The organism is Rosistilla ulvae, assembly GCF_007741475.1.
Classification (GTDB): Bacteria; Planctomycetota; Planctomycetia; order Pirellulales; family Pirellulaceae; genus Rosistilla; species Rosistilla ulvae.
In genome coordinates this window covers 4,844,931-5,075,616 of the sequence record NZ_CP036261.1, presented here as the reverse complement: position 1 = coordinate 5,075,616, position 230,686 = coordinate 4,844,931, and the positions used below count along the sequence as shown (strand labels likewise).

General features: G+C 57.7%; 154 protein-coding genes, 1 tRNA gene and 1 pseudogene (2 of these 156 only partly in view). 86 read left to right on the top strand and 70 right to left on the bottom strand.

The window, feature by feature from the left end:
* On the bottom strand, positions 1-254 hold the beginning of the coding sequence (locus EC9_RS17870) for an AP2 domain-containing protein (RefSeq protein WP_218934234.1). The gene continues 511 nt to the left of window position 1, outside the view; only the first 254 of its 765 coding nucleotides appear in the window; the start codon lies at positions 252-254; its stop codon lies off the left edge, out of view.
* A gap of 961 nt (positions 255-1,215) precedes the next feature.
* On the opposite strand from EC9_RS17870, the gene EC9_RS17865 reads away from it, so the two are divergent.
* Together EC9_RS17865 and EC9_RS17860 are read left to right on the top strand one after the other, a co-directional pair.
* Positions 1,216-2,637 carry a hypothetical protein gene (locus EC9_RS17865; protein WP_145347320.1) on the top strand — a complete coding sequence of 474 codons (1,422 nt, stop codon included), beginning with the start codon at positions 1,216-1,218 and terminating at the stop codon, positions 2,635-2,637.
* A gap of 169 nt (positions 2,638-2,806) precedes the next feature.
* Positions 2,807-6,334 (top strand): DUF7133 domain-containing protein, encoded by a 3,528-nt coding sequence (locus EC9_RS17860; protein ID WP_218934233.1) that lies wholly within the window; start codon positions 2,807-2,809, stop codon positions 6,332-6,334.
* Positions 6,335-6,481: 147 nt separating this feature from the next.
* On the opposite strand, the gene EC9_RS17855 is transcribed toward EC9_RS17860, so the two are convergent.
* The gene (locus tag EC9_RS17855) at positions 6,482-6,835 is read right to left on the bottom strand and encodes a ComEA family DNA-binding protein (RefSeq protein WP_197451241.1); all 354 of its coding nucleotides are present in this window, start codon (positions 6,833-6,835) and stop codon (positions 6,482-6,484) included.
* 29 nt (positions 6,836-6,864) lie between these two features.
* On the opposite strand from EC9_RS17855, the gene nadC reads away from it, so the two are divergent.
* On the top strand, positions 6,865-7,824 hold the full coding sequence (nadC, locus tag EC9_RS17850) for a carboxylating nicotinate-nucleotide diphosphorylase (protein WP_231745740.1): 960 nt from the start codon (positions 6,865-6,867) through the stop codon (positions 7,822-7,824).
* Here nadC and EC9_RS17845 read toward each other — a convergent pair.
* The 5 genes from EC9_RS17845 to EC9_RS17825 form a co-directional block, all read right to left on the bottom strand.
* Positions 7,809-11,453, bottom strand: coding sequence for a YhaN family protein (locus EC9_RS17845; protein WP_145347316.1), 3,645 nt, complete (start codon positions 11,451-11,453; stop codon positions 7,809-7,811). The two genes, nadC and EC9_RS17845, sit on opposite strands and share 16 nt — an antisense overlap.
* Positions 11,450-12,730: a metallophosphoesterase gene (locus EC9_RS17840; RefSeq protein WP_145347314.1), complete on the bottom strand. Its 1,281-nt coding sequence runs from the start codon at positions 12,728-12,730 to the stop codon at positions 11,450-11,452. The genes EC9_RS17845 and EC9_RS17840 overlap by 4 nt, the downstream gene beginning before the upstream one ends.
* A 341-nt stretch (positions 12,731-13,071) precedes the next feature.
* A complete protein-coding gene (locus EC9_RS17835) occupies positions 13,072-13,542 on the bottom strand; it encodes an ExbD/TolR family protein (RefSeq protein WP_145347312.1) in 471 nt (156 codons plus the stop codon).
* A complete protein-coding gene (locus tag EC9_RS17830) occupies positions 13,542-13,961 on the bottom strand; it encodes an ExbD/TolR family protein (RefSeq protein WP_145347310.1) in 420 nt (139 codons plus the stop codon). The genes EC9_RS17835 and EC9_RS17830 overlap by 1 nt, the downstream gene beginning before the upstream one ends.
* 6 nt (positions 13,962-13,967) lie before the next feature.
* Positions 13,968-14,702 (bottom strand): MotA/TolQ/ExbB proton channel family protein, encoded by a 735-nt coding sequence (locus EC9_RS17825; RefSeq protein WP_145347308.1) that lies wholly within the window; start codon positions 14,700-14,702, stop codon positions 13,968-13,970.
* A gap of 407 nt (positions 14,703-15,109) precedes the next feature.
* Here EC9_RS17825 and EC9_RS17820 point away from each other — a divergent pair, with 407 nt between their 5' ends.
* Positions 15,110-15,784: a HEAT repeat domain-containing protein gene (locus tag EC9_RS17820; protein ID WP_145288482.1), complete on the top strand. Its 675-nt coding sequence runs from the start codon at positions 15,110-15,112 to the stop codon at positions 15,782-15,784.
* Positions 15,785-16,036: 252 nt separating this feature from the next.
* Here the strand turns inward: EC9_RS17820 and EC9_RS17815 are convergent, their stop codons facing one another.
* On the bottom strand, positions 16,037-17,497 hold the full coding sequence (locus EC9_RS17815) for a hypothetical protein (RefSeq protein ID WP_145347306.1): 1,461 nt from the start codon (positions 17,495-17,497) through the stop codon (positions 16,037-16,039).
* A gap of 7 nt (positions 17,498-17,504) precedes the next feature.
* Positions 17,505-19,019 carry an IMP dehydrogenase gene (guaB, locus tag EC9_RS17810; RefSeq protein WP_449314239.1) on the bottom strand — a complete coding sequence of 505 codons (1,515 nt, stop codon included), beginning with the start codon at positions 19,017-19,019 and terminating at the stop codon, positions 17,505-17,507.
* A gap of 357 nt (positions 19,020-19,376) precedes the next feature.
* Here guaB and EC9_RS17805 point away from each other — a divergent pair, with 357 nt between their 5' ends.
* On the top strand, positions 19,377-19,667 hold the full coding sequence (locus tag EC9_RS17805) for a hypothetical protein (protein WP_145347304.1): 291 nt from the start codon (positions 19,377-19,379) through the stop codon (positions 19,665-19,667).
* A 142-nt stretch (positions 19,668-19,809) separates the two neighbouring features.
* Here the strand turns inward: EC9_RS17805 and EC9_RS17800 are convergent, their stop codons facing one another.
* From EC9_RS17800 to EC9_RS17780, 5 genes are all read right to left on the bottom strand, one after another.
* The gene (locus EC9_RS17800) at positions 19,810-21,900 is read right to left on the bottom strand and encodes a TolC family protein (RefSeq protein ID WP_218934232.1); all 2,091 of its coding nucleotides are present in this window, start codon (positions 21,898-21,900) and stop codon (positions 19,810-19,812) included.
* Positions 21,901-22,237: 337 nt separating this feature from the next.
* Positions 22,238-24,472 carry an efflux RND transporter periplasmic adaptor subunit gene (locus EC9_RS17795; protein ID WP_145347300.1) on the bottom strand — a complete coding sequence of 745 codons (2,235 nt, stop codon included), beginning with the start codon at positions 24,470-24,472 and terminating at the stop codon, positions 22,238-22,240.
* A gap of 97 nt (positions 24,473-24,569) precedes the next feature.
* Entirely contained in the window at positions 24,570-26,558 is a 1,989-nt protein-coding gene (locus tag EC9_RS17790) for an efflux RND transporter periplasmic adaptor subunit (RefSeq protein ID WP_145347298.1), read from the bottom strand.
* A gap of 68 nt (positions 26,559-26,626) precedes the next feature.
* Positions 26,627-27,475 (bottom strand): efflux RND transporter periplasmic adaptor subunit, encoded by an 849-nt coding sequence (locus tag EC9_RS17785; protein ID WP_218934231.1) that lies wholly within the window; start codon positions 27,473-27,475, stop codon positions 26,627-26,629.
* A complete protein-coding gene (locus tag EC9_RS17780) occupies positions 27,475-29,406 on the bottom strand; it encodes a preprotein translocase subunit SecA (RefSeq protein ID WP_145347294.1) in 1,932 nt (643 codons plus the stop codon). Before EC9_RS17780 ends, EC9_RS17785 begins: the two co-directional genes overlap by 1 nt.
* A gap of 326 nt (positions 29,407-29,732) precedes the next feature.
* On the opposite strand from EC9_RS17780, the gene EC9_RS17775 reads away from it, so the two are divergent.
* Positions 29,733-54,242: a BspA family leucine-rich repeat surface protein gene (locus tag EC9_RS17775; RefSeq protein ID WP_145347292.1), complete on the top strand. Its 24,510-nt coding sequence runs from the start codon at positions 29,733-29,735 to the stop codon at positions 54,240-54,242.
* Positions 54,243-54,266: 24 nt separating this feature from the next.
* On the opposite strand, the gene EC9_RS17770 is transcribed toward EC9_RS17775, so the two are convergent.
* A complete protein-coding gene (locus tag EC9_RS17770) occupies positions 54,267-55,109 on the bottom strand; it encodes a UDP-2,3-diacylglucosamine diphosphatase (protein WP_218934230.1) in 843 nt (280 codons plus the stop codon).
* 304 nt (positions 55,110-55,413) lie between these two features.
* Between EC9_RS17770 and EC9_RS17765 the strand changes: the two genes are divergently transcribed.
* Both EC9_RS17765 and EC9_RS17760 read left to right on the top strand, forming a co-directional pair.
* Entirely contained in the window at positions 55,414-55,674 is a 261-nt protein-coding gene (locus tag EC9_RS17765; protein ID WP_145347288.1) for a DUF485 domain-containing protein, read from the top strand.
* Positions 55,671-57,608 (top strand): sodium/solute symporter, encoded by a 1,938-nt coding sequence (locus tag EC9_RS17760; RefSeq protein WP_145347286.1) that lies wholly within the window; start codon positions 55,671-55,673, stop codon positions 57,606-57,608. Before EC9_RS17765 ends, EC9_RS17760 begins: the two co-directional genes overlap by 4 nt.
* 172 nt (positions 57,609-57,780) lie before the next feature.
* On the opposite strand, the gene EC9_RS17755 is transcribed toward EC9_RS17760, so the two are convergent.
* From EC9_RS17755 to EC9_RS17745, 3 genes are all read right to left on the bottom strand, one after another.
* A complete protein-coding gene (locus EC9_RS17755; RefSeq protein ID WP_145347284.1) occupies positions 57,781-58,485 on the bottom strand; it encodes an ion transporter in 705 nt (234 codons plus the stop codon).
* A 101-nt stretch (positions 58,486-58,586) separates the two neighbouring features.
* Entirely contained in the window at positions 58,587-60,011 is a 1,425-nt protein-coding gene (locus EC9_RS17750) for an amidohydrolase family protein (RefSeq protein ID WP_246105755.1), read from the bottom strand.
* Complete coding sequence (locus EC9_RS17745) at positions 60,008-63,295, bottom strand: amidohydrolase family protein (RefSeq protein WP_145347282.1); 3,288 nt, start codon at positions 63,293-63,295, stop codon at positions 60,008-60,010. Before EC9_RS17745 ends, EC9_RS17750 begins: the two co-directional genes overlap by 4 nt.
* A 570-nt stretch (positions 63,296-63,865) precedes the next feature.
* On the opposite strand from EC9_RS17745, the gene EC9_RS17740 reads away from it, so the two are divergent.
* Positions 63,866-64,885, top strand: a complete 1,020-nt coding sequence (locus EC9_RS17740; protein ID WP_218934229.1) for a beta-galactosidase — start codon at positions 63,866-63,868, stop codon at positions 64,883-64,885.
* 1,164 nt (positions 64,886-66,049) lie between these two features.
* Here EC9_RS17740 and EC9_RS27365 read toward each other — a convergent pair.
* From EC9_RS27365 to EC9_RS27360, 11 genes and pseudogenes are all read right to left on the bottom strand, one after another.
* The gene (locus EC9_RS27365) at positions 66,050-66,310 is read right to left on the bottom strand and encodes a type II toxin-antitoxin system RelE/ParE family toxin (protein WP_145347276.1); all 261 of its coding nucleotides are present in this window, start codon (positions 66,308-66,310) and stop codon (positions 66,050-66,052) included.
* Between the two features lie 22 nt (positions 66,311-66,332).
* Positions 66,333-66,497 carry a hypothetical protein gene (locus tag EC9_RS17720; RefSeq protein WP_246105754.1) on the bottom strand — a complete coding sequence of 55 codons (165 nt, stop codon included), beginning with the start codon at positions 66,495-66,497 and terminating at the stop codon, positions 66,333-66,335.
* A 198-nt stretch (positions 66,498-66,695) separates the two neighbouring features.
* Positions 66,696-67,244 carry an ankyrin repeat domain-containing protein gene (locus tag EC9_RS17715; RefSeq protein ID WP_145347272.1) on the bottom strand — a complete coding sequence of 183 codons (549 nt, stop codon included), beginning with the start codon at positions 67,242-67,244 and terminating at the stop codon, positions 66,696-66,698.
* Between the two features lie 97 nt (positions 67,245-67,341).
* Positions 67,342-67,653, bottom strand: coding sequence for a hypothetical protein (locus EC9_RS17710; RefSeq protein WP_145347271.1), 312 nt, complete (start codon positions 67,651-67,653; stop codon positions 67,342-67,344).
* A gap of 19 nt (positions 67,654-67,672) precedes the next feature.
* A protein-coding gene (locus EC9_RS17705; protein WP_145124286.1) for an IS630 family transposase occupies positions 67,673-68,805 on the bottom strand; the annotation gives its coding sequence in 2 pieces (ribosomal slippage) (positions 67,673-68,370 and positions 68,370-68,805; 1,134 coding nt in all).
* Between the two features lie 285 nt (positions 68,806-69,090).
* Positions 69,091-69,732, bottom strand: coding sequence for an SMI1/KNR4 family protein (locus EC9_RS17700; RefSeq protein ID WP_145347269.1), 642 nt, complete (start codon positions 69,730-69,732; stop codon positions 69,091-69,093).
* Between the two features lie 145 nt (positions 69,733-69,877).
* Positions 69,878-70,285, bottom strand: a complete 408-nt coding sequence (locus tag EC9_RS17695; protein WP_145347267.1) for a hypothetical protein — start codon at positions 70,283-70,285, stop codon at positions 69,878-69,880.
* A gap of 3 nt (positions 70,286-70,288) precedes the next feature.
* Positions 70,289-70,906 (bottom strand): TIR domain-containing protein, encoded by a 618-nt coding sequence (locus EC9_RS17690; RefSeq protein WP_218934227.1) that lies wholly within the window; start codon positions 70,904-70,906, stop codon positions 70,289-70,291.
* A 190-nt stretch (positions 70,907-71,096) separates the two neighbouring features.
* Positions 71,097-72,107: an alpha/beta hydrolase family esterase gene (locus tag EC9_RS17685; RefSeq protein ID WP_218934226.1), complete on the bottom strand. Its 1,011-nt coding sequence runs from the start codon at positions 72,105-72,107 to the stop codon at positions 71,097-71,099.
* A gap of 241 nt (positions 72,108-72,348) precedes the next feature.
* The gene (locus EC9_RS17680; protein WP_145347263.1) at positions 72,349-72,561 is read right to left on the bottom strand and encodes a type II toxin-antitoxin system HicB family antitoxin; all 213 of its coding nucleotides are present in this window, start codon (positions 72,559-72,561) and stop codon (positions 72,349-72,351) included.
* Between the two features lie 4 nt (positions 72,562-72,565).
* Positions 72,566-72,664, bottom strand: a pseudogene (locus EC9_RS27360) (type II toxin-antitoxin system HicA family toxin); the annotation flags it as partial.
* Positions 72,665-73,106: 442 nt separating this feature from the next.
* Here EC9_RS27360 and EC9_RS17670 point away from each other — a divergent pair.
* The 7 genes from EC9_RS17670 to EC9_RS17640 all read left to right on the top strand — a co-directional run bounded on the left by EC9_RS17670 (position 73,107) and on the right by EC9_RS17640 (position 80,276).
* A complete protein-coding gene (locus EC9_RS17670) occupies positions 73,107-74,309 on the top strand; it encodes a c-type cytochrome (protein WP_218934225.1) in 1,203 nt (400 codons plus the stop codon).
* On the top strand, positions 74,306-75,337 hold the full coding sequence (locus EC9_RS17665) for a COX15/CtaA family protein (RefSeq protein WP_246105753.1): 1,032 nt from the start codon (positions 74,306-74,308) through the stop codon (positions 75,335-75,337). The genes EC9_RS17670 and EC9_RS17665 overlap by 4 nt, the downstream gene beginning before the upstream one ends.
* A gap of 28 nt (positions 75,338-75,365) precedes the next feature.
* Entirely contained in the window at positions 75,366-76,379 is a 1,014-nt protein-coding gene (gene cyoE / locus EC9_RS17660; protein WP_145347259.1) for a heme o synthase, read from the top strand.
* Between the two features lie 126 nt (positions 76,380-76,505).
* A complete protein-coding gene (locus EC9_RS17655) occupies positions 76,506-77,453 on the top strand; it encodes an ABC transporter ATP-binding protein (protein WP_145347257.1) in 948 nt (315 codons plus the stop codon).
* A gap of 17 nt (positions 77,454-77,470) precedes the next feature.
* A complete protein-coding gene (locus EC9_RS17650) occupies positions 77,471-78,373 on the top strand; it encodes an ABC transporter permease (protein ID WP_145347256.1) in 903 nt (300 codons plus the stop codon).
* Positions 78,374-78,493: 120 nt separating this feature from the next.
* Positions 78,494-79,291, top strand: coding sequence for a phosphoribosylformylglycinamidine synthase I (gene purQ, locus EC9_RS17645; protein WP_145347254.1), 798 nt, complete (start codon positions 78,494-78,496; stop codon positions 79,289-79,291).
* On the top strand, positions 79,284-80,276 hold the full coding sequence (locus tag EC9_RS17640; RefSeq protein WP_218934224.1) for a putative bifunctional lysylphosphatidylglycerol flippase/synthetase: 993 nt from the start codon (positions 79,284-79,286) through the stop codon (positions 80,274-80,276). The genes purQ and EC9_RS17640 overlap by 8 nt, the downstream gene beginning before the upstream one ends.
* Here the strand turns inward: EC9_RS17640 and EC9_RS17635 are convergent.
* Both EC9_RS17635 and argJ read right to left on the bottom strand, forming a co-directional pair.
* A complete protein-coding gene (locus EC9_RS17635; protein WP_145347250.1) occupies positions 80,262-81,611 on the bottom strand; it encodes a hemolysin family protein in 1,350 nt (449 codons plus the stop codon). The two genes, EC9_RS17640 and EC9_RS17635, sit on opposite strands and share 15 nt — an antisense overlap.
* A gap of 168 nt (positions 81,612-81,779) precedes the next feature.
* Entirely contained in the window at positions 81,780-82,967 is a 1,188-nt protein-coding gene (gene argJ, locus EC9_RS17630) for a bifunctional glutamate N-acetyltransferase/amino-acid acetyltransferase ArgJ (RefSeq protein ID WP_145347248.1), read from the bottom strand.
* A 212-nt stretch (positions 82,968-83,179) separates the two neighbouring features.
* Here argJ and EC9_RS17625 point away from each other — a divergent pair, with 212 nt between their 5' ends.
* The 3 genes from EC9_RS17625 (at position 83,180) to EC9_RS17615 (ending at position 86,328) form a co-directional block, all read left to right on the top strand.
* Positions 83,180-84,103, top strand: coding sequence for an ABC transporter ATP-binding protein (locus EC9_RS17625; RefSeq protein ID WP_145347246.1), 924 nt, complete (start codon positions 83,180-83,182; stop codon positions 84,101-84,103).
* Positions 84,100-85,071, top strand: a complete 972-nt coding sequence (locus EC9_RS17620) for an ABC transporter permease subunit (protein WP_145347244.1) — start codon at positions 84,100-84,102, stop codon at positions 85,069-85,071. Before EC9_RS17625 ends, EC9_RS17620 begins: the two co-directional genes overlap by 4 nt.
* Positions 85,072-85,215: 144 nt before the next feature.
* The gene (locus tag EC9_RS17615; protein WP_145347242.1) at positions 85,216-86,328 is read left to right on the top strand and encodes a hypothetical protein; all 1,113 of its coding nucleotides are present in this window, start codon (positions 85,216-85,218) and stop codon (positions 86,326-86,328) included.
* Between the two features lie 468 nt (positions 86,329-86,796).
* Here the strand turns inward: EC9_RS17615 and EC9_RS17610 are convergent, their stop codons facing one another.
* Positions 86,797-88,041, bottom strand: coding sequence for a PP2C family protein-serine/threonine phosphatase (locus tag EC9_RS17610; RefSeq protein ID WP_246105752.1), 1,245 nt, complete (start codon positions 88,039-88,041; stop codon positions 86,797-86,799).
* 201 nt (positions 88,042-88,242) lie between these two features.
* On the opposite strand from EC9_RS17610, the gene EC9_RS17605 reads away from it, so the two are divergent.
* The gene (locus tag EC9_RS17605; protein ID WP_246105751.1) at positions 88,243-88,767 is read left to right on the top strand and encodes a PEGA domain-containing protein; all 525 of its coding nucleotides are present in this window, start codon (positions 88,243-88,245) and stop codon (positions 88,765-88,767) included.
* 3 nt (positions 88,768-88,770) lie between these two features.
* On the opposite strand, the gene EC9_RS17600 is transcribed toward EC9_RS17605, so the two are convergent.
* Entirely contained in the window at positions 88,771-90,546 is a 1,776-nt protein-coding gene (locus EC9_RS17600; RefSeq protein WP_145347236.1) for a DUF3592 domain-containing protein, read from the bottom strand.
* A 165-nt stretch (positions 90,547-90,711) separates the two neighbouring features.
* On the opposite strand from EC9_RS17600, the gene EC9_RS17595 reads away from it, so the two are divergent.
* On the top strand, positions 90,712-91,830 hold the full coding sequence (locus tag EC9_RS17595) for a dienelactone hydrolase family protein (protein ID WP_246105750.1): 1,119 nt from the start codon (positions 90,712-90,714) through the stop codon (positions 91,828-91,830).
* Between the two features lie 606 nt (positions 91,831-92,436).
* On the opposite strand, the gene EC9_RS17590 is transcribed toward EC9_RS17595, so the two are convergent.
* The 6 genes from EC9_RS17590 to EC9_RS17565 form a co-directional block, all read right to left on the bottom strand.
* Entirely contained in the window at positions 92,437-92,811 is a 375-nt protein-coding gene (locus tag EC9_RS17590; RefSeq protein ID WP_145347232.1) for a hypothetical protein, read from the bottom strand.
* A 21-nt stretch (positions 92,812-92,832) separates the two neighbouring features.
* Positions 92,833-93,924 carry a sugar kinase gene (locus EC9_RS17585; RefSeq protein ID WP_145347230.1) on the bottom strand — a complete coding sequence of 364 codons (1,092 nt, stop codon included), beginning with the start codon at positions 93,922-93,924 and terminating at the stop codon, positions 92,833-92,835.
* Positions 93,921-94,595 (bottom strand): bifunctional 4-hydroxy-2-oxoglutarate aldolase/2-dehydro-3-deoxy-phosphogluconate aldolase, encoded by a 675-nt coding sequence (locus EC9_RS17580; protein WP_145347228.1) that lies wholly within the window; start codon positions 94,593-94,595, stop codon positions 93,921-93,923. The genes EC9_RS17585 and EC9_RS17580 overlap by 4 nt, the downstream gene beginning before the upstream one ends.
* 230 nt (positions 94,596-94,825) lie before the next feature.
* Positions 94,826-95,566 (bottom strand): hypothetical protein, encoded by a 741-nt coding sequence (locus tag EC9_RS17575; RefSeq protein ID WP_145347226.1) that lies wholly within the window; start codon positions 95,564-95,566, stop codon positions 94,826-94,828.
* Positions 95,567-96,057: 491 nt separating this feature from the next.
* Positions 96,058-97,422: a hypothetical protein gene (locus EC9_RS17570; protein ID WP_145347224.1), complete on the bottom strand. Its 1,365-nt coding sequence runs from the start codon at positions 97,420-97,422 to the stop codon at positions 96,058-96,060.
* Between the two features lie 37 nt (positions 97,423-97,459).
* Positions 97,460-98,038, bottom strand: a complete 579-nt coding sequence (locus EC9_RS17565; RefSeq protein ID WP_218934223.1) for an RNA polymerase sigma factor — start codon at positions 98,036-98,038, stop codon at positions 97,460-97,462.
* Positions 98,039-98,533: 495 nt separating this feature from the next.
* Between EC9_RS17565 and EC9_RS17560 the strand changes: the two genes are divergently transcribed.
* The 4 genes from EC9_RS17560 to EC9_RS17545 all read left to right on the top strand — a co-directional run bounded on the left by EC9_RS17560 (position 98,534) and on the right by EC9_RS17545 (position 104,063).
* On the top strand, positions 98,534-99,385 hold the full coding sequence (locus tag EC9_RS17560; protein WP_145347220.1) for a class I SAM-dependent methyltransferase: 852 nt from the start codon (positions 98,534-98,536) through the stop codon (positions 99,383-99,385).
* The gene (locus EC9_RS17555; protein WP_145347218.1) at positions 99,382-101,667 is read left to right on the top strand and encodes an efflux RND transporter permease subunit; all 2,286 of its coding nucleotides are present in this window, start codon (positions 99,382-99,384) and stop codon (positions 101,665-101,667) included. Before EC9_RS17560 ends, EC9_RS17555 begins: the two co-directional genes overlap by 4 nt.
* A gap of 507 nt (positions 101,668-102,174) precedes the next feature.
* Positions 102,175-102,624 carry a response regulator gene (locus EC9_RS17550; RefSeq protein WP_145347216.1) on the top strand — a complete coding sequence of 150 codons (450 nt, stop codon included), beginning with the start codon at positions 102,175-102,177 and terminating at the stop codon, positions 102,622-102,624.
* Positions 102,625-102,692: 68 nt separating this feature from the next.
* Positions 102,693-104,063: a sensor histidine kinase gene (locus tag EC9_RS17545; protein ID WP_145347214.1), complete on the top strand. Its 1,371-nt coding sequence runs from the start codon at positions 102,693-102,695 to the stop codon at positions 104,061-104,063.
* Between the two features lie 42 nt (positions 104,064-104,105).
* Here the strand turns inward: EC9_RS17545 and EC9_RS17540 are convergent, their stop codons facing one another.
* From EC9_RS17540 to EC9_RS17480, 13 genes are all read right to left on the bottom strand, one after another.
* Positions 104,106-105,878 (bottom strand): IlvD/Edd family dehydratase, encoded by a 1,773-nt coding sequence (locus tag EC9_RS17540; RefSeq protein WP_145347212.1) that lies wholly within the window; start codon positions 105,876-105,878, stop codon positions 104,106-104,108.
* A 205-nt stretch (positions 105,879-106,083) separates the two neighbouring features.
* A complete protein-coding gene (locus EC9_RS17535) occupies positions 106,084-107,019 on the bottom strand; it encodes a lactate/malate dehydrogenase family protein (RefSeq protein WP_145347210.1) in 936 nt (311 codons plus the stop codon).
* Positions 107,020-107,121: 102 nt separating this feature from the next.
* Positions 107,122-107,994: a class II aldolase/adducin family protein gene (locus EC9_RS17530; protein WP_145288129.1), complete on the bottom strand. Its 873-nt coding sequence runs from the start codon at positions 107,992-107,994 to the stop codon at positions 107,122-107,124.
* 52 nt (positions 107,995-108,046) lie between these two features.
* The gene (locus EC9_RS17525; RefSeq protein ID WP_145122487.1) at positions 108,047-108,331 is read right to left on the bottom strand and encodes a EutN/CcmL family microcompartment protein; all 285 of its coding nucleotides are present in this window, start codon (positions 108,329-108,331) and stop codon (positions 108,047-108,049) included.
* Between the two features lie 22 nt (positions 108,332-108,353).
* Positions 108,354-108,959, bottom strand: coding sequence for a hypothetical protein (locus tag EC9_RS17520; protein ID WP_145347208.1), 606 nt, complete (start codon positions 108,957-108,959; stop codon positions 108,354-108,356).
* 24 nt (positions 108,960-108,983) lie between these two features.
* Positions 108,984-109,247 carry a EutN/CcmL family microcompartment protein gene (locus EC9_RS17515; RefSeq protein ID WP_145098582.1) on the bottom strand — a complete coding sequence of 88 codons (264 nt, stop codon included), beginning with the start codon at positions 109,245-109,247 and terminating at the stop codon, positions 108,984-108,986.
* A gap of 57 nt (positions 109,248-109,304) precedes the next feature.
* Positions 109,305-110,753, bottom strand: coding sequence for an aldehyde dehydrogenase family protein (locus EC9_RS17510; protein ID WP_145347206.1), 1,449 nt, complete (start codon positions 110,751-110,753; stop codon positions 109,305-109,307).
* Positions 110,754-110,861: 108 nt separating this feature from the next.
* Complete coding sequence (locus tag EC9_RS17505; RefSeq protein WP_145098576.1) at positions 110,862-111,173, bottom strand: EutN/CcmL family microcompartment protein; 312 nt, start codon at positions 111,171-111,173, stop codon at positions 110,862-110,864.
* A 103-nt stretch (positions 111,174-111,276) separates the two neighbouring features.
* On the bottom strand, positions 111,277-112,458 hold the full coding sequence (locus tag EC9_RS17500; RefSeq protein WP_145347204.1) for an acetate/propionate family kinase: 1,182 nt from the start codon (positions 112,456-112,458) through the stop codon (positions 111,277-111,279).
* Between the two features lie 84 nt (positions 112,459-112,542).
* Positions 112,543-112,815 carry a BMC domain-containing protein gene (locus tag EC9_RS17495; RefSeq protein ID WP_145098568.1) on the bottom strand — a complete coding sequence of 91 codons (273 nt, stop codon included), beginning with the start codon at positions 112,813-112,815 and terminating at the stop codon, positions 112,543-112,545.
* 264 nt (positions 112,816-113,079) lie between these two features.
* On the bottom strand, positions 113,080-113,364 hold the full coding sequence (locus EC9_RS17490; RefSeq protein WP_145122492.1) for a BMC domain-containing protein: 285 nt from the start codon (positions 113,362-113,364) through the stop codon (positions 113,080-113,082).
* Between the two features lie 104 nt (positions 113,365-113,468).
* Entirely contained in the window at positions 113,469-114,188 is a 720-nt protein-coding gene (gene pduL / locus EC9_RS17485) for a phosphate propanoyltransferase (protein WP_145347202.1), read from the bottom strand.
* A gap of 57 nt (positions 114,189-114,245) precedes the next feature.
* On the bottom strand, positions 114,246-115,028 hold the full coding sequence (locus EC9_RS17480) for a DeoR/GlpR family DNA-binding transcription regulator (protein ID WP_145288113.1): 783 nt from the start codon (positions 115,026-115,028) through the stop codon (positions 114,246-114,248).
* Positions 115,029-115,605: 577 nt separating this feature from the next.
* Between EC9_RS17480 and EC9_RS17475 the strand changes: the two genes are divergently transcribed.
* Both EC9_RS17475 and EC9_RS17470 read left to right on the top strand, forming a co-directional pair.
* Positions 115,606-116,094 carry a DinB family protein gene (locus EC9_RS17475; protein WP_218934222.1) on the top strand — a complete coding sequence of 163 codons (489 nt, stop codon included), beginning with the start codon at positions 115,606-115,608 and terminating at the stop codon, positions 116,092-116,094.
* 351 nt (positions 116,095-116,445) lie between these two features.
* Positions 116,446-119,115: a DUF5060 domain-containing protein gene (locus EC9_RS17470; RefSeq protein WP_218934221.1), complete on the top strand. Its 2,670-nt coding sequence runs from the start codon at positions 116,446-116,448 to the stop codon at positions 119,113-119,115.
* A 292-nt stretch (positions 119,116-119,407) separates the two neighbouring features.
* On the opposite strand, the gene EC9_RS17465 is transcribed toward EC9_RS17470, so the two are convergent.
* A complete protein-coding gene (locus EC9_RS17465) occupies positions 119,408-124,612 on the bottom strand; it encodes an MSCRAMM family protein (protein WP_246105749.1) in 5,205 nt (1,734 codons plus the stop codon).
* 2 nt (positions 124,613-124,614) lie between these two features.
* Positions 124,615-125,667 carry a WD40 repeat domain-containing protein gene (locus EC9_RS17460; protein WP_218934220.1) on the bottom strand — a complete coding sequence of 351 codons (1,053 nt, stop codon included), beginning with the start codon at positions 125,665-125,667 and terminating at the stop codon, positions 124,615-124,617.
* Positions 125,668-126,382: 715 nt separating this feature from the next.
* Here EC9_RS17460 and EC9_RS17455 point away from each other — a divergent pair.
* Positions 126,383-128,041 (top strand): S41 family peptidase, encoded by a 1,659-nt coding sequence (locus tag EC9_RS17455; RefSeq protein WP_218934219.1) that lies wholly within the window; start codon positions 126,383-126,385, stop codon positions 128,039-128,041.
* 198 nt (positions 128,042-128,239) lie between these two features.
* Here the strand turns inward: EC9_RS17455 and EC9_RS17450 are convergent, their stop codons facing one another.
* The gene (locus EC9_RS17450) at positions 128,240-129,205 is read right to left on the bottom strand and encodes a 2-hydroxyacid dehydrogenase (protein WP_145347194.1); all 966 of its coding nucleotides are present in this window, start codon (positions 129,203-129,205) and stop codon (positions 128,240-128,242) included.
* Between the two features lie 342 nt (positions 129,206-129,547).
* On the opposite strand from EC9_RS17450, the gene EC9_RS17445 reads away from it, so the two are divergent.
* The 6 genes from EC9_RS17445 (at position 129,548) to EC9_RS17420 (ending at position 139,430) form a co-directional block, all read left to right on the top strand.
* Positions 129,548-131,479: a hypothetical protein gene (locus EC9_RS17445; protein ID WP_145347192.1), complete on the top strand. Its 1,932-nt coding sequence runs from the start codon at positions 129,548-129,550 to the stop codon at positions 131,477-131,479.
* Between the two features lie 25 nt (positions 131,480-131,504).
* The gene (locus tag EC9_RS17440; RefSeq protein WP_145347190.1) at positions 131,505-132,002 is read left to right on the top strand and encodes a hypothetical protein; all 498 of its coding nucleotides are present in this window, start codon (positions 131,505-131,507) and stop codon (positions 132,000-132,002) included.
* Positions 132,003-132,034: 32 nt separating this feature from the next.
* Entirely contained in the window at positions 132,035-132,544 is a 510-nt protein-coding gene (locus tag EC9_RS17435; RefSeq protein WP_145347188.1) for a hypothetical protein, read from the top strand.
* Positions 132,545-133,041: 497 nt separating this feature from the next.
* A complete protein-coding gene (locus EC9_RS17430) occupies positions 133,042-134,175 on the top strand; it encodes a fatty acid desaturase family protein (RefSeq protein ID WP_145347186.1) in 1,134 nt (377 codons plus the stop codon).
* Between the two features lie 255 nt (positions 134,176-134,430).
* A complete protein-coding gene (locus tag EC9_RS17425; protein ID WP_145347184.1) occupies positions 134,431-138,141 on the top strand; it encodes an efflux RND transporter permease subunit in 3,711 nt (1,236 codons plus the stop codon).
* 125 nt (positions 138,142-138,266) lie between these two features.
* On the top strand, positions 138,267-139,430 hold the full coding sequence (locus EC9_RS17420; RefSeq protein ID WP_145347182.1) for a hypothetical protein: 1,164 nt from the start codon (positions 138,267-138,269) through the stop codon (positions 139,428-139,430).
* Positions 139,431-139,479: 49 nt separating this feature from the next.
* Here the strand turns inward: EC9_RS17420 and EC9_RS17415 are convergent, their stop codons facing one another.
* Entirely contained in the window at positions 139,480-141,141 is a 1,662-nt protein-coding gene (locus EC9_RS17415; RefSeq protein WP_145347180.1) for a serine/threonine protein kinase, read from the bottom strand.
* Positions 141,142-141,798: 657 nt separating this feature from the next.
* Between EC9_RS17415 and EC9_RS17410 the strand changes: the two genes are divergently transcribed.
* The 9 genes from EC9_RS17410 (at position 141,799) to EC9_RS17375 (ending at position 157,534) form a co-directional block, all read left to right on the top strand.
* Entirely contained in the window at positions 141,799-144,102 is a 2,304-nt protein-coding gene (locus EC9_RS17410; protein ID WP_218934218.1) for a right-handed parallel beta-helix repeat-containing protein, read from the top strand.
* Positions 144,103-144,121: 19 nt separating this feature from the next.
* Positions 144,122-145,438, top strand: a complete 1,317-nt coding sequence (locus EC9_RS17405; RefSeq protein WP_246105748.1) for an SGNH/GDSL hydrolase family protein — start codon at positions 144,122-144,124, stop codon at positions 145,436-145,438.
* 273 nt (positions 145,439-145,711) lie between these two features.
* The gene (gene egtD, locus EC9_RS17400) at positions 145,712-146,698 is read left to right on the top strand and encodes an L-histidine N(alpha)-methyltransferase (RefSeq protein WP_145347175.1); all 987 of its coding nucleotides are present in this window, start codon (positions 145,712-145,714) and stop codon (positions 146,696-146,698) included.
* Between the two features lie 743 nt (positions 146,699-147,441).
* The gene (locus EC9_RS17395; protein WP_246105747.1) at positions 147,442-149,664 is read left to right on the top strand and encodes an HAD-IIB family hydrolase; all 2,223 of its coding nucleotides are present in this window, start codon (positions 147,442-147,444) and stop codon (positions 149,662-149,664) included.
* Entirely contained in the window at positions 149,645-151,651 is a 2,007-nt protein-coding gene (locus EC9_RS17390) for an alpha-amylase family glycosyl hydrolase (protein ID WP_145347173.1), read from the top strand. The genes EC9_RS17395 and EC9_RS17390 overlap by 20 nt, the downstream gene beginning before the upstream one ends.
* Positions 151,652-151,702: 51 nt before the next feature.
* On the top strand, positions 151,703-152,509 hold the full coding sequence (locus EC9_RS17385) for an HAD-IIB family hydrolase (RefSeq protein ID WP_145347171.1): 807 nt from the start codon (positions 151,703-151,705) through the stop codon (positions 152,507-152,509).
* 484 nt (positions 152,510-152,993) lie between these two features.
* Positions 152,994-154,439, top strand: a complete 1,446-nt coding sequence (locus tag EC9_RS17380) for a sigma-54-dependent transcriptional regulator (protein ID WP_145347169.1) — start codon at positions 152,994-152,996, stop codon at positions 154,437-154,439.
* Between the two features lie 723 nt (positions 154,440-155,162).
* Positions 155,163-155,717, top strand: coding sequence for a histone H1-like repetitive region-containing protein (locus EC9_RS27355; protein ID WP_391556704.1), 555 nt, complete (start codon positions 155,163-155,165; stop codon positions 155,715-155,717).
* The gene (locus tag EC9_RS17375; RefSeq protein ID WP_391556703.1) at positions 155,696-157,534 is read left to right on the top strand and encodes a DEAD/DEAH box helicase; all 1,839 of its coding nucleotides are present in this window, start codon (positions 155,696-155,698) and stop codon (positions 157,532-157,534) included. Before EC9_RS27355 ends, EC9_RS17375 begins: the two co-directional genes overlap by 22 nt.
* 189 nt (positions 157,535-157,723) lie before the next feature.
* Here EC9_RS17375 and EC9_RS17370 read toward each other — a convergent pair whose 3' ends face one another.
* Entirely contained in the window at positions 157,724-158,632 is a 909-nt protein-coding gene (locus tag EC9_RS17370) for a universal stress protein (protein ID WP_145347166.1), read from the bottom strand.
* 466 nt (positions 158,633-159,098) lie between these two features.
* On the opposite strand from EC9_RS17370, the gene EC9_RS17365 reads away from it, so the two are divergent.
* From EC9_RS17365 to EC9_RS17330, 8 genes are all read left to right on the top strand, one after another.
* Positions 159,099-161,021 (top strand): vWA domain-containing protein, encoded by a 1,923-nt coding sequence (locus tag EC9_RS17365; protein ID WP_145347164.1) that lies wholly within the window; start codon positions 159,099-159,101, stop codon positions 161,019-161,021.
* Between the two features lie 230 nt (positions 161,022-161,251).
* Positions 161,252-161,581 (top strand): DUF6793 family protein, encoded by a 330-nt coding sequence (locus EC9_RS17360; protein WP_145347162.1) that lies wholly within the window; start codon positions 161,252-161,254, stop codon positions 161,579-161,581.
* 54 nt (positions 161,582-161,635) lie between these two features.
* Positions 161,636-164,065 (top strand): hypothetical protein, encoded by a 2,430-nt coding sequence (locus tag EC9_RS17355; protein WP_145347160.1) that lies wholly within the window; start codon positions 161,636-161,638, stop codon positions 164,063-164,065.
* Positions 164,066-164,138: 73 nt separating this feature from the next.
* Positions 164,139-165,758: a DUF1559 domain-containing protein gene (locus EC9_RS17350; RefSeq protein WP_145347158.1), complete on the top strand. Its 1,620-nt coding sequence runs from the start codon at positions 164,139-164,141 to the stop codon at positions 165,756-165,758.
* Between the two features lie 59 nt (positions 165,759-165,817).
* Positions 165,818-166,324 (top strand): GNAT family N-acetyltransferase, encoded by a 507-nt coding sequence (locus EC9_RS17345; RefSeq protein ID WP_145347156.1) that lies wholly within the window; start codon positions 165,818-165,820, stop codon positions 166,322-166,324.
* A 60-nt stretch (positions 166,325-166,384) separates the two neighbouring features.
* Entirely contained in the window at positions 166,385-167,263 is an 879-nt protein-coding gene (locus EC9_RS17340; protein WP_246105745.1) for a sialate O-acetylesterase, read from the top strand.
* A gap of 302 nt (positions 167,264-167,565) precedes the next feature.
* Complete coding sequence (gene hflX / locus EC9_RS17335; protein ID WP_246105744.1) at positions 167,566-168,921, top strand: GTPase HflX; 1,356 nt, start codon at positions 167,566-167,568, stop codon at positions 168,919-168,921.
* Between the two features lie 160 nt (positions 168,922-169,081).
* A complete protein-coding gene (locus EC9_RS17330; protein ID WP_246106145.1) occupies positions 169,082-169,495 on the top strand; it encodes an FKBP-type peptidyl-prolyl cis-trans isomerase in 414 nt (137 codons plus the stop codon).
* 1 nt (position 169,496) lies between these two features.
* On the opposite strand, the gene EC9_RS17325 is transcribed toward EC9_RS17330, so the two are convergent.
* Positions 169,497-169,886 carry a hypothetical protein gene (locus EC9_RS17325; RefSeq protein WP_218934217.1) on the bottom strand — a complete coding sequence of 130 codons (390 nt, stop codon included), beginning with the start codon at positions 169,884-169,886 and terminating at the stop codon, positions 169,497-169,499.
* Positions 169,887-169,965: 79 nt separating this feature from the next.
* A complete protein-coding gene (gene folD, locus EC9_RS17320) occupies positions 169,966-170,850 on the bottom strand; it encodes a bifunctional methylenetetrahydrofolate dehydrogenase/methenyltetrahydrofolate cyclohydrolase FolD (RefSeq protein ID WP_145122359.1) in 885 nt (294 codons plus the stop codon).
* Positions 170,851-171,140: 290 nt separating this feature from the next.
* Between folD and EC9_RS17315 the strand changes: the two genes are divergently transcribed.
* The 9 genes from EC9_RS17315 (at position 171,141) to EC9_RS17275 (ending at position 183,234) form a co-directional block, all read left to right on the top strand.
* Positions 171,141-172,844, top strand: a complete 1,704-nt coding sequence (locus EC9_RS17315) for an NADPH-dependent assimilatory sulfite reductase hemoprotein subunit (protein ID WP_145347149.1) — start codon at positions 171,141-171,143, stop codon at positions 172,842-172,844.
* Positions 172,845-173,029: 185 nt separating this feature from the next.
* Positions 173,030-173,734, top strand: a complete 705-nt coding sequence (gene rph / locus EC9_RS17310) for a ribonuclease PH (RefSeq protein WP_145347147.1) — start codon at positions 173,030-173,032, stop codon at positions 173,732-173,734.
* Between the two features lie 658 nt (positions 173,735-174,392).
* Entirely contained in the window at positions 174,393-175,571 is a 1,179-nt protein-coding gene (locus EC9_RS17305; protein ID WP_218934216.1) for an HDOD domain-containing protein, read from the top strand.
* 4 nt (positions 175,572-175,575) lie between these two features.
* The gene (locus EC9_RS17300; RefSeq protein ID WP_218934215.1) at positions 175,576-176,751 is read left to right on the top strand and encodes an HD domain-containing phosphohydrolase; all 1,176 of its coding nucleotides are present in this window, start codon (positions 175,576-175,578) and stop codon (positions 176,749-176,751) included.
* A gap of 294 nt (positions 176,752-177,045) precedes the next feature.
* A complete protein-coding gene (locus EC9_RS17295) occupies positions 177,046-178,089 on the top strand; it encodes an ROK family protein (RefSeq protein ID WP_246105743.1) in 1,044 nt (347 codons plus the stop codon).
* A gap of 49 nt (positions 178,090-178,138) precedes the next feature.
* Complete coding sequence (gene lepA, locus EC9_RS17290) at positions 178,139-179,953, top strand: translation elongation factor 4 (protein ID WP_145349214.1); 1,815 nt, start codon at positions 178,139-178,141, stop codon at positions 179,951-179,953.
* Positions 179,954-180,589: 636 nt separating this feature from the next.
* Positions 180,590-181,654, top strand: a complete 1,065-nt coding sequence (locus tag EC9_RS17285) for a DUF1559 domain-containing protein (RefSeq protein WP_145347140.1) — start codon at positions 180,590-180,592, stop codon at positions 181,652-181,654.
* The gene (locus tag EC9_RS17280; RefSeq protein ID WP_145347138.1) at positions 181,642-182,085 is read left to right on the top strand and encodes a hypothetical protein; all 444 of its coding nucleotides are present in this window, start codon (positions 181,642-181,644) and stop codon (positions 182,083-182,085) included. The genes EC9_RS17285 and EC9_RS17280 overlap by 13 nt, the downstream gene beginning before the upstream one ends.
* A gap of 45 nt (positions 182,086-182,130) precedes the next feature.
* Complete coding sequence (locus EC9_RS17275) at positions 182,131-183,234, top strand: phosphatidylinositol-specific phospholipase C1-like protein (protein ID WP_218934214.1); 1,104 nt, start codon at positions 182,131-182,133, stop codon at positions 183,232-183,234.
* A gap of 177 nt (positions 183,235-183,411) precedes the next feature.
* Here EC9_RS17275 and EC9_RS17270 read toward each other — a convergent pair whose 3' ends face one another.
* The 5 genes from EC9_RS17270 to EC9_RS17250 form a co-directional block, all read right to left on the bottom strand.
* Entirely contained in the window at positions 183,412-184,425 is a 1,014-nt protein-coding gene (locus EC9_RS17270; RefSeq protein ID WP_145288373.1) for a 2-oxoacid:ferredoxin oxidoreductase subunit beta, read from the bottom strand.
* Between the two features lie 65 nt (positions 184,426-184,490).
* Positions 184,491-186,392, bottom strand: a complete 1,902-nt coding sequence (locus tag EC9_RS17265) for a 2-oxoacid:acceptor oxidoreductase subunit alpha (RefSeq protein ID WP_145288376.1) — start codon at positions 186,390-186,392, stop codon at positions 184,491-184,493.
* A gap of 329 nt (positions 186,393-186,721) precedes the next feature.
* A complete protein-coding gene (locus tag EC9_RS17260) occupies positions 186,722-188,182 on the bottom strand; it encodes an aldehyde dehydrogenase family protein (RefSeq protein ID WP_145347135.1) in 1,461 nt (486 codons plus the stop codon).
* A gap of 151 nt (positions 188,183-188,333) precedes the next feature.
* On the bottom strand, positions 188,334-189,440 hold the full coding sequence (locus EC9_RS17255; RefSeq protein WP_145122380.1) for an acyl-CoA synthetase family protein: 1,107 nt from the start codon (positions 189,438-189,440) through the stop codon (positions 188,334-188,336).
* Between the two features lie 408 nt (positions 189,441-189,848).
* A complete protein-coding gene (locus EC9_RS17250; RefSeq protein WP_145347133.1) occupies positions 189,849-191,030 on the bottom strand; it encodes a carboxypeptidase-like regulatory domain-containing protein in 1,182 nt (393 codons plus the stop codon).
* A 449-nt stretch (positions 191,031-191,479) separates the two neighbouring features.
* Here EC9_RS17250 and dmeF point away from each other — a divergent pair, with 449 nt between their 5' ends.
* Both dmeF and EC9_RS17240 read left to right on the top strand, forming a co-directional pair.
* Positions 191,480-192,412: a CDF family Co(II)/Ni(II) efflux transporter DmeF gene (gene dmeF / locus EC9_RS17245; RefSeq protein WP_145347131.1), complete on the top strand. Its 933-nt coding sequence runs from the start codon at positions 191,480-191,482 to the stop codon at positions 192,410-192,412.
* 578 nt (positions 192,413-192,990) lie between these two features.
* Entirely contained in the window at positions 192,991-193,215 is a 225-nt protein-coding gene (locus EC9_RS17240; protein WP_145098045.1) for a hypothetical protein, read from the top strand.
* A gap of 109 nt (positions 193,216-193,324) precedes the next feature.
* Here the strand turns inward: EC9_RS17240 and amaB are convergent, their stop codons facing one another.
* Positions 193,325-194,869: an L-piperidine-6-carboxylate dehydrogenase gene (amaB, locus tag EC9_RS17235; protein ID WP_145347129.1), complete on the bottom strand. Its 1,545-nt coding sequence runs from the start codon at positions 194,867-194,869 to the stop codon at positions 193,325-193,327.
* Between the two features lie 123 nt (positions 194,870-194,992).
* On the opposite strand from amaB, the gene EC9_RS17230 reads away from it, so the two are divergent.
* The 4 genes from EC9_RS17230 to EC9_RS17215 all read left to right on the top strand — a co-directional run bounded on the left by EC9_RS17230 (position 194,993) and on the right by EC9_RS17215 (position 198,298).
* Positions 194,993-195,065 (top strand) — tRNA-Thr (locus EC9_RS17230).
* 49 nt (positions 195,066-195,114) lie between these two features.
* Positions 195,115-196,440: a DNA-directed RNA polymerase subunit alpha C-terminal domain-containing protein gene (locus EC9_RS17225; RefSeq protein ID WP_145347127.1), complete on the top strand. Its 1,326-nt coding sequence runs from the start codon at positions 195,115-195,117 to the stop codon at positions 196,438-196,440.
* A gap of 8 nt (positions 196,441-196,448) precedes the next feature.
* The gene (tgt, locus tag EC9_RS17220) at positions 196,449-197,576 is read left to right on the top strand and encodes a tRNA guanosine(34) transglycosylase Tgt (RefSeq protein WP_391556731.1); all 1,128 of its coding nucleotides are present in this window, start codon (positions 196,449-196,451) and stop codon (positions 197,574-197,576) included.
* A 68-nt stretch (positions 197,577-197,644) separates the two neighbouring features.
* Complete coding sequence (locus tag EC9_RS17215; RefSeq protein WP_145347125.1) at positions 197,645-198,298, top strand: hypothetical protein; 654 nt, start codon at positions 197,645-197,647, stop codon at positions 198,296-198,298.
* A 15-nt stretch (positions 198,299-198,313) separates the two neighbouring features.
* Here the strand turns inward: EC9_RS17215 and EC9_RS17210 are convergent, their stop codons facing one another.
* Together EC9_RS17210 and EC9_RS17205 are read right to left on the bottom strand one after the other, a co-directional pair.
* On the bottom strand, positions 198,314-198,982 hold the full coding sequence (locus EC9_RS17210) for a hypothetical protein (RefSeq protein WP_218934213.1): 669 nt from the start codon (positions 198,980-198,982) through the stop codon (positions 198,314-198,316).
* A 581-nt stretch (positions 198,983-199,563) separates the two neighbouring features.
* Entirely contained in the window at positions 199,564-200,442 is an 879-nt protein-coding gene (locus tag EC9_RS17205; RefSeq protein WP_145347121.1) for a diguanylate cyclase, read from the bottom strand.
* A gap of 316 nt (positions 200,443-200,758) precedes the next feature.
* Here EC9_RS17205 and EC9_RS17200 point away from each other — a divergent pair, with 316 nt between their 5' ends.
* The 7 genes from EC9_RS17200 (at position 200,759) to rnhA (ending at position 209,257) form a co-directional block, all read left to right on the top strand.
* Positions 200,759-203,083 (top strand): serine/threonine-protein kinase, encoded by a 2,325-nt coding sequence (locus tag EC9_RS17200; RefSeq protein WP_218934212.1) that lies wholly within the window; start codon positions 200,759-200,761, stop codon positions 203,081-203,083.
* A gap of 265 nt (positions 203,084-203,348) precedes the next feature.
* Complete coding sequence (locus EC9_RS17195) at positions 203,349-204,074, top strand: hypothetical protein (protein ID WP_145347117.1); 726 nt, start codon at positions 203,349-203,351, stop codon at positions 204,072-204,074.
* Positions 204,071-205,531, top strand: coding sequence for an aldehyde dehydrogenase family protein (locus EC9_RS17190; RefSeq protein WP_145347115.1), 1,461 nt, complete (start codon positions 204,071-204,073; stop codon positions 205,529-205,531). Before EC9_RS17195 ends, EC9_RS17190 begins: the two co-directional genes overlap by 4 nt.
* A 29-nt stretch (positions 205,532-205,560) precedes the next feature.
* The gene (locus EC9_RS17185; RefSeq protein WP_145347113.1) at positions 205,561-207,087 is read left to right on the top strand and encodes a phytoene desaturase family protein; all 1,527 of its coding nucleotides are present in this window, start codon (positions 205,561-205,563) and stop codon (positions 207,085-207,087) included.
* 299 nt (positions 207,088-207,386) lie between these two features.
* Positions 207,387-208,094: a response regulator gene (locus tag EC9_RS17180; protein WP_145347111.1), complete on the top strand. Its 708-nt coding sequence runs from the start codon at positions 207,387-207,389 to the stop codon at positions 208,092-208,094.
* A gap of 92 nt (positions 208,095-208,186) precedes the next feature.
* The gene (locus EC9_RS17175) at positions 208,187-208,498 is read left to right on the top strand and encodes a hypothetical protein (RefSeq protein ID WP_145347109.1); all 312 of its coding nucleotides are present in this window, start codon (positions 208,187-208,189) and stop codon (positions 208,496-208,498) included.
* A gap of 276 nt (positions 208,499-208,774) precedes the next feature.
* Positions 208,775-209,257, top strand: a complete 483-nt coding sequence (rnhA, locus tag EC9_RS17170) for a ribonuclease HI (RefSeq protein ID WP_246105741.1) — start codon at positions 208,775-208,777, stop codon at positions 209,255-209,257.
* 9 nt (positions 209,258-209,266) lie between these two features.
* Here rnhA and EC9_RS17165 read toward each other — a convergent pair whose 3' ends face one another.
* On the bottom strand, positions 209,267-210,706 hold the full coding sequence (locus tag EC9_RS17165) for a sensor histidine kinase (protein WP_218934211.1): 1,440 nt from the start codon (positions 210,704-210,706) through the stop codon (positions 209,267-209,269).
* Between the two features lie 346 nt (positions 210,707-211,052).
* On the opposite strand from EC9_RS17165, the gene EC9_RS17160 reads away from it, so the two are divergent.
* The 6 genes from EC9_RS17160 (at position 211,053) to EC9_RS17135 (ending at position 220,130) form a co-directional block, all read left to right on the top strand.
* A complete protein-coding gene (locus EC9_RS17160) occupies positions 211,053-212,948 on the top strand; it encodes a peptide ABC transporter substrate-binding protein (RefSeq protein ID WP_246105740.1) in 1,896 nt (631 codons plus the stop codon).
* Positions 212,941-214,083, top strand: coding sequence for a dGTP triphosphohydrolase (dgt, locus tag EC9_RS17155; protein WP_145347105.1), 1,143 nt, complete (start codon positions 212,941-212,943; stop codon positions 214,081-214,083). Before EC9_RS17160 ends, dgt begins: the two co-directional genes overlap by 8 nt.
* Before the next feature lie 413 nt (positions 214,084-214,496).
* Positions 214,497-215,519 (top strand): PIN/TRAM domain-containing protein, encoded by a 1,023-nt coding sequence (locus EC9_RS17150; protein ID WP_145347103.1) that lies wholly within the window; start codon positions 214,497-214,499, stop codon positions 215,517-215,519.
* Positions 215,520-215,760: 241 nt separating this feature from the next.
* Positions 215,761-217,077: a citrate synthase gene (locus tag EC9_RS17145; RefSeq protein ID WP_145347101.1), complete on the top strand. Its 1,317-nt coding sequence runs from the start codon at positions 215,761-215,763 to the stop codon at positions 217,075-217,077.
* Positions 217,078-217,319: 242 nt separating this feature from the next.
* A complete protein-coding gene (locus EC9_RS17140; protein WP_218934209.1) occupies positions 217,320-219,005 on the top strand; it encodes a BBP7 family outer membrane beta-barrel protein in 1,686 nt (561 codons plus the stop codon).
* Positions 219,006-219,059: 54 nt separating this feature from the next.
* Positions 219,060-220,130 carry a hypothetical protein gene (locus tag EC9_RS17135; RefSeq protein WP_145347096.1) on the top strand — a complete coding sequence of 357 codons (1,071 nt, stop codon included), beginning with the start codon at positions 219,060-219,062 and terminating at the stop codon, positions 220,128-220,130.
* Positions 220,131-220,181: 51 nt separating this feature from the next.
* Here the strand turns inward: EC9_RS17135 and EC9_RS17130 are convergent, their stop codons facing one another.
* Complete coding sequence (locus tag EC9_RS17130) at positions 220,182-221,393, bottom strand: carbohydrate porin (protein ID WP_246105739.1); 1,212 nt, start codon at positions 221,391-221,393, stop codon at positions 220,182-220,184.
* Between the two features lie 1,116 nt (positions 221,394-222,509).
* Here EC9_RS17130 and EC9_RS17125 point away from each other — a divergent pair.
* Positions 222,510-223,994: an exopolysaccharide biosynthesis polyprenyl glycosylphosphotransferase gene (locus EC9_RS17125; protein ID WP_145347092.1), complete on the top strand. Its 1,485-nt coding sequence runs from the start codon at positions 222,510-222,512 to the stop codon at positions 223,992-223,994.
* Here the strand turns inward: EC9_RS17125 and EC9_RS17120 are convergent.
* Entirely contained in the window at positions 223,991-224,203 is a 213-nt protein-coding gene (locus EC9_RS17120) for a hypothetical protein (protein WP_145347090.1), read from the bottom strand. The genes EC9_RS17125 and EC9_RS17120 overlap by 4 nt on opposite strands.
* A gap of 92 nt (positions 224,204-224,295) precedes the next feature.
* Here EC9_RS17120 and EC9_RS17115 point away from each other — a divergent pair, with 92 nt between their 5' ends.
* From EC9_RS17115 to EC9_RS17090, 6 genes are all read left to right on the top strand, one after another.
* Positions 224,296-225,381 carry a M24 family metallopeptidase gene (locus EC9_RS17115; protein WP_145347088.1) on the top strand — a complete coding sequence of 362 codons (1,086 nt, stop codon included), beginning with the start codon at positions 224,296-224,298 and terminating at the stop codon, positions 225,379-225,381.
* A 175-nt stretch (positions 225,382-225,556) separates the two neighbouring features.
* Positions 225,557-226,015 (top strand): acetyl-CoA carboxylase biotin carboxyl carrier protein, encoded by a 459-nt coding sequence (accB, locus tag EC9_RS17110; RefSeq protein WP_145347086.1) that lies wholly within the window; start codon positions 225,557-225,559, stop codon positions 226,013-226,015.
* A 150-nt stretch (positions 226,016-226,165) separates the two neighbouring features.
* A complete protein-coding gene (gene accC / locus EC9_RS17105) occupies positions 226,166-227,509 on the top strand; it encodes an acetyl-CoA carboxylase biotin carboxylase subunit (RefSeq protein ID WP_145347085.1) in 1,344 nt (447 codons plus the stop codon).
* A 114-nt stretch (positions 227,510-227,623) separates the two neighbouring features.
* Positions 227,624-229,171, top strand: coding sequence for an ABC transporter permease (locus tag EC9_RS17100; protein ID WP_145349210.1), 1,548 nt, complete (start codon positions 227,624-227,626; stop codon positions 229,169-229,171).
* Positions 229,164-229,955: an ABC transporter ATP-binding protein gene (locus EC9_RS17095; RefSeq protein ID WP_145347083.1), complete on the top strand. Its 792-nt coding sequence runs from the start codon at positions 229,164-229,166 to the stop codon at positions 229,953-229,955. Before EC9_RS17100 ends, EC9_RS17095 begins: the two co-directional genes overlap by 8 nt.
* A gap of 109 nt (positions 229,956-230,064) precedes the next feature.
* On the top strand, positions 230,065-230,686 hold the 5' portion of the coding sequence (locus tag EC9_RS17090; protein ID WP_145347081.1) for a hypothetical protein. Its footprint extends 218 nt past the window's final position; only the first 622 of its 840 coding nucleotides appear in the window; the start codon lies at positions 230,065-230,067; its stop codon lies beyond the right edge, outside the window.

Genomic DNA, 230,686 nt, shown 5'->3' with positions numbered 1-230,686 from the left:
CGACGCACGCGAGTCCGCAGATAATAACCGGCGGCGTTCAAACGTGGACCCTTGCTCCCTTTGAATACACGGGCGGGCAATTCTTTTAGTTGTTCATCGCGAAACTTTGTTGCTGCAATCTCCGCTTTTCGGTTGCTGCCGTAGATGCCATCGGAGAACAATTTGCTGACATGTTGGTCACCGCGTTGGATTCGGACCCACCAACCGCGGCATCCTTCGTGGTCCATCCGCGTGAGGTTCATTCGTTTTTTCACGTTAATATGATCCCATAGGTTATTGGAAAATTTGAGTCGACAATCAGGTCCCTTGTTAATTGGACGGGCTTGCCCGGTGTCGGTTCCTTGTTTTTTTTGAACCTCTGTTAACTTGTCGCAACACCAACGCTTCGCTTGTTTGCGAAACAACACGATACGTCTGACATAACAAACCGTCGGATTTTAAGCACATGTCTAGCGCAACCGCAACGATTGAACAACTGTGTACCGACTCAGATTTCGAGTATTTTCTCATTTGCGGCATGTATTACCGAAACTCAATATCGACACCAAGTTTTGCTGCGTGTACAGGGGTTAACATTTCGACGTCCGTGTGCCATGACAACGCAACTTGACGGGGCCAAGCTGACAGGTGACCTTCAAACGACGCTTCTGGTCAATCAACCCGAGATTCGTCAGCGGAGCGCGGATTGATAATCATGTTGAGGCACAGGCCGTTGATACGCTTCTCCAAAACGTACCTCTAAAAGTTTCTCGGTGCGAAAGTTTCGCAGCTCGATTCATGAGAGACCATGAAACCGGTGACGGAGTTTGACGATGTTTCATGCTACGCTACATCGTTTAACTACACGTCCTTGACGAGACACGCATGCGGTACATGCGATTGCAATAGAAACTTGCCACCTGTGGGATCCGAGAGATGGGGGATAGTTCATGGAAGGGGGAACTCCTGCGTCTCTCACGTTGCGGACGCCCCGTAAACCTCTCTTGTTGTGGGGGTGGTGAAACAAAATTGATCGTCGCCACCAAACGATGAGTGGGGGAGGCCAGGAATTGGAGGAATCAGAAGCTCAAATCACGATGTGCGGTGGTGCTGTGAAGGTTTTAGAACTATTGCAAGAACAACGCCAAGCCTTCGGTCCTTCAGTCGGCGGTGTGCGATAGTGGAGACAGGATTCCAGCGTGCATTGGCGTCGTCTAGATGCTAAATTCGGGTTCCATGAACGTTTCACATGAACAGCCTGCGTTTGATCCCTATCATACTTGGCTGGGCATTCCGCCCGACCAACAGCCGGCCAACATGTATCGTCTTCTGGGGCTCGAACGATTTGAAGCGAACGCCGATGTGATCGACGTCGCCGCCAACCGACAAGTCGCCTATCTGCGGCAAGTCGGCGTTGGCGACAAATTGCCGTTTGCGAAGCGACTGGCCACGGAAATCGCCGATGCCCGGCGGGTTCTGTTGGACAACAAGTTGCGAAACGCCTATGACCAACAGCTTCGCCACGCCGACGCTGGGCGTCCCGATGATCTCGCCGCCCCCTCGTTTACGATTGCTACCGCGGGGGCGACGGCTGTCGAAAATAGGCGGCCCGGACGATCCGCGAACCGCCGTCCCGAGAGATCGATGCGCCGGCAGCGTCAACGCTCACTAATAATGTGCGGTGCCGCTGCGGTGACGGTTGTCGTCGTCTTGGCTGGGGGCTACTGGGTGACACGTCCTCGCCCCGTCGCCGACAAAAGTTCCGTGGCAACATCGGACTCACCGATCGAGAGTTCTGCCCGCGTGCGGACCGCCGCAAAACAGCCCTCCGGTGCTCGCTTGTCGGAACCAGTTGTTGCCCGCAGCAAATCGCAAAGCATCTCCGATGCGTTTGATCGCAAGTTTCATGCGGCAGAAAATTCCGCGTCGGCAATGAAATCGAAGCTTGCATCGAACGTGAAGCCTCCCGACGGGAAGAAGCCTGTTGGCAACACCGCAGCATTAAAAAGCGAAACCACGTTCAGTGCCGACATTCCACCGCTGCTGCCGATCGTTGTCGACTTTGACAGCGATGCGTGGCGCGAGCAATTGCTGATCGAAGATAATGCCCAGTTCGAAAAGCACCATGCAGTTCGCGAGGGCAAGCTGTTCGTCGATCGGGCTGACGATGCTTCTTATATAGTTACGCCGCTGCATCTGAAGAATTTCCAGCTCGCTGCTGGCGAATCGGTCTCCATCGACGCGCGGATACCCAAAGGGCTGGCCAATGGCAGCGGCATCGTCCTGCAAGCGGGAGACTTCCGCTTGAGCCTTCGCGTCGACAGTCGAGAGACGCTGTTAGCCCGCACCGAACGGAACGAGATATCGGTCGATCTGGCGGAGATTCCGTTGGAAAGCGATCCGAAAGGTTTGCAAATGCCCTATCGATTGTGGATCACCTGTCCCGCGGCCGATTCGAGCGACTACGCATGGCGAATCGATACGCCTTCGGGGGAATCGTATCGAGGAATGTTTGATCCACGGCAAAGAATGTCGCGCGGTGAGGTTCTCTTTTTCGCCTCGCGATACGACGCTCGGAATTCCCATTTTTGGATCGACAATCTCCGCAGCGATTCGACCGTCAAACAACCTGAAACGCCGGCAGAGGGAGCTCCTTGAGTTCCCGGAGTTGTCGCGGACGACTTCGATTTGCCATTCCAGACCTTGAATTCCCACCACCATGCAGAACTGTCAACGCGATCGATAGTTGATGCTCTACGAATCCAGGCAAACCCACCTCATGACACGCTTCTGTTCCTTTCAGGCGATGCTCCTCGCATCACTCGCGATGCTGTCGATTTTTAGCGGTTCGGTCTCCGTCTTGGGCCAGCCAACGCCGCCATCGGTAGACGCGCAGCGAGAGCGGTTTCGATTGCCACCAGGGTTTGAGATCCAGTTGGTGGTCAGCGATCCGGAGATCGGCCAACCGATGAATCTGAATTTCGATGCCCGCGGGCGTTTGTGGGTGACGCATTCGGTGGAGTATCCCTATCCGGCGGCGGGCGAAGGAGTGCAGCCCGATCGCGGCAAGTTCGCTGGCGGCGGCGACCATCCGCCACGCGATCGATTGTCGATAGTGGAGATCGGACCGACCGGCAATGCGTCGCAGGTGACGCATTTTGTCGACGGGCTGAATATCCCGATCGGACAGACGCCTTTAAAGGATGGCAGCGAGGGACTGGTCTACGGAATCCCATCGATCTTCCACGTTGCCGATCGCGACGGAGATGGGCGATCCGACACGCAAACCGCTCTCTATTCGACGTTTGGCAACATCGACGTCCACGGAAACGCCAACGCCTTCACCCGCTGGATCGACGGTTGGATCTATGGCTGCCACGGCTTCTCCAATCACAGCGAAATCACCGACGCGGCGGGGCGGACCGTCGTGATGGACTCGGGCAATACCTACCGCTTCCGCAGCGATGGATCGCACTTTCAGCAATTTACGTGGGGGCAAGTCAATCCGTTTGGGATTACCATGGACCCGTGGGGCAACATCTTCGATTCCGACTGCCATTCCAAACCGGTTTACCAGTTGCTGCGCGGCGCGACCTATCCTCACTTTGGCAATCCCGAACCGGCGATTGGGTTTGGGCCTTCGATGATCGATCACGCCCACGGTTCGACAGGCATCTGCGGCCCGGCTTCTTATTCGGCCGACCACTTTCCCGACGAGTTCCGCGACAATCTGTTTATCTGCAATCCGGTCACCGGTCGGGTGCATCGAGACAAACTGCGACGCGTCGGTTCGACGTTGTTGTGCGATACCCAGCCCGACTTCATCACGACCGATGATCCTTGGTTTCGCCCTGTCGATGCGATCGTGGGCCCCGACGGTGCTCTCTATATCGCCGATTTTTGCAACCTTGTGATCGGTCACTACGAGGCGCCGTTGGATGATCCCGATCGAGACCGCACGCATGGCCGAATTTGGCGCGTCGTTTGGAACGGGGAACCGTCGGCACCTCCGCAGTCGGTCGATCTGACAAAACTATCGACTGCTGACTTGATTGTCCGCCTCGCCGATCCGAATTTGCAGGTTCGCACGCTGGCGACAAACTATTTGATCGATTCACGAGCCAATGAAGTGCTCGATCCGCTGCGTGCGACGCTCGCTTCCGAGAGCGATCCCTTCACCCGCGCCCATGCCCTATGGATCTTGGAACGTTTGGGTGCGATGGACTCCGAAGCGGTGGAACGCTTCGCAAACGATTCCGCCCCGTTGGTTCGAGTCCATCTGTTGAAGATGCTTGCCGAACGCGAGAACCTTCTCGAATCGGAACGTCAACTTGCGGTGGTAGGGCTGCGCGATCGCGACGCGTTTGTCCGTCGAGCCGCCGCCGATGCGTTGGGACAACACCCGACGTCTGCCAACATCGCCCCATTGTTAAACGCTTGGGACGCAGCGCCAGCGGAGGATTCGCATTTGATCCATGTGCTGCGATTGGCCCTGCAGCGACATTTGGAAACGGGTGATCTTCCTCAAGCCCCGGGCACCGCTTCGTTTTCGATTCAGAAGTTGACTGCCGAACAGCAGCGGCGGTTGTTGGAGATCGCTTCGGTCAGTGGCGGAGACCACGCGGCGGAAATCGTGTTCGAACTTGCCGATCCTCGAGAGATCGATCCCGCGATCTTTGTTCGATCGGCGGTACTGATCACTCGGACTGCGTCGGTCGCATCCCAATTGAGGCTCGTTGAACTGGCACCGCAGTGGTTTGCAAACGATCCCGACCAACAGCTGTCTCTCTTGTCAGCGATCTTCGACGGTGCGACGCAGCGCGGCGGAGAGTTTGCTGAACTGAAGCGACAACTGCGACAATGGCTCCAGCGACTGGCACCTGCCCGATTGCAAACGCTGCAAGCGGGAGGTTCCGATTGGTCGCGGCAACCGGTTCCGGGGCTCGAAGCGTCCGAGTCACCCTGGGGCATTCGTCATCGCGGGTCGACCGACGGTAACAGCGATGCAAAGTTCTGGGATAGCATCGCGCATGGGGAACACGTGACGGGAGTGTTGCGCAGTCCAAGCTTTCCGCTGCCTGAAACGCTTTCCTTTTGGTTGTGTGGCCACAACGGCCATCCGAAAAAAGAGTCCTGTGATGCCAACCACATTCGGTTGGTGCTGGTCGATTCGGGAAAAACGATCGCACAACAAGCGCCTCCTCGCAGCGATTCGGCTCAGCGATACACATGGGCGATCGATCCCCATTGGATCGGCCAGCAAGCGTTGATCGAAATCGTAGATGCCGATCAGGGGAACGCCTACGCATGGATTGCCGCGGGGCGATTTGAACCGCCCGTGGTTCAGGTGGCGGACGAACCGCAGGAGTCGCGGCTGATCGAGCTGATCGGTGCACTGAACCTTTCGCAATTCGCCGATACGATCGATTTGTTGATCTCCGATCGGCGGCAGTCGCTCGATGTTCGGCAGCAAGCGATCCGCACCAGCATCCGAATGGGACGCACCGAGCAATCGTTTGCGATCGTCGGCGAACTGCTGGTCGATCCATCGCAACCGCCCACGCTGCGAATGCAAGCCGCCGCAGCGCTCGCGGGCTTTGATTCGGATGCCAGTCGCGATCGACTGGTCGCGGCGATCGCTCAGTCACCCGCGTCGCTGCAACGCGAGATCGCATCGGGGTTGGCGAGAACCACCGTCGGGATCGATCGCTTGTTCGCTGCGATCACCGCCGGAAACGCTTCGGCCCGATTGCTGCAAGAACCGGCGATTGTCGACCCGCTGCATCGCAACGCAAACGAAAAGCAGCGACAGCAGATCGATGAGCTAACCCAAGGCTTGCCGCCAGCCAATGAAAAGCTCGCCGAACAACTGGCGCATCACCGGGTGTTGGCACACCGTCGGCCGAGCGCTGGGGCCGCGGTCGCGGGACGGATCGTATTCGACAAGAACTGCGCCGCCTGCCACCGGATCGGAAGCTCTGGCCAATTGGTCGGCCCGCAGTTGGACGGTGTCGGCAATCGTGGAGCCGATCGGTTGTTGGAAGACATCCTCGATCCCAACCGCAACGTCGACGTCGCCTTTCGCAGCCTGACGGTGGTCACGGTCGATGGGACCGTCGTCAATGGCCTGCTGCGTCGCCAAGAGGGAGAAACGATCGTGCTAGCCGATTCGACGGGACGCGAGATCACGCTGTCGACTGACGATATCGAGGACCAACGAAAATCAACGGTCTCGGTGATGCCCGGTAACTTTGCCGAATCGTTAGCGGAGCAGGAGATTCAAAATCTACTGGCGTTTCTGCTGGAACAGCGCGCTAAAAAGGAATCGCCAGCAGGTCCGGCCGCCAGCCCCTAACACCCAACTGCACCCACCCCAAACGCCGTTTGCAAGGGAGGTCGCGAGGTCGATCCGAGGCGTTTGATCCGGTGTGCAGGCCCTCCCCGAAAAACTCGCTAAACGCTCGTTTTCCGACCCTCCCTGACTGCGTCGGGAGGGTGAAGGCTACTTAATATGAATGAACGGGGCCAAGCGCTGCAGCGTTTTTGGGCCGATGCCGGGGACGCGGTCGAGATCGCTGAGGCTGCGATAGGGACCGTTAGCTTCGCGATCGGCGATGATCCTGTCAGCCGTCTGCGGGCCGATCGATGGCATCATCGACAACTCCATCGCGTCGGCGGTGTTCGGATCGATCCAAACCGGCAGATGGATCGGCGGTGGCTGGGGATCGATCGGATATTCGGTTGGCGTGCGGAGACTGATGATGAACAGGACGCCTAGGACTGCGAGCAGACCGATCTGCAGCGGCAGCGACCGCAGCATCATCGCAGACTCCTTTTCGATCGGTCCGTCGTCCACTTAAACTATCTCCTTGAATTCGAAAATTCATGGATCTCACCGCAGCGCAAAGGTTACCCGGAATGGCCGTCGAATACCAACAAATCCGCGTCGATGCTCCCTTGGAAGACGATTTCCGACAGCTGATTCGATTGGCGGTTCGCGAAGACTTCGATCGCCAGATCGATTGGACCACGGTTTCGTTGGTCCCCGAAGATCGGATCGGCAAGTGCCAGGTGGCGGTCCGCGAAGCGGGGATCGCCGCCGGATTGGTGACTCTTCCTTGGATCATCGACGAGATGAATTTGGAGCTGCGGATCGAGACGCTTGTCGAAGATGGGGATCGCGTCGCCGCGGGGCAGATCGTGGCGCAGATCGAAGGATCGGCTCGGGACATCTTGTCGAGCGAGCGGATCGTACTGAACACGCTGTGCCGGATGTTCGGGATCGCGACGTTCACCGATCGGTTTGTGCAGCAGATCTCGGGGACGAAAGCTCGACTGTACGACACCCGCAAAACGACGCTCGGTTGGCGGCGGATGGACAAATACGCGGTCCGATGTGGTGGCGGCACAAACCATCGGCTGGGATTGTTTGACGCGTTTCTGATCAAAGACAATCACTTGGCGTTGGCCGGTCCCGGCGAAGCGATTCCGCCGAGCGAAGCGGTTGCGAAGGCCAAGTCGTGGGCTGGCGGCGAATCGGCGGGGATGAAGGCTCCGCAGATCGTTGAAGTCGAAGTCGATACGCTAGAACAGTTCCAAGACGTGTTGCCCGCAGGTCCCGACATCATCTTGTTGGATAACTTTTCTTTGGACGATCTGCGGCAAGCGGTCGCGATCCGCAACGAAAAGAGTCCGCAGATCGAATTGGAAGCGTCGGGGAATGTGAAGCTGGAGACGATTCGAGAGATCGCCGAAACGGGGGTCGACCGGATCAGCAGCGGAGCGCTCACGCACGCCGCTCGCTGGTTGGACCTTGGCCTCGACTGGACTCACGACTTCAGTTGAAACAGATCGTCTTCGACGTCATCGGGCTCATCGACTGGTTCTGGTTTCGGCTTCGATTCTGGTTTCGGCTTTGATTTCGATTTTGCCTTCGTCGGCGATTTCCGTTTTGGCTCGGCCTTCGTCGGCGACTTCACCTCGGCCGTCGGTTCCACCGAATCGCGAGTCAACGTTTGCACGAACAATTGGTTGGCATCGACACACTCGCGAGCGGTTTCCAACAACGCTTCATTGTGCGTGAAGAAGATCACTTGAGTGTCGTTCGATAATTCCGCCAACAGTTCAAACGCGGCGCGGCTGCGTTGCAGATCGCACTGGATCAAGATGTCGTCGACGACCAATGGGATCGGATCGCTGCTGGCGAAGCTGTGTTTCAAGCTGGCCAACCGCAGTGCCAGGTACAATTGATCGGCTGTCCCTTGGCTCATGCCACGCAGGTCGACCGATTGGCCAGTCGCGGCGCGGACGCCCAACAGAACCGGATCACCTTTGTCGTTGTTGTCGGCTCGTAGTTCGCTGTACGAATCGAGCGTCAGTCGGCGGAAATAGTCGCTGGCGATCTTCAAGATCGGAGCCTGGTTTCGATCGCGGTAGTTGGTGACGGCGCGATTGAGCAGCGTTTCGGCGACTCGCAACCGAGCATATTGGACCGCATGTCGGTCGATGCGGCTGAGCAGTTCGTGGATCTCCTGCTGCAGATCGGCCGCGCTGGCACCGCCGTCCATCGCCTTTCGCTGTTGATCCAGCTGCCCCAATTCCTGGCAGGACGCCGTGTGATCCTCCTCCAGTCCCAGCAGCTTGTGGTGCAGTTCGTCGATGTCCTGATCAAGCGTCTCGGGATCGACGGCCGCCACTTTTTCAAGGAACTCGTCGACCGGAAGGGTTCCCGCCATTTGCGTCAGCCGACTGTAGTGCTCTTGGCGTCGGTGTTCGAGTTGTTGTTTCTGCTGGCTGTTGCGATAGACCTCCGCCAGTTGTTCGGGAGCATCGCAGCCGGCTTCTTTGCACAGCAGATTCAATTGCGTTTGGCAATCGATTCGTTCCTGTTCCAACGCGGTCAGATCACGTTGATCTTGAGCGATCTGTTGTTCGATCTGTTCGCGCTGGGTCTGTGTCTTTTGAGCTTGTTTCAGATCTTTCGCCCAGCCTTCGACGATCTTCGACGCGTCGAGTGAAGCATCTTTTATCGGCAGACCGAGGCCGCGGACCTGAGCGTCAAACGCGCGGGCATCGGTATCGATCCCGTCGATCCGCCGTTGGAAACTGTCGAACTCTTTTTGGTCGACGACCAGCTCGTGGTAGGCTTCCACGACACCGTCGACCTCGTCGGTTCCCGCTTCGTCATCAAGCTCCAACCGCGACGTGACCTCACGCCATTGAGCCTGCCACTGAGCCAATTCCTCTTGAATTTGTTCGTTGCGTCGTTGCGACTGCGGCAGCGATTGTTGCAGCTGTTGCTTTTGCTTCGTACGCTCCTCGTACTCCTGTTGCTGCTTACGCGTCGTCGCCACCGCGGCTCCGGCTTGGCGGACCAAGGCGACTAGATCGTCTGACGCTGGCGATGCCGAACCGTTTGGCATCGCGGCCAACAACTGCTGCGTCACACGCTGGATCCGCGAGGCGTGCCGCGCGACCGCTTGTTCGGCTTCGACTTGGGCATCGTACAGTTCGACCAAACGTTGATGTTCGCCCAACCAGCCGAGCATTTCTCGCGGTGATTTGGGTTTAAGGCTGCAATCGGCCCAGATCGCGTTCCAGCGATCGGCGAACTGTTGTCGCTGCGATTGCAGTTGTTCGCTCTCCTCCGCCAAACGCTGTTGTGCACGCTCGATCGACCCGCGTTCCGCCTCCAACGTCGCACGTCGGGAAACGCGTTCTGCCTCGCGACGCAAGCGGTCGCTCATCTGATCGCACTGTTCGATCATCGCCAGCAACGATTCAAACGCTTCGCGATCGCAACGGATGTCTGCCGCCGAATCGGTCGATGCGAGCGATGCCGACAATTGGTCCCGTTGATCACGAGCGGCGATCAGTTCCTGTTCGCTAGGGACTTCGCCGGCGCCGTGCAGTTCGTGCAACCGCGTCGTCAATTGTTCCAGTTTGTCGGTACACGCGGCCTGTTTCTCGACAAGTTGCTGTTGGCGGCTGCTGATTGATTCCCACTCCCCAGCACACTTTTCGATCGTCTCACGCTGAGGAACAGGGAGTGCCGTTGCCGTCTGCGCGTCACATTCCAGACCGGTCAGCTTTCGCAGCTGTGTCGCCACGGCGCGGCTTTCACGCGCCAACGCTGCTTGTGCGGCTTCGTGATCGCCGACCAACGTCGCCGCATCGCCAGCCTGTTGTAGCGCCGCGGCTAACGCTTCGGCCGATGGCGGTTGCTCGATCGCCGCGATCGCGGCATCGACCTGCTGCACCTGCAACTGCAGCGATTCCAGGTCCTCCGCCGACGCGTCGGCTCGCTGGGTGAGTGCGACGTATTGCTTCGCCAGCTGTTTGATCTTGGAGCGTAGGTCGTGAGGCAGCTGCAGATTCCAGACGTCGTCCGAATCGTTGCGGCCGATCCCGCGCAGCTTGCTCACGATTTGAGCCTGGGTCATGTCGCGACGCTTGACGAGTCCGGGCCGTTCGATGGCCGCTTTACTGATCCCACCAACCGCTTGGACCAGCGAATCGATCGTTTCGGCTTGATCCAACAGCGGATCGGGGGCTCCCAATGCCTCCAACTTTTTCTGTTGATCCTCGATCCGAGCGCGAACCAGTTGCATCTTCTGCTGACTCGCCGCCCAAGTCGTACTCGCTTGGTGTTGCCGCGTCGAAAAGTCGGGACTCAACATCGGCACGTCGGCCAACGGCGCAAGCTGCTCGGTCAATTGGATCCACTCGGCGCGCAACGGGATCGCGTCGCGAAGCGTCTCGTGTCGCTTGACCTCGGTGCGGGTTTCGCGGACCGCGTTGCGATAGTTCTCCGATTCGACCTGCTTCTCTTCGCGCTGTTGCTGCAGGTTCACAAACGTTTTGACCGGCAACAGGCTCTCTTTCAGCTGACGTTTCTTTTCACGCAGCTCGCCCAGCAAACGGTTCAGTTCCGACTTGGAACCCGATTTTTTGAACAGCTTGCCACATTCGTCTTCGATCGCATCTTGGATCTGTTTCAGTTGCCCCAGTCCGGCACCGGCGGCGAACAAGCTTTGCCCGACATCGCCGTCCCCTTTGACCATCATCTCGCCACCTTCGACAAGCGATTGATGGGTGATGCCAAATCGGTCGCCAAAAGCGGCTTTGTCGACGCCACGCAACATCTTCTGCAGCACGGCTTCATCGATCGCGTTGTCGTCGTCACCACAATAGAGTGTACCGGTGCGTCCTTTGCGACGCACACAACGGATCTCTTCCCCGTCGTGATCGATGATCCGTGCACCCACGCGGAGATCGCGGTTCTGGTGCCGGAAGTTGTCGCTGGTGACGTTGTCGAAACCGTACAGCAACGACGTGATCGCACGCAGCGTCGTCGACTTGCCCGCTTCGTTGGGGCCGTAGATGACGTGCAATCCGTATTGACCGCCGGAGAGGTCGATGCGTTGGTTCTGGAAGTGTCCGTAAGCGATTAGGTCCAATGATGCGAATCTCATACGTCTGCCTCCAAGGTTGCCAAGCGGTTCAACAGCAGCGGTTCGGCTTCGTCGAGCCACTGGCGGATTTGATCTTGATGATTCCAAGCTACGCCATCGCCATCTTCGACCAGTTCGATCGGAAGCTTGGCGACCAGCGGTTCCAACGCCGACTGGATCGCCGCCATCGCATCGGGATCAGCCGACACGCTGCCGATCGTCTGCAGCAGTTCGCCGATCGGGCCGCTGGCGTCGTAGGTGATCGCTTCCCGCGGCGCTGTCGCTTTGACGCGCAACCGCTCCATCCAGATCGAGCCTTCGTCGATGTCAAAGGTCTCCTGCCGCATCACGCTTTGCCAATGTTCCAGCCGCGCTTGCAGCGTCGAATAGAGAGGCGTCTGGCCGACGACGCGAACCCGGACGATCGATGTGCGATCGGGATTGTTCGCGCAGATCGCTTGCATCCGCGTTTTGCACTGCTGGATCAGATCGTCGATCCGATCGATCTCGGTGGCATCGATCTCGCAGATCTCCCACCGGCAAACGTCCAACGGTTGAAACTCGAGCTTCGGCGGAGCGATCGGATCCAATTCGACCAAGACGCAGCCTTTGGCACCGGTCTCGCGGACGCTGCGGCCCTGCGTGTTGCCCGAAAAGACGATCGGGCAGGAGCCTTCGATCGCGCGGTCCTCGCGGATGTGGATATGTCCCAACGCCCAATAATCGTATTCCTTGTCGGCCAATTGTTGTGGCGTGCAGGGAGCGTAAGGGGCGTGCCCTTGAGCACCTTGCAGGCTGGTGTGCAACATCCCGATGTTCAGCAGGTCGCGGGTGGCTCGCGGATATTTTTCGGAAAGGTTGTCGGTCTCGGCCTGTTTGCGGAAGCCGCGGCCGTGGATCGCGACTCCCAGATCCTCCAGAATCACCGAATCGACTTTGGTGCTCGACAACTGGACCGGCGAGCCGTCGGGATTCGTCGGCAGCGGCAAGGCTTTGGTCAGCTTGTTGGCAGCGTCGTGGTTGCCGCTGATGAAGTAGAGCGGAATCTCGGCGGCTCGCAGCCGAGCGACTTCCGAGGTGAAGAAGAGTCCGGTGTTGTGGTCGGGCCAATCGCCGTCGTAGAGATCGCCGGCGATCAAAACAAAATCGACCTGCTTCTCGATCGCCAGGTCGATCAGATTGGTGAGGGCTCGACGCGTGCTGCGACGGATTTCATCCGCCGGAGCCCCTTCGTAATGCTCCAATTGCAGCATCGGGCTATCGAGGTGGATGTCTGCGGCATGTATAAACAGAACCATCGTGAATTCCTTTCGTTGCAGACTCGAACTCGTCTCCGACACCGCAGCTGATTATTGCCGATTTCACAGCAAATTGGGAGCCGTAGGGGCTCGTCTTTGCCGCCGCTCGCCGCAGCGCGACGAGGGATCGATCAGTGCTAGGTGCCGTCTGAGTTTTTATCTTCGCCAACGGTTTTGACACGTTAGGTCCAACCGCCAACGCGGCTATTCCTTTCTCCCCCGCTTCGTTTAACCGCGTGGGCAACGGGCCGCGCGTTTGGGATGATGGCGAAGATGGGCGAGTGAGAAACGCGCGGGGCGTTGCCCTCGCGGTTAAACGATTGAAGGGAGCTAGGGTTGCGTCAATTGCTGGATGGTGGGGCGGTGTCGGCTCGGGCGGCGAAGAGGACGCGGTCGAAGCCTAGGCTGCGGGCGGTGTCGTAGACGCGGATCGCGTCGCCCATCGGGACTTCCGGATCGGGATCGACGATCACCGGCGGCAGGACTCCGACATCGAGGATCGCTTGCAACCGCTGTCGCAGGGCGTCCAAGGATGGTAGCGGTTGATCGTTGAACAACAGCGTCGCCGCACCACTTGTCCACTGGATGCGGACGATGATTTCATCAAACGGTTCGCTGGCTGGTGGCGGTTGCAGCGTCGCTTCCGCGCCGGCGGCGAGAGGTGGATCGGCGATCGCCGAGGGCATCAGAAACTCGGGCTCTTCAAAACTGCTGGTCCAGAGAAAGAAGACCAGCAACAGAAAGACGACGTCGATCATCGGCGTCATCTTCAATTCCAACGGCTCGCGGCCATGTCCACTGGGCAGTCGCATCAGCGAGTCTCCTGGTAGACCGCAAACGAAGCGTTCCAGAGTCCGGCACCGCTGGCGGCGCGAAGCAGCGGTTCGACTTGACCGTACGCGACGCTGCGATCGGTGCGGATCCGAACCGCGGCGTCGGGGCCATGTTCACCGTGATGGGATTGCAGCAATCGGTCGAGCATCGCCCGATCGACCTCGGTGCCGCTGACCTGCCAAGCCCCGTCGGGGAGAACGTTGATCGTGAAGACATCGTTTGGCGGCGGTTGGTCGACGGAGGCATCGGCGACGGGAAGATCCAACGGAATCCGAGACTCCTGCCGCGCCAAGTGACTCGAGACGAGGAAGAAGATGATCAGCAGGAAGACGACGTCGATCATCGGCGTCATGTTGGCTGAGCCATCGGAGCGACCGGTTCGTGATGGAGTTCGCATCGCAGTTTATTGAACTGGAGGAATCGGCGTGCCGGGAACAGGGCGTTTCACGCTGCGTCGTTTCAGTCCACTCATCGCATGTTGTGCCAGGTAGGCGACTTCGGCGACAAGACCATCGACTCGATTTCGCAGCACGGCAAACGCGCCCAACGCAGGGATGGCGACGATCAGCCCACCGACGGTTGTCACGAGCGCTTGATAGATCCCTTCGGCCAAGTCACCCGCGCCAGCGCCGCCTTGGGAGATCGCGACGCGTTGGAAGGCGAAGATCATTCCGGTGACGGTTCCTAACAAGCCGACCATCGGGGCGATGTTGCCGATCACCGAAAGGTATTCGATCCGTCGCATCATCCGCGCCGACTGTTCGGCCAACGCTTCCTCCATCGCCTTTTCGACGCTCGGCCAACCAAAATCGACTTCCGCCAAACCGCTCATCATCACAAAGGTCAATAGACTTGGCTTCTGGCGGCAGATCGCGTCGGCTTCTTTGACGCGTCGCTCGGCGAGCAGTTTTTGGATCGGTTCGACAACTCCTTCTGGGATCACCTCCCCCCGCCGCAACGCCATGAATTGGTCGAAGATCAAAAACGCGGCGATCAGGCTCAGCGAGAACAGCAGCAGGATGATCAGCAGGCCGACGATCCCGCCGCTGAACAGGATCTGCCAAAATGAACCGCCGCCGGCGTCCGCATCGACGGTTTGAGCTAGCAGGCCGGCCATGGCGAGCGAACTGTTGAGCATTCGGATTCTCTTGGGCTGCGGACGCGGAACGAAGCGAAGGGGATAAGGGAACGAAGCGTAACAGTGTAGCGATTGTTGGGCGAGGCATTAAGAACCCCGCCAGATTCGGGGGGAGGTGGGATGGTTGTTCCGGATGGGTAAGCTGTGCGGTTGATTTGCATTACTACAGGCATGCCTGCCATGATTGGCGGCGGCAAACGAACGTAAGCAAACTGTCAAATAAACCTTTGCCCCCCGCGACGGCCGTAAATAGACTCGAATTCCGTCATCTGATGACGCGTTACCTGAGTGGTGTGCCGTTTCCTTGAGAGGTAGTGGTGCGTAGGATTCAGCGATCGCGACGGTGGCGATCCGGCATACCAGCTGTGGCCAATCAAAATGGCGTTAACGAAGGATAGAATAGAAACGTGTCTCAACCTGCTACCCGCACCTCCCGGATCGTCAATCAATACCGTCGCTATCTCGATGCGTCGGATTCCCTTGATTTCTTCCGCACGGTCAACGAGTCATATACGGTCGACACGCTCCTGACGCTGCTGCGACGCGGCGACAGCGAATCGCGTCGGGCATCGGCGCTGGCGTTGAGCATGGTCGGCGACGTCCGTGCGACCGAGGCGTTGGGGCATCGATTGAGCGACCGCGATCGTGGCGTCCGATTGATCGCCGACGATGCCTTTCGAGCGATCTTGGTCCGCGATGCGGCACCATCGCACCATCAAAACCTTCTGCAGGTGATGCATCTGAACGACGGAGGCGAATTTGCCGCCGCCCTGACTCCCGCGATGGTCTTGGTTCAGCAAGCACCCCGTTACGCCGAAGCCCATCACCAACTGGCGATCGCCTATTTGGGACTGCAAGAATACGCGAGTGCCGATTGTGCCTTTAGGAACTGTTTGTGGCATTGCCGATTCCATTATTTGGCTTGGTCGGGGCTGGCCGATTGTCGCCGCGCGATCGGCGATCAACGCGAAGCCTTAAAACATCTGCACCGCGCGATCGCCATCTGTCCCGATTTTGAATCGGCCCGAATCCAAGCCCGCGCGATCCGCCGCTCGCTGAATCGCAACCCGCCGACTCACTGAGGCCGCCAAGATACTTTGATCTTCGGGTGAGCTGAAACGCATCGTAACCCGCTTAAGATTTGTGGCTCGCATCGGCGAGACGCCTGCTTGCATCGTTCCTTCCGTGAAGGCTTGGAGATTCGGCAGTCGAATCGCCATCGGGAAACCTTAAAAGATAGGGCATCTCAACGAAAAAAGGGCGATCCCGCGGTCATACCGTGGAATCGCCCTTCTGTTTTGGTCGTCGATCGATCCGCTACGCGGCGAGCGAAGCTAAGGGATCAACCAGAACCCGCCGGCGACAACCGCCGCTTGGCTCAACGTTCCGCGGAGGCTCAGCGGAATTGGTGGCAACATGTAAGGAGCACAGTTGCCCGGTCGGTAGTAGCCCAACGCGTATTGGCATTCGGTTGCCGGATGGATGCCCATCTTGTACGGCAACACGGCGATGTTGACGAAGAAGTGAGCTGTCGAGATCAGCGGCTGCTTGATCGGACCGGCACTGTGACCGTAACGTTCCAGTTGAACCTCTTCGAAGTACAACGGGTTGTGACACAGGTTGGATGCCTTCCAGGTCATCGTCGCAGGTGTCCAGTTACGCGGTTGGTAAGCAACTTGGGCGATGCGGCATTCGCGTGGCAGGCCCCATTCCTTCGACAGGAAGGCCAAATCGGCTTCGCTGAGTCGCGAGATGTCGACCTTTTGCTTGCCGCCCGATTCGGTGCGAATCACAACATCTTGGTAGCTGAGATCGTATAGCGTTCCACGTCCCAACAGCGATCCATCGATGCTTCGCCAATCGCGAGGCTTTTGATTTTTGTCAAATGCTGTCCGCAGTTCGGAAAACTTTTCATCGTCCAAAACGTCGGGGCGGTAGGCGGGCGAAATGTCCAACGAAATTCGGCTGATCGTGCGGCTGGCAACTTCGGTCCGCAAATCTTCGCAGGAGAGGTTCGATCGCTGTTGTGGCGGAGTGATGCCGAAACCGCGTCGCGGTGCGAAATCGGGTTCCGGTTCGGCCGCCTTGGGCTCCGGTTCGCGATCCGATGGGCTATCGGTAGCGTCGGCTGGCCCGCGTTGGAACGGGTTGTTGTCGAGCATATCCAGCTTCGATTCATCCAGATTGTCGCGTTGGTCATTGGTCGGCGGCAACAAGGGGCTCGGTTGCTCAGGCTCTGGAGTGGGCTTGATCGCCGGAGGCAACTCATGCTGTTGGGGGGCCGGTTCGTTCGGCGTGCTCAGGTCGGGCATCCGCAATGCATCGGGAGCGGGCGAAGCGGCAGGCGGCGTTGTCGCAGGTGGTGCGCTAAACGGACTGTCGAAGGCGTTGTTGTTAAATGGATCGGGCCTTTCTCCCGCCGCAGGTCCGGTGCCATCGCCGAACAGATCGTCCGGTACCGCCCCTTCCTGTTGATAGGCAACACGCATCACGGGACCGTTGTCGGCGGACAAGTTGGTCGTGCTGCCCGACGCAAATGAGCGAGGTGCGACGCGATCCGACGAACGCCATTTCAGCTTGGCTTGCTGGTTCGATGACGGCTGCGGATGGCTGGGCCGGCGGGCGACAACCGAAGTGTCGGATGTCGCGTTAGAAAAACTGGCATCAAACCGCGAAGCGGTTGTGGTGCGTGGAGCGGCTTGCGTTTGCGCCGCTCGGGGCGTGTCCCAAGTTACTTGAGCCTGGGCCGGGAGCGTCTCTAGTGCTGCCAGCGGCATGGCTGCCGCCAACGACATCCATCGACTAATTCGAATCGCCCGAGTGATGAACTTCGGGGCTGTAATTCGGTGCTTCCTGCGTAATCGCGATATCATGCGGATGGTTCTCCCGGACGGTTGCAGCCGAGACTTTGATGAAGCGTGCGCGAGTCCGCAGCTCCTCAATCGTCTGTGTGCCGATGTAACCCATCCCTGCCCGCAAACCGCCCACCAATTGGAAGACGTATTCGCTAAGCGGTCCCTTAAACGGAACGCGGCCCTCGACTCCTTCGGGGACCAGCTTTCCACTCTCGGTCGCGCTCTGACGATATCGCTCGCTCGAACCCTGAGCCATTGCACCGATCGATCCCATGCCGCGGTACGCCTTAAACGTCCGCCCTTGGTACAGGATCATCTTTCCGGGGCTTTCGGTCAGACCGGCAAACAAGCTGCCAATCATCACGACTTTTGCACCCGCTGCAATCGCCTTGGTTATGTCTCCGCTGAATCGAATACCGCCATCGGCAATGATGGGAATGTTTCTTTCATTTGCAACGCGGGCAGCTTCCATGATCGCTGTCACTTGAGGGACACCGACGCCACTGATCACGCGAGTCGTGCAGATCGAACCAGGTCCGATCCCCACCTTAATCGCGTCGACGCCAGCATCAATCAAATCGCGAGCCCCGTCGGCCGTAGCCACGTTGCCTGCGATCAAGTCGATCCGCCATTGTTGCTTAAGTTTTTTGACGGTCTCGATAACGTTCTTCGAATGTCCATGAGCACTATCAACCGTGAGGATGTCGACCCCTTGGTTGATCAGGCTTTCGGCACGCTCGTAATCGTGCACACCGATCGCCGCCCCGACCCGCAATCGGCCTTGGCCGTCTTTGCTGGCGCTGGGGAAACGCTGCATCATGTCGATGTCTTTGATCGTTATAAGTCCCGTCAGTATCCTTTCTTCGTCAACCAGCAAAAGCTTCTCTACTCTTTTTTCCGTTAATATCCGCTCAGCTTCCTCAAGCGTTACATTCCCTACAGCCGTCACTAAGTTCTCATGAGTCATGACTTCGCTGATTAGGCGATCTGGCGACTCTAGGAAGCGAAGATCTCGCCGGGTCAAGATCCCCGCCAGCTTGCCGTCGGAGTAGACGATCGGGATCCCCGAAACGTTTTTCTGATCCATCAGCTCTTGTGCGCGGCTGACCTTTTCGTCGGGGTGGAGCGTGACGGGATCAAAAATGATTCCGTTGGCGCTCCGTTTCACCTTCAACACCTCTTCGGTCTGAGCTTCGATCGAGAGGTTCTTGTGGATAACTCCGAGCCCCCCAACCTTGGCCAATGCGATCGCCATCTCGCTCTCGGTGACCGTGTCCATCGGCGAACTGATAAGCGGAATTTGCAGCCGGATTTTGGACGTAAGGTGTGTGCTGGTATCGACTTCCGACGGAACAACGGCGCTGTATTGGGGCGTCAGCAGCACGTCGTCGAACGTAAAGCCTTCTTGGATCAGTTTCTCTTGGGACATCGCATCAAAGATCGGTTTGGGGGGATCGGGCATCAATCATTGTCGATTATGGAGCCCGCTGGCAAAAGTGGCAACGCCCAGCGGCGCATTCGCGATCGCAGCGCTTCGCTTGTCCGAAGCAATGGACCAGGGCTTTGCCTTCTTGGCGGGCATGGGAGCCACCGTGTGCTGGGGTTCCCACGGTGCGATCGGCCTGGTGCCAGGATCGAGAGCCGAAGAAGCGGCCGTCTAGAGAGGATCGATGCCGATTGGGGCAAGCGGGGCGTCCGATCGCCATTCGCTATCTTGGGGGGGGGCGTCCGTAAGGGGTGCGGGTTGAGAGGAGATATTCCGCTTTTAAGGGTGTAACGACAACCTGATCGTTCATCTACATCTTGGGAATCAGAACTTATGCAATTTCTTCCGTTGATCATTCAACTTGTATCCGGTGCCGCCGGGGGCAACCTTACCGGCAAACTGGCAAAAAAACTCGACCTGGGCGTGTTGGGCAATTCGATAGCAGGAATCTTGGGTGGCGGTTTGGGCGGCCAACTGTTGGGCATGCTGGGGATTGAAGCGGGCCCCGCGGGATCGCTCGATATCGCATCGATCCTCGGCAGCGTCGCCTCGGGTGGCGTCGGTGGCGGTGTCGTGATGGCGGTCGTTGGGGTGATTAAATCGGTCTTGGCCAAAGGGAAATAGAGAGTTCAGGAGGAAGGCTCCGTGGGGCGGCGACCGCGTGGAAACCGCGATCCTTGGAGAGGCCGTGATGTCATAAATCCAAGAGCAGCCGGAGACGGATCGAACGATTCCTTTCGGCTGTTGGCTCGGGTCGGCGAGCCGGTCATCGGTTCGTCGGCTCGACATCGGACTCCGATGGGATCGCGGCTGGGGCGATTGTCTGGGGGGCAATCCCATCGGTGGGATGGACCGGAACGGATTCCAACAGCGTGCCGGTGGCTCGGTTGAGGTTTCCGATACTCAGATTGAATGTCAATTGGCTCTGCAGATATTCAAACTCCGCTTGCGTAACACGGTCTTGCGCATCGAGCAAATTTTCTAGGGCGAAGCTGCCCGTGACCGAATCATTGATGTTGCGGTGCCAACGTTCGGTGAGCGATTGCAGTTGCCGTGTTCGCGCTTGTTGGGCTTCGTGCTTCGCCGCCAGTTCTCGCTGCGAGGTCTGCAGTTCTCGAACGGCGACTTCCACCTCCAATTGGACCGTCGAAAGGGTCGATTGGTATTGAGCGTTCAATTGTCTCAGTTCCAACATCCGGCGTCGATTGCGGTATTTTGCGGTACGATTTCCGATCGGTAATTCGTATTCGAGTCCCACGCCATAGCTGGGCGCGCCGGTATCGAATTGCCGCGACAACGATGCTGGGATATCACCCTGGCCTTGCAGGCCACTAACATACGCTTCGGTGACCAGATTCAGCACGGGGAGCAATTCGTGTTTTGACATCTTCAATCGGACGCTGGCCGATTTGATCTGCTTGATCGCTTGAGCGACTTCGGGCCGGCACTGAATCGCCAGCGCACGCTGTTGTTGCATGTCGACGTGATACGATTCCAGCGAAGGGGGGGCGGATGGAATCAGTTCACAAGTATCCGACGTGTCTAGCTGGGGGGCGTTAACCAACGCTCGGATCTTGCTCTCCGCATTGACGACTGCCGCTTGAGCGCGAAACAGTTCTGAGCGCCGTTGGGCGAGCGTCGCTTGGGCCGAGACGAGCTGGGTTTCCGATGCGTCGAGTTGAGCGCGGAGTTCCAATCGTCGCGTGATCTCGGCAGCGCGTTGATACGATTTCAGTTTTTGCAGCAAGACGCCCCGCTCCAAATACAATTCCCAATAGCTGCGCACAACCTCCAACAGGTGTCCCTGCAGCTGGCGTTGGTATTCGTCGTCGGCCTGTCGGCGGTCGATTTGCGCGAGCAGGATCAGCGAGTTGTTGTAGTCCGCGCCGCGGCCACGCAACAACGGCTGGGTGAACCGCATCGTCAATCGCGATGTCCCTTGCGGGGCGGGGACGAAGAAGTTGGAGTTGTTGTCCTGCCAGCCGAGGCGTTGGGACATTTCGACTTGGGCACCGCTGCGCGTCTGGCGGCGCAAACCGGCCGATCCGTTTAGATTGTGATCGTTGAATCGGGTGCCGTTGCCGCCGACGGTCAGCGAACTGCCAACGGGATCGCTGACATCGTCCCAGCGATTGTTCAGGAACGCGATCCAGTCGAAGGCCGCGTCGGCTTCGCCCACGGCCGTTTCTCGAATTTGTGGAAGCTTGGAGAAGACTTTGATTTGGTAGGAGTGGTTTAACGCACTGACGATCAATTGTTCCAGATCGACAGGCAGCGGAGTTGCCTCGGGACGCAGCGGCCGCGCGACGAGACTCTGCCACCAGGGAAGTTCTCCAGCGACCAAGAGTCGCGAGGATGTCGATGATATTCCTGCACCGCTATCGAAATCGGGTCGTTCCGGTAGTCGGTCGGACGGCGAGGGGGGAACCGTGGATTCAAACGACGGTTCAATCGATGAGGAATCGGCCGCGTTGTGTGTCGCTTCGGGGACGAGAACTTGCTCGACGTTGTTTTCCGCATCGGTCGAACTCTGCGGATGAAACGAGGCGGGGGCTGGAGGCAGAGTCACCGGAACCGTTGCTTGGGTTTGCGAGACACGATTCGCAATTCGCATTGGTTCATCGGGCATCTGTCCCGAGGAGACGCCAGGATAGCTCCAGGGGACCGCGTCGGAAGCGTCGGGGGATTTGACCGCCGATGGCGGAACGATCCGTTCACGTAGTGATGGATAACTTGGCGGCAATGGATTTTGAGCGCCAAAAAGGGCAACACGAAGCGGTGGTTGCGGTTCCGGGAGGCCAGGATTGGAAGCGGTGGAATAGGTGTTGGTGCGATCGTCTGTCGAGGATCGATCCAACCCGCTGAAATCCAACGGGCGGCCAAAGAGCGAGAGACTATCGGACGACTCGGTTTGCAAGGAACTCGAGGCACCCCGGTGATGCGGCGTGCTTTTGAGTGGTGCCGTCGATTGCAAGGATGGGTCGACCGATTGTGCACATAGCTCTCCCGGGATTCCAATCGCGATTGCGAGAGCAGATAGGAGTCGTGTGTACGGATGCATCTTCTTATCCAGAGGAACTGGCTTAGGGGCGACAACGATACCTAGCATCGGTTGGTGTGTGCTGGTTTCGCTAGCCCTAGGCAATCGCGCTGAACAATGCTGTCATGCATCAGGATGCGTACAGGCGATAGATTCAGATCGATCCGCTCTCTCGCGGTCGCTTCGAGATCCAATTTTGGAATCTATGCCAAAGGACAGAGGCCACGTTTCCCCGGTGGGACCGAAAGCCGACCCATCCGGTTGCACCGAGTTTTCCAGTCAGTTCGCTTTCGTCGACGCGGATGATCGCGGCAAAGTAGGCTTCGGTCGCTTCAAAAACGGTGTCGCTGGAATCGTCGGATGGGAAAGCCGCGATTCCGTCCTCTGGTTCGCTGTCGGGCTGTCGATTTGCATGGGTGGCGATCGCGCCACCGGCTGCGGCGCTGAGGGCAGCATGTGGAAGCCGGGTGTCGCCGCGTGGGTCGACATGTTCCAACCGGCCTTGGAAACCGGGGCTGCCGAACATCTGCACGCGGACCGACTGACCAACCCGAGCGACGAAGTGTTCCAGTTCGCGCTGCGGTACCAACGCTTGGATACGGCACTGACCCTGCGGTCCTAATGTCATTAACGTTTCCCCCGGGGCGACGTAGGTTCCCAACAGCGATTCGAGGGACTCGCCGATCACGATCCCAGGTTTTGCCGAGCGGATGACGAGGTTCGACAGCATCGATCGCCGATCGTACAATTGCGATTCGATTGCCGTCAGTTGTTGTTGTTCGACATCGTACGCGGCGGCTTGGTGAGAGGCGGCGTAGATGCGGGCGCGGATCTGCGACCGTTGCACTTGAGCTTCCAACTCGGCCGTTCTCATCTGCAGCGGTTGATTTTCGAGTTCCAAAAGAACGTCACCGGCACGGACCTGTTGGCCGCTGCGGACGGCGACCCGTTTGACGAAGCCCATCGTGGGAGCGCGAACCTGGATCAGCGGGTCGTAGCCAACGATTGCCGGAGCTGTCGTTTGGCCATACCAAGGTGCCATGAGAATGCCACCGATCAGGAGCGATACGATTGCGATCGCCTTGCAAAATTGCCAGCGGTTGGGTTGGCTGGTCGGAGTGCCCCAGACGATGAAATGGAGCGTCCGGGCGATGGGCAGGATGAACCAGAACGTCGCAGCGAACAACGCAAGCGCGATCCCCGCCCCCCACAGCATCTGTTCCGCACCGAGGATCAAGGCGGTACACATCACGATCCGCCACGCCATCGCGGCGATTCCGTAGCTGGCGATGAACCATCGCCAGCGGAGGTTGCCATGCGCCGCCGGGGCTTCGATTCCCAAGAAGAACTTGCGCACTGCGCGGCGCACCATCTGGCTCGCATGCGTGGCCAAGTTCGGCATTCCCAGCCAATCGGTCAGGATGTAGTAGGCGTCGAATCGCATCAACGGATTCGCATTAAACATCAACGTGATCAAACTGCCCGATAGCATGACGTTAAACGCGTGCTGCACGATCAGCGGCGAAGTCGATCGGCTCCACAAGATCGCCGCGATCGCTGCGATCATCAGTTCGGCCATCACCCCAGCGGCCGAGGTGAGGATCCGCCGCGATCGCGAGCGGAATTTCCAAGCCGACGTGACGTCGACATAGGGAAGCGGGATCAACATAAACAGGACGACGCCAAATTCGCGGACCGTCCCGCCAAAGCGTTTGCAGGCCAAGCCGTGAGCCAGTTCGTGCACCAGCTTCAACAGAAACCAAGTGATTCCCAACCAGATCCAATTGCTGCGATCGATGACCGTTTCGGCACTCGGATCGATTCGATCGGCCGCGCCAAAGAGGGACAGCAAACCGCAACCGAGGACGATCGTCCAGAGGAAAAATCCCAGCGGCGAAAACCACCAGCCCAACAACGGCGAAATCGCATGGATCACGCGATCGGGGTTGCCCAAGGGAAGCTTCGCGCTGACCAGGGAGAGGCTGGCCAGACGTTTCTGGAAGCGATGTTTGTCGGCCGCGTCGGCCATCCGGCACGAGGTCAGCGATGCGGGAGTCGAGGCCAATTGATTTTCGACTAACCAACGACACAGCCCCGCGGTCTCTTGATCGTTGAGCGCTTGGGCCCCCAACGCCGACGCGGCCAGGCCGTGCGCTTCGGCGATCGTCACGTGTCCGTCCAACAACGAGATGAAAGCGAACTCGGCGATTCCAACCCGATAGAATTTCGTCCGCGCATGATCTTCAATTAGATAGGTGTCGGCCGCGCCGTCGTGTTGCAACGTGAACCGCAAGTCGTCGCGGAGTGTCAGCACGACACCACTCAATTCGACACAGCTGTGCTGCGCTTCGGGGGTGTACGATTCGGGTGTTTCCAAAGACGATTGCATGGCGAGGTGACTGTCGGTTGGGTTGGGATCGTGGTGGATGGAAAGCGATTCGCCGCGGTCGAGTTGGCCGCGGTCGATCGGTTGGATTTTGGTTGGCTTAGGTGAACGTCAGCGACAACCACGCGACGGCTCGTTCCCAAGGTTTGTGGAACCAATTCCAGGCCAGCGTGTGGCGAACGGTTTCGATGCGGGCGTCCCCTTCCATCCCGGGGCGCAGCTTGCCGTCGGGGTTGGCGACGGTCAGTTCGGCGACAAACACATTGCGGTTCTCGCGGACGACCGAACGGGGGCGGATCGATTCCAGTTTGCCAACGATCGGTTGCAGCCGTTCGGAGTTCAATCGAATCTGCACCTTCATGCCGATCTCCACGTGGGAGATGTCTTCCGCCGGAATCGCAACTTCGACCCGCAGCGGCGAGATCTCAGCGATCTCGTACAGCTTTTCGCCGATCCCGACCGGAACGTGCTCGCGTCGTTCGAGACTTCCCGCCAGCACCAAACCGGCGACCGGAGCGCGGATCTCCATGTTGTCGCGTTGGTATTCGAGCAACTGGCGACGGGCGGCGAGTTCGGCCAGTTCCGCTTCGCAGATCATCGCCTTGGGCGTCTCGTGATTTGCCATGTGGCTGTCGAGTGTTTTGCGGATCCGTTCTTGTTGCGCGACGACGCCTGCCAATTCCCAGTTGATCTCGCGTTGTTCCATCCGGGCAAGCGGCGCGCCGGCGGCGACGCGATCGCCGGGTCGGACAAAGGTCGCGTCTAACAATCCGTCGTACGGAGCGACGGCGAAGCGTTTGGCTGCCGGTTCCAAGCGGCAGCGACATGCGACGCGGTAGGGCCAGGGGAGGCACAACGCGATCAGGACGATACCGACCGACGCGAGCAACAGATTCCGCTGGGTGGCGATCGATTTCGAAGCGATCCGCTGGGCGAAGCGTCGAATACGCGAGGGTTGAGCGCGACGGCTGATCGACAACACCGAACCGATCGGCAGCGACAACGCCGTCAAGAGGTTCTGTGTCTCCGGATTTCCGACCGATAGAAACGGACCGGCTGCTGAAAGGACGCCGACGATTCGGCCATCGTTATCGCGGAGCGGAGTCGACGCGATCAATTCGACTCCCGCCGATTCGACGATCTGCCGGTGGGCGATTGAGAGTTCGCGACGGTTCGGTGCCAGCGGAGGCCAGCTGGTGACGCATTCACGCAGCACACATTCGTCGTGGGCCGATTCGATCGCATGTGCAAGTGGAGAACTGGGGTCGAAGTGTGCAAGTCCCGAGATCGCCTGTAGACGCAGCGCTTGGGAACGTCCTTCGGCCAATCGGCTCGCCGCAGGGAACAGGCTCAACGCGATGAACTTGCAGCCGAGATGAGCTTTCCATTGGTCGACGATCGACTGGCACGCCTCGGCCAACGTGGGACACTTCTGGACGTTTGCGACCAGTTCCACCAAGGCGGCGGTGACGCGAAGGTCGTGCTGGCAGGCGATCGCTTCGCGGCCGAAGTGCCACGCGGTCGCCATCACCGGCAACAACTGGATCGTCCGTTGCAGGTCGCCAGCATCGCTGCCGATCGCGACCAAGGTGATCGCGTAATGCTGCGATCCGACCGCGAGCTGGATGCAGGTCGCGTGCAGGCCCTGAACTTGGGGCGAGGTAATTGTTTGCGGTTCCTCGTCGGTTGCCAGCGACGTTCGGCAAGCGTGCAGCCATTGTTGCGTTGCGGGCTGTCCCAAGAGGCCGCCAGGAATTTGGGCCGCCAGCGGTTCGCTGTCGTCGGTCGCCGGGTCGGTGTTGGAACGCGGGTGCCACATGCCGCCGATCGCGATTCCGGATCGACAGATCGCTGTCAGCGAGGCATCGGCAAATTGTTGGATCGAACCGGCGTCGCGGGCGATCTGAGTGAGCGTCTGCTGCAGTTGGCCAAATCGTCGGTCGACGCTCGCAGGCGTCGCGGCCGATTGCTCGGGCTGCGGTGTCGATTGGGGCAACGGGGCGTTGGAACGGGGAACCACAACCGAAGCGGGGGACCACTGGGTGTTGGTGCCGGTCGCGATATGGGTTGGGATCGGTGGGCTTGTCATGATGGATGTGTCAAGATCATTGGGCGTTGGGCGATTGCGATGTTCCGCGGGAAAGTGCGGTGGCCGGGTTACGGGTGTAGGCGACAGCGAAGGCCGCTGCGGTACTGGTTGTTAGGATTGTCAATGATCACCTCGACACCAACGCGGCCACTCTCGGCGTTGGTGACCGGATCGATGTGGCGAATCGTTGCGGCCACGTCGGCGGCGGATTCGGGGAACTGCAAGGCCAGCGTTTGTCCAACTTGCAGCCGCATGGCAACCTGCGTTGGCAGGTAGAAGACGGCGCGGAGAGCGCTCAGATCGACAACGCGGACGGTCGTCGGTTCGGAACCGGCGACAAATTCGCCGACATCTTGAACGACTTCGGTAACGATCCCAGCGATCGGACTGCGAATCTCTTTCATCGCGATCCGCGCGTCGATCTCGGCGATCTCCAGTTCGGCGATCCGTTGCCGTTCGAGAGCTGTCTGCACGCGAAGCTGGGCTATCTTGACTTCGGTTTCGGCTTGCAGCACCTCGTCGGGACTGCCCGCCCCTTGCGACCGCAGTTCCAGCAATCGTTGGTAGCGGTGGGCGAGTCGTTGGTGTTCGATACGCAGCGAATCGATCTCGCTGGTCGCTTCGGATTGTTTGACGGCGACGGCTCGCGTGGCGTGAAGCACTTGGCTGTCCAACGCCATCAACAACGCATCGGCTGCGACCTGAGCCCCCGGTTCGACGAAGACCTTTGCCACGCGTCCAGGCTCGGCCGCGGCGACGTCGATCGTTTGGAAGGGTTCGGTGAATGCGTCGTAGCTGGCCGACGGATGATCGTTTCGCGGCGCTGCCGCTGCGGCGGATGCAAAAACGATGAAGAGGAGCGTTGGCGGTGCGATCATGAATCGCGAGCGCACAAATAGTTGTGGGGTCGACATCATTAGACAGCCTCTTTGGCGACGGTTTCGAGGACGCGATCGAGCCATTGGTCGGCGCGGGTCAGTTGCGTGCGGCGTTGGTAAGCTTGATTTTCCAGGTCGTTTTGCAGCCGAGCGATTTCGGTGGAGAAATCGTGCTGCGCTTCGGGGGCCCCGCTGCATCGTGCCGAGATCGACTCAGCCAATTGCGGGGCGTGTTGAAAGATCTCGTCTTCGGCGGAGACGAAGAACTGGTACGAACCGGGATCGCCTTGTCGCGCGGCGCGGCCGATCAACTGGCGATCGACCCGGGCGCAGGGATGGTGTTCGGTGGCGATTACATGCAGACCGCCGCGGGCGCGCGATGCATCGGTCAGGGCGATGTCGGTGCCGCGGCCGGCCATGTTCGTGGCGATCGTGATCGCGCCCGGTTGGCCGGCGATGGCGATCAGATCGGCTTCGGCTTCATCCTGGATGCCGTTGAGCGTGCGATGGGGAATGCCACAGTTGTGCAGCGCGGCCGATAGCGTTCGACTTTCGGCGATCGTTCGCGTGCCGACCAGCATCGGGCCTCCATTGGCATGCCGGGCGCGGATCTCCGCGACGATCGACGCATGTTTGGTTTGGAGGTTGGAAAAATGGCGACTGGGCAGCCCGAACCGGTGGCAGGGTCGATGCGTCGGGACGCTGACGACACTCAAACGATAGAAATCCTTGAGTTCGCGGGCCGCCGCTTGGGCAGTTCCCGTCAAACCGCAGATCGAATCGTATTGGCCGATGAAGCGTTGCCGGGTGATCCGGGCCTGCGTTTGTTGTTCGGGGACGACCGCGACGCGCTCTTTGGTTTGAACCGCTTGGTGCAGTCCATTTCTCCAGCTGCGTTCGGGATGGATGCGGCCTGTATTTTGATCGACGATTTGGATCTCCCCATCGCGGACGACGTAGTCGACGTCGCGGCGGAAGATCTGTCGTGCACGCAGTGCGTTTTCGACGTAACAGGACCAGGCACGAGCCAGACGCAGCGGATTGGCTTTCGCAAAGTGTTCATGGATGCGAAACCAGCCGGTTGGCGTGAAGCTTATTTTTCGATCGACCGGATCGAGGCTGAAGTCTTCTTCGGGCTGCAGTTCTTGGGCCAGGATGTCGGCGACGCGGTAGGCCTCCGGATCGGAGGATGCTTGGCGCATCGCGTGCTCTTGTCCACTCAAGATCAACGGCGTGTTCGCCTCGTCGATCAACACGCTGTCCGCTTCGTCGATCACCGCACAAGCCAAGGGGCGTCCGATCAGCGAATGGGGTTTGTCGATCGATTGGCCGCGCAGATGGGCCAGATGTCGCATCCCTAGACGCGGCCGAGGGGCCGATCGAAGGGCGATCTGATCGCGAAGGAAATCGAATCCAAATTCAAAACCGGGGCCGTAGGTGACTTCGCAACGGTAGGCCTGGCGTTTTTCGGCGAGACTCATTTCCGAATCGATCCGGCCGACGCCGACGCCTAACAATTCGAAGGTTGGTTGCAGCGTCTCGAAGTCGCGGCGCGCCAGGTAGTCGTTGACGGTGCTGACATGGCAGCCGCGTCCGGCCAGCGCTTGCCAGAAGGCGGGCAGACCCGTGGTGATCGTTTTGCCTTCGCCGGTTTGCATCTCCGCGATCGATCCGGCTGCCAAAATCCAACCGGCTTGCAATTGGACGTCGTAATAGAGTTTGCCGGTCGTGCGGCGCAACGCCTCGGCCATCAGACCATGGGCTTCGATCATCGGTTCGGCGGCGTCGGGGCGTTTCCAACGCTGCCAGCCGCTGGAGATGGATCGGTTGTGTCGATGTTGCGATTTGCGCAGGCGTCGCAATTCGTCGGTGTGGTCGCGGAGCGTCGCGTCGGATAATCGCTGAAACCGCTGCTGTTGCTGGCGAACCGCGGCAACGATTCGATCGGGAGTCATCAGCGTTGATTTCATTGCGGTTCGCTACGTTGGATCGGATTCAGGCAAAGAAAAACATAAGGAGGCACGCTGGGTATATAGGTTGTGTTACGGCGCCGATACCGCCGTTGGGAAGCGTGCATTCGACGAATGTGCAATTTGACGTCAGCAGGATCGTTGCAATCGACAAAGTCTCAACGAAGGGAACCGAGGTATGTCGATGTTGGTGAAGAGAAACAAGACCTAGATAAACTGCGCTGTAGGTTTCATCTGCAGGGATGATATTTCGTTCACTCGTTGCGCGCGAATTGGATTTGGGGTGAATCCAAATTCGCGACGCACTCCTACCCGACTTCGACCCAATGAAATCAAACCAATCTTCGGCGACCAAGCCAACCGTTTGTTCCGCTACTGAATCGCATCGCGTCCAACGAAAGCTGGATCGGTTGATGGAGGTGTTGGAAGATCGGGTGATGTTCGATGGGGTTCCCGATGGGACATTGGATCCAGCGGCACTCTCGCATGACGATCCTTTGATCGATGTGGCCGATAGCCGCGTCGATGGAGAGCGTGACGGGGCGTCGCTGCAAGCGGAGCCGAAGGGGATCGTTTTCGTCGACAAACGGGTGGCGGGATTCGAGCGTTTGGTGGCCGATCTGGCGACCGATGCGAACCGCGAGATTGTGTTTCTGAACAAACAGATCGATACGCTGTCGCAGATTGCCGATGTGTTGGCCGATCGGAATGCGGACGACGGAACTGTTTACGACACGGTGCAGACTGTCGCAGCGGGGAATGCGGACGATCCCGATCCGCGGTTGGTCACGCTGGACCAGGCATCGCTGCTGGCAGCTCAAACGGCTCGCCATCTCGAAGGATTCGACGAGAGCTCGTCGGTGGGGAACGCTGCCGAAACGATGGCCGCGGTGCGGACCGAAGTCGTGGTCATCGATAGTGGGGTCGAGGATGCGGAGACGATTTTGGCGGGGCTGCGCGATGCATCGGACCAGGTGACCGATTGGATCGTCGTTCGGATCGATCCATCGGATGATGGGATCCAACAGATCAGCGCTGCGCTTGCTGGTCAGAAGTCGGTCGACGCGCTGCATTTGATCAGCCACGGCGACGGGCGTGGGATCGATTTGGGCGGGACGCATTTGGACATCGATTCGATCGCGGCTTTCGCGGGGGAAGTAGCGCTGTGGGGCAACGCGTTTGCCGAGGATGCCGACATCTTGATCTACGGTTGCGATCTGGCGAGCACCGAAGCGGGGCGATCGTTGGTCGAAGCGATGGCGGCGCTGACCGATGCCGACGTGGCGGCGAGCGACGACGCAACCGGTCACGAATCGCTCGGTGGCGACTGGGAACTTGAATTTGAGACGGGGCTGATCGGGACTGCGTCGTTGGGGCAGACGTGGAGTTTCGATGTCAGTTGGTACGGCACGTTGGCAACGATCAATGGCACGTCAGGATCGGACATTTTGGAGGGAACGAATTCCACCGATACGATCAGCGGCAAAGGGGGCAATGACATCCTGTTGGGTGGCGTGGATCTGATCGATGAAGGGAATTTCAATAGCTCGTCGACAAGCACCCAATTGGACGTCACGACGGCGAACAGCGGATGGGATGTCAGTTCGGGAACTGTCGATTTCCTGTCGGCAAGTTCGGGGATTTCCTTACCGAATGATCCGAATGACGCTAGTCTCCGCGCTGTCGATCTGAACGATGGAGAGATCAGCCGATTGGTCGGTGGGTTGACGATCGGCGAGACCTATCATGTGGCCTTTTTCATGGGGGCCGATGGCGCCACGACGCAAACCTTGGATGTTGCCGCGGTGGGTGTCGACAGCGCATCGATGTCGGTGACGATGCCTCCTGGAAGCACCTTGGCCAACATGACATGGCAAGTGAAACTGTTTACGTTCACGGCCACGGCAACGTCGCACAGCATTCAGTTCACCTCGACGTCTGGTTCGCCAACCGCCGGCGCGATCATCGCGGGGGTGCGGTTGGTTCACGATAACGCCGCGGACGGTAACGACACGATTTACGGTAACGCTGGCGATGACCTGATCATTGGTGGCGGTGGGGACAACGAACTCTGGGAAGATAGCGGAACGAACATCATTGTTTCCGGGGCGGGGGAGGACGATATTGAGGGCGGCGACGACAACGATACGATTTACGCGGGCGATGGAAACAACTATGTCGATGGCGGGTCAGGCGATGACATCATCACTACCGGATCGGGTGATGATGAGCTGTATGGCGGTGGCGACAACGATACCATCGACGCAGGCGATGGCGAAAACATCGTTGTGGGCGATGCCGGCGATGACAATATTCAAGCTGGAAGTGGTGATGACTATATCCGGGGCGGTGACGGAAACGATGTCATCGATGGCGGGGACGGCAACAATGTAATCGATGGCGATACTGGTAACGATCAGCTGACATCGGGTTCCGGGAACGATGAGATTTGGTCCACGGAGGGAGCGGACACCATCTTTGCGGGAGCTGGCGATGATGAAATCTACTCCTACGGCGATATGGCGCAGGACACCATTGATGGCGGCGAGGGAGCGGACACCTATTATATCTACGTGGACGATGCGGCCGACGTTTTTCAGGACAGTGGGACCGACGGTGCGATCGATATTCAGTATCTCTATTCCGGCGGCAGTGAGACCTATTACATCACGGACCAGTTTTCCAAAGCGGAAACTGGCATCGATACGATCTACAACGACTGGACGGGGAGCACCTCCTATCTTGGCAGCAGCAGCCATGCCACCGCGTTGTACTGGGACTTCAGTGGAATGGAATTGGAAGCTGTCGAGCAGGTGCATGGTGGCACGCAAAACGACACGATCATTCTCGATTCAGCCGGCCCCGATAATCCGTATGCGATCTATGGAAACGGTGGCAACGACACGTTGACCGATGGTGCGGGGGTGCACTCCCTGTATGGTGGTCCGGGAAATGACCGGCTGTATGGTGGTGCGGGAAATGATCGTTTGTTTGGTGGTTTGGGCGTCGACAGCGCACGATACGATGGCGCGCTTGCCGATTACACCATCAATCGAGACAGCTACGGCCTTGCCAACGACGCCAGCGTTTTGCGGGTTCACGAAACGACGATCAATGGGACCGATGAAGAAAACGATTTCGTCTATGGGACCGTGGAATATTTGTATTTTTCCGATGGTACCTACGACACGGCAACTGGCGGGTTCGTGCCGAACGTTCTCCAGGTTCATTCCATGCCGGGGACCCAGGAGATCGCCGTCGCGGCAGGATTGACGTTCAATGCCGCCAATGGGAATTCGATCTCGATCACCGATGATTCCAGCGATCTGTTGGAAGTGACGCTATCGGTCAGCGAGGGGACTTTGACCCTGGGAGCGATCCCTGCGGGATTATCGTTCTCGTCCAATGATGGGACGAATGACGCGACGATGACGTTCACCGGGACCGTCGCGGATATCAACACGGCGTTGGATGGTTTGCAGTTCACATCGCCCGTCGACTACGAAGGCGGCGCGGTGTTGAGCATGGAATCGTCCGATCTCAACTTTGGCACCAGCGATGCCGACAGCTTGCTGATCAAGATCGGCGATGCGTTGGTTGTTGATACCGCGAGCGATAGCTCCAACAACGGCGATACCTCGAGTCTCGAAGCGCTCTATTTGGATAAGGGGAGCGACGGTTTGATCTCGCTGCGCGAAGCGATCATCGCTTCGAACAACACCTTGGGGACGCAGGCGATTCGGTTTGATATCTCCGGGGCGGGGCCCCATACGATTGCATTGACATCGGCGCTGCCGTTGATCTCCGATGGCGTGTTCATCGATGGTTGGAGTGAACCCGACTACGCCGCCGACGGCGTGCCGGTCATCGTGCTTGATGCTGGGGGGGTAGGCAGCTTCGATACCGGGCTCGAGCTTTCATTGGGATCGGATGGTTCGACGGTCCGTGGTTTGGTTTTGAGTAATATTTCACATCACGGCATTGAGATTGACAGTGACAACAATTGGATCTATGGGAACTATATCGGTGTCGATGCCAGCGGATTGACGGCTGCTGCGGTCGGTGGTGCCGGAGTCTTTTTGAACGCGGGTGCGTCGAACAACATCATTGGAACCAATGGCGATGCGGTGGCTGACGTTTCCGAACGCAATGTTATCGGCGCTGGACGCAACGGTGTTTTCCTTGCGGGAGATGGTGTCAATTCAAACACCATCGCAGGAAACTACATCGGGGTGGGAGTCGATGGCGAGACGGTCCTCGGGTTGGAATTCCATGGTGTCCGGATTGTTGGAGATGCCAGCAACAATACGATCGGTGGTGCGACCGCGGCATTGGGAAACGTGATCGCCGGCGCTGATGATGCGGCGGTGGAAATCGGGAGCGAGTCGACGACGAATTCGGTTCTCAACAATCGAATCGGCATCTCCGCGGATGGAAATACGTTGCTGGGGGACAACACGTTCGGAGTCAGCATTTTGAGTGGGGCCGATGGCACGACGATCATTGGCAATTCGATTGGCGGTAGCGTGCAGGCGGGCATCTTGATCGATGGTGATTCGGTCGGCAGCGTGATCCAGGGCAATACGATCGGCACCGACGCAACAGGGACTCTTAACTGGGGCAACGGCGAGCAGGGGATCTTGCTCGCCTCGGGGGCCACCGGAACCGTGATCGGTGGCATCGGAGCCGGAGAAGGCAACACGATCGCGTTCAGCGGTCAAGCGGACCGTGACAACGGGGCTGGGATCGCGATCTGGGGGACGGCAACAGGCAATACGATTCAAGGAAACTCCATCTATTCGAATCAAGGAATCGGCATCGACTTGGGAGTCGCCAGCGACGACGGAGCCGATCCGAACGACGCTGGGGATAGCGATACCGGCGGGAACAACAAGCAGAATTGGGGCGAGGCGGGGGGGCCGTCGATCAACGACGCCGGCGATTTTCGATACTACGTCAACCTCTACTCATTCGCTGGCGGAACGACCTACACCCTGGACTTCTATGCCAGCAGTGATCGCGACGGTGGCCAGGTGGAAGGCGAACGCTATCTGTTCAGCCGGACGGGGCTCACCAATCTCCAGTCGGGATGGATTACCGAAACGGGGATCGATGCGACGCCGGGCGAATACATCACCGTGACGTTGACCGACGACACGACGGGGGATACGTCGGAGTTTTCCAGCTATTCCGTCGTCGTCGACAGCGACGGTTCGGGTTCTGCTCCACACGACCTTACGCTCGTCGCGGCGGGCGATGGGGGAGTGGAAATCAATGCCGATGGCGGTAAGGACGCGAATCTTGTTGTCCACAGCGACGGAAACACGGGGAGCATCGGCGATCGAATCGGCGGACTGGGATCGATGACGATCGAAGTCGACTTCGCCGCCGCCGACGGCGCCCACCAGGCCCTGCTTTCTTACGCGGCAAGCGATCCGGATGATTTCACGCTTCAGATCGATCCGGATGCTGGCAACGGCAGTGTCACCGTGATGATCAACGGATCGGCGAATCAGGTCGTCGCATCGGGCATCGATTACAACACGCTGTTGGACGGACATCGGCATCAATTGGCCTTCACGTGGGACAACACCGACGGCGATTGGTCGATCTATGTCGATGGACAACTGGCCGAATCGGGAACGGGGTTGGCGACCGGGTTGACGTTGGCGGGGGATGCTGCCAATGGAACCCTGATGTTCGGCCAAGAACAGGATGCCATCGGCGGCGGGTTCTACGCGTTCGATACCTTTCGCGGTACCTATTTCGATGCACGCGTGTTTGATTCGGTTCGCTCCGCCGGGCAGATCGCCGCGGGGGCGGGGCAGACGTTGTCCTACAGCGAACCGGGGATGCTCGCCAATTGGACGTTTAACGATCTGTCGACCGATGGCGTTGTCACCGAATCGGTTGGCGGGAACAGTTTGAAATTGGAAGCCGCCGCGGCCAGTGGTTTTACGTCGAGCGAATCGGTGTTGTCGGTTTGGTTGGACGAAAATGCAGTCAATGGCACGTCGGTCGGAAAGGTTTACGGAACGGATATTGAACGCGAGGCGTTGATCGCGGCGTTCCTGGCCGCGTACCCGTCGCTGCACTACAGTGAGGAAACCGACAAGTTCTACAAAGTGTTGTCAGGTGCCTATGATCGCGACGCGGCCGATGCTGCGGCCAGCGGTGAAACGTTGAACGCCAACGCGGGATCGCTGCTGACGATCGAATCGGCGCACGAAAACGAACTCGTTCGCCGCTGGATCTCCGAGACGGGGGAGAGTCGCGTTTGGTTGTCGGGTTCCGATCTGGCGGAGGCGGACCAATGGCGTTGGGATGATGGCACGTTGTTCTTTGACGACGACGGCGCGGTTGACGGAGCGTATGAAAACTTCGCCTCGGGGGAACCCGATGGGGCTGTCGATCCGTCGATCGTCTATCTGTCGATGGGCAGCGATGGCCAATGGGCCGACAGTGCGGCCGCACAGGCAAGCACGGGGGTGATCGTGGAGTGGTCGGCTGACGAGGCGCTCGATCGGTCAAGGATGGTGCTCTATTCGATTCAATCGCAGACGACGCCGGGGGCGTTTGCCATCGATTCCGATTCGGGCGTGATCACCGTCGCCGATGCGTCGGCAATCGATTACGAGACACTGGACAGCCACCAATTAAACATTCGCGTATCGGACAACAGCGGGCAAAACTACAACGAGTTGTTTACGATTCAATTGCTCGATGGCAGGGAGCCCGTGTCGCTATCGGGTCTTGAAATCGGGACGTTGACCTATACCGAGAACGACCCAGAGCTCGCGATCACATCGACCTTGGAGGCTACCGCTCCCGAGGTCGTGGCGATCGAATCGGCGACGATCGCGATCAGCGTGGGATATGCCAACGGCCCAGACGTTCTCACGTTCGACACGACGAACGGGATCACCGGGGATTGGGACGCAGCGACCGGAACGCTCACGCTGACCGGATCGGCGACGCTGGCGGCCTACCAAACGGCGCTCCGCAGTGTGATGTACGTCAACACCAGCGAAGTGCCCGACGAGACAACGCGAGAGGTCCGCTTTACCGTCAACGATGGCGAACTCGACAGCAACACGGTTCACCGCAGCATCGCGGTCGCCAGCGTCAACGATGCGCCGACCTTCCCGTTGGGGACGGGATTTTTGACAATGCCGGACGATGCGTATCAGGGGTCCGAAACGACGGCGATCCTGCTGCAACCCGATGGGAAGAGTCTGGTGGTTTCGCCCGTCTTTCGCCCCTTTGACGACTCCTTTGGTTTGAACCGCTATACCACATCGGGCGTTCTCGATACCAGCTTTGGTGGCGGCGATGGGAGCGTGGTGACAAGCTTTGGCACAGGCTACGGTTATCCGACCAGTGCCAGCTTGCAAGCCGACGGGAAAATTGTCGTGGCGGGATCGTTTTATGACATTGACGCCGGCTATTCGGTTGCTGCTTTGGCACGCTACAACATCGATGGCACGCTCGATACCAGCTTTGGCACCGCGGGGATGGTCACGACGGTCGTCGCCGGATTCAGCTCCAATATCACAGAGGTGACGGTCCTGGCGGACGGCAAGATCCTGGGGGCGGGATATGTTTACGATTATGACGGTCTCAATGAAATCGCACTCTTTCAATTCAACAGCGATGGAACTCTGGATGCCAGCTTTGGCGCGGGGAATGGATACGTTACCGCAACCGGTCTCGCGGACCGATCGTTAGCCAACAGCATGGTGGTGCAGTCCGATGGGAAAATCCTGGTCGCGGGGATCATCGGCAACGGTGGGGACAGCGATTTTGCTGTCGCTCGCTATAACAGTGATGGCACGCTCGATACGAGCTTTGATGGCGATGGAGTCGTCGATATTGTAACGGGCGGAACTGAGGCCGAAGTCACTGAATTGCTTCTGCAACCCGACGGCAAGATTGTGTTGTTGGGAGACACCGACGCCAATGGCGACAGCGACTCGGTGGTTGTGCGTCTTCTGGCCGATGGTTCCATCGACACCAGTTTTGGTGGTGGTGATGGGATGGGAATCACCGCGATCGCTGGAAGCCACGAAACGATCTACGCCGCCGCGATACAAGCCGATGGCAAGATCGTTGGGGTGGGGGGCGATTATGATCCGGCTACTTTCAAAAATCGTGGTTTCACGGTCCGCTACAACAGTGATGGCACGCTCGATACCAGCTTTGGCGACGACGGGATCGTTCCCTTCACGCTCGGTGACACCAGCTCGGATGCTTCTTACGGCATCGCGATCGATGACGATGGCAAAATTTTGGTTACAGGGAGCAGCTTCAGTACTCGAGGCACAGGCTATCTAGTGCGCTACAACTCCGACGGCACCCTGGACATGACCTACGGCGCGGATCATCAGTTGGACGGAGCGCCAACTTTCATCGAAAACGGTTCGGCGGTCGTCTTGGACGACGACGTGGCGATCGTGGATGCCGACCTGATCGAGTTGGACAACTTTGCCGGGGCGACCCTGACGCTGCAGCGAAATGTCGCGGCCAACGACGACGATCTGTTCAGTGCCACCGGAACGCTCTCCTTTGCCGGCGGCGATCTGGTCGTCGATGGGACGACGATCGGTAGCGTGACGAACACCGGCGGAACGCTTTTGCTGGCCTTCAATAGCAACGCCACGCACGCCTTGGTCCGTGCGGCGATGTCGCAGATCGCTTACGCGAATGCAAACGACACGCCCGCGGCGAGCGTGCAGATCGATTGGATGTTCGACGACGGAAACACCGGAGCTCAGGGAAGCGGCGGGGCGCTCAGCACCGTCGGCAGCACGACCGTCGCGATCATCGCGGTCAACGATGCGCCGGTTGTTTCGGGAATCGAGACCGAGGCGATCGACTACACTGAAAACGACGGAGCCGTTGCGATCAGTTCGACTTTGGCGGTCTCGGATGGCGACGGCACGCAGATCGAATCGGCGACGGTCGCGATCAGTTCGGGATACGCCAACGGGCAAGACCTGCTTGGTTTTGTCGATCAGAACGGGATCATGGGCGCATGGGATGCCGGTACCGGAACCCTGACACTCAGCGGTTCGGCAACGATCGCCGAATACCAAACGGCACTCCGCAGTGTCACCTACACCAACAGCAGCGAATCACCGAACACGGCAACGCGCACGGTCAGCGTCACCGTCAACGATGGCGACGAGAACTCGGCTACTCAAAACCGTGATATTGCGATCACGGCCGTCAACGACCGTCCGACGTATGGAACTATCGTCCTTCCCACATTCACCGCGCACGAGCTCACGAACAACGCCCTTGGCGCAAGCTTCGTCACGACAGCCGACATGGACGGTGACGGCGATCTGGACGTGCTTTCCGCATCGTTTGTTGACGATAGGATCATCTGGTTCGAGAACGACGGCAGCGGAATCTTCACCGAACATACTGTCACGTCGACGGCCGATGGATCGCTCGCCGTTTATGTCGTGGACCTGGACGAAGACGGCGATTTGGACATTGTATCCGCATCGCATCTTGACGATACGGTGTCCTGGTATGAGAACGACGGCAACGAAAACTTCACCTTGCATGTGATTACCACGTCAGCCGATTTCGCCGCCTCGGTGACCGCTGCCGATGTGGATGGTGACGGCGATCTCGACATCCTTTCCGCTTCCTACCGTGACCACAAAATCGTTTGGTATGAGAACGATGGTAACGAGAACTTCACCATCCGTGTGATTACCTCGACCGCCATGGGTGCGAGATCCGTTGCCACGGCGGACATGGACGGTGACGGCGACCTGGACGTTCTTTCCGCAGCGCGGGATGACGGCACGGTGGTTTGGTACGAAAACGACGGCAGCGAGAACTTTACCACGCACGTGATCGCCGCAGACGCCGAAGGAGCGATGCACGTCATGACAGCGGACGTTGACGGTGATGGCGACCTGGACGTTCTTTCCGCGTCATACGACGACAACTCGGTGACCTGGTACGAAAATGATGGCAGCCAGAATTTCACCCAACATGTGGTTGACACGACAGCCGTTGGCGTGATCTCGGTCGCGGCAGCGGACGTTGACGGGGACGGCGACCTCGATCTGCTTTCCGCTTCATCCGTCGGCGACACGGTGTCCTGGTACGAGAATGATGGCAGCCAGAATTTCACCCAACATATGATTGCTGTGGCATCCGATGGCGCGAGATCCGTCATCATGGCGGACATTGATGGTGACGGCGACCTGGACGTCGTTACCGCATCGCAATATGACAACACGGTCACATGGTACGAGAGCGAGGTGATAGCGTTGATCGGCGACAATCCGACCTTCGTCGAAGACGGCCCGGCCGTGGTGCTCGGTTCAGGCGTCGAGATCGAGGACATGGAACTGACCTCACTGGATGATTTTGATGGCGCATCGCTGTCCTTCGCCCGCATGGGTGGACCAAGTCCCGACGATCACTTCAGCGCGACGGGCAATTTGGCCTTCGTCGGAACCACGACCGGCAACATCGAACTCTCGTCGGTCGTCATCGGTACCTACACCAACACCGCCGGCACGCTGACGCTCTCCTTTGCTGCGGGCACCACCAACGCCCAGGTCAACGCGGCGGCGCGGGCGATCGCCTACAGCAATTCCAACAACACGCCACCGACGAGCGTCCAAATCGACTGGACCTTCGATGATGGGAACACCGGAAGCCAGGGCATCGGCGGAGGCCGACAGGCGATCGGCAGGACGACCGTCACGATCACCGCTACCAACGATGATCCAACCAACGCGGGCTCGCTGCCCAGCAGCATCAGTGTCACCGAAGACGTCAGCAGCAACGTCGACTTGTCGTTGATCGATTTAAGTGACTTCGATGCCGGCACCAGCAGCCTGACGGTGACACTGACCACCAGCACCGGCGGCCACTTGACCGCCGCCGCAGCAGCGGGGATTACCGTCGGTGGGACGAGCACGGCGAGAACGTTGACCGGCAATCTCGCGGATCTGAATAGTTATCTCAACACGACCAGCAATCTCACCTACCTACATGGCACCGCGGACATCAACGGCGATGCCGCCGACACGATCCAGGTCGACGTCACCGACAACGGCAACACAGGCAACGGCGGCGGTGGAACGATTGATCTCGGTTCGGTCGATGTCGACATCACGCCTGTCAACGACGACCCGACCAACGCGGGCAGTTTGCCAGCAACGATCACTGTGACCGAAGATGTGCTGAGCAACGTGGATTTGTCTGCGATCGATTTGAGCGATGTCGATCACAATGGCGGGGATCTGACGCTGACACTCACGACGTCGACCGGCGGCAATCTGACAGCCTCCACCTTGGGCGGTGTGTGGATTGTGGGCAGTGGTTCGTCGTCGCTGTCGTTGACCGGTACGCTCAGTATGCTCAATGTCTATCTGAACAACGCCAGTGCGATTCAGTATTTGTCAGGCGTCTCGCATGCCAATGGAATCGCTGCGGATACGTTACAATTGTCATTCACCGACAACGGCCATTCGGGAATCGGCGGCGGTTTGTTGATCGATTTTGGGACGCTGGATGTTGACATCGCAAGCGTCAATGACGCGCCGACTTTTGAGATCGGCGATGGGGTGGTGACGACTCCCGTGGGCGCGTTGAATGAGTCCGCCAGTGACATCCTGGAGCAGCCCGATGGCAAGATCGTGGTTGCTGGCTACGTCCACAATGGCCTCAGTTTCGATTTTGGCTTGGTGCGTTACAACGTCGATGGGACGTTGGATACCAGCTTTGGCGGCGGTGATGGGGTGGTGACGACTGCCACCGCATCTCAGGCGGATATTGCTTACAGTGCGACGTTGCAGCCCGATGGCAAAATCCTGTTGACAGGTTTCACGACGGTCAGTGGAACGTACCACCATACGGTGGTGCGTTACAACATCGATGGGACGCTGGATAGCAGCTTTGGCGTCGGCGGGATTGTTGTAAGCAACATTGGTGCGAATGGGGATGCAGGCAAGTCCGTCACGTTGCAATCCGATGGCAAGATCTTGGTCTCAGGGTGGAAGATGAGTGGCGGAACCACAGGGTCCATGCTAGTGCGTTACCACAGCGATGGGACACTGGATACGAGTTTTGGCGGCGGTGATGGGATTGTGGTTTCCGACTTTGGAGCGACCAGTAGCGTTTATGACGACATGGTGGTCCAGGCCGACGGCAAGATTCTAGTAGCCGGATACCTGGACTCAGGTACCGCGACCAAACGCGATATAAGCTTGGTGCGTTACAACAGCGATGGCACCTTGGACAATAGCTTTGGTGTCGCAGGTATCGTGAGCACTGACTTAGGAGACAGCACCGACAATGCCAGTCGGATTGTGTTGACTGCCGATGGGAAAATTCTGTTGTCGGGCTATAGCAAGCATGCTGGCGATTTTGACTTTACCGTGTTGCGTTACAACAGCGACGGAACGTTAGACTTCAGTTTCGGCGGCGGGCTGGGGGTTGTCACGACCGACGTGCAAGCTGACGATAACTATGCCAATGGCTTGATCATGCAGGATGACGGCAAGTTCCTGGTGGCCGGTCATATCGCGAGCGGACCCGAGTTTGTCGTGGTTCGGTATCACAGCGACGGCACGTTGGATACCAGTTTTGGTGACGATGGGATTGCGGTCGGGGCGCTGAATGGTGGTATCGTTGGCATCAACAATGCCACGCTCCAGGCCGACGGTAAGATTCTGTTGACAGGTTACCACACGCAAAGCGCGAACAGTGATTTCTTGCTGGTGCGTTACAACAGTGATGGCACCTTGGACACGCGTTTTGGTATCGACTCCAGCTCGCTTGCTGGCACGGTGAGCTATACCGAGGATGGCCCGGCAGTAGTGCTCGATATCGATGTCGAGCTCAGCGATCAAGAACTCGATGCGCTCAACGGCGGCGATGGCAACTATGCCGGCGCCCAGATCACGCTCGTCCGCGACGGTGGCGCGGCCAGCGAAGACGTGTTGGATTTTGCCAACGGCAATGGGATCACGCTCGTGGGGGATCAGTTGATCAAGAATGGGCAAAGCATCGCAACGTTCGATACCACAACGACCGCAGGCGCGCTTGTCATCACGTTCACCGATGGCAATGGCGAGATCCCCACGTCCAGCGATGTCGTCCAGATGCTCCGTCGACTCACCTATGCCAACAGCAACGACACGCCGCCGGCGAGTGTCCAAATCCATTGGACCTTCAACGATGGCAACACGGGCAGCCAGGGCAGCGGCGGGGCGTTGGACACGACCGGAAGTACCTTTGTCACGATCACCGCTGTGGACGACGCGCCGGTGATCGCTGCGATCGAATCGATTGCCATTGACTACATCGAGAATGACGGCGCCGTCGCCATCAGCCCGTCGTTGACAATTTCGGATGTCGACGACACTCACATCGTATCAGCGGTCGTCGCCATCGGTGCGGGATATGCCAACGGCCAGGACGAGCTTTCATTCGTCAATCAAAACGGCATCTCAGGCAACTGGAATGCCAGCACCGGAACGCTCGTGCTGAGCGGGACCGCGACGTTGGCACAGTACCAAACCGCACTGCGAAGTGTCACGTACGCTAACTCTAGCGAACTGCCGGACACGACCACCCGCACGATCAGTTTCACCATCCATGACGGCCAGTCAAACAGCAACGTCGTGGCGCGCGATATCACGATCACGAGCGTCAATGACGGGCCCGTGTTTTTCGAACCTACCCTCGACTCAGCCGATCTCCCTTTCGTCCATGTCGAACTGGACGGATATAACAGGATCTATCTCGAGAGCATTGTCTTGCAATCCGACGGCAAGAGTCTACTGCTGGGAACGGCAGCCTCTGGCGGCGTCTACGAACTGGCACTCGTTCGTTACACAGCATCGGGAATCATCGACACCGGTTTTGGCGGTGGCGACGGCAGCACGGTGACGAGCTTCGGCTCGGATTCTGTCTATGCCGCTTCCGTCGCGCTACAAGCGGATGGCAAAATCTTGGTGGCCGCCAATCAGTATCACGATGACAGCAGTTCAATCATGTTGGTGCGATATAACAGCGATGGGACGTTGGACAGTAGTTTTGGCGGAGGCGATGGGATTACAACCACCAACGTTTCGGGAAGTTATGACTACGTCGAGGAGATCACATTGCAAGACGACGGAAAAATTTTGGTAGTGGGAGGCATTACCAATGGTGCTAACAATGATTTCGGGGCGATTCGTTACAATAGCGACGGTTCACTGGATGCCAGCTTTGGCGGCGGCGATGGGATTGTCGAAGACTCTCTTGGCGGTACCTTTAGTAATATTTCTAGCATCGTCGTGCAGTCCGATGGCAAGATCCTGATCGCGGGCGGCAGTTCGGCCGGATCGGAATATAGTGTCGTTGTGGCGCGTCTCAACAGCGATGGTTCATGGGATTCGGGCTTTGATGGCGATGGGATTCTGAAATTCGACTTGGGGGGCATCGATTCCTCCGCCAGTTCGGTCGTCCTCCAATCGGACGGTAGAATTGTCGTGGCCGGTTATATCTCGACAAGCGGCATTAGCGACAGCGATAGCTTTGTAGTGCGTTTGCTGGCGGACGGAACGTTCGACACCAGCTTTAGTGACGACGGGATCGTGATCACCGATGTGGATGGGGCAGATGAATATGCGGGGTCCGCCACCGTGCAAGCCGATGGCAAGATCGTTGTCTTGAGCACTTCTTACGGCAGTACGACACATGGCCAAATCATCCGTTACAACGTTGATGGCACAATCGATGGTAGTTTCGGCGACGATGGGGTCGTGAACATTGCGGTGGGTGAGGACTCGGAGGATTACAGCAGCCACCTGGTGATCGATGCCGATGGAAAGATGATTGTTGTCGGCAACAGCTATTCCGATGATGTCATCGGTTTTGTGCAACGCCTCAACAGCGATGGCACTCTGGATGCTACTTATGGAGTGGAGGATCCGTTGGCGGGTTCACCAAGTTACGTTGAGGGCGGCGCGGCGTTTGTCTTGGATGACCATGTTTCCATCTTCGACGAAGAATTGGTTATCGACGATAACTTCGCTGACTCGACGCTGACGCTACTCCGCAGCGGCGGCGCGAATGCGGAAGACCAATTCATCGCTACCGGAACGCTCTCCTTCAGCGGTGGCGATCTGGTCGTCAATGGGATCACGATCGGCAGCGTGACCAATGACGCCGGAACGTTGGCAATGGTTTTCAATGGGAACGCAACGCAGGCGCTGCTCAGCTCGGCGATGCAGCAGATCGCGTATGCCAACGCCAGCGACAAGCCCCCAGCGAGCGTGCAGATCGATTGGACTTTCGACGACGGGAATACCGGTGCGCAAGGCATCGTCGGGGCGCTCACGGCGACCCAAAGCACGATCGTCGCGATCACAGCGGTCAACGACTCGCCGGTTCTTTCGGGAATTGAGACCGAGGCGATCGACTACACCGAAAACGACGGAGCCGTAGCGATCAGTTCCACGCTTGCGGTCTCGGATCCCGACGACACGCAGATCGAATCGGCAACGGTCGCGATCACGGCCGGGTACGTCATCGGGCAAGACCTGCTCGTCTTTGTCGATCAGAACGGGATCACAGGCGCATGGGATATCGGGACCGGAACCCTGACGCTCAGCGGTTCGGCAACGGTTGCCGAATACCAAACGGCACTACGCAGCGTCACGTACACCAATAGCAGCGAACGTCCCCTCACAACGACACGCACTGTCAGTTTCAGTGTCAACGACGGCGAACTGGACAGCAATGTTGGCACTCGCAATCTAGCGATCACTAGCGTCAACGACGATCCGAGCAATACTGGCGGCTTTCCAACGTCGATCACTGTGACCGAAGACGTTTTAACTACCATCGACCTCTCGTCGATCGATCTCAGCGACCTCGACCACAACGCTGGGAATCTAGTGCTGACAATTCGCACATCCAATGGTGGTGCGATTACTACAGGCGGTGCACACAGTTATATCCGCTCGCCATTGGGACCCACCATCGCTTCGTTGACGGGCTCGCTCGCTTCGCTCAACGCCTTTTTAAACGACGTTGGCTCGCTCCAATACAAACATCCCACCCTGCACTCCAACGGCTCCGCTGCCGACACGATCACTGTGACAATCCGTGACCTCGGCAACACAGGCAATGGCGGTGGGGGAACGATCGATCTCGGATCGGTCGATGTCGACATCACCCCCGTCAACGACGAACAGGTTCTCGCGGTCAACACCGGCGCGACTGTAGTGGAAGGTGCGACCGCTAACACGATCACGTCCGCCATGTTACAGACGACCGACGTCGACAATACCAACGAGGAATTGGTCTACGTCGTCGATACGCTTCCCAACAACGGAACGCTCTACCGCGACTCGGTCGCATTGTCGGAAAGCGATACGTTTTCGCAAGCCGACATCGCGGCTGGTTTGATCACGTACGATCACGATGACAGTCAGACGACGAGCGATAGCTTTGCGTTCACGGTGGACGATGGGGCGGGCACGACCAGTTCTTCATCGTTCCACTGGACAATCACCCCCGTCAACGACGCGCCCTACGATTTGACGAGCACGCCCCTTTCGGTCGCGGAGAATTCGGCCAACGGAACGAGTGTGGGAACGGTTACCGGGTACGATGTCGATTCGGCATCGCTGACCTATTCGATCTTCGCTCAGGATTTCCCTGGTGCGTTTGCGATCGATTCGGTGACCGGCGAGATCACCGTTGCCGATGGTCGTTTGTTGAACTACGAGGATGCGACCAGCCAGGCGGTGACGGTCCGCGTGACAGATGCGTCCGGTGCAACGTACGATGAGGAAATGACGGTCGCAATCACCGATGAAGCGGGGGACGTGGTTGCCACCGCTGATGCCATAACGGTTGTCGCTGGGGCTCCGGTCGTGATCGATCCGCGCGGCAACGACGTCTCCGGAAGCGGCGATCCTTTGGTGGTCACCGAGATCATCGATGCTGCAGCGGGCAACGCCGTCACGTCACTTTCCAATCCCGGAGATACGGCAACGCTCGCATCGGGAACAACGCTCACCCTGCGCAGCGACGGTCGGTTGACGGTTGTCGCTGCCGCTGACGGTATCGAAACGTTTGCCTATCGCGTTTCCGATGGAACGACGGACGATTCAGAACTGGTGACATTGACGGTCGATTCGAGCGAGTTGGCGGCGCAGTCGATCGGCTTGGTAACGACGTGGGACACGACCCAACCGGGTAGTGCCAGCGATACGATCACAATCGCCGCGGCGCCGGGCAGCAGCAACTACACGGTCTATTGGGGGGACGGCACGAGCACCGTTGGTGCCAGCGGCGATCTCTCGCACACCTACGCGTCGCCGGGGCAGTACACGGTCACGATCGTCGGCGATTTTGCGGGATTCAATTTCGACGGCGGCGGCGACGCGGCAAAGATCTTGTCGGTCGAACAGTGGGGGAGCGTTGCATTCGAGGACTTGGACGATGCCTTTGATGGGGCGGTGAATCTGCAGATCAACGCGGCAGACGCTCCCGATCTCAGCGGCGTCACCAGTTTGAAGGAGATGTTCAATGGCGCTACCGCGATGAATGCCGACCTGAGCGGTTGGGATGTCGCCAGCGTTGACAATATGAACGGCCTGTTTCGGGGAGCCGGTTCGTTTAATCAAGACCTGAGTGGATGGGATGTATCGAACGTCACCAATATGGCGAGCATGTTCTATGGAGCCAGTTCCTTTAACGAAGACGTGAGCAGTTGGGATGTTTCCAGCGTTACCAGTATGGTGGGAATGTTTCAGGACGCCGGATCTTTCAATCAAGATGTGAACGGCTGGGATGTCTCCAACGTCGCCAGTATGGTGAGAATGTTCTATGGAGCCGGTACTTTCAACCAAGACGTGAGTGGTTGGGATGTTTCCAGCGTCACCAGTATGATCAACATGTTCTATAGCGCCAGTTCCTTTAACCAAGATATAAACGATTGGGACGTTTCCAACGTCACCAGTACGGCGATCATGTTCTATGGAGCCAGCTCATTCAACGGAAACGTGAGCGGTTGGGATGTTTCCAGCGTTACCAATATGGTGGGGATGTTTCAGGACGCCGTTTCTTTCGACCAAGACGTGAGCGGCTGGGATGTTTCCAACGTCACCAATATGGGGAGAATGTTCTCTGGAGCAAGCTCATTCAACCAAGACGTGAGCGGCTGGGATGTTTCCAACGTCACCAGTATGATCAACATGTTCTATAACGCCGGTTCCTTCAACCAAGATGTGAGCGGTTGGGATGTTTCCAATGTCACTGGTATGGCGAGCATGTTCTCTGGAGCCAGTTCTTTCAACCAAGACGTGAGCGGTTGGGATGTATCCAATGTCACTGGTATGGCGAGCATGTTCTCTGGAGCCGGTTCCTTCAATCAGGACGTGAGCGAATGGGATGTCTCCGGTGTTACCAGTATGGAGAGCATGTTCCAAGACGCCAGCGCTTTCAATCAGAATCTAGGCGACTGGGATATTTCTAGCCTGGCAAATGCGTCAAACATGCTGTCGAATTCCGATCTGTCCATTCCAAACTACGACGCCACTCTGATCGGCTGGGCCAGCCAATCGGTCAAACCAAACGTGCCCCTGGGAGCGGACGGTTTGCAGTACAGCATCGCGGCACAAGCGGCACGCGACTTGTTGATCAACGATCACAACTGGAGTATCACGGGGGACAGTTTCTATAACTACGTTCCCGAGATCACCAGTGATGGCGGCGCCGATACCGCGTCGGTACATGTCAACGAAGACACGGCAGCCGTGACGACGGTGGCGGCGTCGGATCAGGACGGTCTGCTCAACACGCTAAGCTATTCGATCTATGGCGGATCCGATGCAGCGCGGTTTGCCATCGACAGTGTGACCGGTGAACTGGCGTTTCTATCCGCTCCGGACTATGAAAACCCGACGGATGTCGGCGGAGACAATCTCTACAACGTGGTCGTGCGTGTCAGTGACGATCAAGGCGGAACCGATGACCAAACCCTGACGGTCGCCGTCAGCTCCATCAACGATGCGCCGCTGGCCGTCAACGATCCGAGCTTTGTCACCGACGAAGCGACAGCGCTCACGGGGCTTGATATCTTGGCGAACGATATCGACGTCGACGTCGACTTGTTGACGATTTCGCGAATTGATGGCAACGCGTTTACCGTTGGCGTACCGATCTCGCTCGCCAGCGGCACCCTGGTCACGGTGAACCCCGACGGCACGATCGATTTTGATCCCGCGAATGTGTATACACAGCTAGGGGACATCCATTCGGCGATCGAAAGCTTTACGTATGAGATCGCCGATGGCCAAGGGGCCTTCGATACGGCGACGGTGACCATCCAAATTCAAGGGCTCGACAATCCGATCAGCATCTCGGAACTGACCGATGGGCCGACGATCGACACCGATGGCGATGTCTTTGAAAGCGATCTGCCGCAGGGAACCGATGCCGTTGGCGTCGGCGAATCGACATCGGGAACGTTCCTGTTGCAGCCGGGAGATGGTCTGGTTTCGCTGCAGATCGATTCCCGAGTCATCACCGCCGCGGAACTGATCGATACCGCAACCACCCCCGTGATCGTGAACACTTCGCTGGGGCGACTGGCAGTCTCGGGCTACAACGCCATTTCGGGAGTCGTTTCGTATTCGTATACGTTGACCGGATCCGGGGATCATACCGCCGGCAGTGTGATTGACAACATCTCGCTGACGATCACCGACACCGATGGCGACATCGTCAACGCCACGCTGGGAATCTTGATCCACGATGATCTCCCGTCGACGAGCGACGATGCGAGTTCCGTGCTCGAGGAGAGCGGCACGGCGGCGACGGGAAACGTGCTTGTCAACGATCAGGTCGGTGCCGATCAAACGGCCAAGCTCGTGGCGACGGTCGGCAGCGGAGCGAATCTGCCGTCGGCGATCCATCTTGGCCAAGCCTTGTCAGGAACGTACGGTACGATCGCGATGCAGGCCGACGGCAGCTACAGCTACCTGTTGGACGATCTCGATCCCGTGGTCTCCGCGTTGTCGACTGGCGAATCGTTGACCGATCAATTCACTTACGAAGTGGTCGATGCCGACGGCAGTCGATCGACAGCGACGTTGACGATCCAGATCAACGGAACCAATGATTCGCCGAACCTTGGTAGCGACAGTTTCGCAACGTTCGAATCGACGGCGACGCGGTTCGATCTGTTGGCAAACGACAGCGATGACGAAGGGCATGCGTTAACGATCACTCAGATCGACGGGCAACCAATTCTGGTTGGCGGGCAGGTTGCGGTCGCTGGCGGTTCGGTCACGCTGCACGCCGATGGAACCGTTACGTTTGTTCCGACCGCGGGATTCAGCGGTTCTTTCGCGTTCGAATACGCCGTGGAGGATGCGTTGGGGGCCGAGCAAACGGTCGCTGTGCAAGTGGCGGTTGTCCCCTCCGATTCGCGACCCGAAGTGACACTCGAACAAACGCCGACTGCGGTGGTCGATCTGCCTCTGGCGCAGTGGACGCACGGCAGCGGAACGGTCGCCCCCGAGCTGCAGGATCCGACGTTGGTCGCCGCCGCCGCGAATGAGACCAGCCATGGCGGGCTGAACATCGCGATCGGTGGCGGTTCGGCATCGATCCAAGGTGTCGACGCGGCGACGCTGGCCAACGCGATCGCCGACGAGGACTATCTCGCCTATTCGGTTACCGTTGCCGATCCGCTGCCGCAGGACCATCATCTGCTGCTGACCGGCATCGAGATGTTCAAACCGACCGGCGGCCCCGACTATTTGCGAACCGTCGTCGTCTCGCGCGATCCCGATTTTGCGACGGCGACAACGATCGTTGCCAACGATCTCGTCTCGGGAGACGGCGTCGCGATCGATCGCGATCTTGCGACAGCGATTTCCGTCGTCGCTGGCGAAACGCTCTACTTCCGCGTCTATCTCTATGACAGCAGCGGCGGCGATGTCGTTCAATACGACAACTTCCAAGCGAAGTTCAGCGTGCTGGATGCCAACGATTCGGCCGCGTTTAGCGAAGGAGATCCGGCGGTGGCTGTCGATGCGGGTGCCAACGCCGATGCGAGCGATGGCGGCGAGGCCGATCTGGTGCAACTGACGGTCACCCTGTCGGGGATTGTCGACGCAAATGCCGAATGGGTGACGATCGCAGGCCAGGCGGTCGATCTCTCCAGCAGCGGCAATTGGACGGGACTTGCCGTCGGCGGATCGGTCGTCGATATCGGTTACAACCAATACACCCAATCGTTCACGATCACAAATCACAGCGGGTCGGGTAGCGCGATCCCGCAATCCGATCTCGATCTCTTGATCCGTGGTCTCCAGTATGAAAACACTTCGCAAAACCCGAGCTACGGCCAACGGACGTTCGAATTTGTCCTGACCGATGCATCCGGGTTGGCGTCGGCACCGGTGATGTCGACCGTTTTGGTCGCGTCGGTCAACGACTTGCCCGTCGCGGTGAACGACTCGTTTGTCACCGATCAAGATACTCCGTTGGACGGCCATCTGTTGGCCGACAATGGCGGCGGCGTCGATTCGGATCCCGATGGCGACACGTTGACAGTCACTCAGATCAACGGCCAAGCGTTTGCGTCGGGAGATGTCTTCGCCTTGCCAAGTGGGGCAACGATCCAAATGTTCTCCGATGGAACGTTCCGCTTTGATCCCGGCACCGCGTTTGATCACCTCGGTTCGGGGGAACAGGTGACCGATTCGTTCAGCTACCAAATCTCCGATTTTCATGGCGGCTTCGCGACTGCCACCGTAACGATTCAGATCGATGGGATCGACGATCCGTTGAGCATCGATGGGATCGACGACGGGATCCATTCGGGCACCGATGCATCGGTCGATGAGAGTCATCTGGCGACCGGTTCCGCGGCGATGCCGGGAGGCGCGACGACCAGCGGATCGTTTGTGCTTCAGGTCGGGGATCAGATCGAATCGTTACAGGTTGCTGGAGTTTCAATCACTACGGCTCAGCTGTTGAATGCACAGACAGTACCTGTTGTGATTGCGACCACGCATGGCCAGTTGACGATCGACAGCTACGATTCGGCCAGCGGCCAGGTCGACTATCGTTACGAATTGACATCCGCTGCGGACCATTCCGGCGGTACCGCAACCGAATCGATCGGCTTGATTGCACGAGATCTCGATGGCGACCAAACCGCCGTGACGCTGGTGATCTACATTGTCGATGATCTCGCCATCGCCAACGACGACTGGGACGAAGTCATCAATGTCGCTGGAAACCCGTCGAGCGTTGCCGATGGGAATGTCGTCACCGGACAGGGAAGCGGCAGCGACCCGAACTTCAGCGACGGCGTCGTTGATCGCGTCGGTGCCGATCAAGTCTCCGCTCCTGTTACTGGCGTCGTCGCGGGAACCGGATCGCCGGACAACACGTCGGGCAATCTGGGGCTTCCCGTGGCGGGCGCCTTCGGTTCGCTGGTGCTGCAGGCCGATGGGGCTTACATGTACACGCCCGATTATGCCAACGCTCAAGTGGCCGCATTGGGGCCCGATGAATCATTGACCGATGTTTTCACGTATCAGATCACCGATGCCGACGGCAGCCAATCGACGGCCACGATCACCTTCACAATTCTCGGCACGCCGACGATCATCGGCACGCAGGACGAAGGCCTCGTGGCGGGGACCGATGCTTCGGTCGAAGAAGCCGATTTGAGTACGGGCAGCACGGCAGATCCGGCCGGCGCAACGGCCAGCGGCAGCTTTCTGGTGATCGCCCCGCGTGGCCTGGTTCAATTGAAGGTTGCCGGAACGGCGCTCTCCGCGAACCAATTGAATTGGGTCTCGGTCGCGCCGATCATGGTCGCAACGTCTCATGGTTCGATTCAAATCCTTTCCTACGACCAAGCCACTGGATTGGTCGAGTACAAATTCACGCTGACAAGTCCCGTTGACCACGCCAGCGGACAAGGCAGCGAATCGATCACCTTGGCGGTGAAAGACACGTACGGCGACGAAGTGCAGAAGACGATGTTGATCGCCATCGTCGATGACGCTCCGGTCGCCCACGATGACCTCGAATACGACAACGGTTCGCCGGGCGTTCCGCTGACCGGCAACGTCACCGACAACGATATCTATGGCGCCAACGGACCGGCGGCCGACCCGATCCGCAGCGTCGTCGTGGGATCATCCGACCCTAGCGGATTCGAACACCAGGTCGGCTCCCCGATCAATGGTCTCTTCGGTTGGTTGACGCTGAGCGCCGATGGCGGCTTTGCGTACCAAGCCGATCCCGCGCGATCGGCATTCCAAGAGCTTGGCGATGGGCAGACGGCCAACGATCTCTTCACCTATCAGATCGCCGACGCCGATGGCAGTACCAGCAACGCGGAACTGATCGTCGTGGTGTCGGGGCTCAACGAATCGCCAACTGCCGAAGGGACAATCGAATCGCAGACCGCTTACGACGGTCAAACGATTGTGCCGTTGGACGTCCGTGGATACTTCGGCGATCGCGATGCGACCGACGTGCTGACCTACGCCGACAATGGCAGCTTGCCCACGGGGCTGAGTCTCGATTCGGCGACGGGGATCATCAGCGGCACGTCGTCGGGCGACGCGTCGCAAACGGGGCCCTACGCCGTGCAGATCACGGCGACCGACGTCGAAGGGCTGACCGCTACGCAAAGCTTCACCTGGAACGTCCACAACGTGGCGCCGGTCGCCGTCGAACATACCGGTACGGTCCACGAGTCGAATGTGTATCACGGACAACTGTTGGGTGGCAACGGATCGGACTACGATCCCGATGGCGATACGCCGCTGCAAGTGGTCGCTGTCAACGGCGATCCGGCCGCGGTCGGCAGCGCGGTGACGTTGCAATCGGGGGCGATCGTGCAGATCCATGCCGATGGTAGCTACCAATATGATCCCAATGGGCAGTTCGATAATTTAGGCGTTGGCCAATCGGCGCTCGATCAATTTGCGTACACGATCAGCGACGGGCAGGGAGGGACCGATACGGGGCAAGTCGTCGTGACGATTCACGGTGAAAACGAACCGCCGCAAGTGGGCGACAGCCAGATCAAGGTCGGTGCAAACATTTCGACGGTGATTCCCGTGCTTCAAAACGCCTACGATCCCAACGGCGATCCGTTGACGGTGATCGTGCTGACCCAGCCCGACAACGCGTCGGTCGTGGTGAATCCCAACGGCACGCTGACATTGACGCCCCATACCAATTTCGTCGGCGAGACCTCATTCCGATATTTGGTCGAGGATCCGTATGGCGGGACCGCGTCGGCAACGATCGATGTGGAGGTCCGCGCGGCATTTGCCTTCGATTCGCTGAATGACTTCACCAAGGGATTTGGTCGCGACATCTCCGAGCGAAGTTTCGATTCCGATTTGGCGAAGGGGCCACTGTCGATGCAGATCTTCGCATTGGCGGCAGAGCCGATCGTTTCGGGACATGCCAATTACGGAAGCCAGATCGTCGGCAGAATCTATGATTCCAGTGGACGATTGATCGGAGAGCGTACCACGGTTGCTGACATCGGTGGGAATTGGATCATGCAATTCCAGGGAGTCAACAATTTTGAACACTACCGCATTGAAATCGAACAGACCGATGCGTCGGGCACTGCCATCCCTGGCTTCGGTCTCAATCATTCCAATTCGACCTACCAAACCTTGCAACCGCTGACTCATGTGAAGGAAACATTGACGGTCGAACGTGTGATGTGCGAGATGCCGTCGAAGTCGATCCAACAGGGGCACGAAACGCTCAACAACCCGTTGGGCTTGGGGCTCTAACTACCGCGGTGTGTGTCGATCCGATCAAGCGTTGGAACGCAGCCGATGGAATGTCGGCTCGCGTCGCTGCGTCTTTGCCAAGTTGTGGGCGTCGATCAATTGCAGCCGTCCGTCGGGCCACTCGACGATCGCGCTGCAGTGCTCGATCCAATCGCCGGTGTTGAGGTACATGATCTCTTCGATCTGCGTGATCTCCGGTTTGTGGATATGCCCACAGACCACTCCTTCGCAATCTTGATCGCGAGCAAAGTCGCACAGCTGCTGGTGGAAGCCGCTCTTCTTTTGAACGATGCTTTTGGCCCACAGCTTCAGGCTGCGGCTGATCGGAATCTGTCGACCGCCAAACAATCCGAGCACCGCGTTGATGCTGCGATCGATCGCCAGCAGACCTTCGTAGGCAAGCGACCCCAAGCTCGACAGCCAATGCATCTTGCTTTCGACCATGTCGAATTGATCGCCATGCAATACGGCCAACCGCTTCCCGTCGGCGCACTGATGGACAAACGAATCACGGATTTGGACAAGTCGATAGTCTTCGACAAAGCTGCGCAAAAACGTGTCGTGGTTTCCAGGTGTGTAATAGATCTCGGTTCCCGAGACGCCCAGGTCGAACAACCGTGCGACCAAGCGGTTGTAGGCGGGAGTCCATCGAATCCGACGGCTCATCCGGCGGTTGTCGACGACATCACCGACCAGATAGATCTTCTGCGGCAGGCAGCGCTGGAGTAATTCCAGAAGAGGTTCGGCTTGGCAGAACCGGCTGCCCAAGTGAATGTCGGAAAGAAACAGCGTTCTTGCGTCGGACAATTCCCAGGTTGCATTGGCTGGGGTTCGATGCGACGCTGTGGTGTGTTGTGTGCTCGTCAACGCAGTGCGACCTCTGGTGCCCACGGATCGGTGCGAAACGCTCGCTTCTGGGCGCGGTTCGCTGGGTTATTCCGTCCAATCGATTGCAGTCATCCGTCAACCTGCCGATGTCAGAGTTTGGTCGCAACGGTCCGAAATTGAAATAGGGGAACTGACATAAAGTGCAGAGAAGGTGGCGTTTGGGGGGGATGGTGTCTGGACCTGCTACGATGATTTTTCTGTCGCAAACCGGGGGGGATCGCTCACGCTTTCGGTCCGTTTGGGCTACAATTCCCCCTTTTCGCCCCCTTAACGTTTCTTCCAAATGAATTGGAAACCCATGCAAGCTCGGAATTCACGGATCGGTCTGATCCTTTTCTTTTGTTATCTGCTGCTCTACAGCGGGTTTGTGTTCATCAATGCGCTCTCTCCCGACTCGATGGACATGCAACCGATCGACGGAATCAATCTGGCGATCGTCTACGGTTTTGTCCTGATCGTGGGGGCGTTTGCGATGGCCCTGCTGTACGGTCTGCTGTGTAAAAACGACGCTCCAAGCGATAACGATGGGGAGGCGAAGCAATGATTTACGAACCTTCGACGATCGCTGTTGTGATCTTTTTGGCGTTTGTTGGCCTGACCTTGGGGCTGAGCTTCTATCTGGGGCGGCAAGCGAAATCGTCCGCCGGATTCTTTACAGCCCACGGACAGATCCCTTGGTTTGTCAACGGCGTCGCGTTTGCTGGCGATTATTTGTCAGCCGCTTCGTTCCTCGGAATCTGCGGGATGATCGCCTTCAGTGGTTACGACGGCTTCCTTTATTCGATCGGCTACCTCGCCGGTTGGATCGTGGCCCTGTTTGTCGTCGCCGAACCGATGAAGCGACTCGGCAAATTCACCTTCGCCGACGCTCTGAATTCCACTTTCAATTCCCGCGGCATCAAGCTGGTCGTGGGGATCAGCACGCTGGTCGTCAGCATCTTCTACTTGATCCCGCAGATGGTCGGTGCGGGCGTCTTGATTCAACCGCTGCTCGGCTTTCCGCATTGGGTGGGCGTCGTCTTGGTCGGCGCCACGGTGATCTGCATCGTCACCTCGGCCGGGATGTTGTCGACGACTTGGGTTCAGTTCCTCAAAGGTTCGCTGTTGGTGATCTTCTCTGGCGTGCTGACCTATATGATCCTTGGACGCGGCTTCACGGCGCAGGAAGGTGGAATCGACGGGCACGTCTTCCAAACCGTGGGACCGTTGACTGTCGAGAACCTGGAATCGGAACTGCTTGCCACGCCGCAACTCGCCGGCGGCAAGATCATTCCCGCGACGGGCGACTGGGAAGGCAAAGACTTCATTCGCACTCGTGACAGTGAGGGGAAGATGATCGTCTGGCGGGTCGAAAAAAAGGAGGACGGAACCGCTACGTTGTTGGAAGGCCAGATTCTTACAACAACTGCCGATGGCGAGACGTTGGTCAACGGTTTGGTCAAGGGAACCGAAAAGGGAGGAGCCGAACTGCACCCGATCGGATATATCAGCAAGCTCTCGGGCGACCGCAAAGAGACCGGGCCGCTCGGCTTCCTTTCGTTCTTCCGTGAACTGGGGACCAGTGAAGTCACCCTCTGGAACGAGCAGAAGATCGCCGATACCGATGGGGCCAAATCGACAGTCTATTACCCGACGCCGGTCTCGGGATCGGAAGTCCTTCGCCCGGGACGCAAATTCACTGGCATTCGCAGCGACAATCCGATCGATCGATTGAACTTTCTGTCGCTGATGCTGGCTCTGTTCTGCGGCACCGCTTCGCTTCCCCACATCTTGATCCGCTACTACACGGTCAAAGACGAAGCGGCGGCGCGAAAGAGTACGATTGTCGGGATCGCGGCGATCGGATTCTTTTATGTGCTGACCCTTTATATGGGCTTGGGCGCGATGGCGAGTGGTGCCTTGGATGTGACGACCAGCAATATGTCCGCCCCGTTGTTGGCCAAGAGCATCAACGAGTGGTTGTTTGCAATCATCTCGGCGATCGCCTTTACAACGGTTCTGGGAACGGTCAGCGGTCTGATCATCGCGTCGGCCGGAGCGGTCACGCACGATCTTCTCGTCTCGTCGCTTGGGTTCAAATTGACCGGTGACGAAGAGGTCCGCGTCGCCAAGTTGGCGTCGGTGACTGTCGGGATCATTGCGATCGTGCTGGGGATCTTGTTCAAAGATCTGAACGTCAGCTTTCTTGTCGGCTGGGCGTTCAGCATCGCCGCATCGGCGAACCTGCCCGCGTTGATCATGTTGTTGTTCTGGCGCGGGACAACGCATCAAGGAATCATCGCGGCGGTCACCGTCGGGATGGTCTCGTCGTTGGGCTGGATCCTGTTGAGCGGCGATACCTATGCGAAGGTCTACGGTCTCGATGCCGCCGACGCGATCGTGCCGTTCAGCCAACCCGGTATCGTGACGATCCCGCTGGGCTTCATCACGCTGGTCGTCGTTTCGCTGATGACGCGTCCTAAAACGGCTGCCAGCTGAATCGAGCGGTTGTAAATCTCTGCCGCATCCCGGGGATCGACTCGGGATGTGGCGAAGTCGTTCCAACACAGGTCGACGACGCGTCGATCGGGAACAGGCTCCCGATGCGGCCACGATGCGAGAACGATTCCAGCCAGCCGATGCGCGGCGGACGGGAACGCTTCGTGATGGTCTATTCGTTCTCCATCTCGCGGGCTTGCGCGAGGGCCGATGCGACCAAGCCGGCGGGAACCGACACGATCCCCAGCCCGATCAACAGGATCACGAAGGTGAAGATCCGACCGCCAGCAGTGATCGGATAGAGGTCTCCGTAACCAACGGTTGTCAGCGTGACGACTGCCCACCAAAGGCAATGGAACACCGATGCAAAGGCTTCCGGTTGGGCATCGTGTTCAAAGTGATAGATTCCCACCGATGCGAGATACAGCAGGATCACAGTGACGAAGAGGAACAGGACAATCTCCTCGCGTGCGATCAAGAACGCTCGGTGAAACCGTTGGATGGCTCGACTGTAGCGAACCAGTTTCAGCATCCAGAACAGTCGCAGCAGCCGGAGTGCGCGGATCGATCGCAGATCGAAACCAAACGAAAGGTAGAAAGGTAAAATCGCCAGCAGGTCGACAACACCAAAAAAGCTGGTCGCGAATGCGAGCTTGCGGTCGGCAACGATCAACCGGACGATGTATTCGGTCGTGAACACGACGACCGACGCGATCTTGAAAAGATAGAGCAGCCGCGTCCAGACGGGATCGAGATTCGGCAGTGTCTCTACGCTAAAGGCGATCAGCGACAGGACGATGAAGCACTGGATCGATAGATCGAACACGCGTCCGGCCGGCGTATCGGAACGTTCGACGATGTCTTTGAGAGTTGGCACGGAAACTGGAGCAGTCCTATCGAGGCAGCTTTTGTACGAACGGAAGGTTTCGCTCTGGGCAATTTAGTGTTTGTGCTCAGGCGATCCAAGCGGCTCGTTTTTTAACGCGAGCGTTGTTTGTACTTTGTGCGGTACTTATCAGCCAGTGTCCTATGCTTGCTCCCCAAGTCGACTTTGGCACCGGCGATGTAGGCGTCGGTGACATTCGATTCGGATTGCAGAATGTCGCCATCGACGACGATCAACGTCGCATCTTTGCCGACGGTGATCGAGCCGACGCGATCCGCCACCCCCATGATCTCCGCGGGAGCTAAGGTGATCGCGCGAATCGCCTCGTCGGCTGGCAAGCCGTAGGCAACAGCAACGGCAGCGTGGTAGGGCAGGTTCCGCGCGGCCGCGCCGCCGCCGGGGCTTCCCGCTCCAGGGCCGCCGATCGCAAACCGGATCCCCGCTTCGCTCAAACGACTCGGCAAGGTGTACGGATGATCGTAGGGATCATCGCGGCGCAGAGGCAGCCGATACGTCGAGTGAACGATGACCGGAACGTCATATTTCTTTAACAGTGGGGCACATTCGGGAGCGTCGTAGCCGCCGTAGATGATCGGGCGGATTCCGCGAGCGACACAGAAGGCAACGGCGGCTTCGATTTCGCGTCGATCATCCGCGTCGACGATCATCGGCGATTCCCCTTCCAGCACCGGGATCAATGCTTCGAACCGCAGATCGACCGGCGTCCAATCGGGCCGGGCGGCGCGAGCGATCGCATACCGCGCGGCGGTCTCCAATCGATCCGACAATCCTTTCAAACGCTCGTCGCGTTCTTTGGCGCGGTCGATCGAACTGCTTTTCCGCGAATCGTACGAACGCCAAGAAACGATCATCCCGGTGTCACCGCGAAGCAACATGTCTTTGTAGGTCCAACCGTCCAACTGAATGACGGCCGATTGACCTCGTATGTTGCCTCGCTTTGGAGCGATCGATGCCAGCAGAACTCCACCGGCCCGGGCGACAGGAATCAACTCACTGTCGGCGTTGACAGCAACCCACGGGCGAAGATTTGGGTTCTCGTCCCCCACTTCGTCGGTGTCGACAGTCGCTCGCACGGAACCAATTTCCGTCAGTCCCACGTTCGACATCGACTCCATCAAACCGGGATAGATGTGTTTCCCCGCGACGTCGATCGATCGACACTTCGCCGGCAAAACAACATGCTTTCCGATCTTGGTGATCTTCCCCTTCTCGAAGACCACGGTGGCGTTGTTCAACGTCTTCGCGTCGATCGTGTGGACGACGCCACCGACCAAAGCGATCGGCGTCGACTGGGCAGCTCCGGGGATCTGGTCGTTTGCGTCGACGTTTGTCCCAGCGACCAACGCACAACCGAAGCATGTCGCCAACATCGATCGGATCACAAACGAACGCCGATCGGGTTTGGGAGTTCTCGCGGTCGCGCTGCCGCTCGGTTCAGAGCGTTTCGCCACCGCAGGAACCAGCCAGCCGAAGAGGTTTTGGTATTGCTTGCTCATCGTCGTGCCTCCGCGTGTCGGTGTCCGGTTTGGGTGTGATCGTGGTTGTGATGGGCATGGTCGTGATCGTCGTGTCCGTGGCAATATTCGTCGTATCGCAACCAACGGTCTTCCTCTTCGACTTCGCTTTTCGCGGAACCGCCGCTGCCGAAGCCTTTATCCAAGATTCGGGCAATCAACATCGACCGCCACTCGGCATCCCGCTGACGAAGCCGTTGGTCGTTTTCGAGCGTAAACATCGGGCGTCCATCGACCCAGGTTTGTTCACAGCGAGACAGTGTCGACAGCGGCGGCCCGCTCCACAACACGAGATCCGCATCCTTGCCAGGCGTTATCGACCCCACGCGGTCATCGATCCGGAGCTGCTTGGCAGGATTGAGCGTGACGAATTTGAGTGCCTCTTCCTCCGAAACCCCGCCATATTTGACCGCTTTGGCAGCTTCGGTATTGAGATGGCGAGCCAGCTCGCGATCGTCGCTGTTGAACGAAACGACGATACCTTCATCGTGCATAATCGCTCCGTTGTAAGGAACCGCATCGTAGACCTCGAACTTGTAGGCCCACCAATCCGAAAACGCCGAAGCCATGGCGCCATGCTCACGCAATCGATCCGCAACCTTGTATCCTTCCAGCACATGTTGCAACGTTCCGATCGTGATATCGAATTGATCCAGCAAGTCGAGGAATGCAACGATTTCATCTTGGCGATAGCTGTGGCAATGAATCCACCGCTGACCGTTCAATATTTCCACGATCGCTTCCAGCTCGAAATCGCGACGCAGAGGCAATCCGTCGCGTTGCCCCGCCTGCCACCGCCGCTGTTGTTCGCTGTATTCCTTGGCAGCTTGGAATCGATCGCGGAACAACTGCTCCACCCCCATCCGGCTCGACGGATATCGGGTTTGAGCCGCGGAGCGATTGCTCTGCTTGACGTTTTCACCCAATGCGAATTTGATCCCGGCAGGTGCGGACGCCATCTTCATCGCCTGCATCGAATCGCCCCAACGCAGTTTGATAACTTGGTTTTGCCCGCCGATCGGATTGGCCGAGCCATGCAATATGTTGCTGCTGGTCACTCCGCCAGCCAGCTGTCGATAGATGTTGATGTCGGAATTATCGATGAAGTCGCCGATTCGAACCTCGGCCGTCACCGCTTGTCCAGACTCGTTGATTCCACCATCGGTCCCCATGTGGGAGTGACAATCGATCAAGCCGGGCGACAGGTGCTTGCCGGTTGCATCGACCACGCGGCAACCCTCGGGGACCTCGAGAGCGTTCCCCACCGAATCGATTTTGCCATCGATGACCAACACGTCGGCACGGTTCAACACGCCTTGATCGCCACACGTCCAAACGGTCGCATTTCGAAACAGCACCATCGGTTCCACCGGGACCGCGCCCGTCACGCCCAAGCCGCCCAGCGGGTAATTGACAGTAATTGCGTCGAGAGGACTGGCGTCATCGGATACCGGTTCGGATCCGTTGTCGCTCTTCTCGCCATCATCTCCTTCGTCGTCGGCGGTTTTGGCCTCAGTCGTTGTTTTCTTTGGCTTGGCACGCTTCCACTTCAAGTCTTGCGGTTTTCCATCGGGAAGCGAGAGCGTCGAGAATACGGAAATCGAATCCTCCTCCTCGACGGTGATCATGGTGATTCGAGAAGGTCCCGCGGGCAGCTTGCTGTCCGCCTGAGAAAGGTCGACCCAGGCAGTCATCCGATCGACAGCGCGAGCGATCTTTTTGAGTTCCGCCGTCGTGCTCTCCTTCTTAGATTTGTCGGCCGCCGGTTTGGCCTCCGATTCAGCATCTGCTTTTTCGACTTCCGCAGCGGATGGCTTCGCCTTGCCGCGATACGTAAGATTCCCCGACCACTTCCCCTTCTTCCTTGCCAAATGCAACTCGACAGGCACTCCCTTGGCGTCGATCTTGATCTTCGTCGTCCAATCTCCGATCAAAAGATCCGGTTTATCCGGTCCATTGGCGGAGAACTCGAAACGCGTCCCTGCGACCCACGTTTCCAACACATGCGTCTCTTCTTCGAACAGTTCGCCATCGGTCACGATCAGATTGGCGAGGCCGCCGACTTGAATCGCTCCACACGTTTCGTCGATGTCCAGCCACTTGGCCGGCGTAGTTGTCAGCGACGCCAAGGCCACGTCGGGCGAAAGCCCGCGACGGACAGCCACGCGTATGTTCTTCAGAAACGACTTGGGATCGCTCAAACCGTCGGACGTCAAACAAAACGTGGCGCCGGCCTTTTCCAGACGCAGCGGATTCTCGGGTGCAAAGTGCCAGTGCAGCAGGTCCCGCAGTTCGATGTCGGCAGCTTGGGCTTCGGAAGAGACATCGGGAGCAGTGGGGAAATTGACAGGAACCAGTAACATTCTTCCGCTGGCCGCAATCGCATCGAGATCGCGATATTCACGCCCCGAACCACGCAGCGTCATATTCAGTGCGAATTCGTTGGCCAGCTCCTCAGCCCGCACCGCCATACGTTCATTGGGAGCGTCGACGATAAATCGGCCACCACGCATTTCATCAGCTAACGTTGCTAGTGCATCGTTGCGCTCCGGGCGGGGAAGCGTCGGTTTGGACCGATACGCTTCCCAAGCCTTGGTGTACCAGTCGGCATCGGAAAACGTCTGTCGCAAAAGGGCGACGGCTCCCATCGGTGAATTTGGGTACGCGTCGCGACGGCGATCTCTTGGGACCGTTAGTTGCAGATGTTGTGCGACGGCGTCGTCGATCAGGGTCGCCCCCGATTTTTTGTCGAGCATCACCAAACTGCTGCGGCCTTTGACGATCGCTCCTCTGGGAGCGAGCAACCGCATCGCCACGCCTTGAGAACGGTACTCGGAGATATTGGAAATCTCATCGATCCCATCGGCCGCCGATCGACGCGGAAGGACGTAGCCATTCCAGTGGCCGGTGCCGTTGGATTGCGGCGGAGCGACAGCGATCTCGCCAAACGCGTCGATCAAACCGGCGTAGATCGATTTGTCGGAACAGTCGATCACGTGGGCGCCGGGCGGCGGTTGAATGTCGCTTCCGACCGCAACGATCGACTTGCCACGGATCAAGATCGATGCCGAAGGAATCACCTGGCCTGGGCGGATTACAACACGGCCATCTTTCAGGAACACGATGTCGGGCGGATTCTCGCGCAAACCGACAACCGGGCGTGTATCCGCCGGATCCTGTGCGAGGCATAGCGACTGACCGGCAAGCACCAGCAAGAAAACAACACATCGGGCGACGCGGAGCGTCTTCGTTTCGCAAAGCAACATGATTCTTTCAGCGTGGCGAATTTTGATGGGATCACGAACCTAACAGAATACTTGATCGCGGATCGTTCGACAGAAAGAAGCGTTAGTTTTCCCCCGCCGAGACAACTTGCACGACAAACCTGCCACTAGAGACAGGTTCAATCGGACGATCCCTCTTCCTCGAAAGCAGGGTGCGGCGACTTCGCAGCGAGTGTTTCGAAGCGGCAACTTCCGGTGGTTTGACTCGCATTTCGTGGCCACCAACAGCAACGATGGGGCGGCAGTGAAGCGAATACTTTGCAGGAGGAACGAAACCTACGGCTCGGTGAGTGGTTCAAAGGTGACGAGCCGACGAATCCATCTTCCCAATTCTCGCACGACGAGAAACGGGGAACCGGTCGCCAGCCCTGGAGCCCGCATCGAAGCGGGCTCTTGAATCCTCTAAGCATCCAACAAGAAAAGGCTTCAGTGATGAAAACCATCTGTGGATTAACTCTGATTTTGCTCGGTACGATCTCTTCCGCTTCGGCAGAATCTCCTTCCAGCCAAGACAAAACGGAAATCGCAAAGCCATATGGGGTATTCTCTTCGATGGTCACTCCGAAATCCGCAGCCCATCCACTCTGCAAAGGACTCTTGCTGCGAACATCGTGGAGCAAGTTGGAGCCGCGACGAGGCAGATACGATTTTTCGGACATCGACCGACAGATCGAAGTGGCCGAACGAAGCGCCCGAGATCCAAAGTCGCTCGCGTTCAGCCTCGCCATCTCGGCTGGACTCGGCGGGGGCCCTCAAGGTGCAAACTATCCCGCCTGGCTGATCGACGAAGGAGTCGAGACGATGCCGATCCAATTTCGACGGGAGGAAGGGCTTGTTCCCAAAATGTGGGATCCTCTGTTTCAAAAGAGACTGAAAAATCTAGCGGATGCCGTGAGCCAAAAGTTCGCGAAGGACAAGAGACTGAAACTCGTATATGTTCCTCAAGCGACAGCAAACGGCGTGGAAGGGCACTTCAACGGGAATTCCAATGCCGTGCTGGCAAGAAACGGACTGACGCAGGACGTCTGGGTTGGCGCCGTCAAACAAGCCGCCATCTCCTTCGCCGATTCGTTTGACGATTGTGCGATCGCGGTGGAAGTTCATGAAGTTCTGGGGTCCCCGCAGATTCCGATGAGGATCTTAAACGAACTCTACGAAGACCCAAAATATAGAGATCAAATCGGCGCCGGGATGTGGTGGATCTCGGGAGGGATGAAGTATCAGCCCGCGCTGGTGGAGGCGTTAAAAAAGTATCCCGGAGACATCTATGGTCAGATCATCGGCAACTCCTCCCAGCCACATCGTTTTGGCGATCGATCGGGAGACTTCACCGCAGTCTATCGCCAGGCGATGGAACTGGACGTCCGATATCTCGAAGCCTGGAACTTTGAATTCGACTACAACACCCAAAACCAAAACATCGAGAACTTCAACAAGTACGCCCATCAAAAGTATGAGTTGGGCGTTGCGAATCCTCCGGTCCCGACGTTCACCAAGCCAGAGTTGACCTCCCGTGGAACATCCCGAGGTCCCAGGGATTTCCAAGGAATGCGCCGCCGCCCACCGCGCTGATTTCAACGGGCCTTCTGGCCGCTCATCGTCGACGTGCAAGCGACGAGACAAACCGATCCGGCTACGGCGAAACAGATCGCAGTGAAACGTAACGGGAGCGTTTTGCATCACCGCAATGAACGAAGCGAGTGACACTGTGCTTCAAGAGTTTGTACCGATGCGAACGCATGGTGCTAAAGAGCGAAGATGATCGCGCAGCGACTAGCGTAAAACCATGTTGGGCGTCTCTTGAAGTGGAGCAAGACGTTCGAATTCAAGAAGTGTACAAGCCGACCGTATTACAAACGCGAAGTTTGAACCACGAAAGTCACGAATCACACGAAAATTCAACGTTGGTCTATTTCGTGATTTTCGTGGTTGAATTGAATGCCCGTCCCAGCTGAGCGACCAACGTCGCGTATCAGACAGCCCGGGGCGTTCAACGAAATGGTTTTGCGACACCGACGGTGCCGAAGCGGTGGAGTTTGAATCACGAGAAATTGCGCCGATGCAAACGCACGTTGCCTGCCAACGAAGGCCTGGCGTAAAGCCCCTGTTGGGCGGCACTTACACGCTAATCAAGCGATCGTATTCGGCGTGATTTCCGATCCAAAACCACAACAGACGATCGTCGGTCTCGACGGCGAGCGCACGAAAGCCTCGCCCAACGCGAACGGACCGATAACGGCCAACTTTCTTGAAGTGGAGGGAGGGGGGATCCGGGGGATCCTTGAGCAGGGTGAAATTCTTGTCGTCAGTGCTCGGACGGCATCTGGAAGTTGTTTGTAGCACTCCCAGAATGCGGGGCTCGCGGGATGGCTCATAGCGGCGTCGATTTGCCGTTTGCGCGGTCGCGAAGCGCCGCGTCAGCAAGCGAGTCCAATCGCCCGTCATTTGCGTCAGTTTCGATGCGTTTGTCAAACTGTGCAGAATCAAATTCCCAAAACCATTCGCGGAACTTCGCGAATTCGTCTGGAGGTAGCTTTGCGATCGTGTTTTCAAGTTCTTGAAGTGACATTCCGGTAGCCTTTCGAGCGGAGCCTAACAACGGATGGTTTGGGCGACGCCGCCGCAAACGAAGAGAGCGATGTCTGATTACCGGAAATTGAACCAAGGCCAGTCCGCGTCGCCAAACGCGGAAGGTGTGCCGAAGGCCTTTGCGTAAAAATCCTGTTAGGCGACCGACTAGCTCAGGTAACGGTCAATGTCCATCGCGCTATGGAAAATGCCCAGAATCTCAATTCGATCATCGTTGACGATAAGATACGGGATTCGATAATGACCATACAAGATTTCGCAAACCTCTCGATCAGAGACAGGCGCGTACCGCTGACCCATCCGAGGATGTTCGCGAAGCAATTGAATCTTGTCATAGATTCCGTTGACGACACTCAACGCAGCGGAGGGGAATTGTCGGCAATGTAGTCGTATATCTGTTTGAGGCAATCAGACGCCTCTATCGTCCATACTATTTGCCCAACGATTCGATCTTTCGTTTTACATCGTCGTCGGACACGGTACGACCGTTGGCCGAGTCATCTAGGCCACGTTGGACGATGCGAGCATACGCAAGCTCGCGAAGGATTTCATCGTAACTACTGTCATCGGGTTGGCGAGCAATTATGTCCGCCATAGTATCTTTTGCTATCGACATTGAATTCTCGCTTAATCTAAGTCGCCTAACGCAAGGGTTTTACGTCACCCGCCCTGAACGAAGCGAACGATGGCTGAAATACGAAAGATTGTACCAAGGCCAGCGCTCGTTGCCAAAGAGCGAAAGTGTGCCGAAGGCCTAGCGTAAAAACCATGCTTGGGCGACGGCTTGCTGAGCCTACTGGCTAAACGCGAGCGACATCGCGGCTCCCATCCGATACGCAGTTGGGGCTTTGCCTGATTTGTTCTTCGAGTTTGGGTCAGCACCATGTGCTAACAACGACTGGACAATTGAAACAGCCACATCCGATTTTCCTGCGGTCGCAGGCGCACCTGAATTTGTGACGGCCCGATGGAGTGGCGTTGACTGAGACCTTCGGTCGGCTGCGTTGACATCCGCCCCCGCAGCTATGAGGAGTTCAACTGCGTTAAGGCTGCGAAACCGAACGGCACGATGCAGAGGTGTTACCCCATTCTTGTCGGTTTCGTTTACGGAAATGCCAGAAGCAATCAAGAACTGAATCACCGCAGTTTGCGTCTCCGGCGAAGGGGCATGGGCTGAGCAAGCAGCCAGCATGCACCCAGATAGATCGTGGTTTTTGGACGCGGATTTTCGCAAATCATCAAGTCGCAACTCAAACGCGTGTTTTTGCACATCATTCACTAGCGTCGCCGAACGGAAGGTTTTTACGACACCGCCGTTGCGATGCCACTCAAGTTTGAACAACTGAAGATTCTACTACCGGATGGAGGCTTGAACAAACGACAGCGGTGTGCCGAAGGCCTAGCGCAAAAACCATGTTGTACGCCCCGGACCACTTCCATCAGCGTCGCGCAAGGTGGGCAAGGGCATCCACTTTGGTTTTGAACGGCAATTGTTCGGCTTCGTAGTCAGATGTCAGCACGAAACACGTACCGTTTTCTAGTTTGAATGTGTTTTCACCAAGAAGAAATGATCCCGGAGTTCCAGATAGGTCGGGAACGCGATAGGAGATCATTGTGCCGTCGTTCTCATCGACGCAGAAGTCACCATCGAGCGCTTCGTGGCCGAGGCCGTTGTTGAGTGAGGCACCACAATCCTCGACGGCGCCAGTGTAAGTGGCCGGGAGAACGAAAATGAACAGTTCAAGGTTCATTTCGGCACCTAGTGCTTTGTCAGGCTTTGATTTTGGGGTAGAGGGATTTTAGTTTTGTTCTCGCATCTTTGACTTGGAATTGCCAGTCAACGCCACGCTGTCTTCTGTTTGAGTGTGAGGACCACGCCTGTGTTTCCTTTCTCAGCGGCGCAATCGTCGCGAATCGACGACCGTTGATACACTGCCGCGTCATTGAACTGAGTTCGTTCTCAGCCGCGTTGAGCCAACTTCCATGCTTGGGTGTGTAACGGAACTCGATACGACGAACCAAGGCACGGGCTTTTTCTGGCTTAAAGGCCTCGTAGAAGGCGCCTTTGGTGTGGGTATTGAGATTGTCACATACCAGGATGATCTTCTTCGCCTTTTTGTAGCGTGTCGTCAGCAGTGCCTCCATTTCGATGGCCCAATCGACCTTGGTTCGCTTTGGACGCACGGTGACTTCTCTCCATCCGGCCAGCGGCTCGGTGAACATGAACACGCTGGCGGTTCCGCACCGTTCATACTCGTAATCGACGCGTCGAGCATGATTGCGGGTCGCCGGGATCGGCGTTCGCGTCTCTTTGTGAAGCTGGACCGGCTGTTCGTCCATGCACACCACGGGATAGTCCGAATCATACGGTTCTTCGTAGGTATCTAGGACTTCTTCCATGCACGCTACAAATTCGGAGTCGGCGTCGGGTGGAATCACCCAATACTGGATCTTGCGATTGGTCATGCCGTTTTTTTAAGCGTTTGGCGAACGGTTTCGTAGCTGATCGAGTCCACGATCCCCAGTTCTACCACGTGGTCTGCCAACAGACGCAGCGACCAACTCGCGAACCCTTTGGGAGGTTTCCCCAACCGCAAGGCGATCACTTTCGCTTCTTGCTTTCCGTCAAGCGTCTTCTCTCGCGGGGCGCTCAAACGCGGTTTCCCGTGCAGCGCCGTATCGAACCCTTCGGTCACCAAACGTTTGCGAAGATTCTCCACGGTCTGAATCCGACACGCCAAAGCTTCCGCGATTTTGGCGTCGGTCCAGCCAGGTCCTTCCGTGTCAGCTTTGAGAAGGATCAGCGCCCGCCGTACCTTCTGCGAGGAGCCTTTCAGCTTCTTTACAATCGCCTTCAGTTCTTCCCGTTCTGTATCCGAAAGCCGAACGATATACTTCTTAATCATCGAATCCTCCGTGACTCGTGGGGCAATCGACCTACAAACTCCCGGATTCTTCCAATTTAGGAAACCCCAATTCCTAAGGCTGACAAAGCACTAGTTTGAAGCACTGTATGTCTGAGGCGTTCATGGCGAGTTCACTAGGGGCGTACAACGCAAGGTTTTTACGACACCGCCGTTACCGAAGCGGTGGAGTTTGAACTACGGAAATTGTACCAAGGCCAGCCCGCGTGACCAACCAAGGAAGGTGTACCGAAGGCCTAGCGTAAAAACCATGTTGTCGGACAACTACGGTTTCAATCGGAAACGATCGTCGAATTGGTCAGACGCCCAGTCAACGCCGCCATCGGTTAGGACGGATTTCCACCAAAGGCTCTTGGGCTGAGCGAAGCAAACGGTTGACCACGACTCGAAGAAGCTCGTGAAATCGTTTGCCATTAGGAAGCCGTTGGCACCAGTGCCGCCGTCGAGCCAGCTGTGATGGTCGAATAAGACGTTACCGAAACCCTCAGGATTAAGGTTGAGTGAAAAGTTGTCGCCGTTACCCTCGGCGTGGAGTGGAATCCAGTTGTGCATCAACCGGTTGGTGACAAGTGCCAAATCGGAATCGTCCGTGTACGGGAAACCATATTTGCGGGCCGCATCATCATCGTAGAATCGCCAATCACGCATCTCCAGAGCGCCGCCAACAGAGTTGGCAACGGGTTCAAGCTCAAAAGAACCGAAAGGGTCGTCATCGCTCGTCCAATACAGCGTTAAGCCGTTGGCAAATTGCGTGACGAACTCAACGTAGGCGGGTGGCAGCGCAAACCCAATCCGCGATTGAGCGGCGTCGATGTCACCGGTGGTGGCGGGAGGATTAAGCTCGACGCTCAAGACAATGCCTGCATCGGCGAGGTGTTTCGCTACACGATCGAGAATGTTCTGCACTTGTCGGACAACGGAAGGTTTTTACGCCACCGCCCTAAACGAAGCGAGCGATGTTTGAACTACGGAAATTGTACCAAGGCCAAGGCCCGTTGCCAAAGTCCCAAGGTGTGCCGAAGGCCTCTGCGTAAAAACCATGTTCGACGACTCAAGCCCCGCCAGTTGGTTTAAATGCGAACATCACAAGCAAGATGACACCAATTAGGAATCCGTAAAAGATAAGGTTGACGAAGGCGAAAAACGCATTCTGAGCGGGGCGTGAAAAGCCTGAGGTGTCCATAGAAAAATCAACCTTGTCACTGTCAAGCGTACGGACGTGGTTGTAGAGATCACGGAACAACCGCTCTTGGCGAAGGTAGTAGGCATCCAGAATCCAAAATGCTACCGCAGGAATGTACGCGATAAGAACATATCGAATGTCTGCGTCCTTAGCGGCCAGAGCGAACGTTGCCGCGATCAACGTCACGGCCCATCCTTTAAGAAGGGCTGAGTTGCCAGCCATGCGTGAAATTACGGACTGAATCATGTTCAGGTGTGCGATTTTATCTTCGTTCATTGGTTAGGTTCGCTTGTATGGTTTTGTGCCGGACAGCCAAGCATCAAACGACACGTAGGTGTCGGGGTCTTCGTAAACCCAAAGTTTCAGATTGCCATTCGTGTCATTCGCCTTGTCGATGTATGGGTACATCCCAAGGTACTCTTGACCATCATAACCACGACGCCCCGCAGCCTGCGCCAATGGCAGGATCGCCACCATCCCAAGGCCACCATCCTCGGAAGAGTGACCGTCTTTGAAACCGAGTTCCCATGGCATCCATTTTGAATGGTGCGAGTTCTGGGAGGTTGCGAACATCAGGCAACGGCTGTGAGCCATGCGGACGCGTAATGTTGCAGCCGTACGTTCGTTAACGTTCTCGCGATTGAGGTGATTGTCGATAATCCAGTCGACGTAAACCGAATAGTTGAACTCTTCTAGCAGGCCTTTGAGGCCAAGCAGTCTGTCTCGGCTGAGTTGGGCATCGGAGTAGCTGTGGGAAAGGAAGATGTCGAACGTGTAGTTCATCGGGTGACGCTTTGTCTCCTCTTCGAGAATCGCCGAAGCGGATTTGGCGATGAGCTGGCGTCCGTATTTGCGTTTGTGAACCGCATCGACTTCTGCGATGGAAATTAGCGCCACGGAATTACGGTCTCCATTTCAAAAGACTGAGTCGTCGAACGGGTCTATGTGCGACGGCCTGTCGCATATTCAGGTTGTTATGCGACAGATTAGACGGCCCGTTGGCGGGGTGCAAGGGTTTGGGGGGGGCTGGCTCGTTGTGCGATGCACTGGGACGCGCGAGATCGCTCGGCGGTTGCTGTCTCGATGACTATTCGGTCGACGAGGGCTTGGGCTGGCGGGGGTGCTGAATCAAAAAGTCCCAAACGAGCTCCGGTCCTTGGGCGTCCTGGTTGGGGCGTCCGATGACTTTGACCGGATAATACTGCCGGCCGCCGGGGAGCGCGTGTCCTCCGCCGACCACTTTATAGAGTCCAACCACGGTGCCACGCTGCCCGCCGTCCCAGTGGTAGTATTCGATGTACGATCGGTCCTCTTGATTCTTGTCAGCCAGTTTCTTCACCGTTGGTTCCGAGGCGGTCTTGTTTCGCTCGACCCAAAGCTGGACGGCGTCGTCGGTGCTGATCGCGAGTCCTCGCGGCGCGATCGGGTTGCCTGCGACCCGATTCAGCCGCGGCCCCAGTCCCTTGCCGACAGGTCCGCCATCGTAAGGGACCAACGGGTCTTCGGTCCCGTTCAGGTAGAGGACCGAAACCGGCAACGCGGGATCGAAACGTTGGCTGATCGCTTCGCCCATCGTGGCAATACAAACAGCGACGGCAGAGAAGGTCTCCGGTTTTTCCATCGCCAAGCGTTGCGTCATGAAACCGCCATTGGACACCCCTGTTGCAAAGATTCGGTTGGCATCGATGGAGTGCGATCGCCGTATCCGTTGGACGATCTTCATGATGAAGTCGACATCGTCCACCTTGTCGTCCTGGTCGGCAAACATCGGTGAGTCGCGGCCGTCGTTCCAATGCTTCTCGATGGCGTTGGGATACGCGACGATGAACTTTTTGCGATCGGCCAGCTTCGAGAACCCCATCGCCGAAGCGACCCGCGAATTGGAACCTCCACCGTGCAGGCAGACCAGCAGCGGCACCGGATCCCCTGGCTCGAGCCCCTCGGGAACGTGCAGCCGATACTCTCGCGGTCGGCCTTGGTGTTCAAACGTTGCGCTGACGCCGGTCTGAGCGGCTCGCAGCCCAAACTGGGCATAGCCGACCATTCCTCCCACAGCGATGACGACTCCGATGATCGCGAAGCGCAGCATGCGTTTCATAGGTCTACTCAAAAGGTTTTCGATGATGGTACGGGACCTGGGATATGTCACGTGATTCGACGGTTGCCGCGAATTATTGGCAACTGGGTAGAAGAAAAGTCTCGCCGAATTCCCATGCCGATGGCCAGGGAAACGCAAAACGCCGGACCATTGCTCCTCGATTCGCGGTGATGCCGTTGATGCTGGGGTGGGCGCGTACGGGGAGGTTGATATTTGCGTCGATGGCGGAGTTGGCCGCCGACTACGCCTCAACATAATCTGCGACGCAGGATGGCGCCGGTATCGGTTCACCATCCTCTAGCATACCGTTGAGATGCATGCGGATCGCGTCACGCATCCGTTGCTCGACCTCGGCCTGCGTAGCACCGGTAGCCACACACCCGGGAAGGTCTGGGCAGAACGCCGATAGATTGTTGGGCGTTTTCTCGATGACGATCAGGTACTTGGTTTGCATCGGGTTAATCCTTGAGGCCGGCTTGCCGAAAAATGCTGTTTAGAGTGCCGGGAGCGATGTCGTCCTTGGGACGCCCGGCGATTGTCACGCGTCCCGTCTTAACTGGATGTTTGAATTAGCGGTGGCTGCCCTTCTGAGCAACCATGACCCAACCGTCAGCTTCTATTATATGCACGACTTCGCGAACGGTCATCGAACACCTTGGGATCCATTCGTCCTAAGTTAGGTTGTAGGTACAACGACCTGTCGATAACGCAGGTTAGTATACAAAAGGTTAGGCGTTCCATCGGCGAGAGACAAGCGTTTTGGGTTCAGAGCAAATCGCCTGACCACTGGTCCTCGCACTTTGAGGATGGTTTGCTGACCTGTGGGGGCTGCGACAATTGAGCTGATGCGTCGGGGGAGCGTTCGGCCTGGGCAACTCGCTGTCTCTGGATAGAATGAAGCGGATGGATGCTGAAAAATGTACAAAGATTGCCCGAAGCATCGCCTTGCTGGCGCTGCTGATCCTCCCAGGCTGCGGTTCTGAGCCTCCCGGGTTCCGCATGAACCGGGTCTTCGCGCATAAGATGGAGATCCACGGCGCCGAATTGGACTCCGCGATCGACGACACTCAAATCGCGATCACTCAGTTGTTCGGCACCCCCGACCAGCCACTGCTGCCGGCGGTGCTTACCGATAACCCCGATTTTCAATCGCTGATCCAGCTCGAAAATCTGCAACGCGCCGCCGGAGCGGTTGCCAGCGATCGCGACGGTACCGATCGCGGGCTGTTTCGCAAACATTGCTCCCAGTGCCATGGGATCAGCGGCGATGGGAACGGGCCGGCCTCCAACCTGTTGAATCCCTATCCTCGCGATTTCCGGATGGGCGTGTTCAAGTTCAAGTCGACGCAGTACGGCGCCAAGCCGACGGTCGACGATCTGGTTCGGACGCTGCGGCACGGAATGCCCGGCACGTCGATGCCTTCCTTCCATCTCTATCCCGACGAAGATCTGACGGCGCTGGCGCAATACGTGATCTATTTAACGCTCCGCGGCGAGGTGGAACGGGCGATGTATCGCGACGCGGCCAACGAACTCGGCTATGGCGATCCCGACCAAACGCCGCAGGATCGATTGCTGGCGGAGGAGCTAAAGGAGAGCGATCCCGAAGCGTATCAGGAGCAATGGGATGCGATCGAGGATTACGTCGTCGCGGCGGCGAGCCGTTGGATCGACGCTCCCGAACAGGTTGTCGCGATCGCGCCTCCGCCGGAAAAGATTCCGGCCTGGCCCTTGGCTGCCGATGCGACCGCCGATCAACAGGCGGAGATGGCCGCGTCGATCGCTCGCGGCAGAGCGTTGTTCGGCGGCAAAGTCGCCAACTGTGCGATCTGCCATGGAGCCGATGGACACGGCGACGGACAGGTCAACGACTACGACGATTGGACCAAAGAGTGGACGATGCGGAACGGGCTGGATCCGAAAGACCCTGAAAAGAAGCAGGTCGTTCGGGAATACCTGGCTCTTGGAGCTCATAAGCCGCGGAACATCCTGCCTCGCGACATGCGTGCCGGTGCGTTTCGCGGCGGCGACCAACCGCAGGACATCTACCGACGGATCGTGCAGGGGATCGATGGAACGCCGATGCCCGCGATCAATCTTGTCGAACAACCCAGCGGCAGCGGGCTGACCACTGGCGACGTCTGGGACATCGTCCATTACGTGCTTTCGCTTTCGCAAACCGGGCGAGGCGAAGCGCTGTGAATCGCGAACAGGAACCGATCTTGGACGAACTGAAAGACGAAACACCCGCGACCGACGAAGCTGGTTCGCCGTGGCGATCTCCATGGGTTCATCGCTGGGCCGTGCTGTTGGTCTGGCTGACCTGGCCGCTGATTTGGGTCGGTGGGCTGGTGACGACTTACGACGCCGGGATGGCGGTCCCCGATTGGCCGGCGACCTACGGATATAATATGTTCCTGTATCCCTGGACAACTTGGTTGCTGGGCCCCTTCGATTTGTTGATCGAACACGGGCATCGGTTGCTGGCGTCGCTGGTTGGTCTGATCACGATCGCGATGTTGGTCGCGGCCGTCTGGTCGCGGCAGCCTCGCTGGATCGTGCGACTGTGCATCGTCGCTCTGGTCGGCGTGATCTTGCAAGGTGCGCTCGGCGGCGCTCGCGTCGTGATGGACGCGCGAACTGTGGCGATGATCCACGGCTGCTTTGGCCCCGCGTTTTTTGTCCTCTGTTGGATGATCGCTGGGGTCAGTTCGCGGTGGTGGCAAGCAACTGACGCCCCAAGTGTTCCCAGGAATACTGTCCGCTGGGGGGCGGCGTTGGCGATCAGCAGCTACTTGCAACTGGTTCTAGGAGCTCAACTACGTCACATGCCCGTCGACGCAGGGGACTCGTTTTTCCGTCACATCGTCTTTTCCCACCTTACCGGAGCCGCCCTGGTTGCGGTTTTGGCAGTCATTACCGCCTGGAAGTTGCGTCGCTGCGGCGATTTGACGCTATCCAGAATCGGGTTGGGGCTGATAGGATTGCTGATCTTGCAGTGGTCGTTGGGACTGGGGACGTGGTTTGTAAACTACGGTTCGCCGTGGGCCCTGAGTCAATGGCCGTCGCTGGCACGGTATGTGATCGTAGCCAAAGGATGGACCGAATCGATGGTCGTGACAGGGCATATGGCGACGGGATCGTTGATCCTGGCGCTGGCCTGCTGGACTTGGTTGCGAGCCTCGCGACGCTGCGAAAACTCCTCATTTGCGAAACCCGCGTTCGATTGAGAACGCTCACAATACAAAGGCTAACTTCATGAGTGGCGATCTTGTCGTATTGGATCGACCGGAACGACTTAGCACCGTCGTGCGACCAACTCGTGTGGCGATCGCATCGGAAGGCAATTCGATCGACGCAGCGGATTCGCCGCATCGCGGACGTGCTGCCGCTGGCGCTCATTCGCTGAAGGCGTCGATTCGCGGGCTGTACGATCTGACCAAGCCGCGGATCGTGATGATGATCCTGATCACCACCGGCATGTCGGCGATGTTCTTGGCGGGCACCGACCTTTCGCTGTGGATGCTGATGCATCTGATGATCGGCACCGCCGCGGTCGCCGGCAGCGCCAGCGTGATGAACCAGTTCATCGAGCGCGAAGCCGATGCGAAGATGATGCGGACGATGAAGCGACCGCTGCCCAGCGGCGTCGTCTCTCCGGGAGCCGCTTTGATTTTCGGAATCACGATCGGCCTGCTGGGGACCGCTTACCTAGCGATCAACGTCGGCCAGAGTACCGCGTTTGTTGGTGTCGCGACGTGGGTCGGTTATGTGATGCTGTACACGCCGCTGAAACAGAAGACCGCTTGGAACACGACCGTCGGTGCGATCGCCGGCGCGTTGCCGATGATGATGGGATTTGCAGCCGCTGGCGGCAGTCTGACCGATCCTCGCGGATGGCTTCTGGTCGCCGTGTTGTTCTTGTGGCAATACCCTCACTTCATGGCGATCGCTTGGATGTACCGCGGCCAATACGCCGACGCGGGCTTTAAGATGACGCCCGTTGTCGAACCGACGGGCAAGAGTGCCGGATGGCAAGCGATTGCCGGAGCGTTGGCTTTGCCAGCCGTTTTGATCACGCTCGTCCTTCCCTACAACTACGCTCCGCTGTTTGCGATCCTCGCCGTGGCAGCCTCCTTCGGGATGATTCGCAGCTCGTTCCGTTTCTGCGGCAGCCCCAACGACGTCACCGCGCGACAGTTGTTGATGTCGTCGCTGGTCCAGTTGCCCGCCTCGCTGGCCGTTTTGATCGCCGCGCGACTGCTCGGTTAAACCGCCGCCACAGCCCTATCCCTCCTCCGCTGGTTCTGCCCGTCGCTTCGCTGGCGTGGCGGATCACCGCCGCAGCCCTACGACCTTCCCATCGATCGCCGACTGAAACAGGTCGGAGCCGTGAACATGACCTCCGCAGATCCTCATCATCCGACAATCCAATACGCTGTCGAAGCTGTCGACGTGCACCATCGCTACGATGACCACGTCGCCTTGGACGGCGTCAACTTGCAGATTCCGCAAGGCAAGATCTTTGCTTTGTTAGGCCCCAACGGCAGCGGCAAAACCACACTTTTCCGCTTGCTGGCGACGCTGATGCCGCTGCAACGCGGGCAATTGAGCGTCTCGGGCGCGAGCGTCGAATCGGTGATGGAAGTCCGTCGCCGGATCGGAATCGTGTTCCAATCACCCAGCTTGGACAAGAAGCTGACGGTGCTGGAGAACCTGCGTTGCCAAGCGGCGTTGTATGGAATCCATGGCGCCGCGCTGCGGCAGCGGGAAGAAGAAGTCCTGCAGCGTTTGCGGCTCTCCGACCGCCGAAATGATTATTGCGAAAAACTCTCCGGCGGTCTGAAGCGACGCGTCGAACTGGCCAAGGGAATGCTGCACCAACCACAGGTGCTGCTGCTGGATGAACCGAGCACCGGCTTGGATCCAGGAGCTCGGCTGGACCTCTGGGAAGCGCTTAAAGAGTTCTCGCAGCAGGGGCTGTCGGTCGTCCTGACGACGCATCTGTTGGAAGAGGCTGAGAAAGCAGATCAGATCGCGATCTTAAGCGAAGGGAAAGTGATCGCCGAAGGGGCACCGGATCGCTTGCGATCGCAGATGGGGGCGGGCTTGATCACGATCACCACCGACCAGCCCGAAGCGGTTTGCCAACAACTTCAGCAGATGGGCATCGAGGGGCAAGCGTTACACAACCAAGTTCGCATTCAAAGCGATCAGCCCGGTCCGATGATCCCTGAACTGTTGACGACGCTGGGTGACCAAGCGACTTCGATCTCGATCGGCCGGCCGAGTCTTGAAGATGTCTTTATCGCAAAGACCGGTTATCAATTCTGGTCGGGCGAATAGCAGAAACTGAATTCATCATGAGTACACTTACCTCGGAAACCTCCGAATCGAAACCGTCACCCTCGCCGCAGGCATCGCTTGGCGCTGGACCGTCGCTCGACATCCGCCCCAGCGGAATCGCCGCGGCGTGGATGTTAGCTCGCCGCGAATGGACACGCTTCTTCCGGCAGAAGAACCGCGTCGTTTCAGCCGTCGTTCAACCGCTGCTGTTCTGGTTGATGTTTGGCGCCGGCATGCGCGGCTCGTTCTCCTGGACGACCAGCGGACAAGAAGGATTTTTCGAATACTTCCTGCCGGGCACGATCGGACTGATCGTGCTTTTCACCGCAATTTTCGCCACGATTTCGGTGATCGAGGATCGCCGCGAAGGGTTCATGCAAGGCGTGCTCGTTTCGCCGGTGGGACGCTGGCCGGTGTTGGTCGGTAAGGTTGTCGGTGGCGGCGGAATCGCCTGGGCGCAAGCCGTTCTGTTCCTCGGCCTGGTGTTGCTGTTTGGCATGGCCAGCCCCGGGATCAACACGGTCTATGCGCTTGTATTGTTGGCGGTGATGTCGATCACCTTGTGTTCGGTCGGCATGATCGTCGCCTGGCCGATGACCAGCACCCAAGGCTTTCATGCCGTGATGATGCTGTTCCTGATGCCGATGTGGCTGTTGAGCGGTGCGTTTTTCCCGATCCCCGCGATCAGCAACGCGACGTCGATCGGCCAGTCGATTCTGCACTGGATCATGCGCTGCAATCCACTCAGCTATTCGATGGTCGAACTCCGCCGGCTGCTGTATCCCGAGGTAACCCTGGCCGACAACGTCTGGGGTCCATCGTCGATGATCACCTGGACGGTCTCGCTGCTGTTTATGGTCGGATCGCTGGTCCTGGCCGGTTGGTTGATGCGAGGCAGTCGTCGCGCTGATTTGGTTTAGAGCGAACCGGCCCAGCCCCCTTCCCTTTTGCTGGGGAATCCTTCATCCTGAGCCAGCTGGATAATCTCTGGAAGCGGCTCTGGGCGGCTTCCCCCAACACCCGACGAATCGTAAGAAGCTATGGCAGTTCCACGCGTTTTGATCCTTCGTGCTCCGGGAACCAATTGCGACGAAGAGACCGCGTTTGCGTTTGAAGCTGCCGGTGCGGTTACCGAACGCGTGCACGTGAACCGGTTGATCGAAAATCCCAAATTGGCCGAAGACTTCCAGGTTCTCTGTCTCCCGGGCGGATTCAGCTATGGCGACGACATCGCTGCGGGCCGGATTCTGGCCAGCCAATTGGACCGCCACCTGGGCGACATGGTCCGCCAGTTCTGCGACCAAGACCGCTTGGTCCTTGGCATCTGCAACGGCTTCCAAGTCCTGATGCGACTGGGCGTGCTGACCTCCGGCGTCCGCGAGACCCAGCCGGCAACGTTGACCTGGAACGATCACGGCCGCTTCGAAGACCGCTGGGTTCACTTGGCGGTCGACAAAACGAAAACTCCATGCGTCTTCTTGAAGGGGATCGACAAGATGTATCTGCCGATCGCTCATGCCGAAGGCAAGTTTGTCACGGCCGACGCTGAGGCATTGAAGGCGTTCGGCGACGCCGGACGATTGGCGCTGCGATACACCGCGGCCGATGCCGGACAAGCCAGCGACGAAGTCCTGCCGTTTCCATCGAACCCCAACGGATCCGAAGCAAACGTGGCAGGAATCTGCGACGCAACGGGCCGCTTATTTGGCCTGATGCCTCATCCGGAACGACACATCGATCCAACGCATCACCCACAATGGACGCGCCGCGCCCAGCAGCCGCAGTGGGGCGAAGGATTTGCCATCTTCAAAAACGCAGTCGATTATTTTGGTGAATAAAAACGAGCCCACGTTTGTCGGACGATTGAAAAAAATCGCGGGACCAGTCTTCGGACTGATCCTGTTCTCCGTTGCCGCTTCGTTTCTGTACAAGAAGACGCAAGAGATCACCTGGGACGAATTCGCCGCCGGTGTCGCAAACATCCCCTTGGCGTATCATCTGCTGGCCTGCCTGCTGGTCGCGATGAACTACTTTGTCTTGACCGGTAACGACGTGTTGGCGGTTCAGTATGTTGGGGCGGGCAGTTCGGGCGCCGAAGATGGCAGCCCCAAGCTGAACTATCGCAAAGTCGGCTTGGTCTCCTTCCTCGCCTACGCCTTCAGCAACAACATCGGCGCGGTGGCCGCAGGGATTCCGATCCGCGTCCGATTCTATAGCGGCTGGGGCTTGGGGACCGCTCAAATCGTGGCCCTGCTGGCTTTCACAAGCCTCTCGTTTTGGGTCGGTGTCTGCATGGTCGGCGGCGTGGTGCTGTCGATTGCGGAAATTCCGATGCCACCGTCGATCGATCTGCCGATCAGTTCGCGGATCCTCGGTTTCACGCTGCTGGCGGCGATCGCCCTCTACGTGGCGACCTGCACTTGGTGGCGTCGCCCGCTGCCGCTGGCGGGATTGAAGCTGTTGCCTCCCGGTCCGGCGCTGATGCGGAAGCAGATCGTTGTCGCGTCGATGGACCTGATTCTGGTGGCAACGACCCTGTACGTCTTGCTGCCAAGCGGAATTTCAGCCAGCTACCTACAAGTCGTCGGCGTCTACCTACTGGCCCTCGCCGCGGCGATGCTGACTCAGGTTCCCGGCGGACTGGGTGTCTTAGAAGCGATCCTGCTGTCGTTGCTGGCCAGCAGCGACGAAGCGGTCATCCTAGGGTCGCTGCTAATCTTCCGGATCTACTATTACGTCCTACCGCTGTTGGTTGCGTCCGTTGTGTTGGCAACCGTTGAAGTGCGATCGACGCGTGCCGCTCGGAAGCTATTGAGCGGCTGAGTCTTCGTTGTCGTCGGTGCTGGTGGGAGCATCGAGGCTGGCTAGCGGAGCGGAGAGGCGGACTCGCATGCTGACGATGCGGGGGCCTTCGACGCGCAGGATCTCGATCTTCGCGCCGTCGATCTGGATCACGTCCCCCTGCTCGGCGACTCTTCCCAGATGTTGCATCACAAATCCGCCTAACGAGTCGGAATCGTGCGACTGCAGCGTCAGCCCCATCGCTTTGTTGATGTCGTCCAACGGCGTCTGCCCAAGGACACGGAAGGTCTGATCGTCTTCGGGAACGATGTCGCGGACCTGTTCGTCGAACTCATCCTCCAGCTCGCCAACCAGCTCTTCGAGTACATCTTCCAACGTGACGACGCCCACGACGGTGCCGTGTTCATCGACGACAAAGGCCAGCAGCGATTGCGAGGACTTAAAATGCTGCAGCAGCGTTTTGATCGGGATCGTTTCGGGAACGAAGTTCGGCGGCTGCAACAGGGCGGCACGGTCGAGCGGTTGAGAGAGATCCAGGCCGACCAGGTGTTGGATGTGCAGAACGCCAACCGCTTTCTCCAGCGATTGCTCCACGACCGGATAGCGGCTGAAGCGGTATTTGCGTATCGTCGTGATCCAGTCTTCGATCGGGGCGTCCATCGACAGCGTGATCACATCGGTTCGCGGAGTCATGATTTGGTGGGCCGATTGATCGTCGAACTCCAACACCGCGTTGATAAGCTGGGCTTCACTGCGAGTCAATTCGCCATGCACATGCGATTGGGCGACCAGGTTCCGCAGCTCCTCTTCGGTGTGCGGCGTGCCGTGCTCGTCGACAGCTTCGACACCGATCGATCGCAACAGCAACGAAGTGATCCAGTTCAGCGCGACCAACAACGGATAAGCGACGTAATAGAATCCGGCCAGCGGCAGAGCGCACCAAACGGCCATCGGTTCGGGTTTGCGGATCGCAAAGATTTTGGGGGCCTGTTCGCCGACGACCAGATGCAGCGCCGTGATCGTTGTGAACGCGAAGGCCAGGGAAACGTAGTGCAGCACGTCGGGGTTGGAGATCCCCATCCAAGCAAACACGGGCTCGATCAGGTGATGGAAGGCCGGTTCGCCGACCCACCCCAGAGCCAGCGAGGCGAGGGTGATTCCCAATTGGCAGGCTGACAGCGACGCATCCAACCGCCTCGCCAGCCAGTTGGCAACTTTGGCAAACAGATTGCCGCCGAGCGCCAGTTGTTCCAGTCGGCTTGGCCGCGCCTTGACGAGTGCGAACTCCGCCGCAACAAAAAAGCCGTTGATCGCCACGAGCAGCAGGGCGATTCCAAAGTTGATCCAGTTTTCCATGATGAGCTGACGGCCGATACGAATCTAGACGTGCGAAATGGTCTCGTTGCGGCGGACACGCCACAAGAGTCCCTCAATAATAGACGTTATCCTGGCATGTGCCGAGGATACCGAGAGGTTCCGTTCTGAGTGTCGTCAGTTCGAACGGTCCGCGGCCGGTCAGACGGATCACGTAGAATAATCGGAGTTGAAGGTCACGTAATCGGTCGTCAGATCGCTGGTCCAGAAGACCGAAGTTCCCGGCCCGTCGCCGACGGTCACTTCCAGAACCACTGTCTTGTCGGCCGCCATGCTTTCGCTGATCGTTTTTTCATCGAAGTCGATCGGCTGCCCTTTGTCGAAGACCATCGAACCGTTGATCTTCAGTTGGCACAGTTCGGGGCGAACGAGGACGCCCGCATATCCCGCGGCCGACATGATCCGTCCCCAGTTGGGATCGTTCCCGGTCACCGCTGTTTTGACCAACGGGCTGTCGGCGATCGATTTGGCGATCTGCTTGGCATCGGCATCGCAATCGGAACCACCGACACGGATCTCGATCACGTGATGTGCCCCTTCGCCGTCGGCGGGGATCTGTTTGGCCAACTCGATGCAGAAATCGGTCAGCACTTCGGTGAAGCGAGCCAAATGTTCTTCGGCCAACGGCGTCGCCGATGCGGTTCCGCTGCACAACAGGTTGACCGTGTCGTTGGTGCTCGTGTGCCCATCGACGCTAATGCTGTTAAAGCTTGCGTCGGCAGCGACACGCAGCGCCCGTTGCGCGTCGATCTTGGTGAGGTTGGCGTCGCATAGCACCAATCCCAACATCGTCGCCATGTTCGGGCCGATCATCCCCGCCCCCTTGGCCATCGCGGCAAAGGTGATCTTCTGGTCGCCGATCTGTTCGCAGCGGAAGGCGAGCTTGCGACCTTGGTCGGTCGTTAGGATGCCATCGGCGGCGGCGAGGAAATTGTCGGACGAATCGTTCAACTGGTCGGCAGCCGCCCCGATCCCCTGCTCGATGCGATCCATCGGCAACTTGTGCCCGATGATCCCAGTGCTCATCACCAGCACGCTGCTGGGATCGAGATCGCATGCTTTGGCGACAAGGTTTGTCATCGCCAACGCGTCGCGGTCACCTTGTTGGCCGGTGCAGGCGTTGGCGTTGCCGCTGTTGATCACGACAGCGCGAACGGCCGACGAAGGGGTCCGGCTGCGGCTGAGTACGACCGGGGCAGCGACGATCTTGTTTTGGGTGTAGACGCCCGCGGCGACGAGGTCGCGATCACCGACAACCAGCGTCAGGTCCTTGCGGTCGGCTTTGGCTTTGATGCCGCAACGCACGCCGGCAAATCGAAATCCTTGAGGAAGCTGCATCGTTCCTTTTCCTGGTCTGGCGAAAAAAAGTTGGGCGGCACAAAATAAATTATCGTATCGGGCGGATGCCGGGCGTTGATTTTATGCAGACGGAGGTTTGTTGAGTAGGCCGGTCGCCGTTGTTATCGGGACGACGCACGATCGGTTACAGCCTACACTACACGCTTCGATCGCCTCTCCGCTGCTCCCTCTCGCTCTCCGAATCCAAGCCTATGTCGATTGTTGAAACGCGCGCGTTGACGAAACGTTTTGGGGACTTTGTTGCCTTGGACCACTGCTCGTTGACTGTCCAACCGGGTGACGTGTTTGGGTTGCTGGGGCCCAATGGAGCGGGGAAGACGACGCTGCTGCGAACCCTGCTCGGATTCCTGCGACCGACTTCGGGAACCGCGTCGATCTGCGGTCACGATGTGTTCACCGAAAGCCTGGCGGTTCGCCAAAACGTCGCCTATCTACCCGGCGACGCGCGGTTGCCGCGGCATATGCGAGGCCGCAGCGTGCTGCGATTCTTTAGCGATCTGCATCCGTTGGGTTCCGCCGAGCGCAGCCTGGCGTTGGCCGACCGCTTCGAATTGGATCTGCAACGCCGCGTCGGATTCATGTCGACAGGGATGCGACAGAAACTGGCCCTCTGCATCGTGCTGTCGACTCAGACGCCAATCGTGATCCTCGACGAACCGACAGCGAATCTAGACCCTTCGGTTCGCAAGGCGGTGCTGGAACAAGTCGAACAGATCCGCGACGCCGGCCGCACGGTGATCCTTTCATCGCATGTCCTCTCGGAAATCGAACAGGTCTGCAATCGAGTCGTCTTCTTGCGACGCGGCGAATTGGTGCTGGAGCAATCGATCGCGGCGCTCAAGAATCAGCACCGGATCGTGATCTGGATCGATGAAGACCGGTTTGATATTCCGCAACCGCTGCAGCAGCGCGTGACGCAAACATCCCGCGACGGAGACCGGATCGTGCTGGAGACCGATGGCGACCTGGTCCCCTTGCTTAGCTGGTTGGCGACGCTCGCCCCGCGCGAACTGCGGCTGGAGCCGTTGGGGATCGAAGCGATCTATGATCGCGTGCATCATCCCGAAACCGAGGCGGTCGGCACAGCCGTCGACGCGGCGCAGGAGGTGGCATGATGACACGCGTTTTGATTCGAAAGTTTATCGGCGAAGCGATCCTGTTGTGGGCGGCCTGCGCTCTGGCGCTTGTCTCGTTCAACATCTTGCGAGTTTGGCTCGTTAGCCAGATGGAGATGGAACGCTTCAAGGCGATCATCGAACAGTTCCGCGACTACGAACGCTTTTCGCCGATTCCGTTCGATCAATTGTTCAGCTACGTCGGCCGGATCGGGATGACGTTTGATGAACCGATAGTCATCTTATGTGTCGTCGTGTGGGTGATCGCACGCGGGTCCGACGTGGTCAGTGGCGAACTGGGCCGCGGCACGCTGGAGATGCTGTTGGCCCAACCGGTCACGCGGACTCAAGTGATGCGGGCGCATGGGATCGTCGCCGTGACCGGCTTGGCTGGACTGACCCTCTGCGTCTGGCTGGGGATCTGGATTGGGATCATGTGTTTTAGTGTCAAACAAACTCCGCCCACGCCAACGTTCTACATCCCGTTGATCGGATTGCATCTACCGATCCTGACCGGTCCGATCGAACCAATCGACACGCCGATGCGTGAACTCGTGTCGGCTGAAGTGTTTGGTGTCGGCGTTTTGAATCTGTTTGCGTTTGGATTTGCACTGTTGGGAATCAGCACTTGGATCAGCAGCATCGATCGTTATCGCTGGCGAGCGGTCGGCGTGACGATCGGCTTTTATGTGGTCAACGTGATCCTGATGATCGCCTCACAAGCGACCGAGCGACTCGACTGGCTGAAATATTTCACTTATTTCACAGCCTACATGCCGCAGGAGATTATCCAGCACCAGATGAATCCGGAGACGGGGTCCCCCTGGCAAATCGTGGTTTCGGGTCCCGAGGGAGCCCAGATGCCAGGGCCTTTGGCGGCGACATTGTTTCTGCTGTCGATCGGCGTGGTCGGTTATTTGCTGGCAATACAGCGATTTAACCGCCGCGATCTCCCAGCCCCGGTGTAGTTTAATCGACGCGGTCCCTGTGGGTGGGTGTGGCTGGCTGAAGGCGGGGTGGACCTTTGTTTACCGTTGATCGGTTGTGACGAATTCGATAGCTTTATGCATTGTTACTAAGTTCCCTAACACTCTGCGTCGCGAGATTTCAACATGCTTCGTTCCTTGGTATCGCTCTCACTGTTGATGTGTGGCGTTTTGCAATTGTCGGCCGACGACGTAAAGACGGCGCTGCATGTGCGCACCGCGAGCTCGCAAGCATCTGCTGTTGTGGAAGCCCCATTGCCCGCAGGCTTGATCGCTAACGTCGACTCCAACGGGGAGATGCAGGTTCAATTGGTCGACCTGGCGGCGGCTGGTCGACGAGCGGCTGTGAATCTTTCGGTTTCTGTGGTTGGAATCGATGGCACGGTTCGTCAGGCGATCGCCAACGATGGCGGGATCGCTACGCTGCAGGTTCCCGGCGAGGGGTGGTACTCGTTGGTGGTTGCCGATGCAAATCAACAAAAGCATGGTGTCTTGTTTGTTTATGCAAACGTTGCCGAAGCGAAGTCGGCTCCCTTGGTCTTTCCGATCGCCTCGGTTTCCGAAGGGGAAGTGCTGCGGAACATCCGCGGGTACCTGGGAAATCCAGAAGGTCCCTATGCACCGTTGGCTGGACTGGATGCCTACCAAATTTCCAGCGGCAGTTTCTACCAAGTTCAATTGGCCGCCAACGGCAGCCTGAGCGGACAAGTGATCGCTCCTTTGCGTGAAGACCGACAGGGGCTGGGTTCGCTCGATTCGATCAATGTCACGATCCTCCAGGGAGGAACCGCGATCAAGCGATCGACCGCCAACGCTGCGGGACAATTCACCGTCGCGGGACTTCAGCCAGGCGTTTACGGTGTGATCGCGGCTGGCCAATTGGGCTACACCGCCTTTTCCTTTGAAGCAGTTGCGGCGCCAACCGTCTCGGCAGTCCAGCCGGTCAGCATGCGAACCAATGCGGCAGTGGTTGGCAGCCAATTGGTTTGCTGCCTGGTTCCAGCGTCGATGTTGAATCAAACGATCGATGCGGTTCGCAACGCTTATGAATCGACCGGCGGAGTCGCCAACGCGGCTGCTGGAAACGGTGCGACTCCCGCAGGGGGAAGCAGCGGAATGGGCGGCGGCGGCGGCGGCGGCGGTGCTGGTGGCCTAGGTGCTCTCGCTGGCTTGGCAGCCGCTGCGGCTGTCTTGGCGTCGGACGATGATGATGGCGTTGCCAGCCCTGCAGCTCCCTAATTGAGCCAAAGTGTCCTCTGTTCCGGGCACTAAAATCGAAAGAATCAGCGCACAGCAGGCCTTCGGATATCGAAGGCCTGCTTTTTTTATGGTGCCACCACGTCTTGTGGTCGCCATTGAACAGGTCGCTGGGGATTTCAAGGTTCCGGGCATGTGGGGCAATTGCTGGCACGCGCTACCTCGCGGTATTCGGGGCCCTGAGTGGTACGCCAGAGGAAATGATAGCCCGACGCGTAAGCGAGGAGTTCACACGGTGTCTGGCTGGATTGCCAGAGCAGATGGTAACCCGACGCGTAAGCGAGGGATTCGCGCGGTGCATCGCTTACGCGTCGGGTTATCAAGAGGGCGCAACCGCAAACGCTAAACAGCTATGGAGGCGAACCGATATGCTTGGCTGGACTAGCGCAGCGTCTCGAGGAGGTGGGCTGCGGTCTTTGAGGTGGGAGCGGTTTCGATCGGCGGTCGGAACTAGAAGTCGATCGTGGAATCGCTGGCTTGTCGTCGACGTTGCTCGCGCAATTGCTCCATCGTCGCGATAATCGCTTCGGATTGGAAGTGGACGGCGTCGCGACGGTTGCCGTCTTGTTGCGCCTGTTTCGCCTTGTGCTCGAGCGCGTTGATTTCGCTCCAATCGACGGTCCATTGTTTTTCATTGGCTGCGTCGCGGAGCGCGTTGACGGTGCCGATCAGGTTTTTGACCAGCGGCCGACTGTCCGAGCAATCGTATCGTCGGTAGGGGCTGGTGCTGCTGCGCGGCGCGTTGGTTGTTGTCGCAACGGCCTGTTGAGGGCTGCCAAAACCGGTCAGCATCAAAACTCCCAAGACGATGCTGGCCAAGCCGGCAGCGGCGGCGGCGGGGTAGCTTCCCAGGAGTGCAAACAGGGCGGCGGCCAGCAAGCAGGTTCCCGTGGCGATGGCCAACGGCATCGAAATCTGTGGGGCTTTGCGATGGGAGCGATTCCCGCCAGCGAATGCTTCCGAACCGATTTCCGATTCATCGACGCGGACGATGATGATCGTGATGTTGTCGGGGCCACCGCGCAGATTGGCCAGGTCGACCATCACGCGGCAGGCGTCCTTGGGGGGCAGACAGTCCATCAGGACGCCGATTTCAATATCGTCGACTTGTCCGGTCAGCCCATCGCTGCACAGCAGAAAGGTGTCGCCGGGCTGCAGCGGCCAAGGGCCCTCGACATCGACCATCACCTGGGCGTTGGGGCCCAGCGAGCGGGTGATCACGTTTTTGGGAATGTTCCGGCTGAGGCGTTTGTCGATCGGGCCAGCCGCTTCCATCTCCCAGACCAGGCTGTGGTCGAAGGTCAGTTGTTCCAAAGATTGTTTGCGAAGTCTATAGACGCGGCTGTCGCCGACATGCCCGACCCAAGCTCCCTCGGGACCAAGGACCAGCGAACTGCCGGTCGTTCCCATGTTGTGGAACTCGGGGTTCTGCTGGCCTCGCTGGTAGATCTCTTGATTGGCTTCTTGGATCGCTTTGCGAAGCGCTTCGGCGACCGGAGCGTCGGAAGGGCGGAAGTAGTGGTGCGGGATCTGTTCGACAGCTAATTTGCTAGCCAATTCCCCAGCCGCGTGTGCTCCCATGCCGTCGGCCACGACAAAAAGATGGCCGCGACGCTGCCATCGGTCGGACGAGTCCGAAATCTGGACAACTGCAGAATCCTGGTTGTTCGCGCGACGCATGCCTACGTCGGACAAGATTGCGTGTTCGATGGGATCAGCCCTGTTTTCGGTGGGTTTCGATTGCTAGCCCCGCGTCGCGGAAGACGCCTATTGTATTTAGTTCAGCGGTTCAGACCTACCCGGCAATCGGTCTGGCGACCAAGGCGGTCTTGTTATTACACTGCCACCGATTTCTGCGGAAACGGCGACGCAGGCAGTAATATGATAAGGCAAGCAATGAACGGTTTGGGGCCTCGATATTATCTTTCGATCAACCTTTTGGTGCTAGGCATCGTCCTGGCCTGCTCGGGGTGCGTCCGCCGTCGGCTGATGGTCCGTACCGACCCGCCAGGTGCGCTCGTCTCGGTCGACAACCAAGTGATCGGAAATTCGCCCGCCGCGAGTCCGTTTGTCTATTACGGAACGCGCGAGATCCGTGTCGAACGCGATGGTTACGAAACGCAGACGCTGCGGCATAAGATCAATGCTCCCTGGTACCAGTTGCCCGGAATCGATTTCATCGCGGAAACCCTGTGGCCGTTTGAGATTCGCGACGAACGGGTGATCGATACCAAACTGGTCCCGCGAGTCAGCGAGCCCGCCGAAGTGATCGCCGGCCGAGCCGACCAATTGCGCGAGCAATCGCGAACCGGTGTCGCAACACCGCTGCCGACGACCGCGATGCCACCGACCGCCGTCCCGTTGCCACCAAATTCCCAAACGCTTCCCTTCGGCGGCGTGCCGGCTCAAGTCTCGCAATAGCCGCTACGACTTCTTGTCGTCGCCAAAGCGGCGGGTTGTGATTTCTGGCGGCTCGCTGCCGATCACCTGACGCCATAGCGCCGCGGCATACAATTGAGCCCGATGCTTGCCGTTGATCCCCTTGCCAACGGTGATCGGCTTGCGATTGCGAGCCTGAAAGTAGACCTCGAAATACGTCTTGTCGTTCACCCGAGTCGTCTGCCGGATCGATAAGCGATCGAAGTCATCCAAGGGAATGCTCTTCCAGCGAGCCAGCGGAATCATGCCGCTGCGAATGCGAACCATCCCCGATGCGGTCTCGATCCGGCATCGCCAAAGCATTGTGTGGATCAAGCCGAGGGTCAGCGGAAATCCGATCAAGCCCAAGACGACTCCGATGAACCAAGGTCCGTCATATCGAAAGATCAGGAAGGATGCGAGGTCGAACCCGCCAGCAATCACCAGCAGCGTCAGGATCCCCGAGAGCGTCTTCTGCCCGGTGATCCACCACCGCTTCCGGACTCCACCATCGACCGCGTGAACCCCCAATTCCGACAGGATGTCTTCGGGCTGATCGGGCCCACTGAAATCGGCGATAAGACTCTCGGGACGCTTCAGATCTTCACTGCTTTCGGCTGTCTTGTAGACCGGCAGCTCGCAAGTGATCTCCAGCGGCGAACCACCGCCGAGCCCTTTTGCCGTTAAGATCCAATCGACTTTTTCGTCCTCCAGCGGCGCCGAATCGGGAAGGTCGAAGGGGACCACAAAATCGAATGGCACCGCCGATTCATTGGCATCGGATTGCTTCAGATCGGTGAGGATCGTTTGTTCGTCCTGCCAACACGTCTCCGTGGTGGCGATCGACCGCGTCTCACTGGAGTCTCGCGACTTGCGATCGCAGCGGAGCGTAACGCGCACGCCGGTCAACATATTCAACTTTCTCGAACTGTGGATGATCCCGGTCACAGGCCCGCCGATCACTCCCGGCACGGTCGCCAATTGAACGCGGGTGACGCCTCGTGCGATCTGATGCCAGACCGCGGTGAACACTTTGACCACCGCGATCGCAATCGCCAGCGGGCCGATCAGCCCCAGGTAGGCCCACCAACTTCCACGCTGGAATTCTTGAGGCAGCAGCAGAATCGTTGGCAGCGTCAGAACGCTCAGCAGCACCAGGCAGGGGAGTGAAGTTCGCAAGCGATGCAGCGGCGAGATCCGGATCTCACCCTCTTCCCAGTCGCTGCGAACGCGCCACATCTGGCCCGATGCCTGAGCGATCTGCAGTCGTTTCTCCTGCCAGCCCGGGTTGCGATCCTGGAATAGCATCGCGATCCCGGCGCCGCCGAAGGCGATCCCGAAGACCGTGAATAGCAGCAGCATTGGAAATGGCGGCTCACGCTCCAGGACGGCGTTTTCCGGAGCCGATGGATCGACGAAACAGGGGTACGGCGTCTTGTCACGGGCGTGTCGCTGCAACCGCCTGACCATCGCACGGTGCCAGTTGCGATTTCCATCGGAAGTGAAGGGGCTGAAATTGACACGATCGCTGTGATACGTTTTTCCCTCAAAATCGTAACGGTAACGAGTCTCGACGCTGTAGGTCGTGCTGTCGCCGCCGCGATGCGTCTTGATGCTGGCGTTGAGAATCGTCGCGGGAACCTCCACCCACGACTGCGCCTGATAGGCTTGGTAGGTGCTCCAGTACAGAAACCCTGTCGCGGCCACCCCAACCAGCACAAACGGCATCGCAAAACCGACCATACAGCCGCGAGGTAAACTGTTGTATGATTGACCAGCCATGATTTCCTTCCTTTTGTGTCGCGCGATCTACGCAGCCAGCAGGCGCTGTCGCGCATCCCCCCTCCCGCTGCTTGCGGCAGTTTAATGAAACCTACGCCGCTTTACCCCCTTTGTCGTGCGAGAAATCGCCGACGTCCAATATCCCGCCTCGACGAGAACCCACCGATGAAACCTTGGATCCCCCTGTTCCTGATCGCCCTTTCAGCCAACTCGCTGGCAGCTCAGGATCGCCAACCACCAGCAAGCATCGCCCGCTACTTCACGCCGCCCGAAAAATGGCAAAACGATCAGGGGAGCTTCCGGTCGCCGCTACAGTTTAACGACGGCACGATGGTTGAAAACCAAACCGACTGGAAGCGCCGCCGCGCCGAGATCTACAAGCAATGGCAAGACCTGATGGGGCAGTGGCCAGCGCAAATCGAAGACCAGGATCTCGAAGTGCTCGAGTCGGAACGGAGAGAGAATTTTGTCCAGCACAAGGTCCGCTTCCGCTGGTTGCCTGAAGAGTCGACCGAAGGCTACCTGTTGATTCCCGATGGCCAGGGAGAGCGGCCCGCAGTGATCACTGTCTTTTACGAACCCGAGACCGCGATTGGGCTCGGCAAGGAAGGTCGCGATTTTGCGCTGCAGTTGGCGCGGCGCGGTTTCGTTGTCCTATCGATCGGAACAACCGACGCCACCGCGGCGAGGACTTACAGTTTGTATTACCCAAGCCTGGACGATGCGCAAGTTCAGCCGCTGTCGATGCTCGGCTACGCGGCGGCCAACGCATGGCACGCGCTGGCACGGCGACCCGAGGTCGACGCCGATCGGATCGGGATCGTCGGCCATTCGTTTGGTGGCAAGTGGGCGATGTTTGCGTCATGCCTGTTCGATCGCTTCGCCTGTGCAGCCTGGTCCGATCCAGGGATCGTTTTCGACAACGCGAGGAACAGCGTGAACTACTGGGAGCCGTGGTACCTGGGCTATCATCCGAAGCCCTGGCGGAAGCGGGGACTGATCACCGACAGCAATCCGGCCTACGGACTTTACCCAAAATTAATGCAGCAGGGACGCGACTTACATGAACTGCACGCCTTGATGGCGCCGCGACCGTTCCTGGTTTCGGGCGGTTCAGAAGATCCACCTCAGCGTTGGCAGGCACTTAATCACACGATCGCCGTTAATCGAGTGCTGGGGTACGAGAACCGCGTGGCGATGACCAACCGCCCCGATCACTCGCCCAACGCCGAATCCAACGCAGTGATCTACGCGTTCTTTGAACACTTCCTGATGGCGGAGTGATGTGAGTTCTCCGCAAGGATATTTGAAACGCAGAGTCGCTGAGAACGCAGAGGTGTATGCGTGCGAAGATTTTAGATGGGAAGAACACTGCGGCTTCGGCGCCTCTGCGTTTGATCTACTTCGTTGCGGGTTGAACGGGCCGAATGCCGGTTTGGTTTGGGGGCGTTATTTAAAACGCAGAGTCGCTGAGGACGCAGGGGTATATGCGTGCGCAGATTTTAATGGGAAGTACTCAGCGCTCTCTGCGCCTCTGCGTTTCAGCTTCTTCGCCTGTGCATTGAGCTGGGGAAATTCCGGGTGCGGTGAAGAGGCGTTATTTTAAAACGCAGAGTCGCTGAGATCGCAGAGGTGCATGCGTGCGCAGATTTTAATGGGAAGTACTCAGCGCTCTCTGCGCCTCTGCGTTTCAGCTTCTTCGCCTGTGCATTGAGCTGGGGAAATTCCGGGTGCGGTGAAGAGGCGTTATTTAAAAACGCAGATTCGCTGAGATCGCAGAGGTGTTTGCGTGCGAAGATTTTAAATGGGAAGAACTCTGCGCCCTCGGCGCCTCTGCGTTTTAAATTCCGAGCAGCGCATGATCGAGAGCAGCAGGCTGTTCGGATTGCGTTACCACTTAAGATTCCACTGGTCGGCGGGCTGGTCGAGATCGAACCAGCCACCGAAGTTGGAATTTTGATCGACGCGCTGCGCCTCGTCGACTTCGGCGGCTTGCATCCGGACGACGATCAGGCCAACGTCGTCGCTGGTCTGGATGTTCCACTGCTTCAGCACATTGGCCCCCTCTCCGCCAAACTCGTCGACCGCCAGTTCCAGCAGGATCCGGCACAGTCCCTCTCCGGACACTTTGCCCGACTGCTGAGCTGCGGTGTCGCGGATCGCATGCTTGATCGCATGGTGGACAAAATGAACCGCGTCGACCGGATGCTTCCGATCCGAATCGGGCGTTTGCGAGTTCAGCGATGAAGAGGTTGGTTCGGACATAGTGCTTGGGATGCGGGAAACCTATCGGACGACGCGGCCGCTGGCGCTTCCCTTGGCCAACGCGTCGATTTCCTCGCGGCTGGAAAAGTTCAAATCGCCGATGATCGAATGCGCCAAGCAGGAAGCGGCCACTGCAAATTGTAACGCCGCTTCGGGAGTTGGGTAATCGTCGTTCAGCAGACCGAAGATCAGTCCGGCCGCAAACGAATCGCCCCCACCCACGCGATCGACGATATTGCGAATCGAATAGGGTTCGTATTCTCCGCCGGACTGCGGCGCAAAGCTGGCCGATTCAGCAGCGGCATCGTACAGCATCGCGCCCCAGTTGTTATGCGACGCCGAGATGCTCTCGCGCAAGGTCGTTGCTACATAGCGAAGGTTCGGGAATTCCTGGACCACGCGGCGGGCGACTTCGGGATAACGCTCGGCGCTCAATTTCCCCGAGGCGACATCGGTCTCGGCGGCGCGAATTTGAAGCACATCGCCACAGTCCTCCTCGTTTGCGATCAAAACGTCGACCAACGGCAGCAGTTGCCGCATCGTGCGGCCAGCCAGTTCGTGCGGGGAAGCGGACGAATCCCATCGCCACAGCTTGCCACGGAAATTCAGGTCGCACGAGACGGTCAGCCCTCTCTGCTTGGCAGCCTCGGCCGCATGCAGAGTCGCTTCGGCGGCGACTTGCGAAACCGCAGGAGTGATCCCGGTGACATGGAACCAGCCAGCATCGGCGAAAATTTTGTCCCAGTCGTACGCATCGGCGGGCGTTTGCCCGATCGTCGATCCGTCGCGATCGTAGATCACGCGGCTGGGACGTTGGTTGGCGCCGGTTTCCAGAAAGTAGAGCCCCAGCCGCCCGATGTCGCTGCGGAGAATCGACGACGTGTCGATTCCGATCGATCGCAGCGAATTGACGCAGGCGTCGGCGATCGGATTGTTCGGCAGCGCGGTGACAAAGTGGGCATCGAGCCCCAGGATCGACAGCGACGCAGCAACGTTCGCTTCGGCGCCAGCAAAGGTGACATCCAGAGATCCCGGCATCGCTTGCGGCAGACGCAGAAATCCCGGAGGGGCCAGCCGACCCATGATTTCACCAAATGTTACGACCTTGCTCATGCGATTTCCTTGTTTTGGGTAGCGGCGACGATGCGACTCGCTTCGGTTGCGTTTTGGGTGATCTCGGCCCAGCCCTGCTGTTGAATCAATTTTCGCGGAGCGATCCACGATCCGCCGATCGCCGGAACCAACGGGCTACCTAAATATGAACCCATGTTGCCAGCATCCAGTCCGCCCAGTGGAATGAATTGAAGGCCCAGGTGGGCATAGGGGGCGGCCATGCTTTTCAGATAGCTCATCCCACCGCTCGGTTCGGCGGGGAAGAATTTCAGCTCGCGACACCCAAGTTCGACCGCTAGTTCGATATCCGAGGGAGTGACAATTCCTGGCGCGAAGGGGAGGCCGCGGGCTTGGCAGCGCTCGACTACTCGCCGGTTCAGACCAGGAGCAACGGCAAAGGCGGCTCCAGCATCGACCACTTCGTCGGCTTGCTCGGGAGTCAGGACGGTTCCGGCGCCGACCAGAACCTCGGGGACCTGGCTGGCGATCGCTCGGATCGCCTCGATCGCGGCGGGGGTGCGGAGAGTCAGTTCGATCGCTTGGATGCCTCCAGCCAGGAGAGCCTGGGCCAGAGGAACGGCGTCTTGTGGCTTATCGATCACGATCACCGCGACGACGCCGCAGGATTGGATCCGCTGCAGCATCGCGTCTGGGAATTGGGATTTCATCATGTTGGGCTATCGAGTGATGGGTGGGGTGTCGCCAACATGATACCCATCTTTAGGTTCGGTTCCACCGTGGCTCCGCAGCATGAGCGGGGGCACTACCTTGTGTCAGGTGTTGCGTGGTGGGGACCGGCAGGGGAGCCCAGGGGGACGGCCCGTCGGCGAATTGCCAACGGGCGGGGCAGGTCGGGAACCTGCCCTTAAGGCATATTAAAGCCTCCGGTTCTTTGGCGATCTTAACCAAAGTGGGGGCGTTGTGGTGGCTGTTGATAAGACATCGGTTGTGGCGAGCGAGGCTGCTGTGTGCCGTACGGAGTTTGGCTGCCATACGGGGTTTGAGTACCGTACGGAGTCTGGTTGCCGTAGGGCTGCTGGGTTGGTTGGACGGAGGCCGTTTCCTGTTCCTTTTTCTTGCGAGGGCCTTGGGGACCCGGGCGTCGTCCGCGTCGGCCGCCACGCTCTTCGGGGACCATCTTTTCATCGATCGTCTGCAGCAGCTTGCTGATGCACAGCTTGTTGATGCTCAGTTCCAGCTCCTCGGCTTGGACTCGCAGGAACTCGTGCATGCTCTTTGGCAAACGGACGGTAATCATCCGTTGTGGTTCCAGCGTGTCTCCCTTGCCGGTGTCTTGGCTGCGGAGGGCGGTCAGCATTTCTTGGATCTGTCCGTGCTCGTGCGACTCTTCGAAGTAGTGCATCTCTTCGAGGGTTGGGAACAACTTGCGAACGAAGCCTTCGACGCCCAGAGTCTCGCGGAAGAACTCGATCCAGTTGGAGGTTTGGGTGAAGGCTTCTTGAGCCAATCGCATCGCTTCGGCGGGGCGTTCTTGAAGTGACAATCCGTCGTTGATTGCTGGCAGGTTCAGGCGATTGGTTGTCGCTGCAGCCGGGGCCGCTTCGTTGCTAGCGAATCGAGTTTCGGTGTTTGTGTTGTTCAGTGTCTGGGTTGGGTTACTGAAGTTTTCGTGGCTAACCATCAATCCGTCGCTCCGTGGCTGTAGACAGCGTCCTTTAAAGAAGGTCGCTCTGTTGTGGTCCTGCGTGGCCGGGCATCACCTTCGCCTCGACTCTCCCGCAGACTCGCCCTTATATTCAGATGCGGTCAAACGCTATCACGTAAACCCTTTTGCATGCACGACTTAGGTGCTTGCATTGATTCTGTGCACGGATTCCGTGCAGGGGTGCTCCGAAGCAGGCACGGAGTGGCGTGCCTGTTTTTTGTGCACGCAGGTTTTGTGCAAAACCTAAGTGTCTGGTTCGGCGGCTTTTGCGGAATTAGCCAAATTCGGAATTTATCAGACTTTTTTGCAGCAGCCTTTCACTGGCGAAAGAGGCGAGATTTCCCTGGGAATACTAGCCGTGAACCGCAGCAAGCCCATTAGCAGAGGGCGAATAAGAACTGGCCGAAAAACGAATTTTGCCAATGCGTCGGTTCATCGCGGCAGAGAGCCCGCTGTGCGGGGAAGGGCTACGGTAGGATGTCGATCTGCAGAACCGAAGCCGCCCCCGCTTCCGCCGAATCCATACCTGCCACAGGATCGCCCATGGTCGCACGATTCGCGATCGTTTTCAAAATTTGCTCGGCCAACTGTTGGAGCATCTTAGGGGGGCCGGAGACTATCAGTTGGATCGGTTGATTCGCGGTTTTCGCCAAATCTCGCAACGGGGCATAACCTTCCGCTACATCTTTCTGCTCTGCGTTCCCTTCGGCGCTCGGCTCCTGCTGTTGAGAGACGATCTTTTGGGCTGCTAGCAAATCGCGGATCTGAGCCAGTTGAGCTGCTAGCAATTCGGGGGACGATTGAATTTGAATCCGCCGGACGTCCGCCCGCCTCGCGCGAGGTGCCCCTGCAGAGGCTACCGCCGGAGGAGGGGAAGCTCCGCGGTCGGCGAGGGCCGATTCAGCCGCGGCAGCTCGATCGACGGCGTCCGATTCGACCGCCATCGAACGCTTCGCATCTCGCGCCGCCTGTTGGCTCGGTGCCAGCTTGGCATTGTCGGAAGCCGTCTCGTTTCGCTCTGGTGAGTCCAAACGGGGGGTGGTTGCTAATGGCGATGAATCTTCCTTATCCGATCCCGAGGCTCGGAAGAAGTATCGTGCGGGCGACTGCACGGCGGCTCGCGATCGGTTCGCCATCGAACCACCGAAGCCACCTCCCATCCGGCTTGCTTGGTTTGCGGAGTCGGCCGGTCGAAGGGAGGGAGTTGCCCGAGAATAGGATTGCCCGTTGGAGCGAGTCGGGGCCTGCGGGGAGCTCCGGTTTTGACGCACATCGTTGCCGGCCAAGGGAGCCGCCGGTGGCTGAGCTTTCATCATTGGAGCGACTTGCAGCTCGGCCTGCGACGAATAAGCATCGCTCTGGATCTCGGGCAACGGGGAAGATTCGTAGGCAAGACTCTCCCGCAATTCGACAGCATCAGCGGCGGGAGCATCGACGACCTGCGGATCCGATGGCGGCTTGCTGTCGGCGATCGATCCGGCGGTCGGCTGGTTTTCCGGTGAAAGTTCGGGACGCAAGAGGTAGCTGCCAATCGCTAGCATCAGACAGGCGGCGGTGGCGAGCAGGGCCAAGCGGCTCCATGTTTGTGCCCGCTGCTCTCGAGCCAAGGCCGTTTGGTTTTGGGCGGCGATCCGCTGCCGGACGGCGGCGACAGGGTCGACCGATGGTTGGATTGGAGGCAATTGGGCAACAGCATCGCGGAGCTCCCGCAGCTCTTCCAGCAGCTTGGCGCACGACGGTTCGGCGTCGATCGTCTGTTGAACGATCGCCCGTTCGTCGCTGGACAATTCGTCGTCCAGGTAAGCGGTCAGCATTTCCTCGTTAAACTGCATGGTCATCTATCCGTTGCTCGTCGCGAGCTACTCTACTTCAATCTTCGTCGATCGGTTGGTCGCGCGATAGCAAATCCCGCAGGTCGAGTCGCGCCCGGTGCAGTCGGCTGCGGACTGTCCCTTTGGGGATCGCTAGTATTTCCGCGATTTCGCCATAATCGAGGCCGTCGATGTCTCGCAACACCAGGACCGTTCGGCGACCGGTTTCCAGCCGCTCGATCGCGGATCGCAGTCGAGCGATTTGTTCGGCGTTGGCCAGTCGCTGATCGGCTGCTAGCGCGGGGTCTTCCGGCGGGGGGGCTGTTTCGATGTTCGTTCGGGTGTGGGTGCTTTCCAGCCTACGTTTCCGCCGCTTGGTGATCGTTAAATTGAAGGCGATCCGGTACATCCAGGTGAAAAAGCTGCTTTTGCCGGCAAATGTGTTCAGTTTAAAGTAGGCCTGGGCCAGAGTTTCCTGCATTAGATCCTCGGCATCGTCGCGGTTTCCTACCTGGGCGCGGATCATCGTCAGCAGCCGACCAGCGTGTCGCCGGACCAGTGAATCATACGCAGTCGACTCTCCCGCCAAGGCCCTGGTTATCAGGGCGTCGTCGGAAGCTTCCGATGCTTCATTCAAAGGGTTGCTGTGATTCTGGACGTTCATCTGGGTGGGGCGGTTCCCGGAAAAGCATCGATCGATGGTCGATTTGGCTGTTTTACATCTTCCCATTTCAGAATGGGCGGTGTTTGGCGTCGTAGATCAGGGCTAATAAGTGTTTTTGCTAAGGCTGATACCTTCGATTGAAACACGGATTTGCCCAGCGTTGCAGATCTGTTGCCGCCGCGCGATGTTCAGTGGCAAGTTATACCGCGTGTCGCGTTGCAATGGCACCGTTGTTGCCATGAACCGCGGTTCGGGAATGGCCGGGGGCATGTTGTGTTGCGGCCAGTTGCTGCAGGGGAACCTTTTCCGCGTTTCGCTCGCGGGCTGGTGCAGCGGGTGATCTGTCTCTGTCGATCCGTCGCGTCGAAAGCGATGCAAGGAGCGCCGCGCGTTCTACTCGCTAGCGTGCGTTGGATGCTTTAGACTGCCCTTGCGGAGCCACTTCCATCCACCGGGGTACTATCTTGGATGATTGAATCGAGTCTTGCGATCGATTCGGCCGATGTCGCCGAACATTATGATGATCTGGATGGGTATTACCGTCAGTTTTGGGGGGAGCACCTGCATCATGGCTTCTGGGAAACCGGATCGGAGTCGCCGCAGCAGGCGATCGAGAGCCTGATCCAACGCGTCGCCAGGCCGCTCGGTTTGGCGGCGGGGGCTTCGGTTTGCGATGTGGGGTGTGGTTATGGCGGAACGTCTCGGTATCTCGCGTCGCGGCAAAGCTATCGGATGACCGGACTGACAATTTCTCAACAGCAGTACGACTTCGCGGTCTCGAAGCTTGGCGGAGCCGACAATCCACGATTCCTATTGTGCAATTGGGAGACCAATTCGTTGCCCGATGGATCGTTCGATGGCTTGCTGTCGATCGAATGCATCGGCCACGTGATGAACAAGGATCGGTTCTTTCAAGAGATCTATCGTGTGCTTAAACCGGGCGGTCGGGCTTGCATTACCGCTTGGTTGTCCAGCGAGCATGCCGGCCGAAGAGCTCGCCGTTGGTTGTTGCAGCCGATTTGTCGCGAGGGGCGTCTGCCAAGCATGGGAACCGCCAGCGAATACACGCTGCTGGCCGAATCGTCGCAGTTGCGGCAGCTTTGTTGCGAGGACCTGACGGGGGCGGTCCAGAAGACGTGGGCGATCTGTTTGTGGCGGGTCTTTGTGTTTCTATTCTTCTCCCGGGCGGGGTGGCGTTTTTTGTTTTCGTCGAAGAGCCGACATGCGGTCTTCGTTTTCAGCATCGCGCGGATTTGGATCGCTTATCGTGTTGGGGCGATGGAATATGGAGTCTTCGAGTTTGAAAAGCCGCTGACGTGAGCGAATCGCTGCCGGGCGTGGAATCGGAATTTACGGGATCGGAAGCGCAGCAGTTGCGTCTCCGCAGGCTGGCCTGGTTGGTCGTTGCCATGTTGGTCGCGCTCTCGCCGGTGCTTGTCTACGCATTGTTGCAACTGCACAGCAACACCGCGGACATGCATCAATGGTTGCCCGAAGGCCGCCCCGAGGTGCAGCGCTATCAGGAATTTATTCAAAGGTTCGGCGGGGACGAGATCGTCGTTGTCAGTTGGCCCGGCTGCACTTTGACCGATCCCCGGCTGCCTCAACTGGCCGATGCCTTGCGTGAAGCGGTGGCCAACGATCCCCAGCCGATATGGCACAGTGTGATCACTGGGGCCGACGCAATGCGGGAATTGATCCAAGGGCCCGCCAAACTGCGACCCGGCCAGGCGGCCGGGCGAATCGATCGGTTGTTGTTGGGACCCGATCGAAAAACGACGGCGGTGTTGATTGCGTTGACGCCCGCCGGGGGAGAGCAGCCGCATCGGGTGATCGATTCGATCACTCGGATCGCCAAACGAGCCTGCGATCTGTCGCGCGATCAATTGCGATTGGCCGGTGGCGTTTACAAGGCATCGGTGATCGATCACGCGACCGATCGATCGATCCAACGCTGTATCCTGCCATCGGCATTGCTGACGTTGATCGTCGTTTCACTCCTGTTGCGAAGTCTGCGGCTGACGTTAGTGGTGCTCGTCGCGGCGGTCTTTTGTGCGACGATTGGAATTGCGATGATCCATTTCACCAGCGATGGAATCAATGCGATTTTGGTCGCCGTCCCGACGCTTTTATATGTGTTGACGGTCTCCGGCGCGGTCCATCTGGCGAACTACTACCGCGACGGGCTCCGCGAAGTCGGGGCCGATCAAGCCGGCTTTCGAGCCGTGCAGGTCGGTTGGAAGCCGTGCGCGTTGGCGTCGCTTTCCACGGCGATCGGGATGGCCAGTTTGATCGTTTCCGATTTGTCGCCGATCCGAAACTTTGGCATCTATTCGGCGCTTGGCGTCGCGATCGGCTTTTTCGTTTTGATGGCTGTCTTTGCCGCGGTGCTGACGCTGAGTCCATGCGTTCGATCGCTACAGTCGACCGCCGTCGCGGTTGAGGTCAATCCATGGCTGGACTTGGTGATCGGCAAGGTGCTGAAGCATCACAATGTGCTGTTGAGCTTGGGCTTGATCGGGCTGGCGCTTGCCGGTTGGGGATTGAGTCGAACGACGACAACGGTCGATCTCTTAAAATGTTTCCGTCCGCAAAGCGAATTGGTTCGCAATTATCGTTGGATCAATGAACATCTGGGGCCCCAGGGCTCGTTGGAGATCGTTCTTTATTATGATCGACAGTCCGCCCTGCGTCCGATCGATCGGTTGCGGCAGATTCTCGCTGTCGAGCGCGAGGCGCAGCAGGTCGATGGCGTCGCGGCGACGATCTCGGCGCTCACCTTCGCGCCAACGATTCCTCGCCCGGTAGGGTTTCGGGGGATTGCGGCGCAGGTGGCGTATGAGGCGAAGTTTGACGCGGCGCGTCCGGAAATCATCGCTCAGGGTTGGTTGGCTGAATCGGACAGCGGCGAAGCCTGGCGAATCCATGCCCAAGTTGCGGAGATCGACGGCCGCCCCTACACACAATTGATCGCCGAACTGCGGCGGCGACTCGAGCCGTTGTTGAAATCGCCAGCCGATGGTGTGCGATTGGAATTTACAGGCGGATCACCGCTGATCGACGAAGCGCAGGGCGAATTGTTGGGCGATTTGACCAACAGTTTTCTGCTGGCATTCGCCATCTTGGCCCCCGTGATGATGCTGATGCTACGCAGTTTCTGGGCTGGGCTGTTGGCGATGCTTCCCAATGTGGCGCCGGTTGTGACGGTGTTTGGTCTGTTGGGATGGTTGCAGGTACCGATCGGGCTGGGGACGATGCTGACTGCAAGCGTTGCTCTGGGGATCGCTGTCGACGATACGCTGCACTTTCTCACTTGGTACGGCCGAGCGATCGACTTGGGCAGATCGCGTTGCGATGCGATTCGGATCGCTTTTCATCGTTGTGCGATCGCGATGATTCAAACCACGCTGATCTGTTGCGTGGGGATGTTGGTGTTGGTCCCCGCCGAATTTATTCCGACCAGCATGTTTGCGGTGATGATGATCGTTCTGCTGCCCACCGCGCTGGTGGGCGATCTGGTCCTGTTGCCCGCGCTGTTGGCGAGCCCGATCGGAAAAGCGTTCCACCGCATCCCCGCGGAAAACCGTTCGGCGAACAACTGACGCAGGCGGTCCAGATCCGGTACTCATCGCTGTTGATGAAGAATCGCTGCTTTCGTTGACAGTCCCTAATCGTGGCCTATGTTAGATAGGGGTGCCGGCGTGGTGAGTTCCCCGATTTCGACATGGGAGGGGACTTTGATCTGTGAAACATCGCGGAAGCGTTGTCAGGTGAGAACCGTCAGCATGTCGGTAGTTCGGCCATCTTTAGTGGTCAATTGTTCACAGGGGCAATCCGTTCGATGGATTGCTCATGCGCAGCGATCCGAACTCGATGATTTTGGAAAGCCAGGCATTAGGGGATGCGTGTAGGCATCAGCGGTTGCCAGTTGGCATCGTTCGATACGTTGACACCGATTTGAATTCAGCCCAATGGGCATTGAGGAAACGCGGCGAACCGAGACGTTCGAAAATGGAACAAGGGCCAGGTGCGAGTTCGATCGTCGATCGGACAGAAGCGACAGAACGTACTGTCGGTCGCCGGATTGGGAGCTTGGTTGAAGTGTTGAAATGCCTGTTGGGGTTGAAAAGTCCCGCTATCAGAACGACAGACTCTTGCGAGGAATACAAAATATGATCTCTGTGTTAGTTGTCGATGACAGCAAGTTCATGGCCAAGGTTTTGAAGACGGTGCTTTCGGACATCGGCTTCGACGTCGTTGGGCTTGGTGGAGATGGGGAAGAAGGGGTTCAGTTGTTCAAGCAACTGTCTCCCGATATCACTTTGCTCGACGTGACGATGCCAAACATGGACGGTTTGGAGTGTCTGAAAGAAATACGGGCGCACGATCCCGCCGCTAATGTTGTCATGCTGTCGGCGCTCAAGGACGAAGAGATTGTTCGGAAATGTCTGGAAGCTGGAGCGGGTGCGTTCCTGGAAAAGCCTATTCGTCGGCATTGCCCCGAGGATGAGCAGCGTCTCGTTTCTGCAGTCGAAAAACTCTTGGGGTACGCGGTGTGAACGATATACAACACTTAACGGACCACGCACGGGCGTTTGAAGAAATCACCGAACGAGTTCTCTTGGAGATGTTCGGGGTTTCCACATCGAATTGCTCCGATGTTTGTGAATCCAGTTCGCTCAAGACGAACAAAAATTTCATCGTATCGATCTATTATACGGGGACTGTGTTTGGTGAGTATGTGATCGCGATGGATGAAGAGACTGCGGCGCGGGTGATTGGGCTGGATGGACCGATTATTGAACAGACGCAGCCTGAAATTCGCGAGATGATTTGCGACGCGATTTCCGAAACGTTGAACACGATCGTTGGTGAAGCAATCGTTCAATTGCAGGGTTCCTACGCGAAGCTGACTGTGACTTCACCACGTGTCTATTTTGGTGAGGTCCGTTATCCACAGTTCCGCACCCGCAGCGCGACGTTGAATACCGATGTCGGCGAGATCGAATGCCATTTCTGTTTGGACCTGATGCGGCTAGACCTCGCGACCTCCTACGACGAAGCGATGGCTAGTTTGGTGGAGATCAACGGGAAACTGAAAGCGGCGAATCGGCATCTGGCGGAACAGCAGGCGCAGTTGGTGCATTCGGAGAAGATGGCGTCGATCGGTATGTTGGCGTCGGGCGTTGCGCATGAAATCAACAATCCTCTGTTTTTCGTCGATACGAATTTGAACGCCCTGTGCGACTATGTCCACGTGATTGAATCGACGATCTCGGACTATGAACAGTTGTGCGCGACGTTGTTGGACAGCGATGCCCCAGTGATCGGATCCGACGGCAATATGCTCAACGGAGCCGACGTGGCGCCCGATACACGCAACCAACAACGGGATATTAAATATGTGCTGAATGACACCAAGTTGTTGGTCCGCGAATCGCGGGACGGTGTGATTCGCATTAAGGATATCGTCAAGGGCCTTAAAGACTTTTCAAACCTCGACCGCAGTGGAATTGTCGATGCCGATCTGAACGCGATCGTCGTCAACGCCGTCAATATGATTCAGTCGACGCTCGATGATACGAGCAAGATCGAATTGAAGCTGGGGGAGATGGTTGCGCTGGCTTGCAACGCGGGTGAGATCGCTCAAGTCTGTTCGATCGTGATTCTGAACGCCGTTCAAGCGACGCCGCAGGACGGGCGTATTCGTGTCACCACGTCGGCTAGTGATTCCGAGTCGTGGTTGGTCGTCGATGATAACGGTTCGGGGATTCCAGCCGAAGAACTCGATCAAATCTTCGACCCATTCTTCACCACCAAACCCGAAGGGGAAGGGACGGGATTGGGACTGTCGATCGCCTACGGAATCGTCCGCACCCATGGCGGCACGATCACGGTGGAAAGCGAATTGGGCGTCGGAACCAAGGTGATCGTTCGCTTACCCAACGAAAGCGTTCAGGAAGAACTGGACGAAGCGGAATGCGATGCCTTCATTTGACATCGCCTTGACGTTTTGCACCCGAACCGCCACGCGGCACCTTTAGTGGCTGTGCCGCAGCGGTTCGTCGCCCAGGTTGCGATAGGCGGTTGCGAAATCGAGGCACGCCCCGTCGGACAATTGTCCGGTGTAGGTTCGCGATAGTTCTTCCCACGGCGATCCATTGATCAATTCAGGCGGCTGGTAAGCGTCGCGGCGGGCATGCAGTTCGTGTTCGCTGATCAATAGCTCGACGCGGCTGTTGTTCAAATCGAACCGGATCATGTCGCCGGTTTCCAATAACGCTAGGTTTCCACCGGCCAAAGATTCCGGCGAAGCATTCAAGATCGATGGACTCGACGAAGTTCCGCTCTGGCGGCCATCGCCCATCGTCGGCAATTCGGAGATCCCCGCGGCGATCATCTCGTCCGGCGGCTGCATGTTGACGACTTCCGCCGATCCGGGATATCCGATCGGTCCGCATCCGCGGATCACCAGGATGCATGAGTCGTCGATCATCAAGGCAGCATCGTTGATCCGGTCGTGATAATCCTCGGGCCCTTCGAAAACGATCGCTCTCGCGTCGAAGCAGTTTTCGTTGCCGGGCTCACACAGATAACGCTTGCGGAACTTGGCGCTGATCCCACTGGTCTTCATCAACGCTGCGTCGAACAGATTTCCCGACAAGACCATGAACCCGGCCTGAGGCATCAACGGGCTGTCAAACGGCATGATCACTTGGCGGTCCAGCGACTCGCGGCCGGCGATATTGTCAGCGACCGATTTTCCGGAGACTGTTTTGCAGCCGCCATGAATCCGGCCGGCTTGCAGCAGTTCAAGCATCACGGCCGGAACCGCGCCGGCGCGATGAAAGCCTTCGCCCAAGAAGTCGCCTGTCGGTTGGCAGTTCACCAGCAACGGAATCTCGTATCCGATCTCCTGCCAGTCTTCGACGACCATCTCCACGCCCATATGTTTGGCGATCGCTTGGATGTGCGGCGGCGCATTGGTCGAACCACCGATCGCTGAATTGACAACGACGACGTTCTCAAACGCTTCGCGCGTCATGATCTCGCTGGGCCGCAGATCTTCATGAACCATTTCGACGATTCTTCTGCCGGTCTGATACGCCATCTGGCCGCGCTGCCGAAACGGAGCGGGGATTCCCGCGCATCCGGGCAACGACATGCCAAGGGCTTCGGCGAGACAGTTCATCGTCAGCGCGGTCCCCATCGTGTTGCAGTGCCCCGGGCTGAGCGTGGTCGATTCGAGCATCATCATGAAGCCGTCGTAATCGATCTCGCCAGCGGCCAATCGCTTCCGCGCTTCCCAGATCACCGTACCGGCGCCGGCCAGTCGACCGTCCAGATAGCTGTCGACCATCGGTCCGCCGGAGAGGACGATCGAAGGAAGGTTGACGGTCGCAGCGGCCATCAATGCGGCGGGAGTCGTCTTGTCGCAACCGGTCGTCAAAACGATGCCGTCGAAGGGATAGCCTCGCATGATTTCAACCAAGCCGAGGTAGGCGAGGTTGCGATCGAGACCCGATGTCGGCCGTCGGCAGCTCTCTTGAATCGGATGCATCGGAAAGACAAACGGGATCCCGCCGGCATCGCGGATTCCGTCGCGAGCGCGTTCGGCGGTCTGCAGATGGATCCGATTGCAGGGAGAGATATCGCTGCCGGTTTGAGCGATTCCGATCAACGGACGACCGGATTGCAGTTCGTCGCGAGTCAGCCCGTAATTGAGATAACGCTCCAGATAGAGCGCCGTGATTTTGGGATCGCTGAGGTTATTAAACCAGTCTTCGCTGCGCAATCGCTTCTTGTCGTCCATGGTCGGCCCGCCGTTATGTTGTGGAACGCCGGCCCGAAATCACGAGGCCGACGCATCGGCCTCAATATACAAGAAATCGCCCCCGCTCGCTCCGTCCGAAATACCAGCACGAAGCGCTAGAAGGTGATTCCAGGATCGTCGCGCGGATCACTCGCTTGCACGTCGTGCTCGTAATGCGAAAGAGCGACCAACTGGAACCGGGCTACTAACCCACGCGGTTCAGGACAACTTCCAAGGTTTTGCGAAGTGCTGCACCGCTGGCTCGCAGGCCTTGAACTTCCTTTGGCCACAGATCGATCTCGTGGCGATCGACCACGCCGCAACGGCCGACAACTGTCGGGACGCTCAACGCGACGTCGCGGATTCCGTAACATCCCTCTTGGATGCTACTGACCGGCAGAACCTTTTGCGAATTCAAAGCGATCGATTCGATCACGTCGCGGATCGCGATGCCGACGGCAAAGCCAGCTCCGCCCTTGCGCTTGATCACTTCGGCGCCGCTTCCCTTGGTGCGCGTGAACAACTGGTTCGCCAGGTTCGGATTCCAACCTGGGTATTTGTCTAATGGCAGACCAGCGATCGTAGCACTCGACCAGATCGGCACCATGCTGTCGCCGTGCTCTCCCAAAATCAACGCCTTAGTCTGCGTCGGCGGTGCTTTCAGTTCAGCCGAGATCAGGCTGCAGAAACGGATCGTGTCCAACTGAGTTCCCAGACCGATCACCTTTTGCTTCGGCAAGCCCAAGCGATGGGCGGCGACGTAGGTCAGGATGTCGACGGGGTTCGAGACAACGACAACGATCGCGCCGTCCTTCAGGCCAGCCGCTTTGATCTGGTCGAGAATCGAAACAAACAGGTCGGTGTTGCGGTTGATCAGATCCAACCGCGATTCGTCTGGCTTGCGACGCAGCCCAGCGGTGATGCAGATCACATCACTCGATGGAATGTGTTCGTAGCCGCCGCCAACGATCACTTGATCGGCGACGCTAGGAGCACCGTGAGCCATGTCGAGCGCTTGGCCAACGGCCAGTTCGGCGTTGACATCCAGCAAGGCGATCTCGCGGACGATGCCGCCGCACTGCAGCGCGTAGCCCGCACAGGATCCAACCAAACCGCCGCCGCCAATAATCGATACTTTCATAATTCTTTCACCGTTCTGCGGGACGCAAATCGTGCGTCCGTTGGAGTTTCTGTTGTGTCGTTCTTGTCGTGTTGAATGTCTCGGTTCGTCGCTGCGTCGCGATTAGGCTTTGCCCATCTGACGCATGACTTCGGCGGTGATCAGTTTCACCAATTGCTCTTCGTCGACGTTCTTGCCAGCGGCTGCCGCAGGGGCTGCTCCGCCAGTCATGCTGCCGGCTGCGGGTGGAGCGTCGAACGCGCGACGCGAAACGCCGTTGGCTTCCCAGCTGTCGCGGAAGACATCGTTGGCGCAGATGTCACAGTTTTCGAACTCCTTGGTCAAACGCGGGTCGGTGAACCCCCATTTGTCCTTCAGTTCCAACAGTTCGCGCGACTTGTCGCCACTGAGGTATTGCACGTGTCCCAGCTGACGCGACAGCAACAGGATGCGGCAGTAGGCGTCCAGGATCTCGGTCCACCAGTAAGCCCGTTCGACGTTTTCGCCGAAGCTGACCGTGCCGTGGTTGGCCAGGATGATCACGTTACTCTTGTGGATGTACGGGATCACGGTATCGGCAAACGCTTGTCCGCCGGGAGTCTCGTATTTGGTGATCGGCACGTCGCCCAAGAAGACTTCGACTTCTGGCAGCACACATTGCGGGATCGGTTCGCGAGCGACGGCAAACGCGGTGGCGTGTGGCGGATGGCAATGCACAACGCTCTTCAGTTCGGGGCGTTGCTTGTAGATTTCCAAGTGCAGCAGGGCTTCGCTGCTGCGTTTCTTGTTGCCGCTCAACTGCTTGCCGGTCATGTCGACAACGCTGATGTCCTCAGGCTTCAAATAACCTTTGCAATGCATTGTCGGCGTGCAGAGGACTTCGTTTTCGCTGACGCGGACGGTGATGTTTCCGTCGTTGGCCGCGGCGAAACCCTTGGCATAAATCCGCTTTCCAATTTCGCAGATGTCTTGTTTGATTTTGTGGATGTTTTGCATGCTGGTCTTTGAAGGTTGCAGGGTGTGAGTGCTTGGCTTCGGAGAAGTCACGCTATTGGAGGTCGATATGGTCTAGGATCGCCGCGTTGTAAGCGTCGATGCATTTGATTTGCGGTTGGAAGGGTTGAGCCGCTTCGGGGCCCTCGGCCAAAGCGATCAGATCGCCATTGCCCGCTCCCAATTCGTCCCAAGTCACCAACAGTTCGGAGCCGCTGAAGTCGTCGCTGTCGATCTGCGCGATGTCGTCGACTGGCAACACGCATCGCAGCCGCGAACCGGCCATGGCCGGATGGCATCGGCTGAGCGTTACGCTTCCAATCACTTTGGCGATTCGCATCGGTCTTCCGTGGACGGGGTTTCTATTTTGTTATTCGCGTGGCGAGGTTGGTCGCCGCGATCACGTTCAGTCGCGTCATGTCCAGTACCCAAACATCGGGCTGCATCGCAGCGGCGACCGCTTGGACTTCGGTCAGCGATCCGACTTGAACCGCTTCGGCGCCGCTGCGACATAGATCGCAGACCACGCGTTGCGGCAGGTCGGCAAGCACGATCCGAGCCTCTTCGGCGACAACGATTTGCACTCCTCGACGCGTTCGGATGCCCAACTGCTTGGCAAACGCCGCACAGCGGTTGGAGCAATCGACGTCGGCGACAAGCAGCGCCGCAGGAGCGGCAACTGGAGTTCGCTGCGTGTTTGGTCTATCTTCGCGGACGATCTCGATCGACTGTGATCGCAACAGATCTTTGACCGCCGGAGTGATCACGGCGCGAGGAGCGACGGCGATTTCGGACTTTCCGTCGAGCCGTTTCTCCACGTCGGCCAATGCGATCACGGGGCGATCGATCAGGCACAGCCGCGTGTTGCCGCTGGCGACCGGTTGCGACTTTGGCGCCACGGCACCGGCGACCACTTCGCCGACAATGCGGCGAACGATGGCTTCCAGGTCGAGTGGCGTTGAAGTCATGTTGAATTGTTGTCTCTTGTCGATCTATCGTTGGTCGATGATGCCCATCGTGGTCCAGCGGGCGGGCGTGTTTTTGTCTTTGCCGATCAGGTCTTCCATGCAGCTGGAATCGCTAGTCAGCAGGACGGTATCGCCACGACTGGCACCCCAGCCGTCCAAGGTCAGCAACGGCGGGCCATCCGCCGAACCGTCCGCCATCAACGGTTGAACGATCAACAGCTTCTGCCCGACAAAGCTGGCGTGCTTAATCGTAGCGCGTGTCGTTCCGAGGACTTTGGCGGTTTGCAATGGACGAGCTTTGGAGTGTTTTCGATTTCAATCGGATGCAATAATTGCAGCCGTCGCTTAAACGTTTTTCGGGCTACCGACGACGTACAGGTTTTCGATGATGCTGCAGCGGCGTTCGCGAGTGAACGTTTGCGGCGTGGTCACCCCTTCGCCGGTCGGTCCCGCGATCGAGAAGCTCAAATAGCCTTCGCCGCCAAGTCCCAATCCGGCCATGCTGGCACCATTCTTCACGTACAGTGTGGTGTCCATCGCGCGGCCCATCTTGGTCATGTTCCGGACATCGCGGCTGTGGATCATGCTGGTGTGACGGAAGCCGTGTTCGCTCTCCTTAGCCATCGCAATCGCGTGGTCGACATCGCGAGCGCGGACAAAGGGGATGAAGGGCATCATCTGTTCGACGCCGACAAACGGATGCGAATAATCGGTCTCGCCAAAGGCCAGTTCGACGTCGGCGGCGACGTTCTTGCCCGCCGCGGCACACAACACGGCAGCGTCTTTGCCGATGAAGTCCTTGGCCGCAACTTGGTGTCGGTGTTCGCCTTCGCCAACCATCGCGATCGCTTGCGAGGTCAGTCGATCGATCTCGGCCGAGTTCAATCGCGCTGCGCCGGCGCGTTCCATGGCGGACATCATCGCGTCGAAGACCTGTTCGACGACAAAGACTTGCTTTTCGGCGATGCACAACAGATTGTTGTCGAACGCTCCACCTTCGATGATGCAGCGAGCGGCGCGATCCAGATCGGCGGTCTCGTCGACGACGACGGGAGGATTTCCAGGGCCCGCGACAACGGCTCGCTTGCCGCTTTTCAAGGCCGCTCGAGCGACAGCGGGTCCGCCGGTGACGCAGATCAGTCGGACATCGCGATGCGAGAAGATCGCGTCGGCGGTTTCGAGAGTTGGTTCGGCGATCACGCAGATCAGATTGTCGATCCCCAGGTCGTTGTAGATCGCTTCGTTGAAGCGGCGAACGCCTTCGGCAGCGACTCGTTTTCCGCTGGGGTGTGGGTTGACGACAACCGTGTTTCCGCCAGCGATCATGCTGACGGCGTTGCCGGTAATCGTGGGCAGCGAGTGGGTGACGGGGGTGATCGCACCGATCACACCAAAGGGAGCGCGTTCGATGATCGCTAGACCTTTGTCGCCGCTGAAGGCTTCGGTCTTGATCATCTCGATCCCGGGAGCGCGTTGGCCCAAGGTCAACAGCTTGGCGATCTTGTGTTCCAGGCGACCGATCTTGGTCTCGTTCATCTCCATCGTCCCCAGCTCTTCGCTCTGGTCGATCGAGATCCGGCGAATGTGGTCGATGATCCGGCCACGCTCTTCGATGGTCCGTTCGGTCAGCTGCAGGAACGCTTCTTGCGCCGCGGCGACCGCTTCGTTGGCATCATGGAAAACGCCGTGCCGTCCGCTGTAGCCGCCGCCACCATTGTGGATCGGCGGTGGCGAACCCACTTCGGCCAATACCTGGGAGACGACTGAGCGGATGAGGTTTTCGTCGTATTGCATAAGAGCGTCGTGGGATTGTGGGGTGTCGTTTCAAGTGGTTCGTTCGTCGGGAGAACGAAGCCTGTTGTATGTCGTGAGGCGCACATTCGCGGGGCGAAAGGAGACCTTCTATTCGTCTCGCTTGTAGACGTTTTGCTTTTCAATGTGGACCGAATCGACGATGCCGATGATCACGCAATCGATCGGCAAGTGTTTCGTTTCGGGAGTCAATCGAGCGCTGCTGCCTTGGACAATCAGCACGTAATCCCCTTCACCCGCCCCCAAGGTATCGCAGGCGATGAAGGTCCGTCCGGTGGTCGTCAACGACTTCCGCTGGTCGGGTTCCAATCGATAGGGTTCGACGATCAACAGCTTGTGTCCGGTCATCGAAGCGACCTTCTGCGTGCTGACGACGGAACCGGTAACTCGTGCGATAAACATGGGTAAACTTCGTTCGGGTCACAGGCGGGTGCCTGTGTTTTGCGTTGTGCCGGGATCGTTCGTTTAATTCTTGTCCGATGTTCGCTGCGTCGATTGCGGTTGCTTATTTGCCTAGCAATTCGACACACTTGCGAGCGACCACCAGTTCTTCGTTGGTTGGGATTCTCCAGATCTGCGTGCGGCTGGTTTCGCTGTGGACCGCCATTTCACCTTCGGCGACGCCGTTTTTGACGCGGTCGATGGCAATCCCCAGGTCTTCCAAACCCTCACAAACTTTGGCGCGGATCTCCGCTCCCTTCTCTCCAATTCCGCCGGTGAAGACGATCGCGTCGGCTCCGCCTAACAGAACCAATAGCCCGCCCATCATGCGGCGAACTTCCGAAACGTAAACATCCAACGCCAATTGGCAATCGGCGTCTCCTTCGGCGGCACCCGCTTCCAGATCACGCATATCGCCACTCTTGCCGCTCAATCCCAACAGGCCGCCTTCGTTAGCCAGCTTGTTCAGGACTTCGGTCAGCGACAGCCCGGTCTTTTCCATGATCAAGGGGATCGCAAATGGGTCGAAATCGCCGACACGGTTGTTTTGCGGTAAACCGGTCTGCGGGCTCATTCCCATCGTGGTCCCGATGCTCTTGCCATCGCGGATTGCACACAAACTGCTACTGCCACCCAAGTGACACGAGATCACGCGGCTGGCACCAGGAATCAATTCCGCCGTTCGCATGGCGATGTATCGATGACTGTTGCCGTGGAACCCAAAGCGACGGATGTGGAAATCATCCGACCATTGTTTTGGGATCGCGTAATAACGCTGGGCGTCGGGAGTCGTTTGGTGGAAATCGGTTTCAAAGGCTGCGATCAACGGAATGTTTCCGCCGGACAAAGCCAGTTGTCGCATGGCGGCAACGTAAGGCGGGTTGTGCGCCGGAGCGACGTCCCGCATCTCTTCCATCGCTGCCAATACTTCTTCGTCGATCCGATAGACGCCGCTGAACCGTCCGCCATGTACCGCCTTGAACCCAATCGCATCCACTTCATCGGCCGATTTGATGCAGCCGTGTTCGGGATCGGTCAACTGTGCCAAGCAGGCTTCGACAGCGACTCCGTGGTGCGGAACCGACATCGTGCGTTGATCTTTCCAGTCGCCGATTTCGACCGTGCAGGACGATTCGGGCGAACCGATCCGATCGACCGCGCCGCGAGCGAGCGTGGTTTCATCGGACATTTCGATCAACTGATACTTGAAACTCGTAGATCCGAGATTTGCGACTAAAACCTTCATGGCAACAGGGTCGTCCGTGGTCGTGGGTACTGGTTGTTAGGAACGGGTGGGAGTCATCGGGTCGCGGCAGCGATCGCCGGTCGACTACTTGTTGATGAACGCTTCGACCAAGCCTTCGCTGGGGCGAGCGATCACGTGGCTGCCGACCAATTCGCCGACTTGAGCTGCCGCGGCAGCACCCGCTTCGACGGCTGCGCGAACGCTGCCGACATCGCCGGTGACGACGGTCGTGCAGAACGCACCACCGATGTCGATGCGTTTGGTGATTTCGACGTTTGCCGCTTTGGCCATCGCGTCGGTAGCTTCGATCAGGGCCAACAAACCCTTTGTTTCAACAAGGCCAAGTGCTTGATTCATCTTATTTTCCAAGAAAGTTTTTTGTGAAGGAGCGGTTGCGGATGCAGTTTTGGTTACGGCGGTGCTTGTCGTCGCAGCCGTCGTTCGTCGAGCGGGCTGCTTGGCAGCAGTGCCGCCAGCCGGTTTGGATTCGGTCGCGGGAGTGCGAGTCGAAGTCGTTTTCTTTTTTGCCATGGGAAGCTTGTCCGGTGGTTAGCGTAGTTGTGCGGCAGACCTTAACGGTCGACGCAACGCTCGTCAGGCGAGGTCGCCCAAACGAACGGCTCAGCCACCAACCTTGAGAACCTTGCCCAAGTCGTCGTGTGGACGTGGGATCACCTGAACGGCAACCACTTCACCCACGCGACCGCCCGCTGCGGCACCCGCATCGGTTGCGGCTTTCACTGCGGCAACATCGCCGGTGACAAACGCGGTAACCAAGCCGCTGCCGACTTTGTCCCAACCGAGGAAAGTGACGTTGGCGGATTTCAACATCGCGTCGGTCGCTTCCATCATGGTGATAAAACCCTTCGTCTCGATCATACCGAGCGCTTCGTTAATCTTTGCCATCTAATTGGTCTCTGGAGGGAGGGAGGGAATTTGAAATCGAAAATTCGAAAGTTGAAATCGGGTGTTGTCGGAACGGCGGTGCCGCCGAACCGGGTGGACGGAATTTAGTGAGCCTTGCAGCCACATCCGCCGCCGCTGGGGATCAATTCGATCTTGGTGGCGCTGTCGAGGTTGCAAGCGTTTCCTTCATCGGTGTCGATGTGAACTTCCAGCTTGCTGGTATCGTCGGCGCGAACCAACACGTCGCTCATCGTGATCGTGCACTGTGGGCTGGTGATCTTCAGATCCATGAAGTCACCCTTTTTGACGCCAAAATACTGGGCGTCGCTTTGATTCATATGAACGTGTCGGGCGGCGCGGATCACGCCTTTGTCCAACTGGATCGTGCCAGCGGGACCAACAAGTACGCAACCGGGAGTGCCTTCGATGTCGCCGCTGTGACGGATCGGAATGTCCAACCCCAGCGAAATCGAATCGGTGAACGCCAGTTCGACTTGGCTGAAGGGACGCGTCGGGCCCAGCACGCGAACGCTTGGCAGCATCCGCTTCTTGGGGCCGATGATCATGACAGTCTGTTCCGCGGCGAAGAAGCCGTCTTGGTACAGATCCTTCATAGGCGTCAGCGTTGCGCCTGGGCCAAACAGCGTTTCGACATGTTCATCCGACAGATGAACGTGCCGCGCCGAGATGCTGACGCGAAGGTTCGGTTTGCCATCGACCCAACCGGGAGGTTGAGCGGCCGATGTCGAATCGTTGTTGACGATCGCGCGAACGGCGCGGCGAACCAAGGCTTCGATCTGTGCGTTGTCTAAAGATTGTGTCATGGGCAGTAGGTTGCAGGTCGGTGGGGGCTGCGGATTGTGGGGGACGGTCGTCTTGATTTATGGATGAAGCGCCGGGGCGATGATCAGTTGGACGCCGGCGTCGGTCAGTCGTTGTTGCCACTGGGGCGATAGTTCGTCGTCGGTCACGACCGTCGCGACATCGCCCAATTGGCAGGTTCGCGAAAGGCTCGCGTGGCCAAATTTGGTGCTGTCGGCGACGATGATCGTTTCGTCGGCGCTGCGCAACATCTCCTTCTCCGTTCCGACAAGAAGCATATTGCTGTTGTAGTAACCTCGCTCATCCGCCCCGGCGATACTAATCACCGCGTGGCGGACATTCAAACTTTCTAACATCGTATTTGCGAACGGCCCCAAAGTGACGCCGGTGCGGTTGTGAACGTAACCGCCGACGAGGACCAAATCCGACTTGTCGCTGCTGGCAAACAGGTTGGCAACGGGCAGCGAATTCGTCACGACTTGCAGCGGTCGTCCGACCAGCAGACGGGCTAGTTCGTAAGTCGTGCTGCCACCGTCGAGGATGATCGTGTCGCTGTCGCCGATCAATTGGCTAGCGGCCTGGGCAATCGCTCGCTTCTGTTCCCAACGGTTGTCTCGGCGACCTTCGAACAGTCGCATGTTGGTCGGTGACCCGGTCCAAAACACGCCGCCGTGAGTTCGTCTCGCCTCGCCAAGTTCCTCCAAATAGTCCAAGTCGCGGCGAATCGTCGATTCGCTGACCTGCAGTTCCGCCGCCAATTCCAACAGCGACGCAAATCCGGTCGCTTGAATCTGCCGCCGCAGATTTTCACGCCGTGCTTCCGTGGGAGAGCCGTTGGACAAGATCGATTTCTTCCGGTATCTGCGAGAAAACTCGTTGCGCGTGATAGATTATGGTCACCACGTGAAAGAAATCAATCACCGCCGACCAGAGAATCCGCCTAATTTACCTGTTTTGCTATCATAGCGTACTATCGTTCTCGACTTCTTGCAGGCCCGAATCGCGAACGAAACGAGTTCATCGCCAAGGTTTCACAATTTGCGACAGGCTGTGGCAAATTTGACGCCTATGAGAGAAGAAGCAGCCGAACTCGCCCCGTCGCGGACCTGAGTTAGCGGCCCCCGTCGAGAGTTTCGAGAGGTGACGCATCCGCCGTAAACCGAAAGTCTTGACGACTTGTCGGTTTAGTCACAACGAGTTTCCTTCAATTAGCCGTTTGGGCGTTAGCCCCGGTTTAGCGGTGCTTGAACCGGGGCTAACGCCCAAACGGCTGACTAAATCGACAGGCCGTTGACGACTTCCGCTACGAGTGGTGTGATGGGCTGCGCTATCTTCGACGCGTATATTAAGAGCGTCTTTTGCCGTTGCGCCTCAACGGCAACCTACTGGAATCCATCATTTGGCTGCAGGACGAAACCAATGGAACTTGAAGCGAAGTTGTTCACGATGATGCGCGGCGTGTTGACCGAGATGGTCGACGGAATCTCCGACGCCGACTTTCAGAGCCTGCCGGCCGGCGGTGGCAATTCGCCGAACTGGATCTTGGGACACCTGGCTCTTTGCAACGAGTTCGGGCTGATGACGATGGGGCTGCCCGTCGAGCGAGCCGAGCAGATGATGCCGATCTATGGCCCTGGCAGCCAACCGACCGAAGCGGCCGACAACTTGATGAGCAAAGCCGACCTGGTCACCTTCTTCAATGAATCGGCCGACCGCTTCTTGATGGCTGTCGCCAACGCGAGCGATGAAGATCTTGCCGCAGAGCGAAGCAGCCCGATCCTGAAAGCTCATCTGCCGACAGTCGGCGACATGGTGGGACACCTTCTGACGACTCACTTTGGAATGCACATCGGCCAATTAAGCGCCTGGCGTCGCAGCCGCGGTATGGGCTCGGTTCTGTCGGTGTAGGTTTCGCGAGTTGCCAGGCGTCGACCAATGCCGAACATTGATCGTATCTCGCCCGTCTCCAGGGCTGGCGAGATGTCATGCTGACGCCTGATTCGGCATACTCAAACGTTGAGATCGCGGTTGGGCTACGATCGTCGCGCGGTCGATATGGCGAGCGAGGAGACCGTGGCGCGGGGCTAATTCGCGGCGTGGTCCATGGGAACCGGACGTTAACGCGTGCCGGCTGAGACCTCAATGCTGAAACAGCAATTTGCCCTGTTGAACGTCGCTAATTCGTTGGCAATGAGCTGTTGGGTTCGATAGATTGAATCGGTTATTTTTTAATCCGATCATTCTGTTTGAGTATTCGAGATGAAAAGTCTTGCGGCGTTCCGTTGGTCCGCGCTCACTGCGATTCTGATTTTGGTCACCATTGCGAGGTGCGAACGGTCGTTTGCCAAGTCGCCTATCGTCGACGATACGGTCGTTTTTGCCGAAGCCGATGGGATGTTGGCTGTCGAAGCGGAGCACTTCTTCCAGCAGACCTCCGATGATGTCCGCGGCTTTTATCTCACGCATTCAGATCAGACGCCGTCGGCCGGCCCCGATGGCGATCCGCCTCACGTTGCCGGTGCCAGCGGCGGTGCGTATCTCGAGATCCTGCCCGACACGCGTCGCGACCACGGCGACAAACTGATCAAGGGAGAGAACTTCTCGCCCCAAGCAGCCGCGATGGCGGTGCTGCATTACAAAGTTCAGATCGCCAATCCGGGCAGGTATTACGTTTGGGTACGCGCCCATTCCACGGGGACTGAAGACAACGGATTGCATGTCGGGATCGATGGTCAGTGGCCTGAGAGCGGTCAGCGGTTGCAGTGGTGCGATGGGAAGAGGTCATGGCGTTGGGAGAGCAAGCAGCGGACCGACGCCCAGCACTGCGGCGAACCTCACAAGATCTTCCTCGATATCGATAAGCCGGGGGAGCATGTGATCCAGTTTTCGATGCGCGAAGATGGATTCGAATTCGACAAGTGGTTGATCACTCGCGATCGAGAGTTCACGCGTCCCGCGGGTGTTGGGCCGTCGTCGGCGGTCCATGCGGGAACGATGCCCAAACCGTTCCCCTTCGTCGCCGCAGTGGCAGCGCCAGCGGTTGTCAAGAGAACAAGTCCCACCAAGCCGTCGAGCACCGCTCCGCTGCAGATGCCTCGCGGCGCTGACGGCGACAGCAGCGTTAAGGTCAGCGGCGAACCGAAGCAATGGCACAAGCTGACGCTCGATCTGAGCGGCCCCTACGCTCACGAAAAAGACAACACGCCGAACCCGTTTACCGATTACCGGATGTCGGTCGAGTTCACGCATGCCGACGGGGACAGCTACACCGTGCCGGGCTATTTTGCTGCCGATGGGAACGCTGCGAATTCGTCGGCGGAAGATGGCAACGTTTGGCGAGCTCATTTTGCTGCCGACCGAACCGGCAAGTGGAACTATCTAGTTTCATTCGACCAAGGCGAACTGGCAGCATTGGACAAGGGAGCCAAAGCGAAGCCGCTGGCTCCGTTTAATGGTGCTTCGGGAAGTTTCGAGATTGCCGCCAGCAACAAACAGGGACGCGACCTGCGAGCTCAGGGACGCCTGCAATACGTCGGCAAGCACTACTTGCAGTTTGCCGGATCCAAAAAGTACTTCTTGAAAGCGGGAGCCGACGCGCCCGAAACGCTGTTGGCCTACGCCGACTTCGACAACACGATCGCCGGCAAAGCCAAGCGGGCACCGCTGAAAACCTGGTCGCCGCATCTCAACGATTGGCGTCCGGGCGATCCGACTTGGGGTGACCAGAAGGGACGCGGGCTGATCGGCGCTATCAACTATCTTTCGGGCAAAGGCTGCAACGCGTTTTCGTTCCTGACCTACAACGCCGGTGGCGATGGCGACAACGTCTGGCCGTTCATTCAACGCGACGACAAGCTGCATTACGATTGCAGCAAACTGGATCAGTGGGGAATCGTCTTCGATCACGGCACCGCTCGCGGTATGTATTTGCACTTCAAGTTGCAAGAGACCGAAAACGACGACCACTGGACGGGAAAAGGAAAGGCCGGGTTTGTTCCCGAGAGCTTGGACGACGGAAATTTGGGCATCCAGCGAAAACTGTATTGCCGCGAAATGGTCGCTCGCTTCGGGCACAATCTAGCGTTGAACTGGAACATCGGTGAGGAGAGCACGCAGAGCACCGCTCAGCAGGTGGCGATGATCGACTACCTGGCCGATCTCGATCCGTACGATCACAACATCGTGTTGCACACCTATCCTGGCCAGCACGACAAAATCTACGGAGCGTTGCTGGGAGAGCGGTCGAAGCTGACCGGTTTGTCGCTGCAGAACAGCAGCTTGAAAGCGACTCACGCCGACACGCTCAAGTGGGTTCGCAAATCGGCGGCGGCGGACAAACCGTGGGTCGTTGCATTTGACGAATCGGGGACTGCCGCTCACGCCCAGGCTCCCGATCTCGGGTACCGCGGTTTCGATGGCCACGACCGCACCGGCAAGATGGCTCACACCCAGCACGAGGTCCGCAAACAAACGCTGTGGGGAACCTTAATGGCTGGCGGTGCCGGGAACGAATATTATTTCGGGTACCAGTTCGATGAAAACGATATCGTGTGCGAAGACTGGCGCAGCCGAGACCAAAGCTGGGACTACTGCCGGATCGCTATCGAGTTCTTCCACGACCATGGGATTCCGTTTTGGGAGATGCAAAACGCGGACGCATTGGTCGGCAACAACGACAACGGAATCGCCAAATTCTGTTTCGCCAAACCGGGCGATACCTATCTGGTCTACCTGGCAAACGGCGGGACTTCCGATTTGGATCTGTCGGGCGTCGAAGGCAACTTTCAAGTGATGTGGTTCAACCCACGCGCTGGCGGTGACTTGCAAGCCGGAACGATCAAGTCGGTCCAAGGTGGATCGAACGTCGCCCTGGGAACTGCTCCCCAGGACGCCAACGAAGATTGGTTGGTCGCGCTGCGAAAGGATTAGTCGACTGCTCGCCAAGGCGTCGAGAACGCTAGCTTCCGATTCTACTGTGCTGCTGACGAAGCGAACCGGTGGTGGCAGCTTCGTCAGCTGGATCGCTTTGGATATCGGGATCTGCGTTTACCATCGTTCCACCGACATCATCGTGTCCGGTGGCAAGCAATTAGCGCTCGGTGAACTTTGCAGTGGTTTCCAACGAGTCGCTTGGCATGGCGTCGATTGCGGCCCAGTCTCCCAGGCGTTGAAGTGTCAGGCTTTCGCCGGACACTTTCTCCAGTCAATTTCGTCCCGTGGTTTACGCCGCTTTGTCTTCAGCGATCGGATCGGTCTGCGTTTCGTAGGTGCCGGCTTCGCTGGTGCCATCGCCGTCCCAGTCGCCTGCCACGGGCTGGCCGTTGGGCGAATGCGGCTGATCGAAACGCTGATCTTCGGCGGTCATCTGCCGATCGGAATTGCTGTCGATGATCCAGGTGTCGCCACGGACAACGCCGATCTGATCGATTCCGTCGCCGTTCCAATCGCCAACAACAGGGAGATCGCCAGGTTCACCAAACTGAACGGTTTCGTCCCGCGTGGTCCAACGGCCGTCGCCATCGCTGTCCAACATCCAACGCCCGGCGCGGAACACAGCGATCGTATCGATGCCATCGCCATTCCAATCGCCCACCAGTGGCGTATCGGCGTTGTGGCCATATCGGAAGACGTGATCGATCAGGTCGCTGCGCAGTTGGCCCCGTTCGCGAAGCTGCAAGACGCGGATACCGTCGGTCGCTTCGGGCTGCATCGGCGGTTGGTTCTTGGGGCGCAGGCGGCGAATGTTGTCGGGATCGGGCAAACCGGGATCGCGGACGATCGCTTCGGGATCGCGATCCCATTCGGGGCCGAAGATTCCGATATCGTCTTTGCCGTCACCGTCCCAGTCGCCGACGACCGGACGATCCATCTCGGTTCCCAGTTTGACCCACAGGTCGTTACCGTCCCACTTGCCGTTTCCGTTGACATCGATGAACCAATTCCCCTCGATGAAGAGAGCCAGTTCGTCGCGGCCGTCGCCGTTGAAGTCACCAGCCAACGGGATGGCATCGGCATCGCCGAGCGTGATCGCCGACGATTCGGACAACACATTCCCATCGCGGTCCATCAGCAACCAGTTGCCTTTGTCGCGAAGATTGGTACTCCAAGCAGCGGTGTCCAACACGATGCCCGCGTTTTGGATCACCTTGCCACCGGAGCTTTCGAACGCAGTTTCGCCGCGTGGGAAGCCACCATCGATGACACTCAAGTGCCACGTCACGCCGGGATCGTCGTTGGCCCAGATCGGATTATTGATCTCCACCGCGTCGGCAAAATTGATCAACAGCGGGGCGTTGGCGAACGTTTCAATCGGCGGCGGAGTGAATTCAACGGGTGGCGGATCCCATTCGATCGGCGGAACCGGAGGCTGCTCGCGGATCAAGACTTCGCTGAAGTTGTTCTCGACCGACGCTCCACCAACGGGCAGGTCGATCAAAATGATTCCATCGTTGTTCGGATTCGTCGCACTGTCCAACGCCAGCGTCTGCAACTGGAACGTCGTTGTCGAGTCCTCGGGGACGTCGGCGGCGTTGACGGCGAAACCGCCCAAGCTGCCCGCGGTGTCCAAGCCGTCGATGTAGCCATCGGGTTGAATCTGGTAGATGTGGTACGTACCAGCTCGTAGACCGGTGAATTCGTAGAAGCCGTTGGCATCGGTAACGACGCGAATCGGCCCATCGGCGTAGGTCCCTGGCAGTGCATTCTCGCCGAGGAACGCTTGCCCCAAGACGTTGCGAAGTTCCAGCGTCACGCCGGCCAAAGGCGTATCGTCGCCAGTCCGAAGACCGTCGGAGATCCCTCGCAAATCCTCCGGTTCCGGAACTTGCGAAAGCAATCGCACGTCGCCGTCCTGGAAGACATAACCGCTGATCACCGCCGGTGGCAGTTCGCAGAAATCGTTGTTCAGCGAGTTTTGGTTGGCCAGCAGACCGATCGAAACAATGCTGTTCAGCCCCGAGTCATCGCCGCCGGTTGTACCAGCGTGCTGATCGCCGTCAAAGTAACCGTTCGGTTGAACCTGGATCACCGAGTAGGAGCCCGGCGCGAGGTCGGTGAATTCGTAGAAGCCGTTGGTGTTGGTCAGCGTGGTTGCGATCAACGTGCCATTGGCGTCGTACAACTGCATCTCGACGTTCGCAAGCAGTTCTTCCTCGGGATCGAGGACGCAATCGCCGTCGCTGTCGACATGCACGCGGCCAGAGATCGTACCGGGGGGCAGTTCGCAGAAGTCGTTCGATTCGCTGTCCTGTCCAGCTGCCAACGGAATCTGCGAGATTCGATTGATCACCGAATCGTCGCCGCCAGTCGTGCCCGCGTGTTGGTCGCCGTCGTAATACCCGGTCGGTTGCAGTTCGACGACGGTGTAGTCGCCGGGAGCCAAGTCGGTGAATTCGTAGCGACCGTTGACATCGGTGGTCGTCGTCGTGATCAGCGTGCCGTTGTTGTCGTACAGTTCGATCGTGACGCCCGACAGACGCAGTTCGTCGGGATCGCGGACGCAGTCGCCATCGGTGTCGACGTGAACGTATCCGGAGATCGATCCAGGTGGCAGTTCGCAGAAGTCGTTTGCTTCGCTGTCCTGTCCCGCAGCCAATGGGATCCGCGAAATTCGATTGACTACCGAATCGTCGCCGCCAGTCGTACCGGCGTGTTGGTCGCCGTCAAAATATCCCGCCGGTTGCAGTTCGACGACGGTGTATTCACCGGGGGCCAGATCGATGAATTCGTAACGCCCCAACGTGTCGGTGGTTGTCGTTGCGATCAGCGTACCGGATTCGTCGTACAGTTCGATCGTGACGCCCGACAGACGCAGTTCGTCGGGATCGCGGATGCAATCGCCGTCGGTATCGACGTGAACGTAACCGGAGATCGTGCCTGGTGGCAGTTCGCAGAAGTCGTTGAACTGCGAGTCCTGCCCCGAGCTGAGTGGGATCTGCGAGATTCGGTCGGTCACCGAATCGTCGCCGCCGGTGGTGCCCGCGTGTTGGTCGCCGTTGTAATATCCGACGGGTTGGATTTCGACGACGGTGTAATTGCCCGGCGCGAGGTTGATGAACTCGTATTCGCCTTGGCTGTTCGTCGTCGTCTGCGTCAGGAAATTCCCGGCATCGTCGTACAGTTCGACAACAACGCCTTCCAGACGCAGTTCGTCGGGATCGATCTCGCAGTCGCCATCGGTGTCGACATGGATCCGCCCCGAGATCGTCCCCGGCTTCAGTTCGCCGAAGTTGTATTCGACACCGACCTGTCCCTGCCGCAGGTTGATTGCGAGGATCCGGTCGCCAGGATTGTCGGCGCGGCCGACGGTTGACCCCGCGACGGTTCCGGCTGTGTCGAGACCGTCGAGGTAGCCGGCGGGAGTCGTTTCGCGCAGGGTGTATTCGCCCGGCAGAAGGTTATCGAATTGGTAGAATCCGTTGGCGTCGGTCTGCCGCGAGGCGACGACAGCGCCGGTCGAATCGATCAGTTCGACAAGAGCTCCAGGGATCGCCTCTTCTCCCGAATCGCGGATTCCGTCGTTCGATTGATCGTGATAGACGTAGCCCGAAATTTTGGCGGGGGCGGCTTCGCAGAAATCGTAATGCGTTCCCTCACCGCCAGCGCTGAGGGTGATCGTCGTGATCCGGCTGCCGCCGTCGATGCTGCCGACCATCTGACCACCGATCATGCCCACATGTGCGGCGCCTTCGAGCAGTCCCACGGGCGTGTATTCGATGATTCGGTAGTTGCCTTTGACCAGGCGATCGAATTCATATTCGCCCAGTGAATTGGTCCGCGTCTCGGCGATAAAGTTGCCCGCGGAATCCTCTAAGACGATCCGAACATCTTCAAGTGGAATGTCGCCGCTTTCGTCGTGCGGGCCAAAGCAATCTTCGCCGGGAGCGACCAGGTAGACGGCTCCAGCCAATGAACCAAGCGGCAGTTCGCCGAAGTTGTAATCGATACCGACCGAACCGCCTTGTAGATCGATCGCGTTGATCTCATCGCCGGGATTGACCGCGATACCGACCAAGATCCCGTCGACGGTACCGGCGGTATCCAAACCGTCGGACAGATCGTGAGGCATCACGGTTTCGACGACTCGGTAGCGACCTGGGGCCAGGTCGGTAAAGCTGTACGAACCGTCGGCGGCGGTGGTCGTCTCGACGATCTCTTCGGGAGCGATCGTGTCGACGGGGATCAGCCGAACGGTGACACCGCCCAGACCGATTTCGCCCGGATCTTTGATGCCGTCGTCGCTATCGTCGCGGTAGACATAACCGCTGATCTTCGCCGGATCGGCTTCGGCGAAATCGTAGTCGACCGCGTGCAGATCGCCCAATGGAATCTCGATGCCGGTCAAGACATCCGCATTGAGCACGGTTCCGCTAATGCTGTTGTCGACGGTACCGGGAACCGCGCCGACGCTGAACAATCCCGTCGGCTGCGTCTCTTCGATGTGGTAGGTACCCGGCATCAGATCGAGATCGGTGCCGAAGTGGTAGTCGCCGTTGGCATCGGTCTGCGTCGAATGCCCGGTGTACTGGAACTGACCGCTCGTTTCATCCAGCATGTACAGCCGCAGTTCGACGCCGGGAATCCCCTTTTCCGACGCGCTTTGAACGAGGTTCAGATCGTTGTCCAGATAGACGGTACCGCCGATCGAGATCGGTTTGGGCGCTTGTTGCAGCGTCACCAAAGCGGCAGCGGTCCGGTCGGCGTGGCTGCGGACATCGTTGCCCGCATCGGGCGGCAGATCGATACCGTAAATCGCTTGAGGATCACCGTAATCGTTTACGAAGATATCCGACGTGGTGACATCGAAATAGTGTGGCGCTTCGAAGCTTGCGGTGAGGATCGTATCGTGGAACTCCTGCCCCGATTTGATCACGTCCAAGCGACTGTTGAAGATGGCGACATCATCGCTGACCTTCAAGATTTCATCGACATCGAGGCTGAAGATCAGCTTGTCGCCCGCTTGGAAGTTGTTGAACTCCAGCTCCAACAGCATGCCGCCATCGGAAACGGTTGCCGACACCGATGCGGCGGGATTGGCCGACAACAGGCTGACGACTTTGAAGTCGTGGTAGCCGGCTTTGCCGAGGCCGCCAGCTTTGGTGTCGAAGATCGCGTCGCCAACGCTCAAGCCATCGCCATCTTTATCCAGATCGATCGACAGCTTGGTCAACGACGTCCCATCGGCACCGCCCACAAACGACAGTTGGAACTGATCGGGATGCGAGTCATCCCCCTCGTCGACCTGATTGTCGCCGAAACTGGTTTCCAGGTAATCGGTTTCGATATAGACCAGACCGACATGGATTGGCAGCGCCGCGGCGTCCATCACGCATCGCGCTTCGAGTCGCTCGACCGAACGAATTCGTCGGACGGCGTCAACGGCTTGAGTTTTCGGTCGCTTGAATATGTTAAATGCTCGTTGAAACACCGTTATCGCTCCGTTGCCAATGTCGAAGTTGTGTCTGTCGATTCCATGCCAGGGATCCCAGCGACCGTCTCGTGTTGTTGGATCTGCGACAGTCGCCAGAACCGGATCGAGGTGTCGTAGCTGCCCGAGATCAAGTGCTCGACGTTTGCTTTGAGCACCGCGACGGTCCCTTGATGACCGGTCAGCTTCTTTGTGACTTCACCGCTGTTGACGTTCAGAACACGAATCAAGTTGTCCGAACCGCCGACGGCGACATGTTGCGAATCGATCGCAGCGACCGACAACAACTTGCAACCTGGGATCGTGACCTCGCGAAGCATCTTCATTTGCACGGTATCGACGATCGCACAGCGGCCGTCTTCGCCGACCGACACGATCATGTTGGCTCCGCGAACCAGCGTGCTGTCTCGCAAACGTCCGACGTGCAAAGAAATCTCTGCCAGTGTGGCGCCGGTATCGGGGTCGATGAAATGCATCTCGCCCGATCGACCGCCGACGGCCAGGATGTCGTCGACCTCGGTGAACAGGGCAGTCCGCAGATCGCGGCACTTGCAGGTCAAGTTTGCAGCGGGGATCGACTTGGCTTGCATCAGGAAAATTTGTGGGTCGAAGCCGACCGCAGCGATCCGTTTTCCGGTGTCGTTGAAGCGAACGCAGGCTAATGCCGGTCCACCGCCGATATCGCGAGGGTTTTCCCAGTGGTTTTCGCGTTGCCAGACTTGGATTCGGCCGTCGTTGCCAGCCGAAAGCAACGTCGATCCGTCGGGGGAGAAATCGAGTGAGCGGACCCAATCGCTGTGCTGACCGATGATCCGTTGTTCGGAAAAATCGTTGCCAGACAACAGCCGGATCGCGTGATCGTCGCCGGCTGCGGCCAGCAATTCGCCACCGGGGCTGATCGCAAGCGCTGTGATGACGGGGGGATAATCGCGCCCCGCGACAGGTTGCAAGCGAATCGAAAGATTATTGGGAATCGTTTCGATGGCATGGCAATACGGCAGTTCCGAGCAAGCGATTGCTAGCGACAATAGAACTAAAGCAAAGCGATGTAGCACAGGGGATCCCTCCTGGATTTGACAGGTCAATGCAGCTCGGGCAGCGATCGACGCGCAGAACTCCAGTAGGCGATATCGGCGTTCACGCATGGTGCCGATGAACGATTCAAAGCTCAAGTTGCCGTTTATCCCCCTCAAAATCGGATGCTATCAAACACCCAATCCGTCATGTTTGGACAGATTCGCTGTAGTTCGGGGGGAAAGGGTGCAACTGCAGCGACGTGTCGCGTCGGCGCGTGTGGGAAATTCCGCGGGCAAAGGGCTGCCGGGAGAGAAGGTTTGACGGATATAGCGATTTTGATCGGAATGGCTAAAGATATTCAGCTTCGGTGGAGCGATAGCGAAGCAAGTTTCTTGACCCCAAGGGGACGGATTCCTAAAAATAGATCGACGCCCAACGGTTGCTCGCTCCTCTGGAACGAGCGACCTTCTTTCTCGCGGGATGCGTGTGAAAGAAGCGGAACAGTTTGGCTCCATTCGACTCCTTAAACGCCTGCGGGCGAGAGTCGCCTGAGCCGTGCGACTGTTGCATTCGGATCATCAAATTCAGCTGATGCCACTTGCAACGGTTAATTCTTCCCAAAACTGCTCCACTTTTTTTGACCGGGCACTATGCGTGACCTATATTCTCGTGGTTGCTAGCTGCATGCCAGTTCCAGCGGCCACCAGTGGTGACCTTCCCCACCGCTGCCTCCCGCGCTCCGATGGAATCTACATGTTAAGAGAACACACGGGCTGGCGACCCTCCCTCGCTATCCTGGCTTGCTTGTTGGCTTGCCCATCGATCGCTTCTGCACAGTCTGCGTCAAACCGGACTGCGGTTGATCCGATCTCAGCTCAATATGATGCTGGCATCGCTTTGGAACGTGTGGGCAAATGGCCCGAAGCGATCCGACATTATGAAGCGGCCGTTCGGTTATATCCTGATCAACAGGCGTTCAAGGATCGATTGACCATCAGCCGGATGCATTTCGATGTGCGCCGGCGTTACCAAGACACCAGTTTTCTGCGTTCGGTCGACACGATGAGTTCGCCGCAGGTGTTGGACATGTACGACGAGATTCTCAAGAATCTCGAGCGGAACTATGTCGATGCCCCTGCGTGGACCGAAGTCTTGCGTCACGGAACCGCATCCTTAGAAGTCGCTTTGATCGAACCTTCGTTTGTCCAGCGGCACCTGGCGAACGTACCGGCTGACAAGATCGAAGCCTTCCGCCAATCGGTGCGATTCTACGTTCAAGATCGGCCGCAGGGAACACGATTCGATCTGCGAGCCAACGCCTCGTTTGTCGCTGGCGTTGCCAAGCAGCACTTGGGATTGTCGCCAGTCGCCACGGTTTGGGAATACGTTTGTGGTGCTGTCGCAACGTTGGATCCCTACTCGCGATTCCTGACTGGCAATCAACTCGACGAAACCTTTGCCAACATCGAAGGTAACTTCGTCGGCTTGGGGGTCGAATTGAAGGCAGAGAGCGATCGCTTGCGGATCGTCAGCGTGATCGCTGGCGGACCGGCCGAACAGGTCGGCCTGAAAGCGGGCGATGCGATCGTAGCTGTCGAAGACAACTGGACCAACAAAGTGACTCCCGACTACGCAGCCGATCTGCTGCGTGGCAGCGAAGGGAGTTATGTCAGCGTGGTTGTCGAGAGCATCGGGCAGGCGCAACGAACGCTGCAAATTCAACGTCGCCGCGTCGAAGTGCCCAGCGTCGAGAACGTCCACATTCAAGACAAGACCGACGGCATCGGATACTTGCGGTTGACCAGTTTTCAAAAGACGACGATTCGCGATATCGACCAAGCCCTGTGGCAACTGCACCGCGAGGGGATGCAGACGTTGATCTTGGATCTGCGTGGAAATCCGGGCGGATTGTTGACGGCGGGAGTCGATCTGGCCGACCGTTTCCTGAGCGACGGGCGGATCGTGCAAACTCGCGGTCGCAACAGCAACGAGAACTTCGACTACGTCGCACACCGATCGGGTACCTGGAGTGTTCCGTTGGTCGTGTTGGTCGACGAGGACAGTGCCAGTGCCAGCGAGATTTTCGCGGCAGCGATCTACGATCACGGTCGCGGTACGATCGTCGGCAGCCGAACCTATGGTAAGGGGACCGTGCAGGGAATCTTCCGCATGAAGAGTGCCCACGCCGGGCTGTGCTTGACGACCGCCAAGTTCTTCTCGCCCAATGGTCGTCCGATCAGCGGCAGCGGCGTAACGCCTCACATTCCTGTCGAAGAGCAAACGATCGCGATGCGACCGGTTGTCGATCAGCAGGGTGTCGCCCAACAAGCGACCAAGACCGATTTGGTCTTGGACAAAGCTGTCGAATTCGTCCGCGGCAATGCCCGCGTCAGCCTGCGACCTCAACCCTAAGATTTGGCAGTGATTCGATCCGGCTTTCGGCCGGATCGATCGACACCGTTCACGAACCCGCGGCGCGCGAAGGAGTCACGCGACGCTTGCAAAAACCTTCGCTCGCGCCACGGGGGTTCGTGATCTACGCCTCGGTTCTGGTCGCAATGCTGCGACCGAGAAATCCCCATCTCGTCTGCGAAAATCGGTGCTTCCGATCTAATTTGCGGCGACGCGGTGTGGTAGCGGTTGGCCGTTGAGGCCGGCCAGAAGATTGTCGGCGGCGATCGTGGCCATCGCGTCTCGGCTGGCGACGGTCCCACTGCCGATGTGTGGCAGGATCACACAATTTCCCATCGACCGCAGGGGGCTATCGGCGGCAAGCGGTTCCGGTTCAGTGACGTCCAACCCGGCAGCGAAGATCGTCCCGGCTTGCAACGCGCGATGCAGGGCCTGTTGATCGACGATCCCTCCGCGGGCGGTATTCACCAACACGCTTGTCGGTTTCATCTGTGCGAACGTTTCGTCGCCGAACAGCTTTTCGGTTTGCGGATTCAGGTCGGTATGGATCGACACGAAATCGCTTTCGGCTAGCAGCGTGGAGAATTCGACGCGGCGAGCATTGAATTGATCGTCGATTTCCGGTTTCTCGGAACGAGCGGTGTATAGCACCGACATGCCCCATCCGAAGTGCAGCCGGCGAGCGACCGCCGCGCCGATCCGCCCCATGCCGACGATACCGATCGTTTTGCCAACCAGATCTTGCCCGATGAAGCCCATCGGTTCCCAAGTTTTCCATTGCTCGTGGGTGACGTTGTCGATCCCTTCCCGGAAGCAACGCGCCGCGGCCAGCAACAATCCGACGGCGATATCGGCTGTTGCGTCGGTCAACACCCCGGGGGTATTGCCGACCGCGATCCCGCGTCGGTCCGCTTCGGCGACATCGATGTTGTTGTATCCGACAGCAAAATTGCTGACGACCTTCAATTGAGGGCCGACGTGATCGAAGAATTCGGCATCGATTCGATCGCTCAATAGCGACAACACCCCGTCGCAGCCGGCTGATTTTTCCAGCAATTGGTCGCGTGAGGGGGGCAAACGATCGGGCCAAACTTCACAATCGCAAACGTTACGAATGCGATCGAGTCCGGCCGCTGGAATCTGACGAGTAACAAAGACTTTCATGAAATCGACGCTCTGGACTGACAAGGTGTTGGAGGATCCGATTCGGTGGCATCGCCAACTCCGCGGCAGCAGTATTCGAAATGCGGATCGGTTGGCTCAGCGGCCTGTAAAGCATACGAAAAATTGGCTCCCGCGGGCAGAAGCCAATGCCGTCGATAGATTGGGCAACTAGAATCGACAGCTTGAGAACTCCCCCAGACACCGTATCCATCTCAGGTCGCAGATCGATCGATTGGACACCCCATGAAAACCTAGTGGTTGCCGAATTGCACTCGGTGAGCAACTGTCTTACCCTAGTAAAAGTCTGCATTGATATACACCAAGCAACTGTGAAGAACACCATTGATCACGCACCAAGGCTCACGCGGGAATCGCCGCTTCTCCGCCGTCGTCGTTTTTGTCGCTCTGCTCCTTCATGCATCTTGCTGTTGCGCTCAGCTTTCCCCTTCCAACTTGAACTACTTTGCCGACCGGATCGACGCCGCGGCGGATCAGTTGGATGTCGCGAGGGTTCCGTCGTTGGATGAGTTTGTCAGCGAGGTTCAGGCGGCGATCGCCACGGTCCAACAGGAGTTGAATGTTGGCACCGATCGGGCCAACGCCGCCGCTTGGCTGGGGTACTTGAAGATGGATGAACTGTCCGAAGCGATCGGCGAACTGGGGGAACGCAATCAGCCGGCGAAGTCGCGGGATGAAACGCGGAAATTGATGATGGCGTTGGCCCAATTGGACAAGGTTTTGGGCGATATGCGGCTGCGGTTGACGATCAATTATCCTGGCTTGGAACGAGCGCAAATTCCGCAGCTGCGAACGGCGGTCCGGCAGCTTGACGCGATGCTGAGGCATCGAGATCCAGAGCGGTCGATCGAATATGTTCGCGCACAGATGGTTGACGTTTCCAAAGCGTTGCGAGATTCCGACGAAACGACCCAGGCGGAAGCCTTTTATCAGTTAGATGAACTGACACGGCTGTTGATTGAAACCAGGCAGGCGGCGGCATTGGTCGCCGATATCCGAGCCCGATTTCACCATCCCAATCTGCGCGTTGGGGTGGGAAGTGGATTGATCTCGCGGATCGCGTCGAGGCCGTTCAGCGAGCCGACAGCGATCAACGAATGTTTGTTGGGGACGTTCATCCGTGGCCGGGCGACGCTCAGCGGCACGGTCACGACTCGTTTGTTGCCATCTGAAGGCGTCGCCAAAATTCAATTAATTCTTCAAGGTCAGCTGTCGAGTCAGAATCGCGGCTACCGCAAACCGGTGACCGTCGATGCGATCGGATATGGCCATGTCACGGCGACCAAGGTGCTAAACCTCGATGATGCGGGCATTCGGTCGGAACCAGCGATCGCCACGGCGGAACTGTCATCGACGATTCAACGCGTCAATCACCCGCTGAAGATCGTGCGTCGGATTGCGATGAAAAAGGCGAACGAGAAGAAAGGGGCTTCCAATGCCGAAGGGAGCCGTCGGTTGGAACGTCGTGTGGCGAAGAACTTTGATCGCCAGTCCGACGAAGGGGCGCCGATGGGAGATGGTAAATCGACTCCCCCCCGCGATCTTGTCGCGGTGTTGGGACGCTTGGGAGTTCAGGAACCGCCGCGAACATGGTCATCTGAAAGCCGATACCTGCTGGCAACGCTGCGTCAAAAGAGCGAACAGGATCTGGCTGCGGCAGTCCCGCCGCCCTGGATCAGCGGATCGCATGACCTGTCGATACAGATTCATGAATCGTTGATCAACAATGTGATGACCCAGATCTTGGCCGGCCGCACGATGACGGGGGCGCAGTTGCAACAGTTGGGCAAATCGTTGGCACCGGAAATGAAGTTCGATGCGCCGGCAACCGACGACCCCGATCAAGAAGAGGCGGAAGAGCCGATCATCACTTTCTCGCGGACACGCCCCATCATCTTCGAAGCGCGGCAGGGGAAGATTTGGATCGGGCTGCGGGGGACACGGTTTCAACAAGGGGATCAATCGTTGAGGATGCCGCTGCGGGTGCGAGCCGAATACGAGCCGACGTTTGTTGTCGGGCAGGGTTATATGTTACAACGTCAGGGGGAAGTCGAGATCGATTTCCCCGGCACCCAACGGCTTTCGATCGGGCAGATTGCGACTCGCAAGAAGATGGAGCGTGTGTTCGATCGATCGCTGCCAAAGCAATTGCTCGATAAACCGATTCGGGTGCCTGTGAAACAATTGCCCGAAAGCGGAATTCGCGTTCAAGAGTTCTCGGCACAACAGGGTTGGTTGTCGTTGGGGATGCGCTAGGAACGCCAGGTTACGGAGGTTCGACATGGATGATTTACAAGAAACACCGCAGCGTTGGGTCGACATTGAATTCGATTGTCTGCCGCTGCGAACGGTCCAACGCGTCGACGTTCCGTTGGATGCGTCGCCGCGCTTTGAAGCGTTTGTGTTGCGGGTCAAGCAAGCGATTCAAGAACATGGGGTGATGAACACCTACTATCTTCACAACGCACGCTGCACGTTCCATTTCACCAACGATGTCAATCGCGGGATGGTGCAATTCAAGTTTGAAGGGACCGTGTTCACCAATTCGACCGACACGGCGACCAAGAGCTGTCACTTGGATGTGCAGCCCGATGGGGAGACTTGCGATTGGTTGAACGAAGCGGTGGTCCGTTGGTTGGCCGAATCGGTGCGTCATGCGTTGGTGGTTGAATTCGACCGCTACATTCAAGCTGGCGACCTATCCAAAACTCAACAGCGGATCGAACAGATCCAAGCTGAAAGTGACGCTGCCGAAGGCTATTTAGGAATGTACCTGTAGCCGGTGTCTTTGACTTCCTGGAGCTTCGTGTGATGAGAACGCTGTTTGTCTGCTTGATCTTGTGTGGTGTTGTCTCCAGTTCGTTGGTTGCCGAAGAATCTGTCGAACGCGACCAAAAATTGGCGGCCTATCTAAGCGGTTCAAAGTTCGTCGGTCAGTTCACCGTGATTGGCAAGCCAAACGACAAACTGCCGAAAGAGGAGTACACGCTCAAGAAGGTGGAAAAGATTCCCGGCGGAGATCTCTACTTGATCACGGCGCGGATCAAATACGGTGACAAAGATGTCGAGGTCCCGTTGCCGATCCCGATCGTTTGGGCGGGAGAAACACCGATGATCTCGTTAGATGATTTTACCATTCCAGCAATGGGAACATTCTCTGCGAAGATCGTCATATCCAAGGGACGCTACGCCGGCACGTGGTCGCATGATGAGAATGGTGGACACATGTTTGGAGTGATCGAGAAAACCGAGGCTTCGGATACCCAGGCAACGCCAGGCACCGCACCGGAGACAACTCCGCAGCCAAAGCCTGCGGAGTGACCCGGCAGGGCAAATCACTGTTTTGGTTTGACGAATCAGCCGGCACGCGTTAAGCGTCCGGTTCCCTTGGGAAACGCCGTGCTAGCTCTTGTCGGTTTAGTCACAACGCGCTTCCTTGCATTAGCCGTTTGGGCGTTAGCCCCGGTTTAGTGGCAGCGGAACCGGGGCTAACGCCCAAACGGCTGATTAAACCGACAAGCTGCTAGCGCGTGGCGGGGAATTTGGCTAAGCACAAACACTGATTAGCCCTGTCTGACCCTATCTGCGGTCGACATCAACCATCGCGGTCGATGTATAAGTAAAAATCACTGGACGTATTTGCAGTTGTTTTGGCGTGGGACGACAGGTTTGCAACCTCTCTCACCGTAAGAACTGTCGTCGGCTGTAACTAATTTGCAGCGAATAGTTAGATTGGGTGCACTTTTCCGTTCAGATAACTACAATCAGGTCGAAATGGAAGTTATTAGCCACTGATTAGGTTGTGTTGAGTGCCGACGATGTCAACTTCTTCGATTCCACGACAAGATGTATTGGATGCCAATTCGACGGGGAACAAAACGGAGGGGGCAAGCTTCAAGTTCTCCGAAGGGCATCGTTTAATACGCGATCTGGGACGGCCCAAGCCGATTCTTTATTGGCTTGATTTTTTGCCCTGTATCTTAATTGCCCACACGTTATTTATGACGATGCGGTATATGCACGAGATCCTGCCGGAGGATCCGAGTCGTGCCTATTTGGTCCAGGCGATTCTGTTCCCGGTTTGTGTCATTTTGTATATGCGTTGCGCCATGTTCATCCACGAACTGGCGCACTTCGGAGACAAACTGCCCTACTTCCGTCCGGTGTGGAACTCTCTTTGTGGCGTGCCGTTTCTGATCCCATCGTTTGTCTATCTGCCACATTTGGATCACCATCGACGCAAGAGCTACGGAACCCACGAGGATGGTGAGTATTTTCCGTTAACCCACATGTCGCGGTGGTATCTGGTCGCATTTCTACTCCACAATCTGTTGATACCAATCCTTGCCTATCTCCGCTTTCTCGTGGTCAGTCCAATCTGTTGGGTCTATCCGCCCGCTAGGCGTTGGGTCCATCGGCATGCTTCGACGATCGTCGTCGATCCTTTTTATGAGCGTCGCGACGGGTCGCCCGAATTGATGCGGTTGGTCGTTCGCCAGGAGGCATTTTGTTTCGTCTGGTTGCTTTGGTTCACGTTTGGCGATTGGATCATGACCGGACAACTGGTCAGCCCCATGTGGTTCTGGGGCTATCTGACGGGCGTCGCGGTGTTGACGCTCAACGCGGTCCGCACGCTGGGAGCGCATCGCTGGACGGGAGATGGCCGGGTGATGAGCTTTGAAGAACAGCTGCTCGACACGGTGAATTATCCCCATCGCCCTTGGATTACCGAATTGTGGGGGCCCATCGGAACAAGATACCACGCCTTGCATCATCTCTTCCCTAGCTTGCCTTATCACGATGCACCCGAAGCGCACCGGCGATTGATGGAAGGATTGCCCGCCAATTCTCCGTATCGAGAGACGATTCGAACCAGTTTGTTGGGCGAGATCTGTGAATTGTGGCGTAGAGCGGGAGGACGCTCGTCGTCCAGCAAAACGGTCGCCACCTGACGTTTAAAGCTTCGATCGCGTACAATGCTTGCCGTTGAAGGGGGGCGGTAGCGATCGATTGGCGTTTGATGCTCTCCGGAAGCTCCGCGATTTTGCGTCGGCGGAACTCCGCTGTAACGCAATTGGCATGGATCGAATTGCCCGATGCTACTAATCTCGTAGCGTTTAATTATTGCGCGTTACCAAACGATCTCATCGAGGGCACGGCCAACGGCTCGACCGAGATCTCTTGCCGTTTCTACTGAATATCTGTTCATGAAACCAACGTTCCTAGCCCGCCGCTCGATTTTTGGTATCAACAATGCGTTGCTGATTTTGTTGGTGGTTTGTTTCCTCGCTCCCATTGGAATTCGCGGAGCGCGGCAAAGCCTGCAGAGCAATAACAACAACGTCAAGGATTGGCTGCCATCGGACTTCCCCGAGACGACGGAACTGGAGTGGTTCGGCGATTATTTTTCGGGCGAACGGTTTGTAATCGCGACCTGGCCGGGCTGCGATGCCGACGATCAAAAACTGAAACTGCTGACCGAGAAGCTGCGCAGCGAAGCCGAAGGGGCTGAACCGAGCGATGCCCCACCGGACTGGCAGCGGGCGCGGAAGCTTGCCGAAGAGTTGCAGTTGTTGGCTCCCAACGACTTCCAGACCAATTGGGGCGGCCGAAATGAAAAATGGCTCAACAGCCCCGATGGGACGCTGTACTACATCACGCCCGATGGCCGGTTGTTTCGGTGGGCTGGAAAAGAGGGGCCGTTGCCGGCGCTGATCCGTTCGGTCCGCAAGCTTCTTCGTGGGGGGACGGTCGAGGGGCAATTTATCGCTTCTTTTGGCGAGACGGCCGGACAGCCCGATTCCGACAAACTGAACCCCTACTACAACGATCCGCATCTGTTGACGGCGGCGTTGTTTCGCACGATCCAAACCGGTCCAGAGATCGCAGAGCAATTGGCGCAAGAGAATGGTCCCTTGTGGCCCGTCGCGGCGATCAATAAGGACGATAAGAAGGTGATCGCAGAGCGGTTGGCCGAGAAGCGTTTGACCGGAACGCTGTTCGCCCCCGCGGTGCCGATCGATTTTGAATGGACCGCCGAAGCATTTGCCGATCAGGTCCCTGCGGCTTCGCTTCCCGAGCAATGGGAATACACCTGTTCAACGACGATCAAGCAGATCGTGGACGAACATTTTGGCGGCGAATTGAGCAAGCTGAAAAACGCGCCGACCGACGTTCGCGACCAGCATTGGTATGACATTTTTGACGCGATGGGAGTCCAACCGCCGCCGCGGCAGAGCTGTGTGTTGGTCACGTTGACCCCGGTCGCATTGGACAATTTGCCCTACGTCGTCGGTCGCGGCTTGCTGGGTGGGCCGCGCGGCCGGTTGTTGCAACTGGCTGAGGAGAGTGGCATCAACGCTGCCGCTGCGCCATCGGCGGTACCGCCACCGTTCAATTATGCCGAACGACACGCCTCGCTGGTCGAACCGGCGATGCGGATGGGAGGTCCACCGGTCGATAACGTTTCGATCGATGAAGAGGGACAGATCACGTTGATTCGTTTGATCGGATACTGCGTCTTGATCGGTCTGTCCTTGTCGATGCTGGCCTTCCGCAGTTTTAAGATCACATCGATGATCTTTGTCGTCGGCGTGTTGGCGGCGGTCAGCAGTTTGGCGTTCGTCCAGATGACGGGTGAACAGATCGACGCGATCCTGATGAGCATGCCATCGTTGGTCTACATCTTGGGGCTCTCCGGTGCGATCCATATCATCAACTACTATCGCGAAGAGACCGCCGCGCGAGGTGTCGAAGGGGCTGCCGAACGAGCTGTCTCGCATGCCTTCATGCCCTGCACGCTGGCCGCGATCACAACCGCGATCGGTCTGTTGAGCCTCAACACGAGCAACATTATTCCGATCAAAAAGTTCGGCTTTTACTCAGCCATCGGTGTCGTTGCCACCTTGGTTCTATTGTTTGCCTACCTTCCCGCAGCGCTACATATCTTCCGCCCCGAACCGGCGGCAGAGAAGAAGCCGCGACCGACGAAACGCCGCGGGGAGAACGATCCCGATTTGTTGACGCGAATTTGGCTTGCCGTGGGGCGATGGGTTACCGCTCACTTCCGGATCGTTGGTGTCGCCTGCATGTTGTTGGTCGTTGGTGCCGCGATGGGGCTTTCTAAAATTGAGACCTCGGTCCAGTTGTTGAAGTTGTTTGGAAGCGAGTCGCGAATCATTCGCGATTATGGATGGATCGAGAGCCATTTCGGAAAACTGGTTCCAATGGAGTTGGTGTTGCGCGTGCCTCCTGGAATGCAGCGCGAACTGGATACCGACGCGCACCCGGCCGAACCGACGGCGCTATCTCAGTTGGAACGTTTGCAGGCTGTCGATCATATCCAACGCGCTGTCGAGAGTGCGTTTGGCGAACATGGCACCGGGGTCGTTGGAAATGCGATGTCTGCCGTGACGTTGATGCCCGAATTACCCAAGCCAACCAATTCGCCAACCAATGCGACGCGGTTGGCGTTTAACAGCGCGTTGGCTTCGGCCCAGACTCAATTGTTGGGCAGCGATTACGTTCAGCACGAACGCAACGGGCCGTGGAAGGATAGCGAGCTGTGGCGAATCAGTTTGCGAGTCGGTGCCCTCAGCGACGTCGATTACGGTCAATTTGTCGGCAATCTCCGCGATGCGGTCGAACCGGTCCTACAAGCTTATCGCTTCCGTGAATCGGTGCTCGAGAGTTTGGGCGACGAACATAAAGGGATCGTGTTTGTCGTGGGGGCCGACCGCCCCGACGAACAAGCGTGGGAAAATGTGTTGGCTAGCGATGATGAATCGGACCTGCGGGACGACGGCAGCGAAACCTCTGCGGTCGACCAACGTTTGATTTTTGAAAAGACGCTAGACGATCTGCTGCACAACGAAAGTAAGATTCGAAAGGTCGTCTGGATCGCGCCGGAGAAGGTGAAGGACAGTCCCAACAAGCTGGAAGTTTGGGCCCGAAACTTTGCCAAAGCCGATTGTGTCGTCATCGCTGAAGACCAGGCCGATTTCGATGTCGAATTCATCAACGAACATGCCCCCGCGGTTGTCGATGCGCGTCCGGTCCAATGGGTCGTCAGCGCGCCGAGCCTTCGCGAAGGGGTCCCCGACGTCGAAAACGCCGGTCCGTTGCAGGTCGTTTACACGGGCATTGTCCCCTTGGTTTACAAGGCGCAGCGGACCCTTTTGTTCAGTCTGGTCGAAAGCACATTCCTGGCGTTTGTGTTGATCGGCATCGTGATGTCGGGGCTGTTGAATCCAGGTTCGTGGTTCGGAAAACTGAAGCCCGCGAACATCCTCTACGGGATCGGCGCGGGGGCGGTCTCGATGCTGCCGAATCTGTTCCCCGTGATCGTGATCTTCGGTTTCCTGGGGCATACCGGTTCGATTGTGGATCTTGGCAAGATGATGACCGCCAGCGTCGCGATGGGCGTTGCAGTCGACGATACGATCCACTTTTTGGAGTGGTTCCGACAGGGCTTGGCACAGGGCATGACTCGCCGGGAATCGGTGATGGAAGCCTATCGCCGCGTCGGTCCCGCCATGACGCAGACGACGGTCTTGGGGGGGCTGGGGCTGTTCGTGTTTGCTTTGAGTTCGTTCACGCCGACGCAAAGCTTTGGGATCATGATGCTTCTGTTGTTGGTCGCTGCGTTGGTGGGAGATCTGGTTTTCCTGCCCGCGATTTTGGTCAGTCCGTTGGGAAAATTGTTCCGCCCTCGGGATGAAGATCTCATCGCGTTCGCCCAAGGCGTTAATCCCCACGATCCCATTCCATCGTCCGATGAAACGCAGGGGGACGAAGACGAAAACAGTTCGCCGGCGGCAGGCGCTGGTCGCAACGGCGCGGATCGAATCGATACGCCTCATGTCTCCAGCCGCCAGAACGCCAGTGCGATAAAGTCTCGTGGCGATACCGTTTCGTAAGCCATTCGGCTGACGTTGTCTGCAGAAGGCTCGAAGTCGCGTGGCGTGGAAGTAGAATGGGAGGACGCGGGGATCGCTTGGGAGCTCCCCAGACGTCGTTCCCAATCGCAAGGTGTTCACCTGGCATGAGCGTTCTGAATCGTCGCGACTTCGTTCGGCGTCCGTTGGCTGTCGCGTTGGCTTTGGGGCTGCCGATCGCTGGCATCGCTGCAGAGGCTGAGGTTAAAACAACGCAGCCCGATCCACGCGGATTCTTCACCGTCGATCGGCGCGATCAGCGTTGGTGGTTCGTGCAGCCCGATGGTCGATCTCAGTTTTCGCTTGGGCTGAATCATATCGATCCGCTCGGTTTGGATCGCGGCGGTGCTCCCCGCATCTTGCAGAAGCGTTATGCGGGCGATGTGCAGCGTTGGTTGGCCCAAAGCGTGCGGAAGAATCTGTTGGATTGGGGATTTAATACCGTCGGTTACAGTGCCGAACCGGTTGCCATCGAAAACGGCCGGCGTCGTTACGGCCGCAGTCTGTCGATTGGCGAACAGCGAGCTTTGGGGATGCCGTACGCCGATCTTGTCCCTTTCGACGAGCCCGATCCAGCGACTGGGCATTCGCCGCCGAGCGATTACCGCAGCGAAGCGTTTGCCCGTTGGTGCGATCGGATTGCTCGCAAGCATTGTGCGCCCCGTCGGGACGATCCTCTGTTGATCGGTTATTGGTCGGCAGAGCGTCCCGATTGGAATCGTCGGCGATTTCCCGCAGCCAACGAACTTGCAGCGCAAGCGACTGCCTATTATCAAACCGTTCGCTCGGCCATCCGCCGCTACGATCCGCATCACTTAATTTTGGGCGATCGCTATGACGCAAGTCGTTCGCTGTCGGCGACAGTCGTGCGCGCTGCGCTTCCTCACGTCGATGTCTTGAGCGTCAATTGCAGCGGCGATGCGAGCAACGTTCATCGACAGTTGGCTCGGATGGCAGAACTATTCGACCGCCCGATTCTCGTCGCGGATCACGCCGTCGATCGCACGCCTCACGACGGCCAGTGGCCACCGCAAGCGGATCGCTTTCACGATGGGGGTGGTTACGCGCAGACCGTTCGGATGCTCACTGCGATCCCTCAAGTGATCGGGTATCATTTGTGCGGCGGCTATCTGCCCGGGAAATTGTTACGCCGCGGTTTGCTCGATGCCCAAGAACGCCCCGACGCGTTGGCGATCGCGGGAATTCGGCAGGCCAACGAAACGGTTGCGCAGTGGGTCGCCAGTGTGACCGTCGCCGCACCGAATCGATAGACGAAACGTTCGATCGTCCGTCAATGCTCCGCCGTCAACGCGACCGGCTTCAGACGCAAACCAAATTCAGGACATCGTCGTCGAGTTTCTTTTTGTCGGGACATCCGTTGCATTGCCACCAACGCTTGGCCTGGTCGCGGTCCCACGTCTCACCAACACTGCACTGCCGCAGCGCGTCGCCCAATTCTTGCACGTTCTCAAAGCGGTCGCCGCGATCCTTTTGCAGGCATCGCAGGATGATCTCTTCCAGGTCCGGTGGCACGTCGTCGACAATTTCCGACGGCGGGACCGGTTGTTGGTTCGCTTGGGCCAGCAAGATTTTCATCGGCGTGCCACCTTGGAATGGCGGTTGCCCCGTCAACAGAAAATAGGCGACCGCGCCAAGCGAATAGATATCCGATCGATGGTCCGGCGTGTCCCCCAAGGCTTGTTCGGGAGAGAGGTACAGCGGCGAACCGGTCACCGTACCGTCGCGAGTCAGGTCCATGCTGTCGCTGGCGGTTGTCATCGGTTTGACCAAGCCAAAGTCGAGCAGTTTCGCGACGTCCGAAACGCCTCCGCGATGCGCGACGAAGATGTTCGCCGGTTTGACATCGCGATGTACCAACGATTCGCCATGGGCTTCGACCAACGCATCGCATACCTGGCTCAACAGGAACGCGATTCGCGACGCGGGCATCGGCCCGTGCATCTTGACCACCTGCTCCATCGTCAGTCCGGGCAGGTACTCCATTACGTAATAAAACGTTCCGTCGGCGGCGTGACCGTAGTCAAAGATCTCGACGGTGTTCCAATGGGTCAGCCGGGCGGTCAGTTGCACCTCGCGTTCAAAGCGTTCGATCGCCAATTGATCGCCCGCTTTTTCAGGACGGATCAGTTTGATAGCGCAAGGTCGCTTGAGCATCATGTGCTCGGCCAAGTAGACCTCTCCCATTCCGCCAGATCCTAACATTTGCTTTAGCCGGTATTGCCCCAGTTGCCGCGCTTCGAACGCTTGGCGGCGCAGCCGACCGATCGTATAGACGCCCCACGTCGCTGTGATCGCGGCGATGCCAAGGATCAACCCGACCTCCAGCGTGCCGGGGCGGATCTCCGGGTTTCCTGCGGTCAATGCATGGAAGAAGGGGCAGGTTTGGTAGACGTAGAACCAGGTGCCAAAGCCCATCGTGGCAAAGATGCTGTTGACGATCGCGGCCCGTTGCCACGTGTTGGGAATCAGCAACGCATACGTGAAGATCAAAATGATCCACATCGGCGCGATGGGAGCGATGAAACCGTTTCGTGCCCCGTGCAGCAAAAACGCATAACCCAGCACCAGAAAATAGAGTGCGGTCGAACCGAACAGCAGCAATTCGATTAGGCGGCCATGTGCCAAGGCTTTGGGGCATTTCATGCACAATCTGAAACCAATCGTTCCGCAGATCGCCGTCGCGATCGCGTGCATTCCCAACGCAACCCATTCCAGTGGGGTGTCGATCGTGTTGATTGCGAAAAGACGACGAACCAGGAAAATCGCCAACCCAGCGAACATGATCAGCCCGGCGGCACGCAACCGATCGGTTAGCACCGCCTCGGTCTCAGCGCTCAGGCCGACACCGCTGCCCGTCACCAATTGAGGGGCAGGTTGGAGAGCGACCTTGGGTTTCGAGACCGTTTCGACAGGGCCGTCGAGCGTTTGCGCGACATGAATCGATTCAGATACGCTAGCCATGCGGAAGGCTCATCTGGGTGGAGGGCGGTGACGAATTGCAGGTCCGGTCGCACGATCGCCTGTTCAATACAGGTCGTCTTTCATACCGAATTATAGCGGTCGAGCAAAGTCTTGCGCATCGGTCGCTGTCGGAGCGCGGTAGCCAAGCGGCAACGACGTGGTCGGTTGGGGGGGACGCATGAATGCCTGTTCCATTCAGAGACGTAAAGAACCGCAAAAAGGTTCAAGCCTGTCATCGATCCACCCCGACGATAGCAAGCGTTGCAACGAGCCTGGTCGCGGCAATTCTATGGACTCGTTCAATACCTAAGATCCCTCTAACGGTAAATCGTCGCCGTTTTAGCGCCAGCCGTGGGGCGATCCGAGGGCATCGTGTTATGATAGGTAACTTGCCGGAACGCCCTGTCGGCTGCTGCGTTTTCGTTCGAATCCCGAGCGATTTCTCACGCATTGCAGTAGAGGTTGGCTTGAGCTGGCTGATGGCGAAAACGGCCGCTGCAATTTTCCGCACCACCATTGGGGCGAACGATACCGTTTGCGAATTCTTGGCGTCCCGAGATGGGGTCCCCAAAAGTGTTCCTGCCGACAGCTAGCGGTGCGTTCCTGCAAATCGCTTCAAAATACCCCCAACTTTCCATTCCTCTCACCAAGCACAAGATGTTTTTAGCAACTCGGAAGTTTTCAAAAAAATCAAGTTATCTTTTTGCTGCCTCTCTTCTCGTCGATTGCCCATTTGTTGGGGATACGACGCGGCGTTGGGCCCTCGGTCTGATGTTCGGCTGGGTCGCGCTGCTGTTCTCCCCGGCGCAAGGGTGGGCGATCGATCTACATGTCGCCGCCAATGCACAGCCCGGAGGCAACGGCAGTCAGGCGAAGCCGTTTAAATCGCTTACCGAAGCTCGCGACCGGATTCGTGCAGCGCGGAAATCGGGACAACTGAAACCCGACCAAGCAGTGAACGTTCTGGTCGGGCCAGGGACCTATCGGATCGAGCATTCGTTTAAATTGACCGCCGAGGACAGTGGCAGCGCCGCCGCACCGGTCGTCTATCGCGCGATCCAGCCCGGAACCGCACTGATCAGCGGTGGGCTGACGATCCCTTCGGACAGTTTTGTCGCGGTGTCGGATCCCGAGATTCGGGAACGTTTGGACGAGAGTGTCCGCGATAAGGTGCGCGTCGCCGATTTAACGTCGATGTTTCCTAAAGAGATCTCTCAATGGAAAACGTCGTTTCGCGGAACGCCTGGCGGACCGTGGTTGTATGTCGATGAACAGCCGATGACGCTCGCCCGTTGGCCCAATTTGGACGCCGAAAACGAGGGCTGGGCAGATTTTTCCAAGGCGATCGATTCGGGGTTGGCCGATCCCGATTCGGAGGATCCGGCGCGGCGTAAAGCGCGACCGGGGGCTTTTGAATTTAGGGACCCACGGCCGACGCGCTGGAACCTGGACGAAGGCGTTTGGCTGTTGGGGTTCTGGACGCACGACTGGTCCGACGAAGTGATTCGTATCGGCGCGTACGATGCGGAAAAACAAGTGATCCGACTGGCGGCACCGCACAACTATGGAATCATGGCCGGCACCTGGGGCGGATCGAAACGCCGCTTCTTCGCCTTCAACGTCTTAGAGGAGTTGGACGCCCCGGGCGAATGGTATTTGGATCGCAAGGGTCGCCAGTTGTACTACTATCCGGCGGAGACGGCGTCATCGTCATCGATCGTGTTGGCGACGCTGCCCCAATCGTTGGTCCGCATGGAAAACGCACACCACATCAAGATCGAAGGCTTGCGGTTTGAGTATGGCATCGCCGACGGGATCTCTTTGAAAGAGACAACCGCGGTTGAATTCGCCGGGTGCACGGTCGCCAACGTGTCGCGTGGTGGCATCTCGATCAACGGAACCGAAAACACGATCCGATCCTGCGATCTGTACAATCTGGGGACAGCGGGGATCTCGGTCCGCGGTGGCGATCGCAAGACGCTCACGCCAGCCAAGAACTTGGTGGTCAACAGCCACATCCATGACTACGGCAAATTTCAACGCAGCTATGCGGCGGGGATCAGCGTGAAGGGATGCGGACAGATCGTTCGAAATAACTTGATTCATGACGCCCCGCATAACGCGATCTTGTACGGTGGCAACGAGCATTTGATGGAACGCAACGAGATCTATCGCGTGGTGATGGAGACGGGCGATTCGGGGGCGTTTTACACCGGCCGCGACTGGACCAGCCAAGGGAATGTCCTGCGACACAACTACATCCACGACCTGGGTGGTGGCGATTCGAAGCACGTCAACACGATGGGAGTCTATCTGGACGATTGCGACAGCGGCGACACGATCGAAGGGAACGTCTTTGTTCGCGCTGGTCGAGCGATCATGATCGGCGGCGGCCGCGATAATCGCGTGGTCAATAATCTCGTGATCGATTGCCCGATCGGATTGCATCTCGATTCGCGCGGCATGACTTGGAAGCAGTGGAACAACCCGAAGTATGCCGGTTGGAATCTGGAAGAGAAAGCTGAAGCGATGAATTATCGCAATCCGCCGTGGAGCGATCGCTATCCAAGTCTGGCGGTGATCATGGACGATTCCCCTCGCCAGCCGCTGCACAATGCGATTCTCCGCAACGTGTTTGTCGATTGCTCGAAACAGGTCGGCAGTTTTAGCGGCGGCGTGATGAAGTTGTTGGACAAACTGGATATCGCCGACAACTTGGCGGTTAATACCACCGGTGCCGCCAAAGGGATCGCATCGACGAAGGATATCCAAGGTTTCACCAACATCGCCGGAAGCACCGAAAATCCGGTGCAGGTCGGTGGCAGCGAATTGTCGGACGGATCGTTCACCCGGCTGAAGGACGCTCGTTTAACCGAAGCCTTGTCATCGTTTGAAGAAATTCCGTTTGACAAAATCGGACTCTTTCAAGACAACTATCGCCACACCCTACCTGTAAAATAAGCACCTCCAAAGGAACATCATGAGCTTTGCGAAATCGATAACTTCAATCCACCGATTCACCGCGTTGGCGGTCTGTCTGTCGACGCTGCTGTCGGCGATGCCATCCGCCGCGGCGGAACAGCCCGAATACGCGGCGGTGACCGCGGAATTGGTTCGCCCACGCGATGGGTTGGGTAATGTGTTGGCCAAGTTGCGCGAAGGGAAGCCGGTAAAAATCGGCTACCTTGGCGGTTCCATTACCGCCGCGGCGGGATGGCGTGTGAAGACGCGACAATGGTTCGCCGACGAATTCCCCGAGGCGAAGGTCGAAGAGATTCACGCTGCGATTGGCGGAACGGGAAGCGATCTTGGGGTGTTCCGCGTCGGTCGCGATGCGCTACAACACAAGCCCGACCTGTTGTTCGTCGAATTTGCTGTCAACGATGGTGGTGCGGCCCCCGAACAGATCTGGAAAGCGATGGAGGGAATCGTGCGTCAGACCTGGGCCGATAATCCCCGCACCGACATCTGTTTTGTCTACACGTACCGCGTCGGTTATGAAGGCGATCTGGAAAAGGGACTTTGCCCACGTGCAGCTTCGGCAATGGAGATGTTGGCCGATCACTACGGGATCCCATCGATCAACTTTGCGATGAAAGTTGTCGAACTGCAGCAGGCGGGCAAGCTGATTTACAAGTCGGCCGAGCCAACCGAGCCGGGCGTTGTGCGGTTCTCTAGCGACGGTGTCCATCCGTTGGACGAGGGGCATCAGATTTACGCTGATGTGGTCGCCGACGCGGTTCGCCTGATCGGCGAGACGTCGGCACCGATCGACCACGCCGCCAAGTTGAAGACACCATTTGTCGAAGATCATTGGCAAGCTGCGAAAATGGTCCCGATCACTGCGGAAATGCTCTCGCCCCAATGGGAGCAATTGCCCGCCGATGCTACGCTGGCCAAGCGATTTGGCAATCGCATGGGAACCTTGTTCGAAGCGACCCAACCTGGCAGCAAATTGACATTCAAGTTCCGTGGATCGACCGCCAAACTGTACGATCTACTGGGGCCCGATGGCGGCCAAGTCATCATCACCGTCGACGGCAAGAAGCAGCCTAAACCGCGGCCGCGATTCGACAGCTACTGCACCTACCATCGGATCGCTACGCTGACCGTTGCTGGTGGGTTGGACCCGGCGGAAGTTCACACCGTGACGGTTGAAGTCGATTCGGAACAGCCCGATCGGCAGAGTGTTGCGTTTCGGTTGAAGGATCCCGAGACCGAACTGAAGCAACCAAAGTACCAAGGGACCAACATCCGTGTTGGGCAGATCCTGGTGCTGGGAGATGTCGTTCCTTAGTCGCACGTGTTGCGAAGTGATCGATGCAAAAGCTCGACGCGCATGCCTTGCGATTCTCGTTGCCCGAGAATCGCAAGAGGCAAGCGATTCGAGCTTTTCGCTTGCGCGGGATGGCGTGGGGTGCAGCGGGTTCGTCTTGGGGCGTTGCTTGTCCCGGCCCGATCGGAGCGATAGGATTCAATCGCCGATTCGATCCAGGGCTCTTTGGCGGACGTTGACGAGTCGGTGTCTGTGCAGCGAACAGACGTTTGGACTCTTTGCCCCTACGGAACAATGCAACCAATCAAACCATCCCCGTTGCCGCAGTCGAAGTTGGGGACGGCAACCGCCGACGAAAACGAGGCGGAGTTTCGGCAAGATGTCCTGACCGGACTGTCAAAAAAACAGAAACAACTGCACTGTAAATATTTCTACGACGAGCGTGGATCGCAGTTGTTCGATCAGATCTGTCAGCTCGACAGTTATTATCCGACGCGGACCGAATCGCAGATCATGGTCGACAACGCCGATGCGATCGGACAACGTATCGGATCTGGTGCGGTCTTGGTCGAATATGGCAGCGGCAGCAGCACCAAGACGCGGCATCTGTTGGACCATTTGGAAAATCAGATCGCCTACATTCCTGTCGACATCTCCGAGGACCACTTGTTGTCGACGGCGGAAACGCTGAGGTCCGATTACCCGCATATCGACATCCACCCGATCGTCGCTGATTTTACACAAGGGTTTGAATTGCCCGAGGCGTATCGATCGTCGCCGATCACCGTCTATTTTCCTGGATCGACGATCGGCAATCTGGAGCCCTCCGCGGCGGTCCAGTTGTTGGGCATGATTTCGCGTCAATGCGATTCGCATGGCGGTTTGTTGATCGGGGTCGATCTGGATAAGGATCCGCAGGTTCTATTGGACGCCTACGACGACGAACTGGGGGTGACAGCAGCGTTTAATCTGAACCTGCTGCATCGCATCAATCGCCAGTTGGACGCCGATTTTCAGGTCGATCATTTCAAACATGTTGCGATCTACAATGCCCAGCAATCTCGGATCGAGATCTACATTGAAAGCTGTATCGAGCAAAGGGTTGCGATCGGTGAGACAGCATTCGTGTTCCAACGCGGTGAACGGATTCTTACCGAATATTCGCACAAGTACGATGTCGGCGGCTTTGCGGCGTTGGCCGCCCAGGCTGGATTGAGCGTCGATGAAGTCTGGACCGATCCGGCGACCTATTTTGCCGTGATGCATTTTAGCGCGGTGTGAGCTGTCGACGATTGGCGTCTGCTATGCGATGGCGGCCTGCGTCGCGGACGAGGGGCGTTTGGTAGGCACATCGCGCGGACGTGTGCTTGCGAAACAAGCATCGTGCCGAATCGATAATTCTTGTCGCGGAAAAAAGTGTCCGCGCTTCCGTCGTTCTCTCGACGCGACAGCGGCAGCGCTCTCTCGACGCGTGTCGGCGAGCCCTGTTGGTTCGAACTTCATCCCCTGGTCCATGCCTCTTCACTCGTTGGAGGGCGGCACCGCTGAGGGCCGTTCAGTGTTTGGGTTTAGGCTCTCGTGATAACCCGACGCGTCAGCGAGGCACCGTGTGAATGCCTCGCTGAGGTGTCGGGTTTTCAATCTCTGAGCCGCTCCAGTTTGAAAATGTGCATGGCCCTGCGGCACCGTTGGTGAGAACGCGCACGGCTGGATCGATTGGTTTATAATGGTGCCGATTGTTGTTTGAACAACCACCATCTTGGACGCGAAGCAATTTTGAGGGAATTGTTTGTCCCAAAGTCGATCTATTTCCTGATTCAATCGGCGGAATCCACGGGGTTCGGCAAATTGGCACGCATCTTGCTGCTGATTTGCAAGCAAGTCAACTGTTGGCTGGCGTTCGGACGTTTTGGGGCCGTCGTCAAACCGAACTTTTGGAAACAGGATTCGCTGCTCGTCGGAATCGGTCGCTTTGAAAGCGCCCCGATTGACGTTGGCGCTGAAATTTAGGGCGGAGCACAGCAATGGCTGCAATCATTCAAACCGGACACGAATTTCAACTCACAACCACGCATCAGGACGATATGAGTCTGCTTGAGAAAGAGAATCACCTAAAAATTACTCTGATCAGCCTACATGGGCTGATCCGCGTCAAGGATTCCGAGTTGGGACGCGACGCGGATACCGGCGGACAAGTGAAATACGTTTTGGAGTTGGCCCGCGAACTGGCGGCGCAACCGCATGTTCGCGAAGTCGAAGTGCTGACACGCCAGATCTTGGATCCCAAGGTCGACCCCTGTTACGGCCAGTTGGAGGAGCAGATCGCGGATAACGCCAAACTGATCCGAATCCCATTTGGTCCCAAGCGCTATCTGAAGAAAGAGGGGTTGTGGCCCTACCTGGAATTGTTCATCGACCAGACGCTGGTCCATTTTCGCCGCCATGGATTGCCCGATATCATCCACGGCCACTATGCCGACGCGGGGATGGCTGGGGCGCAATTGGCTCGCTTGCTGCATATCCCGTTCGTCTTTACCGGGCATTCGCTGGGCCGAGTGAAACGCCAACGGTTGTCGTTGGGGAAGACCAGCGAAGAGACGTTGGAGCGACGCTATAAATTTGGGTTGCGAACCGAGGCAGAAGAGATGGCCTTGGAGACCGCTTCGATGGTCGTCACCAGCACCAGCCAAGAGGTCGAACAGCAGTATTCGCTGTATCACCATTATGTTCCCGAGCGGATGGAGGTGATTCCGCCGGGAGTCGATTTGGGGCAATTCTCCCCCCCCGGCGAAGACTGGCAGTCGCCGGAAATCGCCGACGAACTGGGGCGTTTTCTTCGCGATCCGGACAAACCGATGATCCTGACGATGGCGCGTCCCGATGAACGCAAGAACCTTGAGAAATTGGTCGAGGTGTACGGTCGCAGCGAGGAATTGCAAGAGACTGCGAACCTTGTGATGTTGATGGGAACTCGCGATGATCTCGACGATCTGCCCCGCGGCCAACGTCAGGTGATCGATAACGTGTTGCGTTTGATCGATCACTATGACCTGTACGGCAAGGTCGCCTATCCCAAGTCGCATGTGCCCTGCGACGTGCCGGAGTTGTACCGATTGGCGACGGTCGGCAAAGGGGTGTTCATTAATCCGGCGCTGACGGAGCCTTTTGGTTTGACGTTGCTCGAAGCAGGGGCGACGGGGTTGCCGATCGTGGCAACCAACGATGGCGGCCCGCGCGATATCATCGCGAACTGTGAAAACGGTCTGTTGGTCGATCCGATGGATGGCGATGCGATCGAGAAGGCGCTGTTGCGTGTCCTGACCGAACCGGAGCAGTGGCATACATGGTCGCAAGCCGGGATCGAAGGCACGCGAAAGCATTACTCGTGGGGCAACCACGCGCGTCGCTACTTGCGTGATTTAAGTGACATCCTGGAGCACTCGGCCAAACCGGCGTTGGTGCATCGCCCGCGTGCCCGCCGAATCCCCGAATTCGATCGGTTGTTGATCACTGATTTGGATAATTCGTTGACTGGCGACAACGAAGCGCTTCAAGAGTTGGTCGAAGTGATTCGTCAGCACGATAACATTGGGTTTGGGATTGCCACCGGTCGCCATTTGAATAGTGCGATGGAGTTGATCGAAGAGTTGGGGTTGCCACGCCCCGATCTAATGGATACCGATGTCGGGACCCAATTGCATTATGGCCCCAAGTTGACGCCTGATCGAACCTGGCAGAAGCAGATCGGTTACGCATGGCAGCCGGAAGAAATTCACAAGGCATTGGACTCTTTGCCCGGTTTTTACCGGCAAACCGATGACCACCAATCCGAATACAAAGTCAGTTATGAGATCGATCCCGAGTCCTCGCCGTCGGTGACCGAGATCAAAAAGAGGCTTCGCGAGGCGGGCTTGCGTGCTAAAGTTGTGCTGTCATTGGGGATGTATTTAGACATCATCCCGGTTCGCGGCGGCAGCGACCTTTCGATGCGCCATCTGCTTTGGAAATGGGGCTTTTCGCCGGAACATGTGCTTGTCGCCGGCGATTCGGGCAATGATGCGGGCATGCTGTTGGGGCGAACGTTGGGTGTTGTGGTGGGGAATCATGGCCCCGAACTGGAGCGTTTGCGAAACCGACCGCGGATTTATTTCGCGGAAGGGAAGAACGCACGCGGTATCCTTGAAGGCATCGAGTACTACAACTTCCTAGAGAACATCGTCATCCCGAATGATCGTATCGAATCCTAACGGAGCAAATTCGCCTGGACGAAAGTCTGCCAATGCGCCTTACCAATTCGAAGCGGATCTATCGCTGAAGCGTTTGCGCCCGGCGTTGGATGCGGCTTGGGAACGATTGCAAGTCGAACCGGCCGATGTGCATGAATTCGAACTGCGGTTAACGGAACATTGGCGTCCGTTGTTCGCTTTGTTGATGCATCTGTATGGCTCGCGTTATGATTTTTTCTATCATCTAGAACAGATCCTGCTGACCGCGGCGGAAGCGTGGGCGGCACGCTCGCCGGTGCTCCGCGAGCAGGATCATCATCGGATCAACGAGCCCGATTGGTTCTCGTCGCAAAAGGTTGTTGGCGGGGCGTTGTATGTCGATTTGTTCAGTGAGAATCTGGGCAAGCTTCGCCAATACATCGGTTACTTCAAGGAGTTGGGCCTGACCTACCTGCACCTGATGCCGCTGTTTGCTGTGCGGCCAGGCGACAACGACGGTGGGTATGCGATCAGCAATTATCGCAGCGTCGATCCGCGGTTGGGGACGGTGGAGGATTTGCGTCTGCTGGCCGACGAATTGCGGGCGGCGGGAATCGTGTTGGTGTTGGATTTTGTGTTCAACCACACCTCCGAGGATCACCAATGGGCGCTGCAGGCTCAGGCTGGCGATCCGGAGTTTCAACGCTACTACCACATCTATCCCGATCGCGAGATTCCCGACCAGTACGAACGGACGTTGCGAGAGATCTTTCCGACGGTCCGCCGCGGGAACTTCACCTGGCACGACGGCATGCAGCAATGGGTGTGGACGACGTTTAATAGCTTTCAGTGGGATCTGAATTACAGCAATCCGGCGGTCTTTCGGGCGATGCTCGAAGAGATGTTTTTTATCGCCAACACCGGTGTCGATATGTTGCGACTCGACGCGGTCGCGTTCATCTGGAAACAGATGGGGACCGGGTGCGAGAACCTACCCGAAGCGCACATGTTGATCCAGGCGTTCAATCGGCTGTCGAGCATTGCGACGCCGGGCATGTTGTTTAAATCCGAAGCGATCGTGCATCCCGATGACGTCGTGAAATACATCGGCGAGCGGGAATGTCAGGTTTCGTACAACCCAACCTTGATGGCGTTGCTTTGGGAGTCGCTGGCCACGCGCAACGTCGGGCTGTTGTCGCGGTCGTTAAGCCACCGGCATCAATTGCCACCGCGTACCGCGTGGGTGAATTATTTGCGCTGCCATGACGACATCGGTTGGACGTTCGACGATGCCGATGCCGCGGCGGTCGGTATCAACGGGTTTGATCATCGAAATTTTCTGAACCGGTTTTACACGGGGCAGTTCGAAGGTTCCTTCGCTCGCGGTGTGCCGTTCCAGGAGAACCTGCAGACCGGGGACATGCGGATCTCGGGAACGATGGCCTCGTTGGCCGGATTGGAGCAAGCGATCGAGGAGGATTCCGAAGAACTGAAGGAGCTTGCGATTCGGCGGATGCTGTTATTGCAAGGGATCACGCTCAGTATCGGCGGGATTCCGCTGCTGTATCTGGGGGAAGAGTGGGGGATGTTGAACGATTATGATTTCGTCAAAGATCCCGCCAAAGCTGGCGATACGCGTTGGATCCATCGCCCAAAAATGCAATGGCATTATTTGGACGAATTGGATGATCACATCGCTTCGGGCAACGGATCGATTCGGTCGCGGATCTTCTTGTCGTTGCAGCGTTTAATCGCGCTGCGGCAATCGCTTCCCGCGCTGGCTGGCCAGCAGATGAAGTTGGTCGATCTGGGGAACCCGCATGTTTTGTGTTTTGTGCGGATGCATGAAGCCCATCGCTTGATCGTGATCGCCAACTTCAGCGAGTATCCGCAAACGATCGCCGGCAATTTGTTGCGGACCGCGGGGCTGGGGCGGTTTTTTGAAGATGTGATCTCCGGCGACACGATAGCATCCAGCGAGCCGCACGAGATGGAATCGTATCAAATCATGTGGATGCAACGGATCTGATTCCGTTCGCCACATCGTTCGCTGAAAATCAACTTCGCACCAGGAAAGAGCATGCACACGCCGCCAACCGTCTTGGCTACCGATCTCGATGGAACGTTGATCCCCTTGGACGATTGCGAGGGAAACCGCCGCGACCTGTTGCGATTGCGGCAGCACTTTGCTTCGACCGACGCCACGTTGGTCTTCGTCACCGGGCGGCATCTGCAGTCGGCGCAGCAAGCGATCGCTGATTTTGATCTCCCCGCTCCCGACTGGATCATTTGCGATGTCGGCAGCACGATCTGCCAGTCGCTTGGCTCGGGGCGATTTGTGTCGGTTGAAGGATATGAATCGTGTCTGGAGAATCTGTCCGATGGGATCCCGCTGGAAACCGTTCGGCAGACGTTGCAATCGATCGCCGGCTTGCGGTTGCAAGAGCCTGAGAAGCAGGGGCGTTTTAAGCTCAGCTACTACGCCGATCAAGCGGATTTGTCGGCCCTCGCCCAACAGATAGCAGATCGGATCGGCGAGCTACCGTTTTCGATGATCACCAGTGTCGATCCGTTTAACGGGGATGGGTTGATCGATTTGTTGCCGAAAGGAACTTCCAAGGCGTTCGCGCTGCGATGGTGGGCGGAGCATGTGGGCCGCAGTGAAACCGAGCTGATCTTTGCCGGAGATTCGGGAAACGACTTGGCTGCATTGACGGCCGGTTACCGCGCGATCGTCGTGGGGAATGCCGATGCAAGCGTTGTCGAAGCGACGCGTTCGGCTCATCGAGAATCGGGGTGGACCGACCGGCTGGTCGTCACGGATCAGAAGGCGACAAGCGGCGTCTTAGAAGGCTGTCGGTTTTTCGGGTTGATCGACAACTCGTAACAACCGAACCGTGAGATGGGCAGTCGCGATCGAATGCAGGTCGCGGAGAGGGCCGATCAAATTTATGTCGGCGCATAAAAACGCCCGCTCAGGCGGGGCAGGTACCCGAGCGGGCCTAAATCCGGTGAGAACGGGGCAGTAATCTCACCGGAAAGCTCTTTGTTAAGCTTGTGTTGTTTTGATGCCTTCATTCTAAATAGGGCTCTCGGACTGTCAACGGTTGCGACAGGAAAAATGGCAATAAAGTTAAATTTCCATGCAGGTTTCTGTCTTCGATTACGGTCCCCTCGTTTGGGACGCCTGTTCCCGTTTTGATTCGATCCATGCTTGCGGCGCGGCAGTTGCCGCTGGTGTGGTTGTGCAGCGTGAAACGGGCTGCCGTTACCCGGCGGATTCTGCCGTTTAGTGTTCTCTCGTGCGGGGAGAATCTGTTGGTGGGGAGGTCGAGTTCCTCGAAATCCAAGAGCGTGTTATCATTGCCGGAATGAATGAATCTTCCGCTGCCACGAACGATAATTTTTCAGAACTGATCGACAATTTGTCGGTTTTAGTTGTCGACAACGACCGCGCCCATGCGCGGGCGATGACCGAGAGCCTCGAAAAGGTGGGGTACCGATGTCAGGTGGCTGTCAGCGGCCCCGAGGGGTCGAAGCTTATCGAATCGGAGCACTTCGATATCGTGATCACCGACATGGTGATGAACGACATCGACGGGATGGAGATCCTACGGTTGACGCGCAAGCGTTTGCCCGAATGCGAAGTCGTGATGGTCACCGGACATGCGACGGTTCCGACGGCTGTCGAAGCGATGCAGCAAGGGGCGTTTAACTTCTTGGAAAAGCCGATCACGCCCAGTCGCCTGCGGGCGATCACGGCAAAGGCTGTCGAAGCGATCAGCCTGCGGCGGAAGAACACCGAACTGCATCAACGGTTGGACGAAAAGTTCGGGTACGAAGGGATCATTTTTGCAAGTGCGGAGATGCAAGCGGTGATCGATCGCTTGAAGCGGATCGCGCCGACCGATGCGACTGTCTTGATCACGGGAGAGAATGGGACGGGCAAGGAGTTGGTCGCGCAAGCGATCCATCAAAATAGCCCTCGCAAGGCGAAGCGGATCGTGGCGCTTAACACAGGGGCGATCGCGGAGAACTTGGTCGAAAGCGAATTGTTCGGGCATGTCAAAGGATCGTTCACCGATGCGATCGGCGATCGCGTGGGGGCGTTTGAATACGCCAACGGCGGTTCGCTCTTCTTGGACGAAGTCGGCGATATGCCGATGAGCACGCAGATCAAGCTGTTGCGAGTTTTAGAGGAGCACCGGATTACGCGGGTTGGCGACAATAAACCGATCAAGGTGAACGTCCGTTTGGTCAGTGCGACCAATCGCCCGTTGGACGAGATGGTCGACGCGGGAACGTTCCGCAGCGATCTCTATTTCCGGTTGAAAGTTGTTACCGTGCGGATTCCGCCGCTCCGCGAGCGACGCGACGACATCATTCCGTTGATGGATCATTTTCGCAAGCAATTCCTCAAGCGTCACGGCAAACCGGCCGCTAGTTTCTCCCCAGCGGTGACGAAGCGGTTCTTCGCCTACGACTGGCCGGGGAACGTCCGCGAGTTGCGAAATTTTGTCGATACGATGGTCGTCTTAGATACCGATGAGGTCCTGGATTTGGATGACCTGCCCCCCGAATTGGCGGATATCGATGAGCAGGCGGTCTCGGGGCAATTGAGCGGCGATATGAATTTGCTGGGCAAACCGCTGGCCGAGATCGAGCGTTGGGCGATCGAGGAAACGCTGAAATTGACCGGCGGCAATCGCGAAGAGGCGGCGCGGGTGTTGGAGATCGGTGCGCGGACCCTATATCGCCGGTTGGATCAATATCGCGGAAAAGAGGACCAGGCAACGGAATCCGATTCTACCTCTTGAGCGATCCTGGCAATTTTACTCCTATCGCGTTTTGCCGTCGTGCGGTAAACTGCCTGCCAACATCGAGCCTCAAAGAACTGCACGGCTTTGATGGGTCAAGCGAAAGTAGACGTTGACCCCCGCGGATGCCAACGATCATGGTATTCCTATCGCGGCTCGATTAGCGACGAGGTCTTCCATCAAGCAGCCCAAGCCATTTCATTTGGTTCCGGCAGCATTTGCGATGACAGATTGTATGACGCGCCAAGCACCGGCATGATGGGTCTAACCCGCAGCCATTGGCGATCTTTAGTCAACTTCTGTATCGATCGCTCCATCGAAGGTGAAGCAGTGTCGCTTACGTCTAACCCGACTCCGTTGCGACAACTGATTCCTGCCCAAATTCACTCCAATCCGGCAGGATCCGATCCCTCTATGGAAGCCTTATGTCTGAATCTATGCAATCTGAAAACAATCAAGACCAAAACCAAGCTTCGTACGACGAAGCAAACGCTGCATTTAACGACACTTTTGTCTACGAAGCTTCGACGCCAATCGATCCTGCCGTCGAACTTCTGTTGGCTCAATACTCCCAACCGATCACCGATTCGGTCGCTGTTGAATCGCTAGCCTATGATGGCCAAACGCTCGATCCAGCCACTCTCTCCGAAGCCAACGGTGAGTCCATCGAGTCGGTTTGCTTGCCTGAAACTGCTGTAGCTGAAGAAGTCGTAGCTGAAGAAGTTGCGGCTGAAGAAGTCGTGGCTGAAGAAGTCGTGGCTGAAGAAGTCGTGGCTGAAGAAGTCGTGGCTGAAGAAGTCGTGGCTGAAGAAGTTGTGGCTGAAGAAGTCGTGGCTGAAGAAGTCGTGGCTGAAGAAGTCGTGGCTGAAGAAGTCGTGGCTGAAGAAGTCGTGGCTGAAGAAGTTGTGGCTGAAGAAGTTGTGGCTGAAGAAGTTGTGGCTGAAGAAGTTGTGGCTGAAGAAGTTGTGGCTGAAGAAGTTGCGGCTAAAGAAGTTGTGGCTGAAGAAGTTGTGGCTGAAGAAGTTGTGGCTGAAGAAGTTGTGGCTGAAGAAGTTGTGGCTGAAGAAGTTGCGGCTAAAGAAGTTGTGGCTAAAGAAGTTGTGGCTGAAGAAGTTGCGGCTAAAGAAGTTGCGGCTAAAGAAGTTGCGGCTAAAGAAGTTGCGGCCCACGGAAAGCCCGAATCAAAAAATGGCAAGCCACAATCGGACAATGGCAAGCCCGTGCCGGTTGCAGAGCCAGAGAAGCCGCGCGATCCAATGTTTGCTGATCTCGAGCTGAGTGCCGAGGTTCAGGAGGCAGTGGCGTTGTCGGGATATGACAAGCCGACGCCGGTACAGGCCCAGATCATTCCTCATATGTTGCAGGGTCGCGATCTGTTGGCACAATCGCAGACCGGCACCGGCAAGACCGCCGCGTTTGCGTTGCCGATCCTTTCGCAGGTCGATTTGCGCTCGCCCACCCCGCAGGTACTGGTATTGGCACCGACTCGCGAATTGGCGATTCAGGTAGCCAAGTCGTTTTCAACTTATGGTTCGTGCATTCGGGGCTTCGGCGTCTGTGCAATCTATGGCGGCCAGGATTACGAGCCCCAGTTGCGACAGTTGCGTCGGGGAGTGCAGGTTGTGGTTGGTACGCCAGGCCGTGTAATCGATCACATCAACCGCGGCACGTTGAAGCTGGATGGGATCCGGTGTTTGGTGTTGGACGAAGCCGACGAAATGTTGAACATGGGGTTCTTGGAGGACGTGGAATTTGTCCTCAAGCATGCTCCGGCAGAACGGCAGATCGCGTTGTTCTCGGCAACCATGCCAACTCCAATTCGCATGATCGCCGACCGTTACCTGAATGATCCCGCGACGATCACGATCAAGAAGAAGACGATGACCGCCGATTCGATTCGGCAGCGTGCTGTCTTTGTTGCTCAACGCGACAAGGTCGACGCCTTGACTCGCATCTTGGAGGTCGATGAGACCGACGGTGTGATCGTCTTTACGAAAACACGCGATGCGACGATCACGGTCGCCGAAGAATTGACACGTCAGGGGCTGGCGGCGTCGCCAATCAATGGCGACATGCCTCAGAAGGTGCGTGAGCGGACGATCGATCAGCTGAAATCGGGCAAGTTGGATATCTTGGTTGCAACCGATGTCGCGGCACGCGGATTGGATGTTCCACGGATCAGCCACGTCTTCAACTTTGATCTGCCTCACGACAGCGAATCGTATGTGCACCGTATCGGCCGGACCGGGCGAGCGGGCCGCAGCGGCGAAGCGATCATCTTTCTGTCTGGCAACCAGCGCAGCAAGTTGCGAGTGATCGAGCGAGCGACAAAGCAGCAGATCGAAATTATCGATTTGCCTAGCTCCAAGGATATCAACGCGGTGCGTGTCAAGCGATTCAAGGAACGCATCACGGCGATGATCGGCGATCAAGACCTGACGATGTTCCGAGACTTGTTGACCGAATATGCCGAAGAAACCAACAAACCGATGGAGCTGATCGCCGCGGCGTTGGCTCAATTGGCACAGCAAGGGCGTCCGTTCTTGGCCAAGGATCGTCCCAAGAAGGAACGTGCTAGCCGTGGTGAGGAACGGGGGCACCGCGATCGTTTTGACGAAGGTTCGTTCGATCGCTCCGATCGTCCGCGTCGCAACAGTCGCCCAGGGCGTCAGTTGGGCGAGCCCGAACCAGGCATGACTCGCTATCGCATTCAGGTCGGTTGGCAGGATGGTGTAAAACCGGGCAACATTGTCGGCGCGGTCGCCAATGAAGCGGGAATCGCGGGCGATTGCATCGGCCCGATCCAGATCAACGATCGTTACAGCACGATCGATCTGCCCGAAGGGATGCCCAGCGATATCTACCACACGTTGGCCAACACTTGGGTCTCGGGAAAACAATTGCGTCTGCGTTTGGAAAGCGAAGGCGGATTTGAAGGCAACCGCGGCCCACGCAAAGAGTTTGGTAAGGGCAAGTTTAAGGGGAAACGCAATGGTCAGGGTTTTGCCGGTGGCGGCAAGCCCGGTTTTTCCAAGGGGCAAGGTGGTAAGTCGTTTGGCGCCGGTAAAGGCAAGAAACGCAAAGAACGGGCGTAAGCCCCACCCCAGCGCATCTATCATGAATTGAATCGAAAAGGACGCGACGGCGATGGGCCGACGCGTCCTTTTTTTGTTTCCCCGTATCGGCCCAAGCGAATCATATCGCGCCGGTCGAGAGAGGTGGGCGCGGTCTACATGCGGCTTGCGGATGCGGAGGTTCGAAGCGCGAGACGCGAATTTGAATCGCTAGCTGGATGGCGTTGGTTCGGGCGTCGGTTTTTGGCGAGCGATCGCAACGCTGCAGTGGGCGTATCGCAGCACGAAACGAGAAACACTGCCCAACAACATGCGATTCAAGAAGTTGCGATGGTGATCGCCGACGATTATGAGATCGCATTGGTGTCGATCGGCATATTGGACCAACGCTTCACCAACGTGCGCGTTGACGATAACAGCGGTCTTGGACGAAGCGACCGCCCCTTCGGTGGTCTTCTGGATCTCGTGGGCATGTTGTTCGCTGGTCTCGCGTTCCTGTTTCCAGTGCTGATCCATGTGTTCGATCAAGTCCTGGCGATACAGCGTTAGGTCTTCGATGACATGCACCAGATGAAGTTCCGCGTTGGTTGGCCAGCGGATTGATTGTAGGAATTCAACCAATTGTTTGTCGTCTTCGGATCCATCCAATGCGATCATGATTCGCCGCGGCGGTTCTTCGGCAAGTTCCGGTTTCGGTGGGCGAACGACCAGCACGCTGCTGGATGTGTGGGTGGCGACGAAATCGGAAACGCTGCCGAGCACGACCCGCTCCATCATCGATTTTCCGAGCGCTCCCATCACGATCAGATCTGCGTTCCATTTGTCCGCCTCGCTGCGGATTTCATAGCCTGGAGGTCCGACGACCAGGTTCTGTTCGGTCGATTCGGCGCGATTCTCGAATCGTCGACAGACCGAACCCAAGTGCTCGCGAAGCAATGATTCCTCTTCCTGCATCACCGATTGGACGACCGGCGGAAGGCCAGAAAAACCAACCGATGCAGTTACCGGAACGCAGCTTATCGCGTTGAGTGCCATCGGTTCGACAAATTGCAAATGTTCTAAGTAGTCGGTCGCCGAATCCGAAGACTCCGATCGGTCGGTTGCCAGTAATACACGCATCGCTTCACGCCTCAGTGCAGGTTAGGAACTCCAGTTCTTCTGTATTCTCGCATGTTTCAAAACGTCGGGCTAGGCGCGCGTCAATTCGTCCGAGGCAAATCCATTTTGCAAGTCGCAACGGGTAGAGCGTCGACACGTGACTGTGGGCGTTTCCTTGTGATGTTGGCAGGTCGTTGCCGTAGGGCGAGATGTCGCTGCCTAATTTCGCTGCGCCGCAATCTTGCCCCAGTTTGCCTCTCTAAGCGGAGGTGGTCTTGTGGTGTGGCGGTTCTGTCCAGAGGAAGATGGCCGCCAGTTCAGTGCGGTATCGATGCACAGCGAGTTTTCTAGGGGATCCAGGTGAAGAGATTGTTCATCGCCGGTTAAGTTCTGCTACAATCGGAGGGGCGTCGATTTGCACTTTCGAGTCGACGCAATCGATCGACGCGATACCTGTTCCGCAGCTTATATAACCGAGGCATTGGCGATGGAAAATACCCAGCAGTTCAGCGCGGCTACGCCGGCGTCCGACGGAACCGATAGCTTGCCGGTGGCTTCTGGGTTTCGCGGCATGCTGCACGGTTTCGGGGCCACCGGCGTTTCGACTTTGGTTCACATGGTGATCTTGCTGTCGCTGGCTCTGATCACCTTCGAGGATCCGGTCAAAGTGATCTCTCAGATCTTGGTTGTCCCCACGCCGACGGTCGAAGATCCGCCCGTCGAGATCGAATTGGAGCCCGAAGTCGAAATCGTTCAACCCGAAAACGTTGCTTTGTTCACCGCCGCCCCCGCGATGGGAATGACTAGCAACACGCCTGCTGCCGTCAGTAAACCGGCTCTGGACCAGACTTTGGTTGCCAAGGCGAACACCTCGAAAATATCGATCGACGCCCCCACCGTGGCGATGCCCAACAGCATGTCGTTGATCGCTGCGGTTCCCGACGGCGAAGTCAAAGGGGAAGCTCGCGATATCGTCGACAGCTATCAACAAGCGATCGATCGGATCTCTCAAGAATTGATCTGGATGATCGACAAGGGGCCCGTCTTGGCCATTTGGTGTTTCGATCAATCGGGCAGTATGAAAGACGATCAAAAAGAGATCCGCGATCGTATCGACAACGTCTACGAACAACTGGGACTCGACGATCGTGTTGGCTCGGGCAGCGATGCGCTGTTGACCGCGGTGACCAGTTATGGCGAGCGGTTTATCGATCATACCCAGCACAAACCGACAAGCGATCGCAACAAAGTGAGGCAAGCGATCGATGCAGTGCCGGTCGATCAGAGCGGGAAGGAAATGATGTGTGCCGCGGTCGGAACGGCGATCACGACCTATCGCGATCTGGCCCGCCGCGGTCGCCAGATGGCGTTGATCTTGGTTACCGATGAGAGTGGTGATTCGGGCAATAACGACGTCTACATGGAAAAGGCGATCGAAGTCGCCAAGGCAGCCAAGTGCAAAATCTTTGTGCTCGGCCGCGAAGCGGTCTTTGGTTATCCATATGCCTACATCCGATGGAATCACCCGCAAACCAAACGGACTCACTGGTTGCAGGTTGATCGCGGCCCCGAGACCGCCTTTCCGGAACAATTGCAAACCAATGGTTTCCGACGTCGGTACGACGCATTCAGCAGCGGGTTTGGCCCGTACGAACAGTCTCGGATGGCGCGTGAAACCAACGGTGTCTTCTTTATGTTGCCCAGTGTCGAAACGAATCTCGTTGGGACGCAGAAGGAACGATACGAACTAGACGCTTTGCGTCCCTATCGCCCCGATCTGCGAGCGCGGGTCGAAGCGTTTTCGGATCGCAAACAGTTCCCGCTGCGGACGCTGATCTGGCAGGTGATTCAAGATTTGAATCCGCACCAGAAAGGGGCTCAGCAGGCTGTCGAATTGCGCGTCGAATTCTCGACCAAACCGGCCGAATTTGTTCAGCAAGTGCGGCAGGAGCAGGCAAAAGCGAAGATGCATCTGCAGTACATGGCCAAAGCGGAAAAGACGTTGCTCGAGGGCAAGAAGCTCCGCGAACAAGAAGCCGATCCGCGTTGGCAAGCCAACTACGATATCATTCTTGCTCAATTGATCGCCTACCAAGCGCGGGTGTACGAATACGGTGTCGCGTTGGAAGAGTTCCTGAAGAATCCGAAGACGGCCCCGCGAATGAAGGGGGGCAAGGTCTTTGTGCATTGGGATATCTATACCAACAGCAAGGTTCGCACCGAAGACGCCAAGCCGTATATCGATCGGGCTAAGGTGTTGTTTAACGAAGTCGTTTCGACGCATCCCGGTTCGCCTTGGGCGGCGCGGGCGAAATGGGAGCTAGCACGCGGGTTTGGTGTCGATTTGCGGGCCGATTATCACACGCCGATCGTCGACGTGAAGAATCCCAGCCCAGTGCCGAAACTGTAGCGGTGGCGGCGTGTGCTGCCCGGTATCCCACCCATCGGATGACGTTTGCGCCGCTGCGGTCTTGGGGGCCGAATCAGCCGTTGTCCTGGCCAAGTGATTTGCCGCGAGGATTCGCTGAAGTTGTTTACCGCTTGGGTGCAGGTTGATTGCACTCGATGCCCAGGCCGCGATATCATGGGACATTACTTCCCGCTGGTTTGGTCGGTCGATGGTTCCCGGAGACAAGTTTGATGCCGTTGTTTGAAATTGAAACCAATGCCCACATCATCATTACGTGGGCAGCGGATGAGGATGCGGCGCAGGCCGTGGTGGACGATGCCTACCCGACCGATGCGGTGATTCGCATGACCAAACGGCCTCGTGACAGTTGGGTGATTTCCAAGGGAGCCCTCGGGCTGACCACCACGACGACATTGGATCCCTGTGTGACGGCCCGCGATTGTTTGGCAAAATCGTCGGGTGACAAAGTGCATGCGATCCGGTTGTACATGAATCAAACCGGGACCGATCTGGATGCCGCGCGGAAGGTCATCGAATCGAACATGGTGATGGGCTGGTAGGTCGTTCTCGACCTTGCGTCCAAACGCGCCGTCCGCTGCGACGAGGATTCCCATTTGTCGATCATCATACCGCGCCAGTCGCATGGTCAGTGTCGTCTACTGACCTGTTCCGCACTCCGATTCTGGTTGTTGTTGCTGTGTTTTCTTCCCATCGTCGGTTGTGACGGTTGTCGGCGCACCGACGATCTCGACCCACAGGAGAATCCGGCCGAACCCGAGATCGCTGTCGGTATCATGCGGACGATGCCAGGCCACGCAGATTCGCCCCTCAGCTACGTCAAGCCCGCGCATTGGACGGCAGCGTACCAGGATCTTAAAGCGACACGTCAGGATCACCGCGGAGTGCTTGACATCGAACCGCTGGCTGCCGACAGGAGACCGTTGCCCGTTGGCAACACCGATTACAGTTTGGTCTTCTCGCGTCCGGCAGCTCTTGCCAAAGGGCAGCAGAAACGATTCGATTTGCGGCTGTACATGCCGCCTCATTCCGGCGAGGCACAACGCGGCAGCGTGCTGCAGAGTTCGTTTGTTTCCCGCCAGGGGGCGATGTTGGAAGGCATGCAGTCGCGAGTCAATACAATGCCAGCCTATCAGTATTACTTCGTGGTGCTGACATCGCGTCCGGCCGAATTTTCTTATCTCGGTGATGACGACTGGCAACGGATGCGATCGGATGACCTGTCCGATAGCGAGCAAAACGTTCACTATCGAATGGTCGCCCCAGACACCGACGGCGTGATCCCGGTTCCGGACAGCGTTTTGCAATGGACCTCGATCGCGTATGTGTTGTGGGACGATCTGAGTCCGGAAACGCTGACCGCCGATCAACAGCAAGCCTTGCTCGACTGGGTCGCGTGGGGCGGACGTGTGATCGTGAATGGGCCCGCCTCGGCAGCCAGTTTTCGCGGCACGCCACTGCAGACGCTGTTGCCGATCGAAGCGTCCGGCAGCAGCGAATTGAGCGGATCGGAGCTCGCGCCGTTGCTGAAGACCTGGCAGGTGCCTGTCGATTCCGAACGCTCCACGGTCGCCGACACCACGCCTGCGGTGATCGACCAATTGACGGCGGTCGATTCGATGCCGGGGGCTGGCGGCGCGAAGCGAGACGGGGCCCGTGAAGTTGCTGGAACCAACGATCTGGTGGTCGAAAGGAACAGCGGTCGGGGAAACGTCGTGATTACAAGATTCGATCTGACGTCGGGTTGGTTGCGGAAATGGACTGCCGCGTCGGGGTTTTACAATGGAGCATTGTTGCGCCGTCCACCGCGCGATTTCCGGCCGTTGGATTTTGGGGTGCAGACGGTTTTTGCCGACGATCTGGAAAAGCAAACCCGCAATCCGCAATTGGTCTCGGGCCTGCGGATACTCAGCCGCGATCTGAGTCTATTGAGCGACACGGCTGCCGCGATCGAGGGCTCACGAACGACTCGACCTACAAAAACGACTTGGATCAGCGAACGGTTTGATCCGCATGTGCTTGGTGGCATCGGTGCCTGGAACGAAAAAAGCGGCGTCTCGACAGTCGCTCGGGACCACTTGCAGCAAGCAGCGGGGATTTCGATTCCACCGGCTCGTTTTGTCGCCAACAGTTTGATCTGGTATCTGGCGATTTTGGTGCCATTGAATTACACGATCTTCCGTCTGTTGGGCCGGCTGGAGTGGGCTTGGATCGCGGTTCCCGTGATCGCTGCTGGTGGTGCGATTTGGATCGCGCGCCAGGCGCAATTGGACATCGGGTTCGCCCGCAGTCGCAGCGAGATCGCGCTGTTGGAAATCCAAGGGGGACATGATCGCGGGCATTTGACCCGGTATCTTGCGTTGTATAACTCGCTGAGCACAACGTATGAAGCGAATTTCGATACCCGGGAAGCTCTGTTGGCGCCGGTCTCGATGAGCGGTGGCACGCGATCCGACGCAGGACAACAGATTCGCTTTCGGTCGGGATTTAGTGCAGGCGTCCAGGTGCAGGGGATCAACGTGCCTTCGAACAAGACGCAATTGCTGCATACCGAACAGATGGTTGCGTTGGGCGGAGCGATCTCGCTGGATGAGGATCAAGCGACCTTGCGGAACGACACGATCTGGCAGCTGGAGGACGTCACCGTCGTCCGTCGCAGCGATCAGGGCGATCTGGAATCGGCGCCGTTGGGACCGCTGGTGGCTGGCGAGTCGGTGGAACTGAAATTTCAATCGATCTCTGGTGCTGTCGCTTTGGGGGCTGATGTCCCCGAGGAATCGCAGCAACTGATGCGGCTCGTCTTAAGTGAAACGCAGTTTCCGGTAGGCGAAGTGCGGTTGATCGGACGGATCGCTGGTGGTATGTCGGGCTGTGAGATATCGCCACAGGCATCCCAGGTGCAGGCGGAAACCGTGGTCGTTGCAACGCTTCGTTATCCGTCGCTTCCCGCGGCGCGGCGCGACGTGCGAATGCGTCCCGAAGTGCAGGTGCTAGGGGAAGATTTTGGCGAGCCCGCGAAACCGTAGTAATCGCGTTTGGGATCGTTTATAACCGCTTCTTCTCCTCTTTCTGAAACCCTTTCACGCCGAGGCGGATGTGATGAATCGTGCTGCGTTTTCGATCTTCTTTCAATTTTGTTTGCTATCCGGCCTCGGTTCAATCGCCGTCGCACAACCCGCCAGCGATGGCCGGATGTCCAAAGAGTTCATTCCAGGCGAAGCGATCGCGATGATCCAGATCCATCCGCGAGCGATCCTGCAAGATCCCGCGATGCGGTTGGCACCGATCGAAGTCGCATCGGCGGCCGGCATACACTACGTCGGGATCGACCCGATCGATGTACTGACGGTTCGTCTTGTAATTGGCATGCCGGGCCCTGGCGGTCCTGAGTTTGGTGTCGTGGCGACGCTCGACAAACCGATCGCGATCGAAAGCCTGAATCCGAATGTGATCGACCGCGAGAACAAACGCGACGTCGATGGAAAGACTTTTTATACGATCCCCAACTCGCCCCCCAACGCCGTCCTGCATCAAATCAGTCCAACGCAATTGATCTTTGGTACCGAATATTTCGTCACGCAGATGTTGTCGGATCGGATCACCGGCGGCCCGCTGGGGCATCTGGTCAGCCAGACCGTCGACAACGGACAGGCTCAGGCGCTGATCGTGGTCGAACCGATCCGGCCGGTCTTGTCGGGATTTGTGAATCAGGCGTTGCTGCAAGCACCCGAAGAGCTGCAAGATTTGAGCCGATTGCCCGAGCTGCTCGATTCGATCGAACTGCGTTATGCAGCTGAAACAGGTTTCGCCGGCGACATGACACTCAACGCCAGCGACGATGTTTCGGCCGAAGAGATGGAATTGGTGATCGAGCGGACGCGTCTATACGGTCGCGATACGCTACTGCAATCGATTCCACAACTGTTGAATGAAGAGGGCCCGGTGGCCGATTCGATGCGAGCTTATGGTGTCCGCCTGACCAACACGCTGTTCGACATGATCCGCCCCAAAGCCAAGGGCCGCAGTATCGTGATCAACACCTCCGACATTCAGGTCGACGTCGCATCGGCTGGCATGCTGGTCGGGCTGCTGCTGCCCGCGGTCCAAGCGGCTCGCGAAGCGGCCCGGCGAATGTCCTGTTCAAACAATCTGAAGCAGCTTGCGTTAGCGGTTCACAATTATCACGACACGCATAAAAAGCTGCCTTCGAACATCGTCGACAAACAGGGGAAACCGCTGCTCAGCTGGCGCGTGGCGTTGCTGCCGTATCTGGAACAGAACGAATTGTATTCGCAATTCCGGCTCGACGAGCCATGGAACAGTCCGCACAATCTCCCCTTGGCCGAGCGAATGCCCGCCTTGTTTGCTTGCCCTAGCGGCCCTCAGGTTCCTGGCAAAACAGCCTACCAAGTCCCGCTGGGCAAAGGGCTGTCGATGTTGTCCGATAATCCGCTCCGCTTCCGCGACATCATCGATGGAACCAGCAACACCGTGATGTTTGTGGAGACTTCGCCTGAGTTGGCTGTCGATTGGACCGCCCCAGAGGATTGGACCTACGACGCCAACGATCCGCTTGGCGGTTTGGGAGGCCATCATCCCGGCGGCTTTCACGTTGCAATGCTCGATGGATCGGTCCGATTTGTGGCTTTGGAAATCGATCCCGTGCTGTGGTACAAATTGCTGACTCGCGGTGGTCTCGAAGTGGTCGAGCCGTTTTAATTTGAGACGAACAACGAACTGCAGTTTCGTTGTTCGGAGGTTTTCACGGCAAGCTCACCATGCTCATTCGCGATGCGGTCCAATCGGATTTGGATGCCATCTTCGAGATTTTGAATCACGAAATCCTTACCGGCGTCAACACCTTCAAATTGGATCCGCTGTCGCCCGCGCAACAGCAAGCGTGGTGGCAACTGCACACCGCCGACGCGTTTCCCGTCTTGGCAGCGGAAGACCCGGCGGCGGCGTTGATGGGCTGGGCCTCGCTTTCTCCCTGGTCGCTGACCGCCGGCGGATACCACCGCACCAGCGAAGTGTCGGTCTGGATCGGTGAGCCTTTTCGCGGCCAGGGCGTCGGGAAAGCACTGTTTGCCGCGCTGATCGACCGAGCCCATCGGATCGGACACCGCGTGCTGCTGTCGAAAGTCGAAGCCTCCAATCAAGCCAGTCTCGCGTTGCATCACAGGTTTGGGTTCCGCGATGTTGGTATCATGCATGGTGTCGGAGACAAGTTCGACCGCGAATTGGACGTTGCGATCTTGGAACTCGACTTGCGTCAATCAAACTAACTTGTCTCTAAACAATGTCCCCGCCTTCCAGCCCGTCTACTCACAGGAACTCCAGCGCTCGTGACTTCAATCATCCCCACCCCGCTCACCGGAACGCCTCTGCCGCGTCGACTCTTCTCAACACTTGCCCTTGGACTCTGCTGTCTTCTGACGAGCGCGGCTCCTTCATTAGGCGAAGATCCCGCATCGGACAAGGCGTCCCCCGCGGCTGTTGTCCCCAAAGATCCACAGCAGTTCCATCTGTTCCTGCTGGTCGGACAATCGAACATGGCCGGGCGAGGCAAGGTAACCGCTGAGGACCAAAAGACGGACCCGCGAGTGTTGATGTTCGACAAAGCCAACCAATGGGTTCCGGCCAAAGACCCGCTGCATTTTGATAAGCCAGGAATTGCGGGCGTTGGGCTCGGGAAGACCTTTGCGTTGGACTACGCCGCCGATCACCCCGGCGTCACCGTCGGCCTGATCCCTTGCGCCGTCGGCGGATCGTCGATCAACGTCTGGAAACCGGGCGGGTTCCACAAACAGACAAAGTCGCATCCGTGGGACGATTGCCAAGCGCGAACGCAACTGGCGCTCCCAGCGGGAACCTTAAAAGGAATCATGTGGCACCAGGGAGAATCGGATGCGGGAAAATCATCCGCACCGGGCTACCAGGAAAAACTTCACGATCTGATCGCTCGATTCCGCGCCGACCTGCAAGCTCCTGAGGTTCCCTTCCTGGCTGGACAACTCGGCCAGTTTCCCGATCGGCCATGGAGCGATTCGAAGCGATTGGTCGATGCTGCGCATCGAGGTCTGCCCGAATCGGTCCCCTTCACCGCCTTTGTGCCCAGCGATGGGCTGACGCCGAAAAGCGACAACGTCCACTTCGACGCCGCATCGATGCGTGAATTCGGGCATCGTTACTACAAGGCATACCAAGGCTTGCAAGTAAAATAGAAACCGCCGCGGCGCGAGATGCACTCCAACTCGGCTGCCCGATCGACACCGAACCGTCGGTGATGATAGGCAAGTCGTATTGGGTGCGCCCGAGAGTGCATCAGCCGCCACGCGTTCGCGTCCGGTTGCGTGGAGAACCAGACGCTAACGCGTGGCGGCTGATACCTGAAACTGGAAAAAATACGGAACAGCCCTGCGGGGCGAAGATCGGCAAGCGGTGATCGTTCACAGCTTGCGTTACACTGAAAGATGGGATGCGAGTGCCGCCCCCATCACCATTCCTTGAAGGATACAAACAACACGTGCGAGACGAGCAACGAATTGAAAGTTTAGCCAGCGAACGGAGTGTGCTGGTCCGTCTGCTACTGCCTGCCCACAAATCGGAGGTCGATCCGCTGGCCGAGCTGACGGGCTTGGCCACCACGGCCGGAACCGAAGTCGTCGGTGGAATCGTGCAGCGACGCGAGAAGCCCGACCAGAAGACGTTCATCGGAAAGGGAAAGGTCAACGAACTCAAAGGGTTGATCGACCAATTTGAAGCCGACGTGGTGATCTTCGACAACGATCTGTATCCAGGTCAGACACGCAACCTCGAGCAAGCGCTGCATACCAAAGTGATCGACCGAACCGAGTTGATCTTGGATATCTTCGCCTCCAATGCCCAGACCTATGAAGCTCGACTGTCGGTCGAATTGGCTCAGCTGGAATATTCGCTGCCGCGGCTGAAACGGATGTGGACTCACCTGTCGCGTCAATCGATGGGCGTCGGCATGCGTGGCCCGGGTGAAACTCAATTGGAGGTCGACCGCCGATTGGTCGAAACCCGGATCCATGAACTGCGGGAATCGCTGCAGAAGGTCGAACGTCGGCGCGAGCGTCAGGTAGCCGCCCGCAGCGACAACGCCACGGTTTCGTTGGTCGGTTACACCAACGCCGGCAAGAGCACGTTAATGAATGCGTTGACGGGAGCGGATGTCGAAGCGGCCGACAAATTGTTTGCGACGCTCGATACGCGAACCCGACGCTGGCAACTGATCGGCTGGGGCCCGGTTTTGTTGAGCGATACGGTAGGATTCATCCGCGATCTGCCTCACCGCTTGATCGCCAGTTTTAAGGCGACGCTGGAAGAGGCCCGGCAGGCGGAGTTGTTGTTGCACGTAGCCGATGCCAGCAACCCGGCGGTGCTGGATCAAATCCACGCTGTCTACAAGGTGCTCGAAGAGATCGGCATCGAAGAAAAAGATACGCTGCTGGTTCTGAACAAAATCGATGCGATCGAATCGCGACAGCTGCTGGAGCGGATCGTCGATCGGTATCCCAATGCACTGACTTGTAGCGCCAAGGCAGGGATCGGATTAAAAGAACTCTCGCTGGCGGTCGGCGACGCCCTCAGTCGTGAATTTTTGGATTTGCACGTTGACATCGATCCAGCCAATGGCAAACTGCAAGCTTATCTAAGTGCCAAGGGAGAGGTGTTGTCGCGCGAGATGACATCGGAGGTGATCACGGTTCATTGCCGCATGCCGCGGAAGACCTTGGGTGAGATTCGACGCACCGCGTTGCAGGTTCGCAGCGGCGACAGTCGCCCGCTGCCGCCGGAGCCTACCGAAGACGACTTTCGCCCGAGGAAAAAGAACGAGACAATCGAGTCTGAATAAAGGGCTCGCCGCTGAACTTGAGCCATTGGATTTGCCAAATCGGCGGCGGAACTTGCGACTCGATACACCCTAACTATTAAAACCTTGCAAATTGCTGATGAATCACCAAACAACCCGACTGCAATTCTCACAAGCCCCGCTCACTTTGGCCTGTGCCGCCATGATCTTGGCCTGCGTCTCCTGCGCTGGCGCTGGTAGCTCTGTAGGGCCGGGGCCGCGCGATCCCGATGCCCCCACCGATTTCACGAAAACCGAAAGCGGTCTGAAGTATCGGATCTTGCGTGCTGGCGACGGAGCGAAGCCGGTCACAACCGACGAAGTGACAGTCCACTACCGAGGCTGGCTGGACGACCAAACGATCTTCGATAGCTCCTACAAGCGCGGCGCCCCGGCAACCTTCCGCTTGGATCAAGTTGTTCCCGGATGGACCGAGGGTCTGCAGTTGGTCGACGAAGGAGGAATGATCGAATTGACAATTCCTTCGCACCTGGGCTACGGCGAAGCGGGAGCCGGCGGAACAATTCCCGGCGGTGCGACGCTGCACTTCATCGTCGAACTGATCAAAATCAATTGATCTAGCAGACGCGAAACAGCTCGCGGAGTCGTGATTCGGCGGAGATCGATTCGCCGCCATCGGCTTCGTGAGCCGCGAGCTTATCCAGCACGACGTCGAGAGCTTCGGCGGGCGAAAGCTCCGCAGCCTTGGCGGCCAACAAGCCGGCAAAGTCAGCGACGGTGCGGAGTTGTTCCAACTCGGGATCGTCGAATTCGACCATCCATTGCAGCTCTAATTCGACGGCGATGACAGCGATCTTGCTGCACGCGTGCGAAACGTTCAGCGTCTGCTGGATCGAACGGCCCAGCGATTTCAGGGAAAATCCGCAGGCGGTGCACTGAGAGTTCAGCGAGACCAGTTCGCTGATCGGGTAATGTCCTCGATGACCACACTGGCAATCGAAGGGCATCGGATCTTCAAAATACATCGCTCGACCAAGTTCCCTGGGTTTCAATTCGGGCGTTTCCGCGGCTGCTCGTTTCGCGAGCTCACGCTTCGCCGGTTTTCAGTTTTGCGGCCATCAACGTGTTTTGCAACAACATCGCGATCGTCAGCGGACCGACGCCACCGGGAACCGGAGTGATTGCGCTGGCGACGGCACTCGCTTCTTCAAAGTGGACGTCACCGACTAAGCGATCGCCGACGCGATTGATGCCGACATCGATCACGACCGCGCCGGGCTTGAGCCACGATCCGCGAACCATTTCAGGTCGGCCGACGGCAGCGACGATGATATCGCCACTGCGGACGATTCCTTCCAAATCATCGCTCTGCGAATGGGCGATCGTCACTGTTGCATTGGCTGCTTCGGGGCCACAGCTTCCGTCGCGAGCGGCCAACAGCAGCGCCATCGGTTTGCCGACGATATCGCTGCGACCGATCACGACGACATGTTTGCCGGGAACTGGAATCTCGCAACGCTTCAGCAACTGCACGACGCCGTGCGGTGTGCAGGGCAAAAATCGAGGGCGTCCTTGGACCAGCAAACCGACATTTTCGGGACTGAAGGCGTCGACATCTTTCATCGGGGCGACGACGTCGAGAACTTCGCGCTCGTCCAACCCAGCCGGCAGCGGCAACTGGACAAGGATTCCATCGACGTGGGGATCGTTGTTCAAACGCTCGACCACCGCAATCAGTTCGGCCTGCGACGTCGACGCATCCAAGCGATGCAATTGGCTGTCGATACCGGCTCGCTCACACGCCCGCTGCTTGTTCCGAACATAGACCTCGCTAGCGGGGTCTGATCCAACCAAGACGGCGGCCAGACAGGGCTGCTTTCCGCCCTTGGCGATCCAGTCTGCGGTCTGTTGAGCCGTCTCGCCGCGAATCTCCGCAGCGATTGCTTTGCCATCGAGAATTCTTGCTGTCACGGGAGTTTGCTCGCTCGAAAAAATGGATGATTGGAAGGGCTGCAGGCCCTCAGCGCCCAGCAAATCAAAGGGGCTGCGGGTACGCAGTGGCAGCTTAAAGGATGCGACGCACGATCGTCTACTACACTATCGAGATCCTTCTCCGCCAACGGTGGGGCTGCGAACCGGCGTGGTCAAAAAATGTCTAAATCGTTATAGTTGACACAAGTGACACAGTGTCACTTTGAACTCAATCTGAAATCGCTGCCACTTTTGGCATGCAATGAACTGTTATTAAGGATCTCCGCTCAATGTCCACCGATGCTCCCAAGCTGAGCCCCGTCGAAGGTTTTAAGGACGAATCACGTTATCTTCGCGGCACGATCCCCGACGAACTGCAAGCGGACACCGATCACTTTGGCAAAGGCGATTTGCAGTTGTTGAAGTTCCACGGCACGTACCAACAGGACGATCGCGATTCCCGCAAATCGCCGGGCGGGAAAACCTATTCGTTCATGATTCGCACCCGCATCCCGTCGGGCGTGCTCACTTCGGAACAATTCCTCGCTCACTTGGATCTCTGTGACGAATTCGGCAATTCGACGATGAAGCTGACCACGCGTCAGGCGATTCAGTTGCACGGCGTCCCGAAAACCGATCTGAAGACAACGATTGCGCGAATCAACGAGTGTGGTCTGTCGACTCTTGCTGCTTGCGGCGACGTCAATCGTAACGTGATGTGTTGCCCAGCCAAACGCAGCGACAGCATCCACGATCAGATCCAGTCGACCGCGATGGACCTGGCGATGCACTTGGCACCACGCACGATCTCTTACCGCCAATGCTGGTTGGTCGACGATGAAACGGGCGAGAAACAGATGCTGCAGGACGAGAAGTCGCCCGAAGAAGTCGAACCGATCTACGGCAAGACCTATCTACCGCGGAAGTTCAAGATCGGGATCGCACTGCCCGAGGACAACTGTATCGACGTCTATACCCAGGATCTGGGGATGATCGCTGTCGTTCGCGATGGCAAGGTGATCGGATACAACTTCACCGTCGGTGGCGGCATGGGCACAACCCCATCGGCAGCGAAGACCTTCCCGGCGTTGGGAAAACGGATGGCATTTGTCAAAGCCGAAGATGTCCTGAAGGTCGCCGAAGCTGTTGTGATCGTCCAACGCGACAACGGCAACCGGGCCGACCGCAAGGTCGCTCGTCTGAAGTACTTGATCGCCGAGTGGGGAATCGAAAAATTCCGCGACGCTGTCGAGAAGCATCTCGGCGCTCCATTGGACGATTGCACCGAAGACGATGTTCACGGCTTCGACGATCACATCGGCTGGCAAGACCAAGGCGATGGCACGTGGTCCTATGGCCTGAACGTCGAAAACGGCCGTCTGTCCGACGGCCCCGAACGCCAATGGAAGGCTTGCTTCCGCGAAATCTGCAGCGAACTGAAGCCCGAAATTCGTTTGACTTCGCATCAGAGCGCGATCCTCTGCGACATCGCTCCCGAAGACAAACCGAAGCTGACCGAGATCCTCAAGAAGCACGGCATTCCGGTTTCCGAAGAGGTCAGCACGGTTCGCCGCTGGTCGATGGCCTGTGTCGGTCTGCCGACTTGTGGTTTGTCGATCACCGAAAGCGAACGAGCTTTGCCACAAATGATCGACGAACTCGAAGCTCCATTGGCCAAACTGGGACTCGACAAAGACGCCTTCACGATCCGAATGACCGGATGCCCTAACGGATGTGCTCGCCCGTATAACGCCGACATCGGATTGGTCGGTAAAGCGAAAGGTAAGTACACCGTGTTTGTGGGAGGTGCGTTGTTGGGGAACCGATTGAACTTCATCTTCCGCGATTTGGTCCCTACCGAAGAAGTCCCATCGACTTTGGTCAGCGTCTTCACCGCGTACAAGAACTACCGACAAGAGAGCGAAACGCTCGGCGACTTCTGCGCCCGCGTCGGTAAAGATGAGCTCGAGAAGTTGTGCTCGACGCCCGCTTAAACGCGAGCGCCTTGCCCTCTCGATGAACCACATTGCCCAACGTGTCCGCCGCGGATACGTTGGGTTTTTCAATTCCGCAGCCCGATCATCCGATCTCGCTTTTGGCAGTCGGTAGCGCCAACGCCGGCATCGCACTCCCAGCTTCTGTTTCTCCTTTTTCCGCCCCTGCTTCTGGACCGCCCGACATGGATCGCCCCGCAAACCAAATCCGCGAAGTTTCGATCGAACGCCATTACTTAAAGTCGTCCCCCGGGAGCGTCTTGTATCGCTGTGGTGAAACGGTGGTGCTGTGCACCGCGTCGGTCTCGACATCGCTGCCGAAGTGGCGCGAAGGATCGGGCAAGGGCTGGGTGACTGCCGAATACAACATGTTGCCTCACAGCACCTCCTCGCGTAAGCAACGCGATCGGGGTGGCAAAGTCGACGGGCGGACGACCGAGATCCAACGACTGATCGGCCGCAGCCTGCGAGCTGTCGTCGACCTCGAAGCGCTCGGCGAACTGGCGGTGAACATCGATTGCGATGTCCTGCAAGCCGATGGTGGTACGCGAACCGCGTCGATCACCGGCGGATTCATCGCGTTGGTCGATGCCGTCGAATCGGCCCTGCCTGGTTCGCAAATCGGCGATGGCCCGATCCGCGATTACGTCGCGGCGATCAGCTCCGGCGTGATCGACAACACGGTCTACCTGGACCTCGATTACCGCCTGGATTCCGCTGCCGATGTCGACATGAACATCGTGATGACAGGTGCCGGGCGATTTGTTGAACTGCAGGGGACCGGCGAAGAGGCGACCTTCGATAACGACCAACTGACGCAGTTGTTGGCGTCGGGAAAACAAGGGATCGATCAATTGGTCTCGCTGCAAAAGCAAGCGTTGCAAAAATAGTCCCGCCTTACCGCGCCCCTTTTTCTTCATCCCAATGGGTTCCAAGGGGCGTCGGTCTTCACCGCAGCCCGCGCTCGTTTCGGCTGTGCCTACCTCCACCGATCCGCCAAGTGTCTCTTTATCGCTCGCGGAGGGTGGGCCTTCGAGATAATCGATTCAATCCGCAGGGCTGGTCCCCACGCCGCAGATGGCGTCGATCGGATTGCCCGCGATTCTGAAAAATCTTCCTGGAAAGCAAAGTTGATGCAAGTATAGGTGTTCTATGCTTGGGTGTGTTACTGCTAGAGCCGATGTTTGGGCAGTTCGAGTGGGCAAGTGTCGATTGGACAGCCCGGGGGCGAACCCCGGTCTGCGTTGGAGTTCATCGTGTGAATAGGTTGGGCGTTCAGAGGGCGGATTTCGCCGACCACCCAGCTTAGCATGATTTCTCATCCGGATGATCCGTCGATTCTCGATTGCCAGCGCATCGCGTCTAGAAGGCCACGAATCGCAATAGGTTCTGCTGGGGCAGCCGTTGTTTTTTGGGGCACGAGTCGTTCGGCACGTCGGCGGCAACAGAACGTTTAGAAACAGTGAAGCAATGTCCAGGGGCGGCTGGGCGGCGATCCATAGCAAAGAGATGAACGGGAACCGATTTTAGGGGCAAACGATGCGAGTGATGTTTGTGGACGACGAGCCGCAGATCCTGCGGGCGATCAGTCGCATGCTGGACTGTGCCGACGTCGATTGGGACTTTCGAACCGCACCGAGCGGTCGCGAGGCGATCGACGCGTTGCAGGGGGCGTGCGTTGATATTTTAGTGACGGACATGCGGATGCCAGGGATGGATGGAGCGGAGTTGTTGGATCATGTCCGTCGTCACCATCCGGAAACGTCCCGGGTTATTTTGTCGGGGCAGGCCGATCGCGACACGATGTACCGCGCCGTGTTGCCGATGCATCAATTCCTATCCAAACCATGTGATGCGCAAACGCTCCGCGATGTGCTGGCTCGGACCGATTCGATTCGATCGACATACGGCAGTCGCCAAGCGCATCGAATGGTTGGCGAGATTTCTTCTCTGCCCAGCACGCCAGGCATGTTGGAACGGATTGTGGCAGAGGTGAATTCGAAGCATGGTTCGATACAAAAGGTTGGCGGATTGCTCGCTTGCGATCCAGGTTTGACTGCGAAGACGTTGCAGTTAGCGAATTCGGCGATGTTCGGAAACAATGGGAGCGAGTTCAGTGCGACGCAAGCGGCTCGAGCGATCGGGATCGAAGCGATGCAAGCGTTGGTCTCGATGTTGGAGTATTTGACGCCTATTGAAATTCCACAGATCGCGGGGTTTTGTTTCGAGCAATACGTCGACCACGCCCAGCGAGTGGCGCGAATCGGTTGTCAGATCGCCCGGCTGGAGGGATTGAATTTGCAATGCCAGCGGGAATCGTATACCGCCGGGTTGTTGCACGATATCGGCCGACTGGTTTCGGTCAGCCATGTCGATTCGCAGCCCGCGTTGGTCGGCGCCGGATCGAACTCTGGCGGTCGCCATTTTTGGCAACCTAAACCGCAGATCAGCGAGGTAGCAGATGACAACCTCGGTGGGTATTTGCTGGGGTTGTGGGGGCTTCCTCATGAGATCGTTCAAGCGGTGGCGCACCACCGCCGCCCCGCGGAATGTCGCACCGATCACCCGACCACCGCTGCGGTTGTCTGTGCTGCCGATTGTATCGCGCACGAATCTTTCGATCCGTGGTCCGATGCAGAGACCGAACAATGTGAAGCCTTGCTTGCGAAGTTAGGCCTACCAGGAAGATTGAATGCTTGGCGTAGTGCCGTCACTGACAAGGAATAATGCAATGACCTATCGAGTCCTGTTCGTCGATGATAATCAGAAAGTGTTGAACAGTATCGCGCGCCAATTCGACGGGGTGCTCGATTACCAAACGGCCAACGGTCCCCATGAAGCGATGGAATTGTTAGATCCCGAGAATCCGTTTGCGGTCGTCGTGTCCGATATGCGGATGCCTAAAATGAACGGGGCGGAACTGCTGACCCACGTCCGCAAGGTGACCCCAGACACGGTGCGGATCATGCTGTCGGGATATGCCGATCTGCAGGCGACAATCCAAGCGGTCAACGAAGGGAACATCGCCCGGTTTCTGTCGAAGCCCTGTCCGCGGGAACTGCTGGAACGGGCGATTCGCGAGGGCTTGGATCATTACCAATTGGTGACTGGACAACGCGAATTGCTTGAAGGGACGTTGCAAGGGAGCGTCACCGTGCTGTGCGCAATCCTCTCGTTGGTCCATCCGTTGGCTTTTGGGCGGGTTAGCCAAGTGCAACGGATCGCGCTTGCGATCGGCGATCAAATGCAGCTCGAAAGCATCTGGGATTTGAAGATCGCATCGATGCTGTTCCCGCTAGGCTGTGTTTCGCTGTCTGAACGTGCGCTTGAATGTATGCTCGAAGGGAAGCCTGTTCCGGATGAAGAGCGGGGTGCCTACGAACAGCATCCATCGGTTGCCCGCGCGATGTTGCAAGAGATTCCGCGGCTTGAAAACGTCGCCGCCATCGTCGCCTATCAAGAAAAGTGTTTTGATGGCAGCGGACTGCCAAACGACGACATCGCGGGAGCCGACATTCCCATCGGGGCTCGCGTGCTCAAAGCGGCACTCCATTTTGAGATCGCGCTGAAACAGTTGTCCGATCCTGCGGCGGCGCTAGCCAAACTGCAGACCCAATCGGAACTGTACGATCCCGATGTCCTCGAAGCGTTGCATCAGCAGGTTGAATCGGGCTTGTGCCAAAGTGCGCGGCGAACGGTGTCGTTGGAAGAATTGCGGCCAGGTATGGTTCTGGCAGCCGATGTGCGTTTGGAAGGGGGCAAGTTGGTGGTCGCCAGCGGTCAAAAGCTGACCGATTCGATTCGCCGCAACCTGGAGACATTTTGCGAGTTCGGCCAAATCGCTAGCAGCTTTGAAGTCGAAGCGGCCAGTGGTGCAGAGCGGTCCGAACTCGAAGCCATCTGTTAATGCAGGGGGCGCACGATGGGAACCTCTCGATGCGCTCGCGTCGAACGGCTCTCGTTCCCCGGTCGGAGACGACGCGAGCGTATCGCTTTCTTAGGGTGTGAGAACAAATTGGGGCGAGAGGATCGGTTGGAGGCAGGACGAGATGCTTTGGGGCCGCCTGGGGCTGAAAAGCAGGCTTTTTCTGGAGCGCACGGTTCCCACCGGTGCGCGATGTCAGTCCTCGTTGTCCGATTTCACTTGGCTTTCTATACTCAGTGGCTCAAACACTGAGTACTGAAATCGGAAGGGATTGCCATGCCCAGCTCGGCTCCGGCCACGATGCTCGACGACGCGACCAAGCCCCTGTTCTGGGGCATCGACATCGGCGGCACGAACATCAAGATAGGCTTGGTCGATGATGCGGGGAAAACTCTGCATTTTGACCATATCCCCACGCAGGAATCCGAAGGCCCCCAGTCGGCGGTCGACCGGACAGCCGCTTTTTTGGCTAAAATCGAGCAAGAATTGGGATTGAGCCACGAGGATGTCCCCGTGATCGGGCTGGGAAGTCCCGGTTCGATGGATATCCCCCGCGGTTACCTCTTGGACCCGCCGAACCTTCCCCACTGGTGGAACTTCCCGATCCGCGATGCGTTTGCCAAAGCGACGGGCCGCCCAGTCGCCTTTATCAACGACGCCAATGCTGCGGCCTACGGCGAATTCTGGGTCGGCACCGGGCAGCGGCAAGACAATATGGTGCTGCTGACGCTGGGAACGGGCGTTGGCGGGGGCATCGTTGTTGCCGACGAATTGGTCGACGGCGAGAACAGCTTTGGGGGCGAATGCGGTCACATGATCGTCGATCCTTCGCCGACGGCACGGTTGTGCGTATGGGGCGGCGGTCGAGGGCAACTGGAAGCCTACGCGAGTGCCAGCGCGGTGGTCGATCGAACTCGCGAACGATTGACCGCCGGCGGTGAGAGCAGCCTTTCGGGATTGCTCGGCGGCAGCAATAGTGAACTATCGGCCAAAGCTGTATATTTGGCGGCGGAAGATGGAGACGCTTTGGCGTTGGAAATCGTCGATGAGACCGCGTTTTGGCTGGGGATTGGAATCACGACGATCATCCACATGATCGACCCGGGATTGGTCGTATTGGGCGGAGCGATGGATTTCGGCGGCGAAGCTTCCAAGGTCGGGCAACGATTTCTGGACGGCATCCGCAAGGAATTCCACGCTCGCACGTTTGCCCACGTCGCCAAAGGAACAAAAATTGGCTTCGCCTCGCTCGGGGGCGATGCCGGTTATTTAGGTGCCGCAGGATACGCCAGGAAGGCCTATCGAAAGCGGATGCAGTAGCAGCGGATCCTCGCATCGCGATCATTTCGGTCGACGATCGTCAAACGAAATCATTGAGAACAAGCCACCCGTGGAAATCAGAAACTTTTGTATCATTGCGCACATCGATCACGGCAAAAGCACGCTGGCCGATCGGTTGTTGGAATTCACCGGCACGGTGACGCGGCGCGAAATGAAAGAACAATTGTTGGATGATCTGGCGCTGGAACGACAGCGTGGGATCACGATCAAAGCTCGCTCGGTTTCGATGCGTTACACGCATCAAGGAACCGATTATGAGGTGAACTTGATCGACACCCCCGGCCACGTCGATTTTCAATACGAGGTCTCGCGGTCGTTGACCTGTTGCGAGGGAGCGTTGTTGTTGGTCGATGCCTTCCAGGGGGTCGAAGCGCAGACGGTCGCCAATGCTTACAACGCGATGGAACACGATCTGACGATCATCCCGGTTATCAATAAGATCGACCTGACCCATGCCCGTCCCGACGAAGTCACCGTCGAGATGGAACAGTCGTTGGGGATCGATCCCGATGATGTCGTGCGGTGCAGCGCCAAGGCGGGGATCGGGATCGAAGATCTGATGACGTCGATCATCGAACGCGTCCCCGCACCGACCGGCGACGTCGACGCGCCGCTGCAGGCGATGGTTTTCGATTCGAATTACGACGATTTCCGCGGCGCCATCACTTATGTGCGGGTGATGAACGGGACCGTTAAAAAGGGGCAAAAGATCAAATTCCTGCGGGCCGGGACGGTTCACGATGTGGTCGAACTTGGACAGTTTGTGCCGCAACGGAAGCCGTGCGACCAACTGTCCGCCGGCCAGGTAGGCTATCTGATCTGCAATATCAAGTCGCTTGCTGACGTCCATATCGGTGACACGGTTAGCACCGCAGGGAACGATGCGGCCGAACCGTTGGAAGGATACGAACGTCCCAAGCGGATGGTCTACTGTGGGCTGTACCCCAGCGATGGCCAGGAGTTCAGCGATCTTCGCGATGCGTTGGAACGCTTGGCGATCAACGATCCGAGCTTTGAATTCGAACCGGAGACCAGCGATGCGTTGGGCTTTGGTTTCCGCTGTGGCTTTCTGGGGCTGCTGCACATGGAGATCGTGCAACAGCGGTTGGAGAGCGAATCGGATATCGATCTCGTTCAGACGGCTCCTAACGTAACTTATGAGATCGTCGACACGCGAGGCAACACGCGCGAGATCCACAAGCCGCAGGACGTTCCCGATCCGAACGATATCGCGGAGTTCCGCCAACCGATCGTTCGTTGCAACATCGTCGTGCCGTCGGAGTCGATCGGTACGGTGATGAAGTTGTGCCAGGACCGCCGAGGGATCTTGCGCGGCAATGAGTATCTAAGTCCGACGCGGTCGATGATCAGCTACGACATTCCCTTGGCCGAAGTGATCTACGACCTGCACGATAAGATCAAAAGTGGCACCCGTGGCTACGGAACGCTCGATTACGAATTGATCGGTTACGAACCGGCCAACCTGGTCCGGATGGATATCTTGGTCAATGGCAATCGCGTCGATGCGTTGAGCGTGATCTGCGACCGTGGGGATGCCGATCGCCGCGGTCGCGCGGTGGCAAAGAAATTGAAAGCGGAGATCGAACGGCACATGTTCGAGGTCGCGGTGCAAGCCGCCGTCGGCAGCCGCGTGATCGCCCGCGAAACCGTTCCCGCGATGCGGAAGAACGTGACCGCCAAGTGTTACGGCGGCGACATCTCGCGAAAGCGAAAGCTGTTGCAGAAACAGAAGGAAGGTAAAAAGCGGATGAAGGCGATCGGCAGTGTCGAGATCAGCCAAAAAGCCTTCATGAGTGTGCTCAGCAGCGGCGAAGAGCACTAAAGCTCGCCTCGGAATCGTTGGTGCCTAACGCCTCGCTCGCCGCTGGTCATCCATAGGGCGAGCCGTGGAACAATGGAATCGCGGATCGTTTAGAGGCAATACCGTTCCATGAAGGAGCCTCGGAGCGTGGAGAGAATTAGCGGCGGAGGTTACGAGTCTCAGCGATTTGGTCTGGTGCAAAAGGACTCGTAGCCTCGTCCACTACGCTTCGTTGAACGGTATTGCGTTTAGAGGTGAAGCGGGTTCTTGAAGGCATCGCGGTGGCGAGCGTGCGCTTGGCAAGCGCCATCGCACGGGCAGAGTAAGGTAGAAGGGGCTAGGAAGTGTTTGTGCTTAGGCAGATTCGCTTGCCCGTTCGCACGGCGTTCTCCCAGGCATAACGGACGCTAGCACGCTGATGCCTCTAATTGAAAAACGGATCTGTCCCGGGCCAGGCACCCGTTTTTATTTGCGCGTAGCGGCCATTGTGGTGCCGGGGACGTTTGCCCCTGCGGTGGCGTTTTTCTTTGCGCCACGTTTGCGTGGAATTCCGCGCTTCTTCACTGCGTGATGATCGCTCGATGGTAGATTCTGCTTCTGTAACGAGCGGGGAACCTGTGTCGAAGGTTTCTGGAATCACCTTTATGGAGTTTACACATGTGGTTGCTACATTGGAGCGGCTCGCGGAATAATCGCCGTCGCGGGTTCACGTTGGTCGAGTTGTTGGTTGTGATTGCCATCATCGGTATCTTGGTCGGCCTGCTGTTGCCTGCGGTTCAAGCCGCTCGCGAAGCCGCCCGGCGGATGCAATGCTCTAACAACTTGAAACAGCTCGGCCTCGCGGGACTGAATCATGAAAGCACCTACGGAACCGTACCGGCCAGCTTGCTCGCGGAGATTGGCCCGGCACCGGGATCCAGCGGGAATCCGGGCTATCCCTACCCCGGGATCGTCCATTCTTGGGCCGTTCAATTTCTGCCCTATATGGAGCAGAATACGCTGTTCGAACAGTACGACATGAAATATCCCTGGTTCTCCTCCCCTTCGACCGTGCCGGGGACCCCCGATAACTTGGCGGTGACCCAGCAGGTCGTTTCGGCGTTCCTCTGCCCATCGACGCCCGGCGGCAGCGATCGAACCTGCAGCGGAAGTTTCACGTTTGGTGCCCCCTTCCCGTTTGAGGAGATGGCGGTCACCGATTATGCCACCAACAGTTCGATCAATCCCAGCTCGATCACCTTCTTCGGCTACCCCAGCGGGCTAACTCAGTTTGACCTTTTCAGCGCCATGAAGCCCAGCTTGAAAGGGCAGGGGATTACCGCAGCGCTTGGCACCCCGAACACAAATCCCAACAAGATCGGCTTCCTCGACGGCACCTCCAATACGATCTTGTTGTCCGAGAGTGCCGGTCGCCCCGACTTCTATATCGACCGCAAGATGCAGACGGGAAAACGTTCCGACGGTGGCTGGGGCCATCACGAAAACGATTATGGCCTCGACGGCGCAATCGCCGGAACCGACAGCGGTCCTGGAAACTGTGTTATCAATTGCCACAACAACAACGAGACCTATTCGTTCCATCCCGGCGGTGCCAACCATGGCTTTGCCGATGGTTCGGTGCGGTTCATTTCCGAAACCACGTCGGCCCAAGTCTATGCGGCGTTGGTCACGGCAAACGGTGGCTCGATGACCGCCGCGGAGGTCTCCCCATGGCAAGAGTAGTTTTTCCTTTCACGCTGGCCTGCGGCCTGGTCTTCCTGGGCGGATGCGGCGACGAGGGCCCCACGACCATTGTGGCATCGGGCAGCGTCCGCACCGAGAGCGGAGCGCCATGCGACGGTGCTTTGATCGTGTTTCATCCGCAAGAGGAATCGCGCGTCAACGATCCCAAACCGGTGGCGACTTGTGACGAACAAGGTAAATTTGTCCTGACGACCTATCGATCAGGCGACGGGGCTCAGCCGGGAATGTATGGTGTTACCGTCGTTTGGCCGGCCAAAGCCAAGGCGGCCGCGTTGTCGCTCTCCAGCGAATCGGGCCCGCGAGGGAAGGATCAGTTGAACGGCAAGTATGGCAAGCCATCGGCGCCGGAACTGACTGCCGAAGTCGCCCCGGGGCCGCCGAATACGTTTGAATTTGTCGTGCAGAAATAGCCCAGCGGACCATTGACCGAGAGACCGATGCCAAGTTGCCTCACGATGCCGATACCCTGTCGGTTGGCGTTGTTTGCGATCTGCGTGCTGTTGGCAGGTTTTGCGTCGGGGGATGAGTTGCGGTTGAACCATATCCAAGTGATTGGCACCCACAACTCCTACCGGCAACAGCCCCATCGGACGGTGCGAACGTTGATCGAAACGACGTCGAAAGAGGTTGCTCGAACCCTGGAGTACGATCACCGTCCGCTGCCCGAACAGTTTTCCGATTTTGGCATTCGCCAGATCGAGCTCGACGTCTTCAACGATCCGCAGGGAGGGCTGTTCGCAACGCCGCGTGGGATCGCCGTCGCCAAAATGGCCGGCGCCACGGACATCGCGCCGTACGATCCCGAAGGTCTGATGAAGAAACCGGGGCTGAAGGTGCTGCACGTTCAGGACGTCGATTATGTCTCCACCGTGCCGACGTTCACGCTAGCGCTGCAGACGATCAAGGCTTGGTCCGATGCGAACCCGCGGCATATCCCGATCATGATCCTGGTCGAATTGAAGCAGGACCGCCCCGCTCCGCTGCTCACCGCGCCGGTCCCCTTCGATGCAGCCGCTCTGGACGCCGTCGACGAAGAGATTTGCAGCGTCTTCTCGGATCAACGGATCGTGACGCCCGATTCGGTCCGCGGCAAACACGCCAGTTTGCGAGCGGCAATTTCCGCGGAGGGTTGGCCCACGCTGAGTGCATGTCGAGGGAAGGTGATCTTTGCGATGGACAACCCCGGACGCTTGCCTCGCGATTACATGAACGGTCACGACTATCTGGAAGGTCGCGCGATGTTTGTCGACCTGGGCCCCAATCATCCTGCCGGAGTGTTTCGCAAGTTGAACAACCCGGTGGCGCAGTACGACGCTATCCAAGCTGCAGTGAAGGCGGGGTGCTTGGTTCGAACCAGAGCCGATGCGGATACGCAAGAAGCGCGGGCGAACGATTACAGCCGAGCGGAGAAAGCGTTTTCCAGCGGCGCCCATTTCGTCAGCACCGACTATCCGTATCCCGACGAAACGAAGAGTTCCTACCGCGTGCGATTACCTGACGAGGCGGTTTTCCGTCCCAATCCACTACTTATTCCAACGGCTGATTCGACCGAAGAATAGCAGAGCGTTTCCCCACTTTTCCCAAGCGAAGTTTGCAGGGGAGGGGCGTTGCGAGGTTTCTGGGCCGCCTTGATCGGGGCGAATGCCCTCCCCGAAAAACTCGCTAAACGCTTATTTTTCGACCCTCCCGGCTGCCGCCGGGCGGGTGCATTGTGGAGCGGGCTGAAAGCGTCTCGATTACGACGCGACTTCCCAGGTGTCGCCCGAATTGAACAGAGCGTTCAGATCCGCTTCGCCATGTTTGGCTTTCGCCGCGGCGACTTGGTCGTTGATCTGTTCGTCGTAGGTCGCAACGCCTTCGACGTCGCGGAAGACGCCGATCGGTTCAGGCATCACCGGGTGACGCATGCGGCTGAGCAGGAAGTGCAGCGACGGATCCATCGCCTTTTCGTCGTGGAACAACAGATCGTCTTCCGCGACATCCTTCAAGTTGACGACTTCCAATTGAGTGCCAACCTGACGGATTCCCTTGTCGCGATCGGTGCCGAAGATCAACGGCTTGCCGTGCTCCAGTTCGATCGTGTTCTCCAAACGCTGGCTCTTCTCTTGAGCGTACGCCATCGCACCGTCGTTGAAGACGTTGCAGTTCTGATAAACCTCGACCAGCGAGGTCCCCTTGTGTGCCGCGGCACGCTTGAGGGTCTCAGCCAAGTGCTTAACGTGAGCGTCGAGCGAACGGGCGACGAAGGTCGCTTCGGCGGCGATCGCTACACTCAACGGGTTCAATGGGTGATCGATCGATCCCATCGGCGTGCTCTTGGTGACCTGGCCCTCTTCGCTGGTTGGCGAATATTGCCCCTTGGTCAGACCGTAGATGCGGTTGTTGAACAGGACGACGTTGATATCCAAGTTCCGCCGCAGCACGTGGATGAAGTGGTTACCGCCGATCGACAACGCGTCGCCGTCGCCGGTGATCACCCAGACCGAAAGGTCGGGGCGAGTCGCCTTTAGGCCCGTTGCGAACGTTGGTGCACGGCCGTGGATGCTGTGCATGCCGTAGGTGTTCATGTAATACGGAAACCGGCTGCTGCAGCCGATTCCGCTGACGAAGACAGTCTTCTCGCGGGGAATCCCCAGCTCGGGAAGGACCTTTTTCATCTGGGCCAGGATCGAATAATCGCCACATCCGGGGCACCATCGGATGTCTTGGTCGCTGGCAAAATCGGCGGCTTTTAGAACAGGTAAGTTCATGGGATCTATAGAGTTCGAGGACGTAGATTGTTGGGTGTCACCACCACGGTCGGTTGGGCTGTTGGTTAACCGACCTTCTGACCATTGGCGTTTGTTTTGTCAGCGATTTCATGGATTTGATCCATCAGTTCCGAAACGCTGAACGGCTTGCCTTTGACCTTGTTGAAGCCGATGCAGTCGACCAGGTACTTCGCTCGCAGCAGCATTCGCAATTGTCCCGAGTTCAATTCGGGGACCAGCACCTTGCGGAACGATCGCATCAGATCGCCAAGGTTCGCCGGCATTGGATTCATGTAGCGGATGTGAGCGTGCGAAACGCTGAGCCCTTCGCGTTGGCAGCGTTCGATCGCGGTGTGGCAGGCACCGTAGGTTCCACCCCAGCTGATCACCAACACGTCGCCCGATTCCTCGCCGAAGACTTCTTGAGCGGGAATGTCGTTAGCGATTCCTTCGATCTTCGCCGCACGTTTGTCGGTCATCAGTTGATGGTTGTCGGGATCGTAGCTGACGTTGCCGCTGCCGTCCGCTTTCTCCAGACCGCCGACGCGGTGCATCAGTCCGGCGGTGCCGGGGATCGCCCACGGTCGGGCCAGGTTTTCGTCGCGAGCGTATGGCATGAACGGCGCGTCGCCTTCTGCCGCGTCGGGCGGATGGGTGACGACGATCGGTTCCATTTCGTTGACGTCGGGAACCTTCCACGGTTCGCTACCGTTGGCGATGTATCCATCGGACAACAGGATCACAGGCGTCATGAACTTCACGGCGATTCGCCAGGCTTCTTGAGCTGCGTCGAAGCAGTCGCCGGGGCTTTGAGCCGCGATGATCGGCAGCGGTGCTTCGCCGTTGCGGTTGAACATCGCTTGCAACAGATCGCTCTGTTCGGTCTTGGTTGGCAAGCCGGTGCTGGGACCGCCGCGTTGCACGTTGATCACGATCAACGGCAGTTCCAAGATGAAGCCCAAGCCCATCGCTTCGGCTTTCAGTGCGATGCCCGGTCCGCTGCTGGCGGTGACAGCCATCGCGCCGCCAAAGGCGGCACCGATCGCTGCACAGCAAGCGGAGATTTCATCTTCGGCTTGGAACGTTCGCGTGCCAAAATGTTTGTAACGGCTGAGTTCGTGCAGGATGTCGCTAGCCGGCGTGATTGGATAGCCGCTGTAGAAGACCTCTTTGCCGCTGCGCTTTGCAGCAGCCAACAGACCCCAAGCCAACGCTTGGTTGCCCATCATGTTTTTGTAGGTGCCCGGCTTCAGTTTGGCCGGTGCGACGCGGTAGGTGATCCCGAAGGTTTCGGTCGTTTCACCGAACGCCCATCCAGCGCGAAGCGCCTTCTCATTGGCGGCCGCTACGTCGGGCAACTTCTTGCCAAACTTGTTGTCGATGAAACGCAGGGTTGGTTCCAGCGAACGACCGAACAACCAGTAGACCAATCCCATCGCGAAGAAGTTCTTGCAGCGATCGGCTTCCTTCATGCCCAGGCCAAGTTCTTTGACGGCATCGCGAGTCAGTTTGGTCATCGGGACCTTGAAGACGCGGTAGCGATCTTCGATCTCTTCGGTGACCGGATCCTCGGTGAGCGCCGCCAGTTTCAATGCTTTGGCGTCGAAGCCGTCCTCGTTGACGATCAACAGCCCGCCGCGACGTAGGTCGGCGATGTTGGTGACCATCGCCGCCGGGTTCATCACCACCAACGCATCGAGCGTGTCGCCGGGAGTGAAGATTTCGGAGTTGGCGAATTGCACCTGGAACCCGCTGACGCCGGCACGTGTACCGCGCGGGGCGCGAATTTCCGCGGGGAAATCGGGGAACGTCGCGACATCGTTGCCAAGCAGCGCGCTGGTGTTGGTCAATTGAGTGCCCAGCAACTGCATGCCGTCACCCGAATCGCCAGCCAAGCGGACTGTGATTCCATCGACTTCGGAAATTTCCTTGTCAGCAATCAGCTGACCTTCAGGTTGTACCGACATGTGAGCCTATCGTCCTGCGTGGATGCAAAAGGTGGGTCTGTAGGGGTTGTATCGAAAAAAAGGGCGGGCCGAAGTAAAGCAAATTTCAGAAATCGCCGACTTGATCCAGCAGTCGCCCGCGGAAAGCCGTCATATTCTATGCTGGCCGCACAGTTTCCGGCAAATGGGTAAGAGTTGCCGGTTGCGATTTTTTTAAGCCGATTCGCTCCCCGAAGGGAACGTAGAGAGGACGCCCCAGCAATCTATGGGACGCGCAAACGCGTCGCAGGTTCGGGCGAAATCGAACCCGACCTGCGACAATCTTTCCTGATTTGTGACGCAGCGAGACGCTACATCAGGTGGCTGGATCGGCCCCCAGCAGCGGCAACCGGCGTATCGGCAACCTGATACGCACGCGATCGGTAGAGGAAATCGATGATGTTTCCTTCGTGTGGTTGCAGCCAATTCAGGCGGTTTGTGGCGATCGGGCCGATGTTCAAGCGATCGATATCGGTGCTGTCCCCCGCTTGGCGGATCAGATCCTCGTTGTTGGTGATCACGGTGCCAACCAAAGTTGGGCCGATGCGACGCAGCATGTCGGCTTGAGGGCACTGAACGACGCTGACGAAGGGGAACATGTACTCCTTCGCCGCGACGCCGCGATCGGGCGAATCGGCGTGCACGACCATCGGTCGCAGGTAGGCACAGCGTTCTTTTTCGATCAGTTTGTCGCCGTATTCGGCCGTCAGATCGGTGACCCCTTCTTCTTGGAGGTCTTGTTCCACCATCGCCCACGTTCCGAGCGCCATCTGCTTCATCGTGAACGCAGCCAGTTCGGCGGTCGGGTCGGTCGGCGGTTTGACGTCGATCGGGCCGATCCGTTTGGCGATCGCTTCACCGATCTCGCGGGTGTGGCGGCTGGCCCAGATGCCCGAGCAGTTGATGCAGCTGCGGCCGGAGTTGATCGCGACGCTTTCGACCATCATGTCCAGATAATCTTCCCATTGGTCGACGACATCGTCTCCCAGGATGATCTTCGAGAATCCTGGGCCGTGGGCTTGGACGCGAGGGTTGTCGGCGTATTGAGCAAGCGTTTGAGCGCTGCCGAAGACCATCGATCGCGAGCATTTCGCCAACAGCGCGCCGCCAGCGTCGTGTCCGCCGGGGTACAGCGAAAACGCTTCGGCTGGAATTCCCGCTTCGATAAATGCGGCGACCATGCGGTACGGAGTCCACGGTTCTTGCGAACCCGGTTTCAGAGCCAATCCGACCTGCAGCGCGACCGCAGGCAACCACAACGTGTGCACGCCGGGCGAATTGTTTGGCAACACGGCCCCGAGGATTGGAGTTGTTGCTTGGTAGCTGACGATCACGCCGCGACCCTCTTCGCCGTAGCCGCGGGTGAAGATGTTGCGATCCAGTCCGCGGGTGAGCGCGTCGAGGATCTTATCCATGTTGGCCAAGCAGAACGAATTTTTCTTCAGGTTCGCGCGACACATGTGCTCCGGCAGGCCGGTGCTAGCCGATTGCTGGTGCACGAACTGGTCGACGGTCTGCGTCGAATCGCCCATCGGCAACTCGGCGTTCTCGAACAACTCAGCCGCTTTCTTGCACATCCCCATCAATTCATCGGTGGGGATTTTTCGCAGCGCGTCACGAGCGTTCTGCGATTTTCGCAAATCGCGTTGCACGATCCCGCCACCGACCTGGTTGACCATCGCGATCGGTTCGCCGGTGTTGAAGTGGACGACTTCTTGCTTTTCGAGCGATTCGTAAGGTTTTCCCCAACGCAGAGCGGGCAATTGTAACATGGTTTTCTCGCAGGCTGCCGATTCGATCGCCTCCGAAAATCGGAGGCGTAAGGAGATAGAAAGGTTCTCGGTTCATTTAGACGCCGACCGTCGTCGCATCGATAGTTCGGCGGCGACACTTCGGCGATCAAGAGATGGAAGGGTTCTAGGTTTAGTAGACGCCGACGGTCGTGGCCGAAGCCAGTTCGTGGAACGGTCGAACGCCGCTGACACCGTCCCATGGGAACTTGTCGAACGGAGCTTCGCGTTCTCCCTCGTCGCGTTCCAGGAAGCCGGGAACAAAGAACTCTTTCGTCAATGTGTACAACTTCACGCGTCCGGTGCCGCCCATGCTGACGACCTGCGTGTGATCTTCGAACTCAACCACTTCGGTCGCCGCTCGCGGTTGCGGAGCGTAGTAGCTGATCTTGTACTGTTCGGCGGCGGTGATCGGTTTGCTGCACGCCAGTCCCATCAGCGTGTTGCCGTAGGTTGGCGTCATGTAAACGCCACCCTCTTCGGGCGAACCGCCTAACAATTCCTCGACCGCGTACCGCGTCCACTGAGGCGTGAACTCGGTGCCGCCAGAGAAGATCCCCTTGATGCCCATCTCTTGAATGCTGCTGCCGCGTTCTTCCAAGGCATCGCCTAACGATTCCAACAACTTGGGCGTCGTGAACATGCACTGGATGTCATGCCCCGCGGTCAGGATCGTGATCGCTTGGTCGATGCAGTGCTTCTTGTATTCTTCCAGGTGTTCCATCCAGCCCTTTTTGATCAGCTTGACAACCCAGCGTGGATCGAGATCGACGCAGAAGCAGATTCCGCCGCGGTGTTGCGCCAGGTGTTCGACAGCCAATCGCAAGCGTCGCGGACCGCTTGGGCCCAGCATCAACCAGTTCGCTCCCTTGGGGAAGTGCTCCTCGGGCAGCGTGTCGCTGAACATCTCGTAATCGATCCAGTGATCGCGCATCACAACACGACTCTTGGGGACACCGGTCGTTCCGCCGGTCTCGAAGACGTAGACCGGTTCGTTTTCGTAGCCCTTGGGGACCCAACGGCGAACCGGACCGCCACGCAACCAATCGTCTTCAAACAGCGGGAACTTCTTCAGGTCGTCGAAACATTTGACTTCGGTCAACGGATCGAACTTCAGTTCGCTTTTCTTCTGCAACCAGAAAGGGCTTCCCGTCGATTCGTGGAAGTGCCACTGAACGATCTCGTGCGTGTGAGCGTCCAGCGTCGCTTTGGCCTCTGCAATGGCTGTATCTAAACTCATGTTCGATCAAATCCGTGAAGAAGGGACAGGTGAGATGATTTCTAGGTGATGTGGGTCGAGCAACGAATCTTGGCGGACAAACCAGAGTGATGCAAGCAGATCACAGGCGGGAGGTGATCACATGGGTCCGCAGATCGATAACCCCCAGGTTGCCTGGCATGGTCGATCACCGAAGTTAACGCAGGCGACCAGTGCTCGCAAGTTCCGAAGGATTATTGCAGCGCGGCAAGACAAAAAAAGCGGCCAGAGAAGTGGCCGCGGTGGGAGTCGTTTGGGTCGGGCAGTTTGCGACGCGCTGCTTTGGGGGAGGTGCGGCGCGTCGCGGTCCTCGTTCGATAGCTCGCGCGATCGTTTCCGCGCGATGAATCGCCTTTGGCTAAAGAGAGGAGCCAAAGGTTGGTGCCTCTTTTATGGTGACGCTGGGCTAGCGACGTTGTTGCTGTTTTGAGTTGCCAAGGCCGCAGCGGCAATTCCCAAAGCGCCAAGTCCTTCCAGGCCGCCAGCACCACCTCCGCCGCCGCCTCCGCCACCACCGGTCATGGTGGAGCCGGCTTGAGCCGAACCTGCAGGATTTGGTCCGGTTGGGGCTGCGTTGGGATCGACGGGCCATCCGAATTCGTCCAACGCGACTGCTTCGCCGATCTCTTCCAGTTCGCCATTTTCGTCGGATTTGACTTCGCTTTCGATTTGTTCCATCGCAAAGCTGGGGACGATTTCGGTGTTCAGTTCCGTTTCACCCACTGCGGCGTGGAACGAGACCAGATGCGTCGTCGCGTTGCTTTGCATGGCGTTGCTTGGCATCATCACTTCGAATCCGACCGCTGCGAAACCCGATTCACCTGCCGCGATCAAACCGTACGATCCTGGGGTCAGTTGAGGGATCGAGAACCGCCCGTCCTCGCCAACCGAAGCCATCGCGACCGATTTGTCTCCTTGGACGACCACTACATTCATGTTCCGCATGGGGTGGACCTTGCCGTCGTTGCCTGCGGGCAACGCCAGGCGTCCGGTCACGGTGCCGGCGGCGTTGGCAAAGACTTGCCCTTCGCCCGCGGGCTTACGCTCACGAATTGGATCGGTCGTGAATTGATGGATTGCGTAGGGCAGCGCGGGCTGCAGCGGAATGTAGCTGCGAACGCGTTGCATCACGAATTTGCTGTTGGTCCGCGCGGCGAGCACTTGCAGGCCGCTGGTCTGATCGGCAGCGACACCGTTGCCGCTGCTAGGCAGGACGTGCAGGGTGTAGGTCGCGAAAATGTTGGTGCCATGAACAACCAGGGCATAGGTGCCGCTGGGAACGTTCTCGATGGCAAAGCCCCCTTCGAGCGTCGTTCGGCCGCGCAGTGTCGTCGCCGATTCGCCGCCACCGAGCGGGATCAGCGCGATCCGCGCCAAATCGGCCCGTCGCAAGCTGCCAGCAACGGGAACGTCGACGCGGCCGTGCAGAGTTCCCGTTGAATCGAGCTGAACCCATTGTTGGGCAAGTAGCGGGTCGAGTGCCTGGTGCGTGGTTCCGGGATCGGTCTGTGCGCTGGCTATCGAGGCACAGGCAACCACGATCGAACAAGCGAGTATTCGGAAATGAGTCATCAAAGAAGGTTCCTTGCGTCTGTCAGTTTGCGCTGTTTGGGCGGAATGTGCACGGTGCGGCAATCTTGTCGAGACTATTTACCGCTCGACTCGATAGCAACACTTTCTCTGGAAATCGATCCAACTTTCGGCTGGTACGCATCGTAAATGCCTCTCCGTGGGGGCCGTCAGCGTGGCGGCATCAATATTGCCCGGTCGCGTGGCGGTTGATACCTCGATTTGAAAAGTGATTTGCCTGGCGCTATCCGCTTCGTTTTTGGCATCCATCGGTGAATGCTTCTATGATGGGATCGGATGATGTTGCCTGTTCGTTTCCCAAGGGATGAACTGGCCCGGTGCGGTATGTTGGCGTCGGTGGAATTGTGCAGATTGTGTGGTCGTTTTCCGTGCACACGCGGTACGGGCATGTCGCCAGGTCGAGATCAATCTAGTGGAGAGCAGTTGCAGCGATGAGCAAGCAAGAATTGTCGGCTTGGCACGACGACCATTCCTTCGGGCAGGATCAGAAAAGGCCCGGAGAGATGCGGACGATCATCGTGATCGCCATCACGTTGACGATGATGGTCGTCGAGATCGTGGCCGGCCAGGTCTACGATTCGATGGCGCTGTTAGCGGATGGGTTGCACATGGGGTCGCATGCGGCGGCGCTGACGATCTCTGTCTTCGCGTACATTTATGCCCGGCGTTACGCTCACGATACCTGGTACAGCTTTGGGACGGGGAAGGTCAACGCGTTGGGCGGGTTCTCCGGCGCATTGTTGCTGGGTGTTTTCTCGCTGCTGATGGTTTGGGAAAGTGTCCACCGGATGCTTGATCCGGTCGAAATTTCTTTTAACCAAGCGATCTTGGTCGCCGTGGTTGGACTGGTCGTCAACGCGCTGTGTGCGATGGTGCTTGGGCATTCACACGATCATGGTGACGGATCGAGTTGCAGCCACGATCACGACCATAATTTGAAAGCCGCCTACCTGCATGTTCTGGCCGACGCGCTGACCAGCGTGTTGGCGATCGCCGCCCTGTTGGCTGGCAAGTTCTGGGGCTGGGCGATCCTCGATCCCGTGATTGGAATCGTCGGAGCTGTCGTGGTCGCAAGGTGGTCGGTCAGCCTGCTTCGTTCGACCAGCGATGTCTTGCTGGACCGGCAAGCGACCGACCATGTGTTGGGTCGGATTCGCAGCGCGATCGAAGACGATGACCACAATGTGGTCGATCTGCATGTCTGGTCGATCGGGCCGGGAATGTACGCAACCGAGATCATCATCGTGTCGTCGAATCCCGTGTCGCCGGGGGAGTTCAAGAAGATGCTTCCCGACGACCTGTCGATCGCGCACGCCGCAGTGGAAGTGCATCACCGGGAGTCGGGCGTGGGGGCGGCGAATTGAACGATTGGGGTGTTTGGGGCGTCGTTGGTGAAGGGCTGCGGAAAACTATTTTTCAACGATCTTCCGGGCCGCATGTTGCTGGCAGCACAACTGCAGCATCTTGCCTGAAGGAAGTATTCGGCCTCGCACAGGAGATCGTCTGACAAGCCCCGTTGACATCGAAATGTCACGCAAGGGGGTGTGGATCCCCCTGGCGGGCCTCTTTGGGAGGAATCTTGACCGCTGCGGCATCCCCCTTTGTGGCGTTAAAACGCCCCCAGTTGCGACGCGTTTTTAGAGAATCTGTCGCGATTCTCTTAATATTTACCTGGCTTGATGTATTTCAAGGGGGGATCGTGTCAATTTAGGCTTGGGGCGGATAAACCCCCAAACAAAAAACTTGACTCTGCTCGCTGATTGTGAATAATGCATCAAGCTTCGATCGATAATCAAAGGTCAGCCCAATCTCCCATTGACACATTCATCTGCCTGTGGGAGGCAGATTTGCCGCATCCGAGGATGAGCGATGCGATAAGACAGCAACGTGCCGAGTTCCAACGTTCGGAGTACAGTTTGGAATCGGTGAGAGGACATTATTAATGACTGTTTGTAAAAACGTTTTTGAAGCCATCTTGCGCTACGGTCACGATGAAGACTTCGTTCCACAGGACTGGAACGACTTCAAAGAGACCGACGCACCAGCTGGATCTTCGGAGAAGATCGAAGTGCTGCGTAAGCGAGTCGAGCTGGGGCAGCCGCTGTGGCACGGTTCGGACCGTGTCGACTACAGCGGATTGACCGGAGCGATCCGCCCACGCGAATAAGCGACTGCTGGCGTGGCAACCGCCCTCGTCACGCCCCCAACTATAGGTCAGCAAAAACACCCGGTCGAATTCGATCGGGTGTTTTTTTATGCGGATTTCTCCGCTCGGTTTAGTCCAGGTCGAACTGGATCCCTTGAGCCAACGGCAGTTCGGGGCTGTAGTTGACAGTGTTGGTCGCCCGCCGCATGTACGCCTTCCAGGAATCGCTTCCCGATTCACGTCCGCCGCCGGTCTCTTTCTCGCCGCCAAACGCGCCGCCGATCTCGGCGCCGCTGGTCCCAATGTTGACATTTGCGATTCCGCAATCCGATCCGGCTGGGGAACAGAACAGTTCCGCTTCACGGACGTCGTTGGTCAGGATTGCCGAAGCGAGTCCCTGCGGGACACCGTTGTGCATCGCGATCGCATCGTCCAGATCGCTATATCGCATCAGATAAAGAATCGGTGCGAAGGTTTCTTGTTGCACGATCGGCGCATCGGCCGCGATTTCAACGATTGCCGGGCGAACGTAAAACCCGCCGGCAGGGACTTGGTTGGTAATCTGGTCCCCTCCGAATATCGTCCCACCCTGCTCTCGGGCCGCCGCCAGTGCGTCTTGCATCGCCAGTATCGCTCGTTCATCGATCAGTGGGCCGACCAGGGTTCCGTCGGTTGTTGGATCGCCGATCGGGAGTCGGGCGTAGAGTTTTTTCAACTGTTCTGCCATCGGATCGGCGATCGAATCGTGAACATACAGTCTACGCAGCGAAGTGCATCGCTGGCCGCAGGTGCCGACGGCGGCAAAGAGAATCGAGCGTGTTGCCAGTTCCAAGTCGGCCGACGGCGCAACGATCATGCCGTTGTTGCCCCCGAGTTCCAACAGCGACCGGCCTAGTCGCCGGGCAACGCGGACAGCGACGTCGCGGCCCATCGGGACCGAGCCGGTTGCCGAAACCAACGGCAGGTCGGGCGAATCGGCGATCGCTTTGCCGGTCTCTGCATCGCCGATCACCAGGCTCAACAGGCCCTGGTGGGCTTCGGGCATCTCCGCGGCAACGCCCGCTGCGATGCTGTGGCAGGCGATGGCGCACAGCGTTCCCTTTTCCGAAGGCTTCCAGACCACCGGATCGCCACAGACCAGAGCGATCATCGTGTTCCATGCCCAGACGGCGACGGGGAAGTTGAAAGCGCTGATCACGCCGACGGGGCCCAGCGGATGCCATTGCTCGGTCAGTCGGTGCAGCGGCCGTTCGCTGGCGATTGTCCTGCCGTAGAGTTGCCGGCTGAGCCCCACGGCGAAATCGCAGACGTCGATCATCTCCTGGACTTCGCCCAAGGATTCCTGGGTGATCTTGCCCGTTTCCCAACTGACCAGTTCGGCCAAATCCGATTTATGATGCCGCAGTCGGTCGCCGATTCGGCGGACCAATTCGCCTCGGACCGGCGCGGGGACAACGCGCCAAGAGACAAACGCTTCGCGGGCCGCAGAGGTCGCCTGGCTAACTTGGTCTGGCGATGCGACGGTCAGCGACGCGAGTTCGACGCCATCGATCGGCGAATGGGCGGAGAATGTCGGCCCGTGCCCGGCGACCCAGCGGTTGCCGACGGCAAGCCCTTTTGGTTCTGTGTGGATCCCTAAATCGAGCAGGATCGATTGGGCACGTGTATGGATCATCGCGATCAATCTCCCTTGGGTGGTATTATTTATTAATTGTAAATCAATTCTCCCCCAACCGTCCTCTTGACGAAATATGGGAAATTCTTTTATCTTGCTTATTCAGTGCAGTGCAAATCTCAGGCCGATGTAGCTCAACTGGCAGAGCGATTCATTCGTAATGAATAGGTTGCGGGTTCAAGTCCCACCATCGGCTCTTCACGCCCTCGCAAGGCCCGCTTGCCCTTCTGTAGGAACCCAACTCCATGGCTGAAGCTCACATGCTCGATCTGAAGGAGACGTTGCTTTCCAACGCGTCTTTTGGACCACAAGAAATCTATGTGATCCGTCAAGCAATTTCCGATGATTTCACGCATTTCACGGAACTCAAGGAAGGCGTTGGGCTGCTGGAACAAGACACCGAACGAACACCTGCGTCGCAAACGCGATTGGGTATCGGGCAGTTTTTGTTGGGGCGTTTCCAGGACGCCAAGCAGACCCTGCAATCGGCCGATGGCGGTGCGTTGGCTCAGTTCTACATTGGTCGCTGCCATTTCGAGCATTGCGAATACGCCGAAGCGATGGCTTCGTTCGAAGCGGCCAGAACCGCTGGCTACAACGCCGACGAATGCAATTTGGCGATCGCTGCGGTCCATCGTTACATGGGCGATGCGGAACAGGCATTGGCGACTTTGGACAACATGTTCGGTCCCGTCGAACAATCGGCTGAATATCTGTATCAGCGTGGCGCAACTGTCGCCTCGTTGGGTGGTAATCTGCCCGAAGCGGTTGCGTTGTATGAGCGAGCGATTCAAGCGAACCCACAGCACGCAGGGGCTCTGTTTGGTCTGGCCGTCGAGAACGATCGCCACGGCAACGACGATACCGCTTTGGAACTTTACGAACGCGCTTCGAAAGCCTTTCCAACCGGCGTCGGCGTACTGATCAACTTGGGCCTGATGAGCGAAGATCGCAACGATTTTGGCAAGGCTCAATTGTGCTACAAGCGAATTCTCGATTGCTATCCCGACCATCCACAGGCTCGCCTGTATATGAAGGATGCTTCGGCGTCGGGCAACGTTTTGTACGACGAGGAAACTCAGCGTCGAAACGATCGTTTGGCTCAAGTTCTGAACATCTCGGTCGCAAACTTCGAACTGTCGGTTCGCAGCCGAAACTGTCTGACCAAGATGGGCATCGATACGCTGGGCGATTTGACCCGCACCAGCGAAGCGGAACTGCTGGCCAGCAAGAACTTTGGCGAAACCAGTCTCTACGAAATTCGTGAGATCTTGAGCAGCAAGGGGCTGACCCTGGGCCAGTTCGCTCACGAGAAGAAGACCGCCGAACCGCCTGTCGACACGTCGCACCTGTCGCCTGCTGAGCAAGCGTTGTTGGATCGTCCGATCTCCGATCTGAATCTGTCGGTTCGTGCTCGCAAGTGCATGGTCCGTTTGGGATTGAACACGATCGGCGAATTGCTTCGCAAAACCGCCGACGAACTGCTCGAATGCAAGAACTTCGGTGTGACCAGCTTGGTTGAGATTCGCGAGAAGCTCGAACAGCACAATCTCACGCTTCGCGGCGAGTAAGGTAGTCGATTTTGCCTGCCGTCACGATCCAGTTGATCGCCGAAGATCCAAACACTCTGGCTCGCGCTGGTTTGTTGACGACGCCGCATGGCGAAGTCCCCACGCCCGCGTTCATGCCTGTGGGAACTCAGGCGACGGTCAAAGGAGTGACGGTCGATCAATTGAAGCAGTTGGGTGCTTCGATGATTCTCGGCAATACCTACCATCTCGGCCTTCGCCCTGGGCATGAACTGATTCGTTCGCTCGGCGGCCTGCATCGCTTCAGCGGATGGGACGGGCCAATCTTGACCGACTCGGGCGGGTTTCAGATCTTCAGCCTCGCACAATTGACCAAGATCACCGAGCACGGCGCGACGTTCAAGTCGCACATCGATGGCCGGGCGATCGAGTTGACGCCCGAGCATTCGATCGACATTCAAGAATCGCTTGGCAGCGACGTCGCAATGGTTCTGGATCATGTGATCGCGTTGCCCAACGAACCCGCCGTGATCGAAGATGCGATGCAGCGTTCGATCCGTTGGGCGAAACGTTGTTTGGAGCATGCCACGCGTGAAGACCAAGCTCGATTTGCGATCGTGCAAGGCGGGTTGGATCCCGAACTGCGTCGGCAATGTGCCCAAGAGATGAGCAAAGAAGATTTCGAGGGCTTCGCGATCGGCGGCCTGAGCGTTGGCGAACCGCCAGCGGAAATGTACAAGACGATCGAGGCGACGGTTCCCTATCTGCCGAAGGCTAAGCCACGGTATTTGATGGGCGTCGGGACGCCGATCGATCTGGTCGAAGCGATCGCTCGCGGTGTCGATATGTTCGATTGCGTGATGCCGACGCGGAACGGCCGCAATGCATTGGCCTTTACCGCCACCGGGGCGATGAAACTTCGCAACGCTAAGTTTCGGGAAGACGCTCGCCCGCTGGAAGAGGATTGTCCTTGTCCGGCTTGCCGACACAGCCGCGCCTATCTTCGCCACCTATTTGTCGTCGGAGAGATGTTGGGGCCGATCTTGTTGTCGATCCACAATCTGACGTTCTACCAGCGGTTGGTTCGGGAAGCGCGAAATCATATTCAAGCTGGTACCTATTCAACGTTCCTGGATCAGCAGCGTCGAATTTGGACGCCTGTCACGCAGGACTCCTGACGCCGAGCATTTCTGTCTCAGCGTTTTGCGACTGTTATTCATTCGACGACCGGTCTACGATAAACGCTATGATTGACTCATTCTCTATCGCGTTGGCGCTTGGCCCCTTGGCGATCTACCTGATGGTGATCGGTTATCTACAATCGGCCAGTCGACCGACCGTAACGACAGGTGCCCAAGACACGATCGCGTTGGCGATTGGTGTTGGTGGGTTTGTTCTTGCCGGCCCGTTGGTGCTCTTCTTTCCGACGATGGCCTACGGCATGTTGGGCTGGATCGTATGGATGATGTTGGGAGCGTTTTTTTTGCTCTCCCTGCTGCTGGTAATTCTGACGATGCGGCCGCGGATGGTGATCTACGGCGCGACCGCCGACGACGTGCGTGAGCCGTTGTTGCGAGCGGCTCAGTCGATCGACCCAGGTGCCCGGCTCGAAGGCCAGCAGATCTGGTTCCCCGCCGTCGGGACGGCGGTTCGCTTGGAGGTCTTTTCGCCTCAAGACACACCTCAAGTGGTACCCCCGTTGCAAACGATATCCCCCGTTTTCTGGCGACGCTTGGTGCAAGCGACGCGTCGTGAACTGGGGCATGTCGAAAACGCTTCCCGGTTTAGAGGAGTGGGGCTGTTACTTTTGGCCCTGGTGATCTTAGGGTTTGTAGGTCTGCAGATTGCGATGCAGCCCCAGGAGATCGTGTCGGGGTTCCGCGAGTGGTTGCGACTATAGTCGGCGTCCGTTAGTTCACTGTCCTGACGGATGCGGTTGCCAGTACCGCTGTCCAGTCATCATTAAGTAGCAGATGGACATCGCCAGCATCCCCACGGGAATCGTGACTAACGCGCCAGCGATGCACATAAGAAAGCCAAGGATATTCAGTACAGACGAGACAATCCCCAAAACAAAAGTGTTGAGGCGATTTCCTTTCGCATGTTGCCCCGAGAGTCGGAACGCTTCCATCACTCCGCAATCACGATCGACCAAAAAGTAGAAACACCAACAGTATGTCAGGCTAAAGTAGATTCCTGGGACTATTAGCAGAAGAAGTCCTAGATACATTCCCAGTGTAAATAGAATCGATACTCCTATATATCGCAGCACAAATGGCCCTCCGCTGAAGAGCATCCCGAGCTCTACCGCTTGCCCTCGCGCCACTGCGATGCCAAGACGTATCGCTCCGATCCCAATCCAAAGCTGAATTAGTTGGCTTATTAATGACGTCGCGATATTCACAACGGAATTCACCGGAGAATTCGGATCTCCTGTCACGTCGACCATGGCAACTGTTAAGGCCATGGTAGCGAGCATCAGACCACCAGATACACCCACGATAACCAGCACCGATCCAATCAGAAGGCCAGCATTCCTTTTGAATAACTCCCATCCGATCGAAACCGCTCCGATAGGATCCATCGGCTGAACCGAAAGCGTTCCCGAGCCGCCAGTTCCCATCGGTTGTGAAGCCGCGGCTGGCGAGGCGTAGGGATTTTGGTGGGACGCCGCGGCACCGCCGAAGTTGCCCCCGCCAAATCCGCCCGCGCCAAGATTGTCCCCGGCGGGCTGCCCACCGGTTGGCCCGCCGAAGCCGAAGGGATCGTTTGAGGGATCAGTCGCAGCGGGTGCCGGCTCCTCTGTTTGTGAGGCAGGGATTGTCTGAATCCGAGCACAGTTGGGGCACTTGGCTTGTTTGCCAGCGCTGTTGTCCGGCACTCGCAGTTTCTGTTGGCACCCATCACAGGGGAATTCGATCGGCATAACGGCGCTACCTCGCTTCGATTGGAACCTATTCGCCTTCGGGGAAACGTGTCCCCCGCAGGCACTGGACCGATAGCGTAAACGACTGTGCAAACTGTGCCAATTGAATTTCTTTGCGTGCCAAGCCCGCGTAGGTGACTTGTGCTAAAGTTGCGTCGGTCCCTATCGCGGTCGAACTGAGGTGAACCGCCGGGCCATTGTGTTACAAATCCGTCGACGCGCGGCGGCGTCATCAAGTGCTATCCGGCGACTTGATTGCGGCCAGCGTGCTTGGCCTGGTACAAGTATTTGTCGGCCGCGTCGAGCAGCGCTGACCGGGTTTCGATTTCGTCGACCGCTGGGGTGGCAACGCCGAGGCTGATCGTTACTTCGAGCAAGCCTGCCGATGTTTTGAATGCTTCTTCAACGCATGCCCTACGGCAACGTTCGGCGACGTCCAGGGCATTCTCGCGATTCGATTCGACGATCGCGATCGCAAACTCCTCGCCCCCAAATCGAGCCAAGATTTCGTCGCTGCGGAGCACATCGCCCAACCGCGACGAGATTTGCTGAAGCACTTCATCTCCCGCCAGGTGTCCGTGGGTGTCGTTGATCGATTTGAAATGGTCGATGTCTAACAAGATCAACGCGATCGGACGCTTATATCGACGGCACCGCGCGACCTCGCGGTCGAGGCTTTCCAGCAGATAGCGTTTATTGAAAACGCCGGTCAGCCCATCGCGGGTCATCATCGAATAGACGGTCTCGTGGTACTGCGCCTCCAGGTCGTGGTCGGCCAGAAAGCGAAAGATTCGGCTGCCCAATTGGATGTGGTCGCCGGTCTGCAGTTCGTGAGACTGCACAGCTTGGCCATTGATGATCACGCCGTTGGTGCTGCCGAGATCGCGGATCGTGTAGTGGTCATCCCGTTTGACAATCTCGGCATGGTGCCGCGAAACGGAATGGTCGGGCAGTCGCAGGCTGCAGTGCGAATCGCGGCCAATCTGGATCGTCTCCGTGATCTCTATCGGCCCGCGATTCAGATCCACCGGATGGATCTGCACCAACCATCGCTGCGATCCGACAGCATCTTCGGTTGCCGGTTCGACCAGCAAGGTTGGCTCTTGAATCATGGACATCCGGCAGTTCCCGCGGGACAAGTGAAAGAAAACGCGACACCTTCATTCAGCGGGAACGGTATCCCGCTGTGGAAAAATGGTGAGATATGTTTGCCGCCCCTGCGGTGATCGGGTTTGCTGCAGCGAGCAATTTCGCTCGATCCCGACCGGGTCCGGGTGTGTTGTAGTAAGTGGCCGGGCTGTTCCGATTGCTCGGTCCCTAGGATGTCGGGGCGGAATCGGTTTGCCGTTTTGTGTGCGGCAGAGAGTTCTATGTTTATACGTTGCGTCCTATTGGGGACGTCCTCTCGTCCAAGCGTCCAATGGGTACCAGTTCATGATTTATTCACCAGGTTCGGGTGCCACGGATGTTGTTTCTGGTTCCGACCCGCGTAGAGGGGCCGCGCCGGAAGAGCCGCTTCCGTCGGGCTCCGATCGGTATGCCGGAGATCATGAACTGGGGCGTGGCGGTTGGGGCGTGGTGATGCGTGCCAACGACCTGCAGCTGGATCGCGATGTCGCCGTGAAACAGTTGGGGGCTCACGCTGTTGGGAATGCCGACCTCGTCCAGCGTTTCATTCATGAAGGGTTGCTTACCGCCCAGCTGCAACATCCGGGGATCGTCCCGGTGTACGAACGCGGGGTCCGACGCGAGGACGGTCAGCCGTTCTACGCAATGAAATTGTTGGATGGCGTAACGCTTGAACACAAGATTCGCGACTGCCATTGCCAGCAGCCAGGTCCCAAAAAACAGGCGTTGTTGCATGAATTGCTGCGCAGCTTTGTCGATATCTGCAATGCGGTCGCCTACGCTCATCAACAAAAAATCATCCATCGCGATCTGAAACCGGCAAACGTGATCGTAGGGCAATTTGGTGAAACCGTGGTCGTCGATTGGGGCTTGGCAAAGCGGTTGGATGATTCATCGGTGGATGATTCGTCGGCCGATCTCAACGCGATGGCGACCTTGGCTGGCGGGACGCCAATCGCCGGTTCACCCGATCCGGCCGCGGGAACGAATGGACCGGTCGCAACGCGGATCGGAACCGTCGTTGGCACGCCGGCTTACATGTCGCCCGAGCAGGCTCGAGGGGCGACCGATCGGATCGGTCCGTCCAGCGACATCTACTCGCTAGGCATCATCTTGTATGAACTGCTGACGGGGCGAACCCCGTTTCAAGCCGACGACGTTCAAGTGACGCTCGCCAACGTGATCGCCGGACGGTACGAAAAACCACGCGAGATCGATCGATCCGTTCCCAGGCCGCTGGAATCGATCTGCATCAAGGCGATCGCCGCGCAGCCACAGGACCGATACGAAACGGCCCAACAGATTGCCGAAGAGGTCAGTTGTTTTCTAGCGGGTGACAAAGTCGACTCGCATCGCGAAACAGCGATCGAACGCTTCGGTCGAGCGTCGCGTCAGCGCCCTGCATTGGTCGCCGCCATCATTGTTGGGGCGACGGTCTTGGCTGTTTGTGCATCGGCAACTAGCGTAGTCGTCGCCCGCGCCCATCGATCTGAACGGCTAGCCAAGGAGCAAGCTTTGCGGGCACATGCGGAAGAGGTTGTTGTGCGCAAGCAGGCCGAGGATGAACGGCATTGGGCCTATCGGCATCTGCACCAGGTGCAAGACGCGGCCGACGGATGGCTGAACCAATTGAATCGGGCGTTGGCCAACTATCCTGCGGTCGAGCCATTGCGACGCGATCTATTGCGTCGGGCGATTGTCCATTATCAATCGCTATATCACGGGCTGGTCGATCGGGCGCAGCACCCATTGGATGCGGTCCGCTGCTTGTTGGAAGTTGCCAATCTGCAGCGGATGTCGGGTGATTTTCTGTCAGCGGAGCAGACGTATTTGATCGCCCGTGAATCGATCGCTGCGATACCAGACTACGGCATGCCGACGCAGCGTCTGTTGCGAGCTCGTGTTCTCGTCTCGATGGGACTACTGCAATCCGCTCGGCAAACTGGAGTGGCAACCCACGAAATGATCTCCGATCTGCAAACTGCGGTGGCGGGATTGGCTAATCCGTTTGGTTCGGAACCACTCGATTCCGGTTCGCTCGTTGCGATGGCTGAAGGGAATCTTGTGATCGGTCGGTTCTTGATGCGAGGCAGTCGCTGTGACGAGAGCATCGCGGCACTGCGGGAAGCGTTGCGGTATGCCATGTTGTTAGAGAGTCGTCGGCCCAGCGAAGGGCTGCGTCGGTTGTCGGAGATTCAGATCGCGTTGTCCGAAGCCTATCGCAATGCGGATCGGAACCTGCAGGCGGCCGCGACGCTTGGTGAGTTGATCGATCGGATCGACGCGCTGCCTGCACTGTCTCGGTCGCGGACCGATTGGCTGTCGACACGGGCTTGGGCTCAGGTCCGTTGGGGCCAGGTGGAACAAACGCTTGGCGAGTCGGCGGCGGCTGGGAAGGCCTATCGCCGAGGGTTGGAGGACCTCGCCTCGGCGTGGCAGTTGCTGGAGCAGACGTCATCGTCGTCGGGGGGCGTTGTTGCGTCGGATGAACCCGACTTGCGGTGGTTGTTGGATCGCTGTTTAGAGTGCGCTGCGAACGAAGCCGAAGGGGAGGCTTGGGGGAGTCGACGGCCTTGGGGAGCGTTGCTGCAAGAGCTGCAAAGCAACGTCGGCCTCCTTTCGCTCGATTGAATGGGCCCCCAGTGTGGTGATGTTGTGTGTTCTATTGCAACGGAACTCGGGGTGGTCGTTTTCGCATTTGTTTGGCATCCAAAATTGTATCGATCTCCTGGGCAGACAAACCGTTAGGAAGTAGGTACGATGAAATGTTAGAGGTCTCGTCTCCAATCGGAATTCCGCCAGGGTGGAAGCTTGGTGGCAGCGACGCGTAATTATGTTTGGCAGTTGTGACCTGAAGCGGGGCGAGCATGCGGGGCAGCACGAGGGAGTTCGTTTAGTGCCTAAGAAGAAAACGATTGTTCCAGAGAAAGTCAAATCTCGGAGCATCACCAGTGTCCAGCGAAACGCCGCGCTGCGACGCATTCAAGACAGCGTTGCACTGTCGCCGCTTTTGACACAATTGGAGGTCGGCGTGGTGCAACGGGGATCGCATTTTTATCTGGAGTATGATTACGCGGGCGTGCCCCTTCCTGTGGCACGTATCACTCCAATGAAAGGCAGTCCCGCGTTTGCGTTGGAGTCGGAGGCGGCTGACGCGTGGGTGTTGTATGGGCAGGGGACGCCCAGCCGGATCGTGAAGCTGTTGTGCAATGACACGCTGGGGACCTTTCATGCGTTGGGTTCGATCGACCAAACGCTTCGCAACGCTCACGGCAAGATTCCCGAGATCGTTCAGACAACGCCGCGGACATTCGTATACAAAGACACCCGTCTCCCCTGCTCGCTGCAGGAGGCGTTACACTTTTACTACGGCATTCCATTGGTGGTGGTGATGGAACCGCGGGCGTTCTACAGTCAGCACGCCGAACCGTCGCTGTTGGAAACCAGCGATGATAACTGCCAGATCTTGGTTCGATTCTGCAGCCGCAATCCTGCTCGGCCGCAGATTGTGGGGCATGGTTATTACAGGTATCTCGATGGCGATTGGTACGGCATTGGGGTGCCGCCGGAAATAGCCAATACGCTCGATGAAGCGGAGGCTTACTTGATGTTGTCGCTGTGATTTTGATCGATGAAACCAATTGCGACGCGGCGTTATCGAATGCCGCGGCAGCGCAGATCCAGTGGGCTCGTTTGAGCGTACGCCAGCGAGCTCGGCAGATGCGGTCGGTGCAAACGCATGTGGCTCAATCGGCCGACGATCTATGTGATTTGATCACCCTGCCCCAACGCCGCTCGCGGACCGAAACGCTGTCGGCCGAATTGATCCCGTTGTGCGAGGCATTGCGTTATCTGCAACGCAATGCTGCGAGGGTTTTAGCGACGCGAAAACTGGGGATCACCGGTCGCCCACTATGGTTGTGGGGAACGCGCAGCGAAGTCCAGCGAGTTCCGTTAGGCCGTGTTCTGATCTTGGCCCCGTGGAACTATCCACTTCTATTGGCGGGAGTCCAAGCGGCACAAGCGTTGGTCGCTGGGAACGCCGTGCTGTTGAAGCCCGCTCCGGGATGTGAAGCGGCAACGGCGACGTTGGTCGATTGTTTCCAAGCCGTCGTCGGAACTCAATTAATTCAACAGGTTCACAGCGATCCGGCGGTAGCGTCGCGGTTGATCCAATCTGGCGTCGAGAAGATCGTGCTGACCGGAGCGTCGCAGACCGGGCGACGGGTGTTGGCGACGGCAGCGGATTCGTTGACGCCCGCCACGATGGAGTTGAGCGGATGTGATGCGATGGTGGTGTTGGCCGGAGCGGATAGCCAACGCGTCGTTCGATCGCTGTTGTTTGGTTTGAATTTCAACAGCGGTGCAACCTGTATCGCGCCGCGACGGGTCTTTGTTCCCCGGCAGCAATCCGATTACTATCGCAAGCGGTTGACGTCGCAATTGGCCCGATTGCCAGCGGTTCCCGTGCATCGGAGCGTTGGCGAACGGTTGGTCCAGGTGGTCGAGGATGCGATCGCCCGCGGGGCTCAAGTGGTCGGCGGTCTGTGGGATCGTCAGGCGTTCGAACGGACTGGCTGCACGCCGCCGCTGGTTTTGTTTGGTGCCCGCCCCGATTGGCAGCTGATGTCCGCCGATTTGTTTGCACCGATCGCTGCGGTTTGTGATTATTCATCCCCCGACGAATTGCCCGAGCTGGTCGGCAGTTCTCCCTATGCCTTGGCGGCGTCGATTTTTGGGCCGCGAGCGGCGGCGGTCGATCTGGCCAACCGTTTGGCCGTTGGGACCGTCACGATCAATGACCTTATTGTGCCCACAGCCGATCCTCGGCTACCCTTTGGGGGACGTCGCGAGAGCGGATTTGGATCGACTCGCGGCGCCGAAGGGTTGTTGGCGATGACCTGTCCGCGCGTGATCGCCCGGCAATCGTTGCGGAACCCCAAGCATTTGGCGCCGTCGACCGCAGGGGACGAAGAGATTCTGGCCGGTTTGCTGCAGCTGAATTTCGCTGGCGGTTGGCGTCGACGGCTGTGTGGCCTGGGACAGATGGTCCGCGGGATTCGCCACAGCCGAGAATAGAGAAGCACTGAAGGGCCAAAAACGAACCAATGGGCAACGGAACGGAAAAAACGCAAAACGTCGTCGTGGTTGGCGGCGGCTTGGCAGGCCTATCGGCCGCTTGTACGGCGGCGGCCCGCGGTCATCGCGTGACCCTGTTGGACAAGAACGAATGGGTTGGCGGAAAGGCGGCCATCTTGGAAGGTGGCGGGTACCGATTCGACATGGGGCCCACGATCTTAACCCTACCTTCGGTCCTGAAACGCATTTTCAGTGAAGCGGGGCGCGATCTACACGATTACATGGAGCTTGTGCCGCTGGATCCGCAGTGGCGTTGTTTCTTCGATGGCGGCGGCGTCTTGGACTTGGTTAGCGATGTTCAAGCGATGCGGAAGCGGTTGGACGAGTTCACCGGTTCACCCGACAGTGGCGAGGGGTACCAGCGATTCATTCAGGTCTCCAAGCAGCTACACGAAGTCTCCGAACGGTTCTTCTTTTGGCGCAGCATCGGATCGATCCGAGACACGATGGACGCCAGCGGCGCGTTCTCGCCGGCGGTGCTTAGAGACGTGATGAGTCTGCGGATGGGGAAAAGCGTATCCAAGGTCGTCCGGCAACACATCCCCGACGATCGCGCGGCGCAGATGATCGATCACTTCACCCAATACGTCGGATCGTCACCCGAAGCGTCGCCGGCGGTTTTGTGTGGGATCGCTCACATGCAAACGGCCGAAGGCGTCTGGTATCCGGTCGGCGGAACGCGCGCGGTCGTCGAAGGCCTTTCGCGGTTGGCGATCGAATTGGGGGTCGATATTCGCCTCGGGGTCGACGTCGCCAGGATTCTTGTTGAATCGGGAAGGGCGACCGGGGTGTTAACGACGACGGGGGAAGTGATCGCGGCCGACGCCGTGGTCAGCAATTGCGATTCGGTTCGCACCTACAGGGAACTGTTAAAAGATTGCCCCCGGGCGCGATTGAAGCTGCGCAATCCCGAACCTGCCTGCAGCGGCGTCGTCCTGTATTTGGGGCTGGACCGACGATATGAACAATTGCTGCACCACAATTTTGTCTTCTCACGCGATCCGGAAGAGGAGTTCGATTACATCTACCGCCGCGGTGAATTGGCTCCCGAACCGACCTGTTATGTTTGCGCTCCGGCGATCACCGAACCTCAGGTCGCTCCCGAGGGGGGCGAAGCGTTGTATGTATTGGTCCACACGCCCTACTTGCGGCCTGGGCATGATTGGACGGCGATGCTGCCCGATTATCGCCGGCGGATTATCGAAAAGTTGCAGGAGACAGGGGAGTTGGATGATTTGGAGAGTCACATCAAATTTGAACAGGTGCTGACACCGCAAGACATCCACAATCGCTATCGCGTGCTCAACGGAGCGATTTACGGTTTGGCGAGTCACGGAAAGTTTACCGGTGCGTTCAAACCAGCCAATCGCCGCAAGGATATCCGGGGATTGTATCTGGCTGGCGGGGCGGCTCATCCCGGGCCGGGGATGCCAATGGTGATGATGAGCGGTTGGATCGCGGCCGATTCGTTGGACCAAGATGTCCAACGTGGGTAGCTCACCCAACCGAACGCCCCCCATTTGAACAGGTCGTCGAGGAGGACGACTCGCGTTAACGTTGTCGCCAAACCGGCTGTGCGATAGAATTTCACGGTAGGCTTGCGATAGGGGCGGCGTGGTCGCCCTTGCCTTAACGTAACCCTAACCCAATCTTCATTTGACACTAACCACTTCGGGGTAGCCGATTCGTTGGCTGTCGTCGACGATACCAACAATAACTGCGTTGTGCGAAGTAGCCGATCGCGCATTGAGAGCAACAAAACTATCCAACAGGCAACACGAAGGTCTTCACACGCATGCCGAATATCAAAGTTCTCGTGGTCGAGGACGATTTAAGCGTCGCTGAGGTATTGGTCTACAACCTGAAAAAAGAGGGATTTGAGGTTTCGCGTGCCCTGGACGGTCGCGATGCGCTCAACCAGGCACGGCTGAAATTGCCCGACCTGGTGATTCTCGACGTGATGTTACCATCGCTCAACGGGTTGGAAGTCTGCCGCACGTTGCGAGCTGGCGAAGATACGAAAAACATTTCGATTTTGATGCTGACAGCAAAATCGGAAGATTCCGATCAGATCGCCGGGTTTTCGATCGGGGCGGATGATTACGTCTGCAAACCGTTCAGCGTGGCGGTCTTGTTGCAACGGGTCAAAGCGTTGCTGCGTCGCCGCGAACAAGCGGCTGTGGTGAAGAACCAGGATGTTGTCACCTACAAGTCGGTCAGCGTCGACCGACGCCGCTACAAAGCGACAGTTGGGGAGGAGCCGTTGGATCTGACTCGCAGCGAGTTCCGTTTGCTGGACACTTTGATTCGCCAACCCGGCCGCGTGTTTGATCGGGCTGAATTGATCGACGCGGCGTTGGGCGAGGACACGATGGTTCTGGAACGGACGATCGACGTTCATATTCGGGCGCTGCGAAAGAAGCTTGGCCCTTATGCCGACGTGATCGAAACGGTTCGTGGAGTCGGATATCGATTCAGCGAAGCGATGCACGAAGAGGTCTGACCTAACGTGTCCGTCACCGATGCGATAGTTCTGATGTCGGCGGGAGGAACCGCTGACCGGAACCTTGCACCCCTGCGACGGAGAGATCTACGATGGCCAAGTACTACATTGAATCGGGAACTATGAAGGCAGTTGTTTCGGCAGACGATTCGCACAAGGCGGCCTTGTGGGCGGTCCACCGTGCGATGCAGCAAGTCGTGCCGATGTACGACGATCAAAACACCACGGCCAACGACAAGTGCGAAATGGCGACCAGCGAAGGAATGATGGTCTTGGATCAAAAGATCTCGATCAGCGAGATCGGGTTCGATCGCGTCGACGCCCAGGTCGTGAACACCTACGACGTGGTCAGCGAATGGAACCAATTGATGGTTGCCCTGTCGCGACTCGAAAGCCTGCTGTAACGCGGCACCGTTGCAAGCCCTTCTTTATCAACGGGCTTGCGCAGGGGGGCCCCTGAGATATCCGCCGGTACGCGACAGCGTCCGGTTCCTCGGGGAATCGCGACCTCGCGCACTGCGGTTGATTCGTCATACCCCAACGACGGATTTGGCACGCCAGCCGACCGACGGCTCTTGGCAAGTTACCTTCGATTTTCGTACAGTGATCGGTCAGCGACGTGGGGCGCGTCGGTGTGTGCCGGTCAGCCACGATTCGAAAATACAGAGAAGGCCAATTTCTTGGACGCAGCGACCCCGACGACAGCGAAGCCGACGCGATTGATTCATCTATTCACCGATGGCGCCTGCAGCGGCAATCCCGGACCGGGCGGTTGGGCGTTTGTCTTACGCGACTTGCAAAGTGGCGCGGAGAAAGAATGCAATGGCGGCGAGCCGGAGACGACCAACAACAAGATGGAGATGTTGGCTGTCATTCGAGGGCTGGAAACGCTGAAGCGGCCCTGCAAAGTGACGCTCTATTCGGACAGCAGTTACGTTGGACAGGGGATCAGCAAATGGATGCCCGGTTGGAAACGCAACGGTTGGCGCCGCAAGGTGGGCAGCAAGTTCGCGGAGCTGAAAAATGCCGACCTTTGGCAGCAGTTGGATCGTCAGTTGCAGATCCACGAAGTGACTTTTGAGCACGTCAAAGGGCACAGCGGTCACGAGGAGAATGAACGCTGTGATCAATTGGCGGTTGCGGCGTACCAGCAGTATCTGTAGCGGTTTGCGTTACCGCGAGCGGCGAATCGATTCGACGTGCCGCCGCAACCGGCCTTGGCGTTGGTGGAATTTCTGCATCAGCCATTTCACTTCGTTTTCCAACCGCTGTTGAGCGACGTTGGTCAACAACATGTCGGTCGCCGGCGTCGCCGCGGCTGCGGGTTTCGGCATTGCTTGCCGAGGTAGGGGCCGCTGGATGCCAAGATTCCCCCGCACAAACGCCTCTTGCAGTTTTGCCCTGTCCGCTGGCGTTCCCACCGCGATCGACAACGGGTTGGACCACTGTAGCGGGCAATTGTCCAGCATCATGTCGCCCGCTTGCATCCGGGCCTGATCGATCGCCACGATCCGCTGTTCCGCTTCGCCAATGTTGTTGTCTAATAGCAGGATCCACTGGTCGGGATTTCGTTGGTAGATCAATTCGTGCATCTCGCAGTGGCTTTGCAAAAAGCGATCGAGCGATTTGCTCGGTTCGGCTGGCAGCGAATTGGTGACGCTCACGCCGACCATTGCCACGTTGCGGTTGTAGCGGGGCGGTGCCGCTTCGGCTGGCAGCGTTTGCTGTCGAGGTGTTGCCGCGGTGTGGCGCCGCATCGGACGAATGCGTTGTCCGGCCGGCGATGGCATCTTGGTTGCAGTCTGCCGGGGTGGCAATATTGCTTCACGCCAGCGGGCAAAGCTGTCGACGACCGCCTCGGGACCACCGATTGGCAATTCGACACTGAAGCGCGAACCTTGGCCTTGCCCGCTTTCGACCTCTAGGCGAGTGAAGTGAAGCGCAGCGATCTGCCGGCAGATCGACAATCCCAGCCCGTGTCCATCCTGTTGCGTGACTCCGCGTCGGGCCAGCCGGGACCATTGTTGCGGGTCGATTCCCGCGCCACCATCCTCGACCGACAACCGCATCCGATCTCCGGTCTGAGCCAGTTCGGTGCGAACGGTGATCTGTCCCGATTCGGGTGTGACGCGAATCGCGTTGTCGATCAGGTTGACCAGCAATCGCTTGATTTTGTCCGTGTCGGCGAACATCGGGGGCAGATCGGGTTCAAAACCGATCCATTGCAAGCCAACAGATCGGCTGCGACGGGTCGATTCGACCAGCGGTTGGACCAGCGTCGGCATTCTGTCGGCAGGGATCCAGGTTTTGGCGATTCGTGGGTTGCCGGTGCGAACACATTCGAAATGCAGCATGTCGTCGATCAAGCGTTGCATGTCGTTGCAGCGGGCGACGACCGCGTGGAGATGCTGTTTTTGTTCGCTCGAGACGGGACCTTCGACCCCGTCGGCGACCAATTGCGTCAGCTCGCGGGCGGCGGCCAATGGGGATCGCAGATCGTGCGCGGTGTCGGTCAACAGATGTCCGGCGATATCCAAAGCGACGCGCGGGTCGTTTTGCGACGTGGCGGAATTATAGGCGGGGCCGGTCTGAAACATTGACAACTTCGACATCGAATTCATCCCTGATCGATTTAATGGTAGGCGTGTCTGATATTCAGGTTCGACAAAACGTGGCTTCGTGTTGCATGGGAAGGGCGTGGAGAACCCAAACCAATCGATGGGTGTGTTGAAGTAAATCGAATGTACCGGTTGCAAGACTACCGTTGCGGATCTCCGCAGCGGCCGGCGAGAGTGCCGGGGAGAGCGTTTGGGAACGCGGGTTCCCTTGGTCGGGCGTTTCTGAGAAACTGACGCTTCGATTTACCCTTCCTAACCAATCGAGTTGGAGGATGGCCGCGTGCCGCCGGAAATACGTCGAGCGTTCCCTTGGTTCTTGATTGGCATATGCGTTTGCGCGGTGATCTGGGCACTGTCGTTTACATCGCTGCCGCCGGCCGATTTCGCCTTTCAAAATGGCGATGATGTCAAAACGCTCGATCCCGCTCGGGCCACCGGGGAACCGGAGCACAAGATCTTGCAGGCGTTGTTCGAAGGCCTGCTGCGATCGGTACCGACGGGGCCCGTCGATGAGAACGGGTTGCAATCGGTCGAAGTGGTTCCTGGGATGGCCGATCTGCCGGAGATCTCCGAGGATGGTCGAACGTACACGTTCCATCTGCGCGATGGCATGAAGTGGTCCAATGGCACCCCGGTCACCGCTGGCGATTTCGCTTGGTCGTGGCAACGGGTTTTGCATCCAGAGACCGCCGCCGAATACGCTTCCCAGCTTTATTACGTTGTTGGCGGCAAAGAATACAACACGGCGGAGCTGAATATCGGCGATCGTGTCGAGGCGGAATTACGCGACCGTCCGGCGAGCCCCGATCCGCTGCAGCCGTTTCCGCGGGGGACGGTTTTGCATGGCATTCTCAAATCGCTCGACAAGCCCGATCGACCGGAGATCGATGACGAGACGAGCGAAGAAGGAAAGTCGCTGTTGGCCGATTGGGAAAACTCTTGGGTTTACACGGTCGATGTGAAACCGCAGACCGATGCGGGAATCGATTGGGATGCCCAGGGGGACCTTCGCCGCTTCACCAGGCAGACCGACATCCCAAGCGATCAACAGGGGGAACTCGAATCGGTGCACCAGGTGCTGATCGATTTTGCCAATTTTGGCGGCGTGGAAACTCCCGATGACCAAACGTTGATCGTCCGGTTGAACGAACCGACTCCCTTCTTTTCGTACCTAACCGGTTTCTACACGCTGTTTGCGGTGAATCCCGCCTGCGTCGAAAAGTATGGTGCGCCGGCGTGGACCAAGGCGGAGAACATGGTTTGCAACGGCCCTTATGAATTGGAGTTCCGCCGGATTCGGGATCGGATTCGGTTGCGTAAGAACAAATATTATTGGAATTCCGACGCGGTCGAACTCGATCGCATCGATGCCTACAGCGTCAAATCGCAGACGACGGCGTTGAACATGTATCTCAAAGATCAACTGCATTGGGCGTCGGATGTGCCGTTGTCGGTGATCGAAGAGATCCAGCAACGCGACGATGCGAAGGTTGGGGTTTCGCTGGCGGTCTATTTCTACCGTCTCAATACGACCCGCAAGCCGTTGGATGACGTGCAGGTTCGCCGGGCGTTGAACCTGGCGATCGACAAGCAACAGATTGTCAGTGAAGTGACGCGGGCTGGCCAGATTCCCGCGCAAAGCATCGTCCCACCCTATCTAACGCAGTATCAGAGTCCCGAAGGGGAATCGTACGATCCCGAGCGTGCTCGCGAGTTGTTGGCCGAAGCTGGTTTTCCAGGGGGGCGTGGGATGCCAACGCTTTCCATTTTGTACAACACCAGTGAATCGCATCGCGCGATCGCCGAAGTGATCCAACAGCAATGGCAGAACAATCTGAACGTCAAGGCATCGTTGGAGAACATGGAATGGGGAACGTATCTCGACAAAGTCTTCACCATGGACTTTACGATCGCGCGAGGTGGTTGGAACGGCGATTATCCCGATCCGAATACGTTTTTGGACATGTGGACGACGGGCAACTCGCACAATAGCACGGGGTGGAGCAGTCCTGAGTACGACGAATTGATCGCCCGTTCGCAAGCGGCCAGCGGCCAGGAGCGGATGGATCTACTGCGGCAAGCGGAGTCGATCTTCTTGAAGGATCTGCCCGTGATTCCGCTCTATTTTTATACTCGCACGAATCTGTTCAGCCCGCAGTACGCCGGCTTCGAACCGAACGTGATGGACCAACATCCGCTGCACCTGATCCGCAAACGCGACAGTACCGATGAATGACAGTGTGCCTCTTCCCGCGGACCGTGAGAACCGATTGTTAGCCAGTTATGCGATGCACGGCGAGGATTCGCTGGGGCGCAAACATCCCGAGCCGACGCACCCGTATCGAGGTCCCTTTCAGCGCGATCGCGATCGGATCTTGCATTGTTCCGCCTTTCGCCGGTTGGCTGGAAAGATGCAAGTTTTTACCGGCGACATGGGCGATTATCATCGCACGCGTTTGACGCATACGTTTGAGGTCGCGTCGATCGCGCGCACGATCGGCCGCGTGTTGCGGTTGAACGAAGATTTGATCGAGGCGTTGGCCTTGATGCACGACATCGGCCATCCGCCCTATGGCCACTGTGGCGAAGACGTTCTGGACGATTGTATGCGGCAGGCGGGCGGGTTTTCGCACAACCAGTTCGCGTTGACGATTGTCGAAGACTTGGAGCAGCGTTTCAATCGCTTCAGCGGTCTCAATCTGTCGGCAGAAGTCTTGGCCGGGCAAAACGCTCGGGCCAACAAGCATCAAACCGAAAACGTTGCGGCACCGCTGTTGGAAGTGCAGGTGGTCGATGCGGCCGATTCAATGGCTTACGATGCCCACGATATCGACGACGCGGTGCAATTGGGGCTGTTGACGATCGAGGACCTGGCCAAGGTGCGGTTGGTCGACCGAGCGCTGCGTTCGATCGAATCGAAGTATGGAAATCTGCCTCCGAAACAGTTGCGGCCGGCGTTGGTTCACGAATTGGTCGATCTGCAGGTCAGCCATTTTCTGGAATACAACGTCCCACGGATCCATGCCGCCGAAGGGAAGACGGCGGCGGAGGTGCGGGAGGAAGGCTTGCGGGTCGAGGAGGAAGATCTGTTCACCAGCGAGCGGCGCGAACTGGAAAAGTTTCTGTTCGACAACATCTATCGCCACGCCCGCTTGTTGGAGATCCGGCGCTCTGCCGGTCAGCGGTTAGAGCAATTGCACGAGCGGTTGGTCAAGGAACCGAATCGCTTGCCGCTGCGTTTCCGACAGCGAGCTTCCGGGATAGGGCCGATCCGCGCGGTTGGCGAATACATCGCCGGGATGACCGATCGGTTTTGCGATGTGCAACACGAATTCTTGTTCTCCGGTGCCGGCCCACTGGCCGATTGGTAGCCCCCACGGTTGGACCTTGTCGAGGTCGAACGAATCAAGCTTCTGATCGTTTTTGAGGGGGCGGACTGCGAATGCGGGATCGATCTGCCCGAGGGAGTGAACAAAGTTGGATAGCACAACCGTACAGTACCTCATGGGAATCTAACGTAAAAATCAACGGTTTTGCGTTTCTACCCAAGAATGTTTTGGCAGCAATGATTTATGATTGTTGACGAGATATCGCTTTCGCAGAGTCTTCACAACGATTTGGTATCGGCCTCGTTATTTTTGGCCGCGGGCAGCTACCAATCCCCCACCCATGCGATCCATCTGATCGCGTTACCAGATCCAAGGTCTCGGAAGCAGGCGAGTTTATAAACGGTGGAATCGCCCCACCCTTCGAGAAACATATAGATAGGCAAGGTAAACCCCCGATGAGTCTGCTTCTTCTACGCGCCGTCTTCCTCTTAGTGGCTGGCGGTATTTCCGCTCTGATCAATTATGCTGTTCAAGCGGCAAATTCATCGTTGCAGGTGACGACGCCCGCTTGGGTGCCTTGGGCCAACTTGGCGATTGTGATGGGCTTGGCACTGGCGGTGATCGCGATCGATGTGTTTGTTCCCAGCAAACGGATCGATGCAATTTCATCGGTCTATTTTGGCTTGCTGGTCGGCGTACTGCTGACGTATGTGCTGACGATCGCTCTTGCGCCGCTGTTAGCGGAGCATTATCAGACGCCGGTCCGTTTGGTGACGGGGATGGTGTTATGTTACATCTGTATCAGTCTGTTGTTGCAGACCAAAGATGATTTTCGGTTCATCATCCCGTACGTCGAATTTGTTCGCGAGGTGAAGGGATTCAAGCCGCTGATCTTGGATACCAGCGTGGTCATCGATGGCCGGATCGAAGATCTGGTCAGCACGGGGATCTTCGACAACCAATTGATCATGCCGCGGTTCGCCTTGAGCGAATTGCAGGGGATCGCTGACAGCAGCGACAAATTGCGTCGCGCCCGCGGCCGTCGCGGTCTCGACGTGCTCAACCGTCTGCGAGCCAACGACGCCGTCGATTTGCAGATCTTCGATCGCGATCTTCCCGAATTTGCGGGGCAGGCTGTCGATTTGAAGTTGGTGCTGCTGGCCAAGCATCTCGAAGGCAAGGTAGTCACCGGCGACTTCAACTTGAACAAAGTCGCCAAAATTCACAACGTGCCGGTGATCAACCTAAACGAAATTGCCAACTCGCTGAAGCCGATGTATCTGCCAGGCGAGCAGTTCCAATTGAAGGTGATCAAGGCGGGAGAAGGCCAGGATCAAGGGATTGGATACTTGGAAGACGGCACGATGGTCGTTGTCGAAGGGGGCCGCGACAAGATCGCCAAGGAATTGATGGTGACCGTGACCAGCACGTTGCAAACCAGTGCCGGTCGGATGATCTTTACGCGGCACGATGTCTGATCCTGCCTGACGAGAGCTAGTTTAAATGGCGGGGGTGCGTTTGGCGGTTGCGTAAAAGGCGTCGGCGGGGGACTTGCCTGGCCGGCGTAAGCGGCCGAGACATCCCCGCGTGTTGGGAAGTTTGAATGCGAACCATTGGTTTTCGCTTAACCGAATTGTCGCGATGCTATCGCGCGGTTAAGATGCGAAGCGAATCGTTTGGAGTAATGTTTCGAAATATGGTGCCTGGAGACACCCCTTGATGAGTACGGCGACTAACGGCGAAGCAACAACAACCGGAACGGCTCGATTGAGCGTTGGCGATACTCAAATCGAGATGCCCGTAATCGAAGGGACCGAACACGAGCGAGCGATCGATATCAGCAAGCTGCGTGGTGAGACGGGCCTGATTACGATCGATGAAGGTTTCGTAAATACCGGCAGCACGACCAGTTCGATCACCTATCTCGATGGCGAGAACGGAATCCTGCGTTACCGCGGCTATCCGATCGAGACATTGGCGAAGAACTGCGACTTTGTTGAAACCAGTTATCTGTTGATCTACGGCGAATTGCCCAATGCCGAGCAATTGGCGGCGTTCCGGTCGTCGATCCGCAAGCACACCATGATCCACGAGGACATGCGTTCGTTCTACAACGGGTTCCCGCGCGACGCGCACCCGATGGCGATCCTGTCGAGCGTCGTGGGGGCGCTGTCGACGTTCTACCAAGATTCGTTGGATCCGCACGATGCGAAAGAGGTCGAGATTTCGATCCATCGCCTGTTGGCCAAACTGCCAACAATCGCGGCTTACAGCTACAAGAAGTCGGTTGGCCAGCCGTTTCCTTACCCAAACAACGCGTTGACCTACTGCGAAAACTTCTTGGAGATGATGTTCGGTACCCCCGCCGAAGACTATCATCCCGATCCCGATTTCGTGAAGGCGCTCAATCTGTTGTTGATCGTCCACGCCGATCACGAACAGAATTGCAGCACATCGACCGTTCGCATCGTCGGCAGCAGCAATGCGAATCTGTTCGCTTCGATCTCCGCCGGTATCTGTGCCCTTTGGGGACCGTTGCACGGTGGTGCCAACGAAGCTTGTGTGAACATGCTGCAACAGATCGCCGACGATGGTGGCGATGTGGAGAAGTACGTCCGGATGGCCAAGGACAAGACCGATGGCTTCCGTCTGATGGGCTTTGGCCACCGCGTTTACAAGAACCGCGATCCGCGAGCGATCATCATCAAGGAAGCTTGCGACACGCTGCTGGCGAAGATGGATATCAAGGATCCGTTGTTCGATGTCGCACAACGATTGGAAGAGGTCGCGCTGCAAGATCCTTATTTTGTGGAACGCAAGCTCTACCCGAACGTCGATTTCTATTCCGGCGTGATCTATCGTGCGATCGGTATCCCCGTGCAGATGTTTACCGTGTTGTTTGCGATGGGACGTCTGCCCGGTTGGATCGCTCACTGGGTCGAAATGCACAATTCGCCCGGCGCACGCATCGGTCGTCCGCGCCAGATCTATACCGGCCCGACGCAACGCGAATTCGTCCCGATCGAAAATCGCTAGTCGCTAGCGGCCAGCAATTGCTGTCATTAAAAGTTCGGCGAAATCGATACTTTTCTAAACTTTGGCTCAAGTCGACGTTGACGAGTGTGGGATTTTTTTCCCACACTCCCGTCGCTTGAGGTGCTTTTGGCTCGCTGCCGGATCGTTGCGGTAGGCTCCTAAAGCCCCATGTTCTGATCGACCATGTTTCCAAAGTTATCGTGACCGCCCACATGATCGCATACCACGCATCGCATTCCCCTATGGGGTTGCTTAACGCACCCACCGGCCTCCGGTTGCCCATCGGCTGGATTGCGTTTCTGGTCCTCTGCACAATCGGCGTCACAGCGTTCGCCCAGTCGCCGGCGCAGCCCGGGCTCGGCGCCGAGATGTGGCGTCCGTATCGCAAGCCGGGTACTGCGGTCCCCAACCGCGACAGCCAGCCGACCAAGCCACAAACGAGCGACGAATTGCCACGTCGCTTGGTCAATGATCCGTTCGCCGACGAACTGTCGGATGACGATCTGGTTACCGATGACTATGCGGCGATCACGCAGGAGATCTTCACGGGGGATGACGATGATCGCCAGCAAGCTCGGATCGCAATGGCTTCCCACGAAGAAGCGATCGCGGACAAGGATCGCTTGCCGCAAGAGCCCGCGCCATTTCAGATCCCTCCGGGATTAAACGTTCCCGCGGTTCCCAAGATCGTCTATTTCGGAGAACCGAAAGGGGAGGTTGTTCGCGCCAGCTTTGATCCGGTTTTGATCGAACCGATCGAGGGCGAAATATATTCGCACGAAGGGCCGATCGACAATGGATGCCCCAATTGCGGAGGCCAGTGCGGCGCTACGGGACTCAATTATTGCCAGGCGACCTGGACTTTCGGTGCCGAATATTTGCTCTGGTCGATGTCGGGATACGACGTTCCTGCGTTGGTTACCAGCAGCACTGCAGGGACACCGCGAACCGAGGCGGGGATCTTGGGCGAACCGAACACACGGGTTCTGTTCGGCGACCAAACGCTCGCCGAGGGTTCGCGATCGGGGGCCCGATTTTCGCTCAGCCGCGTGCTCGATCCCAGCGGGATGAAGTCGGTCGAATTGAGCTATTTCTTTTTGGGAAAGAGCAGCGATTCGTTCAGTGCTAACAGCGATGGGGCAGGGATTTTGGCGCGACCCTTCTTCAGCGTCGAACCGGGGGCGACCGGCCCCAATGCCGAACTGGTAGCATTCCCCGGCCTGCTGGAAGGGAATATCTCGGTCACCGCCAGCTCGGAACTGCAGGGGGGCGGCCTAGTCGCATACCAAGTGATTTCTCGCAGCGATTGTCGACAAATCCGACTGTTCGCCGGATACAACTACTACGAACTCGAAGAATCGTTGCAGATTCAAGACTTCAAGCGGACGCTCGACGCCTCGTTGGGACTCGCCGTTGGAACGACCGTCGCCGAACAGGATCAATTCAGCACCGACAACCAATTGAACAGCTTTGTCTTGGGGGCCGATCTGATGGCCCGCCACCGTCGCTTGACCGTCGGGTTGATGATGAAAATGGGGCTCGGCAATACGAATACCAAGGCAACCCTGTCGGGACAAACGACGACGACGGTTCCGTTGGCTGGGGGCGACGACGTGAACAGTGTCAACACCGGGCTGTTGGTTCTGGATACCAATCGCGGCGTCTACGAAGGCAACGAATTCACGATGATCCCTCAATTGGGGATCGATGTCGGTTACCAACTCACCCGTGGCTGGTCGGCGCACCTCGGATACGACTTCATTTATTGGAGTCGCGTGATCCGACCGGGGGACCAAGTCGACACAAATTTAAACCTCAGCCAATTGGCGGCTGGCGGAATCGATGGTGTCCCGGCCCCGGCAATGCCTTGGAAAATCAGCGATTTGCGGATTCACGCCCTCGATTTTGGGTTGCAGTTCGCATACTGAGAATTCGTCTTCATTCTATTGACCTGGCGGTCCTGAAATAGCTAACGTGCCAGTATGAAGTGGATCGCACCCCCTATCGAATACTCGCTTATCCTGAGTCTGTTGCTTGGCGCTGCAGCGACCATTGGGTCGCCCGTCGATCTGTGGAGCGAAGATCCCCAGACCGACCGCCCGACGGTGCTTCTGGATAATGACCAAGTTTTGTTTGGCAAAGCGAAACAGGAAGGGGATCGAATCGTCATCGAACAATCCGATGGCGCGATCATTCGGTTACCCGTCGATAGCGTCCGCTGTTGGGGACCCGACATCAAGTCGCTGTTTCAGTTTCGCATGGATCAACGCGAACGCCCTAGTATCCGCAGCCATTTGATCGACGCCCGCTGGTGTTTGAACAACGGCCTTTACCGCGAAGCGGCTAACGAGCTGTTGCAGCTGTACGAGTTGTCGCCGGAGAATGCGGAAGGCAAGCGGTTGGAGCAACAATTGCGAACGCTAACCGAGCGCGTTCAACCGGTAAGTGCGGAAGAACCGGTGGTTGCCGACAAGGTGACCGACCATGTTCATATCTCGCCCCTCGCGACGCAGCAATTCACACGAGTGATCCAGCCGATTTTGATGAACCGTTGTGGTTCGTGCCACGATACGACCGACAACAGCAAATTTTCGCTGCTTCGCTTGCCAGGCGTCAGCCGCGTTTCGGCGTCGATGACACACCGCAACCTGCAGCATGTGGTCTCTTGGATCGATACCAACGATCCGCTGAAGAGTCCTTTGTTGGACTATGCCCAACGGGGCCACGGTGGTTCGGATTCCGCACCGTTGGGAAAATCGCAGGCCCGCGCATTCGAGAGTCTTGCCTATTGGTGCAGCCAGTTTGCCACCGTTCCCGCGGCGATGTCCAATCCCACGGTGCCGATCCCAACGAGCGCGACGATCAGCCCGTTTGATCAGCAATCGGGCGGTTCGCTGGTCGCTGTTGAATCGGTTGCCGCCGCCGATGGATCGCCGTCGCTGGTCGATCCGATCCATGACGCTCCGAATCAACCACAGCGTTTGCCGCAGGTGATCGATCCGTTCGATCCAGAGGTCTTCAATCGCAAGCACCATACTCAATTGCGACGCTAGGCGGCGCGGGAATCGTTCCTTCGCGATGATGGACGGATTCAATGCTTCGGTCTAGAACGCAATGTTCATCCGTGCTCCGGCAACAACTGCGGTGTCGATCGATTCTCGGGCTGGCTTGAGGACTTGAAAATCGGGAGTGAACGTGATGGCCCGCGTCACAGCGACGTTGTAGAACAATTCAACTCCCTGGCCATCGCCGATCGGTCCCTCGACCGCTTCGAGCAACGCCCCAATTTTGTCGCTGGTACCGGCATAGTAGTACCCGACGCCAAACGAATCGTGCTCGCGGCAGGCCAATGGGCTCGATCCGCCGAGTCCAGCCGACAAGAAGTATCCGAGTGGATTCGTGTCGCGGTCGGCGACTCCAGCCCGAGCGAAATAGCCCCATCCCCGCGATGGGTTGCGGCTGTCCGATACGAGGTACTGGTCGCAGTTCCAATAGGCCGACCACGATCCGGATTCGCGAGCGATCGGAATGTTTGGCAAGATCACGCGTGGGTCCTGGCCCAATTCGACGTAATCGCGACTGCTCCAAGTTCCGCCGATCAATTGATGGCCGGGAAGCCCGAAGAAGTTTGTCGGCACGCGAAGTTCGCTCGACAGGGTGACTCCGTCACGAAACAGTTCGCTAAATCCACTGGTGTTCGCGGTATCGGTCGGGTTGATGACCAGGAAGCTCAGCAGGGGGCTCCCTTCGTGCAGGAAGGCGAATCCGGCGCCCAGTGTCGAATAGGGAACGGTGCGAAGCGCGAGCGACGAACTGACGAACGCCATGTTCGAAAATTGGCGGATGCCGCGGCCGTGTGCGAACGCGTTGGCGTCGCCATCCAGGGTGTCCATCTTGCCCGCGAACACGATGAAGCTCTCGGACAAGGCTTGGGTCAACAGGACGTTGGTCAGGTAGACGTGGTCGCTGTCGGGGACCGGAAGGTCGGCTTCAATCGTCGCTGGCATTATTGCTCCGGTGTTCCGTGACACCGAATCGCCCGTCCGATGTTCCGCTCTCAGTTTCAGGAACAGTCCCTCCTGAACTCCCATCTTGCCGAAGTCGAAGTTCATCACATAATCGCCGTGCCGCGCGTATTCGAAATCGCTATTCAAGCCACCGCTGGGGGTTCCCATGTAGAACTGCGTGACGTTGTTCTCCATCGTGATGCCGCAATCGGCAAACGATTTGCGGATGCGATCCAACGATTGGCACATCGAACAGGATTGCAGCCCCTGGCAGGACAGGCATCCACATCCGGTATCCGATGCGCTCATTGCGTCGCAGCTCAGGTCGCCACAGGTATCGCAGGAATCGACCGCACAGCAATCGCATGAGCCGAAATCGACGGCGGCGGCGTGTGAGCCTGGAAGCATACTGCCGGCCAGTAACAACGCGAGACTGCCGATTGAAAAAACAACGTGGTTAGACTTCAGCCCGAACATCCTTGTTCGCTCCGTGATTGCGATGACCCAATGGTTTGGCGATTACGAGTGCATCGATCCGTCGCGTTGCGGTCCACTGATAGCGAATCGCGGATTGCCCCCGGGCTGGGGTGGGTTCCAGCCAAAGATTTCTATCGGTGCTGCGATTGGCAAGCTGCCGGTCGATGATGTTCAGATTGCGAGAAATCCCTTTCTCCGGCCCCTATTAATGCGTGGATTTTACGGTTGTCCGGATTGTGATTCGAACGCAGTCGATTGGTGTAGAAAAACATAGGCTTTGAGATGGACTTGGCGAGATTCGCGTTGGAGAAGCTGTACTGAAAAAAGCGGTTGAAGCGACGATGACGACGGATCGTGCCGGTTGTAGGTTCTCATGCATACGTCGCTGAGAATTACTCGCTTTCATTGCGATCGGTGTTTGACTTCCGCAAACCACGCAAACAGACTCGCCAAGGTCGAGCGTTTATCACCAATCGATCTTATTTGCTTGTCGATTGGTCGCCCGAGCGATGTCTCGCAGTCGGCGAGCGTTCCTAAAAAGTGCCGAAATATTTTGAGCTTGGATGGTGCCAGGTTTGGAATTCGCAACCCTAGAGAATCGGTCGCTCGTTCTGCGACAACCTGTTTTTGCTTACGGCAAGGTGATTTGCATTGCCGTTGCGGCAAGGGTGGCGAGCTGCGCCGCAAAACCCAGATGTGGGGGCGGTGCGGGCACCGAGGTAAGCAAGCCGAGTGCCCGTTGGATTTCAAGTAAGAGGCTTGGGACAGGCGAACTATCCGCGTGTTCCAACGCTTCTTCCGAATGGAATCGCAAACCTCAACATTGAATCAGCATCCCGGGTAATTACGGTTTATTGAGGGGAGTTGTCATTGTTGCGGGTCTTTGGGGTAGTGGGACGCCGGATTGGATTCTCTATTTTATAAGTTCGTCTGACGACGAAATTTGCCATGACTACCATGCTGATGCCATCTCCATCGACCTCACAACGGTCGACGGAATTGCAGTTAGATCCTAACATTGCGTTCTACCTAGGGCGACGTTTGCTGATGCAGCGGATCGTGACGTGCCTTCCGCTTGTTGTGGTGGATGCGTGTGTTGTTTCAGGCCTCCTGGCGTTGCTTGCGGTGGTGGGGGCGATGCCCGCGGCGATAACATCGCTCTCGGCGGGCGTGGTGGTTCCCGTCTCGATCGGTTGGGGCTTGTTGCTGGCATCGTATCGGATGTACCCAGCCATCGGAGTCAACCCGGCGATCGAACTGAAACGCTACACGATGGCGTCGACCATCGCTGCGTGTCTGTTGGCGATTGGCGTATTGGGATTCGTCGCGTTCGATTTGGCTAGCGTTTCGATGATCGTGCTTCTCTGGATCGGCTGCTTGGTCGGGTTGCCGATCGCTCGCTATCTGGCTCGACTCCAATTGGCGAAGACCTCTTGGTGGGGAACGCGTTGCATCGTCGTGGGCGATTCCGCGACGGAATATCTGAACGAACAAAAACCTCGCCAACTGACACAGCTTGGGTATCGCGTGCTCGGATACGTTCGCTGCTCGGAGCCCTATTGGGATCAGGAAGAGGGTGGCGTTGAGACGATCGAATACCTCGGTCCGGCCGCGGAATTGCACGACATCTGTCGCAGTCTCAACGCGGCGACGTTGTTGGTCGCCGCAGATCAATGCGATTATTCCGAAGATGCGATGGGCCAGCTTGGATTGCACATCCCTCGAATAGAGCGGATGGAATTTTGTAGTGTCGGTTTCGGACACGATCGATGCCCCGGCTTGGCTCCCGCATCGCACACCGAAAATGGTCTGTTGCAACCGGGCAATCTGATGCTTAAACGATGCATCGATCTGATCGCTGTGTTGGCTGCGGTTCCCGTGCTGTTGCCGTTGATGGCCGCGATCGGGTTATCGATTCGATTGAGCTCGCCGGGACCCGTCTTTTATCGGCACAGCCGTGTGGGGCGGTATGGCCGCACGATCCGCGTTTGGAAATTTCGCACAATGGTCCAAAATGCGGACCAGGTTTTGCAGAGCCATCTAGCGGAAAACCCCGAATTGCGTCGCGAGTGGGAACTCGATCACAAACTGAAACAAGATCCTCGTGTCACCCGCGTCGGTTCGTTTTTGCGAAAGACCAGTCTGGATGAATTGCCGCAATTGATCAATGTTTTGGTTGGCGACATGAGTCTGGTCGGCCCGCGGCCGATCGTCACTGCAGAGATCGAAAAATATGCGGAAGCCTACCCGCTGTACGTTGCCGTCCAGCCCGGGCTGACCGGACTGTGGCAGGTCAGCGGTCGCAACAACACTACCTATGAACGACGCATCGAACTCGATCGCCGGTATGTCAGTTCGTGGTCGGTTTGGTTGGATTGCTACATCTTAACCCGCACGATCAAGACGGTCGCGTTCTGCGAAGGTGCGTACTAGATAGTCACGCTCGGTCCCAGCTGTTCCGCGATCTTGCAGCGTCGCGGTTTGCTGCTCGCCGTCGCACCTTCGGTCCGGCGAACCCATTCCAACGCAACTCGCGGACGAGGCAACGCGTCGCCGATCGTTTTCATCTGAACGCAGCGATGATAGCATTGGCCGAACGTCTCTCGCCGCGTTGTGTCGTATTGAACCCATACGATGCTCAAGCCGTGGGGATTTTCCTACCGATCAAGTTTCGCAGCGGCATCGCGCGCCGCAACACCCGTCTATTCTACTTTCAGCGGAGCGACGCGAATCGATGCCCACACGAATTGAAAAACTGCGAGATTTGCTAGCCCAGCAATCTGTCGATTGTCTGCTGGTGACCGGCGAAACCGATGTCCGCTATTTGTCCGGCTTCACCGGCGATAGCAGCTATCTTTTGATCTCCGGATCGCGAGCGGCGATCCTCAGCGACCGGCGTTACGAGACGCAGATCGAACAAGAGTGTGGCGACCTGGAAGCGTTTGTCCGCGGTCCCGAGCGGACGATGACCCAATTGGTTGGCCAAGCGGTCGAGGACTTCTCTGTCAAAACGGTCGGCTTGGACGCAAATGATATCAGTTGGGGATTGGCGGAAGGCTTTCGATCGGTCCTGGCGAATCAGACCTTGGTCCCAGCCAACGGGCTCGTGCCGCAATTGCGTCAAATTAAAGAAGCGTCGGAAATCGAGACGATTCGCGAAGCGGTGCGGATTGCGGAGCGAACGTTTTTGGCGATCCGAGCGACGTTGCGGCACGGACAAACCGAACTCGAAATCGCTCATAACGTCGAACACTGGATCCGTCACTTTGGCGGCGAAGGTTGCGGCTTTGCTACCATTGCGGCGATTGGACCCAATGCCGCCCTGCCGCATGCCCAGCCAGGCCAGCGACGGATCGGCGACGATCCCGCGCTACTGCTCGATTGGGGAGCCAAATATAAAGGGTATACGAGCGATTTGACACGGATGACGGCGATTGGTGCCCCGTCGGCCGAAATGGCGGAAATTTATCCTGTCGTTTTGGAGGCTCAAATGGCAGCAATTTCGGCGATTGGCCCTGGCGTTGCCTTGAAAACTGTCGACGCCGCAGCGCGCGACGTGATCGCTGACGCCGGATTTGGGGATTACTTCAGCCACGGTTTGGGGCATGGAATCGGTTTGCAAGTCCATGAATCGCCCCGAATTTCGGCAATCACTGAAGGGGAGCTGCAAACGGGGATGATCGTCACCGTCGAACCGGGGATCTACCTACCCGGGAAACTGGGGGTGCGGATCGAAGATGATGTCTTGGTGACCGAAAATGGCTACGAAGTCTTATCGAGTTTGCCAAAGGGTCTCGATGATTGCACGGTAATCCTGTAAAAAGTGACCCGGCGTACCAATGGGTGCGCTAATGCCTGCGGAGTTCGTCGATTACAACGAGCTCGCGGCTACCACCCCCGTCCATGCCAAATATAGTACAACGCAACGAACTGCGATGCCAATCGCTGTATGAGACGCTTTTAGGTGTCGTTGTGGAACCCATGTTGGAGTGAACATGTCAGGCGACGTTTTTGATATCGAACAGATCCGCAAGCTCGTCGAGCTGATGGAAGAGCACAACCTTGCCGAAGTTGATTTGAAGCAGGACGAGAAACAAATCAAACTTTGTCGTGGCGGAGTCGCTGCAGCCCCCGCTCCGATGATGATGCAAGCGCCGGTCGCTGCGGCAGCGCCGGCACCGGTTGCCGCTGCGGAGACCGATGGCGCGAACATCGCGATCATCAAGGCTCCGATGGTCGGCACGTTCTACGCGCGTCCAAATCCTGAATCCCCCACGTTTGTTAACGTAGGTGACTCGATCAACGCTGAGACAACTATTTGTATCGTCGAAGCGATGAAAGTCTTCAACGAAATCCCAGCGGAGATCTCGGGCAAAGTCGTTGCTGTGTTGGCCAAAGATGGCGAAGCTGTCGATTTTGGCAAACCATTGTTCAAAATCGACACCTCGGCGTAACGCATCGCGATGTCTCCCAAACGCTGACCGCGACGCATTGGCGTCGCGAGCGTCAGTGTCCCAACGCTTCAAATCGCCGGTAGCCGGTCTTCGATCGGCTGCCAGGTTATCCAACAACGCCCGCCTCAGCCCCTGGAAATTTTCAATCGGATGTATAACCGGATCCTCATTGCAAACCGTGGTGAAATCGCGCTGCGAATTATCCGTGCCTGCCGCGAAATGGGCATTGAATCGGTCGCCGTTTACAGCGAAGCGGATCGCGAATCGGCGCATGTCCGGTTGGCGGACGCGGCGTTTTGTATCGGTCCGGCGCGAAGTGCGGAAAGCTATCTGCGGATCGATCAAGTGATCAGCGCGGCCGAAGTGGGCGGTGCCGAGGCGATCCACCCCGGTTATGGCTTTCTCGCCGAAAACGCTGACTTCAATGAGGTCTGCCGCAGCTGTAACATCGATTTCATCGGACCACTGCCCGAATCGATGGAAATGCTTGGCGATAAGAACTCCGCCCGCGCCCTGGCGCAATCCGCTGGCGTCCCTGTGGTTCCTGGCAGCGACGGACTGTTGACCGACACCGAAGAAGCATTGGCCGTCGCCAAGACGATCGGATACCCGGTGTTGATCAAAGCGACTGCCGGTGGTGGTGGTAAAGGGATGCGAGTTGCGGAGTCGCCCGAGGTGCTCGAGACCGCGTTGCAACAGGCCCGTCAAGAAGCCGAAGCAGCGTTTGGAAACGGCGGCGTCTATCTGGAGAAGTTTATCGAACAGCCGCGGCATATCGAAGTTCAGATCATCGCCGATCAACAAGGGAACGTCGTCCATCTGCACGAACGCGATTGTTCGGTTCAACGCCGCCATCAAAAATTGATCGAAGAGGCGCCGTCGCCGTTGTTGCCCGACAAGCGACGTAAAGAGATCTGCGACGCAGCGGTTCGGATGATTCAGAACGCGAACTATTACAACGCCGGTACTGTCGAATTTATCGTCGACAAGAACGATGACTTCTACTTTATCGAGGTCAACGCGCGGATTCAGGTCGAACATCCGGTAACCGAAATGGTGACCGGGGTCGATCTGATCAAGCAACAGATCTGTGTCGCCGCGGGGCAACCGTTGCCATTCACCCAGGATGACATCCAATGTCGCGGGTCGTCGATCGAATGTCGGATCAACGCCGAAAACCCCGATAAGAACTTCATGCCCAACCCGGGTAAAATCGAATCGTTTTTCGCTCCCGGAGGACTCGGCGTCCGCTTTGATTCGCACGTCTACGCCGGCTACACCGTCCCTCCTTATTACGATTCGATGATCGGCAAATTGATTGTCCATCGTCCGACTCGCGAGGAAGCGATCGCTTGCATGTTGCGAGCACTCTACGAATTGGAAGTGGGCGGGATCGCGACGACTGCTTCGCTGCATCGCAAGATCCTGGAGCACCCCGAATTCATCGAAGGGCGTCACGATACGACCTTTATTGCGCGAGAATTCAGTTCCTGATCGTCCAGGTTGAGGTTTACGCCAGCGCGCCGCGACGTCTATACTTCGCCGCCGCTCGACCGAGATGGGATCTCGGTGATGCTGCGTTTTCCTCAGAAATCCTTGGGACGACGAATGTACCGTTGGGTTCTTTGCTTCCGCTACTTGCGGACTCGCTATATCGCCTTGGCTTCGATTATCAGTGTCACCCTTGGGGTGGCCACGCTGATTGTGGTCAACAGTGTCATGGCGGGTTTCTCCGCCGAAATGCATTCACGGATGAACGAACTGCTCTCGGACGTCGTCATCGACTGTCACAGCAGTGGCGGCATGCCCGACCAAGAGAAGCATCTGGAACGCATCCGCCGCGTGACGGGGGACAAGTTGGTTGGCACAACGTGCAGTGTTCACGTTCCGGCGATGCTGGGAATCGAACACAACGGCCAATTGATCACCAAACAGATCAATCTGATCGGGGTCGATCCAAAAACATACGGCGATGTGAGTGACTTCGGTCGCTGTCTGCTGCACCCCGACAACCGCGATACCGCGTCGTTTGAACTGCATGACAGCGGCTACGGCAGCGATCGAAAACACTTCCCCGAATCGGGATGGGTCTATCGTCGGGCTTGGGCCGTCTATCAAAAAGCTTATCAGCAAGAGATCCGTCAGGCCGAAGCGGCTCGCAAAGCGGCCGGTCAAACCTCGGGACCAACGGCTGGGCCGAGCATCGATTCGTTTGGTTCGGATGGCATGTTTTCCCAGGTCGCCGAAGAGAACGCCGCTCGCGAATTCGACCCCGAAAAAGAACAGTTCTGCGGAATCATCCTTGGGATCACGACCTGCAGCACACGTTTCCGGGATCCCGATGGCGAGGTTGGCGATTACTATTATTGCCGTCCCGGGGATGACGTACGCGTGATTTTCCCCAACGCCGGCGATGACACCAAAGCGCTCAACCAACACTTCACCGTCGTCGATTTGTACGAGAGTGGGATGAGTGAATACGATTCGACGTTTGCCTTTGTGCCGTTGAATCGGTTGCAAGAGTTTCGTGGAATGGTCGATCCGACGACGGGTGTTCGCAGCATTACGACGATTCAATTGAAACTGGCCGAGGGAACCAACCTGGCTGAAGTGCGAGACGCTTTGCGAGCGGAGTTTCCACCCGATATCTACGCTTACAACATTCAAACATGGCAGGACATGCAAGGCCCGTTGTTGGCCGCGGTCCGGTTGGAAACGACGATCCTGAACGTGCTGTTGTTCCTGATCATCGCCGTTGCCGGTTTTGGGATTCTGGCCACGTTCTTCATGATCGTCGTCGAAAAGACTCGCGACATCGGAATCCTGAAAGCTCTCGGCGCCTCCAACACGGGCGTGATGAGCATCTTCCTCAGCTATGGCCTGTTGTTAGGGATCGCGGGATCGGGAGTCGGACTGTTGGGAGGACTCACCTTCGTTCACTATATCAATGACATCGCGGGCCTGATCGAAAAGATCACGGGGCAAGAGGTCTTTGATCCAACGGTCTACTACTTCAACTCGATTCCCACGATCATTCACCCGGTAACCGTTGTGTGGGTCATGATCGGTGCTGTGGCAATCGCGGTGATGGCAAGTGTTCTTCCTGCGTTGCGCGCGGCGCGAATGCATCCTGTAATGGCGCTTCGTTATGAGTAATCCAATTATGAACCAAGTCATCAAAACCGAATCGTCAGCGTTTGCCCAAGGTGTGGCACCAGAGGGCGAACCGATCATGTCGGTTCGCGGTTTGGTCAAAAGTTATCACAAGAATCGCATCGAAGTTCCCGTGCTGCGGGGCGTCGATTTCGATATCGAAGTCGGTAGCATGACGTCGTTGGTCGGCCGTAGCGGCAGCGGCAAAAGCACGCTGATGCATTTGATGGCGACGCTGGATCACCCCGACCAAGGGGAGGTGTCGTTCAACGGCGCTCGGATCGATAACGCTTCGGCGCGGCAACGCGATTATTACCGAAATCATCAGATCGGGATGATCTTCCAGTTCTATCATCTTCTGCCCGAACTGACCGCGTTGGAAAACGTGATGGTTCCGACCATGATCGCTCGACGTCTGTTTTCGTTTCTGGGCGTTCGCAAGACAGCGCAAGAACGTGCCGAGCAGTTGTTGGAAATGGTCGGTCTGACGCACCGACGTCATCATCGGCCGAGCGAAATGAGTGGCGGCGAGATGCAACGCGCAGCGATTGCTCGCGCTTTGATGAACAATCCGACGTTGCTTTTGGCCGATGAACCAACCGGGAATTTGGACAGCAGCACCGGCCATGGGATTCTGGAACTGCTGCAAAAATTGAACGAAGACAATCGCTTAACAATCGTGATGATCACCCATGACGATGCGATCGCCCGACAGGCAGATCGAGCGGTCCGTTTGGAAAACGGTTTAGTCGTCGAACAGGACGACGCGTTGCGTGTGGTTCATTGATCGTTGCCGTAAACGCCGCTTGAACTGCGTTTCAGCGCGTTACCAGCCATCGAATATAGAGTTCGCCGCGAAGATAAATTCCGTGGCCGGATGAAAACAAAGCTTCTATATGAACCGGGCAATCCTGCTGCTTCTAACGCTTCCATCGATCGGGCTGGTTCCTGGTTGCGCGAATTGGAAAGAGGCGAATGACTCGGTCGCTGCGTTGGCGACACCGCGCCCTTCCCCCAGCGCTGCCGTCATCGACATCGGATTTGTTTCGCTGCCAATTCGCGACGACCAGGTCGATTGGCGATTGTGGAACGATGTGGATGAACAAGTTCTGTCGGACGATCTACGACGACAATTGGCGGCCAACGGATTGCGAGCCGGGCGGATTGCGGGGCCCATGCCCGCGTTGGTTGCCGAGGAATTGAATGCGGGGGCAAAACAAGAATCGTTGCAATTTCTCGAGCAAGCGAATCTTTTGTCGGAAGTCGCGCATGGCGGCAGACGCGTGTTCTGTCGGACCGCGATGCGCTACGAATTGCCAGTCCGTTCGCAGATGCGGGGCGAGGTTTCTCTTTTAGTTAAGAAAGGGGACAGTCTCACCGGGCGACGATTGAACGATCCGTTGTTCCAGTTTTCGATGGAAACACGGCGCGGCGATCATGGGGAGATTATCTTACGGCTGGTTCCCGAATACAAAGCGGGCGATATGAAGCAGGCGTGGATCAGCAATGAGCAAGCGT

Bases quoted from the DNA above. Each gene is read 5' to 3' on its own strand.
- EC9_RS17865 (WP_145347320.1), top strand. From the start codon at position 1,216: ATGAACGTTTCACATGAACAGCCTGCGTTTGATCCCTATCATACTTGG.
- EC9_RS17860 (WP_218934233.1), top strand. From the start codon at position 2,807: ATGCTGTCGATTTTTAGCGGTTCGGTCTCCGTCTTGGGCCAGCCAACG.
- nadC (WP_231745740.1), top strand. From the start codon at position 6,865: ATGGATCTCACCGCAGCGCAAAGGTTACCCGGAATGGCCGTCGAATAC.
- EC9_RS17845 (WP_145347316.1), bottom strand. From the start codon at position 11,453: ATGAGATTCGCATCATTGGACCTAATCGCTTACGGACACTTCCAGAAC.
- EC9_RS17840 (WP_145347314.1), bottom strand. From the start codon at position 12,730: ATGGTTCTGTTTATACATGCCGCAGACATCCACCTCGATAGCCCGATG.
- EC9_RS17835 (WP_145347312.1), bottom strand. From the start codon at position 13,542: ATGCGACTGCCCAGTGGACATGGCCGCGAGCCGTTGGAATTGAAGATG.
- EC9_RS17830 (WP_145347310.1), bottom strand. From the start codon at position 13,961: ATGCGAACTCCATCACGAACCGGTCGCTCCGATGGCTCAGCCAACATG.
- EC9_RS17825 (WP_145347308.1), bottom strand. From the start codon at position 14,702: ATGCTCAACAGTTCGCTCGCCATGGCCGGCCTGCTAGCTCAAACCGTC.
- EC9_RS17815 (WP_145347306.1), bottom strand. From the start codon at position 17,497: ATGTCGTTGGCGGCAGCCATGCCGCTGGCAGCACTAGAGACGCTCCCG.
- guaB (WP_449314239.1), bottom strand. From the start codon at position 19,019: ATGCCCGATCCCCCCAAACCGATCTTTGATGCGATGTCCCAAGAGAAA.
- EC9_RS17805 (WP_145347304.1), top strand. From the start codon at position 19,377: ATGCAATTTCTTCCGTTGATCATTCAACTTGTATCCGGTGCCGCCGGG.
- EC9_RS17795 (WP_145347300.1), bottom strand. From the start codon at position 24,472: ATGCAATCGTCTTTGGAAACACCCGAATCGTACACCCCCGAAGCGCAG.
- EC9_RS17790 (WP_145347298.1), bottom strand. From the start codon at position 26,558: ATGACAAGCCCACCGATCCCAACCCATATCGCGACCGGCACCAACACC.
- EC9_RS17785 (WP_218934231.1), bottom strand. From the start codon at position 27,475: ATGATGTCGACCCCACAACTATTTGTGCGCTCGCGATTCATGATCGCA.
- EC9_RS17780 (WP_145347294.1), bottom strand. From the start codon at position 29,406: ATGAAATCAACGCTGATGACTCCCGATCGAATCGTTGCCGCGGTTCGC.
- EC9_RS17775 (WP_145347292.1), top strand. From the start codon at position 29,733: ATGAAATCAAACCAATCTTCGGCGACCAAGCCAACCGTTTGTTCCGCT.
- EC9_RS17765 (WP_145347288.1), top strand. From the start codon at position 55,414: ATGAATTGGAAACCCATGCAAGCTCGGAATTCACGGATCGGTCTGATC.
- EC9_RS17760 (WP_145347286.1), top strand. From the start codon at position 55,671: ATGATTTACGAACCTTCGACGATCGCTGTTGTGATCTTTTTGGCGTTT.
- EC9_RS17750 (WP_246105755.1), bottom strand. From the start codon at position 60,011: ATGAGCAAGCAATACCAAAACCTCTTCGGCTGGCTGGTTCCTGCGGTG.
- EC9_RS17745 (WP_145347282.1), bottom strand. From the start codon at position 63,295: ATGTTGCTTTGCGAAACGAAGACGCTCCGCGTCGCCCGATGTGTTGTT.
- EC9_RS17740 (WP_218934229.1), top strand. From the start codon at position 63,866: ATGGTCACTCCGAAATCCGCAGCCCATCCACTCTGCAAAGGACTCTTG.
- EC9_RS17720 (WP_246105754.1), bottom strand. From the start codon at position 66,497: ATGGCGGACATAATTGCTCGCCAACCCGATGACAGTAGTTACGATGAA.
- EC9_RS17710 (WP_145347271.1), bottom strand. From the start codon at position 67,653: ATGAACCTTGAACTGTTCATTTTCGTTCTCCCGGCCACTTACACTGGC.
- EC9_RS17695 (WP_145347267.1), bottom strand. From the start codon at position 70,285: ATGAACGAAGATAAAATCGCACACCTGAACATGATTCAGTCCGTAATT.
- EC9_RS17685 (WP_218934226.1), bottom strand. From the start codon at position 72,107: ATGAAACGCATGCTGCGCTTCGCGATCATCGGAGTCGTCATCGCTGTG.
- EC9_RS17680 (WP_145347263.1), bottom strand. From the start codon at position 72,561: ATGCAAACCAAGTACCTGATCGTCATCGAGAAAACGCCCAACAATCTA.
- EC9_RS17670 (WP_218934225.1), top strand. From the start codon at position 73,107: ATGAACCGGGTCTTCGCGCATAAGATGGAGATCCACGGCGCCGAATTG.
- cyoE (WP_145347259.1), top strand. From the start codon at position 75,366: ATGAGTGGCGATCTTGTCGTATTGGATCGACCGGAACGACTTAGCACC.
- EC9_RS17655 (WP_145347257.1), top strand. From the start codon at position 76,506: ATGACCTCCGCAGATCCTCATCATCCGACAATCCAATACGCTGTCGAA.
- EC9_RS17650 (WP_145347256.1), top strand. From the start codon at position 77,471: ATGAGTACACTTACCTCGGAAACCTCCGAATCGAAACCGTCACCCTCG.
- purQ (WP_145347254.1), top strand. From the start codon at position 78,494: ATGGCAGTTCCACGCGTTTTGATCCTTCGTGCTCCGGGAACCAATTGC.
- EC9_RS17635 (WP_145347250.1), bottom strand. From the start codon at position 81,611: ATGGAAAACTGGATCAACTTTGGAATCGCCCTGCTGCTCGTGGCGATC.
- argJ (WP_145347248.1), bottom strand. From the start codon at position 82,967: ATGCAGCTTCCTCAAGGATTTCGATTTGCCGGCGTGCGTTGCGGCATC.
- EC9_RS17625 (WP_145347246.1), top strand. From the start codon at position 83,180: ATGTCGATTGTTGAAACGCGCGCGTTGACGAAACGTTTTGGGGACTTT.
- EC9_RS17620 (WP_145347244.1), top strand. From the start codon at position 84,100: ATGATGACACGCGTTTTGATTCGAAAGTTTATCGGCGAAGCGATCCTG.
- EC9_RS17615 (WP_145347242.1), top strand. From the start codon at position 85,216: ATGCTTCGTTCCTTGGTATCGCTCTCACTGTTGATGTGTGGCGTTTTG.
- EC9_RS17605 (WP_246105751.1), top strand. From the start codon at position 88,243: ATGAACGGTTTGGGGCCTCGATATTATCTTTCGATCAACCTTTTGGTG.
- EC9_RS17600 (WP_145347236.1), bottom strand. From the start codon at position 90,546: ATGGCTGGTCAATCATACAACAGTTTACCTCGCGGCTGTATGGTCGGT.
- EC9_RS17595 (WP_246105750.1), top strand. From the start codon at position 90,712: ATGAAACCTTGGATCCCCCTGTTCCTGATCGCCCTTTCAGCCAACTCG.
- EC9_RS17590 (WP_145347232.1), bottom strand. From the start codon at position 92,811: ATGTCCGAACCAACCTCTTCATCGCTGAACTCGCAAACGCCCGATTCG.
- EC9_RS17585 (WP_145347230.1), bottom strand. From the start codon at position 93,924: ATGAGCAAGGTCGTAACATTTGGTGAAATCATGGGTCGGCTGGCCCCT.
- EC9_RS17580 (WP_145347228.1), bottom strand. From the start codon at position 94,595: ATGATGAAATCCCAATTCCCAGACGCGATGCTGCAGCGGATCCAATCC.
- EC9_RS17575 (WP_145347226.1), bottom strand. From the start codon at position 95,566: ATGGTTAGCCACGAAAACTTCAGTAACCCAACCCAGACACTGAACAAC.
- EC9_RS17570 (WP_145347224.1), bottom strand. From the start codon at position 97,422: ATGCAGTTTAACGAGGAAATGCTGACCGCTTACCTGGACGACGAATTG.
- EC9_RS17560 (WP_145347220.1), top strand. From the start codon at position 98,534: ATGATTGAATCGAGTCTTGCGATCGATTCGGCCGATGTCGCCGAACAT.
- EC9_RS17550 (WP_145347216.1), top strand. From the start codon at position 102,175: ATGCCTGTTGGGGTTGAAAAGTCCCGCTATCAGAACGACAGACTCTTG.
- EC9_RS17545 (WP_145347214.1), top strand. From the start codon at position 102,693: ATGTTCGGGGTTTCCACATCGAATTGCTCCGATGTTTGTGAATCCAGT.
- EC9_RS17540 (WP_145347212.1), bottom strand. From the start codon at position 105,878: ATGGACGACAAGAAGCGATTGCGCAGCGAAGACTGGTTTAATAACCTC.
- EC9_RS17535 (WP_145347210.1), bottom strand. From the start codon at position 107,019: ATGAAAGTATCGATTATTGGCGGCGGCGGTTTGGTTGGATCCTGTGCG.
- EC9_RS17530 (WP_145288129.1), bottom strand. From the start codon at position 107,994: ATGCAAAACATCCACAAAATCAAACAAGACATCTGCGAAATTGGAAAG.
- EC9_RS17525 (WP_145122487.1), bottom strand. From the start codon at position 108,331: ATGCGAATCGCCAAAGTGATTGGAAGCGTAACGCTCAGCCGATGCCAT.
- EC9_RS17520 (WP_145347208.1), bottom strand. From the start codon at position 108,959: ATGACTTCAACGCCACTCGACCTGGAAGCCATCGTTCGCCGCATTGTC.
- EC9_RS17510 (WP_145347206.1), bottom strand. From the start codon at position 110,753: ATGCAATACGACGAAAACCTCATCCGCTCAGTCGTCTCCCAGGTATTG.
- EC9_RS17505 (WP_145098576.1), bottom strand. From the start codon at position 111,173: ATGTTTATCGCACGAGTTACCGGTTCCGTCGTCAGCACGCAGAAGGTC.
- EC9_RS17500 (WP_145347204.1), bottom strand. From the start codon at position 112,458: ATGAAGGTTTTAGTCGCAAATCTCGGATCTACGAGTTTCAAGTATCAG.
- EC9_RS17495 (WP_145098568.1), bottom strand. From the start codon at position 112,815: ATGAATCAAGCACTTGGCCTTGTTGAAACAAAGGGTTTGTTGGCCCTG.
- EC9_RS17490 (WP_145122492.1), bottom strand. From the start codon at position 113,364: ATGGCAAAGATTAACGAAGCGCTCGGTATGATCGAGACGAAGGGTTTT.
- pduL (WP_145347202.1), bottom strand. From the start codon at position 114,188: ATGACACAATCTTTAGACAACGCACAGATCGAAGCCTTGGTTCGCCGC.
- EC9_RS17475 (WP_218934222.1), top strand. From the start codon at position 115,606: ATGGAACTTGAAGCGAAGTTGTTCACGATGATGCGCGGCGTGTTGACC.
- EC9_RS17470 (WP_218934221.1), top strand. From the start codon at position 116,446: ATGAAAAGTCTTGCGGCGTTCCGTTGGTCCGCGCTCACTGCGATTCTG.
- EC9_RS17455 (WP_218934219.1), top strand. From the start codon at position 126,383: ATGTTAAGAGAACACACGGGCTGGCGACCCTCCCTCGCTATCCTGGCT.
- EC9_RS17450 (WP_145347194.1), bottom strand. From the start codon at position 129,205: ATGAAAGTCTTTGTTACTCGTCAGATTCCAGCGGCCGGACTCGATCGC.
- EC9_RS17440 (WP_145347190.1), top strand. From the start codon at position 131,505: ATGGATGATTTACAAGAAACACCGCAGCGTTGGGTCGACATTGAATTC.
- EC9_RS17435 (WP_145347188.1), top strand. From the start codon at position 132,035: ATGAGAACGCTGTTTGTCTGCTTGATCTTGTGTGGTGTTGTCTCCAGT.
- EC9_RS17430 (WP_145347186.1), top strand. From the start codon at position 133,042: ATGTCAACTTCTTCGATTCCACGACAAGATGTATTGGATGCCAATTCG.
- EC9_RS17425 (WP_145347184.1), top strand. From the start codon at position 134,431: ATGAAACCAACGTTCCTAGCCCGCCGCTCGATTTTTGGTATCAACAAT.
- EC9_RS17420 (WP_145347182.1), top strand. From the start codon at position 138,267: ATGAGCGTTCTGAATCGTCGCGACTTCGTTCGGCGTCCGTTGGCTGTC.
- EC9_RS17415 (WP_145347180.1), bottom strand. From the start codon at position 141,141: ATGGCTAGCGTATCTGAATCGATTCATGTCGCGCAAACGCTCGACGGC.
- EC9_RS17410 (WP_218934218.1), top strand. From the start codon at position 141,799: ATGTTTTTAGCAACTCGGAAGTTTTCAAAAAAATCAAGTTATCTTTTT.
- EC9_RS17405 (WP_246105748.1), top strand. From the start codon at position 144,122: ATGAGCTTTGCGAAATCGATAACTTCAATCCACCGATTCACCGCGTTG.
- egtD (WP_145347175.1), top strand. From the start codon at position 145,712: ATGCAACCAATCAAACCATCCCCGTTGCCGCAGTCGAAGTTGGGGACG.
- EC9_RS17395 (WP_246105747.1), top strand. From the start codon at position 147,442: ATGGCTGCAATCATTCAAACCGGACACGAATTTCAACTCACAACCACG.
- EC9_RS17390 (WP_145347173.1), top strand. From the start codon at position 149,645: ATGATCGTATCGAATCCTAACGGAGCAAATTCGCCTGGACGAAAGTCT.
- EC9_RS17385 (WP_145347171.1), top strand. From the start codon at position 151,703: ATGCACACGCCGCCAACCGTCTTGGCTACCGATCTCGATGGAACGTTG.
- EC9_RS17380 (WP_145347169.1), top strand. From the start codon at position 152,994: ATGAATGAATCTTCCGCTGCCACGAACGATAATTTTTCAGAACTGATC.
- EC9_RS17375 (WP_391556703.1), top strand. From the start codon at position 155,696: ATGTTTGCTGATCTCGAGCTGAGTGCCGAGGTTCAGGAGGCAGTGGCG.
- EC9_RS17370 (WP_145347166.1), bottom strand. From the start codon at position 158,632: ATGCGTGTATTACTGGCAACCGACCGATCGGAGTCTTCGGATTCGGCG.
- EC9_RS17365 (WP_145347164.1), top strand. From the start codon at position 159,099: ATGGAAAATACCCAGCAGTTCAGCGCGGCTACGCCGGCGTCCGACGGA.
- EC9_RS17360 (WP_145347162.1), top strand. From the start codon at position 161,252: ATGCCGTTGTTTGAAATTGAAACCAATGCCCACATCATCATTACGTGG.
- EC9_RS17350 (WP_145347158.1), top strand. From the start codon at position 164,139: ATGAATCGTGCTGCGTTTTCGATCTTCTTTCAATTTTGTTTGCTATCC.
- EC9_RS17345 (WP_145347156.1), top strand. From the start codon at position 165,818: ATGCTCATTCGCGATGCGGTCCAATCGGATTTGGATGCCATCTTCGAG.
- EC9_RS17330 (WP_246106145.1), top strand. From the start codon at position 169,082: ATGATCTTGGCCTGCGTCTCCTGCGCTGGCGCTGGTAGCTCTGTAGGG.
- EC9_RS17325 (WP_218934217.1), bottom strand. From the start codon at position 169,886: ATGCCCTTCGATTGCCAGTGTGGTCATCGAGGACATTACCCGATCAGC.
- EC9_RS17315 (WP_145347149.1), top strand. From the start codon at position 171,141: ATGTCCACCGATGCTCCCAAGCTGAGCCCCGTCGAAGGTTTTAAGGAC.
- rph (WP_145347147.1), top strand. From the start codon at position 173,030: ATGGATCGCCCCGCAAACCAAATCCGCGAAGTTTCGATCGAACGCCAT.
- EC9_RS17305 (WP_218934216.1), top strand. From the start codon at position 174,393: ATGTTTGTGGACGACGAGCCGCAGATCCTGCGGGCGATCAGTCGCATG.
- EC9_RS17300 (WP_218934215.1), top strand. From the start codon at position 175,576: ATGACCTATCGAGTCCTGTTCGTCGATGATAATCAGAAAGTGTTGAAC.
- EC9_RS17295 (WP_246105743.1), top strand. From the start codon at position 177,046: ATGCCCAGCTCGGCTCCGGCCACGATGCTCGACGACGCGACCAAGCCC.
- EC9_RS17285 (WP_145347140.1), top strand. From the start codon at position 180,590: ATGTGGTTGCTACATTGGAGCGGCTCGCGGAATAATCGCCGTCGCGGG.
- EC9_RS17280 (WP_145347138.1), top strand. From the start codon at position 181,642: ATGGCAAGAGTAGTTTTTCCTTTCACGCTGGCCTGCGGCCTGGTCTTC.
- EC9_RS17275 (WP_218934214.1), top strand. From the start codon at position 182,131: ATGCCGATACCCTGTCGGTTGGCGTTGTTTGCGATCTGCGTGCTGTTG.
- EC9_RS17270 (WP_145288373.1), bottom strand. From the start codon at position 184,425: ATGAACTTACCTGTTCTAAAAGCCGCCGATTTTGCCAGCGACCAAGAC.
- EC9_RS17265 (WP_145288376.1), bottom strand. From the start codon at position 186,392: ATGTCGGTACAACCTGAAGGTCAGCTGATTGCTGACAAGGAAATTTCC.
- EC9_RS17260 (WP_145347135.1), bottom strand. From the start codon at position 188,182: ATGTTACAATTGCCCGCTCTGCGTTGGGGAAAACCTTACGAATCGCTC.
- EC9_RS17255 (WP_145122380.1), bottom strand. From the start codon at position 189,440: ATGAGTTTAGATACAGCCATTGCAGAGGCCAAAGCGACGCTGGACGCT.
- EC9_RS17250 (WP_145347133.1), bottom strand. From the start codon at position 191,030: ATGACTCATTTCCGAATACTCGCTTGTTCGATCGTGGTTGCCTGTGCC.
- dmeF (WP_145347131.1), top strand. From the start codon at position 191,480: ATGAGCAAGCAAGAATTGTCGGCTTGGCACGACGACCATTCCTTCGGG.
- EC9_RS17240 (WP_145098045.1), top strand. From the start codon at position 192,991: ATGACTGTTTGTAAAAACGTTTTTGAAGCCATCTTGCGCTACGGTCAC.
- amaB (WP_145347129.1), bottom strand. From the start codon at position 194,869: ATGATCCATACACGTGCCCAATCGATCCTGCTCGATTTAGGGATCCAC.
- EC9_RS17225 (WP_145347127.1), top strand. From the start codon at position 195,115: ATGGCTGAAGCTCACATGCTCGATCTGAAGGAGACGTTGCTTTCCAAC.
- EC9_RS17215 (WP_145347125.1), top strand. From the start codon at position 197,645: ATGATTGACTCATTCTCTATCGCGTTGGCGCTTGGCCCCTTGGCGATC.
- EC9_RS17210 (WP_218934213.1), bottom strand. From the start codon at position 198,982: ATGGATCCTATCGGAGCGGTTTCGATCGGATGGGAGTTATTCAAAAGG.
- EC9_RS17205 (WP_145347121.1), bottom strand. From the start codon at position 200,442: ATGTCCATGATTCAAGAGCCAACCTTGCTGGTCGAACCGGCAACCGAA.
- EC9_RS17200 (WP_218934212.1), top strand. From the start codon at position 200,759: ATGATTTATTCACCAGGTTCGGGTGCCACGGATGTTGTTTCTGGTTCC.
- EC9_RS17185 (WP_145347113.1), top strand. From the start codon at position 205,561: ATGGGCAACGGAACGGAAAAAACGCAAAACGTCGTCGTGGTTGGCGGC.
- EC9_RS17180 (WP_145347111.1), top strand. From the start codon at position 207,387: ATGCCGAATATCAAAGTTCTCGTGGTCGAGGACGATTTAAGCGTCGCT.
- EC9_RS17175 (WP_145347109.1), top strand. From the start codon at position 208,187: ATGGCCAAGTACTACATTGAATCGGGAACTATGAAGGCAGTTGTTTCG.
- EC9_RS17165 (WP_218934211.1), bottom strand. From the start codon at position 210,706: ATGTCGAAGTTGTCAATGTTTCAGACCGGCCCCGCCTATAATTCCGCC.
- dgt (WP_145347105.1), top strand. From the start codon at position 212,941: ATGAATGACAGTGTGCCTCTTCCCGCGGACCGTGAGAACCGATTGTTA.
- EC9_RS17150 (WP_145347103.1), top strand. From the start codon at position 214,497: ATGAGTCTGCTTCTTCTACGCGCCGTCTTCCTCTTAGTGGCTGGCGGT.
- EC9_RS17145 (WP_145347101.1), top strand. From the start codon at position 215,761: ATGAGTACGGCGACTAACGGCGAAGCAACAACAACCGGAACGGCTCGA.
- EC9_RS17140 (WP_218934209.1), top strand. From the start codon at position 217,320: ATGGGGTTGCTTAACGCACCCACCGGCCTCCGGTTGCCCATCGGCTGG.
- EC9_RS17135 (WP_145347096.1), top strand. From the start codon at position 219,060: ATGAAGTGGATCGCACCCCCTATCGAATACTCGCTTATCCTGAGTCTG.
- EC9_RS17130 (WP_246105739.1), bottom strand. From the start codon at position 221,393: ATGAGCGCATCGGATACCGGATGTGGATGCCTGTCCTGCCAGGGGCTG.
- EC9_RS17125 (WP_145347092.1), top strand. From the start codon at position 222,510: ATGACTACCATGCTGATGCCATCTCCATCGACCTCACAACGGTCGACG.
- EC9_RS17115 (WP_145347088.1), top strand. From the start codon at position 224,296: ATGCCCACACGAATTGAAAAACTGCGAGATTTGCTAGCCCAGCAATCT.
- accB (WP_145347086.1), top strand. From the start codon at position 225,557: ATGTCAGGCGACGTTTTTGATATCGAACAGATCCGCAAGCTCGTCGAG.
- accC (WP_145347085.1), top strand. From the start codon at position 226,166: ATGTATAACCGGATCCTCATTGCAAACCGTGGTGAAATCGCGCTGCGA.
- EC9_RS17100 (WP_145349210.1), top strand. From the start codon at position 227,624: ATGTACCGTTGGGTTCTTTGCTTCCGCTACTTGCGGACTCGCTATATC.
- EC9_RS17095 (WP_145347083.1), top strand. From the start codon at position 229,164: ATGAGTAATCCAATTATGAACCAAGTCATCAAAACCGAATCGTCAGCG.